Source organism: Paracoccus haematequi (assembly GCF_900631945.1).
GTDB lineage: Bacteria > Pseudomonadota > Alphaproteobacteria > Rhodobacterales > Rhodobacteraceae > Paracoccus > Paracoccus haematequi_A.
On sequence record NZ_UZWE01000026.1, the window covers coordinates 1 to 198246 of the forward strand.

General features: G+C 67.6%; 198 protein-coding genes, 1 tRNA gene, 2 pseudogenes and 4 riboswitches. Of the genes and pseudogenes, 114 read left to right on the forward strand and 87 right to left on the reverse strand.

Annotation, left to right across the window (positions count from 1 at the left end; all coding sequences use genetic code 11):
- Window positions 1-162: 162 nt before the first annotated feature.
- The 4 genes from PARHAE_RS07000 to PARHAE_RS07015 all read right to left on the reverse strand — a co-directional run bounded on the left by PARHAE_RS07000 (window position 163) and on the right by PARHAE_RS07015 (window position 4093).
- A complete protein-coding gene (locus PARHAE_RS07000) occupies window positions 163-786 on the reverse strand; it encodes a protein-methionine-sulfoxide reductase heme-binding subunit MsrQ (RefSeq protein WP_126153899.1) in 624 nt (207 codons plus the stop codon).
- Entirely contained in the window at window positions 786-1682 is an 897-nt protein-coding gene (msrP, locus tag PARHAE_RS07005; protein WP_126153900.1) for a protein-methionine-sulfoxide reductase catalytic subunit MsrP, read from the reverse strand. The genes PARHAE_RS07000 and msrP overlap by 1 nt, the downstream gene beginning before the upstream one ends.
- 87 nt (window positions 1683-1769) lie before the next feature.
- Window positions 1770-3800 carry a DNA helicase RecQ gene (recQ, locus tag PARHAE_RS07010; RefSeq protein WP_126153901.1) on the reverse strand — a complete coding sequence of 677 codons (2031 nt, stop codon included), beginning with the start codon at window positions 3798-3800 and terminating at the stop codon, window positions 1770-1772.
- A complete protein-coding gene (locus PARHAE_RS07015) occupies window positions 3800-4093 on the reverse strand; it encodes a YggT family protein (protein ID WP_126154079.1) in 294 nt (97 codons plus the stop codon). Before PARHAE_RS07015 ends, recQ begins: the two co-directional genes overlap by 1 nt.
- A gap of 135 nt (window positions 4094-4228) precedes the next feature.
- Between PARHAE_RS07015 and PARHAE_RS07020 the strand changes: the two genes are divergently transcribed.
- The 6 genes from PARHAE_RS07020 (at window position 4229) to PARHAE_RS07045 (ending at window position 9891) form a co-directional block, all read left to right on the forward strand.
- Entirely contained in the window at window positions 4229-4789 is a 561-nt protein-coding gene (locus PARHAE_RS07020) for an acyl-CoA thioesterase (protein ID WP_126153902.1), read from the forward strand.
- A gap of 42 nt (window positions 4790-4831) precedes the next feature.
- Window positions 4832-6202 carry an MFS transporter gene (locus tag PARHAE_RS07025; protein ID WP_126153903.1) on the forward strand — a complete coding sequence of 457 codons (1371 nt, stop codon included), beginning with the start codon at window positions 4832-4834 and terminating at the stop codon, window positions 6200-6202.
- Entirely contained in the window at window positions 6199-7062 is an 864-nt protein-coding gene (mepA, locus tag PARHAE_RS07030; RefSeq protein WP_126153904.1) for a penicillin-insensitive murein endopeptidase, read from the forward strand. Before PARHAE_RS07025 ends, mepA begins: the two co-directional genes overlap by 4 nt.
- Entirely contained in the window at window positions 7035-7928 is an 894-nt protein-coding gene (locus PARHAE_RS07035) for an esterase-like activity of phytase family protein (RefSeq protein WP_126153905.1), read from the forward strand. Before mepA ends, PARHAE_RS07035 begins: the two co-directional genes overlap by 28 nt.
- 145 nt (window positions 7929-8073) lie before the next feature.
- Entirely contained in the window at window positions 8074-8676 is a 603-nt protein-coding gene (locus PARHAE_RS07040) for a queuosine precursor transporter (RefSeq protein WP_126153906.1), read from the forward strand.
- 312 nt (window positions 8677-8988) lie between these two features.
- Window positions 8989-9891: a DMT family transporter gene (locus tag PARHAE_RS07045; protein ID WP_241232707.1), complete on the forward strand. Its 903-nt coding sequence runs from the start codon at window positions 8989-8991 to the stop codon at window positions 9889-9891.
- Between the two features lie 3 nt (window positions 9892-9894).
- On the opposite strand, the gene PARHAE_RS07050 is transcribed toward PARHAE_RS07045, so the two are convergent.
- Window positions 9895-11070 carry an acetyl-CoA C-acyltransferase family protein gene (locus PARHAE_RS07050; protein ID WP_126153907.1) on the reverse strand — a complete coding sequence of 392 codons (1176 nt, stop codon included), beginning with the start codon at window positions 11068-11070 and terminating at the stop codon, window positions 9895-9897.
- Window positions 11071-11202: 132 nt separating this feature from the next.
- On the opposite strand from PARHAE_RS07050, the gene PARHAE_RS07055 reads away from it, so the two are divergent.
- From PARHAE_RS07055 to PARHAE_RS07070, 4 genes are all read left to right on the forward strand, one after another.
- Complete coding sequence (locus PARHAE_RS07055; RefSeq protein WP_126153908.1) at window positions 11203-11562, forward strand: winged helix-turn-helix domain-containing protein; 360 nt, start codon at window positions 11203-11205, stop codon at window positions 11560-11562.
- On the forward strand, window positions 11559-13034 hold the full coding sequence (gene glpK, locus PARHAE_RS07060) for a glycerol kinase GlpK (RefSeq protein WP_126153909.1): 1476 nt from the start codon (window positions 11559-11561) through the stop codon (window positions 13032-13034). Before PARHAE_RS07055 ends, glpK begins: the two co-directional genes overlap by 4 nt.
- A gap of 70 nt (window positions 13035-13104) precedes the next feature.
- Window positions 13105-13686 (forward strand): transglycosylase SLT domain-containing protein, encoded by a 582-nt coding sequence (locus tag PARHAE_RS07065; RefSeq protein WP_126153910.1) that lies wholly within the window; start codon window positions 13105-13107, stop codon window positions 13684-13686.
- A gap of 57 nt (window positions 13687-13743) precedes the next feature.
- A complete protein-coding gene (locus PARHAE_RS07070) occupies window positions 13744-14157 on the forward strand; it encodes a PaaI family thioesterase (protein WP_241232708.1) in 414 nt (137 codons plus the stop codon).
- Window positions 14158-14162: 5 nt separating this feature from the next.
- Here PARHAE_RS07070 and PARHAE_RS07075 read toward each other — a convergent pair whose 3' ends face one another.
- The 6 genes from PARHAE_RS07075 to PARHAE_RS07100 form a co-directional block, all read right to left on the reverse strand.
- Complete coding sequence (locus PARHAE_RS07075; protein WP_126153912.1) at window positions 14163-14381, reverse strand: hypothetical protein; 219 nt, start codon at window positions 14379-14381, stop codon at window positions 14163-14165.
- A gap of 86 nt (window positions 14382-14467) precedes the next feature.
- Entirely contained in the window at window positions 14468-15679 is a 1212-nt protein-coding gene (locus PARHAE_RS07080) for a BaiN/RdsA family NAD(P)/FAD-dependent oxidoreductase (RefSeq protein WP_126154081.1), read from the reverse strand.
- The gene (gene holA / locus PARHAE_RS07085) at window positions 15679-16707 is read right to left on the reverse strand and encodes a DNA polymerase III subunit delta (protein ID WP_126153913.1); all 1029 of its coding nucleotides are present in this window, start codon (window positions 16705-16707) and stop codon (window positions 15679-15681) included. The genes PARHAE_RS07080 and holA overlap by 1 nt, the downstream gene beginning before the upstream one ends.
- A gap of 7 nt (window positions 16708-16714) precedes the next feature.
- Window positions 16715-17197, reverse strand: coding sequence for an LPS assembly lipoprotein LptE (gene lptE / locus PARHAE_RS07090; RefSeq protein ID WP_126153914.1), 483 nt, complete (start codon window positions 17195-17197; stop codon window positions 16715-16717).
- The gene (gene leuS / locus PARHAE_RS07095; RefSeq protein WP_126153915.1) at window positions 17184-19721 is read right to left on the reverse strand and encodes a leucine--tRNA ligase; all 2538 of its coding nucleotides are present in this window, start codon (window positions 19719-19721) and stop codon (window positions 17184-17186) included. The genes lptE and leuS overlap by 14 nt, the downstream gene beginning before the upstream one ends.
- An 83-nt stretch (window positions 19722-19804) precedes the next feature.
- Complete coding sequence (locus PARHAE_RS07100; protein WP_126153916.1) at window positions 19805-20281, reverse strand: DUF3576 domain-containing protein; 477 nt, start codon at window positions 20279-20281, stop codon at window positions 19805-19807.
- Between the two features lie 255 nt (window positions 20282-20536).
- Here PARHAE_RS07100 and PARHAE_RS07105 point away from each other — a divergent pair, with 255 nt between their 5' ends.
- From PARHAE_RS07105 to hspQ, 7 genes are all read left to right on the forward strand, one after another.
- The gene (locus PARHAE_RS07105; RefSeq protein ID WP_126153917.1) at window positions 20537-21556 is read left to right on the forward strand and encodes a porin; all 1020 of its coding nucleotides are present in this window, start codon (window positions 20537-20539) and stop codon (window positions 21554-21556) included.
- Window positions 21557-21626: 70 nt separating this feature from the next.
- Complete coding sequence (locus PARHAE_RS07110) at window positions 21627-22280, forward strand: YggS family pyridoxal phosphate-dependent enzyme (protein WP_126153918.1); 654 nt, start codon at window positions 21627-21629, stop codon at window positions 22278-22280.
- Between the two features lie 87 nt (window positions 22281-22367).
- The gene (locus tag PARHAE_RS07115; RefSeq protein WP_126153919.1) at window positions 22368-23516 is read left to right on the forward strand and encodes a phosphoserine transaminase; all 1149 of its coding nucleotides are present in this window, start codon (window positions 22368-22370) and stop codon (window positions 23514-23516) included.
- Between the two features lie 95 nt (window positions 23517-23611).
- A complete protein-coding gene (gene serA, locus PARHAE_RS07120) occupies window positions 23612-25201 on the forward strand; it encodes a phosphoglycerate dehydrogenase (RefSeq protein ID WP_164555171.1) in 1590 nt (529 codons plus the stop codon).
- Window positions 25202-25258: 57 nt separating this feature from the next.
- A complete protein-coding gene (locus tag PARHAE_RS07125; RefSeq protein ID WP_126153920.1) occupies window positions 25259-25996 on the forward strand; it encodes a metallophosphoesterase in 738 nt (245 codons plus the stop codon).
- Window positions 25987-26451: a CreA family protein gene (locus tag PARHAE_RS07130; protein ID WP_126153921.1), complete on the forward strand. Its 465-nt coding sequence runs from the start codon at window positions 25987-25989 to the stop codon at window positions 26449-26451. The genes PARHAE_RS07125 and PARHAE_RS07130 overlap by 10 nt, the downstream gene beginning before the upstream one ends.
- A 121-nt stretch (window positions 26452-26572) precedes the next feature.
- On the forward strand, window positions 26573-26905 hold the full coding sequence (hspQ, locus tag PARHAE_RS07135) for a heat shock protein HspQ (protein WP_126153922.1): 333 nt from the start codon (window positions 26573-26575) through the stop codon (window positions 26903-26905).
- On the opposite strand, the gene PARHAE_RS07140 is transcribed toward hspQ, so the two are convergent.
- Both PARHAE_RS07140 and PARHAE_RS07145 read right to left on the reverse strand, forming a co-directional pair.
- Window positions 26878-27390 carry an ATP-binding protein gene (locus tag PARHAE_RS07140; RefSeq protein WP_126153923.1) on the reverse strand — a complete coding sequence of 171 codons (513 nt, stop codon included), beginning with the start codon at window positions 27388-27390 and terminating at the stop codon, window positions 26878-26880. The two genes, hspQ and PARHAE_RS07140, sit on opposite strands and share 28 nt — an antisense overlap.
- Window positions 27391-27420: 30 nt before the next feature.
- The gene (locus PARHAE_RS07145) at window positions 27421-27744 is read right to left on the reverse strand and encodes an STAS domain-containing protein (protein ID WP_126153924.1); all 324 of its coding nucleotides are present in this window, start codon (window positions 27742-27744) and stop codon (window positions 27421-27423) included.
- A gap of 273 nt (window positions 27745-28017) precedes the next feature.
- On the opposite strand from PARHAE_RS07145, the gene PARHAE_RS07150 reads away from it, so the two are divergent.
- The 5 genes from PARHAE_RS07150 to PARHAE_RS07170 all read left to right on the forward strand — a co-directional run bounded on the left by PARHAE_RS07150 (window position 28018) and on the right by PARHAE_RS07170 (window position 34489).
- On the forward strand, window positions 28018-29427 hold the full coding sequence (locus PARHAE_RS07150; protein ID WP_126153925.1) for a circularly permuted type 2 ATP-grasp protein: 1410 nt from the start codon (window positions 28018-28020) through the stop codon (window positions 29425-29427).
- Window positions 29428-29440: 13 nt separating this feature from the next.
- Entirely contained in the window at window positions 29441-30397 is a 957-nt protein-coding gene (locus PARHAE_RS07155; RefSeq protein ID WP_126153926.1) for an alpha-E domain-containing protein, read from the forward strand.
- Complete coding sequence (locus PARHAE_RS07160; protein WP_126153927.1) at window positions 30397-31239, forward strand: transglutaminase family protein; 843 nt, start codon at window positions 30397-30399, stop codon at window positions 31237-31239. The genes PARHAE_RS07155 and PARHAE_RS07160 overlap by 1 nt, the downstream gene beginning before the upstream one ends.
- 136 nt (window positions 31240-31375) lie before the next feature.
- Window positions 31376-32101, forward strand: coding sequence for an Ntn hydrolase family protein (locus PARHAE_RS07165; protein WP_126153928.1), 726 nt, complete (start codon window positions 31376-31378; stop codon window positions 32099-32101).
- A 108-nt stretch (window positions 32102-32209) separates the two neighbouring features.
- The gene (locus tag PARHAE_RS07170) at window positions 32210-34489 is read left to right on the forward strand and encodes an NADP-dependent malic enzyme (RefSeq protein WP_126153929.1); all 2280 of its coding nucleotides are present in this window, start codon (window positions 32210-32212) and stop codon (window positions 34487-34489) included.
- A gap of 98 nt (window positions 34490-34587) precedes the next feature.
- On the opposite strand, the gene trhO is transcribed toward PARHAE_RS07170, so the two are convergent.
- Entirely contained in the window at window positions 34588-35478 is an 891-nt protein-coding gene (gene trhO, locus PARHAE_RS07175; RefSeq protein ID WP_126154083.1) for an oxygen-dependent tRNA uridine(34) hydroxylase TrhO, read from the reverse strand.
- 97 nt (window positions 35479-35575) lie between these two features.
- On the opposite strand from trhO, the gene pncA reads away from it, so the two are divergent.
- Together pncA and pncB are read left to right on the forward strand one after the other, a co-directional pair.
- Window positions 35576-36172, forward strand: coding sequence for a bifunctional nicotinamidase/pyrazinamidase (gene pncA / locus PARHAE_RS07180; RefSeq protein ID WP_126153930.1), 597 nt, complete (start codon window positions 35576-35578; stop codon window positions 36170-36172).
- Window positions 36173-36175: 3 nt separating this feature from the next.
- Window positions 36176-37468, forward strand: a complete 1293-nt coding sequence (pncB, locus tag PARHAE_RS07185) for a nicotinate phosphoribosyltransferase (RefSeq protein ID WP_126153931.1) — start codon at window positions 36176-36178, stop codon at window positions 37466-37468.
- A gap of 9 nt (window positions 37469-37477) precedes the next feature.
- Here pncB and PARHAE_RS07190 read toward each other — a convergent pair whose 3' ends face one another.
- The 6 genes from PARHAE_RS07190 to PARHAE_RS07215 all read right to left on the reverse strand — a co-directional run bounded on the left by PARHAE_RS07190 (window position 37478) and on the right by PARHAE_RS07215 (window position 41710).
- Window positions 37478-38914: an inorganic phosphate transporter gene (locus PARHAE_RS07190; RefSeq protein ID WP_126153932.1), complete on the reverse strand. Its 1437-nt coding sequence runs from the start codon at window positions 38912-38914 to the stop codon at window positions 37478-37480.
- A 9-nt stretch (window positions 38915-38923) separates the two neighbouring features.
- On the reverse strand, window positions 38924-39376 hold the full coding sequence (locus PARHAE_RS07195; protein ID WP_126153933.1) for an NUDIX hydrolase: 453 nt from the start codon (window positions 39374-39376) through the stop codon (window positions 38924-38926).
- On the reverse strand, window positions 39373-39795 hold the full coding sequence (gene arfB / locus PARHAE_RS07200; RefSeq protein WP_126153934.1) for an alternative ribosome rescue aminoacyl-tRNA hydrolase ArfB: 423 nt from the start codon (window positions 39793-39795) through the stop codon (window positions 39373-39375). The genes PARHAE_RS07195 and arfB overlap by 4 nt, the downstream gene beginning before the upstream one ends.
- 63 nt (window positions 39796-39858) lie before the next feature.
- Complete coding sequence (locus tag PARHAE_RS07205) at window positions 39859-40731, reverse strand: carbon-nitrogen hydrolase family protein (protein ID WP_126153935.1); 873 nt, start codon at window positions 40729-40731, stop codon at window positions 39859-39861.
- Complete coding sequence (locus PARHAE_RS07210) at window positions 40728-41312, reverse strand: GNAT family N-acetyltransferase (RefSeq protein WP_126153936.1); 585 nt, start codon at window positions 41310-41312, stop codon at window positions 40728-40730. Before PARHAE_RS07210 ends, PARHAE_RS07205 begins: the two co-directional genes overlap by 4 nt.
- Complete coding sequence (locus tag PARHAE_RS07215) at window positions 41309-41710, reverse strand: ketosteroid isomerase-related protein (protein WP_126153937.1); 402 nt, start codon at window positions 41708-41710, stop codon at window positions 41309-41311. The genes PARHAE_RS07210 and PARHAE_RS07215 overlap by 4 nt, the downstream gene beginning before the upstream one ends.
- 141 nt (window positions 41711-41851) lie before the next feature.
- On the opposite strand from PARHAE_RS07215, the gene PARHAE_RS07220 reads away from it, so the two are divergent.
- On the forward strand, window positions 41852-43240 hold the full coding sequence (locus PARHAE_RS07220; protein WP_126153938.1) for a phosphohexomutase domain-containing protein: 1389 nt from the start codon (window positions 41852-41854) through the stop codon (window positions 43238-43240).
- A 123-nt stretch (window positions 43241-43363) separates the two neighbouring features.
- Here PARHAE_RS07220 and PARHAE_RS21970 read toward each other — a convergent pair whose 3' ends face one another.
- The 9 genes from PARHAE_RS21970 to cysQ all read right to left on the reverse strand — a co-directional run bounded on the left by PARHAE_RS21970 (window position 43364) and on the right by cysQ (window position 52286).
- Window positions 43364-43840 (reverse strand): hypothetical protein, encoded by a 477-nt coding sequence (locus tag PARHAE_RS21970; protein ID WP_338142919.1) that lies wholly within the window; start codon window positions 43838-43840, stop codon window positions 43364-43366.
- A 51-nt stretch (window positions 43841-43891) separates the two neighbouring features.
- A complete protein-coding gene (locus tag PARHAE_RS21975) occupies window positions 43892-44761 on the reverse strand; it encodes a hypothetical protein (protein WP_338142920.1) in 870 nt (289 codons plus the stop codon).
- The gene (locus PARHAE_RS07230) at window positions 44758-46449 is read right to left on the reverse strand and encodes a DUF5927 domain-containing protein (protein ID WP_126153939.1); all 1692 of its coding nucleotides are present in this window, start codon (window positions 46447-46449) and stop codon (window positions 44758-44760) included. The genes PARHAE_RS21975 and PARHAE_RS07230 overlap by 4 nt, the downstream gene beginning before the upstream one ends.
- A complete protein-coding gene (locus PARHAE_RS07235) occupies window positions 46446-47474 on the reverse strand; it encodes a glycosyltransferase family 2 protein (protein ID WP_126153940.1) in 1029 nt (342 codons plus the stop codon). The genes PARHAE_RS07230 and PARHAE_RS07235 overlap by 4 nt, the downstream gene beginning before the upstream one ends.
- Before the next feature lie 96 nt (window positions 47475-47570).
- Window positions 47571-48617: a glycosyltransferase family 2 protein gene (locus PARHAE_RS07240; protein WP_126153941.1), complete on the reverse strand. Its 1047-nt coding sequence runs from the start codon at window positions 48615-48617 to the stop codon at window positions 47571-47573.
- Window positions 48614-49600: a UDP-glucose 4-epimerase GalE gene (gene galE / locus PARHAE_RS07245; protein WP_126153942.1), complete on the reverse strand. Its 987-nt coding sequence runs from the start codon at window positions 49598-49600 to the stop codon at window positions 48614-48616. Before galE ends, PARHAE_RS07240 begins: the two co-directional genes overlap by 4 nt.
- 4 nt (window positions 49601-49604) lie before the next feature.
- Window positions 49605-50501, reverse strand: coding sequence for a UTP--glucose-1-phosphate uridylyltransferase (locus tag PARHAE_RS07250; RefSeq protein ID WP_126153943.1), 897 nt, complete (start codon window positions 50499-50501; stop codon window positions 49605-49607).
- A 187-nt stretch (window positions 50502-50688) separates the two neighbouring features.
- Window positions 50689-51489 carry a 3-deoxy-manno-octulosonate cytidylyltransferase gene (locus tag PARHAE_RS07255; protein ID WP_126153944.1) on the reverse strand — a complete coding sequence of 267 codons (801 nt, stop codon included), beginning with the start codon at window positions 51487-51489 and terminating at the stop codon, window positions 50689-50691.
- On the reverse strand, window positions 51489-52286 hold the full coding sequence (gene cysQ, locus PARHAE_RS07260) for a 3'(2'),5'-bisphosphate nucleotidase CysQ (protein WP_126153945.1): 798 nt from the start codon (window positions 52284-52286) through the stop codon (window positions 51489-51491). Before cysQ ends, PARHAE_RS07255 begins: the two co-directional genes overlap by 1 nt.
- Before the next feature lie 128 nt (window positions 52287-52414).
- On the opposite strand from cysQ, the gene PARHAE_RS07265 reads away from it, so the two are divergent.
- The 8 genes from PARHAE_RS07265 (at window position 52415) to PARHAE_RS07300 (ending at window position 61950) form a co-directional block, all read left to right on the forward strand.
- On the forward strand, window positions 52415-53236 hold the full coding sequence (locus PARHAE_RS07265; protein ID WP_126153946.1) for an ABC transporter permease: 822 nt from the start codon (window positions 52415-52417) through the stop codon (window positions 53234-53236).
- A 165-nt stretch (window positions 53237-53401) separates the two neighbouring features.
- On the forward strand, window positions 53402-55318 hold the full coding sequence (gene dnaK / locus PARHAE_RS07270; RefSeq protein ID WP_126153947.1) for a molecular chaperone DnaK: 1917 nt from the start codon (window positions 53402-53404) through the stop codon (window positions 55316-55318).
- A 79-nt stretch (window positions 55319-55397) separates the two neighbouring features.
- The gene (gene dnaJ, locus PARHAE_RS07275; RefSeq protein ID WP_126153948.1) at window positions 55398-56552 is read left to right on the forward strand and encodes a molecular chaperone DnaJ; all 1155 of its coding nucleotides are present in this window, start codon (window positions 55398-55400) and stop codon (window positions 56550-56552) included.
- A 46-nt stretch (window positions 56553-56598) separates the two neighbouring features.
- The gene (gene radC, locus PARHAE_RS07280) at window positions 56599-57366 is read left to right on the forward strand and encodes a RadC family protein (RefSeq protein ID WP_126153949.1); all 768 of its coding nucleotides are present in this window, start codon (window positions 56599-56601) and stop codon (window positions 57364-57366) included.
- Window positions 57367-57629: 263 nt separating this feature from the next.
- Window positions 57630-58190 carry a ubiquinol-cytochrome c reductase iron-sulfur subunit gene (gene petA, locus PARHAE_RS07285; RefSeq protein ID WP_126153950.1) on the forward strand — a complete coding sequence of 187 codons (561 nt, stop codon included), beginning with the start codon at window positions 57630-57632 and terminating at the stop codon, window positions 58188-58190.
- A 12-nt stretch (window positions 58191-58202) separates the two neighbouring features.
- Entirely contained in the window at window positions 58203-59525 is a 1323-nt protein-coding gene (petB, locus tag PARHAE_RS07290) for a cytochrome b (protein ID WP_126153951.1), read from the forward strand.
- 13 nt (window positions 59526-59538) lie between these two features.
- On the forward strand, window positions 59539-60939 hold the full coding sequence (locus PARHAE_RS21980; protein WP_126153952.1) for a cytochrome c1: 1401 nt from the start codon (window positions 59539-59541) through the stop codon (window positions 60937-60939).
- Between the two features lie 117 nt (window positions 60940-61056).
- The gene (locus tag PARHAE_RS07300) at window positions 61057-61950 is read left to right on the forward strand and encodes a ribokinase (RefSeq protein WP_126153953.1); all 894 of its coding nucleotides are present in this window, start codon (window positions 61057-61059) and stop codon (window positions 61948-61950) included.
- Here the strand turns inward: PARHAE_RS07300 and phoB are convergent.
- From phoB to mutS, 8 genes are all read right to left on the reverse strand, one after another.
- Window positions 61935-62624, reverse strand: a complete 690-nt coding sequence (phoB, locus tag PARHAE_RS07305; protein ID WP_126153954.1) for a phosphate regulon transcriptional regulator PhoB — start codon at window positions 62622-62624, stop codon at window positions 61935-61937. The genes PARHAE_RS07300 and phoB overlap by 16 nt on opposite strands.
- A gap of 3 nt (window positions 62625-62627) precedes the next feature.
- Window positions 62628-63353, reverse strand: a complete 726-nt coding sequence (gene phoU, locus PARHAE_RS07310) for a phosphate signaling complex protein PhoU (RefSeq protein WP_126153955.1) — start codon at window positions 63351-63353, stop codon at window positions 62628-62630.
- Between the two features lie 21 nt (window positions 63354-63374).
- Window positions 63375-64172 carry a phosphate ABC transporter ATP-binding protein PstB gene (pstB, locus tag PARHAE_RS07315; RefSeq protein WP_126154084.1) on the reverse strand — a complete coding sequence of 266 codons (798 nt, stop codon included), beginning with the start codon at window positions 64170-64172 and terminating at the stop codon, window positions 63375-63377.
- 23 nt (window positions 64173-64195) lie between these two features.
- A complete protein-coding gene (pstA, locus tag PARHAE_RS07320) occupies window positions 64196-65554 on the reverse strand; it encodes a phosphate ABC transporter permease PstA (protein WP_126153956.1) in 1359 nt (452 codons plus the stop codon).
- On the reverse strand, window positions 65551-66756 hold the full coding sequence (pstC, locus tag PARHAE_RS07325; protein WP_126153957.1) for a phosphate ABC transporter permease subunit PstC: 1206 nt from the start codon (window positions 66754-66756) through the stop codon (window positions 65551-65553). The genes pstA and pstC overlap by 4 nt, the downstream gene beginning before the upstream one ends.
- 68 nt (window positions 66757-66824) lie before the next feature.
- Window positions 66825-67853 (reverse strand): substrate-binding domain-containing protein, encoded by a 1029-nt coding sequence (locus PARHAE_RS07330; protein WP_126153958.1) that lies wholly within the window; start codon window positions 67851-67853, stop codon window positions 66825-66827.
- Between the two features lie 138 nt (window positions 67854-67991).
- Window positions 67992-69092 carry a chorismate synthase gene (aroC, locus tag PARHAE_RS07335; RefSeq protein ID WP_126153959.1) on the reverse strand — a complete coding sequence of 367 codons (1101 nt, stop codon included), beginning with the start codon at window positions 69090-69092 and terminating at the stop codon, window positions 67992-67994.
- Window positions 69089-71725 carry a DNA mismatch repair protein MutS gene (gene mutS, locus PARHAE_RS07340; RefSeq protein ID WP_126153960.1) on the reverse strand — a complete coding sequence of 879 codons (2637 nt, stop codon included), beginning with the start codon at window positions 71723-71725 and terminating at the stop codon, window positions 69089-69091. Before mutS ends, aroC begins: the two co-directional genes overlap by 4 nt.
- A gap of 59 nt (window positions 71726-71784) precedes the next feature.
- A riboswitch (TPP riboswitch) is annotated at window positions 71785-71883 on the forward strand.
- Between the two features lie 30 nt (window positions 71884-71913).
- Here mutS and PARHAE_RS07345 point away from each other — a divergent pair.
- The 3 genes from PARHAE_RS07345 to thiQ are packed head-to-tail and all read left to right on the forward strand — an operon-like array spanning window position 71914 to window position 75102.
- Entirely contained in the window at window positions 71914-72894 is a 981-nt protein-coding gene (locus tag PARHAE_RS07345; RefSeq protein ID WP_126153961.1) for a thiamine ABC transporter substrate-binding protein, read from the forward strand.
- The gene (locus PARHAE_RS07350) at window positions 72870-74417 is read left to right on the forward strand and encodes a thiamine/thiamine pyrophosphate ABC transporter permease ThiP (RefSeq protein ID WP_126153962.1); all 1548 of its coding nucleotides are present in this window, start codon (window positions 72870-72872) and stop codon (window positions 74415-74417) included. Before PARHAE_RS07345 ends, PARHAE_RS07350 begins: the two co-directional genes overlap by 25 nt.
- On the forward strand, window positions 74410-75102 hold the full coding sequence (thiQ, locus tag PARHAE_RS07355; RefSeq protein ID WP_126153963.1) for a thiamine ABC transporter ATP-binding protein: 693 nt from the start codon (window positions 74410-74412) through the stop codon (window positions 75100-75102). Before PARHAE_RS07350 ends, thiQ begins: the two co-directional genes overlap by 8 nt.
- A 34-nt stretch (window positions 75103-75136) precedes the next feature.
- Here the strand turns inward: thiQ and truB are convergent, their stop codons facing one another.
- From truB to rbfA, 3 genes are all read right to left on the reverse strand, one after another.
- Window positions 75137-76030 carry a tRNA pseudouridine(55) synthase TruB gene (gene truB, locus PARHAE_RS07360; protein ID WP_126153964.1) on the reverse strand — a complete coding sequence of 298 codons (894 nt, stop codon included), beginning with the start codon at window positions 76028-76030 and terminating at the stop codon, window positions 75137-75139.
- Between the two features lie 66 nt (window positions 76031-76096).
- Window positions 76097-76852 carry a phosphodiester glycosidase family protein gene (locus PARHAE_RS07365; protein WP_126153965.1) on the reverse strand — a complete coding sequence of 252 codons (756 nt, stop codon included), beginning with the start codon at window positions 76850-76852 and terminating at the stop codon, window positions 76097-76099.
- Window positions 76842-77258: a 30S ribosome-binding factor RbfA gene (gene rbfA / locus PARHAE_RS07370; RefSeq protein ID WP_126153966.1), complete on the reverse strand. Its 417-nt coding sequence runs from the start codon at window positions 77256-77258 to the stop codon at window positions 76842-76844. Before rbfA ends, PARHAE_RS07365 begins: the two co-directional genes overlap by 11 nt.
- 77 nt (window positions 77259-77335) lie before the next feature.
- On the opposite strand from rbfA, the gene dapB reads away from it, so the two are divergent.
- From dapB to cobJ, 9 genes are all read left to right on the forward strand, one after another.
- Window positions 77336-78172, forward strand: a complete 837-nt coding sequence (dapB, locus tag PARHAE_RS07375) for a 4-hydroxy-tetrahydrodipicolinate reductase (protein WP_126153967.1) — start codon at window positions 77336-77338, stop codon at window positions 78170-78172.
- Complete coding sequence (locus tag PARHAE_RS07380; RefSeq protein WP_126153968.1) at window positions 78172-78609, forward strand: HIT family protein; 438 nt, start codon at window positions 78172-78174, stop codon at window positions 78607-78609. Before dapB ends, PARHAE_RS07380 begins: the two co-directional genes overlap by 1 nt.
- Window positions 78610-78856: 247 nt before the next feature.
- A riboswitch (cobalamin riboswitch) is annotated at window positions 78857-79061 on the forward strand.
- Between the two features lie 117 nt (window positions 79062-79178).
- Window positions 79179-79529, forward strand: coding sequence for a DUF1636 domain-containing protein (locus PARHAE_RS07385; RefSeq protein ID WP_126153969.1), 351 nt, complete (start codon window positions 79179-79181; stop codon window positions 79527-79529).
- Window positions 79530-80561 (forward strand): cobalamin biosynthesis protein CobW, encoded by a 1032-nt coding sequence (gene cobW / locus PARHAE_RS07390; RefSeq protein ID WP_126153970.1) that lies wholly within the window; start codon window positions 79530-79532, stop codon window positions 80559-80561.
- Between the two features lies 1 nt (window position 80562).
- The gene (cobN, locus tag PARHAE_RS07395) at window positions 80563-83799 is read left to right on the forward strand and encodes a cobaltochelatase subunit CobN (protein ID WP_126153971.1); all 3237 of its coding nucleotides are present in this window, start codon (window positions 80563-80565) and stop codon (window positions 83797-83799) included.
- Window positions 83757-84923, forward strand: coding sequence for a cobalamin biosynthesis protein CobG (locus tag PARHAE_RS07400; RefSeq protein WP_241232709.1), 1167 nt, complete (start codon window positions 83757-83759; stop codon window positions 84921-84923). The genes cobN and PARHAE_RS07400 overlap by 43 nt, the downstream gene beginning before the upstream one ends.
- Window positions 84907-85536 carry a precorrin-8X methylmutase gene (locus PARHAE_RS07405; RefSeq protein ID WP_126153973.1) on the forward strand — a complete coding sequence of 210 codons (630 nt, stop codon included), beginning with the start codon at window positions 84907-84909 and terminating at the stop codon, window positions 85534-85536. The genes PARHAE_RS07400 and PARHAE_RS07405 overlap by 17 nt, the downstream gene beginning before the upstream one ends.
- A complete protein-coding gene (cobI, locus tag PARHAE_RS07410; RefSeq protein ID WP_126154085.1) occupies window positions 85536-86249 on the forward strand; it encodes a precorrin-2 C(20)-methyltransferase in 714 nt (237 codons plus the stop codon). Before PARHAE_RS07405 ends, cobI begins: the two co-directional genes overlap by 1 nt.
- Window positions 86246-86980, forward strand: coding sequence for a precorrin-3B C(17)-methyltransferase (gene cobJ / locus PARHAE_RS07415; RefSeq protein WP_126153974.1), 735 nt, complete (start codon window positions 86246-86248; stop codon window positions 86978-86980). The genes cobI and cobJ overlap by 4 nt, the downstream gene beginning before the upstream one ends.
- Here cobJ and PARHAE_RS07420 read toward each other — a convergent pair.
- The gene (locus PARHAE_RS07420; protein WP_126153975.1) at window positions 86959-87699 is read right to left on the reverse strand and encodes a cobalt-precorrin-6A reductase; all 741 of its coding nucleotides are present in this window, start codon (window positions 87697-87699) and stop codon (window positions 86959-86961) included. The genes cobJ and PARHAE_RS07420 overlap by 22 nt on opposite strands.
- Between PARHAE_RS07420 and cbiE the strand changes: the two genes are divergently transcribed.
- The 7 genes from cbiE to PARHAE_RS07455 all read left to right on the forward strand — a co-directional run bounded on the left by cbiE (window position 87698) and on the right by PARHAE_RS07455 (window position 92750).
- The gene (gene cbiE / locus PARHAE_RS07425; RefSeq protein WP_126153976.1) at window positions 87698-88879 is read left to right on the forward strand and encodes a precorrin-6y C5,15-methyltransferase (decarboxylating) subunit CbiE; all 1182 of its coding nucleotides are present in this window, start codon (window positions 87698-87700) and stop codon (window positions 88877-88879) included. The two genes, PARHAE_RS07420 and cbiE, sit on opposite strands and share 2 nt — an antisense overlap.
- Window positions 88876-89238, forward strand: coding sequence for a cobalamin biosynthesis protein (locus tag PARHAE_RS07430; RefSeq protein WP_126153977.1), 363 nt, complete (start codon window positions 88876-88878; stop codon window positions 89236-89238). Before cbiE ends, PARHAE_RS07430 begins: the two co-directional genes overlap by 4 nt.
- Window positions 89235-90008 carry a precorrin-4 C(11)-methyltransferase gene (gene cobM / locus PARHAE_RS07435; RefSeq protein WP_126153978.1) on the forward strand — a complete coding sequence of 258 codons (774 nt, stop codon included), beginning with the start codon at window positions 89235-89237 and terminating at the stop codon, window positions 90006-90008. The genes PARHAE_RS07430 and cobM overlap by 4 nt, the downstream gene beginning before the upstream one ends.
- Complete coding sequence (locus tag PARHAE_RS07440; protein ID WP_126153979.1) at window positions 90005-91303, forward strand: cobyrinic acid a,c-diamide synthase CobB; 1299 nt, start codon at window positions 90005-90007, stop codon at window positions 91301-91303. Before cobM ends, PARHAE_RS07440 begins: the two co-directional genes overlap by 4 nt.
- Window positions 91300-91614, forward strand: a complete 315-nt coding sequence (locus PARHAE_RS07445) for a DUF1636 family protein (protein WP_126153980.1) — start codon at window positions 91300-91302, stop codon at window positions 91612-91614. Before PARHAE_RS07440 ends, PARHAE_RS07445 begins: the two co-directional genes overlap by 4 nt.
- Before the next feature lie 19 nt (window positions 91615-91633).
- Window positions 91634-91813: riboswitch (cobalamin riboswitch) on the forward strand.
- A 32-nt stretch (window positions 91814-91845) separates the two neighbouring features.
- A complete protein-coding gene (locus PARHAE_RS07450) occupies window positions 91846-92016 on the forward strand; it encodes a CbtB domain-containing protein (RefSeq protein WP_241232710.1) in 171 nt (56 codons plus the stop codon).
- Window positions 92016-92750, forward strand: coding sequence for a CbtA family protein (locus PARHAE_RS07455; protein WP_126153982.1), 735 nt, complete (start codon window positions 92016-92018; stop codon window positions 92748-92750). The genes PARHAE_RS07450 and PARHAE_RS07455 overlap by 1 nt, the downstream gene beginning before the upstream one ends.
- On the opposite strand, the gene cobF is transcribed toward PARHAE_RS07455, so the two are convergent.
- Genes cobF through PARHAE_RS07470 form a run of 3 tightly spaced genes read right to left on the reverse strand, consistent with a single transcriptional unit; the run spans window position 92727 to window position 94586 of the window.
- A complete protein-coding gene (gene cobF, locus PARHAE_RS07460) occupies window positions 92727-93518 on the reverse strand; it encodes a precorrin-6A synthase (deacetylating) (RefSeq protein ID WP_126153983.1) in 792 nt (263 codons plus the stop codon). The genes PARHAE_RS07455 and cobF overlap by 24 nt on opposite strands.
- Window positions 93470-93877 carry a hypothetical protein gene (locus PARHAE_RS07465; RefSeq protein ID WP_126153984.1) on the reverse strand — a complete coding sequence of 136 codons (408 nt, stop codon included), beginning with the start codon at window positions 93875-93877 and terminating at the stop codon, window positions 93470-93472. The genes cobF and PARHAE_RS07465 overlap by 49 nt, the downstream gene beginning before the upstream one ends.
- A 49-nt stretch (window positions 93878-93926) precedes the next feature.
- A complete protein-coding gene (locus PARHAE_RS07470) occupies window positions 93927-94586 on the reverse strand; it encodes a TniQ family protein (protein ID WP_126153985.1) in 660 nt (219 codons plus the stop codon).
- A 270-nt stretch (window positions 94587-94856) separates the two neighbouring features.
- Here PARHAE_RS07470 and PARHAE_RS22085 point away from each other — a divergent pair.
- The 4 genes and pseudogenes from PARHAE_RS22085 to PARHAE_RS21340 all read left to right on the forward strand — a co-directional run.
- A pseudogene (locus PARHAE_RS22085) lies at window positions 94857-94988 on the forward strand (transposase); the annotation flags it as partial.
- Window positions 94989-94991: 3 nt separating this feature from the next.
- A pseudogene (locus PARHAE_RS21335) lies at window positions 94992-95240 on the forward strand (IS66 family transposase); the annotation flags it as partial.
- Between the two features lie 65 nt (window positions 95241-95305).
- Window positions 95306-95464 carry a hypothetical protein gene (locus PARHAE_RS21020; protein ID WP_164555173.1) on the forward strand — a complete coding sequence of 53 codons (159 nt, stop codon included), beginning with the start codon at window positions 95306-95308 and terminating at the stop codon, window positions 95462-95464.
- A gap of 623 nt (window positions 95465-96087) precedes the next feature.
- The gene (locus PARHAE_RS21340) at window positions 96088-96750 is read left to right on the forward strand and encodes a phospholipase D-like domain-containing protein (protein WP_206436888.1); all 663 of its coding nucleotides are present in this window, start codon (window positions 96088-96090) and stop codon (window positions 96748-96750) included.
- Window positions 96751-97072: 322 nt separating this feature from the next.
- Here PARHAE_RS21340 and PARHAE_RS07485 read toward each other — a convergent pair.
- The 3 genes from PARHAE_RS07485 to leuB all read right to left on the reverse strand — a co-directional run bounded on the left by PARHAE_RS07485 (window position 97073) and on the right by leuB (window position 99280).
- Window positions 97073-97149: transfer RNA gene (locus tag PARHAE_RS07485), tRNA-Pro, on the reverse strand.
- A gap of 47 nt (window positions 97150-97196) precedes the next feature.
- Window positions 97197-98156, reverse strand: a complete 960-nt coding sequence (locus tag PARHAE_RS07490) for a DMT family transporter (RefSeq protein WP_126153987.1) — start codon at window positions 98154-98156, stop codon at window positions 97197-97199.
- Window positions 98156-99280: a 3-isopropylmalate dehydrogenase gene (gene leuB / locus PARHAE_RS07495; RefSeq protein WP_126153988.1), complete on the reverse strand. Its 1125-nt coding sequence runs from the start codon at window positions 99278-99280 to the stop codon at window positions 98156-98158. Before leuB ends, PARHAE_RS07490 begins: the two co-directional genes overlap by 1 nt.
- Window positions 99281-99482: 202 nt before the next feature.
- On the opposite strand from leuB, the gene PARHAE_RS07500 reads away from it, so the two are divergent.
- The 5 genes from PARHAE_RS07500 (at window position 99483) to PARHAE_RS07520 (ending at window position 104038) form a co-directional block, all read left to right on the forward strand.
- Window positions 99483-100673, forward strand: a complete 1191-nt coding sequence (locus PARHAE_RS07500) for an MFS transporter (protein WP_126153989.1) — start codon at window positions 99483-99485, stop codon at window positions 100671-100673.
- Window positions 100666-101715: a glycosyltransferase family 4 protein gene (locus PARHAE_RS07505; RefSeq protein ID WP_241232711.1), complete on the forward strand. Its 1050-nt coding sequence runs from the start codon at window positions 100666-100668 to the stop codon at window positions 101713-101715. Before PARHAE_RS07500 ends, PARHAE_RS07505 begins: the two co-directional genes overlap by 8 nt.
- The gene (locus PARHAE_RS07510; RefSeq protein WP_126153990.1) at window positions 101712-102326 is read left to right on the forward strand and encodes a glycosyltransferase family 29 protein; all 615 of its coding nucleotides are present in this window, start codon (window positions 101712-101714) and stop codon (window positions 102324-102326) included. The genes PARHAE_RS07505 and PARHAE_RS07510 overlap by 4 nt, the downstream gene beginning before the upstream one ends.
- 85 nt (window positions 102327-102411) lie before the next feature.
- A complete protein-coding gene (locus PARHAE_RS07515) occupies window positions 102412-103434 on the forward strand; it encodes an aspartate-semialdehyde dehydrogenase (RefSeq protein ID WP_126153991.1) in 1023 nt (340 codons plus the stop codon).
- Window positions 103435-103438: 4 nt separating this feature from the next.
- Window positions 103439-104038, forward strand: coding sequence for a DedA family protein (locus tag PARHAE_RS07520; protein ID WP_126153992.1), 600 nt, complete (start codon window positions 103439-103441; stop codon window positions 104036-104038).
- On the opposite strand, the gene PARHAE_RS07525 is transcribed toward PARHAE_RS07520, so the two are convergent.
- On the reverse strand, window positions 103989-104288 hold the full coding sequence (locus PARHAE_RS07525) for a hypothetical protein (protein WP_126153993.1): 300 nt from the start codon (window positions 104286-104288) through the stop codon (window positions 103989-103991). The genes PARHAE_RS07520 and PARHAE_RS07525 overlap by 50 nt on opposite strands.
- Window positions 104289-104672, reverse strand: coding sequence for a hypothetical protein (locus PARHAE_RS07530; RefSeq protein WP_126153994.1), 384 nt, complete (start codon window positions 104670-104672; stop codon window positions 104289-104291).
- A 192-nt stretch (window positions 104673-104864) separates the two neighbouring features.
- On the opposite strand from PARHAE_RS07530, the gene PARHAE_RS07535 reads away from it, so the two are divergent.
- The gene (locus tag PARHAE_RS07535; RefSeq protein WP_164555174.1) at window positions 104865-105164 is read left to right on the forward strand and encodes a calcium-binding protein; all 300 of its coding nucleotides are present in this window, start codon (window positions 104865-104867) and stop codon (window positions 105162-105164) included.
- A 51-nt stretch (window positions 105165-105215) separates the two neighbouring features.
- Here PARHAE_RS07535 and PARHAE_RS07540 read toward each other — a convergent pair whose 3' ends face one another.
- A complete protein-coding gene (locus PARHAE_RS07540; RefSeq protein ID WP_126153996.1) occupies window positions 105216-105863 on the reverse strand; it encodes a carbonic anhydrase in 648 nt (215 codons plus the stop codon).
- A 141-nt stretch (window positions 105864-106004) separates the two neighbouring features.
- On the opposite strand from PARHAE_RS07540, the gene PARHAE_RS07545 reads away from it, so the two are divergent.
- From PARHAE_RS07545 to serB, 4 genes are all read left to right on the forward strand, one after another.
- Complete coding sequence (locus PARHAE_RS07545) at window positions 106005-106382, forward strand: hypothetical protein (protein WP_126153997.1); 378 nt, start codon at window positions 106005-106007, stop codon at window positions 106380-106382.
- A 63-nt stretch (window positions 106383-106445) separates the two neighbouring features.
- Window positions 106446-107810: a leucyl aminopeptidase family protein gene (locus PARHAE_RS07550; RefSeq protein ID WP_126153998.1), complete on the forward strand. Its 1365-nt coding sequence runs from the start codon at window positions 106446-106448 to the stop codon at window positions 107808-107810.
- Window positions 107807-108649, forward strand: a complete 843-nt coding sequence (locus tag PARHAE_RS07555; RefSeq protein WP_126153999.1) for a C40 family peptidase — start codon at window positions 107807-107809, stop codon at window positions 108647-108649. The genes PARHAE_RS07550 and PARHAE_RS07555 overlap by 4 nt, the downstream gene beginning before the upstream one ends.
- Before the next feature lie 29 nt (window positions 108650-108678).
- Window positions 108679-109557, forward strand: coding sequence for a phosphoserine phosphatase SerB (gene serB / locus PARHAE_RS07560; protein ID WP_126154000.1), 879 nt, complete (start codon window positions 108679-108681; stop codon window positions 109555-109557).
- Here serB and PARHAE_RS07565 read toward each other — a convergent pair.
- Complete coding sequence (locus tag PARHAE_RS07565; protein WP_126154001.1) at window positions 109547-110548, reverse strand: NAD(P)H-dependent flavin oxidoreductase; 1002 nt, start codon at window positions 110546-110548, stop codon at window positions 109547-109549. The two genes, serB and PARHAE_RS07565, sit on opposite strands and share 11 nt — an antisense overlap.
- Window positions 110549-110727: 179 nt before the next feature.
- Here PARHAE_RS07565 and PARHAE_RS07570 point away from each other — a divergent pair, with 179 nt between their 5' ends.
- A complete protein-coding gene (locus PARHAE_RS07570) occupies window positions 110728-111486 on the forward strand; it encodes a TSUP family transporter (protein WP_126154087.1) in 759 nt (252 codons plus the stop codon).
- On the opposite strand, the gene PARHAE_RS07575 is transcribed toward PARHAE_RS07570, so the two are convergent.
- A complete protein-coding gene (locus tag PARHAE_RS07575) occupies window positions 111483-112469 on the reverse strand; it encodes an asparaginase (RefSeq protein ID WP_126154002.1) in 987 nt (328 codons plus the stop codon). The genes PARHAE_RS07570 and PARHAE_RS07575 overlap by 4 nt on opposite strands.
- 150 nt (window positions 112470-112619) lie before the next feature.
- On the opposite strand from PARHAE_RS07575, the gene PARHAE_RS07580 reads away from it, so the two are divergent.
- The 3 genes from PARHAE_RS07580 (at window position 112620) to PARHAE_RS21025 (ending at window position 114996) form a co-directional block, all read left to right on the forward strand.
- On the forward strand, window positions 112620-113144 hold the full coding sequence (locus PARHAE_RS07580; RefSeq protein WP_126154003.1) for an invasion associated locus B family protein: 525 nt from the start codon (window positions 112620-112622) through the stop codon (window positions 113142-113144).
- A 136-nt stretch (window positions 113145-113280) separates the two neighbouring features.
- Window positions 113281-114450 (forward strand): dual-specificity RNA methyltransferase RlmN, encoded by a 1170-nt coding sequence (gene rlmN / locus PARHAE_RS07585; RefSeq protein ID WP_126154004.1) that lies wholly within the window; start codon window positions 113281-113283, stop codon window positions 114448-114450.
- 57 nt (window positions 114451-114507) lie between these two features.
- A complete protein-coding gene (locus PARHAE_RS21025; RefSeq protein WP_164555175.1) occupies window positions 114508-114996 on the forward strand; it encodes an invasion associated locus B family protein in 489 nt (162 codons plus the stop codon).
- Between the two features lie 10 nt (window positions 114997-115006).
- Here PARHAE_RS21025 and PARHAE_RS07595 read toward each other — a convergent pair whose 3' ends face one another.
- The gene (locus PARHAE_RS07595; RefSeq protein WP_126154006.1) at window positions 115007-115843 is read right to left on the reverse strand and encodes an LOG family protein; all 837 of its coding nucleotides are present in this window, start codon (window positions 115841-115843) and stop codon (window positions 115007-115009) included.
- Window positions 115844-115935: 92 nt separating this feature from the next.
- Between PARHAE_RS07595 and dapD the strand changes: the two genes are divergently transcribed.
- The 4 genes from dapD (at window position 115936) to carB (ending at window position 121265) form a co-directional block, all read left to right on the forward strand.
- On the forward strand, window positions 115936-116757 hold the full coding sequence (gene dapD / locus PARHAE_RS07600) for a 2,3,4,5-tetrahydropyridine-2,6-dicarboxylate N-succinyltransferase (RefSeq protein WP_126154007.1): 822 nt from the start codon (window positions 115936-115938) through the stop codon (window positions 116755-116757).
- Window positions 116754-117206, forward strand: coding sequence for a YaiI/YqxD family protein (locus tag PARHAE_RS07605; RefSeq protein ID WP_126154008.1), 453 nt, complete (start codon window positions 116754-116756; stop codon window positions 117204-117206). The genes dapD and PARHAE_RS07605 overlap by 4 nt, the downstream gene beginning before the upstream one ends.
- 50 nt (window positions 117207-117256) lie before the next feature.
- The gene (locus PARHAE_RS07610; protein ID WP_126154009.1) at window positions 117257-117835 is read left to right on the forward strand and encodes an exopolysaccharide biosynthesis protein; all 579 of its coding nucleotides are present in this window, start codon (window positions 117257-117259) and stop codon (window positions 117833-117835) included.
- A gap of 91 nt (window positions 117836-117926) precedes the next feature.
- Window positions 117927-121265, forward strand: coding sequence for a carbamoyl-phosphate synthase large subunit (gene carB / locus PARHAE_RS07615; RefSeq protein ID WP_126154010.1), 3339 nt, complete (start codon window positions 117927-117929; stop codon window positions 121263-121265).
- Between the two features lie 117 nt (window positions 121266-121382).
- Here the strand turns inward: carB and PARHAE_RS07620 are convergent, their stop codons facing one another.
- The 6 genes from PARHAE_RS07620 to PARHAE_RS07645 form a co-directional block, all read right to left on the reverse strand.
- On the reverse strand, window positions 121383-122156 hold the full coding sequence (locus PARHAE_RS07620) for a DUF1217 domain-containing protein (protein ID WP_126154011.1): 774 nt from the start codon (window positions 122154-122156) through the stop codon (window positions 121383-121385).
- 7 nt (window positions 122157-122163) lie between these two features.
- Window positions 122164-122568: a flagellar biosynthesis repressor FlbT gene (gene flbT, locus PARHAE_RS07625; protein WP_126154012.1), complete on the reverse strand. Its 405-nt coding sequence runs from the start codon at window positions 122566-122568 to the stop codon at window positions 122164-122166.
- Window positions 122565-122930 (reverse strand): flagellar biosynthesis regulator FlaF, encoded by a 366-nt coding sequence (gene flaF, locus PARHAE_RS07630; protein WP_241232712.1) that lies wholly within the window; start codon window positions 122928-122930, stop codon window positions 122565-122567. Before flaF ends, flbT begins: the two co-directional genes overlap by 4 nt.
- Before the next feature lie 70 nt (window positions 122931-123000).
- Window positions 123001-123843 carry a flagellin N-terminal helical domain-containing protein gene (locus PARHAE_RS07635; RefSeq protein WP_126154014.1) on the reverse strand — a complete coding sequence of 281 codons (843 nt, stop codon included), beginning with the start codon at window positions 123841-123843 and terminating at the stop codon, window positions 123001-123003.
- A gap of 172 nt (window positions 123844-124015) precedes the next feature.
- On the reverse strand, window positions 124016-124333 hold the full coding sequence (locus tag PARHAE_RS07640; protein ID WP_126154015.1) for a hypothetical protein: 318 nt from the start codon (window positions 124331-124333) through the stop codon (window positions 124016-124018).
- The gene (locus PARHAE_RS07645) at window positions 124330-124569 is read right to left on the reverse strand and encodes a hypothetical protein (RefSeq protein WP_126154016.1); all 240 of its coding nucleotides are present in this window, start codon (window positions 124567-124569) and stop codon (window positions 124330-124332) included. Before PARHAE_RS07645 ends, PARHAE_RS07640 begins: the two co-directional genes overlap by 4 nt.
- A 133-nt stretch (window positions 124570-124702) precedes the next feature.
- On the opposite strand from PARHAE_RS07645, the gene fliK reads away from it, so the two are divergent.
- Both fliK and PARHAE_RS07655 read left to right on the forward strand, forming a co-directional pair.
- Window positions 124703-125569 (forward strand): flagellar hook-length control protein FliK, encoded by an 867-nt coding sequence (gene fliK, locus PARHAE_RS21555; RefSeq protein ID WP_164555176.1) that lies wholly within the window; start codon window positions 124703-124705, stop codon window positions 125567-125569.
- Between the two features lie 13 nt (window positions 125570-125582).
- Complete coding sequence (locus tag PARHAE_RS07655) at window positions 125583-126251, forward strand: flagellar hook capping FlgD N-terminal domain-containing protein (protein WP_241232713.1); 669 nt, start codon at window positions 125583-125585, stop codon at window positions 126249-126251.
- Here PARHAE_RS07655 and cbbR read toward each other — a convergent pair.
- Complete coding sequence (gene cbbR, locus PARHAE_RS07660) at window positions 126248-127168, reverse strand: LysR family regulator CbbR (RefSeq protein ID WP_126154019.1); 921 nt, start codon at window positions 127166-127168, stop codon at window positions 126248-126250. The genes PARHAE_RS07655 and cbbR overlap by 4 nt on opposite strands.
- Window positions 127169-127262: 94 nt before the next feature.
- On the opposite strand from cbbR, the gene PARHAE_RS07665 reads away from it, so the two are divergent.
- The 8 genes from PARHAE_RS07665 (at window position 127263) to rpe (ending at window position 136071) form a co-directional block, all read left to right on the forward strand.
- Window positions 127263-128258, forward strand: a complete 996-nt coding sequence (locus PARHAE_RS07665) for a class 1 fructose-bisphosphatase (RefSeq protein ID WP_126154020.1) — start codon at window positions 127263-127265, stop codon at window positions 128256-128258.
- Between the two features lie 8 nt (window positions 128259-128266).
- Window positions 128267-129139 carry a phosphoribulokinase gene (locus PARHAE_RS07670; protein WP_126154021.1) on the forward strand — a complete coding sequence of 291 codons (873 nt, stop codon included), beginning with the start codon at window positions 128267-128269 and terminating at the stop codon, window positions 129137-129139.
- Window positions 129140-129162: 23 nt separating this feature from the next.
- Window positions 129163-131151, forward strand: a complete 1989-nt coding sequence (gene tkt / locus PARHAE_RS07675) for a transketolase (RefSeq protein ID WP_126154088.1) — start codon at window positions 129163-129165, stop codon at window positions 131149-131151.
- On the forward strand, window positions 131151-132230 hold the full coding sequence (gene fba / locus PARHAE_RS07680) for a class II fructose-bisphosphate aldolase (protein ID WP_126154022.1): 1080 nt from the start codon (window positions 131151-131153) through the stop codon (window positions 132228-132230). The genes tkt and fba overlap by 1 nt, the downstream gene beginning before the upstream one ends.
- Before the next feature lie 14 nt (window positions 132231-132244).
- Window positions 132245-133708 carry a form I ribulose bisphosphate carboxylase large subunit gene (locus PARHAE_RS07685; RefSeq protein WP_206436889.1) on the forward strand — a complete coding sequence of 488 codons (1464 nt, stop codon included), beginning with the start codon at window positions 132245-132247 and terminating at the stop codon, window positions 133706-133708.
- Window positions 133709-133797: 89 nt separating this feature from the next.
- A complete protein-coding gene (locus tag PARHAE_RS07690) occupies window positions 133798-134217 on the forward strand; it encodes a ribulose bisphosphate carboxylase small subunit (protein WP_126154023.1) in 420 nt (139 codons plus the stop codon).
- Between the two features lie 199 nt (window positions 134218-134416).
- Window positions 134417-135355, forward strand: coding sequence for a CbbX protein (gene cbbX / locus PARHAE_RS07695; protein WP_126154024.1), 939 nt, complete (start codon window positions 134417-134419; stop codon window positions 135353-135355).
- Window positions 135356-135372: 17 nt separating this feature from the next.
- Window positions 135373-136071 carry a ribulose-phosphate 3-epimerase gene (gene rpe / locus PARHAE_RS07700; RefSeq protein ID WP_126154025.1) on the forward strand — a complete coding sequence of 233 codons (699 nt, stop codon included), beginning with the start codon at window positions 135373-135375 and terminating at the stop codon, window positions 136069-136071.
- Here the strand turns inward: rpe and PARHAE_RS07705 are convergent.
- The gene (locus PARHAE_RS07705) at window positions 136063-136608 is read right to left on the reverse strand and encodes a DsbA family protein (RefSeq protein WP_126154026.1); all 546 of its coding nucleotides are present in this window, start codon (window positions 136606-136608) and stop codon (window positions 136063-136065) included. The two genes, rpe and PARHAE_RS07705, sit on opposite strands and share 9 nt — an antisense overlap.
- A 68-nt stretch (window positions 136609-136676) precedes the next feature.
- Here PARHAE_RS07705 and PARHAE_RS07710 point away from each other — a divergent pair, with 68 nt between their 5' ends.
- From PARHAE_RS07710 to gcvP, 4 genes are all read left to right on the forward strand, one after another.
- A complete protein-coding gene (locus PARHAE_RS07710; protein WP_126154027.1) occupies window positions 136677-137456 on the forward strand; it encodes an SDR family oxidoreductase in 780 nt (259 codons plus the stop codon).
- A 65-nt stretch (window positions 137457-137521) separates the two neighbouring features.
- A riboswitch (glycine riboswitch) is annotated at window positions 137522-137611 on the forward strand.
- A gap of 161 nt (window positions 137612-137772) precedes the next feature.
- Window positions 137773-138897, forward strand: a complete 1125-nt coding sequence (gene gcvT / locus PARHAE_RS07715) for a glycine cleavage system aminomethyltransferase GcvT (protein WP_126154028.1) — start codon at window positions 137773-137775, stop codon at window positions 138895-138897.
- A 14-nt stretch (window positions 138898-138911) separates the two neighbouring features.
- Window positions 138912-139268 (forward strand): glycine cleavage system protein GcvH, encoded by a 357-nt coding sequence (gcvH, locus tag PARHAE_RS07720; protein ID WP_164555178.1) that lies wholly within the window; start codon window positions 138912-138914, stop codon window positions 139266-139268.
- Between the two features lie 69 nt (window positions 139269-139337).
- Window positions 139338-142172: an aminomethyl-transferring glycine dehydrogenase gene (gene gcvP / locus PARHAE_RS07725; protein WP_126154030.1), complete on the forward strand. Its 2835-nt coding sequence runs from the start codon at window positions 139338-139340 to the stop codon at window positions 142170-142172.
- A 39-nt stretch (window positions 142173-142211) separates the two neighbouring features.
- Here gcvP and argC read toward each other — a convergent pair whose 3' ends face one another.
- The 13 genes from argC to PARHAE_RS07790 all read right to left on the reverse strand — a co-directional run bounded on the left by argC (window position 142212) and on the right by PARHAE_RS07790 (window position 158261).
- Window positions 142212-143123, reverse strand: coding sequence for an N-acetyl-gamma-glutamyl-phosphate reductase (argC, locus tag PARHAE_RS07730; protein WP_126154031.1), 912 nt, complete (start codon window positions 143121-143123; stop codon window positions 142212-142214).
- Window positions 143124-143188: 65 nt separating this feature from the next.
- Window positions 143189-143518, reverse strand: coding sequence for a DUF779 domain-containing protein (locus tag PARHAE_RS07735; protein WP_126154032.1), 330 nt, complete (start codon window positions 143516-143518; stop codon window positions 143189-143191).
- Window positions 143515-144573, reverse strand: a complete 1059-nt coding sequence (locus PARHAE_RS07740; protein WP_126154033.1) for a DNA topoisomerase IB — start codon at window positions 144571-144573, stop codon at window positions 143515-143517. Before PARHAE_RS07740 ends, PARHAE_RS07735 begins: the two co-directional genes overlap by 4 nt.
- 99 nt (window positions 144574-144672) lie before the next feature.
- Window positions 144673-145698 (reverse strand): alcohol dehydrogenase AdhP, encoded by a 1026-nt coding sequence (gene adhP, locus PARHAE_RS07745; protein ID WP_126154034.1) that lies wholly within the window; start codon window positions 145696-145698, stop codon window positions 144673-144675.
- A 66-nt stretch (window positions 145699-145764) separates the two neighbouring features.
- Window positions 145765-147291 carry an aldehyde dehydrogenase gene (adh, locus tag PARHAE_RS07750; protein ID WP_126154035.1) on the reverse strand — a complete coding sequence of 509 codons (1527 nt, stop codon included), beginning with the start codon at window positions 147289-147291 and terminating at the stop codon, window positions 145765-145767.
- Between the two features lie 127 nt (window positions 147292-147418).
- Entirely contained in the window at window positions 147419-148363 is a 945-nt protein-coding gene (locus PARHAE_RS07755; protein WP_126154036.1) for a GAF domain-containing protein, read from the reverse strand.
- Between the two features lie 67 nt (window positions 148364-148430).
- Window positions 148431-150827: a membrane-bound PQQ-dependent dehydrogenase, glucose/quinate/shikimate family gene (locus tag PARHAE_RS07760; protein WP_126154037.1), complete on the reverse strand. Its 2397-nt coding sequence runs from the start codon at window positions 150825-150827 to the stop codon at window positions 148431-148433.
- 62 nt (window positions 150828-150889) lie between these two features.
- A complete protein-coding gene (locus tag PARHAE_RS07765; RefSeq protein ID WP_126154038.1) occupies window positions 150890-152029 on the reverse strand; it encodes an ABC transporter ATP-binding protein in 1140 nt (379 codons plus the stop codon).
- Between the two features lie 18 nt (window positions 152030-152047).
- Window positions 152048-153592 (reverse strand): alpha-amylase family glycosyl hydrolase, encoded by a 1545-nt coding sequence (locus PARHAE_RS07770; RefSeq protein ID WP_420899392.1) that lies wholly within the window; start codon window positions 153590-153592, stop codon window positions 152048-152050.
- On the reverse strand, window positions 153585-154718 hold the full coding sequence (locus PARHAE_RS07775) for a carbohydrate ABC transporter permease (protein ID WP_126154040.1): 1134 nt from the start codon (window positions 154716-154718) through the stop codon (window positions 153585-153587). The genes PARHAE_RS07770 and PARHAE_RS07775 overlap by 8 nt, the downstream gene beginning before the upstream one ends.
- Complete coding sequence (locus PARHAE_RS07780; RefSeq protein WP_126154041.1) at window positions 154718-155713, reverse strand: carbohydrate ABC transporter permease; 996 nt, start codon at window positions 155711-155713, stop codon at window positions 154718-154720. Before PARHAE_RS07780 ends, PARHAE_RS07775 begins: the two co-directional genes overlap by 1 nt.
- Before the next feature lie 57 nt (window positions 155714-155770).
- A complete protein-coding gene (locus PARHAE_RS07785) occupies window positions 155771-157126 on the reverse strand; it encodes an ABC transporter substrate-binding protein (RefSeq protein WP_126154042.1) in 1356 nt (451 codons plus the stop codon).
- Window positions 157127-157208: 82 nt separating this feature from the next.
- The gene (locus tag PARHAE_RS07790) at window positions 157209-158261 is read right to left on the reverse strand and encodes a quinoprotein relay system zinc metallohydrolase 2 (RefSeq protein WP_126154043.1); all 1053 of its coding nucleotides are present in this window, start codon (window positions 158259-158261) and stop codon (window positions 157209-157211) included.
- 139 nt (window positions 158262-158400) lie between these two features.
- Between PARHAE_RS07790 and pqqA the strand changes: the two genes are divergently transcribed.
- The 12 genes from pqqA (at window position 158401) to PARHAE_RS07850 (ending at window position 167349) form a co-directional block, all read left to right on the forward strand.
- Window positions 158401-158493, forward strand: a complete 93-nt coding sequence (pqqA, locus tag PARHAE_RS07795; RefSeq protein ID WP_043131127.1) for a pyrroloquinoline quinone precursor peptide PqqA — start codon at window positions 158401-158403, stop codon at window positions 158491-158493.
- A gap of 71 nt (window positions 158494-158564) precedes the next feature.
- The gene (pqqB, locus tag PARHAE_RS07800) at window positions 158565-159446 is read left to right on the forward strand and encodes a pyrroloquinoline quinone biosynthesis protein PqqB (RefSeq protein WP_126154044.1); all 882 of its coding nucleotides are present in this window, start codon (window positions 158565-158567) and stop codon (window positions 159444-159446) included.
- Complete coding sequence (pqqC, locus tag PARHAE_RS07805; protein WP_241232714.1) at window positions 159443-160195, forward strand: pyrroloquinoline-quinone synthase PqqC; 753 nt, start codon at window positions 159443-159445, stop codon at window positions 160193-160195. The genes pqqB and pqqC overlap by 4 nt, the downstream gene beginning before the upstream one ends.
- Window positions 160192-160512 carry a pyrroloquinoline quinone biosynthesis peptide chaperone PqqD gene (gene pqqD, locus PARHAE_RS07810; protein WP_126154045.1) on the forward strand — a complete coding sequence of 107 codons (321 nt, stop codon included), beginning with the start codon at window positions 160192-160194 and terminating at the stop codon, window positions 160510-160512. The genes pqqC and pqqD overlap by 4 nt, the downstream gene beginning before the upstream one ends.
- Window positions 160509-161645: a pyrroloquinoline quinone biosynthesis protein PqqE gene (pqqE, locus tag PARHAE_RS07815; protein WP_126154046.1), complete on the forward strand. Its 1137-nt coding sequence runs from the start codon at window positions 160509-160511 to the stop codon at window positions 161643-161645. Before pqqD ends, pqqE begins: the two co-directional genes overlap by 4 nt.
- A gap of 2 nt (window positions 161646-161647) precedes the next feature.
- Entirely contained in the window at window positions 161648-162424 is a 777-nt protein-coding gene (locus PARHAE_RS07820; RefSeq protein WP_126154047.1) for a quinoprotein dehydrogenase-associated SoxYZ-like carrier, read from the forward strand.
- Between the two features lie 10 nt (window positions 162425-162434).
- Complete coding sequence (locus PARHAE_RS07825; RefSeq protein ID WP_126154048.1) at window positions 162435-162992, forward strand: cysteine hydrolase family protein; 558 nt, start codon at window positions 162435-162437, stop codon at window positions 162990-162992.
- A gap of 127 nt (window positions 162993-163119) precedes the next feature.
- The gene (locus tag PARHAE_RS07830; protein ID WP_126154049.1) at window positions 163120-163827 is read left to right on the forward strand and encodes a response regulator transcription factor; all 708 of its coding nucleotides are present in this window, start codon (window positions 163120-163122) and stop codon (window positions 163825-163827) included.
- Window positions 163827-164996, forward strand: coding sequence for an FIST N-terminal domain-containing protein (locus PARHAE_RS07835; protein ID WP_126154050.1), 1170 nt, complete (start codon window positions 163827-163829; stop codon window positions 164994-164996). Before PARHAE_RS07830 ends, PARHAE_RS07835 begins: the two co-directional genes overlap by 1 nt.
- Window positions 164971-166308, forward strand: a complete 1338-nt coding sequence (locus tag PARHAE_RS07840) for an ATP-binding response regulator (protein WP_241232715.1) — start codon at window positions 164971-164973, stop codon at window positions 166306-166308. The genes PARHAE_RS07835 and PARHAE_RS07840 overlap by 26 nt, the downstream gene beginning before the upstream one ends.
- Window positions 166309-166396: 88 nt before the next feature.
- Window positions 166397-167014 (forward strand): hypothetical protein, encoded by a 618-nt coding sequence (locus PARHAE_RS07845; RefSeq protein WP_241232716.1) that lies wholly within the window; start codon window positions 166397-166399, stop codon window positions 167012-167014.
- Complete coding sequence (locus tag PARHAE_RS07850; RefSeq protein ID WP_126154052.1) at window positions 167011-167349, forward strand: hypothetical protein; 339 nt, start codon at window positions 167011-167013, stop codon at window positions 167347-167349. The genes PARHAE_RS07845 and PARHAE_RS07850 overlap by 4 nt, the downstream gene beginning before the upstream one ends.
- A 52-nt stretch (window positions 167350-167401) precedes the next feature.
- Here PARHAE_RS07850 and ubiB read toward each other — a convergent pair whose 3' ends face one another.
- Window positions 167402-168940 (reverse strand): 2-polyprenylphenol 6-hydroxylase, encoded by a 1539-nt coding sequence (ubiB, locus tag PARHAE_RS07855; protein ID WP_126154053.1) that lies wholly within the window; start codon window positions 168938-168940, stop codon window positions 167402-167404.
- Window positions 168937-169683, reverse strand: coding sequence for a bifunctional demethylmenaquinone methyltransferase/2-methoxy-6-polyprenyl-1,4-benzoquinol methylase UbiE (ubiE, locus tag PARHAE_RS07860; protein WP_126154092.1), 747 nt, complete (start codon window positions 169681-169683; stop codon window positions 168937-168939). The genes ubiB and ubiE overlap by 4 nt, the downstream gene beginning before the upstream one ends.
- A 75-nt stretch (window positions 169684-169758) precedes the next feature.
- Between ubiE and mutM the strand changes: the two genes are divergently transcribed.
- The 8 genes from mutM to PARHAE_RS07900 all read left to right on the forward strand — a co-directional run bounded on the left by mutM (window position 169759) and on the right by PARHAE_RS07900 (window position 179520).
- On the forward strand, window positions 169759-170604 hold the full coding sequence (mutM, locus tag PARHAE_RS07865; RefSeq protein WP_126154054.1) for a bifunctional DNA-formamidopyrimidine glycosylase/DNA-(apurinic or apyrimidinic site) lyase: 846 nt from the start codon (window positions 169759-169761) through the stop codon (window positions 170602-170604).
- 67 nt (window positions 170605-170671) lie between these two features.
- Window positions 170672-171448 carry an enoyl-CoA hydratase gene (locus PARHAE_RS07870; RefSeq protein WP_126154055.1) on the forward strand — a complete coding sequence of 259 codons (777 nt, stop codon included), beginning with the start codon at window positions 170672-170674 and terminating at the stop codon, window positions 171446-171448.
- Window positions 171449-171609: 161 nt separating this feature from the next.
- Complete coding sequence (rpsT, locus tag PARHAE_RS07875) at window positions 171610-171879, forward strand: 30S ribosomal protein S20 (protein ID WP_126154056.1); 270 nt, start codon at window positions 171610-171612, stop codon at window positions 171877-171879.
- Between the two features lie 560 nt (window positions 171880-172439).
- Window positions 172440-173825, forward strand: coding sequence for a chromosomal replication initiator protein DnaA (gene dnaA, locus PARHAE_RS07880; RefSeq protein ID WP_126154057.1), 1386 nt, complete (start codon window positions 172440-172442; stop codon window positions 173823-173825).
- Window positions 173826-173910: 85 nt separating this feature from the next.
- Window positions 173911-175029, forward strand: coding sequence for a DNA polymerase III subunit beta (dnaN, locus tag PARHAE_RS07885; RefSeq protein ID WP_126154058.1), 1119 nt, complete (start codon window positions 173911-173913; stop codon window positions 175027-175029).
- The gene (gene recF / locus PARHAE_RS07890; protein WP_126154059.1) at window positions 175026-176102 is read left to right on the forward strand and encodes a DNA replication/repair protein RecF; all 1077 of its coding nucleotides are present in this window, start codon (window positions 175026-175028) and stop codon (window positions 176100-176102) included. Before dnaN ends, recF begins: the two co-directional genes overlap by 4 nt.
- 93 nt (window positions 176103-176195) lie before the next feature.
- On the forward strand, window positions 176196-178634 hold the full coding sequence (gene gyrB, locus PARHAE_RS07895; protein ID WP_126154060.1) for a DNA topoisomerase (ATP-hydrolyzing) subunit B: 2439 nt from the start codon (window positions 176196-176198) through the stop codon (window positions 178632-178634).
- 148 nt (window positions 178635-178782) lie between these two features.
- Window positions 178783-179520, forward strand: a complete 738-nt coding sequence (locus PARHAE_RS07900) for an outer membrane protein (RefSeq protein WP_126154061.1) — start codon at window positions 178783-178785, stop codon at window positions 179518-179520.
- A 45-nt stretch (window positions 179521-179565) separates the two neighbouring features.
- Here PARHAE_RS07900 and pdeM read toward each other — a convergent pair whose 3' ends face one another.
- The 5 genes from pdeM to PARHAE_RS07925 are packed head-to-tail and all read right to left on the reverse strand — an operon-like array spanning window position 179566 to window position 185877.
- Window positions 179566-180234 carry a ligase-associated DNA damage response endonuclease PdeM gene (gene pdeM / locus PARHAE_RS07905; protein ID WP_126154062.1) on the reverse strand — a complete coding sequence of 223 codons (669 nt, stop codon included), beginning with the start codon at window positions 180232-180234 and terminating at the stop codon, window positions 179566-179568.
- Entirely contained in the window at window positions 180231-182606 is a 2376-nt protein-coding gene (locus PARHAE_RS07910; protein WP_126154063.1) for a ligase-associated DNA damage response DEXH box helicase, read from the reverse strand. The genes pdeM and PARHAE_RS07910 overlap by 4 nt, the downstream gene beginning before the upstream one ends.
- Window positions 182603-184153 (reverse strand): cisplatin damage response ATP-dependent DNA ligase, encoded by a 1551-nt coding sequence (locus PARHAE_RS07915; protein ID WP_126154064.1) that lies wholly within the window; start codon window positions 184151-184153, stop codon window positions 182603-182605. The genes PARHAE_RS07910 and PARHAE_RS07915 overlap by 4 nt, the downstream gene beginning before the upstream one ends.
- Window positions 184150-185142: a ligase-associated DNA damage response exonuclease gene (locus PARHAE_RS07920; protein ID WP_126154065.1), complete on the reverse strand. Its 993-nt coding sequence runs from the start codon at window positions 185140-185142 to the stop codon at window positions 184150-184152. The genes PARHAE_RS07915 and PARHAE_RS07920 overlap by 4 nt, the downstream gene beginning before the upstream one ends.
- A 30-nt stretch (window positions 185143-185172) precedes the next feature.
- Window positions 185173-185877, reverse strand: a complete 705-nt coding sequence (locus tag PARHAE_RS07925; RefSeq protein ID WP_126154066.1) for a helix-turn-helix transcriptional regulator — start codon at window positions 185875-185877, stop codon at window positions 185173-185175.
- Window positions 185878-185940: 63 nt separating this feature from the next.
- Here PARHAE_RS07925 and PARHAE_RS07930 point away from each other — a divergent pair, with 63 nt between their 5' ends.
- Window positions 185941-186513: a glutathione S-transferase family protein gene (locus PARHAE_RS07930; protein ID WP_126154067.1), complete on the forward strand. Its 573-nt coding sequence runs from the start codon at window positions 185941-185943 to the stop codon at window positions 186511-186513.
- On the opposite strand, the gene PARHAE_RS07935 is transcribed toward PARHAE_RS07930, so the two are convergent.
- From PARHAE_RS07935 to PARHAE_RS07945, 3 genes are all read right to left on the reverse strand, one after another.
- A complete protein-coding gene (locus PARHAE_RS07935; RefSeq protein WP_126154068.1) occupies window positions 186510-187415 on the reverse strand; it encodes a DMT family transporter in 906 nt (301 codons plus the stop codon). The genes PARHAE_RS07930 and PARHAE_RS07935 overlap by 4 nt on opposite strands.
- A gap of 202 nt (window positions 187416-187617) precedes the next feature.
- Entirely contained in the window at window positions 187618-187917 is a 300-nt protein-coding gene (locus PARHAE_RS07940) for an HU family DNA-binding protein (RefSeq protein WP_126154069.1), read from the reverse strand.
- A gap of 148 nt (window positions 187918-188065) precedes the next feature.
- Entirely contained in the window at window positions 188066-189544 is a 1479-nt protein-coding gene (locus PARHAE_RS07945) for an AMP nucleosidase (RefSeq protein WP_126154070.1), read from the reverse strand.
- A gap of 92 nt (window positions 189545-189636) precedes the next feature.
- On the opposite strand from PARHAE_RS07945, the gene PARHAE_RS07950 reads away from it, so the two are divergent.
- Both PARHAE_RS07950 and PARHAE_RS07955 read left to right on the forward strand, forming a co-directional pair.
- The gene (locus PARHAE_RS07950; protein WP_126154071.1) at window positions 189637-190533 is read left to right on the forward strand and encodes an SDR family oxidoreductase; all 897 of its coding nucleotides are present in this window, start codon (window positions 189637-189639) and stop codon (window positions 190531-190533) included.
- The gene (locus tag PARHAE_RS07955; protein ID WP_126154072.1) at window positions 190530-191753 is read left to right on the forward strand and encodes a UbiH/UbiF/VisC/COQ6 family ubiquinone biosynthesis hydroxylase; all 1224 of its coding nucleotides are present in this window, start codon (window positions 190530-190532) and stop codon (window positions 191751-191753) included. Before PARHAE_RS07950 ends, PARHAE_RS07955 begins: the two co-directional genes overlap by 4 nt.
- 58 nt (window positions 191754-191811) lie before the next feature.
- Here PARHAE_RS07955 and PARHAE_RS07960 read toward each other — a convergent pair whose 3' ends face one another.
- Genes PARHAE_RS07960 through PARHAE_RS07970 form a run of 3 tightly spaced genes read right to left on the reverse strand, consistent with a single transcriptional unit; the run spans window position 191812 to window position 195253 of the window.
- The gene (locus tag PARHAE_RS07960; protein ID WP_420899393.1) at window positions 191812-193218 is read right to left on the reverse strand and encodes a UdgX family uracil-DNA binding protein; all 1407 of its coding nucleotides are present in this window, start codon (window positions 193216-193218) and stop codon (window positions 191812-191814) included.
- Window positions 193218-194450 (reverse strand): putative DNA modification/repair radical SAM protein, encoded by a 1233-nt coding sequence (locus PARHAE_RS07965; RefSeq protein ID WP_126154074.1) that lies wholly within the window; start codon window positions 194448-194450, stop codon window positions 193218-193220. The genes PARHAE_RS07960 and PARHAE_RS07965 overlap by 1 nt, the downstream gene beginning before the upstream one ends.
- A gap of 53 nt (window positions 194451-194503) precedes the next feature.
- Window positions 194504-195253: an SDR family oxidoreductase gene (locus tag PARHAE_RS07970; RefSeq protein ID WP_126154075.1), complete on the reverse strand. Its 750-nt coding sequence runs from the start codon at window positions 195251-195253 to the stop codon at window positions 194504-194506.
- Between the two features lie 174 nt (window positions 195254-195427).
- Here PARHAE_RS07970 and PARHAE_RS07975 point away from each other — a divergent pair, with 174 nt between their 5' ends.
- From PARHAE_RS07975 to PARHAE_RS07985, 3 genes are all read left to right on the forward strand, one after another.
- Window positions 195428-196021, forward strand: a complete 594-nt coding sequence (locus PARHAE_RS07975) for a LolA family protein (protein ID WP_126154076.1) — start codon at window positions 195428-195430, stop codon at window positions 196019-196021.
- A gap of 116 nt (window positions 196022-196137) precedes the next feature.
- Window positions 196138-197388, forward strand: a complete 1251-nt coding sequence (locus PARHAE_RS07980) for an MFS transporter (RefSeq protein ID WP_126154077.1) — start codon at window positions 196138-196140, stop codon at window positions 197386-197388.
- Between the two features lie 53 nt (window positions 197389-197441).
- Window positions 197442-198134, forward strand: coding sequence for a 5'-nucleotidase, lipoprotein e(P4) family (locus PARHAE_RS07985; protein WP_126154078.1), 693 nt, complete (start codon window positions 197442-197444; stop codon window positions 198132-198134).
- Window positions 198135-198246 lie beyond the last annotated feature (112 nt).

Consider the following 198246-nt stretch of genomic DNA (forward strand, 5'->3'; position numbering starts at 1 on the left):
CCGGATACCCAGGCCATCCAGCCCGTCTCCCCGGCCCTTCCAGCGTTCCCGCCTTCGGTGAAGCGGTATTTACGGAGACAGGCCACAGAGAGCAAGAGGGTTTCCGCAAGTTTTTTCGCCGAACCGTCATATTTTTGGCAACACACTGTAAAACAAGGATCTTTATTTCTGCGCCTGTGCGATATTCCAGCGGATCGGCCTTGGAACAGCGACTCGCAGCGCCAGCAGCAGCAGAATCGCCGCCAGCCACAGGCCCGGTTCCAGCGGAAAGGTCTTCAACGCCCAGATCCAGTGCAGGGCGACCAGAGGGGCCGCGACATAGGCCAGCTTGTGAAGCCTGCGCCACGCCGCAGCCCCCATCCGCCGGATCGAGGCGTCGTTCGATGTCACCGCCAAGGCCAGCAGCATCAGAAAGGCGGTCATGCCGAAGACCAGATAGGGCCGCTTGACCACATCCCGCCCCATGGCCCCCCACATCAGCGCCATGTCCATCACCGCCCAGGCCAGCACATGAAGCCCGGCATAGGTGAAGCACAGCAGGCCAAGCGCCCGGCGGAACCGCACCAGGCCAAGTCCCGTGATGCGCAGCAACGGCGTCACCGCCAGGCTGGCGATCAGAAAGTACAGCGCGGTCCGCCCCAGCCGGTGTTCGATGTCGCGGATCGGATCGACGCCCAAGCCCCCCGCGACCGCATCCCAGACCAGCAGCTCCAAAGGAATCAGCCCGCCCAGCCAGACCGCCCCGACGGGAATCTGCCGCAGCCGCCCGTTCAATGCGGCGCGCATCAATAGTCCTTCGCCAGATCCATCCCGGCGTAAAGCGAGGCCACCTGATCGCCATAGCCGTTGAAGGGCTGCGTCTCTTCGCGCCCCGCGAACAGGCCCGCGCCGATGCGACGTTCGGTGGCCTGGGACCAGCGGGGGTGATCCACGGCGGGGTTCACATTGGCATAGAAACCGTATTCCGACGGCTGCATCGCCTGCCAGGTGGACACCGGCTGGCGGTCGGTCAGGGTGATCTTCACCACCGACTTGATCGACTTGAAGCCGTATTTCCATGGCACCACCAGCCGGATCGGCGCGCCGTTCTGGTTGGGCAGCACCTCGCCGTAAAGCCCGGTCGCCAGAATCGTCAGCGGGTGCATCGCCTCGTCCAGGCGCAGGCCTTCCTTGTAGGGCCAGTCGAGGATCGGGCGCACCTGCCCTGGCATCTGTTCGGGACGATAAAGCGTCTCGAAGGCCACGAACTTCGCCCCGGGCTGGATGCCCGCCTTGTCCAGCACGGACGCCAGCGGCACGCCGATCCAGGGAATCACCATCGACCAGGCCTCGACGCAACGCAGGCGATAGATGCGTTCCTCAAGCGCGTTCGCGAGGGCAAGATCGTCCACGCCGTATCGGCCCGGCCGGTCCACCATGCCGTCGATTGCGACTGCCCAGGGCTCCGTGACCATGGCGCCCGCGCGCCGCGCCGGGTCGGTCTTGTCCATGCCGAATTCGTAGAAGTTGTTATAGTTGGTGATCTCTTCCAACGTATTCGGCTTTTGGCTGGTCGAATACGGCGAGGGTTTGGCGGTCAGCGCCCAGGCGGGCGCGGCCATCGCGGCGATCCCGCCGCCGATGAGGGCGCGGCGGCCGAGGTAATCGGCTTTCGGGGTGACATCGGACCAGCGAAGTTTCATGGCTTCCTCCCACAGGGCGCTTGGGACAGATAGTCATGCAAAGCCGCCCGCGCAGGGCATCACGTTCACTTTACCCTGACGGGCGCGTCACGCCGCCGCGATTTCGCGCAGGAAGGCCGCGCCGAAGCGGTCCAGCCGCGCGGCGTCCAGATGGCGGGCCAGCCCCGCCTCATCGGCGGGCTTCGCCTCGGCGATGCGGCGGATCTGCGCGGTGGAGCAGGACAGCGGCTTTTCCGTGCCGTCCGGCCCGCGCAAGAGGTCGGCCTGCACCGCCACCAGCCGGTCGAACAAGGCGCCTTCGGGGCGGCCCGCCAGCTTGCGGCGGGCTGGGTGCATGTCGGGCACCTCTCCGGCGATCACCGCCAGGAAGTCGCGACCATAGCTCTCCAGCTTCTTGGCCCCCACCCCGCCGACCTGCGCCATCTGGTCCAGGGTCTGCGGGCGCTTCTCGGCCATCTCGATCAGCGTGCGGTCGGGAAAGATGACATAGGCGGGGACGCGCGCGGCCTCGGCCAATGCCCGGCGCTTGGCTTTCAGCGCGGACAGCAGCGGCTCGTCCTCCTCGGCCACCTGGGTGCGCAGGACGGTGGCGGGCTTGGGCGCGGTCGTGTCCTGGCGCAGGGTCACGCTTTCCTCGCCGCGCAGGACGGGATGGGCGGCCTCGGTCAGGTGCAGGGCGCCGTGGCGTTCGGGATCGGGGCGGCAGAGGTCGCGGCCCATCATCTGCCGGAAGATCGCCTGCCATTGCACGCGGCTGTGTTCCCGTCCCACACCGAAGGTCGGTAGCCGGTCATGGCCGCGCTCGCGCACCTTTTCGGTGGTGTTGCCGGTCAGGATGTCGATCAGATGCGTGGCGCCGAACCATTCGCCGGTCCGCACCATCGCCGACAGCGCCTTGCGCACCGCCTGGGTCGCGTCGAACAGCCGGGGCGGCGCGGCGCACAGATCGCAATTGCCGCAGTCCTGGGCCAGATCCTCGCCGAAATAGGCGAGCAGCTTGCGGCGGCGGCAGCCGGTCGCCTCGGCCAGACCCAGAAGCGCGTTGAGGCGCGCGTGATCGGCGGCCTTGCGGGCGGGGTCGGCCAGCCCCTCGTCGATCTGAGTGCGGCGCAGGCGGATGTCGTCGGGACCGTACAGCGTCAGCGTATCGGCCGGATCGCCGTCGCGGCCTGCCCGGCCGATCTCCTGGTAATAGCCCTCGATGGATTTCGGCAGGTCGGCGTGCAGCACCCAGCGGATGTCGGGCTTGTCGATGCCCATGCCGAAGGCGATGGTGGCGACCACGATCAGCCCGTCCTCGCGCTGGAACCGCGCCTCGACCTGCCGCCGCGTCTCGGCCTCAAGCCCGGCGTGATAGGCGACAGCCGCATGACCCGCCTGGATCAGGGCATCGGCCAGCGTCTCGGTCCGCGCACGGCTGGCGCAATAGACGATGCCCGACTGCCCGCGCCGCGCGGCGACATAGGACAGCACCTGCTTGCGCGGGCTGTCCTTGGGCTGGAAGGCCAGCCGCAGGTTGGGCCGGTCGAAGCCGCGCAGGAAGGTCACGGGGTCGCGCCCGTCGAACAGCCGCGCGACGATCTCGGCCCGCGTTTCCACGTCGGCCGTCGCGGTAAAGGCCGCCAGCGGCACGTCCAGCGACCGCTTCAGGTCGCCGATGCGCAGGTAATCGGGACGGAAATCGTGGCCCCACTGGCTGACGCAATGCGCCTCGTCCACGGCGATCGCGGTGACGCCCGCGCGCCGCAGCAAGGGCAGCGTCCCGCCCGAGGCCAGCCGTTCCGGCGCCATATAGAGCAGCTTCAGATCGCCCCGCGACAGGGCCTGGAACACGGCGTCGGTTTCCTCGTCCGTGTTGCCGCTGGTCAGCGCGCCCGCCGCGACTCCCGCCTCGCGCAGCGCCCGGACCTGGTCGCGCATCAGCGCGATCAGCGGCGAAATCACCACCGTCACCCCCTCGCGCATCAGCGCGGGCAGTTGGAAGCACAGCGACTTGCCGCCGCCGGTGGGCATGATCGCCAGCACGTCGCGGCCTGCCGCCACCGCCTGAACGATCTCCTCTTGCCCGGGGCGGAATCCGTCGAACCCCCAGACCTGTCGCAGTAAATCTGTGGGCATCACATCCCGTAGAAGAAGCCCGCATTGTTGGCGAGCGCGCGTTGCAGGATGATGATGATGATGAAGACGACCAGCGGCGCCAGATCCAGCCCCCCGGTGCTGGGCAGGATGTTGCGGATCGGGCGATACAGCGGCTCTAGCAGGCGGTTCAGCCCGTCCCAGATCTGCGCAACCAGCGGCTGGCGCAGGTTGAGAACTTGGAAGTTGATCAGCCAGGACATGATGATGTGGACGATCATCACGAACCACACCACTTGCAGGATCAGTTGCAAGGCCTCGTAAAGCGTTCCCATCATGTCCCCTTTTCCGCGTTCGGGCCTGTTATGGGGATGCGCGGCCCCCTTCGCAAGCAAGTTGCCGCAGCGTCCCGGTTGACGATCGCGCGGGGCGCGGCCACCCCCTTGGGCCAGGCAATCGAAGGATCCCCGATGTATCCCCTGTTCCGCTTCGCCAAGGAGATGGTCAAGTTCCGCAACGCCCCGCCGCTGGCGATCACCGATGCGCATGTCTCGACCCATATCTGCTGGCCCTGGGATCTGGATCCCTGGATCGAGCTGAACAACGGCCGCACCCTGACGCTGTACGACCTGGGCCGCATCCCGATGGCGCAGCGCAGCGGGCTGATCCCGATCCTGCGCGACCGCAAATGGGGCATCACCGTGGCGGGCAGTTCCGTGCGCTATCGCCGCCGCATCCGCGCCTTCGACCGCTTCACGATGATTTCGCGCGTGGCGGGCTGGGACCACCGCTTCATCTATATGGACCAGTCGATGTGGAGGGGGGCCGATTGCTGCAATCAGGTGCTGATCCGGTCGGCCGTCACCGGGGCGGGCGGCATCGTCCCGCCGCCCGAGGTGATGGCGGCGCTTGGCGCGCGGCCCGACAGCCCGCCCCTGCCGGACTGGATCGCCGCCTGGGTCGAGGCCGACGCGCTGCGTCCCTGGCCGCCGCAGGTTCCCCCTGATGCAAAAGCGCACTTGCCAGGCTGACGGCGCTTGGGCCTTATGGCCGCGAACGGGCTTGGGGGTCGGATGGACCGCAAACGGATCTGGGGCTGGTGGTTCTTCGACTGGGCCAGCCAGCCCTTTCATACGCTTCTGCTGACCTTCGTCTTCTCGGTCTATTTCGCCGAGGTCGCGCAGCGCCATTTCCTGAACGTCAGCGGCGATCTGCGGCTGGCGGGCGCACAGGCCCAGGCGCTGTGGGGATACGGGCTGTCGGTGACGGGCGTCGTCATCGCCCTCTGCGCGCCGATCCTGGGGGCCGTCGCCGACACGTCCGGGCGGCGGATGCCCTGGATCTGGTTCTTCTCGATCCTCTATGTCGCGGGATCGGCGGGGCTGTGGGGGCTGATGCCGACCCAGCCCGCCCTGGTGCAGGCGGTGGTGCTGTTCGGCATCGGCCTGATCGGGGTCGAGTTCGCGACCATCTTTACCAACGCCCTGTTGCCCGGCCTTGCCCCCCGCGACGAGATCGGGCGCCTGTCCGGGTCGGGCTATGCCTTCGGCTACCTGGGCGGCGTAGTGTCGCTGGCGGTGATGCTGGCGCTGTTCCAGGAAACCCCCTCGGGCAAGACGCTGATCGGTATCGACCCGCTGTTCGGCCTGGACCCGGCGTCGCGCGAGGGCACCCGCTTCGTCGGCCCCTTCGTGGCGGTCTGGTACATCGTTTTCATGATCCCCTTCTTCCTGTGGGTCCGCGAACCGCGCGGTCCGCGCCAGCCCATCCGCATCGGCGTGGCGATGCGCGACCTCTGGGCCCTGATCCGCAGCCTGCGCCACCGCCGCAGCCTGGCCGCCTGGCTGGCATCGTCCATGCTGTCGCGCGACGCGCTGAACGCGCTGTATGGATTCGGCGGCGTCTACGCCGGGACGGTGCTGGGCTGGCCAGTCTTTCTGGCAGGCGTCTTCGGGGTGGTCAGCGCCATCGCGGCGGCCATCGTCAGCTGGCTGGGCGGACGCGCCGACCGGGCCTGGGGGCCGAAGCCGGTCATCGTTGCCACCACGCTGATCCTGACCGGCGTCTGCCTGATCGTGGTCGGCATGGACCGCCAGACGCTGTTCGGGCTGGCCACGCCCTCGACCCCGGTCTTCGGGCGGTTCTACGTTCCGGATCTGGTGTTCTTCGCCTGCGGCGCGCTGATCGGCGGGGCGGGCGGGGCGCTGCAAGCGGCCAGCCGCACCCTGATGGTGCGCCACACGACCCCGGCCCGCGCGACCGAAGGATTCGGCCTCTACGCGCTGTCGGGCAAGGCCACCGCCTTCCTGGCGCCCCTGCTGATCGCCGTCGTCACCGATGCCACCGGCAATCAGCGCATCGGCATATCCCCGCTGATCCTGCTGTTTATCCTGTCGCTCGTTCTGCTAGTCTGGGTCAAACCCGAAGGAGAGGGAGAGCAGTGATCCGCAAAATCCTGACCGCCGCCGCCGTCGTGGCGGGCCTGGCGATGCCCGCAGCCGCCGATCCGCTGGCCAAGGACGTGTTCGGCAGCTTCCGCAGCGCCGCGCAGGGTCCGGCGGTCTCCATCGGCTTTTATTCCAAGGGCTGTGGCCAGGGCTTCGTGCAACTGCCCGAAAGCGGGCCAAGCTGGCAGGCCATGCGCCTGTCGCGCAACCGCAACTGGGGCCATCCCGAACTGGTCAGCTTCCTGATCGGCCTGTCGCAGGCCGCCCAGCAGGCGGGCTGGCGCGGCCTTTATATCGGCGACATGAGCCAGCCGCGCGGCGGGCCGATGACCTCGGGGCATGCCAGCCACCAGTTGGGACTGGACGCCGACATCTGGATGCTGCCGCCGTCCTCGCTGAACCTGTCGCCCCAGCAGCGCGAAAGCATCTCGTCGCAGTCGATCACCGACCGGCGCGGGGTCGGTCTGACCAATGTCTGGAACGGCGGCCACATGTCCATCATGCGCGCCGCCGCCCGCGATCCGCGGGTCGAGCGGATCCTGGTCGATCCCGTCGCCAAGGTGGCCATGTGCCAGATGGAGCGCGGCGACCGCGCCTGGCTGCGCAAGGTCCGCCCGATCAACGCCCACAACTATCATTTCCACGTCCGGCTGGCCTGTCCGCGCGGGTCGATCTGCGACCGCCAGCCCGCGCCGCCGCCGGGGGACGGCTGCGCCGAGGCCGCCGAATGGATCAGGAACCGGATCGACCCCAGCCGGGTCGAACCGACGCCGCCCGATCCCGATTACCGCCATCCCCGGACCTTCCGGCTCAGCGAACTGCCCAAGGAATGCCGATCCGTCGCCGGCGCGCCCTAGGCGCAGTCGCAGCCCTGTTCCTGATCGCGGCCGGCGCCCCTGCGCCGGCCGCGTCGCTGGAATATGTCGGCACCTTCGTCTGGCGCGACGGAGACGACAGCTTCGGCGGCTTTTCGGGGATCGAGATCAGCCCCGACGGCAGCGCCTTCCACGCCCTGACAGACCGGGCGCATCTGTACTGGGGCAGCATCGACCGCGATTCCCAGGGTCTGATCCGTGCCATGAACATCGCCGGGCGCGCGCATCTGAAGGACAGCAAGGGCGCCCCCCTGCCCCCCGGCTATACCGGCGACAGCGAGGGGCTGGCCATCGGCGAGGACGGCGCCATCTGGGTCAGTTTCGAGGGCCTGGACCGCGTGGCCCGATATGACCATCCCGACGCGCGAGCCACCGCCTTCGACCCGCCGCCCAAGATGCCGGGAATGCGGATCAATTCCGGGCTGGAGGCACTGGCGATCCGAGACGGCACCATCTATGCCGTGCCCGAACGGTCGGGGGCCGAGGATCGGCCTTTTCCGATCCTGACCTTCCGCGACAATGCCTGGGGCCAGGCCGGGGAAATCCGGCGCGATCCCCGCTGGCTGGCGGTGGGCGCCGATTTCGGCCCCGACGGCTGGTTCTATCTGCTGGAGCGCGACTTCCAGGGCATCCTGGGCTTCGCCTCGCGCGTGCGCCGGATGCAGCTGACCGAGGACGGACCCGTGAACGAGGAAATCCTGCTGACCACCCGCCCCCTGCAATACGACAATCTGGAAGGGCTGGCGGTCTGGCATGACGGCCAGGGGATCCGCCTGACGATGATTTCCGACGACAACTTCCTGTTCGTGCAGCGCACCGAACTGGTCGAATACCGGCTGCGCGACTGAGACCGTCCTGCGTCCCGCGATGGCCGGGCCAAGGTGAATAACGGGACGCCGCGATTGACAACAGTCTGCCGAACCGCCTAAGGCGCCCTGTCCCGCGCCGTGCGGGGCCGAGTTGTTCCGCGACCTTGTAAAACGGAAACCATCAATGACCCGCTATCTGCCCGGCATCCTTGCCATGGCCATCATCGTCGTGGCCTCGAACATCCTTGTGCAATTCACGGTGGGCCTGTGGCTGACCTGGGGCGCCTTCACCTATCCCTTCGCCTTCCTGGTGACCGAGGTGATGAACCGCGTCTATGGCCCCGCCGCCGCCCGGCGCGTGGTGCTGGCGGGCTTTGTCGTGGGCGTCGCCTGTTCGGTGATCGCGGCCGGACTGGACAAGACCACCGTGCGAATCGCCATCGGCTCGGGCATGGCCTTCCTGGTCGCGCAGCTGGTCGACATCCTGGTCTTCAACGCCCTGCGCAACCGCCGCTGGTGGGTGGCGCCCCTGACGTCGTCGTCGGTGGGATCGGTGCTGGACACGGCGATCTTCTTTGCCGTGGCCTTCAGCGCCGCTCTGCCCCACGACGCCAATACCGGCTGGGCGAACGAGGGGGTTCCGCTGCTTGGCCAAGGACCGATCACCGCCCTGTGGGTTTCGTTGGCAACTGCCGACTGGATGGTCAAGATGAGTCTGGCGATACTGACCCTTGTGCCTTTCCGGCTGATCGTGCGCAATTTGTTGCGGACCGAGCGCATAATCTGATTGACAGAACCCCGATCTGTGGCACCCTTTCCCTTGCAACGGCAACACATTGAAAGGAGGTGGTCCAGTGTCGAGAGTGATATTGGAGAGAGGTGTCGGAACAGTCAGGGGGGCCGTGGCCTGAGGGCAGCCCCAAGGGTCGTAAACCCTGGTTGGGACCGGATGCTTTCCCATCCCTAACCGGACCATCTCCGTGGATCTCGCGGGCCGCCCTCAACCAGGGCGGCCCGTTCCTTTTGCGCCTGCGCCTTGCCTTGGCCGTCCGGATGGGGGACTAGCTTGGCCCATTCCCTTCGCTTGCAAAGGCCGGTCATGTCCCACCAATCCGCCCGCCATGGTCCCGCCTTCAACATGCGGGGCGCCGCCTTCATGGTTTTGGCGATGGCAGGTTTCGCGGTCGAGGATGCGCTGCTGAAGATCGCCGCCGCCAGCCTGCCGCCCGGACAGGTGCTGATCACCTTCGGGATCCTCGGCACCGCGGCCTTCGCCCTGCTGTCCGCCCTGGCGGGCGAGGCGCCGCTGACCCGCGCCATGCTGGGCCGCCCGATGATCCTGCGGTCCTTGTCCGAGGTGACGGGGCGGCTGTTCTATATGCTGGCCATCGCGCTGACGCCGCTGTCCACCGCCTCGGCCATCCTGCAGGCGACGCCGCTGGTGGTGATGGTGGGCGCGGCGCTGCTGTTCGGCGAAAGCATCGGCCCGCGCCGCTGGCTGGCCGTGGCCTTCGGCTTCCTGGGCGTCCTGCTGATCCTGCGTCCGGGGACCGAGGGGTTCGGCCCCCTGTCCCTGCTGGCGGTGGCGGCGATGCTGGGATTCGCGGGCCGAGATCTGGCGACCCGCGCCGCGCCCGTGTCGATGTCGTTCCGGCAGTTGGGCGTCCTGGGATTCGCCATGCTGATCGTCGCGGGCCTGATCGCCCTGCCCTTCGGCGGTCCCCTGGCCGCGCCCGACGCCGCCACCTGGGCGGGCCTGCTGGCGGCATCGGCGGCGGGGGTCTGCGCCTATACCTTCCTGACGGTGGCGATGCGCACGGGCCAGATCGGGGCTGTCACCCCGTTCCGCTATACCCGGCTGGTCTTCGCGATGGCGGCAGGCGCGGCGGTGTTTTCCGAATCGCCCGACGCCCTGACCATCCTGGGCGGCGCGGTGATCATCCTGGCCGGGATCGCGGCGCTGCGCCTGTCGCGCCAGCCCGCGCCGCCCCGGCCCGCCTAGGCGTCACAGCCGCTCGATCGCCAGGGCGATGCCCTGCCCGCCGCCGATGCACATGGTGATCAGCCCGCGCCTGCCGCCGGTGCGCTCCAGTTCGGACAGCGCCTTGACGGTCAGGATCGCCCCGGTCGCACCGACCGGATGGCCCAGGGCGATGGCGCCGCCGTTCGGGTTGACCCTGGCCGGGTCCAGCCCCAGCCCCTTGTTCACCGCCAGGGCCTGCGCGGCAAAGGCCTCGTTCGATTCGATCACGTCGAAATCGCCGGCCGACAGCCCGGTCTTTTCCAGCAAGCGTTCCACCGCCGGGATCGGGCCGATGCCCATCACCTCGGGGCGCACGCCCGCCAGGGCATAGCCGAGGATCCGCGCCCGTGGCTCCAGCCCCGCCGCCTGCGCGGCGTCAGCTCGCGCCAGCACAAGCGCCGCGGCGCCGTCGTTGATGCCGCTGGCATTGCCCGCCGTCACACATCCGTCCTTGCGGAACACCGCCTTCAACGCCGCCAGTTTTTCAAGGCTGGTTTCCTTGGGATGCTCGTCCGTGTCGAAGGCCACCACGCCCTTGCGTGTCTTGATCTCGATGGGCACGATCTGGTCGCGGAAATGCCCCGCCGCGATGGCCGCCGCCGCCCGGCGCTGCGATTCCAGGGCGAATTCGTCCTGCGCCTGGCGGCTGATGTCATGTTCCGCCGCGACGTTTTCGGCCGTCACACCCATGTGGCCGGTGCCCATCGGGCAGGTCAGCGCGCCGGTCATCATGTCCATCATCGTCTGGTCGCCCATCTTGGCGCCGAATCGCGCCGCGCTGACGGCATAGGGCGCCCGGCTCATGCTTTCCGCGCCCCCCGCGACGGCGAAATCGGCGTCCCCCAGCATCAGCGCCTGGGCGGCTGACACGATGGCCTGCGCACCCGACCCGCACAGCCGGTTCACGTTCATCGCGGGCGTGGTGTCGGGAATGCCCGCATCCAGCATCGCCACGCGCGACAGGTACATGTCGCGGGGCTCGGTGTTGATGACATGGCCGAAGACCACCTGGCCGATCCGGTCGGGGGCGATGCCCGCCCGTTTCATCGCGGCGCGCGTCACGGTCGCGGCCAGATCGATGGGCGGAATGGCGGCCAGGCTGCCGCCGAAGGTGCCGATGGCGGTGCGCGCCCCGGACAGGATGACGATTTCGGACATGAAGACCCCCGCTCGCATGGTGACGCGGCCAGAATAGGCGACGACCGCCGCAGGGCAAGCGCGTCCTGCGCGTCGTTTGCGCACGGCACCGGGCAGCGGCTAACCTGCCGGAAAGGCAGGAAACGAATCGCGATGGATACCCCACCCCCACGGATCAAGCTGCGGCTTGAATACGACACGCCGCTGGTCCTGGGGCCGGGCAAGGCGCAACTGCTGCGGCTGATCGGGCAGCACGGGTCGATCTCGGCCGCGGGGCGCCAGATGGGGATGAGCTACAAGCGCGCCTGGTCCCTGGTCGAGGAAATGAACGCGGCCTTCGCCACGCCGCTGGTGGACAGCAGCCGGGGCGGCGCGGGCGGCGGCGGGGCCAGGGTCACGGCGACCGGCCAGGCGGTGCTGCGGCATTACGAGGCGCTGGAACGGCTTCTGACGGACAAGGGGGCGGCCGACCTGGCCGCCATCGGGGGATTGATGAGGGGGCAGGACAGATGACGATTCTGGCGATGGATCAGGGGACGACCTCGTCCCGCGCGATCCTCTTCAGCGACGACTTGCAGGTGCAGGCGACCGCGCAGCACGAATTCCAGCAGCATTTCCCGCGATCCGGCTGGGTCGAACACGACGCGGGCGACATCTGGACGACCAGTGCCGGAACCGCCCGCGCCGCCATCGAAAAGGCCGGCGCCCCGCGTATCGACGCCATCGGCATCACCAACCAGCGGGAAACGGTGGTGATCTGGGACCGCAAGACCGGCCGGCCGATTCACCGCGCCATCGTCTGGCAGGACCGCCGCACCGCCGATCTGTGCGACCGTCTGCGCGACGACGGGATCGAGGATCAGGTGACCGACACCACCGGCCTGCTGCTGGATCCCTATTTCAGCGCCACCAAGATCGCCTGGCTGCTGGACAATGTGGAGGGCGCGCGCGACCGCGCCAAGGCGGGCGATCTGGCTTTCGGAACGGTGGACAGCTTCCTGATCTGGAAGCTGACCGGCGGACAGTCCCATGTCACCGATGCGACCAATGCCAGCCGGACGCTGCTTTACGACATCCGCAAGGGCTGCTGGTCCGATGACATGTGCAAGCTGTTCGGCATCCCCCCTGAACTGCTGCCCGAAGTCCGCGACAGCGCCGACGATTTCGGCACCACGCGCGCCGACCTGTTCGGACGCGCGATCCCGATCACCGGCGTCGCGGGCGACCAGCAGGCGGCCACCGTGGGGCAGGCCTGTTTCCGGCCCGGCATGATGAAATCGACCTATGGCACCGGCTGTTTCGCGCTGCTGAACACCGGGGACCAGGCGGTGCGGTCGCAGAACCGGCTGCTGACGACCATCGCCTATCGCCTGGACGGCAAGACCACCTATGCGCTGGAAGGCTCGATCTTCATCGCGGGCGCGGTGGTGCAATGGCTGCGCGACGGGCTGAAGCTGATCCGCGAAGCCAGCGAAACTCAAGGACTGTCCGCCAGGGCCGACGACAGCCAGCAGGTGATTCTGGTCCCTGCCTTCACCGGCCTGGGGGCGCCGCATTGGGCGCCGAATGCGCGCGGTGCCGTGTTCGGCCTGACGCGCAACACCGGCCCCGCCGAATTCGCCCGCGCCGCGCTGGAAAGCGTGGGCTTCCAGACCCGCGACCTGTTGCAGGCGATGCGCGCCGACTGGCCCCAGGCGGACGACGCGGTGCTGCGCGTGGACGGCGGCATGACCGCCAGCGAACCGGCGATGCAGTTCCTGGCCGACATCCTTGGCGCCCCGGTGGATCGGCCCAGGAACACCGAGACCACCGCCCAGGGCGCAGCCTGGCTGGCGGGCTATCGCGCCGGGCTGTGCCCGGCGCCCGACGAATACGCCAAGGCCTGGCAGTTGGACCGCCGGTTCGAACCGCAGATGGACAAGGACGACCGCGACCGGCGTTATTCCGCTTGGCAGAGGGCGGTTCAGGCGGTGCTGTCGGTCTGATCTTCCGGCTTTGTGATTTCACCCAAGCGTGATTTTCCGTAATATCCCCGGAAAACGACAAGAGGGCAGGATGAGCAGGCTTCTGAAACTCGCGATCGTCGGGCTGGTCGCGTCATGCGGCGGCGGCAACTATTCGGCGCCCCGGCAATTGGACAACGCTTGCGCCATCGTGGCGGAACGGCCCGCCTATTACCGGGCGATGAAGGCCACCGAACGCAAATGGGGCATCCCGATCCATGTGCAGATGGCCACGATCCACCAGGAATCGAAGTTCATCGGCGACGCGCGGACGCCGCATCAATATGCGCTTGGGGTGATTCCCATCGGCCGCCAGTCCAGCGCCTTCGGCTATTCCCAGGCACTGGACGGCACGTGGGAGGAATACCAGAAGGAAACCGGCAACCGCCGCGCCAAGCGCGACAACATCCGCCATGCGACGGATTTCATGGGTTGGTACATGCACAATTCCACGCGCCGCCTGGGCATCTCGAAATGGGACGCGGCGGGGCAGTACCTGGCCTATCACGAGGGCCGGTCGGGATTCGCACGCCAATCCTATCTGTCGAAGCCCTGGCTGGTGCGGGTGGCGAACCAGGTCGGACAGCGCGCGCAGATGTATCGCGCGCAGCTTGTGGCCTGCCGCAAATCGTGACGCTTGCCCTTGGCGCCCTGCCCGGTTGATATGGCCGGGCAGCGGAAGGAAGCCCCCGTGAACGACGATCCCATCAAGCGCGAACCGCAGGACCAGCCGGAATTCGCCCTGCATATCGGCGCACGTCTGGTCAGCGCCACGCCGGAACGCGTGGAATTCGAAATGCCCGTCACGCGGGCGCTTGCCAACCGCAACGGCGTCCTGCACGGCGGCGCGATCATGGGCCTGGCCGACAATGCCGGGGGCACCGGCACCTTCCTGAACCTGCCCGAGGGCAAGACCACCACCACGCTGGAAAGCAAGACCAATTTCCTGCGTCCGATCCGGCTGGGCGACGTGGCCCGCGCCGTCAGCCTGCCGCTGCATATCGGCCGGACGACGCAGATCTGGCAGACCACCATCACGCGCGGCGACGGCAAGGCGGCGGCCATCGTCACACAGACTCAGATGGTGATCGACTGGAAGGACTGACCCAGTCAGATCCAGTAGGTGTCGCGGAACACATGGGCGACGATCCGGTCGCGGGTCAGGCCCATGCGCGCCAGTTCGGCGTCGGATTTCGCCTCCAGCGCCTCGATCTGCGCGGACCGCGCGCGCGCTTCCAGATAGGCATTCATGCCTTGGCCGAAGCGGTTGAAAAAGGCGTCAATGCGGCTGCGCGTCTCGGGCGAGAAATGGGTGATCGTGTAGGCCATCGGAAAACCCCTTGCCTGGCAAAAGTGCTCTCCTCCCATGCCCACAGCTTAGGTCATGATCGCTGTCCTATCAAGCCGCGCAGGATTCAGCCAACGTCCAGGGCGACAAGCCGCCGCGCCGCTGCCCGTCCTGCGTGCAGCCCGCTGCCCAGGCAGGCGGTCAGAAGATAACCGCCGGTCGGCGCTTCCCAGTCCAGCATCTCTCCGGCCACGAAGACACCTGGCAGGGCACGCAGTTCCCGGTTCCGAGTCAGCGAATCCCAGGTCACCCCCCCGGCAGTGGAGATCGCCGTCCCAATTCCCATCGCCCCCGCATGACGCAGCGGCAGGGCCTTGGCAAGGGCCGCCCAACCCGCGGCATCAGCGGGCAAGGGCTTGCCCCATTCCAGCAGCAGCGCGACCTTGACCGGATCGTCCAGCACCCGGCGCAGCCAGTTTCCCAACGACAGCCTCCCCTTGGGCCTGGCGAATCGCGCCGCCAGCGTCGGATGGTCCAGATCCGGCGCCAGATCGACCCGCCCTTCCGCGCCGTCCCGCATCGCGGCCGAGATCTCATAGATTCCGCCCCCCTCGATCCCGGCACGGCCGATGACCCACTCGCCCCGGCTGGCCAGATCGCCCGCCCGCAGCGCGGTCCCCTTGACCGCCACTCCGAAATGCCGCGCCATCTGCGGCGACCAATCCACGCGGAACCCCATATTCGCGGGCCGGAACGGCGCCACGCCGACCCCTGTCGCCTGCAACCACGGCACCCAGGCCGCATCCGATCCCAAACGGGGCCAGCTTGCCCCGCCCAGCGCCAGCACCGTGACGCGCGGCGCGATCTCTGCCACCCCCTCGGGTGTCTGGAACCGGAAGCCGCCCCCGATCCACCGCCACCGCGTGCGCAGTTCCACCCCCGCCGCATCCAACCGCGCCAGCCAGGCCCGCAGCAAAGGCGAGGCCTTCATGCCCACCGGAAACACCCGCCCCGTCGATCCCGTGAACAACTCGATTCCAAGGCCCCGCGCCCAGGCCATGACCTCCTCAGGCCCGAATGCCTCATCTTCTGTGGGAAAATATCCTCGGGGGTGCGGGGGCAGACAGCCCCCGCTGCCACAGCGAAACCGTTGCACGAACGCCTCGAACGGCTCGTCCTTGGTCAGGTTCAGCCCCGACTTCCCCGCCATCAGGAATTTCCGCGCCGGCGTCGGCATCGCCTCGGCCACCACGACGCGGCGCCCCGGCGCGGCCAGCGCCTCGGCCGCCATCAGCCCCGCCGGTCCCGCGCCGATCACCAGCGCATCGACCGCTTCGATCACCGGCGCCCCCGAGGGGTCATCGCCAGCCGGATCAGCGCGCGTTCGATCAGCGCCATCTGCGGCGCGCGGGTCGAACTGCGCAGCGTCAGGTCGCAGTCCAGCAGCGACCGCACCGCCTCTTCCAGCGGCGCCATGCCCCAGCCCTGGGCCTGCCGCTCCATCCGGTCGCGGCGGGGGCCGAAGACCGGCGGCCGCATCCGCCACAACGCGGCACCCGGCCCGGCGGGATCGGCGGCGGCGGCGTGCAGGGCGCGGAAATGGCGCAGCGCGGCGATGCACAGCGTGACCGGATTCACTCCCTGCGCCTCGATCCGTCGCATCATCGGGCCGAATTCCGCCTCGCGCCGTTCGGCGACGATATGGATCAACTCGTCCAGATCGGCCTCGATGGTAGCGGGGGCCATCAGGGCGATTTCCTGGGGCGTCAGGGGCGTGTCGTCGCCATGCTTGTAAAGCCCGATCTTCTCGATCGTCTGCCGCAGATCGCCCGGATCCAGCGCGCGGGCCAGCGCCATCATGTCCTTCATCGCGGGCGGCGGCACCTGGCGCAGCCCGGCATCGGCCAGCCAGCGCGAGACTTCTTCCTCGCCCGGAGGATCGTCATAGATCGGCGCGGTCACGGCGGCGGGATGCGGCTCGAACAGCTTTCGCAGGGCCGAGGATTTACCCAAGCCCCCCGCCGTCACCACGATCACCGCGTCACCCGCCCGCCAATCGGCCAGCGCCGCGCGAATCGCGTCGGCGGCGGTGTCGGGCGTATCCTCGACCAGCACGACGCGGGGGCCGGGAAAGAAGCCGACCTCCTTGACCGCATCCAGCAATTGCGCGGGATCCTTGCGCAATCCCGCGCCGGGCAGGCGGGTCAGGCGCATCTCCTCGTCGGCCTTCTCGCCAACCAACGCCTTGACCGCCTCGGCCCGCTTCATGGCGACGCGCATCGCGTCCTGCCCATGGATCAGCAGCGCCGGGCGCGAGGGATCGGGCCGCGCCAGATAGCGCGCGATTTCCGCCCCCTTGAGGATCATGCGCCGGTCATCCGGGCAGTTGCGCGGACGCCGCCAGCAGCCGCGTGACGACCTGATCGGCCAGCATCTCGGCCAGCCGCGACCGCGCATCGCCTTCTGCTGACAGCGTGGCGATGGTCGTGCCGGTGGTGGAGTAGGACGAGAAATTGCTGACCCGCCCCTGCGTCAGCACCCGTCCCGCGCGATCCTTCAGCACGAAATCGGCGGTGCCATTCAGCGAATAGCGATTCGTCACCTCGTCCGGGGTGATCGCCTGCGCCACCACGCCGACATTCAGCCGGTAATCCAGATCATAGTCCGACCCCTCGCCGCCCAGCCGTTCGCCCAGGCGACGGTTGAAGGCGAAATCCTGATAGGTTTGCGGATCGCGCGGCCGGACCTTGCCGAACAGCCGGCGACCTGCACCGCCGGGGCCATAGACCGGCGTCAGCCCGCAGCCCGCCAGTGCCAGCAGCCCCAGCAGCGCGGTCCGGCGGTCAGGCGACCACATTGACGATCCGCCCCGGCACCACGATCAGCTTCTTGGGCGGCGCGCCTTCCAGGAACTTCAGCACCGTTTCGTCGGCCAGCACCAGCGCCTCGATCTGGTCCTTGGGCATGTCCCTGGCGACGCTGATCTCGGCCCGGCGCTTGCCATTGATCTGGATCGGCAGGGTGACGGTATCGTCCTCCAGCATCGCCGGATCCGCCTTCGGCCATGGCGCATCGACCAGCAGCCCCTGCCCGCCCGCCATGGCCCAGACATCCTCGGCCAGATGCGGCACCATCGGCCCCATCAGTTGCGCCAGGATCCGCAGCACCGCGCGGCGGCTTTCACCGCCTGCCTTCGATTTGCCGATCGCGTTTGCCAGTTCATAGATTTTCGCCACGGCCTTGTTGAAGGCGAAGCCCTCGATGGCGCGGGTCACATCTGCGACGGCCCGATGCGCGGCGCGCGTCAGGTCGGGATCGTCGCCGCCCTCCCCAACCTCATCGGCCAGACGCCAGACGCGGGCCAGGAACTTGTTCGCGGCCTCGGCGCCTGCGGCGGTCCATTCCACGTCGCGTTCGGGCGGGCTGTCGGACAGCATGAACCAGCGCGCGGTGTCGGCGCCGAAATTGGCGACGATGTTGACCGGATCGACCACGTTCTTCTTCGATTTCGACATCTTGGCCGAGGGGATGATCTCGACCGGGGTGCCATCCGCAAGCCTGCCGTCGGTCACATCCTCGGGCAGGTGATACACTGGCCGCCCCCGGTCGTCGGTGGTCTTGTAGATCTCGTGCGTCACCATGCCTTGCGTGAACAGCGCGTCGAACGGCTCCTTGGCGCTTTCGGGCAGGTGGCCGGTCTTGACCATCGCGCGGGCGAAGAACCGGGAATAGAGCAGGTGCAGGATCGCGTGTTCGATCCCGCCGATATACTGGTCGACATTCATCCAGTAGTCGGCATCCGCGCGGTCGGTCGGCATCGCGGCATGGGGGCTGGTGAAGCGCGCGTAGTACCAGGACGAATCGACGAAGGTGTCCATCGTGTCCGTCTCGCGCCGGGCCGGGCCGCCGCATTGCGGGCAGGTGGCCTGGCGCCAGGTCGGGTGGCGGTCCAACGGGTTGCCCGGCACGTCGAACGTCACGTCCTGAGGCAGCAGGACCGGCAGGTTCTCCTTGGCCTCGGGCACCGTGCCGCAGGCGTCGCAATGCAGCACCGGGATCGGGCAGCCCCAATAGCGCTGGCGCGAGATGCCCCAATCGCGCAGGCGGAATTTCGTCACGCCCTGGCCATAGCCCGCCGCCTCGGCATGGGCGATGGCGGCGTCCACCGCAGCCTCTCCGGTCTGGTCGGCCGGACCCGCGAAGCCGCGCACATAGGTGACGGTCTCGGACTTCAGCGGCACGAAGGGGGCCTTGGCCACCAGCGCATCGGCCTGATCCCGTGTCATGCCGCGTTCACCGAAAGTGGCGCGGATCGGCAATCCGTATTTCGTGGCGAATTCATGGTCGCGTTCGTCATGGGCGGGGCTGCCGAAGATCGCGCCGGTGCCGTAATCCATCAGCACGAAATTCGCGATCCAGATCGGCAACTGCCAGTCGGAATCCAGCGGGTGGCGGACCGTCAGGCCGGTGTCGAAGCCCAGCTTGGGCGCGGTCTCGATGGCTTCCTCGGTCGTGCCGATCTTGCGGCAGTCCTCGACGAACGCCGCGACCTTCGGATCGGCGGCGGCCAGGTCGCGGACCAGCGGGTGATCCGGCGACAGCGCGACGAAAGATGCCCCCATCAGCGTGTCGGGCCGGGTCGTATAAACCTCGATCTGCGCGAAGTCCTCGGGCGCATCGACGGTTTCGAACCGGAATTGCAGCCCGCGCGACTTGCCGATCCAGTTCGACTGCATCAGCCGCACCTTTTCCGGCCAGCCGGTCAGCCCGTCCAGCGCCGACAGCAGTTCATCGGAATAATCCGAGATGCGGAAGAACCACTGCGTCAGCTCGCGCCGCTCCACCGTGGCACCGGATCGCCAGCCCTTGCCGTCGATCACCTGCTCGTTGGCCAGCACGGTCATGTCGACCGGATCCCAGTTCACCTGCGCCGACTTGCGGGTGATCAGCCCCGCCTGAAGCATGTCCAGGAACAGCGCCTGCTGCTGGGCCACATAAGCGTCGTCGCAGGTGGCGAATTCGCGGGACCAGTCGATGGACAGGCCCAGCGGCTTCAACTGGCCGCGCATGGTGGCGATATTGGCATAGGTCCAGTCGCGCGGATGGCCGCCCTGTTCCATCGCGGCATTCTCGGCCGGCATTCCGAAGGCATCCCAGCCCATCGGGTGCAGCACCGAATACCCCTGCGCCCGCTTGAAGCGGGCCACCACGTCGCCCATCGTGTAGTTGCGCACATGGCCCATGTGGATGCGCCCCGAGGGATAGGGGAACATCTCCAGCACATAATATTTCGGCCGCTGGTCGCGGGTGGCGGTGAAGCTGCCGGCCTGGTCCCAGGCCTGCTGCCACCGGGATTCGCTGCTGGAGGGATCATAGGGCATGGTGCGGACCTTTGGCGTCATTCGTCGCGGCCGGGTTTATACGGCGCGACGGGACGGGTCCAGTGGGCGGGGGTGCCGCGCGCCTACAGCCGTCCGTCCTGGATCCGCAACTGCCGGGCGCGGGTCAGGATCGCGTCCTCGACCGCGCGGACGGTGCCGGGTTCCACCGCCGCCCCGCCCGGACCTTGCAGCGACAGCTTCAGGCTGCGCGCGTCCAGGGCCGGATCGGCGATCTTGATCGTCGCGCGATAGGACCGCCCGCCGCCTGGGGGCGTGCCATATCCGGTCTGGATGACGCCGGTGAACGGATCGACCGACTGCACCGGCAGGAAGTTCAGCACCTCAAGGCTGGCGTTCCACAGATACTTGTTCACGCCGACGGTGGTGTTGGGGTTTTCGGAATTGCGGAACGTGTCCCAGATCGTCGTGCCCCGGACCTCGGGGCGCATGTCGGGGCTGTCCTGGGGGCCGAGATTCGGACCCCCGCGGCCGCCGCAGGCGGCCAGCCCGGCGCAAAGCGTCGCTGCGATGATCAGGCGCGCGGCTTGTGCGGTTTTCATGCGGTCCCCCGTTTTTCGCGTTGGCGCAGCTTTAGCGCGGATCGCCCCCGCCCCACAAGCGCCTTGGCCCGCGTCCGCCGAAGCGTCCGACGGCAGCATCACGCAAAGGTGTGGCCCTTGTGCATCACAGAATCCGCCAAGGCCGGCGCAGCGGCGCGATTCCGTTGCATCACGGGGACGGACGGGGGAAACAAACAGCATACCCAAGGCGGTAATGCCGGTTTGGGCATCAGAGAGACAAGAGGGAACTTGACCATGAAAAAGGCTCTTATCGCCTCCACCGCGCTGGTCCTGACCGCCGGCGTCGCCGCCGCCGACGTGACCATCTCGGGTTACGGCCGGACTGGCGTGATCTATTACGAAAACGACGACTCGAACGTTAACGAGACCCAGATCATCTCGCGCCTGCGGATGAACATCGACGCCGCGACCTCCACCGACCAAGGCGTCGACTTCGGTGCCCGCTTCCGTCTGCAGTGGGACCAGAACCGCGATGACGACCGTGGTCAGCGCGGCGCGACCAACGCCGGCAAGCTGTACGTGACCGCCAGCGGCCTGACCGTTGAAATCGGTAACGTCGACACTGCGTTCGACTCGAACGGCCTGATCTACGCGACCGAACTGGGTTCCTATGACCGCTCGGTCGGCTTCAGCGACGTGACCGGCAACTTCTTCTCGTATCACACCGGCGAATACGACCAGGACGAAGTCGGTCGCGTCGGCATCCGCGCGCTCTACTCGGTCGGCGATCTGGAAGTGCAAGCGTCGTATGTGGACCCGGATCAGCGCTATGACCGCGGTGTCGGCATCGACCTCGACGGCGACGGCGTCGTCGATGTTGTCTCCAATCCGAATGCCGATCTGGAAGAAGAGTTCAGCATCTCGGTCGACTATACCTGGAACGAGCGTCTGGAACTCTCGGCTGCCGCAGCTTGGAACGGCGGCGGGATCGACGGCAACGACATCTTCTTCGTGGGTGCCCGTTACGCCGTTATGGAAAACGCCCGCATCGGCCTGAACTATGTTGACGCCGGCGACGACGAAGATGGCTACGATGGCCAAACCTTCGCCCTGTATGGCGACTACACCCTGGCCGATGGCCTGACCAACATCGAAGCCTATATCGCCAACAACAACAACGATGCCAATGAAACCGACAATGCGTTCGGTATCGGCGTCAACTACGACCTGGGCGGTGCCCGTCTGGGTGCCTCGCTGCAGCGCGACTATGCTGAAAACGTGACCGCCGACTTTGGCGTGCGCTTCGACTTCTGATCCACAAGATCGGATGCCAAACTCAAGAGCGGGCCTTGCGCCCGCTCTTTTCTTTTTGTCTTGTCGCATCATGGGACTGGATGACATCAGGCGCCGCATCGCCGCGGCCGAGGAACGGGCCGGACGCGCGCCCGGCAGCGTCACGCTGATCGCTGTCAGCAAGGTGCAGCCTGCGGATCGCGTGACAACCGTGCTGGACGCAGGTCAGCGCGTCTTCGGCGAAAACTATGTGCAAGAGGCGCAGGGCAAATGGCCCGGCTGGCGCGCCGCCTATCCGGGGGTCGAATTGCACATGATCGGCCCGCTGCAATCCAACAAGGCCCGCGCGGCGGTCGAACTGTTCGACGCCATCCACACCCTGGACCGCATGACCCTCGCCCGCAAGCTGGCCCAGCAGATCGCCGACCAGGGCCGCAGCCCCCGGCTGTTCATCCAGGTCAATACCGGGGACGAGCCGCAGAAGGCCGGAATCCTCGCCGACGAACTGCCGGTCTTCCTGTCCTCCTGCCGCGACCTGGGCCTGTCGCCCCAAGGCCTCATGTGCATCCCGCCCGAGGACCAGGATCCCCTGCCCCATTTCCGCCTGCTGCGCCGCCTTGCTGCGGATCACGGGCTGCCGAACCTGTCCATGGGAATGAGCGCGGATTTCGAAACCGCCATCGCCGAGGGCGCGACCCATGTGCGCGTGGGATCGGCCCTCTTTGGCGCCCGCGACTACGGCTGATTTCCTCTTGCGAAACGCCGCCGCCCCGCGTATGTCCGGCGGCGGGACACCCTTCCCCAACGAAGGGCTTTTAGCTGGAAGGCTGACATGAAGGATCTGACGATCCCGGCTGCGCGCCCGGTCAATCCGCGCTTCTCCTCTGGCCCTTGCGCCAAAATCCCCCATTACACCCTGGACCTGCTTGCGGATGCGCCGCTGGGCCGCTCTCACCGTGCCGCTGTCGGCAAGGCGAAGCTGGCCGAGGCGATCGATCTGACGCGCGAAGTTCTGGGCGTTCCCGCCGATTACCGCATCGGCATCGTCCCCGGTTCCGACACCGGCGCGGTCGAGATGGCGATGTGGTCGCTGCTGGGCGCCCGCCCGGTCGAGATGCTGGCCTGGGAAAGCTTTGGCGAAGGCTGGGTCACCGATGCCGTCAAGCAGCTGAAGCTGGATGCGACCGTCCGCAAGGCCGATTACGGCAGGATCGTCGATTTCGCGCAGGTCGACTTCGACAAGGATGTGGTCTTCACCTGGAACGGCACCACCAGCGGCGTGCGTGTCCCGAACGGCGATGCGATCCCCGCCGACCGCGCGGGCCTGACCATTTGCGACGCGACCAGCGCGGCCTTCGCGATGGACCTGCCCTTCGACAAGCTGGATGTGGTCACCTTCAGCTGGCAGAAGGTGCTGGGCGGCGAGGGCGCGCATGGGATGCTGATCCTGTCGCCCCGCGCGGTGGAACGGCTGGAGACCTATACCCCCGCCTGGCCGCTGCCCAAGATCTTCCGCATGACCAAGGGCGGCAAGCTGATCGAGGGCATCTTCAAGGGCGAAACGATCAACACGCCCTCGATGCTGGCGGTCGAGGATTATCTGGTCGCTTTGAAATGGGCGCAGTCGCTGGGCGGTGTGAAGGCGCTGATCGCGCGCGCCGATGCTAATGCCGCCGCCGTGCGCGACTTCATCGCGGACAAGGACTGGATCGCCGATCTGGCCGAGGATCCGGCGACGGGTTCGAACACCAGCGTCTGCCTGCGCTTCACCGATCCGGCCATCAAGGACGGCGCCGCCTTCGCCAAGGCCGTCGACAAGCGGCTGGAAAAGGAAGGCGTGGCGCTGGATGCGGGCGCCTATCGCGAGGCGCCGGCGGGCCTGCGGATCTGGTGCGGATCGACCGTCGAGACCAGCGATGTCGCGGCGCTGATGCCCTGGATCGAATGGGCCTATCGGGCCGAACTGGCCGCGCAAGCGTAACCAAGCCGGGGGCTTTCCCCCCGGACCCCCAGGATATTTCCACGAAGATGAATAGCGCCCTTGGGTGAAGGGTGCGGCATATGAGGATGAACGACATGCCGAAGGTTCTCGTGTCCGACAAGCTGTCGGAAACCGCCGTCCAGATCTTTCGCGACCGCGGCGTCGAGGTGGATTACCTGCCCGATCTGGGCAAGGACAAGGAAAAGCTGGCCGAGGTGATCGGGCAGTATGACGGGCTGGCGATCCGGTCCGCGACGAAGGTGACCGAAAAGCTTCTGGAGAAGGCCACCAATCTCAAGGTCATCGGCCGGGCCGGGATCGGCGTGGACAACGTGGACATTCCGGCGGCGTCGAAAAAGGGCGTGATCGTGATGAACACGCCTTTCGGCAACAGCGTGACCACCGCCGAACACGCCATCGCCATGATGTTCGCCGTCGCCCGGCAACTGCCCGAGGCCAGCGCCAGCACCCATGCCGGGAAGTGGGAGAAGAACCGCTTCATGGGGGTCGAGCTGTTCAACAAGACCCTGGGCGTGATCGGGGCGGGGAATATCGGGTCGATCGTCATCGACCGCGCTTTGGGGCTGCACATGAAGGTGCTGGCCTATGACCCCTTCCTGTCGCCCGAACGCGCCAAGGAGATCGGCGTCACCAAGGTCGAACTGGACGATCTGCTGGCAAAGGCGGACTTCATCACCTTCCACGTCCCCTTGACCGAGAAGACGAAGAACATCCTGTCGCGCGAGGCCATCGCCAAGCTGAAGCCCGGCGTGCGCATCATCAACTGCGCGCGCGGCGGCCTGGTCGACGAAGAAGCCCTGGCCGAGGCGCTGAAGGACGGCCGCGTCGCGGGCGCCGCCTTCGACGTCTTCGCCGTGGAACCTGCCACCGCCAGCCCGCTGTTCAACCTGCCGAACGTGGTCGTGACCCCGCATCTGGGCGCGTCCACCACCGAGGCGCAAGAAAACGTAGCCCTGCAAGTGGCCGAGCAGATGTCGGATTATCTGCTGACGGGCGCGGTGCAGAACGCGCTGAACATGCCCTCGGTCACGGCCGAGGAAGCCGCCGTCATGGGCCCCTGGATCAAGCTGGCAGGGCATCTGGGCGCCTTCGTGGGCCAGATGACCGACGAGCCGATCAAGGCGATCAATGTCCTGTATGACGGCGTCGCCGCGACGATGAACCTGAACGCGCTGAACGCCGCCGTGATCGCGGGCGTGATGAAGGCCACGAACCCGGACGTGAACATGGTCTCGGCCCCGGTGATGGCCAAGGAACGCGGCGTGCAGGTGGCCACCACCACCCAGGACAAGGCGGGCGTGTTCGAAGGCTATATCAAGCTGACCGTCGTCACCGACACGCGCGAGCGGTCCATCGCCGGCACCGTCTTCAGCGACGGCAAGCCGCGCTTCATCCAGATCCGCGGCATCAATATCGACGCCGAGGTCGGGCAGCACATGCTGTATACCCGCAACAAGGACGTGCCGGGGGTCATCGGCGCCCTGGGAATGACGCTGGGCGATCTGGGCGTGAACATCGCCAACTTCACCCTGGGCCGGTCGGCCGAGGGGAACGACGCCATCGCCATCCTGTACCTGGACGAGGCGATCAGCGACGCGGCCCTGGCGGCGTTGCAGAACACCGGCAAGTTCCTGCAAGCCCGCCGCTTGCAGTTCGAGGTTTGACGATTCCGCCGCGTCCCCTTACGCAGGGGGCGCGGCTTTTCTTGCAGCGGGGCGGTGATGCGGCTTTATGTCATTGGCGATGTCCACGGGCATCTGGACCAGTTGAAGGCCGCGCATGACCGCATCTTCCGCGACGGCGGCCGGGACGCGGTGATCGCCCATGTGGGCGACCTGATCGACCGGGGGCCGGATTCGCGCGGCGTCGTCGATTACCTGATGACCGGCCAGGCGCAGGGGCGGCCCTGGATCGTCACGCGGGGCAATCACGACCGTTTCCTGCCGCAATACCTGTCGCAGCCCGACTGGGTGGATCCGGACCTCAGTTCGCGCCTGCACTGGACGCTGCATTCCGGCTTGGGCGCGCCGGAGACGCTGCGGTCCTATGGCGTCGATCCCGCCCTGCCGCCCGACCGGATGCTGGCCGAGGCCAAGCGCGCCGTGCCCGCCGCCCACGCCGCCTTCCTGGCCTCGCTGCCGCTCTATTTCCTGCATCCGCTGGCCCTGGTCGTTCATGCGGGCGTCCGTCCCGGCGTGGACCTGCAAGACCAGGCCGAGGAGGATCTGGTCTGGATCCGGCAGGGATTCCTGAACAGCCCCGTGGATCACGGCCCGCTGGTCGTCCACGGCCATACCGCGATCCAGACCGCCACCCATTACGGAAACCGCCTGAACGTCGACGGGGGCGCGGCCTATGGCCGTCCGCTTTGCGCGGCGATCGTCGAACGGGACGCGGTGTATCTGCTGACCGATGACGGCCGCGTGCCGCTGGAACCACAGGATTTGCCATGCGACTGATCGCCCTTGCCCTGCTGATGACCCCCGCCCTGGCCCAGGCCGAGGAGATCGCCAAGATCGGCGTCGACTGGGTCGGCAATGACATCGTGATCGAAGCCGTGGCCGACCCGGCGGTCGGCGGCGTCACCTGCCACCTGGCCTATTTCGAGCGGTCCGTGCTGGACAGGCTCAGCCAGGGGAACTGGTTCGAGGATCCGTCGAACAGCGCCATCCAGTGCAGCCGCACCGGCGCCGTGGATGTCAGCGGCCTGCGCCCCGGCCGCCCCGAGGAGGTGTTCAGCGAGGGCCGGTCGCTGCTGTTCAAGTCGCTGCGCGTCAAGCGCATCTATGACGCGGAAAACCGCGTTCTGGTCTATCTGGCCCATGCCAGCGAATTGACCGAAGGATCCGCCAAGATGTCGATGTCCACCGTGCCGCTGCTGCCCGAGGACGGGACCGACGCGCCAGCCCGATAGGCCCAGGGCCTGTGGCGGACTTGCCCCACGAAATCGTGCAAATGCTGGCGATCCGATGGACAGAATCGTCGTATCGGATTAAAACGCCCGACAGACCGGCCCGAAGCCTTACGGAATATCCATGCACGGACAGCATCGCATCGCCAAATACGGATTGGGCCAGGTGGTTCGCCATCGGAACAGGCCGTTCCGCGGGGTGATCTTCGATGTGGATCCCGAATTCGCCAATACTCAGGAATGGTACGATTCCATCCCGGAAGACGTGCGCCCGGCCAAGGACCAGCCGTTCTATCATCTGTATGCCGAAACCGAGGCGACCTATTACGTCGCCTATGTCTCGGAACAGAACCTGGTCCCGGACCATTCGGGCGAACCCCTCGACCACCCCGAGGTGTTCGAGATGTTCGGCGATTTCGAGGACGGGCGCTATCCGCTGATGGGTCCGCTGAACTGAGACTGCTGATAGGGGACCATGAAGGCCAGGCAGTTCCGCTGGTCCTCGCGGTAATAGCACAGCGATTGCGTCAGCCCCTGGATCAGGCACCAGCCGAAGCCGCCTTCGGGAAGGTCCAGCGGATCCATCACGGGCAGGTTGCGGGGCAGCAGGCAATCGGCCGGCAGCCGGCCGCCGTCGTCGGTGATCGCGCAGGACAGGCCGTTGTCGTGCATGACCACGCACAGGTGGATCGACCGCGACATGGCGTCCGGCAGCAGCGCAAGCTCGGCATGTTCGACCACGTTGTTCATCACCTCGGCCAGGACCAGTTCCAGCCGGCCCATGGTGTCGGCGCTGAGCTGGGGCGCGAAGCGGGCGCGCAGGTCCTTCAGGGCCTGGCGTACGTCATTGGGATCGGCTTGCAGCACGCGGTGGAACATCGGCTGCGAGCGGGTCAGCGTGCGGGGTTTCGGACCGGCGTTCTGCCGTTCGGTGGAACTCATTAAAACGACTCCTGTCTGGGAACGCGGATGCTATTCCTGTTGCGGGGCGGGCCGGATGTCGAACACGCTGTCCATCCGGGTCAGGCGGAACACGCGTTCGACGTTCGGGGTCAGCCCCTCCAGCACCAGGGGCAGCGATTCGGGCAGCGCCTTGCGCACCGCGATCATCGCCCCCAGGCCCGAGCTGTCCATGAAATCGACGCGCCGCATGTCCAGGCGCACCGGCTTGCGGCCCCGCAGCACGATTTCGCGCAGCCGGTCCTTGAACCGGGTGGCGATGGCCGCGTCGATGCGCGCATCCTGGATGGTGACGATCAGTTCGGCGTCGGCTTCGTTGACGATCAATATGGGCATGTCGGTCCTCTGCGCTGTCCGGTCAGGCCTAAAGGAAAAAGGTTACCATCCGGTAAGCGCCGCCCCGCCCCGTAACACCCCGTCGGTCCGCATTCATCCTGCCCAAAACAGCGGCAGATGCCGGTGCACGCGCCCGTTCCTGCCCAAGGCGTGATCCCGATCTGCGGAACTTTCGCGCAGGGCAGGCTATTCCTCTGTGGACTTGGGAAAATCCGTCTCTGATCATTGTCAGGAAGAGGCCCGCGAAGGGTCCGGTTTTAGCGGGTGGGATCTATGACGTATTACAACGAGATGTATGAGGGATCGCAGGTTCGCGACCCTTATGCACGGCTCAGCCAATGGGTCGAGACGATGCCGGCGGATTTCCGGCAGATGAAGCAGGCCGAGGCCGAAGCCCTGTTCCGCCGCATCGGCATCACCTTCGCGGTCTATGGCGAAGGCGGCGACCCCGACCGGCTGATCCCCTTCGACATGATGCCCCGCGTCTTCGAACAGGCCGAATGGCGCAAGCTGGAACGCGGCATCAAGCAGCGCGCCCGCGCCCTGAACGCCTTCCTGCGCGATGTCTATGGCCGGGCCGAGATCGTGCGCGCCGGCCGCATCCCCGCCCGGCTGGTCTATCAGAACGAGGCCTACGAGAAGGCCGTGGTCGGCGTCGTCCCGCCGCGCGGCGTCTATTCCCACATCATCGGCATCGACCTGGTGCGCACCGCCAAGGACCAGTTCTACGTGCTGGAGGACAACTGCCGCACGCCGTCGGGCGTCAGCTACATGCTGGAGAACCGGGAAATCATGATGCGGATGTTCCCCGGCCTGTTCCGGGGCAACCGGATCGAGCCGGTGGACCAGTATCCCGACCTGCTGCGCCGCACGCTGGAATCGGTGGCCCCCGCGAAATGCCACGACCGGCCCACCTGCGTGGTCCTGACGCCCGGCCATTTCAACAGCGCCTATTACGAACACAGCTTCCTGGCCAACCTGATGGGCGTCGAGCTGGTCGAGGGACAGGATCTGTTCGTGGACGGCGAATTCGTCTATATGCGCACCACCCAGGGGCCGAAGCGCGTGGACGTGATCTATCGCCGCATCGACGACCCCTTCCTGGACCCGCTGTGCTTCCGCCCCGATTCGATGCTGGGCGTGCCGGGGCTGATGGATGTCTATCGGTCCGGGGGCGTGTCGATCTGTTCGGCGCCGGGCGCGGGCGTGGCCGACGACAAGGCGATCTATACCTTCGTGCCGGAAATGGTCCGGTTCTATCTGGGCGAGGAGCCGCTGTTGCAGAATGTCCAGACCTGGACGCTGTGGAAGGACGACGACTACAAATACGTCATGGAAAACCTGGCCGATCTGGTGGTGAAGGAGGTCCACGGATCGGGTGGCTACGGGATGCTGGTCGGGCCGAAATCCACGAAAGACGAGATCGAGGCCTTCCGCGCCAAGATCCAGGCTGATCCCGGCAACTATATCGCCCAGCCGACGCTGGCGCTGTCCACCTGCCCGACCTTCGTGGCCGAGGGACTGGCGCCGCGCCATGTCGACCTGCGCCCCTATTGCCTGTGCGGCGACCGGATCGAACTGGTGCCGGGCGGGCTGACCCGCGTGGCGTTGCGCGAAGGCAGCCTTGTCGTCAATTCGTCGCAGGGCGGGGGCGTCAAGGACACCTGGGTTCTGTCGGAATAGGAAGGGGACGCACATGCTCAGCCGCACCGCCGCCAACCTATTCTGGATGGGCCGCCACCTGGAACGCGCCGACACCGCCGCCCGCCTGCTGGATGTGGGCCAGCGGATCACGCTGCTGCCCAACACCGCCTCGGGCTATCAGAACGAATGGAATTCGCTGTTGCAGGCGTCCGGGTCAGCCGACCTGTTCGCCCAGAAATACGGCGAGATCAGCCAGGAAAACATCGAGGAGTTCATTTTCTTCGACCGAGAGAACCCGTCATCGGTGATGTCCTGCATCGAAAAGGCGCGCGAAGCCGGGCGCATCGTGCGCACCGCCCTGACCAGCCAGGTCTGGGACGCGCTGAACATGGCCTATCAGGATCTGCGGCAGCTCGAACGGACGCCGCGCGACAAGCTGGACACGGCCTCGCTGACCGATGTGACGACCAGCCACACCTCGACCGTGCGGGGCGCGATCAACGCCACGCAACTGCGCAACGACGGCTGGCATTTCATGAACCTGGGCTATGGCCTGGAACGCGCGGACGCCACGGCGCGGCTGCTGGACGTGAAATACTATGTCCTGCTGCCCCGGATCGAGTTCGTGGGATCGGGGCTGGACACCTATCAATGGCAGGTGATCCTGCGGGCGCTGTCGGCGCATCGGTCCTATCATTGGGCCTATGGCGGCGACATCACGGCAGGCAGGGTCGCGGATTTCCTGATCCTGAACGGCGAAAGCCCCCGGTCGCTGATCACTGCGCTGTACGAGGCGGTCTGGAACCTGGAAGGCATCGCCAAGCGCTATGGCGACACCGTGCCGACCAACGCCCGCGACAAGGCGCGCGAGGTGCTGGGCCGGTTGCAGGCGCATGACATCGACATGATCTTCGACGAAGGGTTGCACGAATTCCTGACCTGGTTCATCGGGGAAATCGGCACGATTTCGACCCTGGTCCACGAAGATTACCTGCTGGGAGGGTCGTGATGAAGCTGCGCATCGTTCATCAGACGGTTTACCGCTATGACCTGCCGGTCAGGAACCTGGTCCAAAGCCTGCGGCTGACGCCCTCGGTCTTCGAAGGGCAGCGGACCCATGATTGGGTGATCGACGTGTCGGGCGGCATTCGCGGCCCCGGTTTTCGCGATGGCGCGGGCGACTGGATCGAGGGCTGGACCGTGCGCGGCCCGACCGAGGAGGTCGTCGTCGCCACATCCGGGCGTGTCGAGACGCGCGATACCGCGGGCGTGCTGCGCGGGCATCGCGAACTGATCCATCCGCTGGCCTATCTGCGCGACACGGTGGCGACCAGGGCAGACGCGGCGCTGCGGGATCTGGCGGCCGGCGTGACGGATGCCTCGGATCCGCTGGGCCTGGCGCATCGCCTGTCGGCGGCGGTGTCCGAGGCCATCGCCTATCGGCCGGGGCGGACGGAATTCCACACCACCGCCGCCGAGGCCTTGGCCCAGGGCGAAGGCGTCTGTCAGGACCACGCCCATGCGCTGATCGCGGTGGCCCGACTGCGCGACCTGCCCGCGCGCTATGTCTCGGGCTATCTGCACAGCACCGCCGGGGGCGAGGCGCATGAGGCCGCCCATGCCTGGGCTGAAATCCATGTCCAGGGTCTGGGCTGGGTCGGTTTCGACCCCGCGAACCGCTGCTGCCCCGACGAACGCTATGTCCGGCTGGGATCGGGGCTGGACGCCCTGGACGCCGCGCCGATCCGGGGAATCGCGGCAGGCCAGGGGATCGAGACGCTGGATGTGGCCGTCAATGTCGAGGAAGTGGAACGCTTCCAGACCCAGAGCCAGAGCCAGACGCAAAGCTGACAAGAACGGGGGGCTGCCGCCCCCGTCCGCCAGGGCGGACTCCCCCGCGGATATTTGGACCAAGGCAAAAGGACCGATTGCGGCAGCGTGGCGACGCCTCTAGATTGCCCGCGATCATGACGGGGAAGACGCAGCCATGACCTATTGCGTCGGCTTGAAGCTGAATGCCGGACTGGTGCTGCTGTCGGACACGCGCACCAATGCGGGCCTGGACAACATCGCCTGCTATCGCAAGATGTTCTTCTTCGAGGAGCCGGGCGAACGCGCCGTCGTGGTGATGACCGCCGGGTCGCTGTCGGTCACCCAGACCACGCTGGCGCGCCTGAACGAGGCCATCCATGACGAGATGGCGGACGAGACGACCTCGATCATGAAGGCGCAGACGATGTTGCAGGTCGCGACCATCATCGGCGACACGCTGGCGCGCACCCGCCGCGAGATCGCCGAGCAGTGCCGCGACCTGCGCCAGCAGGCTTCGGCCAGCATGATCGTCGCCGGCCAGCGCCAGGGCGGGGACATGCGCATGTACCTGATCTATCCCGAGGGCAACTTCATCGAAGCGACCGAGGACACGCCCTTCCTGCAAATCGGCGAACACAAATACGGCAAGCCGATCCTGGACCGGGTGGTAACCCCCGCGACCAGCCTAACGGACGCGCAGAAGGCCGTTCTGCTGTCGATGGATTCGACGCTGCGGTCGAACCTGTCGGTCGGAATGCCGCTGGATCTGGCGATCATCGAACAGGGCGCCTGCGCGATCACCACCCGCCGCCGTATTCTGGACGGCGATGCCGATTTCGCGCGGATGAGCGCGGCCTGGTCCGCCGCCCTGCGCGACAGCTTCGTCAATATCCAGCTCTGACCGGCGGCGGCATTCCCGCCCGCCCCGGCAACACAGATTTGCCCGCGAAGGCGGTTGAGCCGGAGATGACGCGACGTTAAACGGGTCCACCATCCCCGGAGGAACAGAATGTCCGACAAGACCCCCCGCAGCGCCCGCGTCACGCCCGAGGAGGCCCTAGCCTATCACATGGAGCCGCGTCCGGGGAAATTCGAGGTGGTGGCCTCGACCCCCATGACCACGCAGCGCGACCTGTCGCTGGCCTATTCGCCAGGAGTCGCCGTGCCGGTCCAGGCCATCGCCGACCGGCCCGAGACCGCCTATGACTATACCGTCAAGGGCAACATGGTCGCGGTGATTTCGAACGGCACCGCCATCCTGGGGATGGGAAACCTGGGGGCGCTGGCCTCGAAGCCGGTGATGGAGGGCAAGGCGGTGCTGTTCAAGCGCTTTGCCGACGTGAACGCCATCGACATCGAACTGGACACCGAGGACGCGGACGAATTCATCAACGCCGTGCGCCTGATGGGTCCGACCTTCGGCGGCGTGAACCTGGAAGACATCAAGGCGCCCGAATGCTTCATCATCGAGCAGCGCCTGAAGGAGCTGATGGACATTCCGGTCTTTCACGACGACCAGCACGGCACGGCGGTGATCTGCGCGGCGGGCCTGCTGAACGCGCTGGAACTGTCGGGCAAGAAGATCGAGGATGTGAAGATCGTCCTGAACGGCGCGGGCGCCGCCGGGATCGCCTGCCTGGAACTGCTGAAATCCATGGGCGCGCGGCACGAGAACTGCATCATGGCCGACACCAAGGGCGTCATCTGGCAGGGCCGGACCGAGGGCATGAACCAGTGGAAATCGGCCCATGCGGTCGTGACCGAGGCCCGCACGCTGGAGGACGCCATGAAGGGCGCCGACGTGTTCCTGGGCGTCTCGGCCAAGGGCGCGGTGACGCAGGACATGGTGGCCTCGATGGCCGACAACCCGGTGATCTTCGCCATGGCCAATCCCGATCCCGAGATCACCCCCGAGGAAGCCCATGCCGTCCGCCCCGACGCCATCGTCGCCACAGGCCGCAGCGACTATCCCAACCAGGTGAACAACGTCCTGGGCTTTCCCTATCTGTTCCGCGGCGCGCTGGACATCCATGCCCGCGCCATCAACGACGAGATGAAGATCGCCTGCGCCGAGGCGCTTGCGAAGCTGGCGCGCGAGGATGTCCCGGACGAAGTCGCCGTGGCTTACGGGCGCAAGCTGCAATTCGGCCGCGACTACATCATCCCGACGCCTTTCGATCCGCGCCTGATCCATGTGGTGCCGCCCGCCGTCGCGCAGGCGGGGATGGAGACCGGCGTGGCCCGCCGCCCGATCATCGACATGGAGGGTTACGTCCAGTCGCTGAAGAACCGCATGGACCCAACCGCCGCCATCCTGCAAGGCATCCACGCCCGCGCCCGCCAGAGCCAGGCCCGCATGATCTTCGCCGAGGGCGACGACCCGCGCGTGCTGCGCGCCGCCGTCGCCTGGCAGCGCGGCGGCATGGGCCAGGCCCTGGTCGTCGGTCGCGAGGCCGATGTGAAGGAAAAGCTGGAGACGGCGGGTCTTGCCGACGCGGTGCGCGAACTGACCGTGGTCAACGCCGCCAATTCGCGGCACCTGGATGCCTATCACGAATTCCTCTATGCGCGCCTGCAACGCAAGGGCGTGGACCGCGAGGACGCGCACAAGCTGGCCAACCGCGACCGCCACGTCTTCGCCGCGCTGATGCTGGCGCATGGGCATGGCGACGGGCTTGTCACCGGCGCGACCCGCAAGAACGCCCCGGTGCTGGCGCAACTGGGAACGGTCTTCGACCTGCGCCCGCAGGACGGCGCGGTGGGCATCACCGCCGTGCTGCACAAGGGCCGCATCGTGATGATCGGCGACACGCTGGTCCATGAATGGCCCGAGGCCGAGGATCTGGCCGACATCGCCACCCGCGGCGCCGCCGTCGCGCGCGGGCTGGGGCTTGAGCCGCGCGTGGCCTTCCTGTCGTTCTCGAACTTCGGCTATCCGGTCAGCGAACGGGCCGTGAAGATGGCCAAGGCGACCGAGGTTCTGGACCGCCGGGGCGCTGATTTCGAATATGAAGGGGAAATGACCGTCGATGTGGCGCTGAACCCGGAATCCATGGCCCGCTATCCTTTCAGCCGCCTGACCGGACCGGCGAATGTCCTGGTGGTGCCCGCGCGCCATTCGGCGTCGATCAGCGTGAAGCTGTTGCAGGAAATGGCGGGGGCGACGGTGATCGGCCCGATCCTGACCGGGGTGCCGCAGGCGATCCAGATCTGTTCCACGACCTCGACCGTGAACGACATCCTGAACATGGCGGCGATCGCGGCGGGGGGCCTGGGCCGGGGCAAGTAAGGGGGCGCTGCCCCCAATCGCCTGCGGCGATTTCCCCCGGGATATTTGAACCAAGGCAAAGAGGAGATGCGTCCTTTGCCTTGGCGGAACCGTCGCGGTCAGTCGGGCTTGCGCGCTGCCGCCAGGCCGAACTGCCGGTGGCGTTCGCGGAAGCGGGCGCGGTCGTCCGGGGAATATTCCTTGATGCAGCGGTGGCAGCAGACGCCATCCTCGTATTCGGGACGCTGGCGATCCTCGGGCGCCAGCGGGCGGCGGCACGCGTGGCAAAGCCCGTGGCGGCCCGGCCGCAGGCCGTGGGTCAGGCTGACGCGCCGGTCGAAGACGAAGCATTCGCCCCGCCACAGGCTGTCATCCTCGGGCACCTGTTCCAGATATTTCAGGATTCCGCCCTTCAGATGGAACACCTGATCGACCCCTTGAGACAGCAGATAGTTCGTCGATTTCTCGCAGCGGATGCCGCCGGTGCAGAACATCGCCACGCGCTTTCCCGCGAACCGGGCCGCGTTGGCTTGCCACCAGGCGGGAAAGTCGCGGAACGACCGGGTGCCGGGATCGACAGCGCCCGCGAAGGTGCCGATCTCGACCTCGTAATCGTTGCGGGTGTCGATCACGGCCACGTCCGGGGCGCTGATCAGCGCGTTCCAGTCGGCCGGTTCGACGTAATGGGCGACCGAGGCGCGGGGATCGACATCGGGCTGGCCCATCGTCACGATTTCCCGCTTCAGCCGCACCTTCATCTTGCCGAAGGGCATCCGGTCGGTCGGGCTTTCCTTCCACTCCATATCCGCGCAGCCCGGCAGGGCGCGGATATGGGCCAGCACCGCATCGACGCCCGCCCGCGTTCCGGCGATGGTGCCGTTGATCCCCTCGGGCGCCAGCAGCAGGGTGCCCTTGACGCCATGGCCGCAGGCCAGCTTGGCCAGCGGCGCCCGAAAGGCGGCGGGGTCGGGCATCCTGGTGAAATGATACAGCGCAGCGACGATCAGCATGGGGGCGGCCATAGCCAGCATCCTGCGGCCTTGCAAGCCATTGACCCCGGCCGCGGCAGTTCCTAGGCATGGTCCACCGTGCAGCAAGGGGGATGGGATGGCACGCGCCCTGATCGTCATCGACATGCAGGCCGATTTCTGCCCCGGCGGCGCCCTTGCGGTGACGGGCGGCGATACCATCGTGGGCCCCATCAATGCGCTGATGGCCGGTTTCGACGCGGTGGTGCTGACCCAGGACTGGCATCCCGCCGATCACGCCAGCTTCGCCGCCAACCATCCGGGCGCGGCGCCGTTCAGCGTGACGGACATGCCCTATGGGCCGCAGGTGCTGTGGCCCCGCCATTGCGTGATCGGCACGCCGGGCGCCGATTTCCACCCTGGTCTGGATCTGTCCCGCGCCGACCTGGTGATCCGCAAGGGCTTCCGGCCCGCCATCGACAGCTATTCCGCCTTCTTCGAAAACGACCGTCAGACCCCCACTGGCCTGGCCGGATACCTGCGCGACCGGGGGCTTTCCGACCTGTCCTTCGTCGGCCTTGCCCATGATTTCTGCGTCGCCTGGAGCGCGGTCGACGCCGCGAAACTGGGCTTTGCCGCCACCGTGATCGAATCCGCCACCCGCGCCATCGACCTGGACGGCAGCCGCGACCGAGCCCGCGCCGACATGCGCGCCGCCGGCGTCAACCTGGAGTGACCGATGGCCGATATCGCCACCCGCGTCTATAACCACAAATGGAAGATCGACCCGATCGTCCGGTCGCTGATCGACACCGACTTCTACAAGTTGCTGATGTGCCAGTCGATCTTTCGCAACCGGCCCGACACTACGGTCCGTTTCAGCCTGATCAACCGGACCACCCGCATCCGCCTGGCCGACCTGATCGACGAGGGAGAGCTGCGCGAACAGCTGGACCATGTTCGCGGCCTGTCGCTGACGCGGGGCGAATCCACCTGGCTGCGGGGCAACACCTTCTATGGCAAGCGCCAGATGTTCCGCCCCGATTTCATGGAGTTCCTGGAAAACCTGCGCCTGCCCCCCTATCAGCTGGAAAAGCGCGACGGCCAGTACGAACTGACCTTCGAGGGCCGCTGGCCCGAGGTGATGCTGTGGGAAATTCCCGCGCTTGCCATCCTGATGGAATTGCGCTCGCGCGCCGTCCTGACGACGCTGGGCCGATTCGAATTGCAGGTTCTCTATGCCCGCGCCATGACCCGGCTGTGGGAAAAGATCGAGATCCTGCGTACCCTGCCCGACCTGCGCATCGCCGATTTCGGCACAAGGCGGCGCCACAGCTTCCTGTGGCAGGACTGGGCCGTCCAGGCCATGATCGAGGGCCTGGGGGAACGCTTCACCGGCACCTCGAACTGCCTGATCGCCATGCGCCGCGATATCGAGGCGATCGGCACCAATGCCCATGAACTGCCGATGGTCTATGCCGCGCTTGCCGAAACGGACGAGGATCTGCGGCGCGCCCCCTATGAGGTTCTGGCCGACTGGCACGAGGAGCATGACGGCAACCTGCGCATGATCCTGCCCGACACCTACGGAACCGAAGGTTTCCTGAAAGGCGCGCCCGACTGGCTGGCGGGCTGGACGGGGATCCGCATCGACAGCGGCGATCCGGCGGCGGGCGCGGAAACCGCGATCCGCTGGTGGCAGGACCGGGGCGAGGATCCGCGCCAGAAGCTGGTGATCTTTTCAGACGGGCTGGACGTGAAGAAGATCGTCGAGCTGCACCACCAATTCCATGGCCGGGTCAAGGTTAGCTTCGGCTGGGGCACGCTGCTGACCAACGATTTCCGGGGCCTGGTCGCGGGCGACGGGCTGGCGCCCTTCAGCCTGGTCTGCAAGGCGGTCTCGGCCAACGGCCGCCCGACGGTCAAGCTGTCGGACAATCCCGCCAAGGCGACCGGCCCGGCGGACGAGATCGCCCGCTATCGCCGGGTCTTCGGCGTGGACAACCAGGCGCGGATGGACGTGGTGGTGTAACGCGCCTCCTCAGGCCCCCATCAACCACAGCATCGCCAGGCAGCACAGCCCGCCCAGCAGCGCGGTGATCGGCACCGTCACGACCCAGGCCACGGTGATCGTCGCCACATGGCTGCGGCGGATCAGCTGGCGCCTTTGCCGTTCCTCGGCCGGCAGGGCCGCGCGACGGCGGTCGGCGCGGCGGTCCAGCATCTCTCGCACGAAGCCCACGCCGAAGACCCCGCCCACCGCGACATGGGTCGAGGACACCGGCAGCCCCCAGCCCGAGGCGAACAGCACGATCATCGCCGTCGCCAGCGTGATGCAGAAGGCGCGGGCCGGGTTGAGCCGGGTGATCCCCTCGCCGATGACGCCGACCAGCCGACGCCCGAACAGAAGGGCGCCCAGGGCGATGGCGGTGCCCGCCAGGGCCAGCAGCAGCAGCGGGACGGGCAAGGGATCGCGGTGCGGCGGCGACAGGATGACCAGCAGCGGCCCCGCCACGTTGCCCGCATCGCCCGCGCCATGGGCAAAGGCCATCATCACGGCCGCGAACAACAGCGGCTGGCGCAGAATCCGCTTCATGCCGGGCCGGTCGCCCCCCGCCTCGGCCAGGACCTGCCCGACGCGGCGGCGCATCAGCAGCATCGCCGCCAGGCCCGCCGCCGCGCCGGGCAGCAGCGCCTGGGGAAGCCGCAGCGACAGGACGGGAACCAGGGTGGCGACATAGGCCGTGAACAGCCCGACCATGGCGCCGATCAGCGGCGGCAGCCAGGCACGGGCAGCGCGGCTGCGATCCGGCGCCTCGGCCACCTTGATGCGCAGCAGCGCCAGCAGAACCCCGGCCAGGATCGCGGCGGCCATGGGTGTCAGGATCCAGGCCAGCGCCATCATCGCGATGCCGCCCCAGGACACCGCCGCCGACCCGGCCGCCGCCAGCCCGGATCCGGCAATCGCGCCCACGATGGAATGCGAGGTCGAGACCGGCAGGTTCGCCCCCGTCGCGACCGTGATCCAGCCCGCCGCCGCGATCAGCGCGGCCAGCATCACGATCTGCCCGCCCGCGCCGGTCAGCACACGGACGTCCACGATCCCCTCGGCCAGGCGATGCGTGACGACATGGCCTGCCAGCGTCGCGCCCGCGATCTCGGCCGCCGCCACCAGCGCAAGGCCCGGCCCGATGGCGATGGCGCCCGCCCCCACCGCCGGACCAAGCGAGTTGGCGATGTCGTTCGCACCGATCGACAGACCCAGCCAGCCCGCCACGATCAGGCCCGCGCCGACCAGGACCAGGCCGGGTTGCTGGCCCGTGATCCCGAGCGCCAGGAAGATCAGCGATACCGCCAGCAGGATACCCGCGCCCAGCCGCAGGACCGGACGGACGGCATGGAACTGGGCGGATTCCGCGACGGTGATCCGACGCAGATCCCGGTCAAGAACATCGAATTGGCGGTCGGGCGGCCTCATGCCCCGTTGTCAGCCGGGTATCGGCGGCAATGCAAGCAGGATTTCCCGCAGGCCTCGTTCCGCAACCAGGCGTGCGGCGTCGGCCGGGGCGAACCAGCGGCGCTTGCGCTGCTTCGCCTCGGGGAAATCGGCGCGCTGGCGGTCGGCCTCCAGCAGGAAGACGCGAACCTCGATGGGGACGGAAAAGCCCCGATCCTGTTCCTTGTCATAGCGATAGCGGCCCAGTTCGGCGTCCTGCACCCGCCCCTCGACCCCCGCTTCCTCCCAGGCCTCGGTGGCGGCGGCGGCAGGCAGGCTCTTGCCCTCCATCGGCCAGCCCTTCGGAATCACCCAGCGCCCGGTTCCGCGGCTGGTGATCAGGACGACATCGCCGGTCCTGGTGCAGCGGCAGACCGCGCCGACCTGCAAGGCAGGCGGCCGCCGCCCGATCAGCAGGCCCAGCGACTGGCGGATCGCGTTCATTCCCCCTCCTCTACCCTGCCGCGCAGGGCCTTGACTTCCCCCCTGGTGGCCTTGGCCTTCAGGCGGCGCTGCTGGCTGCCCCAGGTCGGCTTGGTCGCGACCCTGGGCCGGGCAGCCTCGGTCGCGCGCCGGATCAAGTCGGCCATCCGGTCGCGCGCGATTTCCCGGTTCCGCGCCTGACTGCGGGTTTCCTGCGACAGGATCACCACCGCGCCGTCGCGTGTCCAACGCCGCCCCGCCAGCCGTTCCAGTCGGCGCTTGACCGCATCGGACAGGTTGGGCGAGCGCGCGGCTTCGAACCGCAGTTCGACCGCGGTTTCGACCTTGTTGACGTTCTGCCCGCCCGGTCCCTGGGATCTGGTGAACTGTTCGGTCAGCTCCCACTCCTCGATGGTGATGGTGTCTGTGATATGCAGCATAGCTGCGGAATATGGCACGGAAAGGCGCCGTGACCAGCGCCGTCGATGAATAAAACGAATTGTTTAAGAAATGGTTTCCGTACCCGTCAGGCGTGCGCCTTCGCTTTCGGGCCAATGGGCGAAGGGCAGGACCGCGCCGTTGCGGCGGCTGTCGCCTACGCGGGCCAGATCGACATCGGCCATCACCCAGCCCGGCTGATCCATCGGGCCTTCGGCGATGATGCCGGTTTCCGGCCAGAACCCGTCCGGCGGGCCATAGATCGCCGCCCGGCCCCGGTTTTCGTCCAGCGCGGGCATCCAGTCGCAGGCTCCGACCGTGGGCGCCTGGACCACCACGCATTGGCTTTCCAGCGCCCGCGCCATCGCGCCGATCCGCACGCGGGAAAAGCCCGCGACCGTATCCGTGCAGCTTGGCACCAGCAACAGTTCCGCCCCCGCCTGAGCCAGCACCCGGCCCAGCAACGGAAATTCGCTGTCATAGCAGATCAGGACGCCGATCCGGCCCAGGGCCGTGTCGAAGACCCGCAGGCCCGGGGCGCCCACCACATCCCAGTCCTCGCGCTCGAACCGGGTCATGATCTGCTTGTCCTGATGGCCGATGACGCCCTGCGGTCCATACAGCACCGCGCGATTGACCGGGCGCGGGCCGTCGAAGACCGGACCCGAGGCGCCGAGGATATGGCAGCCATGCCGTGCCGCAAGGTCGACATGCAGCGCCTGGACCTGCGGCCAATGCCGGGCGACCTCGTGCAAGGATGCTTCCAGATCGCCTGCCACCTCCGGCCCGCCCAGGGACGCAAGCTCCATCGCGGCATATTCGGGAAAGACCAGCAGGTCGGCGTCCGCCGCATCCGCGACCCAGCGGGTCAGCTTGGCCCGGTAATCGGCGAAGCTGCCGAACCAGTCGACCGGATAGGCGGCGGCGGCGATTCTCATAGCGGGCGCATCCAGAATTGCAGGGGCTTCTCGGTCTCCGCCGCCTCGCCCAGATCCTTCCACGAAAACCGGGCGATGACGCCAGGCAGCGGCGCATAGCCGCGCTTGCGCCAGAAATCGTCCAGGGGGCGGTAATCGGCGGGCCGGGCCGGGTGGTCGGCGGGGCGGATCACGCTGCAAAAGGCGCTGAAGGTCAGGCCCAAGGCGCGGGCATGGGCCTCGCGCGCGTCGAAGAAAGCATGGCCGATGCCCTGGCCGCGATACTCTCGCAACAGCACCGATTCCGCGCAATAGAAGATCTGGTCCAGCGGTTCCGGCCGGTCCTCGAAGGCGGCGGCGAAATCGGCGGCGTGATCGACCATCGGCGCCCCGGTCGCGGCCCCCACCACGCGGGCGCCGTCCATCGCCGCCACGACAACCGCGCCGGGCGACTGATAGGCGCGCAGGTAATCCTGTTCGTAATCCTGATCCCCGTCATAAAGATAGGGGAAATCGTGGAACACCCGGATCCGCAGACGCGCGACGTCTTCCAGCGCCGCGCCAAGCGCCTCGCCGGTCAGGACGCGCGTCGTGACCGTCATTGGCTGACCTGCCGCGTCCAGTCGGCCAGGTTGTAATAGGTCGTGACCCGCGCGATCCTGCCGTCGCGGATGGTGAAGAACGTCCCGGCGGGCAGGCGATAGGTCTGGCCCTTCGCCTCGGGCAGGCCCTCGTCGGTCTTCAGATAGGTGCCGTTCACCACGAATTCCGCCGCCGCGCGGTCGCCCGCCTCATTGGCGAAGATCACCATGTCGGTCAGGCTCTCCTTGTAGCTGTCGGTCATGTGGCGGTTGAAATCCGCAAACAGCGCCTTGCCCTTGCGGATGCCGCCTTCGTTGACATGGTGCTCTACGTCGTCATGCAGCAGGGCCAGCATCTCATCCGTGCGGCCCGCGTTGAAGGCGTCGTAATAGGCGGCGATCAGCGTCTTGGTGTCCATCGGCATCCCTCCTTGGTCGGGAACGGTTCTAGCGTCCTTCGCGTTTCGCGTCACCTAGATCAGAAGGACCAGATGCGCCTTGAAATTCCATGGCGTCCTGCTAGCGCTTGGTCTGTTCGAAGTTCAGCAAGGATTTACCCCATGAGCGACAAAGGCAACCTTGGCCATCGCGAGATCACCTGCTTCAAGGCCTATGACGTTCGGGGCGAACTGGGCAAGAATCTTGACGCGGACGTGGCCTATCGGATCGGCCGGGCTTTTGCGCAGGCGCGGGGGGCCAAGCGCGTCGTGGTGGGCCGCGACAGCCGCGAGACCTCGCCCGAACTGGCGGCCGCGCTGATCGAGGGGCTGACCGATGGCGGCGCCGACGTGCTGGATCTGGGCCTGGCGGGGACCGAGGAGGTCTATTTCCACACCGGCTTCCACGACACCGATGGCGGGATCGAGGTTACGGCGTCCCACAACCCGATCAACTACAACGGCATGAAGATCGTCGGGCGCGGATCGGCCCCGCTGGATCCGGCCACCGAACTGCCCCCGATCGTGGAACTGGCGGCCAGCGGCGTCTTTGCGCCCGCCGAAAAGGGCAGCGTCACCGATTTCAGCCATGCCCGCGCGGAATACGCCAAGGCAATGGCGGATTTCGTCGATGTCTCGGTCCTGAAGCCGATGAAGATCGTGGTGAACGCCGGAAACGGTACGGCGGGACCAACCTTCGACGCCATCGCGGCCGAGCTGGAAAAGCGGGGCGCGCCGCTGACCTTCGTGCGGATGCATCATAACGTCGACAGCAGCTTCCCGAACGGCATCCCGAACCCGCTGCTGCCCGAGAACCAGCCCGTCACGGTCGAGAAGGTCAAGGCCGAGGACGCTGATCTGGGCGTCGCCTGGGACGGCGATTTCGACCGCTGCTTCTTCTTCGACGAGAACGGCCGCTTCATCCCCGGCGAATATATCGTCGGCCTGCTGGGCGCAGCCTTCCTTGAGAAAAGCCCCGGCGAAAAGATCGTCCACGACCCCCGCGTGATCATGAACACCCGCGCCATGATCGAGGAAGCGGGCGGCGAGGCCGTGGTCAGCAAGACCGGCCACGCCTTCATCAAGCGCAAGATGCGCGACGTGGGTGCGATCTATGGCGGAGAGATGTCGGCCCACCATTATTTCCGCGACTTCTATTACTGCGACAGCGGCATGATCCCCTGGTTGCTGATGATCGAACTGCTGTCGCGCAAGGGCCAGACGCTGGCCGAGCTGCTGGAAGAACGGATGCGGCTGTACCCGTCCTCGGGCGAAACGAATTATCACATCGACGATCCCGACGCGGCGATCGCCCGACTGATCGCGAAATACGAACCGCAGGCCGAAAGCCGCGACGACCTGGACGGCGTGTCGCTGGATTTCGGCACCTGGCGCTTCAACCTGCGCAAGTCGAACACCGAACCCGTGGTGCGGCTGAACCTGGAATCCGACGGCGACGCGGCTTTGGTCCGCGAAAAGCAGGCGGAACTGGCGGCGTTGTTGCAGGCGTAGCCGCTGGTGGCGTCGCGTGCCCCCCGCTTTAGACCTGCCCCTCCTTCGCTGTAAGGTCCACCGGACCTTTTTCCGGTCTTTCGGAAGCCCGCGGGATGTTTGGGCGAAGATGAAAACGGGCGGCTAGGGCATCAGACCGAAGCCGAAGGCGATATAATCGCGCAGGTATGCCGCCTGCGCGGCCTCGGCCAGCCGGGGATCGCGCAGCGCATCCGGGATGGGGGCGGGCGTCACGGCGTCCGGGTCGGCGTCCGACAGTCCGGTCGCGCGCGCCAGATGGCGCAAATCCTCGGCCAGCCGATCTTCGCGGACCAGCATGTCGGGGACGGCGAAGCGGGCGAAGCCTGACAGAACCTCGCTTTGGCTGGCCCAGATCGGCTGGGTCGGCAACGAGGTCTGGCCATTCAGATTGCGGCGCAGGAAACCCAGGAAATCGGCGAAAATGGCGACACGATCGTCTCGGGCCAGCCGCGACAGCGCATCGTCAGGCGGCAGGGACACGCGATGCAAGCCACGCAGCACCTCGCGCTCTTCGGGCTTGCCGCGCGTCAGCAGGTGATCGAAGGCGTCCCAGGCCCGCAGCAGGGGGTGGCGCAGCACGGTGAAGCTACGATGGCCGGGACGGGCGCGTTTCCATTGTCGCAGGCCGGATTAGGTAAAGGCGCCCTCGACCGGGCCAAGCGCCGCCAGCCAGTCGCGGATCGCCCGGCCCGGTCCCCCCCTGACCGGCATGAACAGCAGCCCCCGGCCCGCATCGGCAGCCAGGAAGCTGGGCACGGCGGGGCCGCGCCGGGGTTCGAAATGGGGGATGCGATGCAGCCCGAACGGGTCGATACCGCGCAGGTCGTCCTGCATGGAGTCGAAATTGGTGACCTTCTGCGCCAGTTCCTGCGGGTTTTGCGGCACCTGATCGCGCGCCGGCTCTACCCGCTCCAGATCGGTCCGGCCCAGCCAGTGCAGCAGCCCGGTCATCACCCCGGCATCGCGCAGATCCTCGTAATCCAGATGGAAGGCCGCCTGCCCGGTCGCCTGCAACCGGCCGGCTACATGGCGCCTGAAATCCTCGGCCGCGGACAGCATCCTGCGGAATTCCTCGCCGTCATAGGTGATGCGCGCCGGGATCGGCACCTCGGATTCGTTCAGCTTCCACTGGTTGGTCTCCCAGGCCAGACGGGTCGAGACATAACTGTCCAGCGGATTGCGCGTCAGGATGATCTTGGCGCAGGCCCGGTCCGCGATGACCGGCTCCAGCACGCGGGGATCGTGGTCGTGGAAATAGCGGAAGCCCGGCAGGTGGCCCGGCTTGTCGGTCAGCCGCGCCAGCAGGGGCAGCGGATCGGCCTCGCGCGCGGCGCGGGTGACGCCCAGCATCTCGTCCTTGTCGGGCCAACCCATCATATAGGGGTTGAACGCCTCGCCAAAGCAGGTGACGCCCCGCACGGCGTTCAGCGTCGCCTCCAGCAGATTGGACCCGGTGCGCATCCCGGCGAAGATGACGAAGCTGCGAAAGCCCTGGGTCATTCGGCGGCTGTCCTTTCGGTGATCGGCAGATCGGCGGCGGGCAGATCCTCGCCGGTCAGGCGGGGCCGCAGGCCAGAATTGCGCAACCGGCGCAGCATCCCGTCCAGGCCGGTCGGGTCGCGCATCGCGGGCAGCGCCGCCACGGGCACGGAATGCGGGTCGATCTGCAACAGGACATCCTGGAGGATCGGCAGGGGATGGCGCAGGAATTCGCCCAGGTCGTGATGATGCAGCCGGGCGCGAACCCACAGCGAATTCAGCACATCTAGCTGTTCCAGCTCGATCCGCTGCAACTGCGCGAAGACCCGGCGCACGTCGTCGAAGGGCATCCCCGAATGCAGCAGCGGCAGCTTCCAGGCGCCGGTCACGACCAGCATATGCGCATTGGGGTCGGTGGCGATGAACCAGTTCAGCGCCTGGTTGTCGCGCGGGCTGAACTGGAACACCTGCATCCGGTCGGTGATGCGGATCAGCGAGGTCAGGAAGCCCTGCGGATCGCGGTCGCGGATCCGCGGATCGGCCGAGATCGCCCCCGGCCCGATGCGCGGGCGGCCCGCGAATTCGACGCCTTCGGGTCCGAACAGGTGGCCGTGGACATCGCAGGACAGATGCCCGCGCAGCCAGCCCTCGAAATCCGGGAAGATGTCGGTCAGCCCCTGGATGACCGCATAGGGGGCCGAGGTCTTGCCGTTTTCGGCGTCCTTGCGGGGAAAGCGGCTTTGCATGTACAGCCCCGGCCGCCCCAGGACGCGGCGGCGCACCGTCTGGTCGATGATCCGCGACATCCGCGCCGGTTGCGGCGGATCGACCCGCGGCCGGCCGTCGACCGGCAGCGGAAAACGCGACAGCAGCCGCGACGCCCCCGGCCAGATCTTGCGGGCGACGAAACAGCGCGAATCGGCCAGCATGTCGAGATGGTCGTCATACAGAAGATAGGGCCGCCCGGTATGGTCGAACTTGGCCATGGTCAGCGACCCGCTTTCCACTTGGGCCGAATGGCGGCGCACCAGCGTCTGGAAATAGCTTTCGTCCGGGATCCAGGTGAAGCGGAAGAAGCGGTCGAATTCTGCGCGCCGCGGATCCTCCAGGATGGCGCGCAGGGTCCGCGCGGTCAGGCACCACCACTGCGACCCCAGATGCGGCGACAGTCCAGAGGGCATCCGGCGGCAGATCCCGCGCCGGCGCTGCCAGGCGACGAAGCGGTCGAACAGCCAGCGGCGGCGCTTCCAGTCGAAGGGGAAGAACAGGGTGAAGCGTTCATGGCTCAGGCCGCCGACGGTCCAGCCGACATCCCGGCTGCTGACGCTTTCGATATGGTCGCGGTCGGGATCGGCGGCCAGATAGGCGGTCAGTTCGGCAATGGGCCGCAGCGGCAGACAGGCGCCCGAGGCCAGATAGACATGGGTCGTGTCGGGAAAGCGCGCCAGCAGGTCCGTCGCCGCGTCCTGGGTGGCCCGCACCAGGCTGAAGCGGCCCCAGGAACAGCGGTGGCGGCGGGCGACGAAGATGATGTCGCCGCACTCGGCCAAAGCCCTGCGCAGTCCCCCCAGCCGCGCGGCCGAGACCTTGGCATCGACATGGACCGCCACCCGCGCGCCGCCATCCGCCCAGATGCGCGCCAGCCGCGCGACCAGGTCCAGATCGCCATGGCACAGCACCACCACCCCCAGGCGCACCGCCGCCGTCATGCCCAGTTCCCGCGAGAGATCAGGCCCAGATCCTCCAACTGCCGCCAGTCGCGGTATTCGCGCGATTCGCTGCACCACAGGTCTGCGCCCCGATGCAGGCCGTCGTGATAGGCGCGGTATTCCCGGCTGTCGCCGTAATGCTGCCGCCGATCAAGTTCCTCGGCCGACTTGGCGGCGAAGCTGGACAGGAACTTGGCGTGCAGCAGACAGCCCGAGATCAGCTCGCCCCCGTCCTCGTCATAGACCAGGTTCAGGCCGCGCGGCAGCAGCATGTGGGTCGAACTGACATAGGCATAGCGCGCGTCCCATTTCACCAGCGGGATCTTGTTCAGCGCCGGGCTGGCCAGCGGGTCATGGGAAAAGAACGCCCGCCTGCGGGGTCCGCCCTGGATCCACAGGTTGCCGAAATAGGCGTTCTTCTGGATCGAATAATTGGCCGGATCGAACCAGCGGGCGACCGCGAAGGGGTCCTGGCCTTGGGCGCAGAGGGCCTCCTCGATCGGGCCCTTGGGATACATGTCCAGCAGCATCGCCGGAAAGGACCGCCGCCCGGCCGACTCCAGCCAGCTTGTCAGCGCCGTCAGCGGACGCTGATCCATATGCGGATAGACCAGGAATTCGTCGGGATCGACCGTCAGACACCAGTGCCCCCGGCCATGGCGCCGCAGCAGCGCGTTCATCCAGTCCATGCCGAATCGCGCGGCCTTGTAGCTGGCATCGGTCCACCACAGCGACACGTCGGGCTGGGCGCGCAGGTAATCGGCGCCGCCGTCGCTGCTGTCGTTGTCCACCATCAGGAAGTGGCGCACCCCCAGCCCACGATAATAATCCAGGAACCAGGGCAGACGCGCGCGTTCGTCGCGCAGGGTGACAAGGCACAGAATGTCGCCCGGCCCGATCCGGCGGGTGCGGTCCGACAGCGCGCGCAGGGCACCGCCGCCCAGGATGCCGCGCGCGATCAGGCGCTGGCGTTCCGCACGGCGGCGCAGGCGGCCGACCAGGGGATGCCCGCCTAGGCCCCGCATCGCCGCCACCCCTGCCGATCCCCACCCTGACGCCTGCCTGTCATGATGCCCGAATGCGTCGAATACACGCATTTGGCAAGAGCGTTGATCGCCCCTTCAACCGTCGGACGACAGCCATGCTCCTCGGCCCATCAGCCGCAGGTCAAGCAACTGCCGCCAGCCGGAATATCGGACGGATCCGCCATGCCACAGGACCGGCGCCGCCGCGACGGCGCGATGATAGGGGCGATAGCCGTCCGGATCGACGAAATGCTGCCGCCGGACCAGTTCCTCGGCGGCGCGGGCGGCGCTGTCGGGCAGGAACTTGCCATGCAGCAGCACCCCGGACAGGCGCGGATCGCCGGGGCCGTCATATTGGTCGTTCAGCCGGGGCGGCAGCAGCGAGTGAGTCGAGTTGACATAGACATAGCGCCGGTTCCACCGCACCAGAGGCAGCTTGTTCAGCGTCGGTCCCCGGTCCGGCTCGCCGGGAAAGAACACCCGTTCGCGGACCCCGCCATGCAGGATGCGGTTGCGCCTGGGCGACATCACGCGGCAGCGATAGGGGGCGGGATCGAACCAGGGCAGCCGGTCGGCCAGGGGCGCCTGCGGTCCGGCCTCGGCCCGGTCCAGCGGGCCGCGCGGATACAGATCCAGCATCATCGCCCCCATCGCCGGGCGGCGGGCGGCGTCCAGGTGCGCGGCCAGGTGCGGCAGCGGGCGGCGGTCCCAATCGGGATAGATCAGCAACTCGTCTGCATCGACGGTCAGGCACCAATGGCCGTGGCCGTGCCCGAACAGCAGCGCGCCCAGCCAGTCCATCCCGAACCGCGCCGCGCGATAGCTGCCGGGCGCCTGCCACAGCGACACGTCGGGCTGGTCGCGCAGCAGGCGGTCGCTGCCATCGGTGCTGGCATTGTCGACGATCAGGAAATGCGCGACGCCCAGCCTGCGGTAATGATGCAGGAATTCGGGCAGGCGCAGGATTTCGTTGCGGATAGCCGCGAAACACAGGATGTCGCCGGGGCGGATCGCCGCAGTGCGATCCGCCAGGGGGATCAGGTCACGGCCCGCGCGCAGGCAGCGCCACAGCAGCGCGCGTCGTTTCCAGCGCAGGCGCCAGGCCGACCAGGCGCGCCGCAGGGCTGGCGGGCCGCCGGTCACGCCTGGTAAGAGCCGTTCTGATGCCAGCGCCAGGCATCCGCGATCATCTGCTTCATGGTGGACCGATGCGGCTGCCAGCCCAGCTCCGCCTTGGCCCGGGTGCTGCCGCAGACCAGCTTGACGGCATCGCCGCCCCGGCGCGGGCCGTCCACCATCGGCACCGGGCGGTTGGTGACATGGCGGGTCGCGTCCACGACCTCGCGGACCGAGAAACCGTCGCCGGTGCCCAGGCAGAAGACCCGGCTGGCCTTGCCCGCGCGCAGCCATTCCAGGCCCCGGACATGCGCATCGACCAGATCCATCACATGCACATAATCGCGGATGCAGGTGCCGTCAGGCGTCGGATAGTCGGTGCCATGCACCGTCAGCGCCGCGCGCTTGCCGTCGACCGCATCCAGGATCAGCGGGATCAGATGGGTTTCGGGGCGGTGATGTTCGCCGACCTCTCCGTCGGGATCGGCGCCCGCCACGTTGAAATACCGAAAGATCACCGAGCGCAGCCCGTGGGACGCGCCGAAATCGGCCAGCATGTCCTCGATCGCGCGCTTGCTGGCGCCATAGGCGTTCAGCGGCGCCTGGGGCGTGTCCTCGTCCAGAACCTCTCCGTCGCGGTCGCCATAGGTCGCGCAGGTGGAACTGAAGACGACATCCAGGCAGCCCGCGTCGATGGCGGCCTCGATCAGGTTCAGCGATCCGCTGACATTGTTGCGCCAGTACTTGCCGGGTTCGGCCATCGCCTCGCCCACCTGGCTGAGGGCGGCGAAATGCAGGACGGCGGCGGGGCGATGTTCGGCGAAGGCCGCGTCAAGCGCCGCCCGGTCCAGCAGGTCGGCCTGCACGAAGGGTCCGAACTTCACCGCATCGCGCCAGCCGGTCGAAAGATTGTCCAGCGTGACGGGCCGATAGCCCGCCGCAGCCAGCGCCTTGCAGGCGTGCGAGCCGATATAGCCCGCACCGCCTGTCACCAATACCGTTCGCGACATGCGTTTATTCGGCGGCCCGGCGCATCGACATGATGTCGTGCAGGTATTCGGCGAATTCTTCCTTCAGCTCGTCACGCTCGAGCCCGAAGGCCACGGTCGCTTGCAGGAAGCCCGCCTTCGATCCGCAGTCGAAACGCTGGCCCCGGAAGCGCAGGCCGAACACGTCGCGGCCTGCCGCGATGTCGTCGGCGATGGCGTCGGTCAGCTGGATTTCCCCGCCCGACCCGGCCTTCAGCTTGTTGAGGTTCTGCATCACCGTCGGCGCCAGGATATAGCGGCCGATCACCGCCAGGTTCGACGGCGCGGTGCCCAGCGGGGGCTTTTCCACCATGCCGCGCGCCCTGACGATGGCGCCCATATCCTCGGCCACGTCCAGGACGCCGTAGGCCTGGGCCTTTTCGGGCGCGACCTCCATCGTGGCGACCATGCTGCCGCCAGTCTCGCCATAGGCCTCGATCATCTGTTGCAGGCAGGGGGGTTCGCCCATGATCACGTCGTCGGTCAGAACCACCGCGAAGGGTTCGTCATCGGCCAGCAGGCGGCGCGCGCACCAGACCGCGTGGCCCAGGCCCAAGGCCTTGTGCTGGCGGATATAGGCGATGGCGCCCGATTCCATGTTGGTGCCGCGCAGGGTTTCCAGAAGCTCGGTCTTGCCGGATTTCTTCAGGCTGCTTTCCAGTTCGTGCGCGTGGTCGAAGTAATCCTCCAGCGCGCCCTTGCCGCGAGAGGTGACGAAGATGAATTCGGTGATGCCGGCGGCCCGCGCCTCGTCGATCGCGTATTGGATCAGGGGCCGGTCGACCAGGGTCATGATCTCTTTCGGGATGCTTTTCGTGGCGGGAAGGAAGCGTGTCCCCAGACCAGCCACGGGGAAGATGGCCTTGGTAACTTTACGAGTCATCGTGCTGACACCTTTTTCGATCTTTCGCGGCGGACAATGGCCCGACACAGCTTAACGCTAAGTCATCCACAAACGCTGCATCTGCAAGCCGCATCATAACGGCGTCGGCAACTTGGCGCCAATGCAATCGCAGAAAAGCGGAACGGATTTACAGCGAATGCTGCCGATTGTGGAAAACCGCGGGATCTCAATCCAGGTTCATCGCCTGCATCATCGCCTCCAGCCGCGGCACGTCCTGGGGATTGTTCAGTTCCCAGAACTGCCGGCCGCGTGATTCGACCTGAACGCACAGGATCCGGCGGCCGCGTTCCAGGAACCGCAACTGCTCCAGCCCCTCCAGCCGTTCCAGGGGGCCTTCGTCCCAGGTCGCGTATTCGGCAAGGGCTGGGGGGCGATAGGCATAGACGCCCACATGGTGAAAGACCGGGCTGGGATCGTCGTCGCCGAACGGACCCGCCGCGAAGGGGATCACTTCCTTCGAGAAATACAGCGCCTGCCGGTCATGGCCGAAGACCGCCGTGGTCCCGCCCACCCGGCCCGCATGGCGGTCGGCGATCAGGTCCGCGCGCATCCGCCCGGTGCAGCGCAGGACCGGGGTCGCCACGTCCGATTGCGGATCGGCGCGCAGACCCGCCACCAGTTCCTCGACGAACCAGGCGGGGGTCAGGGGCGCGTCGCCTTGCAGGTTGACCACGATCTCGGGCGTCAGGCCCAGGTTGGCCACGGCTTCGGCGCAGCGTTCGGTGCCGTTGCGGCAGGTCGTGGCGGTCATCACCACCTGCGCGCCGAAGCCCTGCGCATGGTCGCGGATTCGGTCGTCGTCGGTGGCGACCACCACCCGGTCGACGCCCGTCACCGCCATGGCCGCGTCCCAGCTGCGCCGGATCAGGCTGCGCGCCTGGCCGGACGCGCCGCGCAGGTCGACCAGCGGCTTGCCCGGATAGCGGGTCGAGGCGTGGCGCGCGGGAATGACGATCAGGACCGACATCAGGCTTTCACCAGCAGCACGCCTGGGGCGAAGGCGATGAAGAACGGGTTCTCGAACCCCGGCTTGCCATAGGCCAGCGGCGTGTGGTCGTCGAAGCGCACCACCTCTCCGCCCGCGCCGCGCAGCACTGCGTCACCCGCCGCCGTGTCCCATTCCATCGTGCGGCCCAGGCGCGGATACAGATCCGCCTCGCCGGTCGCCACCAGGCAGAATTTCAGCGAGGATCCCGCGCTGGCCATGTCGCGCACCGCATATCGGGCGATGTAATCGTCGGTCGCCGCATCGCGATGCGACTTCGAGGCCACCACCATCAGCCCGCGATTGTCCGGGATCGGGTTCACGCCGATGGGCACGACCTGGCCCGGCTCGTCCCCGAACGGCCCCGTCTCCTCGACCGAGCGGCCGTCGGCGGTGGTATAGAACAGCCGCCCCTTGGCGGGGGCATAGACGACGCCCAGCCGCGGCACGCCGTTTTCGACATAGGCGATGTTGACGGTGAAATCGCCGCGCCGCTGCACGAATTCCTTGGTCCCGTCCAGCGGATCGACGATCAGGAAGGTCTGCGCCGTGCGGGCATGGCTGGCGGCCTGTTCTTCGGTGATCAGGGGGATGTCGGGAAAGGCCTGGGACAGCCCGGCCGAGATCAGCGCATCGGCGGCCTCGTCCGCGGCGGTGACGGGCGAATCGTCGGATTTGGCGCGAACGTCGAAATCCTCGGCCTGATAGATCTCCATGATCCGGGCCCCGGCCTGCAACGCCAGGCGCCGCATCTGTGCGATCAGTCGTTCCAATTCCATCTTCTTTCCTTCCCGCACGGCCCGCCTGGCGCGGTCCCGCCGATTGTGACGGGCACCAATCCCCCTTATGATCGCGGCCGACGGCTTGGGCAAGCGCCCCAAGGTCGCAGGCAGGGGCGGCGCGGGCTTTGTTCAACCAGCGAAAGACCAGAACGATCGTCCAGGCCGCCGGCGCCACGCTGGGCCTGATCTATCACCAGACAGTCTACAACCTGCGCAACGACCATCGCAACGCGGTGGTGGGGCTGCTGCTGACGATCCTGCAATCGGCGATCTTCATGATGGCCTTCCTGCTGATCTATCTGGTCATGGGGGTGCGCAACTCGCCCATCCGGGGCGATTTCATGCTGTACCTGATGTCGGGCATCTTCATGTTCATGGTCCATGTCCAGACATCGGGCGCGGTGGCGGGCAGCCATTCGGTCTCGGGCGGGCTGACCAAGCACGAACCGCTGAATCCGGCGGTCCTGATCGCCTCGGCCGCGCTGGCGGTGCTGTATCGCCAGACGATCAGCTGCATCGCGATCCTGTGGCTGTATCACGTCCTGGTCGCGCCCATCCATGTCGACTTCTGGCCCGGAAGCCTGGGGATGTATCTGCTGGCCTGGTTCTCGGGCGGGTGCATCGGCCTGATCTTCCTGGGCGTCCGGCCCTGGTCGCCGCGCGGATCGCGGCTGGTCACCACGGCCTATCAGCGCATCAACATGTTCGCCTCGGGCAAGATGTTCGTGGGCAACGTGGTTCCCAACGCGCTGCTGCCCTGGTTCATCTGGAACCCGCTGTTCCACATCATCGACCAGCAACGGGGGTTTCTGTTCATCAACTACACCCCCCTGAAAACCGATCCGCTTTATGCGCTGTGGTTTTCGCTGGCGGCGATGATTGTGGGGCTGCTGATCAACTTCACCACCCGCAAATACGAATCCCTCAGCTGGACGGCGGCCGATTGATCGCGCGCAAAATGCCCGCATCGGGCGCTTGCGGGGCTTGAAACCATCCCTATATACACCCCCGAAGCGTCCGGGTTCCCGGACCTGGAACCGCATTTGGGATCGGGCCTCGGGGGCCATAACGGACCTGAAGCCCTCTGGAATCGCCGCAAGAAGGAAACAAGCATGTCAAAAGTCATCGGCATCGACCTCGGCACCACCAACAGCTGCGTCGCGATCATGGACGGCAGCCAGCCCAAGGTCATCGAGAACAGCGAAGGCGCCCGCACCACGCCCTCCATCGTGGGCTTCACGGATGGCGAGCGCCTGGTCGGCCAGCCCGCCAAGCGCCAGGCCGTCACGAACCCCACCAACACCGTCTTTGCCGTGAAACGCCTGATCGGCCGCCGCATCGGCGACGAGGCCGTGGAAAAGGACCGCAAGCTGGTTCCCTATGCCATCGTCGACGGCGGCAACGGCGACGCCTGGGTCGAGGTGAAGGGCGAGAAATATTCCCCCGCGCAGGTCAGCGCGATGATCCTTCAGAAGATGAAGGAAACCGCGGAAAGCTATCTGGGAGAGCCGGTGACGCAGGCCGTCATCACGGTCCCCGCCTATTTCAACGACGCCCAGCGTCAGGCCACCAAGGACGCGGGCAAGATCGCGGGCCTGGAAGTCCTGCGCATCATCAACGAGCCGACCGCGGCCGCGCTGGCCTACGGGTTGGACAAGAAGGACAGCAAGACCATCGCCGTCTATGACCTTGGCGGCGGCACCTTCGACATCACCATCCTGGAAATCGACGACGGCTTGTTCGAGGTGAAGTCCACGAACGGCGACACGTTCCTGGGCGGCGAAGACTTCGACATGCGGATCGTCAATTACCTGGCGGACGAGTTCAAGAAGGAACACGGCGTCGATCTGACCAAGGACAAGATGGCCCTTCAGCGCCTGAAGGAAGCCGCCGAAAAGGCCAAGATCGAACTGTCCTCGTCCTCGCAGACCGAGATCAACCAGCCGTTCATCAGCATGGACAAGAACAGCGGCACGCCGCTGCACCTGGTCATCAAGCTGACCCGCGCCAAGCTGGAAAGCCTGGTGGGCGACCTGATCAAGCGCACCATGAAGCCGGTCGCCGACGCCATCAAGGACGCGGGCGTGTCGAAATCCGACATCGACGAGATCGTCCTGGTCGGCGGCATGACCCGGATGCCCAAGGTGATCGAGGCCGTGACCGAGTTCTTCGGCAAGGAACCCCACAAGGGCGTCAACCCCGATGAGGTCGTGGCCCTGGGGGCCGCCATTCAGGCGGGCGTTCTGCAAGGCGACGTGAAGGACGTGGTCCTGCTGGACGTGACGCCGCTGTCGCTGGGGATCGAGACCCTGGGCGGCGTGTTCACCCGGCTGATCGACCGCAACACCACGATCCCGACCAAGAAGTCGCAGATCTTCTCGACCGCGGAAGACAACCAGAACGCGGTGACGATCCGGGTGTTCCAGGGCGAACGCGAGATGGCAGCCGACAACAAGCTGCTGGGCCAGTTCAACCTGGAAGACATCCCGCCCGCGCCGCGCGGGTTGCCGCAGATCGAGGTGACCTTCGACATCGACGCCAACGGCATCGTCTCGGTTTCTGCCAAGGACAAGGGCACCGGCAAGACCCAGAACATCACCATCCAGGCCTCGGGCGGTCTGACCGACGAGGATATCGAGCGGATGGTGAAGGACGCCGAAGCCAATGCCGAGGCCGACAAGTCCCGCCGCGAGCTGGTCGAAGCGCGCAACCAGGCCGAAAGCCTGATCCATTCGACCAAGAAGTCGCTGGAAGATCACGGCGACAAGGTGGACAGCTCGACCGTCGAGGCGATCGAACTGGCGGTCGGCGCGTTGGAGGAATCGCTGAAATCGGACGACGCGGGCAAGATCCGCGGCGGCATCCAGAACGTGATGGACGCGTCGATGAAGCTGGGCGAGGCGATCTACAAGTCGCAGCAGTCCGCCGCTGACGGCGGCGACGATGAGGGCGACCAGCCCCGCAACGTCGACGACGACATCGTGGACGCCGATTTCGAGGATCTCGGCGAAGACAAGAAGCGCGGCTGATCCGGGCCGCACCCTCTCGGGCCGGTCCGCCGAATGACGCGGGCCGGCCCTTTCGTTGGGGAACCAGACAGGACGAAACATGGCCAAGCGCTGCTACTACGAGGTTCTGGGCGTAACGCGCGGGGCCTCGGCCGAGGAAATCAAGAAAGCCTATCGCCAGAAGGCGAAGGAACTGCATCCCGACCGCAACAAGGACAATCCCCAGGCCGAAGCCCGCTTCAAGGAAGCGAACGAGGCCTATGATTGCCTGAAGGACGACCAGAAGAAGGCGGCCTATGATCGGTTCGGCCATGCAGCCTTCGAAGGCGGCGGCGGCGGTTTCGGCGGGCGCGGCGCACATCCGGGCGATTTCGGCACGGCCTTCGCCGATGTGTTCGAGGATCTGTTCGGCGACATGATGGGCCGCCGGGGCGGCGGCGGCCGGACCCGCGCGCAACGCGGCCAGGATCTGCGCTATAACCTGCGGGTCAGCCTGGAAGAGGCCTATACCGGCCTCAAGAAATCGATCACCGTTCCCGGCTCGATCGCCTGCGACGAATGCGCGGGCACCGGGGCCGAGGGCGCGACCCAGCCCGCCACCTGCCCGACCTGCGCGGGCATGGGCAAGGTCCGGGCGCAACAGGGCTTTTTCACCGTCGAACGCACCTGCCCGACCTGCGGCGGTCAGGGCCAGATCGTCAAGAATCCCTGCCAGGCCTGCCACGGTGCGGGCCGCATCGAACGCGAACGCACCCTGTCCGTGAACATCCCTGCGGGCGTCGAGACCGGCACCCGCATCCGCCTTGCCGGTGAGGGCGAGGCCGGGCTGCGCGGCGGTCCTGCGGGCGATCTCTATATCTTCATCGAGGTTCAGGACCACCCGATCTTCCTGCGCGACGGCAAGATCCTGGCCTGTCAGGTGCCCGTCAGCATGGCCACCGCCGCCCTGGGCGGCGAGGTCGAGGTGCCCACCATCGACGGCGGCCGCGCCCGCGTGAAGGTTCCGGCGGGCAGCCAGTCGGGCCGCCAGATGCGCCTGCGCGGCAAGGGGATGCCGCCGCTGCGCCACGGCCCCGGCGCCTCGGGCGAACCGGGCGACATGCTGATCGAACTGACCGTGGAAACGCCCGTGAACCTGACCGCCCGGCAGCGCGAACTGCTGCGCGAATTCGAGGCCGAGCAGGCCGACAACAGCCCCCAGTCTGACAGTTTCTTCAACAAGGTCAAAAGCTTCTGGGACGGCATGACGCGCTGATGCAGCGTTAACCTTTTCTTCACCGGCACGGGTCCATGCTGGCGCCATGGACCCGAATCGCACCTTTGGCGAAATGCCCCTGCCGCTGTTCGCGCCGGCCCCGGACGAGGCGCCGCCGCTGCCGCTGCCCCAGGGCAAGGCGCCGTCCTATCTGGCCGATCACCGCGCCCGGCTGCGCGACCGCTTCATGACCGGCGGCGCGGCGGCCATGCCCGATTACGAATTGCTGGAACTGGTGCTGTTCCGCGCCATTCCCCGCCAGGACGTGAAGCCCCTGGCCCGCCGGCTGATCGAAACCTTCGGCGACTTCAACCGCGTGCTGACCGCCCCCACCGCCCGTCTGGACCAGGTCGAGGGCGTCGGCCCCGCCGTGGTCACCGAACTCAAGATCGTCGAGGCCGCGGCGCAGCGCATGGCCCGCGCCCGCGTCATGCACCGCCCCGTCCTGTCCGGCTGGGACGCGCTGCTGGATTACTGCCACACCGCCATGGCGCATCGCGAGATCGAGCAGTTTCGTGTCCTATATCTCGACCGCAAGAACGTGCTGATCGCGGACGAGGAACAGGCGCGCGGCACCGTCGATCATGTCCCGGTCTACCCGCGCGAGGTCATCCGCCGCGCCCTGGAACTGAACGCCTCGGCGCTGATCCTGGTCCACAACCACCCCTCGGGCGATCCCACCCCGTCGGACGCCGACATCACCATGACCGCCCGTATCGCCCAGGCCGCCGACAGCATGGGAATCACCGTCCACGACCACCTGATCATCGGCAAGTCGCGCGAACTGTCCTTCCGCAGCCAGGGCCTGCTTTAGGTTTCTTCTTTGCGAAAATACCCTGGGGGGTGAAGGCCGCGCTAGCGGCCGAGGGGGCTGAAAGCCCCCTGCGCGCCCCGGCCCTGCGACGAAATGCCCGCGACAATTTTCCAACAGCGGCAGGGGAATGGACCGGCGGGGCGGGGCTTACCCGCTGGACTGACGCAGAATTGAAGGCTAGAACCGCGGGCGCGAAGGCTGCGACGATGCGCGGCCCGGATTGTCGTATCGGCCGGTCCCCGGCCCGAATTGGAGAATGACCCGTGTCCCACGCAGACGAACACGTAGGCACCCGGAGGGATTTCCTCTATTATGCCACGGCGGGCGCAGGCACGGTGGCTGCCGGAGCCGCCGCCTGGACGCTTGTGAACCAGATGAACCCCTCGGCCGATGTCCAGGCGCTCGCCTCGATCCAGGTCGATGTCAGCGGCGTCGCCGAAGGCACGCAGCTGACCGTCAAATGGCTGGGCAAGCCCGTGTTCATCCGCCGCCGCACCCCCGCCGAGATCGAGGCGGGCCGCGCCGTGGACCTGAACGACCTGATCGACCAGAACGCGGAAAACGCCAACAAGCCGGGCGAACCCGCGACCGACCAGAACCGCACCCTGGACGAGGCCGGGGAATGGCTGGTCCAGATCGGCGTCTGCACGCATCTGGGCTGCGTTCCCATTGGCGACGGCGCCGGCGATTTCGGCGGCTGGTTCTGCCCCTGCCACGGCTCGCATTACGACACCGCCGGGCGCATCCGACGCGGGCCCGCGCCGCAGAACCTGCATATCCCCGTCGCTGAATTCATCAGCGACACCACCATCCAACTGGGCTGAGGAGGGCTTCGCATGGCCGGAATTCCGCACGACCATTACGAGCCGAAGACAGGCTTCGAGAAATGGCTCCACCGCCGCCTGCCGATCGTCAGCCTGGTCTATGACACGCTGATGATCCCCACCCCCAAGAACCTGAACTGGTGGTGGATCTGGGGCATCGTCCTGGCCTTCTGCCTGGTCCTTCAGATCGTCACCGGCATCGTGCTGGTGATGCATTACACGCCGCATGTCGACCTGGCCTTCGCCTCGGTCGAACATATCATGCGCAACGTGAACGGCGGCTACATGCTGCGCTATCTGCATGCGAACGGCGCCTCGCTGTTCTTCGCGGCCGTCTATATCCACATCTTCCGCGGCCTCTACTACGGCAGCTACAAGGCCCCGCGCGAGGTGACCTGGATCGTGGGGATGCTGATCTATCTGTGCATGATGGGCACCGCCTTCATGGGCTATGTGCTGCCCTGGGGCCAGATGTCCTTCTGGGGCGCTACCGTCATCACCGGCCTGTTCGGCGCCATTCCCGGCATCGGCAGCGCCATCCAGCAATGGCTGCTGGGCGGACCGGCCGTGGACAACGCCACGCTGAACCGCTTCTTCTCGCTGCACTATCTGCTGCCCTTCGTGATCGCGGCCCTGGTCGCCGTGCATATCTGGGCCTTCCACACCACCGGCAACAACAACCCCACCGGGGTCGAGGTGCGCCGGACCAGCAAGGAAGAGGCGCAGAAGGACACCCTGCCCTTCTGGCCCTATTTCGTGATGAAGGATCTGTTCGCCCTGGGCGTGGTGCTGATCGTGTTCTTCGCGGTCGTGGGCTTCATGCCGAACTATCTGGGCCACCCCGACAACTATATCGAGGCGAACCCGCTGGCGACGCCCGCCCATATCGTGCCGGAATGGTACTTCCTGCCCTTCTACGCCATTCTGCGCGCCTTCACGGCGGATGTCTGGATCGTGCAGATCGTCCAGTTCCTGTCCTTCGGCATCATCGACGCCAAGTTCTTCGGCGTGCTGGCGATGTTCGGCGCGATCCTGGTCATGGCGCTGGTGCCCTGGCTGGACACCTCGCGCGTGCGCTCGGGCCGCTATCGCCCGCAGTTCAAGTGGTGGTTCTGGCTGCTGGCCTTCGACTTCATGCTGCTGATGTGGTGCGGCGCGATGCCGGCCGAGGAACCCTATGCCTCGATCTCGCTGGTCGCCTCGGCCTATTGGTTCGCCTATTTCCTGATCATCCTGCCCCTGCTGGGCGTGATCGAGAAGCCCGAGCCGATGCCCGCCACGATCGAGGAAGACTACCTTGCGCATTACGATTCGCCCACGCGCATGGCCGAGTAAGGAGAGCCAGACAATGACCCTGAGAACCAAGACGCTCTCGGCTGTTGCGGTGCTGGCGATCTCTGCGGGGGGCTATGCCCTTGCGCAGGACGCGGCCACGCCCGCCCCGGTCCAGCAACCGACCGGGACGCAGCAGTCGTCCGAACCCTCTGCGATCCCTGCCCCCGCCGGGCAGGATGCGGCCCAAGCGCCCGCCGCGCCGGCGGAAGCCGGATCCGGGCAGTCCCCGACCGGGGAAACCGCGACCGCCCCCACGCAGTCGTCCGAGCCGACATCGACTCCGGCCCCGGCCGAGCAGACCCCGATGGAGGCGCCCGCCGCGCCGTCGGCCACCGCCGACACCGCAGCCGAGCCTGCCGAAGCGGCCCCCGCCGCCGAGGAACCCGCGGCCGAAGCTGCGCCCGCAGCCGAAGACCCCGCGGCTGACGAACCTGCCGTCGAAGAGGCCCCCGCCGCGGAAGAACCCGCAGCCGAAGCCCCCGCCGCCGACGCAGCTCCGGCCGAAGAACCTGCCGCCGAAACCGCCGCGCCGGAGGCCGCCGGTGAACCCGCAGCAGATGCCGTTCAGGTGACCGAGGGCGAGGAGGCCGCCGTTCCCGCCGAAACCACCGGCACCGTGGTGGCCGGGGAAGGCCATGACGACATCGAAGGCGCTGCCGGGGAAGAGCACGCCGCCGCCAGCCACGGCGCCCCGCATATCGAGGACATCTCGTTCAGCTTCGAAGGGCCGTTCGGGAAATACGACCAGTTCCAGCTTCAGCGCGGCTTGCAGGTCTATACCGAGGTCTGCGCGGCCTGCCACGGCATGAAGTTCGTGCCGATCCGCACGCTGCATGACGACGGCGGTCCCGGCCTGCCGGAAGATCAGGTCCGTGCCTATGCGGCGAACCTGACGCCGATCCTGGATCCCGAAACCGGAGAGGAGCGTCCGCGCCTGCCGACCGACCATTTCCCGACCGTGTCGGGCGATGGCATGGGCCCGGATCTGTCGCTGATGGCCAAGGCCCGCGCGGGCTTCCATGGTCCGCAGGGCACCGGCATCAACCAGTTCCTGCGCGGCATCGGCGGACCGGAATACATCCACGCCATCCTCACCAGCTATACCGGCGAGGAAGTGGAACAGGCCGGCAGCGTCTTCTATCAGAACACCGCCTTCGCCAGCGGCAACATCGCCATGCCGCCGCCGCTGTCGGACGACCTGGTGACCTACGAGGACGGCACTCCCGCGACGGTCGACCAGATGGCCCGCGACGTGTCGGCCTTCCTGATGTGGACCGCCGAACCCAAGCTGACCGACCGCAAGCAGGTCGGCCTGGTGTCGGTGCTGTTCCTGATCGTGCTGACCTCGCTGCTGTATCTGACCAACAAGCGGCTGTGGGCGCCCCACAAGGGCAAGCTGCACCGCAAGCAGTAACCCGCAGTTCAACGAACCGGACGCGCCCCCAGCGGGGCGCGTTTTTCATTGCGTGGGCGGGCTGGACAAGCCGCGCGCTTCCGGCAACATCGCACGAGGCAGCGGAGGGGCGGTCTTATGGCAATCTGGAACCTGGGGTCGATCAATATCGACCATGTCTATCGGCTGGACCACCTGCCGCGACCCGGAGAGACGCTGGCCGCGTCCCGCTATGTCCAGGGACTGGGCGGCAAGGGCGCGAACCAGTCGGTCGCCGCGGCCTGCGCGGGCGCCGACACCCATCACCTGGGCGCCATGGGTCAGGCTGACGACTGGGTCATCGACCGGCTGTCGCGGCGGGGCGTCGTCACCACCGACATCCTGCGGATGGCGGACCAGGCCACCGGCCATGCCATCATCCTGCTGGACGGGCAGGCCGAAAACGCCATCGTCATCCATCCCGGCGCCAACCGGGCGCTGACGCCCGCGATGCTGGCCGATCCGCTGTCCGAAATCGCGGCGGGCGATACGCTGCTGATCCAGAACGAGACCAGCTGCCAGGTCGAGGCCGCGCGCGCCGCCCGGCAGGCAGGCGCCCGCGTGATCTATTCCGCCGCGCCCTTCGACATCGCCGCCGTGCGGGCGATCCTGCCCCATGTCTCGATCCTGGCGATGAACGCGGGCGAGGCCGAGGCGCTGTTCGCCGCCATCCCCGGCGACCTGCCGGTCGAGGGCCTGCTGATCACCCGAGGCGGAGAGGGGGCGGAATATCGCGACCTGACCACCGGCACGGTTCATCGCCAAGCGGCCTTTCCCGTCGATCCGGTCGACACGACTGGGGCGGGCGATACCTTCGCGGGTTATTTTGCGGCCTCTCTGGATCGCGGCGAGGCGATTCCCCAGGCCCTGCGGCTGGCCTCGGCCGCAGCCGCGCTGAAGGTCACGCGGCACGGCGCGGGCGAGGCGATCCCGACCCGCGCCGAAGTGCTGGACTTCCTGGCCGCGCGGCCGGCAGATCAGCCCAGCGAATAGCCGGTGCCGCGCACGGTGCGGACCGGGTTGTTGCCGCCGTTCTGCATCAGCGCCTTGCGCAGGCGGCCCACATGCACGTCGATGGTGCGCGTATCCACATAGATGTCGCGGCCCCAGACCCTGTCCAGCAGTTGTTCGCGCGTCCAGACCCGGCCCGGCTTTTCCATCAACGTGGACAGCAGCCGGAACTCGGTCGGTCCCAGATGCAGCGCCTGGCCCGCGCGAAAGACGCGGTGTTCGGCGGCGTCCAGGATGATGTCGGCGAAGGACAGGCGTTCGCCCATGCTTGCCGGCCGGGTGCGGCGCAGTTGCGTGCGCAGCCGCGCCATCAGTTCGACCACGGAATAGGGTTTGACGACATAATCGTCGGCCCCGGTTTCCAGGCCCCTCACGCGGTCCGTTTCCTCGCTGCGCGCCGACAGCATGATGATCGGGATACTGCGGGTCGAGGGATCGGCCTTGACCTGGCGGCAGACCTCGATCCCCGAGACCTTGGGCAGCATCCAGTCCAGCACCATCAGGTCGGGCTGTTCTTCCTGGACCAGCAGCAGCGCGTCCTCGCCATTGTCGGCGACGACGACCTCGAACCCCTCGGCCTCGAGGTTGTATTGCAGAACCTCGCGCTGTGCGCATTCATCCTCGACCACCAGGACGCAGGGGGCTTGCCGTGCCATCGATCAGCCCCCGCTGGCCGCGTCCGTCTCGACGAACGGCACGCTGTTGTCCTTGGGGCGCGAATCGTCGGGCAATTCGCCGCTGACCAGATAGATCACCTGTTCGGCGATGGCGGTGGCCAGATCGCCCATGCGTTCGACGTTCTTGGCGATGAAATGCAGGTGCATGCAGGGGGTGATGTTGCGCGGATCCTCCATCATGTGGGTCAGGAATTCGCGGAACAGCGCGTTGTACATCTGGTCCACCTCAAGATCGCGCTGGCGCACGTCCTCGGCCAGTTGGGCGTCGCGGCGGATATAGCTGTCCAGCGCGTCCTGGACCATCTTGCCGACCGCCGTGCTCATCCGGCGCAGCGCCAGGCCCGCCCCTTCGATGGGCGGCATCTGCGACAGGACATGGGTGCGCTTGGCCATGTTCTTGGCATAGTCGCCGATCCGTTCCAGCGAATGCGAGATCTTCATCACCGCCAGGACCATGCGCAGGTCGGTGGCGGTCGGCGCGCGCAGGGCGATCAGCCGGGCGGCGTCCTCGTTCAGTTGCAGTTCAAGCGCGTCGATGGCCTTGTCGCGGCGGCGGACCTGTTCGGCCAGCTCCTCGTCGCGGGTCTCCAGGGCGGTTGCGGCGTCCTGGATCGCGGCCTCGACCATGCCGCCCATCTTGACGGCAAGGGCCTGGATGGTTTCCAGGTCGCGGTCGAAGGCCGACGAGATATGTTTTTCGCGGTTCATGGGTGCTGCCCTTCTGTTGCCTCAGCCGATCCGGCCCGAGATATAGGCCTCGGTCCGGCTGTCCTGCGGCTTGGTGAAGATGTCGTCGGTATCGCCGTATTCGACCAGGCTGCCCAGGTGGAAGAAGGCGGTCTTCTGGCTGACGCGGGCGGCCTGCTGCATCGAGTGGGTGACGATCACCACGGAAAACTGGCTGCGCAGTTCCTCGATCAGCTCCTCGACCTGGGCGGTGGCGATGGGGTCAAGGGCCGAACACGGCTCGTCCATCAGCAGAACCTCGGGGGACGTGGCGACGGCGCGGGCGATGCACAGGCGCTGCTGCTGGCCGCCGGACAGGCCGGTGCCGGGTTCGTGCAGGCGGTCCTTGACCTCGTTCCACAGGGCGGCGCCGCGCAGGGCCTTTTCGACGATGGCGTCCAGTTCCGCGCGGTTGCGCGACAGCCCGTGGATGCGCGGGCCGTAGGCCACGTTGTCATAGATCGACTTGGGGAACGGGTTCGGCTTCTGGAACACCATGCCGACCTTGGCGCGCAGCTGCACCGGATCGACGCGGCGGTCATAGACATCCTCGCCGTCCAGCAGGATCTGCCCCTCGACCCGCGCGATGGGGATCGTGTCGTTCATGCGGTTGATGCAGCGCAGGAAGGTCGATTTGCCGCAGCCCGACGGGCCGATGAAGGCGGTCACGGTCTTGTCCTGGATGTCCACGTCGACATCCTTCAGCGCGTGCTTTTCACCGTAATAGACCTGGACCTTACGGGCCGAGATCTTGATGTCTGTCTGGGTCACGGCGTTCTCCGCGCGGTTTATGTCGTACATCATAATGTCCTCTCTCGGTCCGATTACCAGCGGCGTTCGAACTTGCGGCGCAGCCAGATGGCCAGCAGGTTCATGCACAGCAGGAAGATCAGCAGCACGATGATCGCCCCCGATGCCCGTTCGATGAAGGCCGGATCCGACCGCTGCGTCCAGTTGTAGACCTGCACCGGCAGGGCGGATGCGGGATCCATCAGCCCGCCCGGCAGCCCGTCGGGGAAGTTGCGCACGAAGGCGACCATGCCGATCAGCAGCAGGGGCGCGGTCTCGCCCAGGGCCTGGGCCAGGCCGATGATCGTGCCGGTCAGGATGCCGGGCATCGCTAGCGGCAGGACGTGGTGGAACACCGACTGCATCTTCGACGCGCCGACGCCAAGGGCCGCGTCGCGGATCGACGGCGGCACCGCCTTCAGCGCCGCACGGGTCGAGATGATGATCGTGGGCAGGGTCATCAGCGTCAGCACCAGGCCGCCGACGATGGGCGCCGATTGCGGCAGGCCGACGAAGTTGATGAAGGCGGCCAGACCCAGGATCCCGAAGACGATGGAGGGCACCGCCGCCAGGTTCGAGATATTGACCTCGATGATGTCGGTCAGGCGGTTCTTGGGGGCGAATTCCTCAAGATAGATGCTGGCAGAGACGCCGATCGGCACCGCCAGCACCAGCACCACCAGCATCATGTAGAACGATCCCAGGATGGCGACGCCCACGCCGGCGGCTTCGGGACGCTGGTCCGAGGCGTCGGCATTGGTCAGGAAGTTCCAGTTGAAACGGGTGACCATCTCGCCCCGGTCGGCCAGTTCCTGCGCCAGCTGCAACTGCTGGGGCGAGGTGTTGCTGTCGCGCGCGGCGCTGTCCATGGTGACGCGGCCCTTGAAGAAGCCGTCGATGCGGCCCCCCACCAGCACGTCAAATTCGACGGTCTGGCCGACCAAGTCGGGATCGGCCAGCACCCGGTTGCGGACCTGGGCCGAGGCCTCCTTGGAAATCAGGCTGTCGATGTCCTTTTCGGTCAGCCCCTCGATCTGGATGCCGTGGCGGGCGACCGTCGCCTCGACCGCCGCGTCCAGCACCCGGCCATAGGACAGGGTCAGCACCTTGGCCATCTCGGCCGGATCGCGGTTGCCCTTGGGGTCCAGGACGGCGGCGTCCAGGGTGACGGGAATGTTCAGGTAGGTCTGGCGGAAGGCGCCCGCACCGCCCGACAGGATCGTCGCCAGCAGCACCACAAGCGCCAGCATGGAGATGGCGATGGCGGCGACCCCGTATCCGCGGAAGCGGCTTTCGGCGGCATTGCGGCGGCGGGTGCGGGCATCCTGGGCCAGCAGCGATCCGGTGCGGCGCTCGGGCGCGGCGGCGGGCTGGGAAAGCGGCATGTCGGTCATTCGTACTGCTCGCGATATTTGCGCACGATGTAGAGCGCGACCACGTTGAGGCCGAGGGTGATGACGAACAGCGTCAGACCCAGGGCAAAGGCCACCAGCGTCTCGGGCGAGTTGAAGTCGCTGTCGCCGGTCAGCTGGCTGACGATCTTGACGGTGATCGTCGTCATCGCCTCAAGCGGATTGAGGCTCATCTGGGCGCTCGCGCCGGCGCCCAGGACCACGATCATCGTCTCGCCGATGGCGCGGGACGCGGCCAGCAGGACCGCGCCGACGATGCCCGGAAGGGCCGCGGGCAGCACCACCTGGCGCACGGTTTCCGACGGCGTGGACCCCAGGCCCAGGGCGCCGTCGCGCAGGCTTTGCGGCACGGCGTTGATGATGTCGTCGGACAGCGAACTGACGAAGGGGATCAGCATGACGCCCATCACCAGCCCCGCCGTCAGCACCGACGATCCCGAATTGCCCAGGCCCAGCGGTTGTGCGAAATAATCGCGCAGCAGCGGCCCCACGGTGATCAGGGCGAACAGGCCATAAACGATGGTCGGGATCCCGGCCAGCACCTCGATCGCGGGCTTGGCGATGCTGCGGACCCGGCGGGTGGCGTATTCCGACATGTAGATCGCCGCGAACAGCCCGATGGGGACCGAAACCAGCAGCGCGATGAAGCTGATATACAGCGTGCCCCACAGCAGCGGCACGATGCCCAGTTGCGAATTGCCCTGGAAGCGCGGCGTCCATTCGGTGCCGAAGAAGAAGGTTTTCCAGTCGTAAAGCTGGAAGAAGCGCCCGGTCTCGAAGACCAGCGACAGCACGATCCCCGCCGTGGTGACGATGGCGATCAGCGAACACAGCATCAGCAGGCCCAGCACCATCCGTTCGACCGCGTTGCGGGCCTGGAACTGCTGGCCGACGCGCATCACGCCCCAGGCCAGCCCGGCCACGGCGGCGGCCAGCGCCACCAGCCCGGCCACCGGACCGGCGCTATCGGACAGCACCCCCGCCATGCGCAGGATCGAGGCGACGGCCAGCACCGCCAGCGGCGGCAGCAGCGCGGTCAGCGCGACGCTGTAGCCGTGATAGGTCGGACGGCTGTGCAGCTTGCGGACATCCGGGCCGGCCGTCGCGAAGGCGCGGCTGCGGCCAATGACATAGCCGGCGGCGGCCAGCAGGAAACTTGCGAAAACGGCCCATGACAGCGGCATTCGGGCGATCCTTCATGAGGAACGGGAAGGACGGGCGGCGCGGATCGCCCGCGCCGCCCGCCTGGGCGTCATTGCATGGTGGTTTCGTTGGCGACGGCTTCCTGGGTCGCGGCCAGTTCCGGGTCCGACACCAGGCCGTATTCGGCCAGCGGGCCGTCGGGACCGGCCACCTCGTCCGAGACGAAGAATTCCACGAAGTCCTTCAGGCCGTCGATCTGGCCGATATGGGCCTTCTTCACATAGAAGAACAGCGGGCGCGACACCGGGTATTCGCCCGAGGCGATGCTTTCGGTCGACGGCGTGACGCCGCTGATCGTGCCGACCTTCAGCTTGTCGGTGTTGTTTTCATAGAAGGACAGGCCGAACACGCCGATGCCATTGGGCGAGCTTTCGATGCGGGCCAGCGTTTCCGTGTAATCGCCGTCGATGTCCACAGCCTTGCCGTCGGTGCGCAGCGTGGTGCAGGCTTCCTCGGCCGCGTCCTCGTCCATGCCCGAGGCCTTGAAGGCTTCCAGCGCGCCCGATTCCTCGCAGCCCGCCGCGATCACCTTTTCCTCGAAGACTTCACGGGTGCCGTGCTTGGTGCCGGGGATGAAGGCCAGGATTTCCTGCTGGGGCAGATCCGGGTTCACCTGGTCCCAGGTGGTGTTCGGGTTGTCGACGACCTGGCCGTCCTTGACCACCTTGGCGGACAGGGCGTTGAACCAGTCGGCGGGGGTATAGGCGAAATCCGGGCCGCTGGCGGAATTGGCGAAGACGATCCCGTCATAGCCGATGCGGACTTCCATGATGTCGGTCACGCCGTTGGCGGTGCAGGTCTCGCGTTCCTTGTCGCGGATCGGGCGGCTGGCATTGGCGATGTCGACGGTGTTTTCGCCGACGCCCTCGCAGAATTTCTGCAAGCCGCCGCCGGTGCCGCCGGATTCCACGACCGGGACCGGGAAGCCGGCGTTCTCGCCGAACAGTTCGGCAACGATGGTGGAATAGGGCAGGACGGTGGACGACCCCGACACCTGGATCTGATCGCGGGCGGCAGCGGCAGTGGCCGAGGCGGCGATCACGGCCAGGGCCGAGACGGTGAATTTCACGGTGGACATGGATCTCTCCTGTTACTTCACGCCCAGAGTGGGGCTGTGCGTGACCTAAGCGCCACAGGTGACGCTTGTGCGAAAGAAACATGACAGTCGTGTGACAAGACGCGGATTCATGGCGATTCCGCGCCGAAATTGTGACAATCAGCCGATCCGGCCGCGCGCGCCGCCGGTCTGGGCGCGGTCCATCAGCAGGTGGTCCAGAATCACGCAGGCCGCCATGGCCTCGGCCACGGGCACCGCGCGGATGCCCACGCAGGGGTCGTGGCGGCCCTTGGTGATCAGGTCGATGTCGCGCCCCTGACGGTCGATGGTGCGGCGCGGCGTGGTGATCGAGCTGGTCGGCTTGACCGAGAACCGCACCACGATCGGCTGTCCGGTGCTGATGCCGCCCAGGATGCCGCCCGCGTGGTTCGACAGATAGATCGGCCCGTCGTTGCCCATGCGGATCTCGTCGGCGTTGTCGGTGCCGGTCAGGGCGGCGGCGGCCATTCCCTCGCCGATCTCGACGCCCTTCACGGCGTTGATCGACATCATCGCGGCGGCCAGGTCGGTGTCGAGTTTCGCATAGACCGGCGCGCCCAGGCCGGGCGGGCAGCCCTCGACCAGCACCTCGATGGCGGCGCCGACGCTGTTCTGGTCCTTGCGGATGGCGTCCAGATAATCGGACCATTGGCCGACCGCCGTCGCGTCGGGCAGGAAGAACGGGTTGTCGCCGATGGCGCGCGCATCGAAGCGCGCCCGGTCCAGATGCAGCGCGCCCATCTGCACCATATATCCGGTGATCCGCAGGTCGGGCAGCAGATCGCGCAGCACCGCCTGGGCCACGCCCCCTGCCGCGACCCGCGCCGCCGTTTCGCGGGCCGATGACCGCCCGCCGCCGCGATAGTCGCGATGGCCGTATTTCAGGTGATAGGTGATGTCGGCATGGCCGGGGCGGAAGGCCTGGGCGATCTCTCCATAATCCTTGGACCGCTGGTCGGTATTTTCGATCATCAGTTGCACGGGCGTGCCGGTGGTGCGGCCTTCGAAGACGCCCGACAGAATGCGCACCTGATCGGCCTCGCGCCGTTGCGTCGTGTGCTTGCTGGTGCCAGGGCGGCGGCGGTCCAGGAAGGCTTGGATGAACGCTTCGTCCAGGGTCACGCCGGGGGGGACGCCATCGACGGTCGCGCCCAGGGCAGGGCCGTGGCTTTCGCCCCAGGTGGTGAACCGGAATTCGCGGCCGAAGGTGTTGTAGCTCATGCGGTCTCTCCGGTCATGGCCTTGAGTTCATAGATCAGATCCAGCGCCTCGCGCGGGGTCAGGGCGTCGGGATGAATGTCCTTCATCCGCGCGTCCAGCGGGCTGTCCTTGGTCCTGGCGGGCGCAGGGGCGGGCGGCACGGCGCGGAACAAGGGCAGGTCGTCGATCAGCGCCGCGGGGCGGGCCGCGCCCTCTCGTTCCCCGGATTCAAGCGCGTCCAGAACCTGCCGTGCCCGATCCACCACGGATGCGGGCAACCCCGCCAGTCGCGCGACCTGCACACCATAGCTGCGGTCGGCGGCGCCCTTCCTGACCTCGTGCAGGAAGATCACCTCGCCCTCCCATTCGCGCACGGCGACGGTGGCGTTGTCCACCCCGTCCAGCTTGGCCGACAGGGCCGTCATCTCGTGGTAATGGGTGGCGAACAGCGCGCGGCAGCGGTTCGCCTCGTGCAGATGCTCCATCACCGCCCAGGCGATGGACAACCCGTCCCAGGTGGCGGTGCCGCGCCCGATCTCGTCCAGGATCACCAAAGCGCGATCGTCGGCCTGGTTCAGGATGGCGGCAGTCTCGACCATTTCCACCATGAAGGTGGACCGGCCCCGCGCCAGATCGTCGGCGGCGCCCACACGGCTGAACAACTGGCTGACCAGCCCGATATGGGCGCGGCGGGCGGGCACGAAGGCCCCCGCCTGCGCCAGCACCGCGATCAGCGCGTTCTGGCGCAGGAAGGTGGATTTCCCGGCCATGTTCGGCCCGGTCAGCAGCCAGATCGCCGGGGTATCCCCTTCGGTCAGGGCGCAGTCGTTGGCGACGAAGCTTTCAGCCTTGCGCTTCAAGGCGCGTTCCACGACCGGGTGACGGCCCCCCTCGATCACGAAGGCGCGGCTGTCATCCACGACGGGCCGCGTCCAGCCCTCGCCCGTGGCGATGTCGGCGAAGGCGGCGGCCAGGTCGATTTCCGCCAGCACCCGCGCCGCCTGGCCGATCTGCGGCGCACGGTCCAGCACCGCCACGCGCAGGCGGTCGAAGATGCCCCGCTCGATCTCCAAGGCGCGGTCGCGGGCATTGAGGATCCGGGTTTCCAGTTCCGACAGATCCACCGTCGTGAAGCGGATCTGGTTGGCGGTGGTCTGGCGGTGGATGAAGGTCGCGTTCAGCGGCGGGGCCATCATCCGTTCCGCATGGGTGGTCGTCGTCTCGATGAAATAACCCAGCACGTTGTTATGCTTGATCTTCAGGCTGGGCACCCCGGCCAGCGCGGCATAATCGGCCTGCATCCCGGCGATGACCCCGCGCCCCTCGTCGCGCAGCCGCCGGGTCTGGTCCAGGTCGTCTTCGTAACCCGCCGCCACAAAGCCGCCATCGCGCGCCAACAAGGGCGGTTCCGCCACAAGCGCATCGTCCAGCAGCCGGATCAGATCATCGTGCCCGATCAGGTCGCGCGCGGCATCCGCCAGAACCGACGCCGCATCGCCGGGCAGGCGCGCGGCAATCGCCGCGCCCTGCGACAGCCCCGCCCGGATCGCCGCCAGATCGCGCGGCCCGCCCCGGTCCAGCGCCAGACGCGACAAGGCCCGGTCCATGTCGGGAACACGCGCCAACGCGTCCCGCAGATCCGCCATCAGGCGCGGATCGTCGGTCAGCATCGCCACCGCATCCTGCCGCGCATGGATCAGCGGCAGGTCGCGGCTGGGCGCGCTGATGCGCCGCTCCAGCAGCCGCGCGCCCGGCGCCGTCACCGTCCGGTCGATGGCCGACAGCAGCGACCCCTCTCGCCCCCCGGACAGCGCCTGCGTCAGTTCCAGATTGCGCCGGGTCGCCGCGTCGATCTGCATCGCGCCGCCCGCGCGTTCCCGCACCGGCGGGCGCAGCAGCGGCAGTTTGCCCTTCTGCGTCAGGTCCAGATAATCGACGATGGCCCCCATCGCCGACAGTTCCGCGCGGGTAAAGCTGCCGAACCCGTCCAGCGTGTCCACGCCATAAAGCGCGCAAAGCCGCCGCGCCCCCGCCGCGCTGTCGAAGGCGGAGGCGTGCAGGTCGGTCAGCGCCGCCCCGGCATCCGCCGCCAGGTCGTCCAGGCCGGACCCGTCGCAGGCCAGCAACTCTCGCGGGGCCAACCGGGCCAGTTCCGGGGCCAGGCGCGGCAGCGGGCAATCCATCACCTGAAAGACACCCGTGGAAATATCCACCCAGGCCAGCGCGCATTCGTCGCGAACCTGCGCGAAGGCCGCCAGATAGTTGTGCCGCCGCGCCTCCAGCAGGGATTCCTCGGTCAGGGTGCCGGGGGTGACAAGGCGCACCACGTCGCGGGCCACGACCGACTTGGACCCGCGCTTCTTCGCCTCGGCCGGATCCTCCATCTGCTCGGCGATGGCCACGCGGAATCCCTTGCGGATCAGCGTCAGAAGATAGCTTTCGGCCGCATGGACCGGCACACCGCACATCGGGATCGGTTCGCCCAGATGCGTGCCGCGTTTCGTCAGCGCGATGTCCAGCGCGGCCGAGGCCGCGATGGCGTCGTCGAAGAACATCTCGTAGAAATCGCCCATCCGATAGAACAGCAGCGCGCCGGGATTGGCATCCCGGATCGCCAGGTATTGCGCCATCATCGGGGTGGGCTGGTCGGTCATGTCCTTGGTCATGCCGGTGTTTCTAGCCGCTTGCGCGGGCGCGCGAAATCCCTACATTCAATGCCACCTCGGGGGGCCTGTCCTGGCTGAGACGCGCAAGCGGACCCGTTGAACCTGATCCGGCTAACACCGGCGGAGGGAAGGTGCGCTGTCCTTTCTTTCGAAACCCTTCGTGAAAGGAGGCAGCGATGAAACTTCCCCTGCTTTTGGCCGCCCTGGCCGCGACCCCCGCCATGGCCCAGGACAAGCCCGTCCTGACCGTCTATGCGGGCGAATCCATCACCAGCGAATGGGGCCCCGGCCCCAAGATCGAGGAAGGGTTCGAGGCCTTCTGCGACTGCGACCTGCGCTTCGTGACCGGGGATGAACTGTCCCGCGTCCTGATGGAGGGCGAGCGGACCGAGGCCGATATCCTCTTCGGCCTGAACACCGACGTGACCGCCCGCGCCCGCGCATCGGGCCTGTTCGCGCCGCATGGGCAGGACACGTCCGACCTGTCGCTGCCCGTTGCGTGGACCGATCCGATCTTCCTGCCCTACAACTGGGGCGAGACCGCCTTCATCTATGACGAAACCCGGCTGGAAAACCCGCCCGCCAGTTTCGCCGACCTGCTGGACGCGCCTGACGATCTGAAGATCGTCATTCAGGATCCGCGCTCCTCGGTCTCGGGGCTGGCGCTGCTGCTGTGGGTCAAGGCGGTTTATGGCGATGACGCGCCCGAGGCCTGGGCGAAGCTGGCCCCCAAGGCGCTGACCGTGACCAAGGGCTGGTCGGAATCCTATGGCATGTTCACGGAAGGAGAGGCCGACATGGTCCTGTCCTATACCACCTCGCCCGCCTATCACATCGCCTCGGAAAACGACACGACCAAGAAGGCCGCGATCTTCCCCGAGGGTCATTACTTCATGGCCGAACTGGCCGCGCAGATCCGCACCACCGACCAGCCGGAACTGGCGCAGCGATTCATGGACTGGATCCTGACGCCGGAATTCCAGGCGATGATCCCGCTGGCCAACTGGTCGCTGCCCGCCAAGCTGCCGCAGGACCAGTGGCCGCAGGTGATGCGCGACCTGCCGCGCCCGGACAAGACCCTGTTCTATACCGAGGACGAGGCCGAGGCCGCGCGCGGTCCCGCGCTGGACGAATGGCTGCGGGCCTTCGCGGGCTGACCGCGCCCGAGGCCGGGGGCGCCGTCGCCGCCACCGGCCTTGCCCTGCTGGTCGGCGGCACCCTGGCCGCTGTGGCCTGGGCCGCGCAGGGGCTGGGCGGGCTTGGCCCCTGGGACTGGCGCGCGGTCTGGTTCACGATCTGGCAGGCCGCGTTGTCGGCCACGCTGTCGGCGGTCTGCGCAATTCCGGTTGCCCGCGCCCTGGCGCGGCGGCGCTTTCCGGGGCGGGGGATCCTGGTCACGCTGCTGGGCGCGCCCTTCATCCTGCCGGTGATCGTGGCGATCATGGGACTGATCGCGGTCTTCGGGCGCAGCGGCGCGGTAAACGACGCCCTGCGCCTGCTGGGCCTGCCCGAGGTCAGCATCTATGGCTGGCAGGGCGTGATCCTGGCGCATGTCTTCTTCAACCTGCCCTTGTCGGTGCGGCTGATCCTGCAAGGCTGGCAGGCGATCCCGGCCGAACGGTTCCGCCTGGCCGAAGGCCTGGGTTTCGGCCCCCGCGACGTGGCCCGGCACCTGGAGCGCCCGATGCTGCGGGCCGTGCTGCCCGGCGTGTGGCTGGCGGTGTTCCTGGTCTGCCTGACCAGCTTCACCGTGGCCCTGGCGCTTGGCGGCGGGCCGCGCGCCACCACGGTGGAACTGGCGATCTATCAGGCCTTCCGCTTCGACTTCGATCTGGGCCGGGCGGCCAGCCTGGGGCTGATCCAGGTCGTCCTCTGCGTGGCGGCGATGGGCCTGGCCCGCTGGATCGCGATCCCGGCAGCGTTCGGGGCAGGGCTGGACGCGGCCCACCGCCCCGCCGCGCCCGGCGGCTGGCGGCGAGGGAGCGATGCGCTTGTGATCACAGCGGCGGCGGGCTTTCTGATCTGGCCGATGGCGGCGGTCACGGCGCGCGGGCTGCCCCGCATCCCCGCCCTGCCGCCCGAGGTGTGGGAGGCTACGCTGCGATCGGTCGTGATGGCGTTGATCTCGGCCCTGCTGGCCCTGATCCTGTCGCTGCTGCTGGCCTTGTCGCTGGCGCGCGGGCGGCTGCGCTGGATCGAGACGGCGGGAATGCTGCCGCTGATCGCCTCGCCCCTGGTGCTGGGGACCGGGCTGTTCATCCTGCTGCGCCCCTGGGTCGCGCCGCAGGCGATGGCGCTGCCGGTGACGGTCGGGGTCAATGCGATCATGGCCCTGCCCTTCGGCCTGCGCGCGCTGATCCCGGCGGCGCGGACACTGCATGGCGATTACGGGCGGCTGGCCGATTCGTTGGATCTGCGCGGGCTGGCACGGCTGCGGCTGCTGACGGTGCCGCGTCTTGCCCGTCCGCTGGGCTTCGCGGGCGGGCTGGCGGCGGCGCTGGCGATGGGCGACCTGGGTGTGATCACACTGTTCGCCGCCGACCGGCCGACGCTGCCCTTGCAGCTGTTCCAGTTGATGAATTCCTATCGCATGGACGACGCGGCGGCTTGCGCGGTGCTGCTGATGGCGATCAGCTTCGGCCTGTTCTGGATCTTCGACAAGGGGGGCCGCCTTGCTTGAATTCGACGCCATCCGCGTGACGCGCGGCGCCTTTGCCCTGTCCGCCGATCTGTCGGTGGACCAGGGCGCGCGGGTTGCAGTGATCGGCCCGTCAGGGTCCGGCAAATCCACGCTGCTGTCGCTGGTCGGCGGGTTCCTGGCGCCGGATCGCGGGCGGATCCGGCTGGACGGGCAGGACATCACCGCCCTGCCGCCGGGGCGGCGCCCGGTGTCGATGCTGTTCCAGGACCAGAACCTGTTCCCGCATCTGACGGTGGCGCAGAACGTCGGCCTGGGCCTGCGCCCCGACCTGCGCCTGTCCGAACCGCAGCGCTGCCGCGTGGCGCAGGTTCTGGCCGAGGTCGGGCTGGAGGGGACCGAGGGTCGCCGCCCCGCCGACCTGTCGGGCGGCCAGCAAAGCCGCGTGGCCCTGGCCCGCGTGCTGCTGCGGGCGCGCCCGGTCCTGCTGCTGGACGAGGCCTTCGCGGCCCTTGGCCCGGCATTGAAGGCCGAGATGCTGGCCCTGCTGGGGCGCATCGCCGACCAGACCAGGGCCACGGTGCTGATGGTGACGCATGATCCAGGCGACGCGCGCCGCTTCGCCCCGCAGACGATCCTGGTCGAGGGCGGCGTGGCCCATCCCCCGGTCGCGACCGGCCCGCTGCTGGACGACCCGCCGCCGGGGCTGAGAGCTTATCTGGGGTGAACGACCGCAGGTGGCGAAGGCCCTGTAAATCGATCTACAGGTTGAACACCCGTTCCGGCTGGACCGTGCCGCCCTGATACCGCCCGATGCAGACCGGCCCCTTGGCATCCGCGACCCAGACCAGATCGCCCCAGTCCGCCGTGCCCGTCACCTGTCCCGGATTGCCGTTGCGGATCCGCACCGCGCCCTCGGGCGTGGCGCGCAGCATCGGCAGGTCGGTCAGCGCCGTTTCCAGCGGCAGAAGCTGCGTGTCCAGCCAGTCCTGCGCCTCGCGGTCGATGCGCTCGAAGGGCACCGCGCCGTCCAGGTCGAACGGGCCGGACCAGGTGCGGCGCAGATGGGCCACATGGCCCAGGCAGCCAAGCGCGCGCCCCAGGTCGCGCGCGATGGAGCGGACATAGCCGCCCTTGCCGCAGACCATCTGGAACCGCGCGCTGTCCTGGTCGCACTCCAGCAGGTCCAGGCTGTCCACCCACAGCGGCCGGGCGGCCAGGTCCAGTTCCTCGCCCTCTCGCGCCAGGTCATAGGCGCGCTCGCCATCGACCTTGACGGCGGAAAAGGCGGGCGGCACCTGCATGATGTCGCCGATGAACGCGGGCAGCGCGGCCAGAATCGCGGCGCGATCGGGGCGGGCGTCCGACCGGCGCACCACCTGACCCGAGGCGTCGTCGGTCGTCGTCTCGGCCCCCCAATTGACCGTGAAGTCATAGCATTTCAGCGCGTCGGTGATGGTGGCGACGGTCTTGGTCGCCTCGCCCAGGGCCACGGCCAGGACGCCGGTCGCATCGGGGTCCAGCGTGCCCGCATGGCCCGCCTTCTTCGCGTCCAGCGCCCAGCGGACCTTGGCGACCACCGCGGTCGATCCGACCCCCGCGGGCTTGTCCACGATCAGCCAGCCATTGATGTCGCGGCCCTTCTTGCGTGCCATGGGATCCCCTTGCAAACGGAAGGCGGCGGCATAGCCAGCCGACCGCGCAAGGTCAACCGGCCCGGTTCACTCGGCGCCGTCCACCAGCCCGATGATCGGCCCCAGCGAGCGCCCGAAATCCGCCCGGTTCACCCCCGGCGCATAGAGCCTGCTGATCGACCCGTCGAAATACAGCGCGTCGCGCACCCCAAGCCCGTCGCGGAACAGCCGCCCGAATTCATGGAAGGTCACCGCCCGGTCGGAAATGGCGAACCACGCGGTCTGACCGTCCGGCGACACGCCGACGCCGTTGCGGATATAGCGGCTGTCGGAATCGACCAGAAAGCGCGGGTGCAGGTCGCCGTCGATGACCAGCATCGGCCCGGATTGCGTGGCAAGGCGGCAGTCGGGGCGCGCGGCGGCAAAGGCGCGGCTTTCGATCACCTGGAAGGGGCGCGCGCCGCCGGTGCAGAAGACGCCGTTCGGCAGCATCCCGAAATTGTCGCGGCTTTCCCCGGTGACGATCGGTTGCAGTTCCACCCCGTCGATGACCAGCAGGCCCACGGGGCGATAATCGGCATGATACATGCCCGCGTTCATGGCAAAGGACAGGCTTTCGCCCTGGCCCAGCGTGGCGCGGACATTGGCGAAGTTGCGCAGGGGCTGGCCGTCGGGGCCGTCCTGCCACAGCCGCAGGGCGGGCTCCTGCGCGGCGGAAACCTCGCAGACGACATAGCCCTGGCCGTCATGGGTCATCCGCCCGCAGCCGTCCGCCGCCGCCGGGATCGCCCAGGCCAGCAGCATTCCCACCGCCACGCCCAGGGGGCGCAGGTCAACCGGCATCGTCGTCCGCGCCGCCTTCCACATCGCGGCGGACGCGTTCGTCGGCGAACAGGCGGCGGGTGTCGTCCATGCGGTCGAAGGTCTCGTCAAGCTGGAAGCGCAACTGCGGCGCGTATTTCAGCGTCATCGCCTTGGCGACCAGGTGGCGCAGTTCGGGCGCGTTGCGGCGCAGGGCGGCCAGCGCGTCCTCGGCATCGTGGCCGCCGAGCGGCAGCACATAGGCGGTCGCCACCTTCAGGTCGGGCGAGGTGCGGACCTCGCCCACGGTGATCGAATGGCGGTTCAGATCCGGGTCATGCACGTCGGCGCGCAACAGCACGTCCGACAGGGTGCGGCGGATCAGTTCGCCCACGCGAAGCTGGCGCTGCGAGGGGCCGGGGCCATGGGAAAAACGGTTCTGTGCCATATGTCCCGATGTAGGGGGTCGCGGGCCGCGCCGCAACGGGATATGACGCGGCAAACCCCGCGAAAGGAGGCCCCGCCATGAGCGATCTGCAAAACACCGACGCGCCCGCCCTGCCGGGGATCGTCGTCACCGGCGCATCCGGGCGGATGGGGCAGATGCTGATCCGGCTGATCGCGGACAACCCCGAAGTGCGGCTGGCGGGCGCCCTGGAACGGCCCGGCCATGCCTGGATCGGCCAAGATGTGGGCGAATGCATGGGCGGCGCGCCCCTGGGCGTCGCGGTCAGCGACGACGCGGTGACGGTGATCGCGCAGGCGCAGGCGGTGATCGACTTCACCGCGCCCGCAGCGACCGTGGCCTTCGCCGAACTGACCGCGCAGGCCCGCGCGGTGCATGTGATCGGCACAACCGGGCTGGAACAGGCGCATCTGGATTACCTGAAGGCCTGCGCCCGCCACGCGCCGATCATCCGCGCAGGCAACATGAGCCTGGGCGTCAACCTGCTGGTCGGCCTGACCCGCAAGGTCGCCGCCGCCCTGGGCGAGGACTGGGACATCGAGGTGGTCGAGGCCCATCACCGCATGAAGGTCGACGCGCCCTCGGGCACCGCGCTGATGCTGGGCGAGGCCGCCGCCGAAGGGCGCGGCAAGACGCTGGCCGACCTGCGCACGCCCGCGCGCGAAGGGATCACCGGCGCGCGGGCGCCGGGTTCCATCGGCTTCGCGGCCATCCGCGGCGGCGACGTGGTGGGCGAACATGACGTGATCTTCGCGGGCGAAGGCGAACGGATCGTGCTGCGCCACCTGGCGACCGACCGGGCGATCTTCGCGCGCGGCGCCATCCGCGCGGCGATCTGGGGCCAGGACAAGGGGCCGGGCGAATACGACATGCAGGACGTGCTGGGGCTGAACTGATGGCCAGCGAAGATTGCCTGTTCTGCCGGATCGCGGCGGGCGGCCTGCCCGCCCATGTCCTGCACGAGGACGACCATATCCTGGCCTTCCTGGACCTGTATCCGGTGCGGCCGGGCCACACCCTGGTGATTCCCAAGGCGCATCATGTCTGGTTCGAGGATCTGCCCCCCGACCTCGCGACCCGCATCACCACCTGCGCGCAGGGCCTGGCCCGCGCGATGAAGCGGCTCTATGGCGTCCCGCGCGTGTCGATGCTCTATACCGGCATCCATGTCGCCCATGCCCACGCCCATGTCGTGCCGATGCACCATGTCCATGACGTGACCTCGCTGGCCTATCTGGGCGAGGGGCCCGAGGGCTTCACCGCCCCGCCGCAACTGCCGCCCGAGGAGATGGCGCGGATCGCCGGCGACCTGAAGGCGGCGTTGCGGGCCTAAGCCCCGAACCCGATCAGGATATGATCGACGCCCATCCCTCTGATTCGCTCCATGCTTGTCATGGGAGGGACGGAGAATGGCGTCAGGATTTGGGCTTGGGCGGCCATCGAGCCGTTGTTGCCGCGCAACCAGCCGGGGACGCGCGGGGGCCGCCGGTTTCGGTCCTGGTTCGGCGCTCTACCAGCCGGGCCGCGCAACGCCGAACGGGGATCGGGGCGACCTCGCTTGACTTGGGGGACGGTTCGTGGCTTGGCTGGCGGTGCTGGTTCCTGCCTGTGGCAGGCGAAGAGGGAATGCGCCAGGCCACCCGGCCCAAGCGCAGCCGCCCCCGCGACCGTGACCGGAGAGGATGTCCACCGCCACTGGCCCCCAGGCCGGGAAGGCAGGACAGCCGCCAGGGCCAGTCCCTGACATCCGCAAGCCGGGAGACCTGCCAGCACCCGCCCCGGAAGGGGCCGTGAAACGCGCGCGACCGGGGTGATGTCGCTGTGCCGGATGGTCCTGGCCCATGGCCGACGACCCTTTGGCCCGTCCATCCCGCCGCCACAAGGCATCTGGCCGGAGGGGCCGTGGCTGAGACATATGAACTGGTGGTCTGCACCACCTGCCGCCTTCCGGGGGCCGACCCCCAGGCCGAACGCGACGGCCGTCGCCTGTCCGACGCCCTGGCCGCCGCCGGGATCGGCCATCGGCGGCAGGAATGCCTGTCCGCCTGCGCGCGCGGCTGCGCCGTGGTGCTGCGCGGGGCGGGACGCTGGACCTATGTCCAGGGCGCGCTGGATCCCGACCGCGATCTGGACGACCTGATCGCCATGATCCGCGCCTATGCCGCGTCCGACGACGGCGTGGTGCCCTGGCGCGACCGCCCCCCCGTCATCCGCAAGAACACCATCGCCCGCATCCCGCCGCAGGAGGCCTGAATGTCGCTTGAGAAAACCCCCGTTACCATCGTCACCGGATTCCTGGGGGCCGGAAAGACCACGCTGATCCGGCACCTGCTGCAACATCCCGGCGGGCGGCGGCTGGCGGTCCTGGTCAACGAATTCGGCGACGTGGGCGTGGACGGCGAGCTGATCCGCGACTGCGCCGACGCCAATTGCCCCGAGGCGAATATCGTCGAACTGACCAACGGCTGCATCTGCTGCACGGTTGCCGACGAATTCATCCCCTCGATCCAGCGGCTGATGGCGATGGACCCGCGCCCCGATCACATCGTCATCGAGACATCCGGCCTGGCGCTGCCCAAGCCGCTGTTGAAGGCCTTCGACTGGCCAGACCTGCGTTCGCGCATCACCATCGACGGGGTGATCGCGGTGGCCGACGCCGAGGCCGTGGCGGCGGGCCGCTTCGCCCCCGATCCCGCCCGGCCCGGCAATGCCGATGCGGGCGACGGCGCGGATGCCGATCACGAGACGCCGCTGTCCGAGGTCTTCGAGGACCAGATCGCCTGCGCCGACCTGGTGCTGCTGTCCAAGCCCGACCTGGCGGGCCCGGACGGCCTGGCCCGCGCCCGCGCGGCGATCGAGACCGAGGCCCCCCGGCCCCTGCCCATGCTGCCTTTGGCCGAAGGCGTCATCGACGCCCGCGTGGTCCTGGGCCTGGGTGCCGCGGCAGAGGACGGGTTGGACGCCCGCCCCTCGCACCATGACGGGGCCGAGGATCACGACCATGACGATTTCGACACCATCGTCGTTGACCTGCCGGAACAGGCCGATCCCGACGCGCTGGCGGACAGGATTCAGGCGTTGGCCAGCCGCCGGAACATCCTGCGCGTCAAAGGCCATGTCGCGGTCTCGGGCAAGCCTCTGCGGCTGTTGGTGCAGGCGGTGGGGCCGCGCGTCCGCCATCAGTTCGACCGCCCCTGGGGCGACCGGCCCCGGCGCGGACGGCTGGTGGTGATCGCCGAAAAGGGCGACATCGACCGCGCCGCCATCGAAGCCGCGCTTTCCTGACATGCACGTCCTGTTCCGCGAAACCCACGGGCTGGAGGAAGGGGCCGCGCCGCGCGATCTGGGGCAGACGCCTGCGGATCTGGTGGTGCTGTCCTTTTCCGACAGCGACCTGGGCGCCTTCGCGGCGGGATGGCACCGGGGGCGGGCCTCGCTGCCCTCGCTGCGGCTGGCGAACCTTGCGGGGCTGACGCATCCGCTGTCGGTCGATACCTATATCGAGCGCACCCTGTCGCAGGCCAGGGGCATCCTGGTCCGGCTGATCGGCGGGGCATCCTGGTGGTCCTATGGGGTGGAACAGCTGTCCCGGCTGGCCCGGCGGAACGGCATCGCCCTGGCCGTTCTGCCTGCGGACGGCCGCCCGGACGAGGCGCTGGACCGGGCCTCGAACCTGCCGCCGTCGACGCTGCGGCGGCTGACCGCGCTGTGCGATGCGGGCGGAGAGGTCGCGGCGCAGGCGGCGCTGGCCCAGCTTGCGCTGGCCGCAGGGCTGTATGCGGGGCCGGTGGCGGGGTCGAAGGCGCTGCCGCCCTTCGGGTTCTGGCATCCCGGCACGGGTCCGTCGGACGGTCCGCCCAGCGGCGCTGGCCCCCTGGTGGCGATCCCCTTCTATCGCGCCTGGCTGGCGGCGGCGGATACCGATGGAATCGGCGCGCTGATCGCGGCGTTCGACGCAAGGGGCTTCCGCGCCGCGGGCCTGTTCCTGCCCAGCCTCAAGGACAGGGCCGCGGCGGACTGGCTGCGCGCCACGCTGCCCGGCCTTGCCCCGGCCGCCATCGTCAACGCCACCGCCTTTTCGGCGCGCTCGGACAAGGGATCGCCGCTGGATGCCCCCGGCGCGCCGGTCTTCCAGGTGATCCATGCGACCAACGACCGCCGCGCTTGGGCCGGATCGGATCGCGGCGTATCGCCCTCGGACCTGGCGATGCACATCGCCCTGCCCGAGGTCGACGGTCGCATCGGCGCCGGGGCGATCTCTTTCAAGGATGCCGCCGCGTGGGATCCCGACCTGCAATTCGCCCGCGCCCGGCACCGCGCCGATCCGGCCCAGGTCGCCGCCGCCGTGGACCGGGTGGCGGGTTGGCACCGGCTGTCCACGACCCTGCCCGCCCGGCGGCGCGTCGCCCTGATCCTGTCCACCTATCCCGGCAAGGCGCATCGGATGGCCCATGCGGTGGGCCTGGACGCCATCGCCTCGGCCCAGGCGATGCTGGCCGACCTGGGACAGGACGCGGGCGCGGCGCCGCTGGAACAGGCGCTTGCGACCGGCCGCATCCACTGGCCTCTGGCGGAATACCGGCGGGCGCTGTCCCGCCTGCCGGACCCCCTGCGCCAGGCCCTGCATACGGCCCATGGCGCGCCCGAGGATGACGCGGCCATCGAAGGCGGCGCCTTCGCCTTTGCCGCGATCCGGCGCGGCAACGCGCTGATCGCGCTGCAACCCGAACGCGGCCAGCCCGCCGACCGCGAGGGCGAATACCACGACACCACCCGCACTCCGCGCCACGCCTATGTCGCCTTTTACCTGTGGCTTCAGGACCAGGCCGACGCGCTGGTCCATATCGGCGCGCATGGCACGCTGGAATGGCTGCCCGGCAAGGCCGCCGCGCTGTCGCCCGCCTGCTGGCCCCAGGCGCTGACCGGGGCGCTGCCGGTGATCTATCCCTTCATCGTCAACGATCCGGGCGAGGCGGCGCAGGCCCGTCGCAGGCTGGGCGCGGTGACGCTGGGCCACCTGCCGCCGCCGCTTGCGCCCTCGGGCACGCCCGCGCCGTTCCTGCGCCTGGAACGGCTGCTGGACGAATATTCGCTGGCCGATGGGATGGACGCCCCCCGACAGGCTCGGCTGGTCGCCGCCATCCGGGCCGAGGCGCAGTCGGCCGGGGTCGAGGACGACCTGGGCATCCCCGGCCATGCCAGCCCGGCCGAGGCGATTCCGCTGATCGACCGCTTCGTCTGCGACGTGAAGGATTCGCAATTCGCCGAAGGTCTGCATGTCTGGGGGCGCGGCACGCCCGATGGCCGGGGCTTCACGGGCGACGCGGCTTCGGCCGCCGCCGAAAAGGCCGCGCTGCTGGACGCCCTGGCGGGCCGCCGGATCGAACCGGGGCCGTCGGGATCGCCCTGGCGCGGGCGCAGGGACGTGCTGCCGACCGGGCGCAATCTTTTCGGCACCGATCCCCGCGCCGTGCCCTCGGCCGCCGCCCATGCACAGGGCGTCAGGCTGGCCGAGGAACTGCTGCGCCGCCATTTGCAGGACCAGGGCGACTGGCCGCGCGGGCTGGTGGTGAACCTGTGGGGGTCGGCCACCATGCGCACGGCGGGCGAGGAATTCGCCATGGCGCTGCACCTGGCCGGGGCGGCGCCGGTCTGGGACGACCAGTCGGGCCGCGTCACCGGATTTCAGATCGTGCCGCTGGCGCTGCTGGACCGGCCGCGCATCGACGTGACGCTGCGCGTCTCGGGCCTGTTCCGCGACGTGTTCCCCGACCTGGCCCGGCTGTTCGAACAGACGACGGCGGCGCTGGCCCGGCGCGACGAGGCCGCCGACATGAACCCCTATGTCGCGGCGCCGTCCGGGCCGCGCGTCTTCGCCCCCGCCCCCGCCCGCTATGGCCTGGGGCTTGCGACGGGACCGTTCACCCCCGAGGCCCGGCAGGCGGCCGGAGAGGCATGGCTTGCCGCCTCGGGCCACGATGCCGAAGGCGCCCCCGCGCGCGCGATGCTTGAGGCCCGGCTGCGCGGCGCCGACGCTTTCGTCCACCTTCAGGATCTTCCCGAAACCGACCTGCTGCTGGCCGAGGATTACGCCAGCCACGAGGCCGGTTTCGCCGCCGCCCTGGCCGCCCTGGGCGGTCGGGCCGCCCTCTACCACCTGGACGCGACCCGCCCCGACGCCCCCCGCGCCCGCACCCTGCCCGAGGAGATCGCGCGCGTGGTCCGCGCGCGGGCCGTCAATCCCCGCTGGCTGGAATCGATGATGCGGCACGGCTTTCGCGGCGCGGCGGAAATCGCCGCCACCCTGGACCACATGGCGGCCTTCGCGCATCTGGCCGGAGTGGTGCCGCCGCATCTGTTCGATCTCTATCACGCCGCGACCCTGGGCGATCCTCGGGTGGCGGCTTTCCTGGAGGCCAGCAATCCCCAGGCCCAGGAGGCGATGCGGGCGACATTCGCGGCCCTGGCAGACGCCGGGCTATGGCAAAGCCGGTCCAACAGCATCGCGGCGGGGATCAGATGAGCGGGCGGGTCAAGGGCTGGTGCCCCGGCGCGCTGACGCCGATGCCGTCCGGCGACGGGCTGGTGCTGCGCGTCCGCCCCCGTTCCGGGCGGCTGACGCCCGCGCAGATGCTGGGCCTGGCCGATCTGGCAGAGCGGTTCGGCGACGGCGCGGTCACGCTGACCAGCCGGGCGAACCTGCAACTGCGCGCGGTCGCGCCTGCCGATCTGGAGGCCGTCCAGGCGGATCTGCGGCGGCTGGATCTGATCGACACCGATCCCGCGCAGGAGACGCGCCGCAATATCCTGGTGTCGCCGATCTGGACCCAAGGCGATCCCACGATGGCCCTGGCGGCCGAACTCGCGGCGCGCCTGGCCGAATTGCCGCCCCTGCCTGCCAAGTTCGGCTTTGCGATCGACACCGGCCCGGCGGCGATCCTGACCGGCGCATCGGCCGACCTGCGGATCGAGCGGTCGTCGTCGGGCCTGATCCTGCGCGCCGAGGGCATGGCGCGCGGCGAAGCGGTCCCCGACGCGCGGGCTGTGACCCGCCTTATCGCGCTGGCGCACTGGTTCGCGGCACAGCCCGGCGCGCGGCGGATGGGGCTGCTGGTGGGCGGCGGCGCACGCCCGCCGCTGGCCGCCGATGCCGCGCCCCTGACGACCCCGCCGCTGCGGCCCGGCCCGGCCGCGCCGGGCACCTGCGTCGCCGCGCCTTTCGGGCGGATGGCCACGGATGCGCTGCGCGCCATCGCCGTCGCGCCCGCGCGGCCGACCCCCTGGCGGTCGCTGGTCATCGAGGCCGCGTCGCCACCCCGGCATCCCCAGGCCATCACCGACCCGGACGATCCGCGCCTGCGGGTGGCGGTCTGCGTGGGCAAGCCCCGCTGCTCCTCGGCCAGTGTCGAGACGATGCGCCTTGCCCGCGACCTTGCGCCCCTGGTGCCGCCGGGCGCGGTCCTGCATGTCGCCGGATGCGCCAAGGGCTGCGCCCATCCCCGGCCCGCCGACCTGGTGCTGACCGGACGAGACGGCCACTTCGATCTGCTGCGCGGCGGCCGTCCCGGCGATCCGCCGCAGCGCCGCAGCCTGGATCCCGCCGACATTGCCGCCCTGCTGAAAGACCCCCATGCCCCATCTTTATGAAACCGACGGCGCCGCGATCTATCGCGCCTCTTTCGCGACCATCCGCGCCGAGGCCGACCTGTCGCGCTTCGCCCCCGATGAGGAGATCGTCGCCGTCCGCATGATCCATGCCTGCGGGATGGTGGATCTTGCGGCGCATATCCGCTTTGCCCCCGGCTTCGCCATCGCCGCGCGCCGGGCGCTGGAAGGGGGCGCGCCGATCCTCTGCGACGCGCGCATGGTCAGCGAGGGGATCACCCGCGCCCGCCTGCCCGCCGGGAACCCCGTCCTCTGCACCCTGCACGCGCCCGAGGTTCCCGGCCTGGCCGCCAGCCTGGGCACGACCCGTTCGGCCGCCGCGCTGGAACTGTGGCGGCCGCATCTGGCGGGCGCGGTCGTGGCCATCGGCAATGCACCCACCGCGCTGTTCCACCTGCTGAACATGCTGGAGGATCCGGCCTGCCCGCGTCCCGCCGCCATCATCGGCTGCCCGGTCGGCTTCATCGGCGCGGCGGAATCCAAGGCTGCCCTGGCGGCTGACGACCCGGCGCCCTGGTGCATCGTGGACGGACGGCTTGGCGGGTCGGCGATCACCGTCGCTGCGGTCAACGCCCTGGCCAGCCGGGTCGAATGATGGGCAAAATCCTGTGCATCGGCCTTGGCCCCGGCGACCCCGACCTGATGAGCCTGCGTGCCCACCGGCACCTGACACGGGCGCGCGTCGTCGCCTATTTCCGCAAGGGTGGCCGCCCCGGACAGGCGCGCCGCATCGCCGAGGGGCTGATCCCGGCGGGCGCCGTCGAACTGGCGATGGAATATCCCGTCACCACCGAAATCGCCGTCCAGGATCCCGCCTATGGCGCCGCGCTGCGGGCCTTTTACGACGACTGGGCCGCGCGGCTGCAAGAAGCCGCCCTGACGGACGATGTGGTGGTGCTGTGCGAAGGCGATCCGTTCTTTTTCGGATCCTTCATGCATCTGCACGCCCGCCTGCCGCGCGATCTGGTCGAGGTGGTTCCGGGCATCCCCGGCATGGCCGGATGCTGGACCGCGACGGGCCAGCCGATCACCTGGGGCGACGACATCCTGACCGTGCTGCCCGCGACCCTGCCCGAAGCCGAACTTGCGCGCCGGATCGCCGATACCGACGCGCTTGTGGTGATGAAGATCGGCCGCAACCTGGGGCGGCTGCGCGCGGCGCTGACCGCCGCCCGACGGCTGGACCAGGCCTGGCTGGTCGAATACGGCACCATGCCGGGCCAGCGGGTGCGCCGCCTGGCGGATGTCGAGGGGCCGGTGCCCTATTTCTCGATCGTGCTGATCCACGGCCAGGGGCGCAGGCCGTGACCGGCCGGCTGGTCATCGCGGGGCTTGGCCCCGGCGCCGCCGGGATGATGACGGCCGAGGTGCGGGACGCCCTGGACCAGGCCACCGACGTGATCGGCTATGGTCCCTATGTCGCCCGCATCGCGCCGCGCGCGGGGCTGGTGCTGCACCCCTCTGACAACCGGGTGGAACTGGACCGCGCCACGCGGGCGTTGACCCTGGCCGCCCAGGGGCGGCGGGTGGTGGTCGTCTCGTCCGGGGATCCGGGGGTCTTCGCCATGGCCTCGGCCGTGTTCGAGGCGCTGGAGCGCGGCCCGGCCGACTGGCAGGGCCTGGATCTGCGGGTGCTGCCGGGGATCACCGCGATGCTGGCGGCGGCGGCGGCGGCGGGCGCGCCCCTGGGGCATGATTTCTGCGCCATCAACCTGTCGGACAATCTCAAGCCGCTTGATCTGGTGCTGGAACGCGTGCGGCTGGCGGTCCAGGCCGATTTCGCGATGGCCTTCTATAATCCCCGCTCGGCCAGCCGCCCGCATCAGTTCGGCGCGGTTCTGGATCTGCTGCGCGGGATCTGCGGCCCCGACCGGCTGATCACCTTCGCCCGCGCCGTCTCGACCCCCGGCCAGCAGATCCGCACCGTCGCCCTGTCGCAGGCCACGCCCGAGATGGCCGACATGCGCACGGTGGTTCTGGTCGGCTCGTCCCGGACGCGGCGCATCGGCCGCTTCGTCTATACGCCGAGGTCGGCATGACACCAGGCCAGCACATCCTCGACCGTCGCGGCGGTGGGGCGATCCGGCACGGGCGGCCGGGCGATCATCACCACCGGAATGCCCATGGCGCGGGCAGCCGCCAGCTTGGCGCTGGCCCCGCCGCCGCCCGCGTTCTTGGCAACGATCAGGTCGATGCGGTGGCCTTCCAGCAGCGCCCGGTCGCCCGCCACATCGAAGGGTCCGCGCGCGATCACCACGGTCGCATCCGGCAGCGGCAGCGGATCGTCGGGACGGTCCACCAGGCGCAGCAGATAATGGTGCTGCGCCTGGCCCCTGAAATCCGCAAGCTGCTGGCGGCCGATGGACAGGAACACCCGGCGCGGCGGGCCGTCCAGGGCGCGCGCCGCCGCGGCCATGTCGGCCACCTCGGTCCAGTCGTCGCCTGGACCGGGCTGCCATGCGGGCCGTTCCAGCGCCAGCAGCGGCAGGCCGGTCAGCGCGCTTGCCGCCACCGCGTTGCGGCTGATCCGCGCGGCAAAGGGATGGGTCGCATCGACGATCCGGGCGATCCGGTTCGCCCGCAGCCAGCCGGCCAGCCCTGCGGCCCCGCCGAAGCCGCCCACCCGCACCGGCACCGGCTGCGGACGGGGCGACTGGACCCGGCCCGCATAGGACAGGATCGCCGCCATCCCCCTCTGGGCCATCGCCGCGGCAAGGCGGCTGGCCTCGGTCGTGCCGCCAAGGATCAGGGTCGTCATGGCTGAATGGCTTTCCATCATCGGTATCGGCGAGGATGGCCCGGACGGTCTGTCCGCCGCAAGCCGCCATGCGCTGCGATCGGCGGCGGCGGTGTTCGGCGGGCCGCGTCATCTGGCGATGATCGACCATCCCGACCGCCGCCCCTGGCCGGTGCCCTTTTCCATCGCCCCGGTGCTGGCGCTGCGCGGGCAGCCGGTGGCGGTCCTGGCTTCCGGGGATCCGTTCTGGCACGGCGCGGGCGGCACGCTTGCGGCCGCCCTGGCGCCCGGCGAATGGCGGGCCTTCCCCGCGCCCTCGGTCTTTTCCCTGGCCGCCGCGCGCATCGGCTGGCGGATCGAGGATACGCTGTGCCTGGGCCTGCACGCCGCGCCGCTGGCGGGACTGCGCCCACATCTCGCGCCGGGCCGCCGCGCGATCCTGACGCTGCGCGACGGCGCGGCAGTGGCCGAGCTGGCCCGCTGGCTGGCGGCCGAGGGGTTCGGGGACAGCGCCCTGGCGGTCATGGAGCATCTGGGCGGCGCGCGCGAACGGATCCGCCATGCCCGCGCCGAGGCGCTGGACCTGGCCGATATAGGCGCCCTGGTCGCGGTTGCCGTGACGGTCCAGGGCGCGGGCCGGATCATGCCCCACGCCTCGGGCCTGGCGGATGACTGGTTCGACCATGACGGCCAGATCACCAAACGGCCGGTCCGCGCCCTGGCGCTGTCGGCCCTGGCGCCGCGCCCCGGCGAGATGCTGTGGGATATCGGCGCCGGGTCGGGATCGGTGGGGATCGAATGGCTGCTGGCCGACCCGTCCTGCCGCGCCGTCGCGATCGAGCGGGACGTAGCACGCGCCGAACGGGCGCGCGGGAACGCCGACCGGCTGGGCGCGGGGCGGCTGGCGATCCGGGCGGGAGAGGCCCTGGACCTGCTGGACGGACTGCCGCCCCCCGATGCCGTCTTTGTCGGCGGCGGCGGCGACGACGCCCTGCTGGCCGCGCTGTGGGGCCGCCTGCCCGCGGGGTGCCGCCTTGTCGCCCATGCCGTGACCCTGGAAACCGAGGCGCTGCTGGCCGCCTGGCACCATGCCCAGGGCGGCAGCCTGCTGCGGATAGAACTGTCCGAGGCCGCGCCGCTGGGGCGCAGGCGAGGCTGGAAGGCAAGCTATCCGGTCGTGCAATGGAGCGTGACGCGATGAGACATGCAGGCGTCGGATTTCGCAGCGGGGCCACGCTGGATTCGGTCCGCGATGCGCTGCGCCGCGCCGGAGGCGGCGGGCTGACGCGGATCGCCATTCCGGCGGTCAAGGCGGCCGATCCCCTGGCCGCCGAACTGGCCGCATCCGGTCTGGCCCTGACCCTGATCCCGCCCGATGCGCTGGCCCGCACACCCACCCCCACGCAAGGCCCGCCGTCGCTACGCACCCACCGCACCGGCACCGTCGCCGAAGCCTGCGCGCTGATCGCCGCCGGGCCTGGCGCGCGCCTGCTGGCGCCCCGCACCATCAGCCAGGACCGCATGGCGACCGCCGCCGTCGCGGAAGGAGTCGATCCATGACCGTCCATTTCATCGGCGCCGGTCCCGGCGCCCCCGACCTGCTGACGCTGCGCGGGCGCGACCTGATCGCGGCATCGCCCGTCTGCCTGTATGCCGGATCGCTGATCCCCCCGGCGGTGCTGGCCCATTGCCCGCCCGGCTGCCAGATCGTCGACACCGCGCCGCTGGACCTGGACGCCATCATGGCCCAGATCGCAGCGGCGCATGAGGGCGGCCTTGACGTGGCGCGGCTGCATTCGGGCGATCTGTCCGTCTGGTCGGCCATGGGCGAACAGTTGCGCCGCCTGCGCGCGGCGGGAATCCCCTATACGGTGACGCCGGGCGTGCCGTCCTTTGCCGCCGCCGCCGCCGCCCTGGGGGCTGAACTGACCCTGCCGGGCCTTGCGCAAAGCGTGGTGCTGACCCGCACGGCGGGCCGCGCCTCGGCCATGCCGCAGGGCGAAAGCCTTGCCGCCTTCGCCGCGACCGGCGCGACCCTGGCGCTGCATCTGTCGATCCACCGGCTGGCCCAGGTCGCCGCCGAACTGATCCCCCATTACGGCGCCGACTGCCCGGCGGCCGTCGTCTGGCGGGCAAGCTGGCCCGACCAGCGGCTGGTGCGCGGCACCCTGGCCGACATCGCCGCGCAGGTCGGCGACGGGATCGAGCGCACCGCCCTGATCCTGGTCGGCCGCGCCCTTGCGCAAGAGGGATTCGACGACAGCCGCCTGTACGCCGCCGATTACGACCGGCGCTTTCGCGGCGGGCGCGGCGACGCGGTGGCGCCGTGACGGCGGGGCTGATCGTCTCGGCCGCGCGGTCGGGCAGCGGCAAGACCACGGTGATGCTGGGCCTGCTGCGCTGCCTGGCCGAGGACGGCGTGGCCGTGCAGCCGTTCAAATGCGGCCCCGACTATATCGACCCGGCGTTTCACCGCGCGGCCTGCGGGCGGGCGTCCTTCAATCTGGACAGCTGGTCGATGCCCATGGGCCTGCTGGCGACTCAGCTGGCGCGGGCGGACGGCTTCGCCCTGGCCGAGGGGTCGATGGGCCTGTTCGACGGCGTGGCGGCGAATGGCGAGACCGGCAACGGCGCCAGCGCCGACATCGCCGCGCTGACCGGCTGGCCGGTGCTGCTGGTGCTGGATGTCTCGGGCCAGGCGCAGACGGCGGCGGCCCTGGCCCTGGGCATGGCCGGGTTCCGCGATGATGTGCGGGTGGCGGGGGTGATCCTGAACCGCGTCGCCTCGGCCCGGCACGAACGGCTGTGCCGCCTGGCCTTCCAGGCGCGGGGCATCCCCGTCCTGGGGGCGCTGCCCCGGCGCGGCGACCTGACCATCCCGGAACGGCATCTGGGCCTGGTGCAGGCGGCGGAACACCCGGATCTGGAAACCGCGATCCGCGCCTATGCGGCCTTCCTGCGCGCCCATGTCGATCTGGACGCCGTCCGGGCCGCGGCGCGGGGGCGTGCCGTGCCGTGGACCGGCGGGCGCCCGGTGCCGCCGCCCGGCCAGCGGATCGCGTTGGCGCAGGATCAGGCGTTTTCCTTTGTCTATCCGCATCTTCTGGACGGCTGGCTGCGGCAGGGGGCCGAGGTGCTGACGTTCTCTCCTCTGGCCGATCAGCCGCCGCCGGACGCGGATGTCTGCTGGCTGCCGGGGGGCTATCCCGAACTGCATGCCGGGCGGATCGCGGGCGCGGCTCGGTTCCTGGAGGGGCTGCGCCGCTTTGCGGCCATCCGTCCGGTGCATGGCGAATGCGGGGGCTACATGGTGCTGGGCCGGGCGCTGATCGACGCGGCCGGGACCAGCCATCCGATGGCCGGGCTGCTGGGGCTGGTCACCAGCTATCAACAACGGCGGATGCATCTGGGCTATCGGCTGGCGCGGCTGTCGGACCCGATGCCGGGCCTGCCCGCCGGGACGCGGCTGCGGGGGCACGAGTTCCATTATTCCACCATCCTCGACCAGCCGGATGCCGCCCTGGCCCAGGTGCAGGATGCCGACGGCGCGGCGGTGGCGGAAACTGGATCGCGGCGCGGCCGCGTCACCGGCACCTTCTTCCACCTGATCGCGCAGGCCGCATGACCTGCGTCTTCGTCTGCGCCGAATGCCCCGGCGGGGCAGACAGGCTGGCGGCGATCCGGGCCGCGCTTGGCGGGACCGCCTGCACGGTGCGCGCGGCGGGCTGCATGTCCGGCTGCCGCAGCGGCGGCTCCGTGGCGGTCAGGGCGCCGGGGCGGATGGCCTATCTGTTCGGGCCGGTGGACGGCGGCGACGGCCAGCGGCTGCGCCGGTTCCTGGATCTCTACCACGCCGCGCCGGGCGGAGAGATCCGCGATGCGCGCCCGCTGGGTCCGCTGCGCTTCAAGGTTCTGGCGCGCATTCCCGGCGCTTGACCACCGGCCCCGGCGGTGCCAGTCTGGCGGCGTGCAAGGTGCGGCCGCAAGGCCGCATGGGAACAGGGATCACCAACCCGACCGCCCCCGCGACTGTGAGCAGAGAGCCGATCCGGCACGCCACTGTGGCCGCGCCATGGGAAGGCAGGAAAGGCAGCGACCTGCGAGTCAGGAGACCGACCTTGCGCGAAACGCAATCCGCCGTCGGGGATGACGGCAAGGAGGGACGACATGACGACGCTTTCCCGCGCATCGGCCGCGGTTTCCACATCGCTGCGCGACATCTTCATCGTGGCCGCCATCGGCGCGGTTCTGGTCTTCACGGCCGGCCTCGCGCAGTCCGAGACGCTGCACGACGCCGCCCATGACGTGCGCCACGCCACCGGCTTTCCCTGCCACTGATGCTGTCGCGTCTTTTGTCCAGCGCCCTGATCGCTGGTGCTGCCGCAGGGCTGATTGCCGCCCTGTTGCAGTTGGGCTTTGTCCAGCCCGTCCTGCTGCACGCCGAACTTTACGAAGGCGGCGAACTGACCCATTTCGCGGCGCCCGGTGACCACCATCACGACGCGGCGGACATTGCCCATGACCATGATCATGCCGAAGGCGCCGCCGCTGCGGCCCATCCCGACATGGGCGGCCTCGACCTGAGCCGCGACGGATTGTCGGTGCTGTTCTCGATCCTGGTCTATGCCGGCTATGCGCTGCTGCTGGTGGCCGCCATCGCGCTGGCCGAAAACCGCGGCCATGCCGTCACCGCGCGCCAGGGGCTGCTGTGGGGCGTCGCGGGTTTTGTCGCGGTGCAGCTTGCGCCCGCCTTCGGCCTTGCCCCGGAACTGCCCGGCATGGCCGCCGCCGACATCACGCAGCGCGAGATCTGGTGGCTGGCCACCGTCGCCCTGTCCGCTGTCGCGCTGTGGCTGATCGCCTTCGGCAAGTCCTGGGCCGCATGGGCGCCCGCCATCGTCCTGGCCGCCCTGCCCCACTTGGTCGGCGCGCCTCACCCGGCCGAACTGACCGGCCCGACCCCGCCCGAGCTTGCCGCCCAGTTTGCGGGCCGCGCCTTGGGCGTGGGCCTGGTGGCCTGGGTCGCCCTGGGCCTGCTGACGACCACCCTATGGTCGCGCGGCCGCGCCTGATCCCCGTCCCGGCGCCCCGGCGCCGGGATCGCGCCGCAGCAGATAGATATCCATGATCCATCCGTTCCTGTCGCGGGCGGCCTGCCGGGCAGCGACGATGCGCGGTCCAGCCTCGGACAGCGGACCTGCCTCGACGATCTGGTCCGGCATTCCGACATAGGCGCCCCACCAGATGCGGACCCCGGCGGGATCCAGCGTCTGGAAGCTGTTCATGCCGTCCAGCATCACCACCAGCGTATCGACGCCGGCCGGCCAGCCCTCGTCGCGCAGCCGCCGCCCGGTGGTGACAAGGAAGGGCGCGCCGATCTCGTTCAGGGGGATCGCATGGGCCGCCGTCAGCCCTTGCAGCGACATGATGCCCGGCACCACATGGACGGTCATGGCCCGCCGGTCCGCCAGCCGCGCCGCAATGCGCAGCGAACTGTCATAGAGAGCCGGATCCCCCCAGATCAGCAGCGCCACCCGCAACGCACCGGGATGGACCGCGATTACCCTCTCCCAGCAACCGGCGATCGCCTCATGCCAGTCCAGCACGCCGCCTTCATACCCGTCCGAGGCATCCCGAACCGGCAGGTCGAATTCCGCCAGCACCGTTTGCGGATTGGTCAGCACCTCGTCGCAGATCCGGCGCCGCGCCTGGGCCAGTTCCGCCTTCTCCTCGCCCTTGCGGGGAATCAGGATCAGATCGGCACGGTTGATCGCCGCGACGGCCTCAAGCGTCAGATGCTCGACCCGTCCCATGCCGATGCCGATAAGCCAAACTTCCATCCCGGATGCCCCGCCGTGGACCATGCAAGGCGCTTCTGAACCCGGGTCAGGCGGCGGTCAAGCGGCCTTCCTACCATTACAGTTTCGTTTTTAATTTGATATGAGAGCGTTTCGCTACGGCCTGATGCGCTCGTCGCCACAATGACCATGCGATGATCTGTGCGGGCTGGGATCATGGATATAAACTCCCGAACAACATCGCGCACCACGTCAAAATCTGGGTCATCATCACGAGAGCGCAGCCAGTCGAAGAATACGCCGTAGTGCGACCGGTAGAGTTTTTCTCCCACCGGATGAGAAGCCTGGATTTCTTTGAGCGTTTGGCGCAATGCCTCCGAACCGTCGCGAAGGATGCTCAAGCCAGCGGGCCGGCCGCTGTCCATTGCGCATCCGCAAGTTCCGCTCGCTTTACCTTGGTCCCAAGGTCAGAAGCGCGCCAAGCATCTCGCAGGTCTGCGCTGCCATATGAAACGGCAAGCGGTCCAGCCAGCTTTGTCCGGGTCCGTCCTGGATTCGAACGGTCAAATACCTCTCCAGTTCCAGATCCTGAGACACAGCCAGATCACCGGCCGTTGGTTTAAAGCCGTTGAGCACGGGGATGTGATCAAAGCAATCATTGCCGTTTTTTGGCTTGGGAACGGCGACGAGGTGACACCCATGTTTCTGGCAGGTGCGGATCGCTGCGACTTGCCACACCCCATGATGGATGATTCCCGTCCTGTCGGGCGCGTCTTGAACGCACCTCGGGCAAATCCGAAGCGTTGTCCGTATTAACCCCGTGAATTTGATATGTTCGTCCCCAAGCTGAAACCAACCCGCCTCAATCAGAGAAGGTGTCGATGCTTGCAGCGGGACAGGATCGATACCGCCCAGAACTGCCATCCGCTGGATTTCGAGCGGGTCGCCATTCACAAGCGCGAAGTAATCGATCCCAACGTCCGAGCAGAAGGTGATCCTCCGGGGCGCGCCATTCCGCCGAGCCAAGCGAGAGGCGAAGGACGTCGCGGATTCCCCCACGATCGTGGGGACTGTCAACGGTAGCGGTTTTGTTGCCGGGAACATCAACATTTCTCCCGTGAGAAGACCTGCCGCGCATCAATCCGGTAAAAATCGGGGATGATGAACGGGTTGAATGAATCGTCGCAAGCGGTCCGCAGATGATAGGCGCGGGAAAAATCCTAGGGTGCCAGCTTGCGGGATCCGTTGAGGAAAGCCTGTTCGATGGCCGCCAGCGTCAATTCGATGACCCCACCTTCCTGCTGAATCCGTAAGCTGCGATGCGCCTCTGTGTGGAGATTTGCACGGGAGGTGTCGGTGGGATTCCATCGGGAGCGCAGTATGGAGGCCGTTGGGTTTGTGGAGCTTCTGGCGGCTCCGGCGGCCAAGCGGCGATGGTCTGACGAGGCGAAGGGCCAGATGGTGGCAGAGACGCTGGTGCCACGCGTCACAGTGAACGAGGTGGCGCGTCGGCATGGGCTGAAGGCCACCTATGCCCCCGGTCGGGGAGGCCAGCATGCCGAGCGCATCTTGCAGGGATTTGGCGGCATTCTGCAGGTCGACGGCTATGCCGGATACAACCGACTGATTGCAGCGGACCGGATCGGTCCGGGCATCCAGCTCGCCTATTGCTGGGCCCATGCCCGCCGCAAACTGATCGAGATCACCCGCACCGGACCAGCACCGATTGCCGAGGAAGGCGTGGCCCTCATGGATGATATGTGGGGCGAGGACTGAGGGTCGGGAGAGGCTTGGATCTTACAAGCCATGGGCCATGTTGAGGGGCGAGCATGAACGAAACCGACGAACTGATACGCGCCGAGATTGCCGCGCTTATTAGAGGCACCGCACGTATCCGCGAACGACCTGTCTGGCAGACTACGTTGGCTGGCGCCGCAGTTGTTGTTCTGGGCGTCACCTTCGGCGCTGCTCTGGCTTTGCTTAGCTGAGGTATGAACGTTGCAGCCACGATATCCTGTGGGGTGCGGGTGGCACTACTGCGATCTATTCCAATGATTTATGAGGTATTCAGCCTGATCGCGAGGCAACTTCCGTGATCAAAAAGGCAGAACTATCCGCCCCTTATCAGTCAATATGAAATTTCTCAAAGTCTTGCTTTGTTCGCCAAGCGAATCTTGAACGGTATCAATATTTTATTGCCAGTCTATTCTTGGAGTTTACCATTCGTTCCACCGACAAACAGGCCACTGCCCTCAGCAAGAAGACCCCCGCAGCCTGAAGGATTTGTCATAACGTCTTTGCACAAACGAAGCCCGGTGCAACTTCTCGCGAGGGGTCTGCCAAAGCCTGCATTGAGGAAGCCAGCACCAATGGCTGCGCGCCTGTTGACGCCGCTGGGCATGGGGTGAGACAGGCCCTACTTTTCGCGGTGCCGTAGACTATCTATTATCGTGCTGATTCACTATTGTCAGCCCTTGGATCATCACATCAACCATGGAGCGTGCGGGAATACTCGACGGCTTCGCTCGGGCAGTTCAGCGAGGGGCCGAGATTGAAGTTTATGCCGATCCGCTGCTGAATGCGATGCCGACCAGAGAAAGGTTTCACCCATATGGAAATCGCGGAACGGGCATTGGTGGACATAGGCGTAAAAATGCACGCCTTGCCCCAGCTCCATAGCAAAATCGTTGCTATTGATGGCGAGCAGCTTTGTATCGGATCCTACAACTGGCTGAGCGCGGACCGACAGGGCAAATACGCCCGGCACGAAACGTCCTTTTTCGTGGGTGGACAGAGTGAGGAGTTGCGCGGTCACATAGCTTTCCGTGATTGCTCCTACGATCTGGATGAAGTATCCCTTAACGAAGCTTCAATTGAGCGCTTATTGGATTGGTGTGGGGGAGATCAGGAGAAGCTTACTAAGCTTGCAGGGTTGGTTTGCCCCTTCACGACTGTTGAAGGCGGTGGGGCACCTTTAGAAAACCCGAAGAAAGTCAAGCTGAGTGACCATATGACGTCTCTTCTTGACGCTGTTGACGATAGAGCAAGCGTTGTCGAGGCCATTTTTGCGCGCACTTGGCCATCTGGCTGGTCTGGATCGCTTGCAGATATCCTTGAAGTCAGAGCCCGTGCACTTGAGGAACTGTCGGAGTATCCATCCGCCATAGTTCAAGAAATGGTAGTTGAGAAATTGAAAGAGATTAGCCGGGCTGTTTTGAGAAATCGCGCAAGTGAGGCTGAGGAGAACAATCGGCAAGAGCAGCGCTTCGAATAGCCGTTCCAACTAGCTTGCTGCGGTGGCGATGCTGCTCGGCGACGGTCAGCTTTCCGCCCTTATTACCGATGTGAGAGCAGAGGCGCCGAGCAGCAGACGAAGCAGCGCCCATTATGAGCGTTTGATTGCACTGCTGCATCGCGATGCGCCCTACCGCCGTCAGCGCCGATAGTAGTACTCAATCGAGTTCTCTGAGTACTCGCAGGGTTAGCGCAGCACTATGCTGATAGATTTCAATGCATTGACTAAAGACGGGCCTCTTCAAGAGGCAAGTCCCGTGGTCAAAAAGGCAGAACTATCTGCCTCTTATCAAAAATAAACTTGGTCGGAGCGAGAGGATTCGAACCTCCGACCCCCTGCTCCCGAAGCAGGTGCGCTACCAGGCTGCGCTACGCTCCGACCGTGGTGGGGCAGGTAGCGCGGGCTGCGGGCGAATGCAAGCCCCGTCAGGGGCGCGGCGGCCATATTCTTTGCAGCAGCGAGGTGCGGGGCGCCGTTACCGTCTCCGCGCGGATGCGCGAGGCGATCACGGGGCGGTTGGCGGAATTGCCGCCTCTGCCTTCGCGCCAGACGATATAGATACCCGACCCGATGATCACCGTGGCGCCCAGGACGGTGGGCAGATCCAGAACCTCGTCGAAGAAGATCCAGCCATAGGCCGTGGCCCAGAGGATCTGCGAATACTGCATGGGCGCGACGATCGCGGCCTCTCCGGCGCGATAGGCGAGGATCAGCAGGAATCCAGCGATCAGTCCCAGACAGGCGATCACCCCGGCCAGCGCCAGATGCGGCAGCGCCATCGGCCGGTATTCGATGGCCAGGGACGCGCCGGTAGCGAGGAAGTTGCCCAGCATCGGCCACATCAGCAGGACCAGCGGGCGTTCCGACCGGCCCAGCTTGCGCAGGATCACCGCGGTCATCGCCGATCCCATGGCCGCCGCCAGCGCGGCCGCATGACCCAGCCCCAAGGGCTGCGCGCCGGGGCGCAGCACGATCAGAACGCCCGCCAGGCCCGCCACGACCGCCAGCCAGCGGTGCATCCCGACCCGTTCGCCCAGGATCGGGATCGACAGGATCGTCACCAGCAGCGGCGCGGCGAACAGGATCGCATAGACCTGCGCCAGCGGCAGCTGCGAGAACGCGAAGAAGCTGCCCATCCCGGCAATCACCCCCACCACGGTGCGGGCCGCGACCCATCCGGGATTGGCCGGGCGCAGCGTGCCGGGGGTGGGATCGCGCATGATGATGACCATCACCAGCGGAAAGGACAGCAGCGACGAAAAGAACAGCACCTGCAAGGCGGGATACTGCGTGCCCAGCGTCTTGATCACCACGTCATGCGTCGCATAGAGGCCCATGGCCAGCAGGGCCAGGGCCGCACCGCGGACGTTTGACGCGCCCTCCATCAGCCCTGGGACAGGGCCGCGACGATGCGGTCGCCCATCTGCGAGGTCGAAACCGGGGTGCCGCCCTCGGGCCCCATCAGGTCGGCGGTGCGCACGCCGTCGGCCAGAACCCGCTCCACCGCGCGTTCCAGGTCGGACGCCGCCTGGCCCTCGTCGAAGGAATAGCGCAGCGCCATCGCGAAGGACAGGATGCAGGCGATCGGGTTAGCCTTGCCCTGCCCCGCGATGTCGGGGGCGCTGCCGTGGACGGGTTCGTACATCGCCTTGGGCCGGCCGTTCGCCATCGGCGCCCCCAGGCTGGCCGAAGGCAGCATCCCCAACGATCCGGTCAGCATCGCCGCCGCGTCCGACAGCAGGTCGCCGAACAGGTTGTCGGTGACGATCACGTCGAACTGGCGCGGGTTGCGGACCAGCTGCATGGCGCCGTTGTCGGCATACATGTGCGACAGCTCCACGTCCGGGTATTCGTTGTCACGGACCCACTGCACCTCTTCGCGCCAGAGGATGCCGGATTCCATCACATTGGCCTTTTCCATCGAGCAGACCCGGTTCGACCGCTTGCGCGCCAGTTCGAAGGCCGACCGGGCCACGCGGCGGATTTCGCCGCTGGTGTAACGCTGGGTATTGATGCCGACGCGGCCGCCTTCGTTGTCGGGGTTGTTGTCGTCGGCATGGATGCCGCGCGGCTCGCCGAAATAGACCCCGCTGGTCAGTTCGCGCACGATCAGGATATCCAGGCCGGCCACCACGTCCCGCTTCAGCGACGAAAAATCGGCCAGAGCGTCGAAGCATTGCGCCGGGCGCAGGTTGGCATACAGATCCATTTCCTTGCGCAGGCGCAGCAGCCCGCGTTCGGGCTTGAGGCTGAAATCCAGCGTGTCGTATTTCGGCCCGCCGACCGCGCCCAGCAGCACCGCGTCGACCGATTGCGCCAGCGCCATGGTGTCGTCCGTCAGCGGCACCCCATGCGCGTCATAGGACGACCCGCCGACCAGCCCATGGCGGACATCGAAGGACATGCCGCGATTGGCGGAAAACCAGTCGATGACCTTGACCACCTCGGCCATGACCTCGGGACCGATCCCGTCGCCGGGCAGGATAAGCAGGGAATAGCTGTCGGACATGGTTCCTCCTTACGGGCGCGATGCCCCTGCGGCACTAGCCAAGGGCCGCCGCGGGGTCAAGTTCGGGCAGGGCGCGATCCGCGCCGAGCCGGCCCCCGGCTGGGCCCTGGCACGCGCAGGTTCCCGGTTGCGGGCGAATTGCACGTCTTGCACCTTTCCGCGCCCTGTCGCAGCTTGCGCGGCAAGGGAAGGAAAGCCGCTCATGCCCAAAATATCCGTGGGGATCGTCAGCCTGGTTCTGGCCTATGTCCTCAGCCAGTTCTATCGCGCCTTCCTTGCGGTGCTGACGCCCGTCCTGGGATCCGAGCTTGGCGCCACGCCCGGCGATCTGGCGCTGTCCTCGGGGTTGTGGTTCGCGACCTTCGCGGCGATGCAGATCCCGGTGGGGCGGATGCTGGACCGGATCGGGCCGCGCCTGACGGTGGCCCTGCTGCTGGGGGCCGCCGGAGGGGCGGGGGCTGCGATCTTTGCGTCGGCTCAGGCGCCCTGGCACCTGCACCTGGCGATGGCGCTGCTGGGGGTGGGCTGCGCGCCCGCGCTGATGGGATCCTATTACATCGTCGCCCGCGAATATCCGGCGGCCGCCTTCGGCGCCATGGCGGGGATGATCGTGGGCTTCGGGTCGCTGGGCAACATCCTGGGCGCGACGCCGCTGGTCTGGGCCATCCAGGCCCTGGGCTGGCGCGCGACCATGGCGGGCCTGGGCGCCTCGACGGTGGCGGTGGCCCTGCTGATCGCGCTGACGGTGCGCGACCCGGCCCGGCTGGGCGCGGACCATCCCCAGGGATCGCTGGCCGAGGTGCTGCGGATCCGCGCGCTGTGGTTCATCCTGCCCCTGTTCTTCGTGAACTATGCCGCGTCGGGTGCGATCCGGGGCCTGTGGGCCGCCCCCTATCTGGAACGGGTGTTCGGCGCGGACGCCACACTGATCGGGCGGGCGACGCTGGCGATGGGGCTGGCGATGATCCTGGGGAATTTCCTGGTCGCCCCCGCCGTGCGGCTGGTGGGCAGCCTGCGCCGGACGGTGCTGATCTTCACCGGCGCGACGCTGGCGGTGATGGGCTTCCTGTGCCTGAACCCCCAGCCCGGCCTGGGGCTGGCGGTGGTGCTGCTGGCGCTGATCGGGCTGTCCGGGGCGGGCTATGTGCTGCTGATGGCGCATGGCCGGTCGTTCCTGCCCGATCACCTGGTCGGGCGGGGGGTGACGTTCATGAACATGATCTCGATCGGCGGGGTGGGGGTGATGCAGTTCGCCTCGCGCCCGGTGTTCCAGGCGGCGTCCGGGGCCTTTGCGCCGCCGCAGGCCTTCGCCCTGCTGTTCCTGTTCTTCCTGGTCCCGCTTGCCATCGGCTTCGCCCTGTATTTCCTGACGCCCGAGGCCCGGCATGGCTGAACCCATGGTTGATCCGCTGGTCGTCGCCCCGAACCTGAAGCGCCGCCTGTCGGGCGTCACCGCGACCGTCGTGCGCCTGATCCCGGTGCAGGCCCGGATGATCGCGATCCGCGCCACTGGCCCCGGCCTGCCGCCCGAGGTGCCGCATATCCCGCTGATCCGCGCCGCGACCCTGCCGCGCGACCGCTGGCGGGTCTGGCACGCCCGGCGCAACACCGAAATGGCGTTGGGCCTGATCCTGCGGCGGATCCTGCGGCGCAAATACCGGCTGCTGTTCACCTCGGCCGCGCAGCGCCGCCATACCGGCTTCACCAAATGGCTGATCCGCCGGCAGGATGCGCTTGTCGCCACCTCGGACAAGGCCGCCAGCTATCTGGACCGGCCCGCGACGGTGGTGATGCACGGGGTCGATACCGACATCTTCCGACCCGCGTCCGACCGGGCGGCGCTGCGCCGTGACCTGGGCCTTGATCCCGATGCGGTGCTGATCGGCTGCTTCGGCCGGGTGCGCGCCCAGAAGGGCGTCGACCTGCTGGTCGAGGCCGGGCTGCGGCTGTTGCCCGACCGCCCGCAGGCGCGGATCCTGTTCACCGGGCGCATCACCCCCGACAACCGCGCCTTCGCAGACGACCTGCTGGCGCGGATCGCGGCGGCGGGCCTGTCGGACCGGATCCGCTTCCTGGGCGAACTGCCCTGGGATCAGGTGGTGCGCCATTACCAGGCGTTGGATCTGTTCGCCGCCCCCGCCCGCTGGGAGGGCTTCGGCCTGACCCCGCTGGAGGCGATGGCCTGCGCTGTGCCGACCGTGGCCGCCCGCGTCGGCGCCTATGAGACGCTGATCCGGGACGGCGTGACAGGCAGCCTGGTGCCGCCCGACGATGCCGACGCCCTGACCGACGCCCTGCGCCGCTGGCTGGACGACGATGCCGGCCGCGCCGATGCGGGCCGTGCCGCGCTTGCCCATGTCACCGCGAACCACGCCATCGAGACCGAGGCCCGCGCCCTGGTCGCCCTCTATCACGACCTGCTGGCCCGGCCATGAACAAGCTGCGCTTCTATGCCGCCCGAACCCTGCGCGACGACGCGGCGCTGCAAGCCCTTTCGGTCCCGCAGTCCGACCTGCTGGCCGAACTGGCGGGCAAGACCGTCGCGCTGATCGGCAATGCCCGGTCGCTGGCCGAAACCCGCCACGGCGCGGCCATCGACGCCACCGACCTGGTGATCCGCATCAACCGCGCGCCCATGCCGTCCCCGGAAAGCCACGGCACGCGGACCGATTGGCTGGCCCTGGCGGTGCGGCTGGCGGATGCCGACCTGGCCCGCATCGCCCCCAGGCGCGTGTTGTGGATGTCGCCCAAGCGCAAGCGGCTGGGCTGGCGCATCGCGCATGGCGACGGCTTCTATCTGCATCCCCTGGCCGATTACCTTGCGCTGAAGGATCGCCTGGCCGCCCCGCCCACGACCGGGGCGATGATGATCGACCTGGCGCTGCGATCCGGCCTGGCCCGCCTGACGCTGCACGGCTTCGACTTCTTCGCCAGCCAAAGCCTGTCGGGCAGCCGCACCGCCGACCAGGTGCCCCACGACTTCGGGGCCGAGGCCGCCTGGGTCGCGGACATGCAGCGCCGGGACGGGCGGCTGATCCTGGCCTGACCCGGCCCGCCCGGCCCTTTCCCCTTCCCTTGCTGGCTTGCGTGCGCTAAAGCCACGCGACCGCCAGAAAAGGAGTCCCAAGGAGATGGGTTACAAAGTCGTCGTCGCAGGCGCCACGGGGAATGTGGGCCGCGAAATGCTGAACATCCTGTCGGAACGCATGTTCCCCGTGGACGAGATTGCCGCGCTGGCCTCGCGCCGGTCGCAGGGCACCGAAGTCAGCTTTGGCGACAAGACCATCAAGGTGAAGGACATCGAGCAGTTCGACTGGACCGGCTGGGACATCGCGCTGTTCGCCATCGGCTCGGACGCCACGAAAATCCACGCGCCCAAGGCGGCCGCGGCGGGCTGCGTGGTGATCGACAATTCGTCGCTGTATCGCTATGACCCCGACATCCCGCTGATCGTGCCCGAGGTGAACCCGGACGCGATCCAGGATTACCGCAACAAGATGATCATCGCGAACCCCAACTGCTCGACCGCGCAGATGGTGGTGGCGCTGAAGCCGCTGCACGACCGCGCGCGGATCAAGCGGGTGGTGGTCAGCACCTATCAGTCCGTCTCGGGCGCCGGGAAAGAGGGCATGGACGAGCTGTGGGACCAGACCAAGGGCATGTATGTGCCCGGCCAAGAGGTCGCGGCCAAGAAGTTCCAGAAGCAGATCGCCTTCAACGTGATCCCGCAGATCGACGTGTTCCTGGACAGCGGCGATACCAAGGAAGAATGGAAGATGGTCGCCGAGACCAAGAAGATCCTGGATCCGGCGATCAAGGTCACGGCGACCTGCGTGCGCGTCCCGGTCTTCGTCGGCCATTCGGAATCCATCAACATCGAGTTCGAGGATTTCCTGGACGAGGACGAGGCCCGCGACATCCTGCGCGAGGCGCCGGGCATCCTGGTCGTGGATAAGCGCGAGCCGGGCGGATATACGACTCCGGTCGAATGCGTGGGCGATTTCGCCACCTTCGTCAGCCGCATCCGCCAGGACGTGACGGTCGAAAACGGCCTGAACCTGTGGTGCGTCAGCGACAACCTGCGCAAGGGCGCCGCGCTGAACGCCGTGCAGATCGCCGAGTTGCTGGGCAATCGCGTGCTGAAAAAAGGCTGATCGGGTGTTCGACTGGATCACCGGATTCCTGGACGGCGGCGGGGCTGTGGCCATCGCCGCCCTCATGTTTCTGGAAAACGTCTTTCCGCCCATCCCGTCGGAACTGATCATGCCGCTGGCGGGCTTCAACGCCGCCCGTGGCGGCACGCCCTTGTGGCTGGCGATCCTGGCTGGGGGCTTGGGATCCTTGGCGGGGGCCTGGTTCTGGTATCTGGCCGGACGGGCCTTCGGCGCCCACCGGCTGCGCCGCCTGATCGCGCGCCATGGCCGCTGGCTGACCCTGACCCTGTCCGAATTCGCCGCGGCCGAGGGCTGGTTCCGCCGCCATGGCCGGGCCGTGGTGTTCTTCGGCCGCTTCATCCCGACCGTGCGGACCCTGATCTCGATCCCCGCCGGGATCGAGCGGATGCCGCAGGGGCAGTTCCTGCTGTTCACCGCGCTTGGCAGCTTCATCTGGTCGGGTGGGCTGGCCTTGGCGGGATACCTGCTGGAAGACCGCTATGAGGCGGTCGAACACTGGATCGACCCGCTGTCCACGGCGGTCGTTCTGGGCATCATCGCCCTGTATGTGTGGCGTGTAATCCGCTGGAAGCCCGACGCGTAAGGCGCGCCGTCACATCGTGCGGTCCACCACGCCGGACCGTGCCGTGCCCGTTGCCGCCGAACAACGCGTCCACATAGGCGGCGGCATCCATCGCATTGCCGGCCTGGTCGAACAAGTTGACATTGCCGTCGCCATCGACCGACAGAAGACGGCCATAGGTCTTGTGGGTCAGATCGAAGGCGCCCAGCTTGACCGCCCCGCCCTCGCCGCGTTCCAACGTCGCCGCCGAGACGTTCAGGCGTCCGTTCACTTAGCCCAGATAGGCATTCTCCCTGGCCACCACATGATTGATGTCGGCAAGATTGATGTCGGCAAGCCGGGATGCATTGGCGGTCGCGCGGACGGAATTGGCTGCGGCGATGTTGTTCAGCGAGGCCTGGGCGACGGTCGTGGCGCGGAACATCAGGTCGACGGACGAAAAGGCGTTTTCCAGGGCAGCGGCGGGGCTGTCGAAGTCCTTGACCGCCATCTTCGCCACGGCCTCCCTGGCGGCTGTGAGGGGATCGGCGTTGCCTTCCATCATGAAGCCGTGCATCGCCATACGAAGATCAATGGTCTCTTTATCGATGGCATCCATTTCGGCAGTGGTCAGTTCCTTGCGGCCGGATGTTGCTGAACCCAGATCCTTGGCCATGGGTGTATCCGACGACGGGTTCTGACCGGCGGGCCAAGGCCGTGACGCTGGAAGGAGAGACAGAGAAAATCACGATCCCAGGTCCATTGCATGGGAGGTTTCGGCACGTTAGAACCCGTCGCTCTCCCAAATGTTAACAAAATCCAAAAACTAGGGAAATGTTAATTAAAATTTAACTTTTGCTCATCAGCAGTGAACCAACTGGCATTGGATGATTACCTGTCGGCCGGAAAAGGCAACGACACCATACGCGGCGGCGCAGGCGCAGATACATTCGCCTTCTATGCAAACGAAGGACAGGGCTTCATCAACGATTTTACCGACGGCACCGACAAGATCAGGATCTTCGCCCCCGGCCAGGTGTCCAGCCTTGCCGATGTCACAGTGACGGCATCGGGCACAAGCACCATTCTGGAGTTCGCCGGAACCAAGGTCACGCTGAATCTGATCGACCTCTCCGCCCTGGACGCCTCGGACTTCATCTTCACATGACGCTGGGGCGGCGCGCCATCCTGTCCCGGACCGCGCCGCTTCCTTCCTCGATCAGACCGCCGTCCAGCTTTTCCCGCCGTCGACCGCCTGGAACAGCGTGCCCTCGCTGATGTCGTGGACTAGGCCGTGCAGCGACATCTGCCCCCCCTCGACCGCCGCGCGGACAAAGGGGAAGGTCATCAGGTTCTCGATCGACACCAGCACCGCCTCGCGCTCCAGGGCGGCGACCTGCTCGCCCTCGGGCAGATCCCTCACGCGGTCATAGCCGGGGCGCAGGATGTCCATCCAGCGGCCCACGAAGCTGGTCTTTTCTTCAAGCTCGGGCGCGTGGCCGGAACACATCGCATGGCAACCCGCGACGCCGCCGCAATTGGTATGGCCGACGACGATCAGATGCGCGACCTTCAGCGCCTGCACCGCGTATTCCACCGCGGCCGAGGTGCCGTGCTGCAACCCGTCGGGCGCATAGGGCGGCACCAGGTTGGCGATGTTGCGATGGATGAAGAATTCTCCCGAATCCGCCCCGAAAATGCTGGTGACGTGGACGCGCGAGTCGCAGCAGGAAATCACCATCGCGCGCGGGCGCTGACCGTCGGTCGCAAGGCGGCGATACCAGGCGCTGTTCTCGGCATAGGACGTGGCTTTCCAGCCGTGAAAGCGACCTGCCAGGTATTGCGGCAGAGGACGGATATTATGCATGGCTCACCTTGTCTTGTCCCGCCGCTTGATAGGACGTGATTGAAACAAATTCGAGAGATTTCTTCTGTCGGCGGCAAGCCTTTCTTCACGGCGTGCAGGCATGGTCAGCCGGACTGAAATGCAGGATAGAAGGCAAGGCAGATGGCACAAATCATGGCGTTGGCCGTATCGGAACCGGTCCGGGTCGATTCCCGCCGCTTGGGCGACATCGTGACCGAACTGGGCGAAACGGCGGCGCAGAACGTCATCGGCCTGGCCCTGGAACAACTGGCGGGCGCCCTGACCGGCGCCGACAAGGCCGTGCGCGCGGGCGACCTGGCCGAGACTGCGCGCCAATGCGACCTGCTGGCCCGGCTGGCCTGGCAGATCGGGCTGCTGTCGCTGGCGGGGGTGGCGATGGATCTGGGCTTTTGCGCCGACCGGCGCGAGGCGGTGGCCATCGGCGCGGTCCATGCCAGGCTGATGCGGGTGGGCAACCGATCGCTGACGGCGATCTGGGATCGCGGCCCCCTGGACTGAGACGGGGTTGCGGGGGCGCATCCAGCCTGTAATCTCGCCCGCGACCGACCAAGGACAGGCCCCATGATCCCCGATTTCGCCCCCGATTCCGCTGACGCCCTGCCGCTTTGGGCGGTCTGGAAGGGCGATCCCCTGGCCGACCAGGCCGGTCCCTGGCCCGCAGCCAGCGGATTTTCCGGGAAGATGGCCGAGATTTGCCTGCTGCCCAACGCCTCGGGCGGGCTGGCCGGGGCCTTCCTGGGTCTGGGCGACCGCGCACAGGCCAGCCGCCACCGCTTTGCCCTGGCCCATGCCACGGCCCTGCCGCCGGGCACCTGGCGCGTCGCCCTGCCCCAGGGGGCCGACCCGAATGAGGCGGCCCTGGCGCTGCTGCTGGGCCAGTACCGCTTTTGCCGCTACAAGGGCGCGCCCTATGCCGGGCCGCAGTTCATCTGCCCCGAAGGCGCCGATCCCGCCCGGATCCGCGCCCAGGCGGCCGGAGAGTTCCTGACCCGCGACCTGATCAACACCCCCGCCAACGACATGGGGCCTGATGACCTGGAGGCCGCCGCCCGCGCCCTGGCGGATAAGATCGGGGCCAGCATCGCGGTGATCGCCGGCACCGGCCTTCTGGACGCCGACCTGCCGATGATCCACGCGGTCGGCCGCGCCGCCGAACAGGCCCCGCGCCTGATCGACATCCGGCTGGGCGACAGCGGCCCGCGCCTGACGGTGGTCGGCAAGGGGGTCTGCTTCGATACCGGGGGCCTCGACATCAAGCCCTCGGCATCCATGCTGCTGATGAAAAAGGACATGGGCGGGGCGGCCACCGCACTGGGCCTGCTGAAGATGCTGGCGCTGACCGGCGCGGCGGACCGGATGCGGATCCGGGTGCTGCTGCCGGTGGTGGAAAACAGCGTTTCGGCGGGTTCATTCCGGCCGGGCGACGTGCTGACCAGCCGCAAGGGCCTAACGGTCGAGGTGAACAACACCGATGCCGAAGGCCGGCTGATCCTGGCCGATGCGCTGACGCTGGGGGCCGAGGAAGCGCCCGACCTGATGATCTCGCTGGCAACGCTGACGGGGGCGGCGCGGGTGGCGCTTGGACCCGACCTGCCGCCGTTTTACTGCGACGACGACGCCACGGCCGACGCGCTGTCCCGCGCCGCCATGGCCGTGCGCGATCCGCTGTGGCGGATGCCCTTCTGGGACGGCTACGAATCGCAGATCGAGCCGCCCATCGCCGATCTGGACAACGCGCCATCGGGCGGGATGGCCGGGTCGATCACCGCCGCCCTGTTCCTGCGCCGCTTCGCCCAAGGCGCCGGGCGCTATGTCCACATGGATATCTATGGCTGGCAGCCCGTCCTGGCGCCGGGCCGTCCCAAGGGCGGCGTGGGCCAGGGGGCGCGCGCGATCCTGGCGGCCCTGCCGCAGATCCTGCCATGACGCTGGACCGCCGCCTGACCCCCGCCACGGATCGAGTCGCCCTGGACAGCCTGTGCGGGGTGATCGAACGGCCCGCCTATACCCCCGGCCAGGCCGCGCGGCTGATCGTGCCGCTGGCCGACCTGATGACCGCGCCCGATGGTCGCCGCGACCGGCAGGTGAATTTCGGCGCCGATGTCACGGTGATCGAGACGCGTGGGGACTGGTGTTTCGTCCAGGCCGCGCTGGACGGCTATTGCGGCTGGATGCCCGCCGCCGCGCTGACCCGCGACCTGGCCCCCGTCACGCATCGGGTGACGGCCCCCGCGACCCATGTCTATCCCGCCCCGGACATGAAGCGGCCGGAACGGGCCAGCCTGTCCCTTGGCGCGCGCCTGTCGGTCACAGGGACCGAGGGGCGCTTTGCCCGGCTGGCCGACGGCGGCTTCGTTCCCGTCCAGCATATCGGCGACCAACCCGCGTCCGACCCGGTGCCGGTGGCCGAAAGCCTGGTGGGCACGCCCTATCTGTGGGGCGGCAACAGCCGCTGGGGCATCGACTGTTCGGGGCTGGTGCAGGCGGCGCTGACGGCCTGCGACATCCCCTGCCCCGGCGACAGCGACCTGCAACGCGACGCCTTTCCGGCGGCAGACGGCATCCGGCGCGGCGACCTGTTGTTCTGGCCCGGCCATGTGGCCCTGGCCATGTCGCCCGACCTGATGATCCATGCGACCGCCTGGACCATGGCGGTGATCGTCGAGCCCATCGGCCAGGCCATCGCCCGCATCGACGCGCAGGGCGACGGGCCGTTCCTGGGTGTCCGCCGCCCGCCTCTGGCGCAGCCCGCCGCCATCGCCTAGACCGCGCCGAAAAGTAAGGAGACGCGGCCATGTTCACCGTTTCGCTGATCGCATCGCCCCTGCGCGCCAACCTGACGCGGCAGACGGCGCAGGGCCTGGCCGACCGCTGGGGCGGCGGGCCGGTCCGCTGGCTGAACCCCGCCATCGCGGCGGAATTCGACCTGTCCCACAGGCCCGCCGATTTCCAGGACGCCTGGGCCGATCTGCACGCCCAGACGCTGGATCTGGCGATCCAGCCCACCTGGGGGCGGCGCAAGAAAATCCTGCTGGCCGACATGGATTCCACCATGATCGGCCAGGAATGCATCGACGAACTGGCCCATGTCGCGGGCGTCGGTCCGCGCGTGGCCGAAATCACCGCCCGCGCCATGAACGGCGAACTGGACTTCAACGGCGCCCTGACCGAACGGGTGTCGCTGCTGGCGGGCCTGAAGGACAGCGTGATCGCGGATGTGCTGGCCTCTCGCATCACGCTGGCCGCGGGCGGGGCGGAACTGGTGGCGACGATGCGCGCGAACGGCGGCTATGCGGCGCTGGTCTCGGGCGGCTTCACGGCCTTCACGCAGGCGATTGCCGACCGGCTGGGCTTTGACGAACACCGCGCCAACACCCTGCTGGCCCAGGGCGGGCTGCTGACCGGCCAGGTCGGAATGCCGATCCTGGGGCGCGAGGCCAAGGTCGAGGCGCTGCAATCGATCGCGGCGGCGCGCGGCCTGACACCGGCGGATGCGATCGCGGTGGGCGACGGCGCCAACGACCTGGGGATGATCCAGCTTGCCGGGACCGGGGTGGCGCTGCACGCCAAGCCCTCGGTCGCGGCCCAGGCGCAGATCCGCATCGACCACGGCGACCTGACGGCGCTGCTGTACCTGCAAGGCTACTCCGCCAGCGATTTCGTCACGGGCTGATCGCCAGCACCGTTTCCGCCGCTGGACGCGCGACGCTGGCGGCGGCGCCCGTCCCCGCCCAGAAGGCGCCATAGCCGTCGTTCCCCCGCGCCTTGGCGGCGGCATTCAACGCCTTTCCGATGTCATAGGCCATCGGATAGCCCGCCACGTCCCGGTCGTCGATGGCGGTGAAATCATTGACCAGGCAACGCGCCGGACGCCCCGAGATCGCCCGCGTCATTGCCGTCCGCCCGCCCGACAGGGCGGCACGATGGGCGGGCGGGGTCGCCGACTCGGGCGCGCGCAGGAAGGCGGTGCCGCATTGCACGGCGACCGCCCCTGCCGCCATCGCGGCGCGCGCCGCCGCCCGGTCCATGATCGCCCCGGCGGCAACCACCGGCAGGCCCAACGGGACCAAGGCCCGCACAAGGGCCGCATGATCCAGCCGGGCGTCCGGCCCGTCCGGGTCGAAGATGCCACGATGGCCGCCCGCCTCCCATCCCTGGGCCACGATCACGTCGAAGCCCGCATCGTGGATCGCCTGCCCCTCGGCGACCGAGGTCGCGGTGGCCCACAGCCTGCACCCAGCCGCTTTCAGTGCGGCGATCTGGCCCGGCTCGGGCAGCCCGAAATGGCAGCCGACGATGGCGGGCCGTTCGGCCAGCAGCATCGCCAGCATCGCGTCATTGCCGCGGAAACTGGGATAGATCTCGGACAGCGCGGCGGGCGGCTCGGCCCCGAAGCGCGTGAAGACCGGGCGAAGCACATCGATCCAGCCCGCCTCTCGGGACGGATCGCGGACGGCCGGGGCGTGGCAGAACAGGTTCACGCCGAACATCCGGTCGGTCCCCTGCCGCACCGCCCGGATCGCTCGGCCCGCCGACGCCGCGTCCAGGGCGCCGAAGGCCAGGAACCCCAGGCCCCCCGCATTGCAGACCGCCACCGCCAGTTCCGGCGTCGAGGTTCCCGCCATCGGCGCCTGCACCACGGGGTGTATCACGTCATCGAACATCGGCCGCTCCTGTGTTTTGCCTTGGCACAAGTATCCCACGGGGTGAGCCGCGCCCGGAAGAAAGTCCAGTGGACTTTCTTCAGCGGCGAACGCCTGCCGCCCTGCGGCGGGCCGGGGGGTGTGAAACCCCCGGCCTTCGCCGCTTTACAAAACCCGGCCAAAGGCGCATGGCGCGCCCCATGCTGGATTTGTCGCTGGACCTTCTGCTGATCCTTGCCGCCGCCGGTTTCGCGGCAGGCTTCATCGACTCGATCGCCGGGGGCGGCGGGCTGATCACCCTGCCGGTGCTGATGCTGGCGGGGATCCCGCCCGCTCAGGCGCTGGCCACCAACAAGGTGCAAGGGGTCTTCGGCGCGGCGACGGCGGCGGTCAGCTATGCCGCGCGGGGGCTGGTCGATCTGCGCAGCCAGTGGAAATCGGCGCTGATCGCCGGGCTGGCCGGGGCGATCGGCGCGGCGCTGGTCAGCTATCTGCCCACCGACAAGCTGAGGCTGGTGCTGCCGGTGATCCTGATCGCCATCGCCCTGTTCTTCGCGCTGAAGCCGGGCCTGAACGACCTTGACCGGGTACAGCGGATCGCGCCCGCCGCCTTTGCCCTGACGGCGGTGCCGCTGGTCGGGTTTTATGACGGGGTTCTGGGACCGGGGGCGGGGTCGTTCTATATGATCGCCTTCGTCACCCTGGCGGGTTACGGCGTTCTGAAGGCCACCGCCCATACCAAGCTGTTGAATTTCGCGTCGAACCTGGGCGGGCTTGCGGCCTTCGCCCTTGTGGGCCAACCCTTGTGGCTGGTGGGCATCGTGATGGGCGTGGCGCAGATCGCGGGCGCGATGCTGGGGTCGCGGCTGGCCAGCCGGATCGGCGCGCGGCTGATCAAGCCGCTGCTGGTCGCCACCTCGACCGCGCTGGCCTTGCGGCTGATCTGGCAGATGCTCTAGGACGGAAAGCCCGGCGCCGTCCGCATCTCTCCGGTGGGGATGCCGCGCCAGTTGCGGATCGGGTCGGTCAGGAACCGGCCGACCGCCGGGTCGGCCTTGTCCAGAACGCCCAGATGGACCAGCAGGGCGGTGATCGCGGCCTCGGCCGCGCGGGTGCCGCCATCGGTGATCTTCAAGGCCACGCCCAGGCCCTGATCGGGCAGGATCGCCACGAACACCGCCTCGGCCCCGGTCTTGGCGGCGACGCGGCCGCCCATGGCGCGCATCAGGACCGTGCAGGCCCGCCCCTCGCCCGCGACCAGGTCGGGATGGGCGCGCATCGCATCCACAAGCCGCCGCATCGCCCGGCCCCGCCGATCGTCGGCCGGATCGGCAAAACCCGCCATCGCGCGACCCAGCCCCGCCAGCGAACAGGACCAGTTCGGGGCCGAGCAGCCGTCGATGCCGTATCCGGGGCTGACCTCTCCGGTGACCTCTTCGAACGCGGTCTTCACGGCCTGCTGGACGGGATGGCCGGGATCGACATAGTCGGCGCCGCCGCCCAGGTGCCGGTTCAGCGTCAGGAAACCCGCGTGCTTGCCCGAACAGTTGTTATGCAGCTGGCAGGGGGATTCGCCGCCGCAGGTCAGGCGGCGGTTTTCATCGGGGTCGCGCGGCATGTGGCAGCCGCAGCGCAGATCGGATTCGCCCAGCCCCAACGCATTCAGCCATCGGCCCACGGCGTCCACATGCAGCCGCGCGCCGCTGTGGCTGGCGCAGGCAAGCGCAAGGTGCCGGTCGGTCAGGCCCGCCGCATCGGCCGCGCCGCTTTCGATCAGGGGCAGCGCCTGGATCATCTTGCAGGAGGACCGGGGAAAGATGATCTCGCTGGGACAACCCCAGGCCTCGACCACGCCCTTGGTGTCGCAGATGACGGCATGGCCGCAATGCAGGCTTTCGCGCTGGCCGCCGCGCCGCAACTCGATCAGTTCCGCTGGTCGCATGGCTTTTCCCCTGACAATTGCGCGATTTCCGGCCTTGCGCTCTTTCTCGCGCGGTGATTTTGGCTATCGTGACCGCAGATGGTTGAAAAGACCACGGCAATCGGGAAAAACCCCCCTGATGCGGCGAAAACTATGGCAGGAGGCCAGAGCATGACCAAGACCACGCTGCGCGGCATGACCGCAGCCCTTGCCCTGATCGCGGGCCTGGGGACCGCAGGGGCGCAGGAATCCACCAATGTCGTCGCGACCGAAGGCGACTGGACCGTCTTCGCGGCGGAAAATCCCAAGGAATGCTGGGCGGTTTCGCCGCCCAAGGCGACCCAGAACACCGACGCGAACGGCGCCCCGCGCGAGGTGACTCGCGGCGATATCCGCCTGTACGTGGCCTATCGCCCCGGCCAGAACGGCGAGGTCAGCTTCAGCGGCGGCTATCCCTTCGCCCCCGACAGCACGGTCGAGGTCGATGTCGGCGGCGCCAAGTTCAACCTGTTCACCGAGGGCGAAAGCGCCTGGACCGGCAGCGCATCCGAGGATGAAAAGCTGATCGGCGCCCTGCGCGGCGGCACGAACGCGGTCATCACCGGACGGTCGTCGCGCGGCACGGTGACCAAGGACACGTTCAGCCTGGCCGGGATCACGGCGGCGACCAACACGGCGCGGGCGCGCTGTCAGTGACGCAGGCCGGGGGACTTCACGTCCCCCGAGTCCTCTGGGGGATATTTGGACCAAGGCAAAGGGGCGAGGCCGGTTGATTTTCGGCCTCGTTTCGCTTATCTGCGGGTCTTTCGCCCCTTATGCCGCCGGTTGACCCATGAACGCGCCCATCACGCAGGATGTCCTCACCCTTCCCCGCAAGCTGCCGGACAGCGGGCGGGTGAACATCGTCGGCCTGACGCGCGGCCAGTTGCGCGAGGCGCTGATCGCCGCGGGCACGCCAGAAAAGCAGGCCAAGATGCGCGTGGGCCAGGTCTGGCAGTGGATCTATCACTGGGGCGTCCGCGATTTCGCGCAGATGCCGAACCTGGCCAAGGATTACCGCGCCCTGCTGGCCGAGAAATTCGAGATCGCGCTGCCCGAGATCGTCACCCGCCAGATCAGCGAGGACGGCACCCGCAAGTATCTGGTCCGCATCGCCGGCGGCCATGAGGTCGAGACCGTCTATATCCCCGAGGAAGGTCGCGGCACCTTGTGCGTGTCGAGCCAGGTCGGCTGCACGCTGACCTGTTCCTTCTGCCATACCGGCACCCAGAAATTGGTGCGCAACCTGACGGCAGGGGAAATCGTCGGCCAGTTGATGCTGGCGCGCGACGACCTGGGCGAATGGCCCCTTCCCGGCGCCCCCAAGGATGAAACCCGGCTGGTCAGCAATATCGTGCTGATGGGGATGGGCGAGCCGCTGTACAACTTCGACGCCGTGCGCGACGCGATGAAGGTCTGCATGGACAACGAGGGGCTGTCGCTGTCCCGCCGCCGCATCACCCTGTCGACCAGCGGCGTCGTCCCCGAGATCGCCCGCACCGCCGAGGAGATCGGCTGCCAGTTGGCCGTCAGCTTCCACGCCACCACCGACGAGGTGCGCAACGTGCTGGTGCCGATCAACAAGCGGTGGAACATCGCCACGCTGCTGGACGCGCTGCGCGATTATCCGCGGCTGTCGAACAGCGAACGGATCACCTTTGAATACGTGATGCTGGCTGGGGTGAACGACAGCGACGAGGACGCGCACCGGCTGGTCGATCTGATCCGGGGCATTCCCGCCAAGATCAACCTGATCCCCTTCAACGAATGGCCGGGCGCGCCGTATAAACGGTCCAGCAACAACCGCATCCACGCCTTCGCGGACATCATCTACAAGGCGGGCTACGCCAGCCCGATCCGCACCCCGAGGGGCGAGGACATCATGGCCGCCTGCGGGCAATTGAAGTCGGCGACGGAACGGGGGCGCAAGTCGCGGGCGGAGATTGCGGCTGAGGTGGGGTGAGGCCCGTCGATTTCATCCGCTCTTTCTGATAACCTTGCCCAAGCGCGTCTGTGCGAGGTGGTCATGTTGAGGCTCTTACTTTTCGCCGTCGGGGCGCTTGGGGCGGCCCCTGCCCTTGCCGATTGGGTCTATCGGGCCCCCGAAGCATCGGACGACACGGGCAGCGTCTATGTTCAGAACAGGCAGGGGCACCGGCTGGATCTTGGATGCGGGAACGGCGGTTTTGTCGGGCTTTCCCTAAGGCCCGATTTGCGGCCCGCCAATGTCAGCCGCATCGAACATGCGATTCTGCAACTGCGTATCGATGAACGCCCGCCTCTGTTTCTGCCCGTGACCTGCCAGGATCATGGCTGCGATCAGGCGGCGCTGCATCTTGGCAAGCCCTTCACCGTCGCCGAGATAGAGGCCGTTGTCGCCGCGTTGCGGTCCGGTTCCTCGCTGGAAATCGCCTTGGGCGCGCAAACGATGACACGGTTCAGTCTGACTGGCTCCTCTGCGGCACTTGGCCGCCTGAAAGAACAGAACCCAAGTTGCGAGGGGCTTTGATCCGCAGGCGTCAGGCTGGCTTCGGCCACCCATCGATGATCTCCACCGCCTCCTCGGCCGTCTCCACATAGCGGAACAGCCCTAGATCCTCCTCTGAAATCGTCCCGGCCTCGGCCAGGCCCTTCCAGTTGATGATCCCTTCCCAGAACTCGCGCCCGAACATCAGGAAGGGAACGCGGGCCATGCGGCCGGTCTGGATCAGGGTCAGGGCCTCGAAGGTTTCGTCCAGGGTGCCGAAGCCGCCGGGGAAGATGGTGATCGCCCGCGCGCGCATCAGGAAATGCATCTTGCGGATCGCGAAATAGTGGAAGTTGAAGCACAGTTCGGGCGTGACATAGACGTTGGGCGCCTGTTCGTGGGGCAGCACGATGCCCAGGCCGATGGACTTGCCGCCCGCCTCGTGCGCGCCGAGGTTGCCCGCCTCCATCACGCCGGGGCCGCCCCCGGTGGTGATGACGAATTCCCGCCCGCCGGTTTCCAGGCTGCGGCGGGTCATTTCCTGGGCGAACAGCCGCGCCTCCTCGTAATAGGCCGAGAGCCTCGCCAGCGTTGGCGTGCGCGCCACGGCCGCGTTCTCGGGCGACGGGATCCGCGCACCGCCGAACATCACCACCGTCGATTCCACCCCGGCCTCGTCCAGCAGCATCTGCGGCTTCAGCAGTTCCAGTTGCAGGCGGACCGGGCGCAACTCCTCGCGCAGCAGGAAGTCGCGGTCGGTGAAGGCCAGTTGATAGGCGGGCGCGCGGGTCTGCGGCGTGTCAGGGATATGCCGGGCACGGTCCGCATCCTCGTCGCTATGCGGAAAGGGGTGGGCGCGGTCCTCGGGGGTCTTGGTCGCGTCGTTCATTCGGATCCTCGTGGCGCCCGGCGGATTGCGCGGGCCTTGTCCCAGCCTTATAGCCCAGGGGTGACAGTTTCCACCCGCAGCAGGAGAGGCCGATGACCCAAGCACTTGAGACCGCCATCGAGGCCGCGTGGGAAGCCCGCGCCGAGATCGACAGCGCCACCACCGGCATCGTGCGCGAGGCGGTCGAGGAGACGCTGGCCCAACTGGACAGCGGCGCCCTGCGCGTGTCCGAAAAACGCGGCGCCGACTGGCATGTGAACCAGTGGGCGAAAAAGGCCGTGCTGCTGTCCTTCCGCCTGAACGACATGGAACAGATGTCGGGCGGCCCGCAGGGGTCCAGCTGGTGGGACAAGGTGCCGACCAAGTTCGAAGGCTGGGGCGACAACCAGTGGCGCGCGGCCGGGTTCCGCGCCGTGCCGGGGGCCATCGTGCGGCGCAGCGCCTATATTGCGCCGGGCGCGGTGCTGATGCCGTCCTTCGTGAACCTGGGCGCCCGCGTGGGCGAGGGCACGATGGTCGACACCTGGGCCACGGTCGGTTCCTGCGCGCAGATCGGCAAGAACGTCCACCTGTCGGGCGGCGTCGGCATCGGCGGCGTCCTTGAGCCGTTGCAGGCCGGTCCGACCATCATCGAGGACGACTGCTTCATCGGCGCCCGGTCCGAGGTGGTCGAGGGCTGCATCGTCCGCGAAGGATCCGTCCTGGGCATGGGGGTCTTCATCGGCCAGTCCACCAAGATCGTCGACCGCGAAACGGGTCAGGTGATGTATGGCGAGGTTCCGGCCGGATCGGTCGTCGTCGCCGGGTCGCTGCCGTCGAAGAACGGCGTGAACCTGTATTGCGCGGTGATCGTCAAGCGGGTGGACGCGCAAACGCGCTCCAAGACCTCGATCAACGAACTGCTGCGGGATTGACCACGCTTTACATCGACGCCGACGCCTGCCCGGTCAAGCCAGAGGCGGAACGGGTGGCGACGCGGCTGCGGGTGCCGATGGTGCTGGTCTGCAATGGCGGGCTGCGGCCCCCGGCCAATCCGCTTGTCACGCTGAAGATCGTGGCCGAAGGCCCGGACGAGGCCGACAAGTGGATCGCCGATCAATGCGGGCCGGGCGACGTGGTGGTGACGGGCGACCTGCCGCTGGCCGACCGCTGTTTGAAGGCCGGGGCGCGCGTCGTCACCCATGACGGCGAGGTGCTGAGCCTTGCCAATATCGGCCCGCGCCTGGCGACCCGCGACCTGATGGCGGATCTGCGGGCCTCGAACCCGTTCATGCAGGGCGGCGGCGCCAGCTTCGGCAAGGCGGATCGGGCGCGATTCCTGCAAGTGCTGGACCGCGAAGTGGGCGCCGCGCTGCGCGGCTGACGAACCGATCCGCGCCGCCCCGCGTTGCCCCCCGACCAAAGGGGGCAAGCGTGCAGGACGATCCGACGATACGGGAACTGCTGGAGGCAGCGGGCGATGCCTCGGACGGGGACACGACCACGGTCGGCCAGATCGTTGAATCGCTGGGCGAGAATTCCCTGACGCCGAACCTGATCTTCGTGGCGCTTGCGGTGGTGTCGCCCCTGTCGGGGATCCCGCTGTTTTCGTCGATCTGCGGAATCACCATCGCGCTGATCTCGACGCAGATGCTGGTCGGGCGGGACCATCTGTGGCTGCCCGGTTTCGTGATGTCCCGCCAGATCGACAGCGGCAGGCTGGACCGCGCCTTGCAGGCGCTGCGGCGTCCGGCGGGGTGGCTGGACCGCATCACCCGGCCCCGGCTGCGCCTGCTGGTGCGGGGGCCGGTGCGCAAGCTGACGCAGGCGCTGTGCATGATCTGCGGGATGACCATGCCCTTCCTGGAAGTGGTGCCCTTCACATCGACCCTGCTGGGCGCGGTGGTCAGCCTGCTGGCCTTCGGGATGCTGGCGCGCGACGGGCTGTTCACGGTGCTGGGCCTTGCCGCGCTGCTGTCGCTGGGCGGCGGCGCGTTCTGGATCCTCGGATAAGCGGCGAAACCCTGTCGTCCTGCCTTGCGCCCTGACCGCGCATGGCTATAACCCCGGACGATTTATCAGCCGCCAGCCCCAGGGGACCGCCATGCCGAAAAGAACCGATATCAAGTCGATCCTGATTATCGGCGCAGGTCCCATCGTCATCGGCCAGGCCTGCGAATTCGACTATTCCGGCGCCCAGGCCTGCAAGGCGCTGCGCGAGGAAGGCTATCGGGTGATCCTGGTCAACTCGAACCCCGCGACGATCATGACCGACCCGGAAATGGCGGACGCCACCTATATCGAGCCGATCACCCCCGAGATCGTCGAAAAGATCATCGCCAAGGAACGCCCCGACGCGCTGCTGCCGACCATGGGCGGGCAGACCGGGCTGAACACCGCCCTGGCCCTGGCGGATGCGGGCGTGCTGAACCGTTACGGCGTGGAGCTGATCGGCGCGCAGCGCGCCGCCATCGAGATGGCCGAGGACCGCAAGCTGTTCCGCGAGGCGATGGACCGGATCGGGCTGGAAAACCCCAAGGCCACCATCGTCGCCGCCCCCAAGGGCGCGAACGGCAAGTATGACATTTCGGCGGGCGTGGCCCAGGCCATGGACGCGCTGGAGGAGATCGGCCTGCCCGCCATCATCCGCCCCGCCTTCACCCTGGGCGGCACCGGCGGCGGCGTCGCCTATAACCGCGACGATTATGAACGCATCGTGCGGTCAGGCCTGGATGCCAGCCCCGTGGCGCAGGTTCTGGTCGACGAAAGCCTGCTGGGCTGGAAGGAATACGAGATGGAGGTCGTGCGGGACCGCAACGACAACGCCATCATCGTCTGCTCCATCGAGAACGTCGATCCGATGGGGGTCCACACGGGCGATTCGATCACCGTGGCCCCGGCCCTGACCCTGACCGACCGCGAATACCAGATCATGCGCAACGGCAGTATCGCCGTGCTGCGCGAGATCGGCGTGGAAACCGGCGGGTCCAACGTGCAATGGGCGATCAACCCCGCCGACGGCCGCATGGTCGTGATCGAGATGAACCCGCGCGTGTCGCGGTCCTCGGCGCTGGCCTCCAAGGCCACCGGCTTTCCCATCGCCAAGATCGCGGCCAAGCTGGCCGTGGGCTATACGCTGGACGAGCTGGACAACGACATCACCAAGGTCACACCCGCGTCGTTTGAACCCTCGATCGACTATGTGGTCACGAAGATCCCGCGCTTCGCCTTCGAGAAATTCCCCGGCAGCAAGCCCGAACTGACCACCGCCATGAAATCCGTGGGCGAGGTCATGGCGATCGGCCGCAGCTTCCACGAATCGCTGCAAAAGGCGCTGGCGTCCATGGAAAACGGCCTGACCGGCCTGGACGAGATCGCCATCGAAGGCGCCGCCGAACAAGGCAAGCCCGCCGTGATCGCCGCCCTGTCCCGCGCCACCCCGGACCGGCTGCGCATCATCGCCGAGGCGATGCGCTTCGGCATGACCGACGATGAAATCCAGCGCGTCACCAGCTTCGATCCCTGGTTCCTGGCCCGCCTGCGCGAGATCGTGGACGCCGAACACAAGGTCCGCCACGAGGGGCTGCCCCAGGACGCCGACGGCCTGCGGGCGCTGAAGATGATGGGCTTCACCGACGCCCGGCTGGCCTACCTGACCGGCCGCGACGAATCCGACATCCGCCGCGCCCGCCGCAACGCCGGCATCCTGCCCGTCTTCAAGCGCATCGACACCTGCGCGGCCGAATTCGAAGCCCAGACCCCCTATATGTATTCCACCTATGAAGCGCCCGCGATGGGCGACGTGGAATGCGAATCCCGTCCGACGGATGCGAAAAAGGTGGTGATCCTGGGCGGCGGGCCGAACCGGATCGGCCAGGGGATCGAGTTCGACTATTGCTGCTGCCACGCCTGCTTCGCGCTGACCGACGCGGGCTATGAGACGATCATGGTCAACTGCAACCCCGAAACGGTGTCCACCGACTATGACACCTCGGATCGCCTGTATTTCGAACCGCTGACGCTGGAGCACGTTCTGGAAATCCTGCGCGTCGAGCAGGAGAACGGCACCCTGCACGGCGTGATCGTCCAGTTCGGCGGCCAGACGCCGCTGAAACTGGCCAATGCGCTCGAGGCCGAGGGCATCCCGATCCTGGGCACCACGCCCGACGCCATCGACCTGGCCGAGGACCGCGAGCGGTTCCAGAAGCTGCTGAACGACCTGGGCCTGCGCCAGCCCGTCAACGGCATCGCCAGCAGCGCCGAACAGGCGCTGGACATCGCCGGGCAGGTCGGATTCCCGCTGGTCATCCGCCCCTCCTATGTCCTGGGCGGCCGGGGGATGGAGATCGTGCGCGACATGGACCACCTCAAGCGCTACATCACCGAGGCCGTGACCGTATCCGGCAAGAACCCGGTGCTGCTGGACAGCTATCTGTCCGGCGCGATCGAGGTCGACGTGGACGCCCTGTCCGACGGCGAGACCGTCCATGTCGCGGGCATCATGGAGCATATCGAGGAAGCCGGCGTCCATTCCGGCGACTCGGCCTGCTGCCTGCCGCCCCACACGCTGGACGCCGCCACCATCGACGAACTGAAGCGCCAGACCGTCGCCATGGCCCGCGCCCTGAAGGTCAAGGGCCTGATGAACGTGCAGTTCGCCATCAAGGACGGCGCGATCTATGTGCTGGAGGTGAACCCGCGCGCCAGCCGCACCGTGCCCTTCGTCGCCAAGGCCACCGACAGCGCCATCGCCTCGATCGCCGCAAGGCTTATGGCGGGCGAGCCGATGTCGAACTTCCCCCTGCGCGCGCCCTATCCGGCAGGCGTCGGCCCCGAGGACGACCTGCCCTTTGCCGATCCGATGACCCTGGCCGATCCGATCACGCCCTGGTTCTCGGTGAAAGAGGCGGTTCTGCCCTTCGCCCGCTTCCCCGGCGTCGACACGCTGCTTGGGCCGGAAATGCGTTCCACCGGCGAGGTGATGGGCTGGGACCGCAACTTCGCCCGCGCCTTCCTGAAGGCGCAGATGGGCGCGGGGTCGAACCTGCCTTTCGAGGGTCGGGTATTCCTGTCGGTCAAAGATGCCGACAAGTCCGAAGCCTTGGCCGATGCGGCCCGCGACCTGACGACGATGGGTTTCCAGTTGATCGCGACCAGCGGCACCGCCGATTTCCTGGCCGCAGCCGGGGTCGAAACCGCCCGTGTGAACAAGGTCTATGAAGGCCGCCCCAATATCGTCGACCGGCTGAAGAACGGAGAGATCGCCATGGTCCTGAACACGACCGAGGGCGCCCAGGCCATCGCCGATTCCCGTGAGATCCGGGCGGTCGCGCTGTACGACAAGATCCCCTATTTCACCACCGCCGCCGGCAGCATCGCCGCAGTGGCCGCCATCAAATCGCGCGAGGAAGGCGAAGTGGGCGTCAGAAGCCTGCAAGCGTGAAGAAACGGGACAGTCGGCGGTCCCGGATGCCGGCTGTCCTGCTTCGACACCGGGTTTCGAAACAGCCCCTGACCCTCGCGCCAATCCGGTCGCCCGGCGCCGAGGGATAGGCGCGGATCAGGCCCGTGACAACAGGGACAGCGCGGCCGTATAGCGATTGCTGGTCGTCGTGGTCTGGATCTGCGACAGCGCAAGATAGCGCGTGGTCAGCTTGTCGATGGTTTCATCGGTCGCGATCTTGGAAAAGCTGCTGCTGCCCAGGACGCGTTCGGACGCCGACATGAATTCCTCCAACTGCCGGTCGACCGGCAGGTTGGCAATCGACTTGCTCATCCCGAACGCGCCCTGAAAAACGGTCCGAAGCTGTTGGTTGCCCAGAACCTCGTACCACAGCGTCTTGTCGCTGGAGGCCCGCGAGGCGAAGGCCTTGACCTCGTTCCGGGCGTTCAGGGCCAGGCGATAGCTTTGATCCCCCTCGCCGACGCGCTTTTCGAATTGCCGCTGGACGTAGGCCTGGCTCAGCGCCTCGCCCGTGGTGGCGGCGTCGCTGCGCTTGCCGAAGGCCTGGGCCAGTTTCAGGTAACGCTTGTCGCCCAGCCGGTTGGCCAGCGACGCGCTGTCGCCCAGGTCGGATTCCAGAACCTTGCGGATGAAGGCCTTGTTGGTCACATCCTCGTCCAGGCCAAAGGCGCCCAGCGCCACCTGCAACATCTTGTAATCGCCCACCAGATCCTCGGCCGTGGTGGTGGCCGTCAGGTTTTCGCGAAGATAGGCGGTGGCGCGCTGGACCACGGGATCCTTGGCCGTAGCCTCGACCTGACGCGATTCCATGCGTTGCAGGACGCGCCATCCGGCCAATCCGCTTAATCCGACATTGATGGCGTTGGCCATGGCATCCTCATTGGCGGCGAGCTTGGATAAGCTGTTCTTCCTGCGGCAGAAGTTCGCGCAGCCGCCGCAGGGCGGGATAGGCCGCGCCTTCCTCGACGCTGGCGCGAGCCTCGCGCAGGGCCGTCTGGCTGGCCTCGTCCTCGAACACCAGGGCAAGCTGGGCGATGGCCAGAAGAAGCTGGCGTTTTCCTTCGGCTGCTTCGGCATCACCCGACAGGATCAACTGGGCGATATAGCAGGCCCGGGCCACAGGTGTGTTCGCGCGGTCGGGGTGGATCGCATCCTTGAGCCGCAGGACATTCGCATTGGGCGTACGGATGGCGATCTTGGACCGGCGGTCGCCGTTTTCGATGACCGCGCCGTTGATCAGCACCCGTTCGTTCGGGGCCAGTTTCAGGACAAGGCCGCTCATGCCGGGGTCTCTTGGCGCAGGCCGCGCATGATGGCCATGTTGATGTCGATCAGCGGGGCAAGCGCAACTTTGCCTGACAGGGCTTGGTGGCCGTGGCGCAACGCGAAGCCCGCCAGCGACAGCAGCCCGGCGCGGACATGATCCGGCAGCGCATTGCCGGGATCGGCCAGATCGCTGGCAAGGATCGTCCACAGTTGATTGTTCTTGTCCACGGCGGCGATGCGATCGGGGCCTTGCCCGCTGGCATCCGCCTGGCGCAACATTCCGGTCACGCGAGAGAAAATGTCGTATTCGGCATCGCGCGCGGTGCGGACGACGCTGCTGCCATATCCATTGGCGGAGAAAGACGGAACCGCGCTCAAGGTGATCATCCTGATCTTAAGGGTTCAGCAAGAATGGGGCGCCCCAGGGGCGCCCCAAGAGGTCTTGGGATCAGCGGAACAGCGACAGGATCGCCGAGGGTGCCTGGTTGGCGATCGACAGCGCTTGGATGCCAAGCTGCTGCTGCGTTTGCAGGGCTTGCAGGCGGGCCGAGGCTTCCTCCATGTCGGCATCGACCAGCGAACCAACACCGGCCTTCAAGGAGTCAGCCAGCTTGCCGATGAAGTTCGACTGTTCTTCGATTTGCTTTGCCTTGGCACCCAGAGCCGCAGAGCCATTCAGCGCGGTCTGCAAGTTCGCCTCAAGCGCAAGCACTGCCGCCTGTGCGGAAGCGCGATCAGTGATGGCCGTCAGGGCATTCGTTCCGGCCAGCAAGGTTGCTTCAAAGTCAACGGAAGCAACTGCAATGTTGCCAGCAGTCACACCCGTGTTGCTGCGGTCGAGCGACGACAAGACCGTATAGGTCGCGCCGCCGTTCACACCGTTTGTCTTCAGCAGGTTGACGCCGTTCATCTGCGTGCCCGCAATCGTCGCGGTAATCACCGCTGTCTTTGCCGTGATATCGGCTTGGACCTTGGCGAATTCGTAACCATCAGTTCCAGCCCGGGACGCCAGATCCTTCATCTCGGTCAGGGTTTTCGCGATCAGCTCGGCTCCGTCAACAGCAGCCTGAACCGTCGCGCCGGCAACGTTCAGCGAACTTTGGATCGCCTTCGCCGAAGACTGGTCAGCCTCCATCACCTTGGAAATCGCCCAGACGGCCGAGTTATCCTTGGCCGAGTTGATCGACTTGCCGGTCGAAATCTCCGACTGGGCCTTGTTCAGGCTGGAATTCACGTTCTTCAGGGTTTGCAGTGCAACGATGGCGCCGTTGTTGGTCAGAATACTGGACATCTTATCCTCAGATATAATGGACGCTTTGCATCCTTGGTTTCGACGATCGGCCTTCTGACCTTGGGCGTTTATCCCTGTGCCGCTTTTGGCATGACCGCATTCCTAGCAGCCGGTGATTGATGGATACTGAATTTCCCATCGCGCCTCAAATTCCAAACGCGAAGGATTTTATTCAAAATCGCTGGGCCAGCACCGCACTGGTCGGCGTATTGTGGCGCTGACCGGCCTGATCATAGGTTTGCAGGCTGCGCGCGTTCTTCACGATGTCCCGAATCTGGTCGATGGCGCGCTGAGTGCCGCGCGCGGAATCCTCGGCCAGGCGGCGCAAGTGTTGAAGGATCTGTTCGATCTGCGCCTTCGAATCGGCGTCCAGCCCGTCGCGTTCGAATCGATGGGCCAGCGTCTCGATCCGGGCGAGGGCCTGGGCCGCATCACCGGAAATGATGGCCTGTTCGATGCCGCGCAGGATCTCTCGGTGCTTCGGTTTCATTGCGCCACCCATGTGCCGAATCCCAGATCCATGCGGCCCGCGAGGGCGGCAGCCTGCTCCTGGATCAGGAAGCTGGAGAATTGCTCCTCGCCGATGCCGCCGCCGAACGCGCCGGTGTTCGATTTCGGACCGCAATATTTCAGCATCTCCTCAAGAAACATCTGTTCCAGCTGTTCGGATGGCGGTCGCGACGCGGTCGCAGGCGCGGCTGCCGTTGAGATTTGGTTAACCTGCATGAGAATTTTCCTGATTGCGGATATTTTTCATGATTAGCCGGTTGCGGTAAATAAATCGTAAGGACTTATCCTTATTTCTGGCGGCATCACGTTGGGAATCGGGCATATGGCAGACAGTTTCGTTTTACCGGTCATGACCCTGGTGCAAGCCACGGCCGCCGCCGAACCTATTATCGAGGGCGAGGATGAAGCCGAGTTCGACTTTACCATCGACGACGCGCCGATCGATGATCTGCTGGCCGAGGCGGCGCCTGCGGATGGGGCGGCCGTCTGCCAGGCGCCGCAGGATCTGTTGCAGATGCTGATCGAGGATTTGTCCGGGATCAGCGGTGCCCTGCGCCAGGCCGCGCCGGAAGGCGGCCAACCCGCAGAGGATCCGGTCCCTTCCGATACCAGAGCGGCCTTGCCCGAATCGGCGATGCGGATCGCCGTGCCTGCCGCTGCCGACGCCGCTGTCGACGCCGCACCCGACCTGGCGGTGCAGGTTGCGCCGGACATGCCGCAGATCGACCTTCTGTCCGCCGAACCACCCTCGCCGCACGCGGCGGCGGCGCGCGATGTCGCGGCGGCCGCCCCGGAACAGCCGCTGCCGCCGTCCCGCGTTCCCGTCGCGTCGGTGGTGCGCCAGATGGCCGAGGCCGTCGTCAGCGCCCGCGAGGACCGGATCGAGATTGCCCTGGCGCCCGAGGAACTGGGCCGGATCCGCATGGTGATGACCGGACCGGACCACAGCCCGCATGTGCTGGTCTGGGCCGAACGCCCCGAGGTTCTGGACCAGCTGCGCCGCAACGCCGCCTTTTTGCAGGAATGCTTCGGGGATGCCGGAATGGCCGATGCGTCCTTCGAATTCCAGGGCGACGGCGGCACCGGGTCCGGCCGCGGGCAGCCCTTGCCCGAGGCGTCAGGCCACGGCTTTGACGTCACCGAAACCGTTTCCGTTTCCCTCCCCGCCGCCTGGACGCCCCTGGCGATCCCGGCGCGACTGGACATCCGCATCTGAAAAGGAGAATCGCTTGGTTAACCCCGTCAACGGCTCGACGACCGGAACCACCGGCACGACATCCACGTCCAAGGCCACGGACGCCATGACCGCGCAGTCGGCAAATTTCGACACGTTCCTGCGGATGCTGACCACGCAGTTGCAGAACCAGGATCCGCTGAACCCGATGGAGGGCAGCGATTTCGCCGTCCAGCTTGCGACCTTTTCGGGGGTCGAACAGCAGGCGCAGACGAACAAGCTGCTGGAACAGATGCTGACGCAATCGGGCGGCAGCCTGGGGCAACTGGCCGAGTGGATCGGCAAAGAGGTGCGCACGACAGAACCCGTCTGGTTCGGGGACAAGCCGCTGACGCTGGATGTCAATCCCGACAGCCGGGCCGACAGCGTGACCCTGGTGACGCTGAACGAATCGGGCAAGGAAGTCCTGAGAGAGGAAATCGGGCCGGGCGAAGGCCAGATCGACTGGCTGGGCCGCGACGAATATGGCGAAAAGCTGGCCGACGGCCGCTATTCCTTCGTGATCGAGAGCAACCGCGCGGGCGAGGTGATTTCCGAGGATCCGGTCGGCGCCTATGTCCGCGTGGCCGAGGCCGAGGTTGGCAGCCGAGGGGTCGAGCTGATCTTCGAAGGCGGCGGGTCGGCCCTGGCCAGCCAGATCGAGGCGCTGCGCCAGGCGAATTAAAGCTGCGGCAGGAAGCCGCCGCGCATCGCCAGGATCTCGTCGCGGATGCGGACGGTCGCGGCGCTCATCTGCCGGTCGGCGCGGCGCAGCAGATACCAGCTTCGCTGGATCGGCAACCCGATGCCGCGCAGGGCGATCAGACGGCCCGACCGCAGTTCCTCGGTCACGGTATGCTGGGAAATCAGCGCCACGCCCAGGCCCGCGATCACCGCCTGCTTGATCGTCTCGTTGGTGCCCATCTCGACCGCGCGCCAGGTCGCGCCCTCGCCGATGCGGTCCAGGAAGCGGGTCATCAGGATGCGGGTGCCGGACCCTTCCTCTCGTGACAGGAAGGTCTGGGCCAGCAGGTCGCCCGGCATCACCGGGTCGGCATCGGCCAGCGGGTGGTCGGGCGCGGCGATGATGATGTGCGGATGCGGCCCGACCGGGTCGGCGACCACCGCGGGTTCGCGCGGCGGGCGGCCCATGATCGCCAGATCCAGGTCGTCGCCCGCCAGCGCCGCCAGCACCGCGTCGCGGTTGCCGATCCGCAGTGTCACCTCGATATCGGGCAAAAGTCGCAGCAGCCGCGCGACCAGGCCGGGGGCGAAATACTTGCCGGTCGAGACCACGCCCAGCACGACATTGCCGACATGGCCCTGCTGCAAGGCGCCGATCTCTCGGGCCGCGCGGGACAGGGCGGTGGCGATCTGCGATTCCGCCAGCAGCAGCGCCTCGCCCTCGGGGGTGGGGCGGAAGGCGCCATGATCCCCCCGCTGGACCAGGGGGCATCCGGCCAGATCCTCCAGCCCGCGCAACTGGCTGTGGACGGCGGGCGTGGTCAGGCCCAGCAGGCCCGCAGCCGCCGTCAGGCTGCCGCTGTCGGTGACGGCGCGCAGGCAGCGCAACTGGCGCAGGGTGATCCCTTCGGGCTTCATTTCACCAAAATCTAATCTTCCTTCCAGATTATTAAATTTCCTCTAACTCCGCCGAATGTCAATCTGCCCCTACCAGACGCCACGGGAGGGGCAGATGACGACGCCCAGCATTGACACCACGCATATTCCGCCAGACTTCCGCCCCTTGATGCTGGCCCTGGCGCGGGGCGGGGCGACTCTGGCAGGGGTGATCCGGCGCGGCGACGGCAGCCTGTCGGCCGAGGTCGGCACCAACAGCGACGGCGACGGCCAGAAACGGCTGGACGTGCAGGCCGATGCGCTGTTCCGCGACGCGCTGCGCGACGCGGGCATCCGCTGGTTCGCAAGCGAGGAACAGGCCGAACCCGTCGCCATGCAGCCGGGCGGCGCCTTCGCCCTGGCCATCGACCCGCTGGACGGGTCGTCCAACATCGACACCAATGTCTCGATCGGCACCATCTTCGCCGTCTATCCCGCCCAGGACCAGGCCGAGGCCAGCTTCCTGCGCCCGGCCCGCGACCTGATCGCGGGGGGATACATCATCTATGGCCCGCGCTGCTGCCTGGTGGTCAGCTTCGGCGACGGCACGCAGATCTATACGCTGAACCCGGATACCGACAGCTTCGACCTGACCAGCCCGCGCGCGACCCTGCCGGACTGTTTCTTCGAATACGCCATCAACGCGTCCAATTACCGCCACTGGCCGCGCCCGATCCGCGCCTATATCGACGACTGCATCGCCGGGATCGACGGCCCGCGCGCGCGCAATTTCAACATGCGCTGGATCGCATCCCTGGTGGCCGAGGCGCACCGGATCCTGATGCGCGGCGGCATCTTCCTGTACCCGGCCGACGCCCGCAAGGGCTATGAGAGGGGCCGGTTGCGGATGCTGTACGAATGCGCGCCCATCGCCTTTGTCATCGAACAGGCGGGGGGCCGCGCGACCGACGGCGCGCTGCCGATCCTGGACGCCGCCATCACCGACCTGCACGGCCGCACGCCGCTGGTCTTCGGATCGGCCGAAAAGGTCGACCGCGTCGCCGCCTATCACGACCTGCCCGATGCCGAGGTCTCGGCCCTGTTCGGCAATCGCGGCCTGTTCCGCGCCTGAGGAAATCCATGAGCAAGAAGCATCCCATCATCTCGGTCACAGGCAGTTCCGGCGCGGGGACGACCACGGTCAAGACCACCTTCGACCAGATCTTCCGCCGCGAGGGCATCCGGGCCGTCAGCATCGAGGGCGACGCCTTCCACCGCTTCGACCGCCAGGCGATGAAGGACGAACTGGCCCGCCGCCAGGCGGCGGGCGACCAGACCTTCAGCCATTTCAGCTTCGACGCCAACGAATTGGAGAAGCTGGAGGACATCTTCCGCGTCTATGGCGAAACCGGCCGGGGCGAGACGCGCCATTACGTCCATGACGACCGCGAGGCCGAGAAATGGGGCGCCGCGCCCGGCACATTCACCCCCTGGGCGCCCTTCGAGGAAGGATCGGACCTGCTGTTCTACGAAGGGCTGCACGGCGCGGTCGTCAACGCCACGGTGAACCTGGCGAAGCTGGCCGACCTGAAGATCGGCGTGGTGCCGGTCATCAACCTGGAATGGATCCAGAAAATCCACCGCGACAAGGCCAGCCGGGGCTATTCGACCGAGGCCGTGACCGACACGATCCTGCGCCGGATGCACGCCTATGTGCATTGCATCTGCCCGCAATTCACCCAGACCGACATCAATTTCCAGCGGGTGCCGGTGGTCGACACCTCGAACCCGTTCATCGCCCGCTGGATCCCCACGCCCGACGAAAGCCTGGTGGTGATCCGGTTCCGCAACCCGCGCGGCATCGATTTTCCCTATCTGACCCAGATGATCGACGGGTCGTGGATGAGCCGCGCGAACTCCATCGTCATTCCCGGCCCCAAGACCGACCTGGCGATGCAACTGATCCTGACGCCGATGATCCTGCGCCTGATCGACGACGCCAAGCGCGCCTGAGGGGGGAACCAGCCATGAACCAGATGACCCGCATCGACGCCGCGCTCGAGGCCCGCATGGCGAACGCCATCCGCGCCCTGGCCATGGACGCGGTCGAGGCCGCGAAATCCGGCCATCCCGGCGCGCCGATGGGCATGGCGGATGTGGCGACGGTGCTGTTCAACCGCTTCATGCGGGTGGATCCCGCCGACCCCGCCTGGCCGGACCGCGACCGCTTCGTGATGTCGGCGGGGCATGGGTCGATGCTGGTTTACGCGATCCATCACATGCTGGGCTATGACGACATGGGCATGGACCAGATCCGCGCCTTCCGGCAACTGGGATCGCGCACCGCGGGCCATCCCGAATACGGCCATGCCAAGGGGATCGAGGTGACGACCGGCCCCTTGGGCCAGGGCATCGCCACGGCGGTTGGCATGGCGCTTGCCGAACGGATGGCCCATGCCCGCTGGCCGGATCTGGCCGGCCACCACACCTATGTCATCGCCGGCGACGGCTGTTTGATGGAGGGGATCAGCCACGAGGCCATCGACCTTGCGGGCCACCTGCGCCTTGGGCGGCTGATCGTGCTGTGGGACGACAACGGCATCACCATCGACGGGGCCACGGATCTGTCCACCAGCACCGACCAGAAGGCGCGCTTTGCCGCCGCCGGATGGCATGTGCAGGCGGTGGACGGCCACGACCGCGATGCCGTCGCCGCAGCCATCCAGGCCGCGCAGGGGGACGACCGCCCGTCCATGATCGCCTGCAAGACCATCATCGGCTTCGGCGCGCCCAACAAGCAGGGCGGCCACGATGTCCATGGCGCGCCGCTGGGTGCCGATGAAATCGCGGCGGCCCGTGCCCATCTGGACTGGCCGCACGACCCCTTTACCCTGCCCGAGGACGTGACCGCCGCATGGGCCGCGATTGCCGCGCGCGGCGCGCAGGCTCGGGCCGACTGGGCGGCGCGGCTGGAAACCTCCGCCAACCGCGCCGCCTTTCTTGCCGCCCAGGCCGCGCCGGATGCGCAGACGCTGCGGACCGCCATCGCCGGTCATTGCCACCAGCTTGTCGCGGATCGTCCCAAGGTCGCAACCCGCAAGGCCAGCGAGATGGCGTTGGGGGTCATCAACGCCGCCCTGCCCCAGACCATCGGCGGAAGCGCCGACCTGACCGGATCGAACCTGACCCGGACAAAGGACATGCAGTCGATCCGCGCGGGCGATTACGCGGGCCGCTATGTGAACTATGGCATCCGCGAACATGCCATGGCGGCGGTGATGAACGGCATCGCGCTGCATGGCGGCTTCATCCCCTATGGCGGGACGTTCCTGGCCTTTGCCGACTATTCGCGGCCCGCGATCCGGCTGGGCGCGCTGATGGGGGTGCGGGTGATCCATGTGATGACCCATGACAGCATCGGGTTGGGCGAGGACGGCCCGACCCACCAGCCGGTCGAGCATCTGGCGTCCCTGCGCGCCATCCCCAACCTTCAGGTGTTCCGCCCCGCCGATGCGGTCGAGACCGCCGAAGCCTGGGAGATCGCGCTGACCAGCCCCACGACGCCCTCGGTCCTGGCCTTGTCGCGCCAGAACCTGCCCACCGTCAGGACCGAGGACGAGGATGCCAACCGCTCGCGGCGGGGCGCCTATGTGCTGCGCGCCACGCCCGCGCCGCGCGACGTGACGCTGATCGCCACCGGATCCGAGGTCGAAATCGCCCTGGCCGCCGCCGACCTGCTGCGGGCCGACCGGATCGACGCGGCGGTGGTGTCCGCCCCCTGTTTCGAACTGTTCGCCCGCCAGGACCGGGCCTATCGCCAGGGGGTGCTGTGCGATGCCCCCCGCATCGGGATCGAGGCGGCGATCCGCCAGGGATGGGATCTGTTCCTGCGCCCCGAGGACGGCTTCGTCGGCATGACGGGCTTTGGCGCCTCGGCCCCCGCCCCCGCCCTTTACCGCCATTTCGGCATCACGCCCGAGGCCGTCGCCGAACTGGCCCGCAACCTCATCAAGGGAGAGACCTGATGGCCCTCATCACCCTGCGGCAGCTTCTGGATCATGCCGCCGAACATGACTATGGCGTGCCCGCCTTCAACATCAACAACATGGAACAGGGCCTTGCCATCGTGAAGGCGGCGGCCCAGGCCGACGCGCCGGTGATCCTGCAAGCCTCGCGGGGCGCGCGATCCTATGCGGGCGACATCATGCTGCGCCGCATGGTCGAGGCCCTGGCCGAGATGAACCCGACCATTCCGATCTGCCTGCACCAGGACCACGGCAACAACCTGGCGACCTGCATGTCGGCGATCCGCCACGGCTTCACATCGGTGATGATGGACGGATCGCTGCACGAGGACATGAAGACACCCGCCGATTACGACTACAACGTCGCGGTGACGGCCAAGGTGGCCGAGGCCGCCCACGCGGTCGGCGCATCGGTCGAAGGGGAACTGGGCGTTCTCGGGTCGCTGGAAACCGGCGAGGCCGCGGCCGAGGACGGATCGGGGGCCGAAGGCAAGCTGGACCACAGCCAGCTTCTGACCGACCCCGACCAGGCCGTCGATTTCGTGCTGCGCACCCGCTGCGACGCCTTGGCGATCGCCTGCGGCACCTCGCACGGGGCCTACAAGTTCACCCGCAAGCCCGATGGCGAGATCCTGGCCATGCACGTCATCCAGGCGATCCACGACCGCCTGCCCGGCACGCATCTGGTGATGCACGGGTCGTCGTCGGTCCCGCAGCACCTCCAGGACCTGATCAACGAATCCGGCGGAGAGATGCCGCAGACCTATGGCGTCCCGGTCGAGGAAATCGAGCGCGGCATCCGCATGGGCGTGCGCAAGGTCAATATCGACACCGACTGCCGCATGGCGATGACCGGGCATTTCCGCAAGGTCGCCCGCGACAGGCCCGACGAATTCGACCCCCGCAAGTTCATGATCCCCGCCATGGCCGAGCTGACCGCGCTGTGCCGCGACCGCTTCGAACGCTTCGGCACGGCGGGCCATGCCAGCACGATCCGCGTCATCCCGATGGACGAGATGGCGAAACGCTATGCGTCGGGGGCGTTGGACCCGGCCATCACCGGCGCGAAAGCCGCCTGAGAGGAGGAAGACCCATGAACGAGATGTCGAACCCCAAGCTGGATGCCAAGAAACGGTATTCCGCCGGTGTCCTGAAATACGCGCAGATGGGCTATTGGGAACCCGACTACACCCCAAAGGACACCGACGTGATCGCGCTGTTCCGCATCACGCCGCAGGACGGGGTGGACGCCATCGAGGCGGCTGCGGCGGTGGCGGGCGAAAGCTCGACCGCGACCTGGACGGTGGTCTGGACGGACCGGCTGACCGCCTGCGACAAATACCGCGCCAAGGCTTACCGGGTCGATCCGGTGCCGAACAGCCAGGGCGAATACTTCGCCTATATCGCTTATGACCTGGACCTGTTCGAGCCGGGTTCCATCGCCAACCTGACCGCATCCATCATCGGCAACGTCTTCGGCTTCAAGCCCCTGAAGGCCCTGCGGCTGGAGGATATGCGCCTGCCGGTGGCCTATGTGAAGACCTTCCAGGGCCCGGCGACCGGCATCGTCGTGGAACGGGAACGGCTGAACGTCTATGGCCGCCCGCTGCTGGGCGCGACCGTGAAGCCCAAGCTGGGCCTGTCGGGCCGCAACTATGGCCGCGTCGTCTACGAGGCGCTGAAAGGGGGCCTCGACTTCACCAAGGATGACGAGAACATCAACAGCCAGCCCTTCATGCACTGGCGCGACCGATTCCTGTATTGCATGGAGGCCGTGAACCGCGCCTCGGCGGCGACCGGAGAGGTCAAGGGCACCTATCTGAACGTCACCGCCGGAACGATGGAGCAGATGTACGAACGCGCCAATTTCGCCAAGGATCTGGGCAGCGTGATCGTCATGATCGACCTGGTGATCGGCTATACCGCGATCCAGTCGATGGCCAAATGGGCGCGGGACAACGACATGATCCTGCACCTGCACCGGGCGGGGCACTCGACCTATACAAGGCAGCGCAGCCACGGCGTCAGCTTCCGCGTGATCGCCAAATGGATGCGGCTTGCGGGCGTCGATCACCTGCACGCGGGCACCGTGGTGGGCAAGCTGGAAGGCGATCCGGCCACGACCAAGGGCTATTACGACATCTTCCGCGAGGAACGGAACCCGATGGCCCTGGAAAACGGCATCTTCTTCGACCAGGACTGGGCGGCGCTGAACAAGATGATGCCTGTCGCCTCGGGCGGGATCCATGCGGGCCAGATGCACCAGCTTCTGACCTATCTGGGCGAGGATGTGGTGCTGCAATTCGGCGGCGGCACCATCGGCCACCCGCACGGCATCCAGGCGGGCGCGACCGCCAACCGCGTGGCGCTGGAGGCGATGGTTTTTGCCCGCAACGCAGGCCGCGACATCTGGAACGAGGGCGAGGACATCCTGCGCGACGCGGCCAAGACCTGCACGCCGCTGAAGCAGGCGCTGGATGTGTGGAAGGACGTGTCCTTCAACTATGCCTCGACCGACGCGCCCGATTTCGCGCCGACGCCCGAAGTGTCGATGTGACCCGCAGCGGTGGGGTGAAACCCCACCCTACAACACCCCGTAGGGTGGGGTTCCACCCCACCTTCCCCCGCCACAAAGGAACACACCCCATGAAACTGCGCCAAGGACAGTTCAGCTTCCTGCCCGACCTGACGGATGACGATATCCGCGTTCAGGCCCAATACGCCATCGACAACGGCTGGGCGGTGTCGGTCGAATACACCGATGATCCCCATCCCCGGAACACCTATTGGGAAATGTGGGGCCATCCGATGTTCGACAACCCGGACGCCGCCGCCGTGGTCTTCGAGGTGAACGAATGCCGCAAGGAACATGGCGGCAAGTATATCCGCGTCATCGCCTTCGACGCCTCGCCCGGCTGGGAATCGATCCGCATGAGCTTCATCGTGAACCGCCCCGCGACGGAACCGGGCTTCCGCCTGATCCGGCAAGAGGCCGAGGGCCGCAGCGTCCGCTATACCATCGAAAGCTATGCCGTGCGCGAGCCGGAAGGCGCGCGCTATGCCTGAGCGATCCGGGCGGCGCCCCCCCCGCCGCCCGGACCCTGTGCGAAAGACCGGGGGCGCTTCGCCCCCCGGCTCGGGCCTGCCGGCCCCTTCTCCGCTGAAAAAGGTCCACTGGACCTTTTCCCGGGCGCTTCGAAGCCCCCGAGGATATTTGAACCAAGGCAAAAGGCGCCGCGCAGTGCACCGCTCAGGAAGGTGAAAGATGGACGAACCCCGCCCCACCCATGTCGATCTGGCCGCATCCTTCGAGAACAGCGGCGTGCGCGACGTGCTGCGCGAACTGGACGAGACGCTGATCGGACTGGAGCCGGTCAAGTCCCGCATCCGCGAGACCGCCGCGCTGCTGCTGGTCGATCAGGCCCGCCGCCAGCTGGGCCTGGCGACCGAGACGCCGACCCTGCACATGTCCTTCACCGGCAACCCCGGCACCGGCAAGACCACCGTGGCGCTGAAGATGGCCGACCTGCTGCACCGGCTGGGCTATGTCCGCAAGGGACACCTGGTGACGGTCACGCGCGACGACCTGGTCGGCCAGTATATCGGCCATACCGCGCCCAAGACCAAGGAGGTGCTGAAGAAGGCGATGGGCGGCGTGTTGTTCATCGACGAGGCCTATTATCTGTATCGGCCCGAAAACGAACGCGATTACGGGCAGGAGGCGATCGAGATCCTGCTTCAGGTGATGGAAAACAACCGCGACGACCTGGTGGTGATCCTGGCCGGCTATGCCGACCGGATGGACCGCTTCTTCGCCTCGAATCCCGGCTTCCGGTCGCGGATCGCCCACCATATCGAGTTCCCGGATTATACCGACCCGGAACTGCTGCATATCTCGGAAAAGATGCTGGCGTCGCAGAACTATCGGCTCGACGACGGCGCGCGGGCCGCCATGCGGGACTACATCGCCGCGCGCCGCCACCAGCCGCATTTTGCCAATGCCCGCTCGGTCAGGAACGCATTGGACCGCGCCCGGCTGCGGCAGGCGAACCGGCTGTTCAACGAGGCGAAAGGCCCCATCGACGCCGACCGCCTGTCCCTGATCACCGAACCCGACATCCGCGCCAGCCGCGTCTTTCGCGGCGGGCTTGACGTGGACCGGCTTGACGCGGGTCGCGCGACCGGGCAGGCCGCTGCCGAATGATTGCGAAAGGAATCGCCATGACCTTCGACCGTTCGATCAAGATCGCGCCCTCGATCCTGTCCGCCGATTTCGCCGATTTCGGACGCGAGATCCAGGCCATCGAGGCCCAGGGCGCGGATTGTGTCCATGTCGATGTGATGGACGGGCATTTCGTGCCGAACCTGACCTTCGGCCCGCCCGCCGTGAAGGCGTTCCGCCCGCATGTGAAGACGGTCATGGACGTGCATCTGATGATTGCGCCGGTCGATGCCTATATCGACGCCTATGCCGAGGCGGGCGCCGACATGATCACCGCCCATGTCGAGGCCGGACCCCATCCGCACCGCACCTTGCAGGCGATCCGGGCCACCGGGAAAAAGGCGGGCATCGCGCTGAACCCCGGCACTCCGGTCGAGGCGGTGGAATACCTGCTGGATCTGGCCGACATGGTGCTGGTGATGACTGTGAACCCCGGCTTCGGCGGGCAGAAGTTCATCCATTCCCAGGTGGACAAGATCGCCCGGCTGCGCGGCATGATCGGCGACCGGCCCATCCATATCCAGGTGGACGGCGGCGTCGATCCCACCACCGCGCCGCTGGTGGCGAAGGCCGGGGCGGATGTGCTGGTGGCGGGATCGGCGGTCTTCAAGGGCGGCTCGGTCGGCCAGCCGCAGGTCTATGGCCAGAACATCCGCGCGATCCGCGACGCCATCGACGGATTGGCGCTGTCAGCCTAGCGCCGCGGCCCAGTCCTCGACCGGATCGCCGCTGCCGAGGCCCGTCACCAGCCCGTTCACCATGAAGGTGGGCGAGACATGGATGCCGTTCTGCCGCGCGTATTTCGCGTGCCGCTTGATCTGCGCCTCAAGCTCGGGAAAGGCGAAGGCTTCCGCCAGAGCCACGCCGCTGCATTCCTCCAGCCGGGCGATGATCTGATTGGGCGTGGCGTCCATGTTCGGTCCCTTGCGGTGTTGCTCGAACTCGAAGGCTTCGCGGTGATCGGCCACGGCCTGCAACACGCGCCGCGCGGTCTCGCGCCCGCCCTCCAGCATCGAGGCCGCCAGCACGCAGCGCGTCACCACCGGCGAAAACATGTGCCAGGGCTGCGACTGCATCCGCAGTTTCACCGTCACCCGGTCGCGCCCCGCCGCATCCAGGAAGGCGTCCATCTTGCGGAACGCCTTGACCGAAAACGGGCAGGTCGGTTCCAGGAACATCTCGAAGACCTGCGGTCCCCGGCCCCATTCCAACGGATCGGCGGTGCGTATGGTCATGGCATGGTCCCTTCCGTTTGACATTCGCCCCTGCACGGGCATCCTGCGGCCAGCAACAGGAGATGGCAATGGATCTGGGCATCAGAGGAAAGCGGGGGCTGGTCTGCGCGGCGTCGAAGGGCTTGGGGCGCGGCTGCGCCGAGGCGCTGGCCGAGGCGGGCGTGGATCTGGTCATCAACAGCCGGACCGAGGCCGACATCACCCGCACGGCCAAGGAAATCGCCGCAAAATACGGCGTCGGCGTCACCCCGGTCGCGGCCGATATCACCACGGACGAAGGCCGCGCCAGGGTCTTGGAGGCCGTGGGCCAGGCCGACATCCTGGTCACCAATGCGGGCGGCCCGCCGCCGGGCGACTGGCGGGACTGGAGCCGCGACGACTTCATCCGCGCCCTTGACGCCAACATGCTGTCGGCCGTCGCGCTGATGCAGGCCCTGGTGCCCGGCATGATGGATCGCGGCTGGGGCCGGGTGGTCAACATCACCTCTCAGTCTGTGAAATCGCCCATCGCGGCCCTGGGGCTGTCGAACACCGCGCGCACCGGGCTGACCGGCTTTGTCGCGGGCATGTCGCGGCAGGTGGCGGGGCACGGGGTCTGCGTGAACAACATCCTGCCCGGCATCCACGCGACCGACCGCGCCGTCAGCCTGGACAGGGGCGTGATGGAAAAGCAGGGCATCGACATGGAAACAGCGCGGCGCCAGCGGCAGGCGGGGATCCCGACCGGCACCTATGGCGATCCCGGCGACTTCGGCGCCGCCTGCGCCTTTCTGTGCAGCCAGCAGGCGAAGTTCATCGTCGGCCAGAACCTGCTGCTGGACGGCGGCGCGCTGAACGCGACGCTGTAACCGGGACGGACGCCGGGCTACGACAAAAGGCTTGCCTTGCGTCCGCGGCCCGGCTAGCTCTCATCCATCGGAATTCGGGAGAAGCTGGCCCCGCGCCAGTGCCGAAGGAGCAGCCGCCCCGGCGAACTCTCAGGCAGAAGGACCGCTTTCCGCCAAAAACTCTGGAGAGTGGCGCGCCGCGCCCGCCGAAGGGATAACGATCTCAGGCGTCCCGATCCGGTCTGACCGGACGGGGCAGGGACAGAGGGGGCATCGACCGGGCGAACCGCCCGCCACCCGATGCCGGCTGCCCGGCTGTTTGAGAGAAGGAGGTCGCATGACCGACGATCCGCGCCGGACCCCGCTGCACGACCTGCACCTGTCGCTGGGTGCCCGCATGGTGCCCTTTGCCGGATGGGAGATGCCTGTCCAGTATCCGAAAGGGGTGCTGGCCGAACATCTGCATACCCGCGCGCAAGCGGGGCTGTTCGATGTCAGCCATATGGGGCAGGTTGTGATCACACCGCAGGACGGCGATATGGCTGCGGCCGCCCTGGCCCTGGAAAGCCTGATCCCTGCGGATGTGCTGGGCCTTGCGCCAGGCCGCCAGCGTTACGGGCTGTTCACCAATGATGCCGGCGGCATCCTGGACGACCTGATGTTCGCCAACTGCGGCGATCATTTCCTGCTGGTGGTCAACGCCGCCCGCGCGGAACACGACATCGCCCATATGGGCAGCCTTGGCGGCGTCACGGTGACGCCCGTCACGGATCGCGGGCTGCTGGCGCTGCAAGGCCCGCAGGCCGCAGAGGTGCTGGCCCGGCTGGTGCCGGAAGCTGCGGACATGCGCTTCATGGACAGCCGGATCCTGCCTTGGAAAGGGGTCGATCTGTGGGTGTCGCGGTCCGGCTACACCGGCGAGGACGGGTTCGAGATCTCGGTTCCCGAGGCGCGGCTGCGCGAATTCGCCGAAGATCTGCTGGACCGGCCCGAGGTCGCGCCCATCGGCCTGGGCGCCCGCGACAGCCTGCGGCTGGAGGCGGGGATGCCGCTTTACGGCCATGACATGGATACCGGGGTCACGCCCGCGCAGGCAGGACTGGGCTGGTCGATTCCCAAGGTCCGCCGGACGGGCGGGGCGCGGGCGGGCGGCTTTCCGGGCGCCGAGGCGGTGCTGGCCGAACTGGCCGACGGTCCCGCGATGATCCGCCGGGGCCTGCGCCCGGAAGGCCGCGCCCCGATCCGCGAGGGTGTGGCGATCTTTGCCGAACCTTCGGGCGGCGCGCCGATCGGCCATGTTTCCTCGGGCGGGTTCGGGCCTTCAGTGGGCGCGCCCATCGCCATGGCGCGCCTGCCCGCCGCGCTGCCCGACGGTGCCACCCTCTATGCCGAATTGCGCGGCAAGCGGCTACCCGCCGCGATCACCCCCCTGCCCTTCATCACGCCATCCTACAAACGCTGAGGAGCGACCCGATGCTGAAATACACCGAGGACCACGAATGGCTGCGCGCCGAGGGCGATGAGATCGTCGTGGGCATCACCCCCCATGCCAGCGAGCAACTGGGCGACGTGGTGTTCATCGAACTGCCCGAGGAAGGCCGCGAGGTCGAGGCGGGCGACGAGGTGGTGGTGATCGAATCGGTCAAGGCCGCATCCGACATCTCGGCGCCGATCTCGGGTGTGATCACGGCGGTGAACACCGCCCTGGCCGATACGCCGGGCAGCGTGAACGACGACCCCCTTGCCGCCTGGTTCTTCCGCATCAGGCCCGCCCAGGGCACCAGCCTGGACGGCTTCATGGATGATGCCGCCTATCAGGCGCTGATCGGCTGAGGCCATCGCCGGGGGCGCTTCGCCCCCCGGACCCCCCGAGGATATTTTTACACAGAAGATGTGGCGCGCATGACCCGCTGGACCCCGACCGACTATAACCCCGACGATTTCGCGAACCGCCGCCATATCGGACCTTCTCCGGCCGAAATGGCCGAGATGCTGAAGGCGGTCGGCGCCGACAGCCTGGACGCGCTGATCGGCCAGACGGTGCCCGCCGCGATCCGGCAGGACAGCGCGCTGGACTGGCCCGCCTTGTCCGAGGCCGCGCTGCTGGAGCGGATGCGGCAGGTGGCGGCGAAGAACCGGGTCATGACCAGCCTGATCGGCCAGGGCTATTACGGGACGGTCACGCCCCCGGCGATCCAGCGCAACATCCTGGAAAACCCGGCCTGGTACACCGCCTATACCCCCTATCAGCCCGAAATCGCCCAGGGGCGGCTTGAAGCGCTGCTGAATTACCAGACCATGGTGGCCGATCTGACGGGACTGCCGGTGGCGAATGCATCCCTGCTGGACGAGGCGACGGCGGCGGCCGAGGCGATGGCCATGGCGCGGCGGCAGTCGAAGTCCAAGGCGGACGCCTTTTTCGTGGCCCATGACCTGCATCCGCAAACCATCGCCGTAATCGAGACGCGGGCCGCGCCGCTGGGGATCCGCATCGTCAAGGCCTCGATCGACGATCTTCAGGCGGATCAGGTCTTTGGCGCGATCTTCCAGTATCCCGGCACCTATGGCCATATCCGCGACCTGACCCCCGAGATTGCGGCCCTGCACGCGGCGGGCGCGCTGGCGGTGGTGGCGACGGATCTGCTGGCGCTGTGCCTGCTGAAGGAACCGGGGGCGATGGGGGCGGACATTGCGGTCGGATCGGCGCAACGGTTCGGGGTGCCGATGGGCTATGGCGGGCCGCACGCGGCCTTCATGTCCTGCCGCGACGAGCTGAAACGCGCCATGCCGGGACGGATCGTGGGCGTCAGCATCGACGCCAAGGGTAACAAGGCCTATCGCCTGTCGCTGCAAACCCGCGAACAGCATATCCGCCGCGAGAAGGCGACCAGCAATGTCTGCACGGCGCAGGCGCTGCTGGCGGTGATGGCGTCCTTCTATGCCGTCTTCCACGGCCCGGTGGGTCTGCGCGCCATCGCCCAGCGGGTGCACCTGCACGCGGTCACGATTGCCCAGACCCTGCGCGCGGCGGGGGCCGAGGTCGCGCCGGATGCGTTCTTCGATACGATCACCGTCAAGGTCGGTGTGGGCCAGGCGGGCATCCTGGCCGCCGCGCAGCATCGCGGCATCAACCTGCGCCGCGTCGGCCGCGACCGGGTGGGCATCAGCGTCGATGAAACGACCGATGCCGATGTGATCACACGCCTGCTGGACGCCTTCGGCATCACCGATGCCCCCGCGCCCGCGCAGGCCCCGGCGATCCCCGAGGCGCTGCTGCGCGGGACGGATTACCTGACCCATCCGGTCTTCCACATGAACCGCGCCGAATCCGAGATGATGCGTTACATGCGCCGCCTGTCGGACCGCGACCTGGCCCTGGACCGGGCGATGATCCCGCTGGGCAGTTGCACGATGAAGCTGAACGCGGCGGCCGAGATGATGCCGATCACCTGGCCGGAATTCGGCGCGCTGCATCCCTTTGCCCCGGCCGACCAGGCGGCGGGCTATGCCGAGGCCATCGCCGATCTGACCGACAAGCTGTGCCGGATCACCGGATACGACGCCTTTTCCATGCAGCCGAACAGCGGTGCGCAAGGGGAATATGCCGGGCTGCTGACGATTGCCGCTTATCACAAGTCGCGTGGCGAGGATCGCGATGTCTGCCTGATCCCGGTCAGCGCTCATGGCACCAATCCTGCCAGTGCGCAGATGGCCGGAATGAAGGTTGTGGTCGTGAAATCCGCCCCGAACGGCGACATCGACCTGGAGGATTTCGCCGACAAGGCGGCGAAGGCCGGGGACAGGCTGGCGGCCGTGATGATCACCTATCCCAGCACCCACGGCGTCTTCGAGGATACGGTGCGCGAGGTTTGCGACATCACCCACCGGCATGGCGGGCAGGTCTATATCGACGGGGCCAACATGAACGCCCTGGTCGGCCTGGTGAAACCGGGCGAGATCGGCGGCGATGTCAGCCACCTGAACCTGCACAAGACCTTCGCGATCCCGCATGGCGGCGGGGGCCCCGGCATGGGGCCGATCGGGGTCAAGGCGCATCTGGCGCCCTTCCTGCCGGGCGATCCGCAATCGGGCGACGGCGCGGTCAGCGCGGCGCCCTATGGCTCGGCGTCGATCCTGCTGATTTCCTGGGCCTATTGCCTGATGATGGGCGGGGCCGGGCTGACCCAGGCCACGCGGGTGGCGATCCTGAACGCGAACTATATCGCGTCCCGGCTGGCCGGGGCCTATCCGATCCTGTTCATGGGCAACCGGGGCCGGGTGGCGCATGAATGCATCATCGACACGCGGCCCTTCGCCGACCATGGCGTGACCGTGGACGATATCGCCAAGCGCCTGATCGACAACGGTTTCCATGCCCCGACGATGAGCTGGCCGGTGGCGGGGACGCTGATGGTGGAACCCACGGAATCGGAAACCAAGGCCGAGATCGACCGCTTCATCACCGCGATGCTGGCGATCCGGGCCGAGATCACCGAGGTGGCCGAGGGCCGCATCCCCGCCGATCAAAGCCCTCTGCGTCACGCGCCGCACACGGTCGAGGATCTGATCGCCGACTGGGACCGCGCCTATTCGCGCGAACAGGGCTGCTTCCCGCCGGGGGCGTTCCGGGTGGACAAGTACTGGCCGCCGGTGGGCCGGGTCGACAACGCCTATGGCGACCGCAACCTGGTCTGCACCTGCCCGCCGCTGGAAAGCTATGCCGAGGCGGCCGAGTGACTGGACCGGCACCGGCCCTGCCCGGTGCCGCCTTCGCGGCTAGAGGCTGATCGCCTCGTCCACGCCCAGCATGATGTTGAGATTCTGGACCGCCGCGCCCGACGCGCCCTTGCCCAGGTTGTCCAGCACCGCAACCACCGTCGCGCAGCCGTTTTCAGCATCGCCCTGGACGGTGATGCGCAGGCGGTTGGTATCGTTCAGATCCGTCGGCACGATGCGCGGACCCGTCCCCTTGGCGACCTCGATGAACCGCTGCCCGGCATAATGGTCGGCCAGGGCGCGGATCAGACCGTCCAGCGTCCGCCGGTCGTTCAGGAACAGCGGCACCTGCACCGCCATGCCTTGGGCGAAGTTCCCGACCGAAGGCGCGAAGACCGGCTGCCGGGTCAGGCCCGCATGGGCCATGATTTCCGGGATATGCTTGTGCCGCTGGGTCAGGCCATAGACGAAATGCGCTGGCGCCGCGCCGCTGTCATATTCCGCGATCAGCGCCTTGCCGCCGCCGCTATAGCCGCTGACGGCGTTGATCGACAGCGCCTCGTCCGGGGCGACCAGGCCCGCCGCGACCAGGGGGGCAAGAATGGCGATGGCGCCGGTGGAATAGCAGCCGGGATTGCTGACCAGCCGGGCACCCGCGATGCGGTCGCGCGCGGCGGCGTTCAGTTCCGGGAAGCCGAAGGCCCAGTCCGGGGCCACCCGATGCGCCGTCGAGGCATCAATGATCCGCGTGTCCAGACCGCCTGCCAGGGCCACGGCCTCGCGGGCGGCGTCGTCGGGCAGGCACAGGATCGCCACGTCGGCCTGGGCGAAGGCCTCGCGCCGGGCGTCGGCATCCTTGCGCCGGGCCGGGTCGATCTGGATCAGGCGGATGTCGTCGCGCGTTTCCAGCCGCTCGCGGATTTGCAGGCCCGTGGTGCCCGCCTCGCCATCGATGAAAACGCTGTGTGCCATGGTCCGATCCCCGTTTGCTGCGGGGGTTATAGGGGACCGCCGCCCCCCTGCCAATCGGCGCGCGATCAGATCGAGCAGATTTCCGAGCGGGTCAGGAACCGCTTTTCCCGCCCGTTGTCCAGGCTGAACATGCCGCCGCGTCCCGGCACCACGTCGATGATGAGATCCGTATGCGCCCAGGCCTCGGCCTGGGAGGCGCTGATGTAGAAGGGCGCGCCGCCGATCTCGCCCAGCTTCACGTCGCGCTCGCCCACGCGGAAATCGCCCTGGGCATAGCACATGGGCGACGACCCGTCGCAGCATCCGCCCGACTGGTGGAACAGGACCGGGCCGTGGTCAGCGACAATTTCCGCGATCAGGTCAAGGGCGGCGGGGGTCGCGGAAACCTTGCTCATGTCTTCAACCTTTTCTTCAGGAACTCCAGCACCTGACGTTCCTCGGGGCGCAGGCCGGTCTTTTGCAGATCCTCGGCGATTTCGTCCTGCAATTCCAGCTTCAATTCGTCCGCCAGATAGGAATCGATCACCTGTGGATGGACATAGCATTTGCGGCAGATCGTGGGCGTGTTGCCAAGGCGGGCCGCGACCTGTTCGATCGCCTCGCGGATATTGCGCTTGGCGGCCGCCTGGCTGTCGACGGCCTCGTATTCGGCTAGCGCCAGGGCGGCCAGAACGGTGCCGGTCCAGGTGCGGAAATCCTTGGCGGTGACGTTCCGCCCCGAGATGTCGCGCAGATAGGCGTTCACCTCGGTCGAGGTGATCTTCTGCCGCTGGCCGTCCTCGTCCAGATACTGGAACAGGTGCTGGCCGGGGATGTCCTGGGCGGCGCGCACGATCCGGGCCACGCGGCGGTCCTTCAGGCCCAGGTTCCACTCCTTGCCCGACTTGCCCTTGAAGCGGAACCGGATCTGGCTGCCGTCGATCTTCACATGCCGGTCGCGCAGGGTGGTCAGCCCGTGCGACTTGTTCTGCCGCGCGTAATCGGCGTTGCCCACGCGGATCATGGTGTTTTCCAGCAGATGCACCACGGTGGCCACGACCTTCTCGGCAGGCAGCCCGCGCCGCGACATGTCCTGGTCCACCCGGTCGCGGATCTGCGGCAGCACATGGGCGAAGTCCAGCATGTGGTCGTATTTGGCGCCGTCGCGGATGGCGCGGAAATCGGGGTGGTATCGGTATTGCTTGCGCCCCTTGGCATCGCGGCCGGTGGCCTGGACATGGCCGCGCGGATCGGGACAGATCCAGACATCGGTATAGGCGGGCGGGATCGCCAGCGAGGCCAGCCGCGCCCGTTCGGCCTTGTCGGTGATCGTCTTGCCATCGGGGCCGCGATAGGAAAACCCCTTGCCGGACCGCTGCCGGGTGATGCCGGGCATGTCATCGTTCACATAGATCAGCCCCGCCTCTTTCGCGGCGTCGCGCGGGTCGGGGATGACGGCATCGTCGGGCATGGGCGTTGATCCGAAAGCGGGAGGCTTTCGGATCAACACCGCCCCGCGCCTTTGGTTGCGCCGCAGGAGGGGACGGCGACAGACGCGGGACGGAAGCGGTCAGATCTCCATCACCATGCGGCCTTCGATCTGGCCCTTGTGCATCCGGGCGAAGATGTCGTTCACATCCTCCAGCCGGGCCTTGTGGATGGTGGCCTTGACCTTGCCGTCGGCGGCGAAATCCAGCGATTCCTGCAAGTCCAGCCGGGTGCCGACGATGGATCCGCGCACGGTGACGCCGTTCAGGACCATGCCGAAGATGTCCAGCGGGAAATCCCCCGGCGGCAACCCATTCAGCGACACGGTGCCGCCCCGCCCGACCATGCCGACGGCCTGCTGGAACGCCTTGGGGCTGACGGCGGTAACCAGCACGCCCTGCGCGCCGCCATCGGTCTCCTTGCGGATCTTCGCCACCGGATCCTCGGTCATGGCATTGGCGGTGACGGTGGCGCCCAGCCTGCGGGCAAAGGCCAGCTTTTCGTCGTCGATGTCGACGGCGGCGACGTTCAGGCCCATCGCCTTGGCATATTGCACCGCCATATGGCCCAGGCCGCCGATGCCGGAAATGACCACCCAGTCGCCGGGCTTGGTGTCCGTCACCTTCAGCCCCTTGTAGACGGTGACGCCCGCGCACAGAACCGGCGCGATTTCGGCGAAATCGACGTTCTTGGGCAGATGGCCCACATAGTTCGGATCGGCCACCACATATTCCGCGAAACCGCCATTGACCGAATAGCCGGTGTTCTGCTGGCTTTCGCACAGCGTCTCCCATCCGCCCAGACAATGCTTGCAGAAGCCGCAGGCGGAATAGAGCCAGGGCACGCCCACCCGGTCGCCTTCTTTCACATGCCGGACGCCCTGGCCCACGGCGGAGACGAAGCCCACACCCTCATGCCCCGGAATGAAGGGGGGCTTCGGCTTGACGGGCCAGTCGCCCTCGGCTGCGTGAAGGTCGGTATGGCAGACGCCGGATGCCTTGATCTGCACCTGGATCATGCCGGGGCCGGGTTCGGGGATCGGCACCTCGTCAATCGACAGGGGTTTGCCGAATTCGCGCACGACGGCGGCTTTCATGGTTTTCGCCATGACGGTTCCTTTCAGCGGGGGGACGGGCCTTGCGGCCCGCCCCGGTGGCATGACGGCCAGCCGTCGTCAGAAGAAGCCCAGCTTCTTGGGGCTGTAGCTGACCAGCATGTTCTTGGTCTGCTGATAGTGGTCCAGCATCATCTTGTGGTTCTCGCGCCCGATGCCCGACTGCTTGTAGCCGCCGAAGGCCGCATGGGCCGGATAGGCGTGATAGCAGTTGGTCCAGACCCGGCCCGCCTTGATCGCGCGGCCGAAGCGGTAGCAGGTATTGGCTTCGCGCGACCAGATGCCCGCGCCCAGACCGTACAGCGTGTCATTGGCGATCGACAGCGCCTCGTCCTGGTCCTTGAAGGTGGTCACGGACACCACCGGGCCGAAGATTTCTTCCTGGAAGACCCGCATCTTGTTGTTGCCGCGGAACACGGTCGGCTTGATGTAATAGCCGCCCGACAGTTCCCCGCCATGGTCGGCCGCCTCGCCGCCGATCAGAACCTCGGCGCCTTCCTTGCGACCGATGTCGAAGTAGGAAAGGATCTTTTCCTTCTGCTCGGACGAGGCCTGCGCGCCGATCATCGTGGCGCTGTCGCGCGGATCGCCCTGCTTGATCGCCTCGACGCGTTTCAGCGCGCGTTCGATGAAGCGGTCGTAGATCGATTCCTGGATCAGCACGCGCGACGGGCAGGTGCAGACCTCGCCCTGGTTCAGCGCGAACATCGCGAAGCCTTCCAGGGCCTTGTCGAAGAAATCGTCATCCTCGCGCAGCACATCCTCGAAGAAGATGTTGGGCGACTTGCCGCCCAGCTCCAGCGTCACCGGGATCAGGTTTTCGCTGGCATATTGCATGATCAGCCGGCCGGTGGTGGTTTCCCCGGTGAAGGCGATCTTGGCGATGCGCGGATTGCTGGCCAAGGGCTTGCCCGCCTCAAGGCCAAAGCCGTTGACGACGTTCAGCACGCCCGGCGGCAGCAGGTCGGCGATCAGGTTCACGAAGACCATGATGCTGGCGGGAGTCTGTTCGGCGGGCTTCAGCACCACGCAGTTCCCGGCGGCCAGCGCGGGCGCCAGCTTCCACACCGCCATCAGCAGCGGGAAGTTCCACGGGATGATCTGGCCCACGACGCCCAGCGGTTCGTGGAAGTGATAGGCCACGGTGTCGTGGTCGATTTCCGAAATCCCGCCTTCCTGGGCGCGCAGCACGCCCGCGAAATAGCGGAAATGGTCGATGCCCAGCGGCAGGTCGGCGGCCATCGTCTCGCGGATCGGCTTGCCGTTGTCCCAGGTTTCCGCCGTCGCCAGCAGTTCCAGGTTCTGTTCCATCCGGTCGGCGATGCGCAGCAGGATCAGCGACCGTTCCGCGGCCGAGGTCCGGCCCCATTTGTCCTTGGCGGCATGGGCGGCGTCCAGCGCGGCCTCGATGTCGTCGGCGTTGGATCGGGCGATCTCGCCGATCTCGGCGCCGGTGATGGGGGTGGTGTTGGTGAAATACTTGCCCGACTTCGGCGCGGTCCACTGCCCGCCGATGAAGTTGTCGTAGCGCTTGGCAAAGGGCATCACGCCCACGCCCTTGAATTCGTGCGTCTGGTCGTTCGGCATCGTTTCCTCCTCTGGAAATAGCCCGGAGTCTCCCTCTCCGGGTATGGGTCACAGCTTGGCGGGTGCGCGATTCGTTGCAACCGCCCTTGCCGTGCCGTGACACAGCCCTGTCTCAACCATGAGACAGTCAGCCGGATTTTTCCGCCAGTCCCAGCCGGGACATGCGGCGATACAGCGTCGCCCGCCCGATCCCCAGGGCGCGCGCGGCGGCCGAGACATTGCCGTCGGACCGGGCCAGCGCGCGGACCACGGCGGCGCGTTCGGCCTTGTCGAAGCCGGTCAGATCGTCGCTGCGGCCCAGCAGGTCGGCGGCCGGGCGCGGGCGGATCGCGCCTTCGCGTTCCAGCCCCAGGGCGCGGCGCGCGGCGCGGGTGGCGCCGATGGCCAGGTCGTCCTGGTCCACCGCCAGCAGGACAGCGGCATCCGCCGTGTCGTCGGCCACGACGATGCGCGCGTCGGGAAAGCTGGCGCGGAAGAACACGGCTTCGATGGCCCGCGCGGTCTGCGCCACCTGGGCCGAGATCAGCCGGTTATAGCGTTCGGTCTGCTCGGCGCGGGCAGAGCTGACATCCAGCGCCGCCAGCAACCGCCCGTCCGGCCCCCAGATCGGCGCGTCCATGCAGGACATGCCGGTGTTGCGGGTATGGAAATGTTCGTCGCGATGGATGGTGACCTGCCGCCCCTCGGCCAGGCAGGTGCCGATGCCGTTGGTTCCCTGCACGGCCTCGGACCACAGCGTGCCCTGCCACAGCCCCCAGTCGCGGAACTGTTCGGCATCCGCGCCATTCACCCGCTGGTCCAGCACCACCCCGTCGGCATCGGTCAGCATCACGTTGCAGCCCGACAGCCCCACCAGATTGAACAACTGATCCAGTTGCGGGGCGGCCACGCGCAGGAACGGATCCATGGCCTGCCGACGCTGGCTCAGTTCCTCAAGCGTCAGCCGTTCGGGGCGGCGGGCGTCGGCCGGATCCAGCCCGTGCTTGAACAGCGACCGCCGCCATGACGCTGTCAGGGCCGAGGTCGCTGAATTCGACTGCGACTGTCTTGCGACGTAATCCGCGTGACGCATACCGGGCCGGCTCCTCCTCGGTCGGTAGCGGACAGTATAACATGCAAGTCGGCAATAGGACCAAGGGCTAATTGCCCCCGGTCCCCGCAGGCAGCCGCCAGGCCAGCACATAATCGCCCAGATCGGTGCCGATGGACCCGTGCCCGCCCGCGACCAGCACCACCATCTGCCGCCCCTGGCTGTCCAGATAGGTCATCGGCGTGGCCTGCCCGCCCGCAGGCAGACGCCCGCGCCACAGTTCGGCCCCGGTGGTCAGGTCATAGGCACGAAGATAGTTGTCCACGGCGGCGGCCAGGAAGACCACGCCCGACCCGGTGACGACCGGCCCGCCGATGCCCGGCATCCCCAGGGGCAGCGGGATCGGCAGCGGCGTCATGTCCATGGTGGTGCCGTTGCGGTGCTTCCAGGCGATCTCGCCGGTGCGCAGGTCGGCGCCCGCGACGAAGCCCCAGGGCGGCTGCTGGCAGGGCACACCGATGGGCGACAGGAACGGCCCCATCTCGACCGCATAGGGCGCGCCGGTGTTGGAATTCAGCCCCTGTTCGCCGGAATTGGTCGCCCCTTCCGCTTCGGCGGCAGGCACCAGGCGCGAGGTGAAGGCCAGTTGCAGCGGCATCCCGAACATCACCTGGCGGCGCGGATCGACGGCGATGCCGCCCCAGTTGAAGACCCCGAAATTGCCGGGATAGACGATCGTGCCTTGCAGCGACGGCGGCGTATAGCGGCCCTCATACCGCAACTGGCGGAACTGGATGCGGCACAGCATCTGGTCGACCAGCGTGGCGCCCCACATCTTCGATTCGGTCAGCGGTTCGGGCTCGAAGGACAGCGCGGAAACCGGCTGGGTCGGGGCCGCGAAATCCTCGGGGATGGTGCCTTGCGGCGCGGGGCGTTCGGTGATGGGCAGGATCGGCTCGCCCGTCTCGCGGTTCAGCACGTAAACGTCGCCCTGCTTGGTCGGCACGACCAGTGCGGGCACCCGGCCTTGCGGCATGTCCAGATCCAGCAGCGTCGGCTGGGCGGGCGTGTCCATGTCCCACAGATCGTGATGCACGAATTGCTGCACCCAGCGGGCCTGTCCCGTCGCCACATCCAGCGCCACCACGGAACTGGCATAAGTCTCCTCGGCCTCGTTGCGGAACATGCCCAACTGGTCGGGGGTGCGGTTGCCCATCGGCACATAGACCAGCCCCAGCCCCGGATCCGCGGACAGGGGCGCCCAGCTGTTGGGCGAGGACGGCGTATAGACCTGCGTCGGGTCGTTCACGTCGAAGGGCGCGGTGGCGTCGGGATTGCCGGAATCCCAGTTCCACAGCAGCCGCCCGTCGCGCACGTCATAGGCACGGATCACGCCCGAGGGTGCGTTGACATCATAGTTGTCGTTGACCGCGCCGCCGATCACCAGCGTGGTGCCGACGATGACCGGGGGCGAGGTCGAATAATAGAACCCCGCCTGCCGGAACGGCATGTTGTGGATCAGGTTCAACGATCCGTTGTCGCCGAATTCCGGGCACAGCGCGCCGGTGGTCGGATCGATGGCCAGCAGATGCGCGTCCGAGGTCGGCATGAACAGCCTTGTGTCGCATTGCACGTCGGGGGTGGCATCTGCGGCGACGGCGGGGGTCGCCGGGTGGTCGGTATCGGCAGGCAGGACCGCCGCCGGTCCGGCGGGGGCCGCGCCGCCGTCGCCCGGCCAATAGCTGACGCCCCGGCAGGTCTGATGCTGGCGCTGGCTCAGCGGGCTGATATCGGCCTTGTAGACCCAGCGTTCCGCGCCGGTATCGGCATCCAGCGCCACCAGCCAGTTATGCGGCGTGCACAGATACAGCGTGTTGCCGACCTTGATCGGGGTCGCCTGATAGGTCGTCTCGTCGGTATCCTCGGGCTGTTTCAGGTCGCCCGTCTGATAGGTCCAGGCGGTTTCCAGGGACGCCACGTTCTGCGCCGTGATCTGATCCAGCGGCGAAAAGCGCTGCCCGAAATCGGTTCGGCCATAGGCCAGCCAATCCTGCGGCCCGCCGGGCGGTCCCATGTCGGGATCGGCATTGGCGATCTGGTCGGGCAGCGCGCCCTTGATGTCATGCGGGTCGGTGGCAAGGCTGCCCAGCAGGCCCACCCCGGTGATCACCGTCACCGCCGCCAGCGCCGTCCACCCCGGACGCCGCCGCGCGCCGAAGGGCAGCAGCAGCAGAAGGCCCAGGATCAGGAACATCCCCATGCGGGACGCCAGCGCCCACCAGTCGTAACCCGATTCCCACAGCGACCAGGCTGCCAGCAGGATCAGAAAACCGGCATAGATCCATCGCGCCAGGTCGCTGCGGCGCAGGACGAAAACCGCCGTGACCAGCAGCGCCGCGCCGGAAAACCCGATGAAGGGCGATCCGCCCAGGGCGATCAGATAGATGCCGCCCGCCAACAGGATGACGCCGATCAGGCCAAAGACGATGGTCAGAAATACGCGCATGGGCTGTCCCCTTTCGAAAGGTGACGCCCAACCGGCGGTTGCGGTTCCCTGTCGGATCGGTTTCAGGCGGGCACGGCCATCGCCGCGCGCGGTCGATAGGGCGGCAGATCGACCCCCGGCCGATACAGCAGCGACTGCCCGTCATGGAACAGATGCAGCGCGGCGGGATCGGCGGTCAGGCGCACCGTCCGTCCGTTCAGGCCCGGATGGATGCCCGGCAGCTTGGCGATGACCGGCACGCCGCCGCCGCGCGTGCCGAAATACAGCAGCGTCACTTCGCCCAGGGCCTCGGTCAGGTCCACGGTGCCTTCGAAGATCGCGGGACCGTCCGTTTCGCGCATGTCCTCGGGGCGGACCCCGATGTTGACGCGCATCCCCTCGTCCCCCGCGCGGGTCGGGATCGCCGCCTGCGCGGTGCCGCCGCCATCAAGCTGGACGGTGGTCACGGGACCGGCGGCGGTCACGCGGCCGGGCAGCAGGTTCATGGCCGGGCTGCCGATGAAGCCCGCCACGAATTCGTTGACCGGGCGTTCGTACAGCTCCAACGGCGCGCCGACCTGGGCGATGCCGCCGCCCGCCAGAACCACGATCCGGTCGGCCAGGGTCATCGCCTCGGTCTGGTCATGGGTGACATAGATCATCGTCCGGTCGGGCATGGACGCCTTCAACTGCGCGATCTCGATCCGAGTCGCGACGCGCAGCGCGGCGTCCAGGTTCGACAGCGGCTCGTCGAACAGATACACCTTGGGATCGCGCACGATGGCCCGGCCGATGGCGACCCGCTGGCGCTGCCCGCCCGACAGGGCCTTGGGCAAACGGTCCAGATAGGGCGTCAGTTGCAGCATCCTTCCGGCGCGGTCGGTGGCCTCCTGCACCTCGGCTCGCGACTTGCCCGCGATCTTCAGCGCGAAGGCCATGTTGTCGCGCACCGTCATGTGCGGATAGAGGGCATAGGACTGGAACACCATGGCGATGCCCCGCTGGCTGGGCGGGATGTCGTTCATCCGCTGGCCGTCGATCTCCAGCGTGCCGCCGCTGATCCGTTCCAGCCCGGCGATCATCCGCAGCAGGGTCGATTTCCCGCAGCCCGAGGGGCCGACGAAGACGATGAACTCGCCCGACCGGATGTCCAGGTCGATGTCGCGCAGGACGTTCACCTCGCCATAGGATTTGGCGACATCGGTCAGTTTCAGATCGGCCATGGCGTCCTCCGTTGCACCCTATCCCTCGATGATCCGCACCTGCCACGGACGCAGGCCTCCGGCCGCGTCGTCCGAAAGGTTGGCGCGGATTTCCAGCGTCTGCTTGTCGTCGGCACGCGTGAAGGTCAGGATCGGCCCATTGACCGTCATGTCGGACATCGTGCCGCCGCGCAGCGCCGAATGCTTGCGCCGCAGCCCGATGGCCCAGCGGTAATGGTGCAGCATGGATTGCGCATCGGCTTCCTGCGCGACCACGGTGCGCTGCAAATGGGTATGGGGAATGGGCAACCAGGGCTTGGCCGTGGAAAAGCCGCCGTTCACGCCCATGTCCCAGACCATCGGCGTCCGGCAGCCGTCCCGGCCCTTGAATTCCGGCCAGAACTCCTTGCCATAGGGATCCTGCAAATCCTCGAAGGCGATCTCGGCCTCGGGCAGGCCCAGTTCCTCGCCCTGGTACAGGCAGACAGAGCCTTTCAGGCACAGCAGCACCGTCGCATAGGCCTTGGCAGCCTGGTCCGACAGGTTCCAGCGGCTGATGTGGCGCACCACGTCGTGGTTCGACATCGCCCAGCACGGCCAGGAATTCGGCGCGACGGAATGCAGGGCTTCGAACACCTCGGAGATGCGGGCAGCGGCAAGATCCTGGCCGGACAGGAAGTCGAAGACATAGGACATCTGCATCCGGCCCGCGACGCCGGTATATTCCTCCAGCAGTTCCAGGGCGCGTTCGCTGTCGCCGATCTCGCCGATCACGGCGGCGCCATAGCTGCGCAGCAGCGTCGCCATCCGTTCCAGGAAGGCGATGTTTTCGGGCTGCGACTTGTCGAACTTGTGGCTTTGGTGGTTGTAGGGATTGACCGCCGGGGCCGTGTCGGACTTCCGCAATTCCTTGGCCAAGGGCGGGTTGTCGCGCAGTTGCGCGTCGTGGAAGTAGAAGTTGACGGTATCCAGCCGAAAGCCGTCCACGCCCTTGTCCAGCCAGAACTTCGCCATGTCCAGCAATTCGTCCTGCACTTCCGGGTTGTGGAAGTTCAGGTCGGGCTGCGAGGCCAGGAAGTTGTGCAGATAATACTGTTCGCGCCGCGCATCCCACTGCCACGAGGTGCCGCCGAACATCGACAGCCAGTTGTTGGGCACGGTTCCGTCCGGCTTGGGATCGGCCCAGACATACCAGTCGGCCTTGGGATTGTCGCGGCTGGCCCGGCTTTCGATGAACCACGGATGCTGGTCCGAGGTGTGCGACATCACCAGATCGATCATCACTTTCAGGCCCAGTTCGTGGGCGCGTTCGATCAGGACATCGAAATCCTCCATCCGCCCGAACAGCGGGTCGACGCCGCGGTAATCGCAGACATCATAGCCGAAATCCTTCATGGGCGAGGTGAAGAAGGGCGAGATCCAGACCGCATCCACCCCCAGCGAGGCGACATAGGGCAGGCGCTGCGTGATCCCCGCCAGATCGCCGATGCCGTCGCCGGTCGTGTCCTGAAAACTGCGCGGATAGATCTGATAGATCACGCCGCCCTTCCACCAATCCACGGTCTTTTCCGTCAAGTCATCCACCTTTCACTGATCCGGCCAGCAATCCGCGAACCAGATATTTCTGCATCGCAAAGAACACGATCAGCGGCACCGCGATTGAGATGAAGGCCGAGGTGGCAAGGATCTCCCATTCCCCGCCCTTCGATCCCATCAATTCGCGCAAGACGCCGGTCATGACCAGTTGCTCCCTGGTATTGCCAAGGAAAACGGTCGCGACAAGCAGGTCGTTCCAGACCCACAGGAACTGGAAGATCGCGAAGCTGGCCAATGCCGGAAAAGACAGCGGAAGGATGATCTTGCGGAAGATCTGGAATTCGGTCGCGCCGTCCACGCGGGCGGATTCGATCACCTCTCGCGGCAGGCCGACCATGTAGTTGCGCAGAAGATAGATCGCCAAGGGCAGGCCGAAGCCGGTATGGGCCAGCCAGATCCCCAGGTATCCCTTGCCGATGCCCAGTTCGTTGTGCAGCCGCAGCAGCGGGATCAGCGCCACCTGCAAGGGCACGACCAGCAGCCCCACCACGGCGGCGGTCAGGATGGCGCGGCCCGGAAACTCCATCCAGGCCAGCGCATAGGCGGCGAAGGCCGCGATCAGGATCGGGATGACGGTCGCGGGGATCGTCACCGTCAGCGTGTTCATGAAGGCGCGGCCCAGCCCTTCGGCGGTCAGCACGCGGGCATAGTTTTCGGTGGTCAGCCGGGCGGGCGCCCCGGTGGTGACGAAGATCCGTTCGCCCCGGCGCATCTCGAACGGGGTGGGCGAGGTCATGCGATAGCTGCCGTCCGGGGCCACCGTGACCTGCCAGCCGTCGCCGATCTCGGCCGTCTCGCCGGGCTGGAAGGCGCCTGGTTCGCGGGCGCGGGTGCCCCAGGCGATCAGGGACTGGCCCTCCTCCAGCACGTTGCCCTCGATCACATAGGCGCCGTCCTGCTGGACCGCATCGTCGCCCGTGCCGGTGCGCACGAAGCCCGTCGCCTGCTGGGCGGAAAACGACTGCCACCAGCCCGAGGTCAGGATCTGGTCGCGATCCCGGAAAGACGACACCAGCAGGCCCAGCGTCGGGATGGTCCACAGCAGCACCAGCAGGAAGGCCGCGATGTTGACCGCCCAGACAAGACCCGATTTCTGTCCGGCCATGCCCTCCATCAGCGCACCTCCCGCCGGGCGTTGACGATGTTCCAGATCATGATCGGCGTGACCAGGATCATCAGGATGATGGCGATGGCCGATCCGCGCCCGTAATCGGGCGTGCCGCGGAACATCCAGTCATACATCAGGTTCGCCAGCACCTGCGTGCCCCATTGCCCGTTGGTCATCACGAACACGATGTCGAAGACCTTGAGCACGACGATGGTGATGGTGGTCCACACGACCGCGATAGTGCCCATGATCTGCGGCACCTTGATCTTGAAGAACACCTGCCAGGGGGATGCGCCGTCCAGGATCGCGGCCTCGATGGTTTCCTCGGGGATGCCGCGCAGGGCGGCGGACAGGATCACCATCGCGAATCCCGTCTGGATCCAGACCAGCACGATCATCAGGAACAGGTTGTTCCAGGGGATCAGCGTCAGCCACAACTGCGGCTCACCCCCCAGGGCCTGGACGATGGCGTTCAGCAACCCGATCTGGTTTTCGCCCGGCGCGCGGTATTCATAGATGAATTTCCAGATCACCCCGGCGCCGACAAAGCTGATCGCCATCGGCATGAAGATCAGCGACTTGCCGATATTGCCCCATTTCAGACGGTCGGTCAGCTGCGCCGCGATCAGCCCGAACAGCGTGGACAAAGCCGGCACCACCAACAGCCAGACCAGGTTGTTGCGCATGGATTCGCGGAATTTTCCGTCGTTCAGCAGCCAGGCGTAATTGCCGCCGCCCACGAAGTCGGTGCCCCGCGCATTGTGCAGCGACCGCCACAGGCTGTCGAAGATCGGATAGACCAGATAGACGCCCAGGAACAGGATCGCCGGACCCAGGAACAGCCAAGGGCGGATCTGGTTGGCCTTGCGGATATTGTCCCCGGCATTCGGCCCGCGCGGGGGATAGATGCGGTCCAGGATCAGGTTCGATCCCCAGAACCACGCCACGCAGCCGAAGACGCCGATGGCGATGGTGCTGACGGCCAGCCAGAACAGTTCCATTCCGATACCTCGTGAACCGACGACAGGCGCGGCGGCCGGCCCGCCGCGCCACGACCGTTATTTCAGCGTGGCCCAGGTCTGCTGGATCCGGTCGGCCACGTCCTGCGCGGAAGCGCCGCCGACGAAATTCACCATCCCCGTCCAGAACGCGCCCGCGCCGACCGCGCCCGGCATCAGGTCCGATCCATCGAAGCGGAACACCGTCGCGTCCAGCAGAACCTGCCCCAGCCGCCGCTGGGTGTCATCGGCATAGGCGTCCATGTTGACGCCGGTATAGGGCGTCGTGAATCCCGACTGCGCCATCCACAACTCATGCGCGGCGGGGGTTTTCAGGAAGTCGATGAAGGCCAGCGCCACCGGGTTGTCGGTGAAAACCCCGAACAGCGTGCCGCCGCCCAGCACCGGCTGGCCCAGGCTGCCGTCGGCGGGGGCGGGGAAATAGAAGAAATCCGCATCCTCGCCCACCACGGTGCCTTCGGGGAAGAAGGACGGGATGAAGCTGGCCTGCCGGTGCATGTAGCAGGCGGGCGGGCTGGCAAACAAACCGGCAGGGCTTTCGCGGAAATCGTTCGACGCGACGGATGCCGGGCCGCCCGCCACGAAATCGGGGTTCTTGGCGAACCAGCCGAACTCCTCGATGGCCTTGACGACCTTGGGATCGTTGAAGGGCAGCGCGTTGGTGGTCCAGGCGTCGTAATCCTCGGGCGTGTTCAGGCGCAGCATCAGATCCTCGACCCAGTCGGTGGCGGGCCAGCCGGTCGCCCCGCCCGACGCCAGGCCGATGCACCAGGGGGTTTCGCCGTCCGCCGCGATCTGTTCGGTCAGCGCCTTCAGATCCTCGTAGGTGGTGGGGATCTCGTATCCCGCATCCTCGAAGTTTTCCGGGACATACCAGACCAGCGACTTCACGTCGGCCTTGTAGGGGAAGGCGAAGAAATGTTCGGTTCCGTCCTTGCCCGCATAGGTGCCAAGCGCGGCCCAACTGTCGCCAGCCGCATAGTTGTCGCGCACCCATTGCGCGGTGTCCTCGCCCAGGTCGCGCAGGTATCCCTTGGATGCCAGATCCGCCGCCAGCCCCGGCTGCGGCAGCACGGCGATGTCGGGGGGCGAACCTGCCTCGCTGTCGATGACGATCTGCTGTTCGAAGCTGGTTGACCCGGAATAGTTCACGGTCGCGCCCGTCGCATCCTCGAAATAGGCCGCGATCGAGGTGAAAAGCTCTTGGTCCGGTCCCAGCCAGGGCGCCAGGATCGTCACGCTCTGGCCTTGCAGGTCGGGATGGGCGGCGCCGAAATCCTCGAGGCTCTGCCAGTCGATGCGGTCGTCGCTGCCCTTTTCGATCACCAGCTGCGCCTGGGCGCCGCCGGCCATCAGCGCGGCAATCGCCACGGTCGCATGAAACGATGTCCTCATGTCCTTCCCCCTTCGATCTCCGCATCTTATGCGCGAGAATTTGTGCCGATGGTCTCTTGATAAGACCCATCCTGTCAAACGCTTATTCCCATTCCAGTTCCTTGAAGGCGGCCGTCGCGTCGCGCGCGGCAGAGTCCGGGAAGGATGCCCAGTCCGATGCGAAGGGCTGCAAGGCGGCGACGATGGCGGGGACCGCCTGCGACAGGGGCAACCCCTGCGCGACGGCCTCTCGGGTGCTGGCGGCCAGGACAGTCAGGAATTCCCGCTGCGCGCCCACCGCCTGCGGCCAGTCCGCCGCGACCGGCCCGTGGCCCGGCACGATGGGACCGCCGGTCTGGCCCGCCGCCATCCAGTCCAGCCAACCGGGCAGCGATCCATCGACGATGGGGGTCAGCCCGCGAAACACCAGATCGCCCGCGAACAGCGTGCCGGTGGCGCTGTCGCGCACGGTCAGGTCGTTGTCGCTGTGCGCCGGGCCGGTCGCGGTCAGCGTCAGGATGCGCCCGCCCAGGTCGATGTCCAGCCGGTCCGCCACTTCGATGTCGGGCAGCACGACCCGCGTGCCGATCATCGGCCCCGGCCCGTACAGATCGGTCAGGTTGTCCAGATAGACCGGGCCGCGCGCCGCCAGAGCATCGCCCAGCCGGGCATGGCCGACGACGGCGGCGCCCGCCTCGCGGAAGACCTCGGCCCCGAAGGCATGGTCGGGGTGCATATGGGTGACGATCAGGTGGCTGATCGGCTTGTCGCTGATGCGGCGGATCGCCGCGAACAGGGCCTGCCCCTGCTGGCGGGATGCGCCTGCGTCGATCACCGCGATGCTGTCGCGCCCGATGACGAAGCCCAGGTTGGCGATCCAGCCGTCCGGGCTGTCCTCGAACTGGGCGATCTGGCCGATATGGACGTGGATTCCCTGGGCCACCGCCTGGACCGGCAGGGCGGGCAGGTCGGCCAGGGGCGCGCAGGACAGGCCCCCCTGGACCAGCGAGGGGCGGTCCCCCAGCCACGTGTCGGCGATTCGCGGCGCCTGAGCCTTGCAATCCGCCAGGGTCGCAAACGGCTGCGCGACCAGTGTCATGGGGGCGCAGGTCGGGGGATTGGCGGCAAGGCAGGCGGACAAGATGGCATGAAACATTGCCGGATCTTCCCAATGTGACGGGTTGCGCTTTCCAACTTTTCGTGACCTCCGACCTTAGTCGTGTTGAATCGCGTTGTCTCTGGGCTAACATCACAGACAGTCGCCATCCTGGCGGCCGTGGATTTGGAGGAAATGCATGGCTTGGACGAAACCCATCCTGAAAGAAATCGCCTGCGGCATGGAAATCAACATGTACGCCCCGGCCGAGGACGAACCCGTCCTGTTCTGAAGCGTTCGCTTCAGGCATCATGACCGGCCCCGTCCGACGCGATCGGGCGGGGTCTTTTCGTCAGGGGGATCATGCGGATCATCGTGCTGGGCGCAGCGGCGGGCGGCGGCCTGCCGCAATGGAACTGCGGCTGCGGCAACTGCAACGCCGCGCGGGTCGGGCGTATTCCGGCGATGACGCAAAGCTCGGTCGCGGTCAGCGCGGATGGGCGGGACTGGGCGATCCTGAACGCCTCGCCCGACATCCGCGCGCAACTGGCGGCGACGCCCGCGCTGCATCCGACCGGGCTGCGCGACATGCCGCTGCGCTCGGTGCTGGTCACGAACGGCGATATCGACCATGTGGCGGGGCTGCTGACGCTGCGCGAAAGCCAGCCGTTTGCGCTGTATGCGACGCCCGCGATCCATGCGGCGCTGTCCGCGAACCCGATGCTGGCCGCCCTGCGCGAGGATCTGGTGCCGCGCCGGACCGTGGCCTTGGACCAGTCCATCGACCTGGCGCCGGGGCTCACCGCCACGCTGTTCGCGGTGCCGGGCAAGGTGCCGCTGTATCAGGAAGGCGCGGTGGTCGAGACCGGCCTGGTCGGCGAAACCACTGTGGGCGTGGAACTGGCGGCGAACGGGCGCCGCGCGCTGTATATCCCCGGCTGCGCCGACCTGCCGGGCTGGCTGCTGGACCGCATCGCTGGCGCCGACCTGCTGATGTTCGACGGCACCCTATGGGAGGATGACGAGATGATCCGCATGGGCCTGGGCCAGAAGACCGGCCTGCGCATGGGCCACATTCCGGTGGTGGACACGATTGCCGCCCTGCGCGGCTTGGCCGTCGGGCAGCGGGTCTTCGTCCACATGAACAATTCGAACCCGCTGACCGATCCCGGCAGCACGCAGACCGCCGAAGCGCAGGCCGCTGGCTGGCAGATCGGCCGCGACGGAATGGAGATCACGCTGTGAAGGATATTCGCGACACCGCCCAATCGCGCGAGGATTTCGAGGCCCGGCTGCGCGCCATCGGCGCCGAACGCTATCACGACCGCCATCCGTTCCACGAACGGCTGCATGGCGGCCATTGCACCCCGGACGAGGTTCGCGCCTGGGTCATCAATCGCTGGATGTATCAGTCTCGCATCCCGATGAAGGACGCGGCCTTCATGTCGCGGGTGGAAGACCCGGACCTGCGCCGCGCCTGGCGCAAGCGGATCGAGGATCACGACGGCGGCACCACCGAAGGCGGCGGCATCCGCCGCTGGCTGGCCCTGGCGCAGGCTGTGGGGCTGGACCCCGATTATGTCGCCAGCGGGGTGGGCATCATGCCCGCGACGCGTTTCGCGGTGGACGCCTATGTCCGCTTCGTCCGCGACATGCCCTTGCTGGACGCGGTGGCCGCCAGCCTGACGGAACTGTTCGCGCCGAAAATCCACGCCCAGCGGATCGAGGGGCTGCTGGCCCATTACGATTTCGCCGACGACGCCAGCCTGTCCTATTTCAAGAAGCGCCTGACCGAGGCGCCCGAGGACGTGGCCTTCGGGCTGGATTATGTCCTGACCCATGCCGACACGCTGGAAAAACAGGACGCGGCGGCGGCGGCGCTGATCTTCAAGACCGACGTGCTGTGGGCGCAGCTTGACGCGCTGTGGCACGGTTATGTCGAGGGCAACATCCCGCCGGGCGCCTGGCGGCCGGGAGAGGGGATGGCAAAATGAACGCCCAGCCAGCCCCCCCAAGGCCAGCCGCCCTGATCGAACCCGACGACATTCCCTATCTGCCGCGCGGCGTGCGGCTGGCGGATGACCGGGTGCGCGGCATCCGCGTCTTGCAGGCCCCCGAACGGGCCATGCAGCTGGACGCCATCGGCGATGCGATCCTGTCGGAACTGGACGGCCGTCGCAGCATGGCCGGGATCGTCCATGACCTTGCCGCGCGCTATAACGCGCCCGACGATCAGATCGCGGGCGACGTGCGCGATTTTCTGACCGGACTGATCGAACGGCGCATGGTCTTTGTGAAGGACAGGTCATGAAGGACCAGCAGCATCAGCCCCGCGACCTGGACGGCAACCCCGTCACCCCCGGCCTGCCCATGGCCATGCTGGCCGAGGTGACGCATCGCTGCCCGCTGGCCTGCCCCTATTGTTCGAACCCCGTGGAACTGACCCGCGCCGCCCAGGAACTGACCGCCGACGACTGGGGCCGGGTGTTTCGCCAGGCCGCCGACCTGGGGGTGTTGCAGGTCCATGTCTCGGGCGGGGAACCCGGCGCGCGGCGGGATCTGGCGCAGATTGTGGCTCACGCGCGCGATGCGGGCCTGTATGTGAACCTCATCACCTCGGGCATCGGCATCACCCGCGACCGGCTGGAAGAACTGGACCGTGCGGGCGTCGATCACGTGCAACTGTCCTTGCAGGGGATCCGCCCCGACATGGCCGACCGGATCAGCGGCCATCCCGGATCCTGGGACAAGAAGATGGGTTTCGCCGACTGGGTGCGCGACATCGGCTTCCCGCTGACCATCAACGCCGTGGTCCATCGCCAGAACCTGGAACGCCTGCCCGACATGATAGACTTGGCCGAACGGCTGGGCGCCCGCCGGATCGAGGTCGCGACGGTGCAGTTTCACGGCTGGGCGGATCTGAACCGCCGCGCGCTGATGCCCACCCGCGACCAGGCGGCCATGGCGCGGCAGGTGGTGAACGACGCGCGCATCCGGCTGCGCGGGCGGATGGTCATCGACTATGTTCCCGCCGACCACCACGCCGTCTATCCCAAGGCCTGCATGGGCGGCTGGGGATCCACCGGCCTGAACGTCGCGCCCGACGGAACCGTCCTGCCCTGCCACGCCGCGCAGTCGATCACCTGGATGCGCTTCGAGAATGTGCGCGACCGGGATCTGGACGACATCTGGCTGAATTCGGACAGCTTCAACGCCTTTCGTGGCACCGCCTGGATGCCCGAACCCTGCCAGGGCTGCGACCGCAAGACCGTGGATTTCGGCGGCTGCCGCTGCCAGGCCATGGCGCTTGCGGGCGATGCGCGGGCGACCGATCCTGTCTGTTCGCGGTCGCCCTTCCACGCCGACGTGGTGGCCCGCGCCGAGGCCGATGCCCAGGCCGACCCCGCCGACTTCATCTATCGCCGCATGAAAAAAGGGGATTAGACATGAAGACCCTTGCCCTTGTCGCGCTGCTGCTGGCCGGACCGGCGGCGGCGCAGGACAATCCGCTGAAGAATTCTCCGACCTGGGACGATCTGCGCGATTCCGTGCTGGGCCTGTCGGCCGATGTGCCGCAGGACGCGGGCGTGCTGGATCTGGACGCCCCGGTCCGCGCACACGAGGCCGCCATCGTCCCGATCCGCCTGACCCAGCCCGCCGACGCTCCGCCGGTCCAGGCCGTGACCCTGGTGATCGACGAAAATCCCGCCCCGGTCGCCGCCGAATACAGCTTCGGCCCGGCCATGGCGCCCTTGGATTTCGAATTCCGCGTCCGCGTGGACAGCTATTCCGACGTGCGCGCCATCGCCGATACCGGCAACGGCACCCGCGTGATGGCGGGCCGCTTCGTCAAGGCTTCGGGCGGCTGTTCGGCCCCGGCGGGCAAGGACATGGCCGAGGTCGAAGCGACGATGGGCCAGATGCGCTGGAAAAGCGCCGTCCAGGACGGCCGGACCGTCGGCACGCTGATGATCCGGCATCCGAATTTCTCGGGCCTGCAACGCGACCAGGTGACGCTGCTGAACATCCCCGCCCATTTCATCGACCGGCTCGAGGTCCGGCAGGGCGAGGATCTGCTGTTTTCCCTGCAAGCCGGGATCTCGATCAGCGAGGATCCGGTGTTCCGCTTCGCCTATGCCCCCAACGGCCAGCCGATCCATGTCCATGCCGAGGATACGGACGGCAATACCTGGGACCACAGCTTCGATGCCGTCAATGGATAAGGACACCATCATGACCAAGCGCGCGACCATCGCCGTCGATATTCAGAACGACTATTTCCCCGGCGGAAAATTCCCGCTGGAGGGCATGGAGGACGCCGCCGCCAAGGCCCGCGCCGTGCTGGATGCCGCCCGCAAACGGGGCGACCTGATCGTGCATGTTCGCCACGAATTCGCCGACGATTCGGCGCCGTTCTTCCATCCCGGCAGCGAGGGCGCGGGCATCAACCCGACTGCGGCGCCGCAGGGGGACGAGATCGTCGTGACCAAGAACAACGTCAACGCCTTCAAGGATACCGGCCTGCAACGCATCCTGGACGACAACGGCGTCACCGACGTGGTGATCGTCGGCGCCATGAGCCATATGTGCATCGACGCGGCCACCCGCGCGGCATCCGATCTGGGCTACAAGACCACGGTGATCGCCGATGCCTGCGCGACCCGCGACCTGGAATTCCAGGGCACGACCGTCCCGGCCGCCCAGGTCCATGCCGCGATGATGAGCGGGCTGGCCTTCGGCTATGCCACCGTCACGGACGCGCAGGACTGGATCGCCGGTCAACCCGCCTGACGCCGCCGGCCCGGCGGGACCGCGACCTTGGTCGCATCAGCGGGCTTGCGTTGGCGCACAGCAGGCCTACAATCGTGAAAGAATGTTGCGGAGGGGAGACCGCGATATCATCCGAGGAGGAATCACGATGACAGCCGCAGCCATGCAGGCCCGTGCGCCGCAGACGCCACGGCAAAGCGCCGATCAGGTCCGGGAAATCCTGATCGTGGACGATCACCCGCTGATGTGCGATGCCCTGGCCTTGACCCTGAAGATCAGCTTCGGCCTGAAGAATGTGCGGACCGCCCGCAGCCTGGGCGCGGCCCTGGACGGGATCAAGGCGCAGGGCGCGCCCGACGCGGTGATCCTGGACCTGAACCTGCCCGACGCGCGCGGGGCCGAGGGGATCGTCACCCTGCGCCGCCAGTTGCCCGACGTGCCGATCACCATGATCTCGGCCGACATGGACAGCGCCATGATATCGGCGGCGATGGCCGCAGGGGCGCAGGGCTATATCAGCAAGTCTCTGGGCCGCGAGGCCCTGGTCGACAGCCTGCGCCGCATGTGGGAGGGCGAGCATGTCACCCCCGAAGGCTATGCGCCCGACCAGGCCGATGCGGACGATGCGGCCAAGGCCGAACTGGCGCGCCGCTTCGCCACCCTGACGCCGCAGCAGATGAAGATCCTGCGGCTGATCTGCCAGGGCAAGGCGAACAAGGAGATCAGCTATGACCTGTCCATCGCCGAGGCGACGGTGAAAACCCACATCACCGCCATCATGTCCAAGATCAACGCCCGCCGCCGCACCCAGGCGGTGCTGCTTGCCAATACGGTCCGCCTGTTCGAGGCGGGCTGATGATGGATACCGGCCCGGCAGCGAAGGAGGGCGCCACCGGGCCGGTGGCCGTGCAGGCCGACCGCGGACAGGCCGATCACGGCCGGATCCTGCTGGACGGCCTGCGCGGAGCCAATCCGGGCCTGGTCCTGATCTTCGGCGCGCATGGTCCCGAACTGGCCGCGCTTGACGCGGCGCTGCGGGCGGGCCTGCCCGAGGGCTGCGTGATCGCGGGCTGTTCGTCCGCAGGCGAAATCGGGCCGTGCGGCTATGCCAGCGACAGCGTGGTCGCCATCGGCTTTCCGGCGGCGCATTTCCGTGCCTCGGCCCTGGTGCTGCCCGATCTGGACGCCTTGCCGGTGTCGGACTGGATGGCGGCGCTGCGCCGGTTGCAGGCGGGCTTCGGTCCCGATCCGCAGCGGTCGCTGTTCGGGCTGCTGCTGGTCGACGGGCTGGCGGGCCAGGAAGACGCCCTGGTGGCCACCATCGACGCGGCGCTGCCCTCGGTTCCGACGCTGGGCGGATCGGCGGGCGACGGGCTGCTGTTCCGCCAGACCTGGCTGCTGGCCCAGGGCAAGGTCGTGACCAATGCCGCCGTCTTCCTGCTGGTCGAAACCGACCTGGCCGTCAGCGAGGTGACCTTCGCCCATTTCAGCCCCACCGACCGGCGCGTGGTCGTCACCGCCGCGATCCCCGAAAAGCGCCGCATCCTGGAACTGAACGCCGAACCGGCGGCCGAGGAATATGCCCGCCTGACCGGACTCGCCCCCGACGCCCTGACACCCACCGAATTCGCGCGCCATCCGCTGTTGCTGCGGATGGGCCGCCACCATCACGTCCGGGCGATCAGCGCGCAGACCGGCGACGGCGGGCTGTCGCTGATGTCGGCCATCGACACCGGCACCGTCCTGACGCTGGGCCGGGCCGAGGACATGACCCAGGGTTTCGCCGAGGCGCTTGCCGCCCTGCCCCGCCCGCCGCTGATGGTTCTGGCCTTCGACTGCATCCTGCGCCGCCTGGCGGTCGAACGCGAGGGCCTGAGCGACCAGATGTCGGAACTGCTGGCGCGGTATCGCGTGGCGGGGTTCAACACCTATGGCGAACAGCACAGCGGGATGCATGTGAACCAGACCTTCGTGGGACTGGCCTTCATGCCCAACACGGATGCGGCACCGACCCATGCTGCGTGACGACGACGGTCCCGAACGCCGGGTCGAAAAGCTGGCCCGCATCAACCAGGTGCTGATCGACCGCATCGACCGGCTGGAGGAATCGCGCGGCTCGGCCTGGTCGATGTTCCAGGCCGCCGTCGCCCTGGAACAAGAGGTGATGGCCCGCACCCGCGACCTGGAACGCGCCCTGGCCGACCTGTCGCAACGCAACCGCGAACTGGCCGTCGCCCGCGCCTCGGCCGAAGAAGCCAATCGATCCAAGACCCGCTTCCTGCGCGCGGCCAGCCACGACCTGCTCCAACCCCTGTCGGCGGCGCGGCTGTTTTTGTCGATGCTGGCCGATACGCCGATGACCGAACATCAGGCGGAACTGACCGACCGGCTGTCGGGGGCCTTCGAATCGGTGGAACAGCTGATGCACGCGGTCTTGGACATCTCTCGGCTGGACAGCCAGCGGATCGAATTCCACCGCCAGCCGGTGCCCTTGGGCGATCTGTTCCGCAAGCTGGCCATAGAATACGCCCCCCTGGCCGAGGCGAAGGGGCTGCGGCTGTCCTTCGTGCCCACCGATGCGGTGGTCGAAAGCGACCCGGTCTTCCTGCGGCGGATCGCGCAGAACCTGGTGTCGAACGCGATCAAGTATACCAACCGGGGCGGCGTGGTGGTGGGCGCGCGCAAGCGCGGGCCGCTGGCTTGGCTGTGCGTCTATGACACGGGGGTGGGCATCCCGGCCGTGGACCGGAACCGGATCTTCGACGAATTCCAGCGGCTTGGCAACGACAACCGGACACCCGGAATGGGCTTGGGCCTGTCCATCGTGCGCCGCGCCTGCGCCAAGCTGGACCACCCGATCCGCCTGGATTCCGAAGCGATGCGCGGCACGGTCTTTCGCGTCGGCCTGCCCCTGGTCCAGCGTCAGGACCGCAGCGGCCCGGACCGGCCCGCCCGCGCCACCCTGCCCCTGCGCGGCCGGGTCGCCCTGGTGGTGGAAAACGACCAGGGGATGCGGCGCGGATACGAGATGATCCTGCGCGACCGGCTGGGCATGGTGGCCCGCATCGCCGGCGGCACGGCCGAGGCCCTGGCGACCATGGGCGACGACCCGCCCGACGTGATCCTGGCCGACTACAACCTGGAAAACGGCGATACCGGCGTCCAGGCCATCGCCGCCCTGCGCCGATCGGCGGGCCAGGCGATCCCCGCCGTGATGATCACCGCCCATCGCGACCCGCAGATCGCCCGCAACTGCGCCGCCATGCAGGTGCATCTGATGGAAAAGCCCGTGCGCCCCTCGGAACTGGCCGAGATGCTGGGCGGCATCCTGGCATGATCTGCGACCAAAGGCCGAGGGCGCGCGCGGTGGGGCTTGCCCTTCGCCGCGGGGGGCGCAAACTGCCCCGGCATTGGGGAGGGTTAGCATGAAACGAGCCATTGCCGCGGCCTTGTGGCTGGGGCTGTCGGTCCTGTCGCCGGGCATTGCCCCTGCGGGCGAAGCAGGCGACGCCGTCTTTGCCGAACGCGGCCCCTGGTCCATCGAGGGGCGCGACCTGCACTGGTCCCTGCATGTCGAGGGGCCGCAGGCTCCGGGCTTTGTGCCGGTCCGGGACGGCAGCCTGACGCTGACCCAGGTGATCGACCCCACCGACAGCCAGCCGGTGCTGCAACTGGTCCAGCAGACCGATTCGCGGACTCGGCGGATCGGGCCGTTCCCGATCTCGGCCGGGGATCCGGTGCTGACCTTCTTTCTGGAACAGGTTACCCGCGACATGGCGACCCTGACCGGGGGCAGCCCGTTCTATATCCGCAACCGCATCAAGGAGGCGCTGTTCCAAGGTGGCAGGATCGCCGCGCAAAAGGGCGGGTCGGTCGCCAGCTTCCAGCCTTTCGCGGACGATCCGAACGCGAACCGGATGAAGGGGTTCGAGACGCTGACCCTGACCTTCCTGTTGGGCGATCCGTCCCAGCCGATCCGCGAACTGCGCGCCGAAACGGCCGGGGCGCAGCCCGGCTATGTCCAGCGGATGGCGCTGCAATGATCGCCCGGCTGGCCTTGCTGGCCCTGGCGACGGGCGCGGCGCCCGCCTGGGCGCAGGCGGTGAACGATTATCCGACCAATGCGCGGACGGAATACGTCTTTGCCTGCATGGCGACGAACGGCCAGACCCGCGACATGCTGGACCGCTGTTCCTGCGCCATCGACCAGATCGCCGAGGTGTTGCCCTATGACGATTACGTCAGCGCCGAAACGGTGTTGCGGATGCAGCAGACGACCGGCGAACGATCCGGCATGTTCCGGGGAATGCCGCAGATGACCGAGATCATCGCCCATCTGAAACGCGCCGAGGCCGAGGCCGAGATTTTGTGTTTCTGAGCGGCGAAAGGTCCGTCAGTCCAATGCACGCCCATGACCCGGCTGGACCGCGCTAGACCAGCACCATCCCGATCGCTGCCCCCGCGCCAAGCGCCAGCGCCACCGCCAGCCAGACCGGCGCGCCGCGGCGAATCACGACCGGCTGGATACGGCGCGCATCCTCGGGATGGGCGCGTTCCCACAGCGCCTGTTCGACCATGCGCGGCAGCAGCGGGCCATAGCGCCCCACGGTCTGCGCCACGCGCGCCATGTCGCCCGCCAGCGCACTGGGTCCGATGTTCGACTTGATGTAATCCGACACCACCGGCTTGGCCGCGTCCCAGATGTTCAGCTGCGGATCGACCGACCGGGCCACGCCTTCGACCACGACCATGGTGCGTTGCAGCAGGATCAGCTGCGTCTGGGTCTGCATCCCGAAGCGTTCCGTCACCTCGAACAGATAGGCCAGCAGGTTCGCCATGGAAATCCGGCTGGCATTGGCGCCGAAGATCGGCTCGCCCACGGCGCGCAGGGCGCGGGCGAATTGCGCCTCGTCGCGGTCGCGGGGGACATAGCCCGCCTCGAAATGGACGCGGGCGACGCGGCGGTAATCGCGCTGGATGAAGCCGTAGAGGATCTCGGCATAGATGCGGCGGGTGTATTCGTCGATCTCGCCCATGATGCCGAAGTCATAGGCCAGCACGTCGCCATTCGCCGCGACCTTCAGGTTGCCGTGATGCATGTCGGCATGAAAGAACCCGTCGCGCAGGGCGTGCTGCAAAAACAGCTGGATCACCCGCGTGGCGATGCGGCTGACATCATGGCCCGCCGCCAGCAGCGCGGCGCGGTCGCCCATCGGCAGGCCCTCGGCCCAATCCGAGGTCAGGACGCGGCGCGAGGACAGATCCCAATGCGGACGGGGAACGGCAAAGCCCGGATCGTCCTTGGTGTTTTCGGCGAATTCCGACGCGTTCGCCGCCTCCAGCCGCATGTCCTGTTCGGCGGTGACCGTGGCTTCGAAATGGGCCACCACGTCGCGCGGGCGCAAGCGGCGGCTGCCGGGGGACAGGAACTCGATGATCCCGGCGGCGAAATGGAACGCGTCGATGTCGCGGCGGAAGGCCCCCGCGATTCCGGGGCGCAGCACCTTGACCGCGACCTCGCGCCCCGTCTCGCGCACGCGGGCGCGGTGGACCTGGGCGATCGAGGCCGCCGCCACGGGTTCCGAGAATTCGGAAAACAGCAGATCGACCGGCTGGCGCAGGTCGGTCTGGATGATCTCTTTCGCCTGTTCGGTCGGAAAGGGCGGCAGGCGGTCCTGCAACATCCGCAACTGGTCGGCCATCTGCACGCCGACCACATCCGCGCGGGTCGAGAGGATCTGGCCGAACTTGATATAGGCCGGGCCAAGCGCGGTGATCGCCCGCGTGATCGGCGGCAGGGCCGGGTCGCCCTTGTAGCCCAGCCAGCGGAACGGCCAGCCCAGGATCCGCGCGGCGACGCGCAGCCGGGGCGGCGCCTCCATCGCGTCCAGGACCGCGCCCATGGCGCCGGTGCGCTCGAAGGTGGCGCCGGTGCGGATCAGGCGCAGAAGGTTGTGCGGTCCCCTCAAAGCTTCCAGCCCGAATGCAGGGCGGCGATGCCCATCGACAGGTTGCGATAGTGCACACGGTCGAAACCGGCGGCGCGGATCAGATCGGCGAAGGCGTCCTGGTCGGGGAACTTGCGGATCGATTCGACCAGATACTGATAGCTGTCGCGATCGCCCGTCACCGCCTGCCCCATCGCCGGAATGACGTTGAAGGAATAGCGGTCATAGGCCCATTGCATCGCGGGCACCGGGATCCGGCTGAATTCCAGCACCATCAGCCGCCCGCCGGGGCGCAGGACGCGATAGGCCTCGGCCAGGGCGTCGGGGATGCGGGTGACGTTGCGGATGCCGAAGCTGATCGTATAGCGGTCGAAGCTGTTGTCGGCAAAGGGCAGCGCCATCGCATCGCCCGTGACCCAGGACAGCCGGTCGGATTTCTCGACCGCGTCGGCGCGCTTGCGCCCCTCGACCAGCATGGATTCGGTCATGTCGCAGACGGTGACGCGGGCGCCCGGCGCACGGTCCAGAAAGCGGAAGGCGATGTCGCCCGTGCCGCCCGCCACGTCCAGCAGATGCTGGCCGTCGCGCGGCGCCAGCCAGTCCATCATCGCGTTCTTCCAGACCCGGTGGATGCCCGCGCTCATCAGGTCGTTCATCAGGTCGTAACGGGACGCGACGCTGGAAAAGACCCCGTGGACCATCCCGGCCTTGGCATCCTCGTCCACGGTCTGGAAACCGAAATGGGTCTGCTTCTTGTCGCTCATCCGCTTGCCGATCCGCTGTTTCATCGCCAGATAGATCCGACGCGCCTGCGGCACAATGGATCGAAAGGACCGGGATTGCCAGAACTGCCCGAAGTCGAAACCGTCCGCCGCGGCCTGTTGCCGCATCTGGAAGGACAACGCATCGCGCGGGCCGAGGTTCGCCGCCCCGACCTGCGCTGGCCTCTGCCGGTCGATCTGGTGCAGGTGCTGACCGGGGCCATGGTGACGGCGCTGCGGCGGCGGTCGAAATACCTGCTGGCGGACCTAGACCGGGGCGGCACGCTGCTGATGCATCTGGGGATGTCGGGGCGGATGCTGGTCCAGGACGCATCCCTGGGCGATTTCCACCGCGACCCGGCGATCCTGCCGCGCCATGACCACGTGGTGCTGACGACCGAGGCAGGCAGCACGATCACCTTCAACGACGCCCGCCGCTTCGGCATGGTGGATCTGATCCGCGAGGGGTCGGCGCATCCGCTGCTGGACCATCTGGGGCCCGAGCCCTTCGACGGCGCCTTTACCCCGGCCTATCTGGCTGCGGCCTTCGCGGGCCGCCGGGTGCCGGTAAAGCAGGCGCTGCTGGATCAGCGGATCGTCGCGGGCCTGGGCAACATCTATGTGTCCGAGGCGCTGCACCGCGCGGGCATCGACCCGCGCCGGGCGGCGGGGCGGATCGGGGCCGCGCGCATCGCCGCATTGGTCGGCCATATCCGCGACGTGCTGACCGATGCCATCGCGGCGGGCGGATCCAGTCTGCGCGACCACCGTCAGGCCAGCGGGGAACTGGGCTATTTCCAGCACAGCTTCCGCGTCTATGACCGCGAGGGCGCGCCCTGCCCCATGCCCGGCTGTTCGGGCAGCATCCGCCGGATCGTGCAGGGCGGACGGTCCAGTTTCTTCTGCCCTGCCTGCCAGCGTTAGGCTGCTTGGCTTTCCGCCCGCGCTTTTGATAGGGTCCGCCACGAACCTTTTGCAACCGGGACGCACCATGGCCTATGACACCATCATCGTCGAGATCGAGGGCAGCGTCGCCCTGATCCGGCTGAACCGCCCCGAGGCGCTGAACGCGCTGAACACCGCGCTGATCACCGAACTGGGCCAGGCCCTGGCGGAAGCCGACCGCAATGACAAGATCCGCTGCGTCGTTCTGACCGGCAGCGAAAAGGCCTTCGCCGCCGGGGCCGACATCAAGGAGATGTCCACCAAGACCTTCGTGGACGCCTATGACGAGGATCTGTTCGGCGCCAGGATCGACGCGATCACCCGCATCCGCAAGCCGATCATCGCCGCCGTTTCGGGCTATGCCCTGGGCGGGGGATGCGAACTGGCGATGATCTGCGACTTCATCATCGCCGCCGACACCGCGAAGTTCGGCCAGCCGGAAATCAACCTGGGCGTCATCGCGGGCATCGGCGGCACCCAGCGGCTGACCCGATTCGTGGGCAAGTCCAAGGCCATGGACATGCACCTGACCGGCCGCTTCATGGACGCGGCCGAGGCGGAACGGTCGGGCCTGGTCAGCCGCGTGGTCCCCGCCGCCAAGCTGATCCCCGAGGCGATGGCCGCCGCCCGCAAGATCGCCGAGAAATCCCAGGTCTCGGTCAAGGCCGCGAAAGAGGCCGTCAACCGCGCCTACGAGACCACCATGGCCGAGGGCATCCTGTTCGAGCGGCGCAATTTCCAGGCGCTGTTCTCGACCGAGGATCAGAAGGAAGGCATGGCCGCCTTCCTGGAAAAGCGCGAGCCGCAATTCCGCGACCGCTGATTTTTCGGCTTTCCTTTGCGGGCCATTTGCCCTATAGGCCCCGGCTTACATGCGCGTGGGCCCGCTTAGGCAAGAATCATGACCGCTTTCCCCGGAAGGCGGCGTCTTGGGTCTTTTGCGCAACCGAAACGCTGAAGACCTGAACAGGAAGAACAAGACCCATGGCCAACTCGCCCCAGTCCAAGAAACGCGCCCGCCAGATCGAGCGTCGCACCGACGTGAACAAGGCCCGCCGTTCGCGCATCCGCACCTATCTGCGCAAGGTCGAAGAGGCCATCGCCTCGGGCAATGCCGACGAGGCCAAGGCGGCCCTTCAGGCGGCCCAGCCCGAACTGATGCGCGGCGTCACCAAGGGCGTCGTCCACAAGAATACTGCGTCGCGGAAAATCTCGCGCCTGGCATCGCGCGTGAAGGCCCTGTCGGCGGCCTGATTCTCGCGCCGTCCGCGGCGCTGATTGCCTTGAAATCGCGGTCCCGCGGGACCCGGAAACCCGGTCGGGTGCGGTTGCGAAACCGCGCCCGATTTCCATTTCTGCGCCTGCGAATGTTGCAAAAATGCCCACATATCAAGGCGTTCAGGATTCTTTCCTTTCGAGTCAAGGGGCTCGCAGATTCGATTTGGCAAAGCCCCTGTCAAGCACATAGTTCGGTTGCAGCAGGCCGCGCGCCATTGCTAACGTCATGGGGCGATTCACGTCGCTGTGTTGGGGGACGGGCCGGTTTCCCGACGATCCTGAAGGGTCGCGGGCATCGGTCGGGCCAGAAGGCTTCAGGCGCCTTCAAGCCCTCGGGTTGTTCTTGCAGACGGCTGCCACCGGCTGTGCGGAACCCCGTGTCTTGGATTGAACCTCGGGCGAAAGCCTCGTCATGCGACCCGTTCGGGGCCGCAGGGTGGGGTGTTGCCGCAGTTCGGTCCGTCCGGCCCGCGTCGGGGATCCTGTTTCGCCGGAAGGTCCGGCGAAGGCTGGGGACAGGAAAGATAGGGCAGACCATGGACGAGATCTGGGGCCAGGCATGCGCCGCGCTTGAAACAAGCGTGGGGCCGAACAACTTCAATCATTGGATCAAGCCCCTGCGCCTGACCGGCGTGGATTCGGGGATCGCCCATTTCGCCAGCCCGACGCGCTTCATTTCCGACTGGGTGAACCGCCACTTCGCCAAGGACATCCTGGGCGAGCTGAGCCGCCACGGCGCCACCGTGGAGCGCCTGCGGTTCGAGGTCGTGCCCCAGACCGCGCCCGGCCGCGCCCGTCCGGCCGCCGCCACCGCTGCCGCGAAGCCCGCGCGCCCCGTCGCAAGCGCCGCCGCGCCCGCCACGGCGCGGGTGGGCCGCACGGATCTGGGCGCGCCGCTGGATCCGCGCTATACCTTCGGCAATTTCGTTGTGGGCAAGCCCAACGAACTGGCCCATGCCGCCGCGCGCCGCGTGGCCGAGGGCGGGCCGGTCGGATTCAACCCGTTGTTTCTGTATGGCGGCGTGGGCCTGGGCAAGACCCACCTGATGCACGCCATCGCCCATGATTATCAGACGCGCCATCCGGCGGCGCAGGTGCTGTATCTGTCGGCGGAACAGTTCATGTACCGCTTCGTGCAGGCGCTGCGCGAAAGCACGATCATGGATTTCAAGGGCATGTTCCGCAACGTGAACATGCTGATGGTGGACGACGTGCAGTTCATCGCCGGCAAGGACAGCACCCAGGAGGAATTCTTCCACACCTTCAACGCCCTGGTCGATCAGGGCAAGCAGATCGTGATTTCCGCCGACCGCGCGCCCGCCGAGATCAAGGGCCTCGAGGAACGCATCAAGTCGCGCCTGTCCTGCGGACTGATCGTGGACCTGCATCCCACGACCTATGAATTGCGCCTGGGCATCCTGCAATCCAAGACCGAGGGCTTCCGCGCCCAGCAGCCCGATCTTGAGATCGGCGCGGGGGTTCTGGAATTCCTGGCGCACCGGATCACCACCAACGTCCGCGTTCTGGAAGGCGCGCTGCAACGGCTGTTCGCCCATGCCAGCCTGCTGCGCCGCGAGATCACGCTGGAGGTGGCCCAGGAATGCCTGGCCGACATCCTGCGCACCAATGACCGCAAGATCTCGATCGACGACATCCAGCGCAAGGTCGCGGAACATTACAACATCCGTCTGGCCGACATGGTGGGGCCCAAGCGCGCCCGCAACGTCGCGCGTCCCCGGCAGATCGCCATGTACCTGTCCAAGCAGTTGACCAGCCGGTCCCTGCCGGAAATCGGCCGCCGCTTCGGCGGGCGCGATCACACCACGATCATGCACGGCATCCGCAAGGTCGAGGAACTGGTGGTCGAGGATCACGCCCTGGCCGAGGATGTGGCCCTGTTGAAGCGCCTGCTGGAAGCCTGAACGAAACGCTTGTGACTGCCTGCGCGGGCCGTTACAAAACAGGTCCGTTTACGGGCCGGAATGGCCGCAGGCACAGGGAAAAGCGATGAAATTCTCGATCGAGCGCGCCGTTCTGGTCAAGGCCGTCTCTCAGGCCCAGTCGGTCGTGGAACGGCGCAACACCATTCCGATCCTGGCCAACGTCCTGATCGAGGCCACGCCCGAAGGGGTCAGCTTCCGCGCCACCGACTTGGATACCGAGGTCGTGGACCGCGCCCCCGCCCAGGTGGAACGTCCCGGCGCCACCACCGTCAGCGCGGTGATGCTGAACGAGATCGCGCGCAAGCTGCCCGACGGGGCCTTGGTCCAGATCAGCAGCGACGACGCGGCGGGGCGGCTGGCGGTGCAGGCTGGGCGGTCGTCCTTCAGCCTGGCCACGTTGCCGCGCGAGGATTTTCCGGTCATGGCGTCGTCGGAATACAGCGCCAATTTCAAGGCCAAGGCCGATGTGCTGCGGCGTCTGTTCGACAAGGCGAAGTTCGCCATCTCGACCGAGGAGACGCGCTATTACCTGAACGGCGTCTACATGCACGTGGCCCAGGTCGACGGCCAGCCGATGCTGCGCTGCGTGGCGACCGATGGGCACCGGCTTGCGCGGATCGACGCGCCGCTGCCGGTGGGCGCGGACGAGATGCCGGGCGTGATCGTGCCGCGCAAGACGGTCGCCGAACTGCGCAAGCTGCTGGACGACGACGATACCGACATTGCGGTGTCGGTCAGCGAAACCAAGGTGCGCTTCGCCACGCCGACGCTGACGCTGACATCCAAGGTGATCGACGGCACCTTCCCGGATTATTCCCGCGTCATCCCGATGAACAACGCCCGCAAGCTGGAGGTCGACGCGACCGACTTCGCCCGCGCGGTGGATCGGGTGGCGACCGTCAGCAGCGAACGGTCGCGCGCCGTCAAGCTGGCGCTGGATCAGGACCGGCTGATCCTGTCGGTGAACGCCCCCGACGCCGGCGCCGCCGAAGAGGAGCTGATCGTGGCTTACGCCGACGACCCGCTGGAAATCGGCTTCAACGCCAAGTACCTGCAGGAAATCGCCAGCCAGGTGGACCGCGACAACGCGGTGTTCCTGTTCAACGGCTCGGGCGATGCCGCGCTGATCCGCGAAGGGTCCGACCAAAGCGCGGTCTATGTCGTCATGCCGATGCGGGTGTGACGCTTACCCATCTGTCGCTGGCGCAGTTCCGGTCATGGTCCCGGCTGGATCTGGATCTGGACCATCGGCCGCTGGCGATCTTCGGCTCGAACGGGTCGGGCAAGACCAATATCCTTGAGGCCGTGTCGATGCTGGCGCCGGGTCGCGGCCTGCGGGCCGCGCCCGCCCCCGATCAGGCACGGCAGGGGCGCGACGCGGGCTGGCGGATCCGCGCCGCGGTGGACGACCACGCGGTCGAGACCGCCGCCCCACCGGGCCAGTCCCGCAGCGTCCTGATCGACGACAAGCCGGTGGCGCAGACGGCCCTGGGGCGGCTGCTGCGGATCCTGTGGCTGGTGCCCGCGATGGACCGGCTGTGGTCCGACCCGCCCGAGGCGCGACGCCGGTTCCTGGACCGCGTGACTCTCAGCCTGTTTCCCGACCATGCCGACGTGGCGCTGACCTATGACCGGGCGATGCGGGAACGCAACCGCCTGCTGAAGGACCAGATCGGCGATCCCGGCTGGTATCGCGCGCTTGAAGCGCAGATGGGGGATGCGGGCGCGGCCCTGACCCGCAACCGCCAGGCGGCGCTGACGGCGATCATGGCCGCGCAGGACGGCGGCGACTTTCCCGCAGCGACCCTGACCCTGTTGCCGGGCGAAGGCCAGGCCGACGACCCCGATCCCGACAGCATCGCCGCCCGCCTTGCCGCGATGCGTCCCCGCGACCTGGGCGCGGGCCGCAGCCTGACCGGCCCGCACCGCGCCGATCTGGGCGCGCATTGGGGGCCGCAGGACATGCCCGCCGCCCTGTCGTCCACCGGCGAACAGAAAGCGCTGCTGCTGTCCCTGATCCTCGCCAATGCCCGGGCGCTGTCGGACCAGCCGGTCGTGCTGCTGCTGGACGAGGTCGCGGCCCATCTGGACGCCGACCGCCGCGCGGCGCTGTACGACCGGATCTGCGCCCTGCCCGCGCAGAGCCTGCTGACCGGCACCGGGCCGGAGCTTTTCGACAGCTTCGGCCCCCGCGCCCGGCGGCTGGCGGTGACGCGCGACGACGGGGTTTCGGCGGCTGCGGAAATCGCCGCTTAACCGCGCCGAAAGGGCAGAAAAATCCCGTCTTTCCCGTGACTTTCCCTGCCGGAACGCTTATATCGGCAGCACAGGAACAGGACACTTTCACGCATGGCCGACACGATCCCGCAAAGCGCCGAATACGGCGCCGATTCCATCAAGGTTCTCAAAGGGTTGGAGGCTGTTCGCAAGCGGCCCGGCATGTATATCGGCGATACCGACGACGGATCCGGCCTGCACCACATGGTCTACGAGGTCGTGGACAACGGCATCGACGAGGCCCTGGCCGGCCACGCCGACTATGTGCGGGTCAAGATCCACGCCGACAACAGCGTCTCGGTGCGCGACAACGGCCGCGGCATCCCCACCGACATCCATGCCGGCGAAGGCGTCTCGGCGGCCGAGGTCATCATGACCCAGCTTCACGCGGGGGGCAAATTCGACCAGAACAGCTACAAGGTCTCGGGCGGGCTGCACGGCGTCGGCGTGTCGGTGGTGAACGCGCTGTCGGACTGGCTGGAACTGCGCATCTGGCGGAACGGCAAGGAACATTACGCCCGGTTCGAACATGGCGACACCGCCGAACACCTGCGCGTGGTGGGCGACGCCGCGCCGGGCGAAAAGGGGACCGAGGTGCGGTTCCTCGCCTCGTCCAAGACCAACGATCCGAACGGAACGTTTTCCAACCTGGACTACGTCTACAAGACCCTGGAAAACCGCCTGCGCGAACTGGCCTTCCTGAACAGCGGCGTCCGCATCATCCTGGAAGACGAACGCCATGCCGAGGTTCAGCGCACCGAGCTGTTCTATGAAGGCGGTGTGCGGGAATTCGTGAAATACCTGGACCGTTCCAAGACCGCCGTCATGTCCGAGCCGATCTTCATGACCGGCGAGAAGAACGGCATCGGGGTCGAGGTCGCGATGTGGTGGAACGACAGCTATCATGAAACCGTGCTGCCCTTCACCAACAACATCCCGCAGCGCGACGGCGGCACCCATCTGGCGGGCTTCCGCGGCGCGCTGACCCGCGTCATCACGAAATACGCCCAGGACAGCGGCATCGCGAAAAAGGAAAAGGTCGATTTCACCGGCGACGACGCCCGTGAAGGCCTGACCTGCGTGCTGTCGGTCAAGGTGCCCGATCCGAAATTCTCCAGCCAGACCAAGGATAAGCTGGTCTCGAGCGAGGTTCGTCCGGCGGTCGAGAACCTGGTCGGCGAGAAGCTGGCCGAGTGGTTCGAGGAAAACCCGGCCGAGGCGAAGCTGATCACCGGCAAGATCGTCGAGGCGGCACTGGCCCGCGAGGCCGCGCGCAAGGCGCGCGAGCTGACCCGGCGCAAGACGGCGATGGACGTGGCCTCGCTGCCCGGAAAGCTGGCCGATTGCCAGGAAAAGGATCCGGCCCTGTCCGAACTGTTCATCGTCGAGGGTGACAGCGCGGGCGGGTCCGCCAAGCAGGGCCGGTCGCGGCAGAACCAGGCGGTGCTGCCCTTGCGCGGCAAGATCCTGAACGTCGAACGGGCGCGCTTCGATCGGATGCTGTCGTCGGAAATGATCGGCACGCTGATCACCGCGCTTGGCACCGGCATCGGGCGCGACGAATTCAACCTGTCGAAGCTGCGTTACCACAAGATCGTCATCATGACCGATGCCGACGTGGACGGCGCGCATATCCGCACGCTGCTGCTGACCTTCTTCTTCCGGCAGATGCCCGACCTGATCGACGCGGGGCACCTGTATATCGCGCAGCCGCCGCTGTACAAGGTGTCGCGCGGGCGGTCCGAGGTCTATCTGAAGGACGAGGCCGCGCTTGAGGATTACCTGATCCAGCAGGGCATCGACGGGGCGGCGCTGCGGCTTGCCTCGGGCGAAGAGATCACCGGCGCGGACCTGGCCCGGGTGGTGGACGAGGCGCGGACCGCGCGCCGCATCCTGCGCGCCTATCCGACCCATTACCCGCCCCATATCACCGAACAGGCGGCCATCGCGGGCGCGCTGCTGCCGGGCCGGATCGATGCGGACGCGCAGGGTGCGGCCAGTGCCGTCGCCGCCCGTCTGGACATGATCGCCGAGGAGTACGAACGGGGCTGGACCGGCCGCCCGACCCAGGACGCGGGGATCCGCCTGTCCCGCACCCTGCGCGGGGTCGAGGAGAACCGGACCCTGGACGGCCAGATGCTGCGCAGCGCCGAGAGCCGCCGCCTGGGCGAGATGACCCAGGCCTTGCAGGATGTCTATGGCCAGGGCGCGCGCCTGGTGCGCAAGGACCGCGACCAGCCGATCTTCGGCCCGCTGGGACTGTTGCAGGCGATCTTCCTGGAAGGCGAAAAGGGCCTGTCCCTGCAACGCTACAAGGGTCTGGGAGAGATGAATCCCGAACAGCTGTGGGAAACCACGCTGGATCCGGGCGCGCGCACCATGTTGCAGGTCCGGGTCGAGGACGTCGCCGAGGCCGAGGATCTGTTCACCAAGCTGATGGGCGATGTGGTCGAACCGCGCCGGGAATTCATCCAGCAGAACGCGCTGAGCGTGGAAAACCTGGATACCTGACCGGGCGCTGTGACGGATTTGCCGCCCCCGCGCTTTTTCTTGAAGGCCGGATCAACTCGTGGTTGCCGCAGCGGAAGGCTGGCGCTATGGCCTTCGCCATCAGTGCCGGCCCGCCCGGCGGGTGTTTTTATCAGTTGAGGATCTGGTCATGCGTTACACCGCCGTTCTTGCGACCTGCGCAGTGGGAAGCCTGTCGGCTGCGTCCGGCGCCCTGGCAGGCGGCTTCGCCGCCCCGGTCGTGGAACCCGCAGTCGCCGCGCCGGTGGTCGAAACCGCCCGCGACGATTGGACCGGCCCTTATGTCGGCGGCTCGCTGGGCTACAGCTTCGGCGCCGATGACGAGGTCGGGCTGGATTTCTATGACGGCGACAGCCTGATCGAACGCAATCCGGGCCTTGGGTCGGTAGACGTCAAGGGGGTGACGGCGGGCGTTCACGCAGGTTACCGCTGGCAGCGCAACAACTGGGTGTTCGGCCCGGAAGTGTGGCTGGAAGGCGGCAGCGTCGATGCTGCGGACGACGTTTCCCTGGACGGCATTACCGTGGAATCCTCGGTCAATTACATCATCGGCCTGCACCTCAAGACCGGCTATGCGGTCGATCCCCGGACCCTGGTCTATGGGACGGTCGGCGCGGTTCATGGCGATTTCGACTATGAAATGTCGGACGCCGGTGGGACGACGACCGAAGGGTACAGTGCAGGCGGCTATTCCGTGGGCCTTGGCGTCGAACGCAAGGTCCGGCCAAACCTGGCGGTCTTTGCCGAATGGCAATACCGCAACTTCGGCAAGACGGACCTGACCTTCGACAACACCACCGCCGAGGTGCTGACCCGCGCCACGCCCGAACATCACAACATCAAGGCCGGCGTGAACTTCAGCTTCTGACGCTGCGGCGCAAAGGGCCGGAGGCGCAGGGCCGCCCGGCCTTTTTCATGCCCGATGCCCCCTGCGCAGGGTCGTGCCGACCGGAACCGGCAGCGCCCGCGTCCCGCCGCAGGCGATGGCCAGACCCCGCGGCACCAAGGCCGACAGCGCCGGGCTGTCGATGGCCAGCCCGCCGGTATAGGCCCCGAAGGCGGGCAGGATCAGGTGGTCCGGGCCGATCAGGAAACAGCGCCGCCGCTCTCCGGCCAGCCGGATGCAGGGATGGAAATGGCCCGACACGTCCGGTCCCGGCCCGGCCTGGTGGCGCAGCACCAGACCGTCGGTCAGTTCCGCCACCGTTTCCCCCGGCAGACGCGGGCAGACGGGGGACGGGTCGTGGTTGCCGCTGACCCAGGTCCAGCGGCGGCCCCGCGCCATGCCGTGCAGCCGGTCGCACAGCATATCGGGCAGCGCCAGAGCGGCCGCGTCGTCGTCGAAGCCATCGCCCAGGCTGACCACGCAGGCGGGATCGGTGGCGGCGATCTCGGCCTCCAGCCGGTCAAGCGTCGCCAGCACCTCGTAAGGCGGCAGCAGCGACCCGCCCCGCCGGGCCATGCGTTCGGATTTTCCCAGATGCAGGTCGGCGACTACCAGCCAGCTGCGGTCGGGCCAGAACAGCGCGCCGGACGGCCGGGCCTGCAAGGACTGCCCCGCGAAGTCGAAGCCGTAACTCACGCCAAGCCCGCCTCGGCCATCAGGGCGGCGGCCTCGGCTTCGGCCAGGCGTTCGCGGCCCGCGCCGCTGATCGGCACCCGGCCGTATTCCAGCAGCAGGGGCGCCGCCAGCGGGGTGACGCGGCCCGTCATGCGGTGGTCGATCTGCGGGGAACGGTCCAGCATCTCCTCGATCCGGTCGAAATCGACAAGACCCCGCCGCGCCTCGTCGGCGGTGATCCGCAACAGCAGGTGGTCGGGGTCATAGCGGCGCAGGGTATCGTAAAGGATGTCGCTGGAAAAGGTCGCCTGCTTGCCCGACCGGCGCCCGCCCGGCATGTTCCGCTGGATCAGGCCCGAGATGATGGCGACGTTGCGGAAGGTCCGCTTCATCACCGCGTTGCCCGCCAGCCAGTCGCCCAGGCCCGCGCGCAAGCCGTCGCGGTCCAGCAGCGGCGCGGGATCGGCGACGGGATCCAGCGACCAGATCAGCAGCGCGTAATCGGTGGCGATGAAGCCCAAAGGGCCAAGACCCGCCTCCTCCATCATCCGGGTCATCAGCAGGCCCAGGGTTTGCAGCGCATTGCGCCCGGCAAAACCGTACAGCGCGAAATGCCACTTGCCCTGGAACGGAAAGCTTTCGCTGACCAGCACGCCGGGGCGCGGCAGGACGCTGATCCGATCCTGAAGAGCCAGCCAATCGGCGGTGTCGGGCGGCAGCACCCAATGGCGCGCGGGATCGCCGATCAGCGCCTGGACCCGATGCGACAACTGGGTCGAGGTCGCCAGCTTCAGCCCCGAATAGACCGCGATCCGAGGCTGGCGGGTCGGCTGCTTCGTCACCTCGATCACCATTTCGCGCATCGCGTCATAGCGGACGGTCTGCCCGCCGATCAGGAAGGTGTCGCCCGGCACCAGGGTCGCGGCGAAGCTTTCCTCGACCTCGCCCAGCGGCACGCCGCCGCGTCCGCGCAGCCGGACCTTCAGCATCTCGGCCTCGACGATGGTGCCGACATTCATGCGCAGGTCGCGGGCGGCGCGCGGATCGCGCAGCCGCCACAGCCCGTCGCGTTGCATCAACCGCTGCCAGCGGTCATAGGCGCGCAGGGCGTAACCCCCGGTCGCCGCGAAATCCAGGGTGTCGTCGAACTGCGCGCGGGTCAGGCCGCGATAGGGACCGGCGGTTCGGACTTCGCGGAACAGCGCGTCGGCGTCGAAGGGACCGGCGCAGGCCGTCAACAGGATATGCTGGCACAGCACGTCCAGCGGGCCAGGGCCGCGCGGGTCGCCGTCAAGGTCGTGTTCGTGGACGGCCTCAAGCGCGGCGACGCATTCGATCACCTCGAAGCGGTTTGCGGGCACGATCCGGGCGCGGCTGGGCGCGTTATAGCGGTGGTTCGCCCGCCCGATCCGCTGGACCAGCCGCTTGACGTTCTTGGGCGCGCCGACCTGGATCACCAGATCGACCGCGCCCCAGTCGATGCCCAGATCCAGGCTGCCGGTCGCCACCACGGCGCGCAATTCACCCGCCGCCATCGCAGCCTCGACCCGCTGCCGCGCCTCTCGGGCCAGGCTGCCGTGATGCAGGCCGATGGGCAGGTTGTCGTCATTCGCCGCCCACAGGGCCTGGAAGAACAGTTCCGCCTGGGCGCGCGTGTTGATGAAGATGATCGTGGTGCGGGCCTGCCGGATCTGGTCCAGAACCTCGGGCACCGCATAATGGCCGCCGCCGCCCGACCAGGGCGCGGGACGCGCGGTCGCCAGCATGGCGATGTCGGGTTCCGGGCCGGGATCGGCCTGGATCACCGTGGCGCCGCCCATGAAATCGGCCAGGGCGCTCGGATCCTCGACCGTCGCGGACAGGCCCGTGGCGATCAGGCCCGGCGACAGGCTGCGCAGGCGGGCCAGGCACAGCATCAACTGGTCGCCGCGCTTGTTTTCGGCCAGGGCGTGCAATTCGTCCAGCACCACCCGGCGGACGCTGCCGAAGATCTGCGGCGCCTGTTCATAGGACAGCATCAGCGCCAGCGATTCCGGCGTGGTCAGCAGGATCTGCGGCGGATCGACCCGCTGCCGCGCGCGCTGCGAGGACCGCGTGTCGCCGGTCCGATCCTCGACCCGCACAGGCAGGTTCAGTTCGGCCACCGGGCGCGCCAGGTTGCGGGCGATATCCGCCGTCAGCGCCTTCAAGGGCGAGACATAGAGCGTGTGCAGCCCCCTGTGCCCGTCCTTCAGATCGACCAGCGAGGGCAGGAAACCGGCCAGCGTCTTGCCGCCGCCGGTCGGCGCGATCAGCAGCGTGTCGCCCTTGGCCTCCAGCAGCGCGATCTGGTGCGGATGGGGTTGCCAGCCCTGCCGGGCGAACCAGTCCTGGAAATCGGGCGGCAGGCTCACGCGATCATCGCCTTCAGGGTGGACAGGTGGTCCGCCTCGGACACCGGCTTGTCCCAGCGGATCCGGCTGATGCGGGGAAAGCGCATCGCCACGCCCGATTTGTGGCGGCCGGAGGCGTTCAGCCCCTCGAACGCGACCTCCAGCACCAGCTTCGGCGCGACCGATCGGACGGGGCCGAAGCGTTCGACGGTGTTGTTCCTGACGAAGCGGTCCAGTTCGCGCAACTCCTCGTCCGTAAAGCCGAAATAGGCCTTGCCGACCGGCACCAGCTGGTTGCCGTCCCACAGGCCAAAGGTGAAATCGCTGTAAAATCCCGACCGCTTGCCATGGCCCCGCTGCGCATACAGAAGCACCGCATCGACGACATGCGGGTCGCGCTTCCACTTGAACCACGGCCCGCGCGGGCGGCCGCCGACATAGGCGCTGTCGCGGCGCTTGATCATCACGCCCTCGATCACCGGGGCGGGCGGATCGGCGCGCAGCGCGGCCAGGTCGTCCCAGGTGGCAAAGTCCAGCAGCGGCGACAGGTCGATGCGGTCGCTGCCGAAATCCGCGCCCTCCAGCACGGCGCGGCGTTCGGCCAGCGGCAGGTCGCGCAGATCGCGGCCCTGCCAGATCATCGCATCATAGACCCGCATCCCGGCCGGATGGCTGTCCAGCATCCCGCGCCCGACCTGCTTGCGGCCCAGGCGCTTTTGCAGGTCGCCGAACACCGCAACGTCATCCCCGCGCCGGACCAGCAGTTCACCGTCCAGGGCGCCGTCGAAATTCAGCGCCTCGATCAGGTCGGGAAAGCTGTCGCTGATATCCTCTCCGGTGCGGGAATACAGGCGGCGGGTGCCCGCATCGTTGATCGCCTGCACGCGGATGCCGTCCCATTTCCATTCCGCGACGTAATCGGCGGGGTCGAAAGCCCGAAGCTGGTCCAGATCGACCGGCGTGGACAACATCACCGGGCGGAACGGGGCCTTGGCCGCATGTTCGGGCCGCGTCCCGCCCGCGATCCAGTGGAACAGCGGTTCATAGGGGGGCGTCAAGCCATGCCAGATTTCCTCGATGGCGGCCACGTCGGGGGCGCCCATCTCGGCCAGGGCCATCCGGGCCATCCGGGCGGACAGGCCGACGCGCATATTGCCGGTCGCCAGCTTCAGAAAGGCCAGCCGCTGCGACGGCCCCAGACGATCCAGCATTGCGGCGATGGCGGCGGGAAGGCCCGCCTTGCCGGTTTCCGACAGCAGGGCGACCGCCTGATGCAGGGGCACGTCCTGGTCCCGGTCGCTGTTCCACAGCAGCGCGATGGTTTCCGCCAAGTCGCCCACGAAATCATAGGACAGCGCGAAAAGCTGTCCGTCCACGCGTTCGACCATCAGCCCGCGCAGCAGGCCGGGCGTCACGGTGCGCAGCTTCAGATCGCCGGTCAGCGCGGCCAGGGCAAAGCCGCGATCCGGGTCGGGCGTGGCTTCCAGGTAATGCCGCAACAGCCGCAGCTTGGCGTTGCGCGCGGGGGTGAAGGCCAGGCGTTCCAGCAGGGTGGCGAAAGCCCTCATTCCGGCTCGTCCTCGTATCCGACCAGACGCAACGGGCGGGCGGGGATGCCCTGGATTTCGCACCAGCGCAGCAATCCGTCCTCGGCCCCGTGGGTGATCCAGACTTCCTGTGGGGCAAGCTCGGTAATGGTCTGCGTGACCTGCGGCCAGTCCACATGGTCGCTGATGACCAGGGGCAGTTCGACGCCCCGCTGCCGCGCCCGCGCCCGCACCGCCATCCAGCCCGAGGCGAAGCCGATCACCGGGTCGCGGAACCGCTGCACCCAGGCGCTGGCAAAGGCGGATGGCGGGGCGATCACCAGCTGCGCATCGACCTTGTCGGCGGTGGCGGGAACCAGCGGGCCAAGGTCGATGCCTTGGGCCACGTGGTAATCGCACAGCCGTTGCAGCGCGCCGTGGATGGCGATGGGGCCGTCGAGGCCGGCCGCGCGGGCCAGCATGATCAGCCGCTGCGCCTTACCCAGGGCATAGGCGCCGATCAGGTGGGGCCGTTCGGGGAATTCGGCCATGCTGGCCAGCAGCCGCGCCATCTCTTGCGCCGGGTCGGGATGCTTGAAGACCGGCAGGCCGAAGGTCGCCTCGGTCACGAAGATGTCGCAGGGCACGGGTTCGTAAGGCGCGCTGACCGGGTTGGGATGGCGGCAGTAATCGCCGGACACCACGATCTTCGGCCCGGCGTCGGGCTGCACGGCGATCTGCGCCGATCCCAGGATATGCCCGGCGGGATGGAAGCTGACCGTGGTGTCGCCGATCCGCACCGGACCGTCCGCCGCCTGGATCTTGCCCGCGAAGTCCTCGCCATAGCGGATCGCCATGATGTCCAGCGTCTGCCGCGTCGCCATCACCGCGCCATGGCCCGACCGGGCGTGGTCGCCATGGCCATGCGTGATCAGCGCGCGCGACACCGGGCGGATCGGGTCGATGTGGAAATCACCGGGGGGGCAATAAAGCCCGGCCGGCGTGGGGTGCAGGATCTGATCGGCGCGCATGGGTCCAAGATGGTGAACATTCCATGAAAATCAACGCTGCGCCGATGCGCCCCGTTCCCCGCGCGTCCGGGCAAAGTCGCGCACCATCGCCACCCGATGCGGGCGGAAGCTGTCGCCCGTCGGGCTGGCCGCCGCGATGCGGTTGACGTGGAAGACGCGGTAATCCATCCGCAACCGGCAATGCGCCAGCAGCATCAGCGAGCGGTCGGAATAGGACAGGCCCAGCGGCCAGATCACCCGCTGCGTCCGCTGGCCCGCCAAATCGGCATAGTCGATCCGCAGCGCCTGCTCGTCCCAGCAGGCCGCCCGGATCAGGCCCAGATCGACCTGCGGCGCCGGACGGTCGGGGGTTTGCAGGAAACAGCGCATGACCGCGTGCAGCGCCTGGCGGGCCTGGCGTTCCGGCAGCGTCGCCACGATCCGCGCCAGGGCGTCGCGTCCCGCCTGGACCAGTTCCGCATCGCCCACCCCCGCCAGCGATTCGACGGCCAGCCGCAGGGCCTCGATCTCAAGCCGGGAAAAGCTCTGCGGCGGCAGGGCCGGATCCTCGGTCAGGGTGTATCCCAGCCCCGCCGCCCCGTCGATCAGCGCGCCGCCCGCGCGCAGCGTGGCGATGTCGCGGTAAAGCTGGCGCGGGGATACGCCCGTCTCGGCCGCCAGCCGCGTTGCGGTCACGGGCGCGGGCAGGCGGCGCAGCCTGTCCATCAGGCGCATCAGGCGGTCGGTGCGGGCCATGCTGCCACTTTCTGTCAGGGCTTTGCGCTATCCTGCCGCCACAGCAAACCTGGAGACAAGCCCATGCCCACGCTTTACCACGCCCCGCAAAGCCGTTCGGATACCATCGTCACGCTGATCGACCTGATGGGCATCCGCGCCCGCATCGACATCGTCGAGGTGACGATTCCCCGCCAGGACGGCAGCGGCGCCCGCGACCCCAGGAATCCCCACCCCGAGGGCAAGGTGCCCTATCTGGTCGACGGCGACGATCATGTCCGCGAACGCGGCGCGATCATCGCCTGGCTGACCGACCGTTTTCCCGAAAGCGGGCTGGGCCGCCCGGTCGGCGATCCGCAGCGCGGCGCCTTTCTGTCCTGGCTGTTCTATTACCAAGGCGTGATCGAGCCGGTAGGCCTGCTGCATCACCTGAAGATTGACCATCCCGCCATCCAGGCGACCTTCCGCGATTACGACACGATGGTCCGGCGGATCGAGGAGGCGGTGACGGACCAGCCGTTTCTGCTAGGGCAGGATTTCTCCGCCGCCGATCTGCTCTGCGCCTCGCCGTTCATCTTCTTTGGCGAGATGATGCCGGTGACGCCGACGGTGAGGGCCTGGGTCGAACGGTGTTCTTCACGGATGCAGCCCGCCTAGGCGGGCGGCGGGCGCCTGACCGGGACCACGGGCGCGGGCGCCTTGGACAGCTGCACGGCCAGGATGCCCGCCATGATCACGCCCACGCCGATCACGTCGCCCATGGCAAGCTGTTCGCCCAGCAGCAGCGCCCCGGTCGCGACGCCGAAGAACGGCGTCAGGAAATGGAAGGTCGCGGCCCGCACGGCGCCGATCCGGCCGACCAGCTTGAACCAGACCCAGGTCGCCACAAGGCCGGGCACGATCACCGTATAAAGAAACGCCCAGACCAGACGGGGGGTGTAATCGACATGCCAATCCTCGACGATCGGGGCGATCACCCACAGGGTCGCCGATCCGACCAGCATTTGCAGGCCGACGATCATCATCACATTGCCGCCGGAACTGGCGCCCCGCACGGTCAGCGTGGCGACGGCCAGGGCCAGGGCGGCGGCAAAGCACATCAGGATGCCCACCGGGTCGCTGCCGCCGCCTTGCAGCCGCGCGCCCATGATGATCGCCACCCCGGCCAGCCCCAGGGCCAGGCCCGCGACCCCCAGCGGGCGCAGCCGTTCGCCCATCAGCATCCAGCCCAGCAGGGCCACGATCAGCGGCATGGTGGCCGCGATGATCGAGGCCAGCCCCGCCTCGATCCACTGCATCGCCACCCAGTTGAGGCCCAGATACAGCGCGTTCTGGCACAGCCCCAGGATCACCACCGCCCGCCACTGCGCGCGGGTCAGGGCGCGCCAGGTCTCGCCCATCAACAGGGCGATGACGACGCCCGCAGCGCCGGACAGCAAAAAGCGCAGGGCCAGGGCGAACAGCGGCGGCACCTCGGTCACGATCATCCGGGTCGAGGTAAAGGCCGAGGCCCACATCACCGCGAAGAACACCCCCATCAGGATCGCGCGAATGTCCATTCTGGCCCCGTGTCTTGCAGATGATGCAGAAGGGCTAGCAGGTCGAGGCGGCGGCGGGAAGGGTCATCTGCGGATTCCGATGGCGTCGCTGACCCGCCGGATTGCTGCGGCCGCGCGCCATGCAATTCCTCAGGAATCCCTGCAAGACAACGAAAAAGGCCGCGCCCACCGGCACGGCCCTGTGATCGCGATGTCGCCGGAATCAGCTGTTCACGCTGTCCTTCAGCGCCTTGGCGACCGTCACCTTGACCTGCTTGTCGGCGGGCTTGGTCATCATTTCCTGGGTCTGCGGGTTGCGGACCTGGCGTTCCGGGCGGGCGCGGCAGGCGATCTTGCCGATGCCGGGGATCGTGACCGAGCCGCCGGCGGCGACTTCACGGCTGACGACGGCGGCGATCGCGTCCAGCGCGGCCGCGGCCGATTTCTTGTCCGAACCCATTTCCTCGGCCAGGGTCGCGACAAGCTGGGTCTTGGTCATCGGTTTCGCGGATGGCGTGGCCATGAATCTGTCTCCTCTTGCCCGGTTTTCGGGGGCTGCGAATAGCGCCTTTTTCGGCATATCGCCTGCTACACACGGTTTTGCCCAACAGATCAAGCGTTTTTCGCCCGTTTCCGCGAAAGCAGGCGCCGCCCGGCCAGTTGACGCCGGGTCACAGGAAGGCCGTCTCGTGGAAGGACCGCAATTTCCGCGAGTGGATCCGTTCCAGCGGCATCTCGCGCAGCTTTTCCATGGCGCGGATGCCGATCAGCAGGTGGCTGGCGACCTGGGTGCGGTAGAAATCGGTGGCCATGCCCGGCAGCTTCAATTCGCCGTGCAGCGGCTTGTCGCTGACGCACAGAAGCGTGCCGTAAGGCACCCGGAAGCGGAATCCGTTGGCGGCGATGGTGGCGCTTTCCATGTCCAGCGCCACGGCGCGCGACAGCGACAGGCGATGGATCGGGGTGTCGCGCAGTTCCCAGTTGCGGTTGTCGATGGTGGCGACGGTGCCGGTGCGCATGATCCGCTTCAGCTCGTATCCCTCAAGCTGCGTGACCTCGGCCACGGCCTCCTGCAAGGCGACCTGGACCTCGGACAGGGTGGGCAGCGGCACCCAGACGGGCAGGTCGGCGTCCAGGACGTGATCCTCGCGCAGATAGGCATGGGCCAGCACGAAATCGCCCAGCCGCTGCGAATTGCGCAGCCCCGCGCAATGGCCGACCATCAGCCAGGCATGGGGACGCAGCACCGCGATATGGTCGGTCGCCGTCTTGGCGTTCGACGGGCCGACGCCGATATTGACCAGGGTGATCCCCTGCCCGTTCGCCCGCTTCAGGTGATAGGCGGGCATCTGCGGCATCTTCGCCAAGGCCGCCAGCGGCGCGTCGGCCTCGAAGATCTGCTGGTTTCCCGGCGCCACGAAGCTGTCATATCCCAGCGAGGGATCGGCCAGGGCGCGACGGCCGAACGCCTCGAATTCGTCGACATAGAACTGATAGTTCGTGAACAGGACGAAATTCTGGAAATGCTCGGCCGCGGTGGCGGTGTAGTGGTGCAGCCGCGCCAGGGAATAGTCGATGCGCTGCGCCGTGAAGGCCGCCAGGTGCAGCGAACCGTCCGCCATCGGGCCTGCGACGCCGTTCACGATGTCGTCGTTCATGGTGTTCAGATCCGGCACGTCGAACACGTCGCGCAGGCTGAAATCAAGGACGCCTTCCTGCGGCACCGCCAGTTCGCTTTGGGCGGCGACGGCGAAGTGTACCGGCATGGGCGTGTCGCTGATCCCCACCGTCACCGGAACGCCGTGGTTGCGCATCAGCAGCGCGATCTGTTCGCGCAGGTAATTGCCGAACAGATCCGGCCGGGTCACCGTCGCCGAATAGCTGCCGGGCGACACGACATGCCCGAAGGACAGGCGCGAATCGACCGACGGATGGGTCGGCACGGTCAGGCGCAGTTCGGGATAATAGGCGCGGAACCGGGCGGCGGGCTTGTCGCCCTCCAGCGCCTTGGTGAAGCGATCCAGCAGGAAGCCCGTCGACTGGGCGTAAAGATCCTGCAACTGCGCGACGGCGGCATCGGCATCGGTGAATTGCCGGCGGCCCGGCGCATCAGGGCTTTCGACGGGCAGGTATCGGGAATCCGTGTCCATTCTTGTTATCCTTCTTTCCCCCGACCCTGCCAGCCCGGCCCCGCGCAGGCAAGCGTCTGGCGCCGGGCGGCAGGGGCCGTTACGCTGGCGTCATGAAGATGCTTGTTTTCGGTCACGGCTATTCGGCCGGTTTTCTGACGCCGCTGCTGCGGGCGCGCGGCTGGCAGGTGCTTGGCACCACGCGCGGCGATCCCGGCCGGGTGGCGGCGGCGGGCGCGACCCCGATCCTGTGGCCCGGAGAAGAGGCGCGGCTGCGCGAGGAGATCGCCCAGGCCGACGCGGTGCTGGTGTCGACCGCGCCCGGCCCGCAGGGCGATCCGGTGCTGGCGGCGTTCCGCGACGATCTGGCCCGCGCCCGGCTGCGCTGGCTGGGCTATCTGTCCACGACCGGGGTTTATGGCGATCGCGACGGCGGCTGGGTGGACGAGGACAGCGTTCTGGACGGGTCCGGCCCGCGCGGCCAGGCCCGCATCCGGGCCGAGCACGCCTGGCGCGACCTGGCCGATGGCGCGGGCCTGCCGCTGCATATCTTCCGGCTGGCGGGGATCTATGGTCCCGGACGCGGGCCGTTCCAGAAGATCCGCAACGGCACCGCGCGCCGGATCGTCAAGCCGGGCCAGATCTTCTCTCGCATCCATGCCGAGGACATCGCCCAGGTTCTGCTGGCGTCCTTGGACCGTCCCGCTCCGGGCGCCGCCTATAATGTCTGCGACGACGATCCGGCCCCGCCGCAGGACGTGCTGGCCCATGCGGCGGATCTGCTGGGCCTGCCGCCGCCGCCCGAAATCGCCTTCGAGGATGCCGAGATGACGCCGATGGCCCGGTCTTTCTATCAGGACAGCAAGCGCGTCTCGAACCGGCGCATCAAAGGGGATCTGGGCGTCGCGCTGCGCTATCCCGATTATCGCAGCGGCCTGGCGGCGATCCTGGCGGGCGAAGATACGCCGCATGGACTTCGCCCCGCGCCCGTGCATGATCCGCGCGCATGAGTGACGATGTGGATGTGCTGATCGCCGGGGGCGGGCTGAACGGCCCGACGCTGGCCCTTGCCCTGGCGGGGGCCGGGCTGCGGGTGGCCGTGGTCGATCCGCGCCCCGCCGACGCGCGGTCGGGCGACAATTTCGACGGGCGCGCCTATGCGCTGGCGGTGGCGTCCCAGCGGCTGCTGAAGGCGCTTGGGCTGTGGGGCGGGCTGGCGGGGGACAGCCAGCCGATCCTTCAGGTCAAGGCATCCCAGGGCCAGCCGGGCGAGGGTGCGGCGCCCTTCTTCCTGCATTTCGACAGCGCCGAAATCGAGGAAGGCCCGGTCGGCTTCATGCTGGAGGATCGGTTCCTGTATCGCGCGCTGCTGGCGGCGATGCGCGACAGGGTGCGGCATCTTCCGGGCCTGTCGGTGACGGATCACCGGCCCGCGCCCGGCGGGGTCGCGGTCACGCTGTCCGATGGCCGGCAGATCGGCGCGCGGCTGCTGGTCGGCGCGGACGGGCGCGGGTCGGGTGTGGCGGCGCGGGCCGGGATCCGGCGGCGCGGCTGGGATTACGGGCAGACCGCGCTTGTCGCCGCCATCGCGCACGACCTTCCGCATCACGGCATCGCGCAGCAGTATTTCATGGCCCACGGCCCCCTGGCGATCCTGCCCCTGCCCGGCAACCGCAGCAGCGTCGTCTGGTCCGAGACCCATGCCGATGCCCGCGCCATCGCCGCCCTGCCCGACGACGCCTTTCTTGACGTGCTGCGCCCGCGCTTCGGCGATTACCTGGGCCGGATCGAACTGGCGGGCTCGCGCTTCACCTATCCGCTGAGTCTGTCGCTGGCCGACCGCTATGTCGCGGATCGCGTGGCGCTGATCGGCGACGCGGCGCATGGGGTGCATCCCATCGCGGGACAGGGGCTGAACCTGGGGCTGCGCGACGTGGCCGCCCTGGCCGAGGTTCTGGTCGATGCCGCCCGGCGGGGCGAGGATATCGGATCGGACCTGGTGCTGGAACGCTATCAGGGCTGGCGGCGCTTTGACGGCACATTCCTTGCCCTGGGCATGGACGGGGTGAACCGGCTGTTCGCCAGTTCCAATCCGATCCTGTCTGCGGCGCGGGGCCTTGGCATGGGGGCGGTCAGCGCGGTGCCTGCGCTGCGGCGCGGCTTCATGCGGCAGGCGGCGGGGCTGTCGGTCCATCTGATGCCGCGGCTGCTGACGGGACGGGCGTTGTAGGGGGGCCTTGCCCCCGTCCCTTCGGGACTCCCCCAGGGTATTTGGGCAAAGGTGAAGCTCAAGCGGTCATCATGCGCGCGGCTTGCGTGAGGTCGGCGGCGAATTGCTGGCGCGCCTGCGCCGCCGGCTTCGGATCCAGCCGCAGGATCAGGCTGGGATGCCAGGTGATCAGCACCGGGCCGCCGTCCAGCGCGGTCTCGACGCTGCCACGCCGGGGGGTCAGCGGGGCGCGGTCGCCGGTCAGCGCGAAGGCGGCGGTCGCGCCCAGGGCCACGGTCAAGCGGGGCCGGACGAAGCGGCGCTCAATGTCCAGCCACCATTTGCAGTGCCGGATCTCTCCGGTCGCGGGGTTCTGGTGGATGCGGCGCTTGCCACGCGGGGTGAACTTGAAATGCTTCACCGCATTGGTTAGCCAAGCCTGCGCGGGGTCGAGACCCACGCCCGCCATGGTCTGCCGCAGCAACTGACCCGCCGGGCCGACGAAAGGGCGGCCTTGCAGGTCCTCGTGATCGCCGGGCGCCTCGCCCACGATCATCAGCGGTGCCGACGGATCGCCCTCGCCCCAGACGGTCTGGGTCGCGGCGTGGCACAGATCGCAGCGTGTGCAGCGGCTGGCCTGCTGGCGGGCGGCGTTCAGCGTGTCGGGCGGGCGGTCGTCGGGCGCCTGCCGGATGCGCGCCGTGACACGGGCCGCGAAGGCGGGGGCGACGGTGGCGCCTGCGTCTCGCATTGCCTGCACCCGGCGCGGCGCGTCGGCCAGCATCTGCGCGATCAGCCCGGTTTCGGGCAGGTTCTTCCAGTATTTCACCGGCATTTCCGACCGCATCGCCTGGGTCTTGATCCGGGCCGGGTTGAAGATATTGGCGAAATAGGTCTGCCACAGGTCGTGGCTGGCATCCGGCGGCAGGGTCGGGCGCGGCGCGGGCGGCTGGAAGTTCAACGTGCCGTCGAAGCACGCGAGTCCCTGGGGTGTGGCGATCAGCCAGTCCATGTCGGCGAAGCGGCGGACGAAGAAGGGCGCCCCGGCTTCCAATATCGGATGTTCGGGTTCGAACCAGGCGGCGAAGCTGCGGCGCGGCCCCTGCGCGGGCAGTTCGTGGAAGCGCACGAAGGCGTGCATCTTGTGGATGTCGCGGCGCACGGATTTCGCCATCCGCGCCAGCCGGTCGGTCAAAGGATCGGCGGGATTGGCGATGAAGCGCCGGTCCTGCTGCAAGCGGATCAGCGCCGCATACAGCAGCGCCCAGCGTTCGGGATCGGAATGGCTGGCCACGGTCTGGGCCAGGGCCAGAAACTCGTTGCTGGCCGTCACGGGATGCGGGCCGGGCGGCGGAACCGGATCCGTTCCGAACAACCCGGCATCCCCCCAGGCCACCTGATCGGGCGCCACACGGTTGCCTGCAAGCTGGCGGGCCGCGTCGCGCCAGGCCTGGAACCGGCCAAAGCGGGGCAGATCGACCTGAATCACAGCAGTTGCAACTGTTCGGGCTGCGGCGCGAAGCGGGCGCGTAGGCCCGCGCTGTCGGTCAGCGCGCCGGGATGCCAGTCGGGCAGCGTCACGAAGGCCCGCGCCTTGGACATGATCGCCCCCATCCGCAACAGATCCGCGTATCGCACCGGCCCGTTGCGCCGCGCGGCCAGGATCCGCGTCACCGTTTTGGTGCCGAAGCCGGGCACCCGCAGCAGCATGTCCCTGGTTGCCCGCGCCACATCGACCGGAAACTGCGCGCGGTTCGCCAAGGCCCAGGCCAGTTTGGGGTCGATCGCCAGATCCAGGTTGCCCGAGGGATGGGCCGCGCCGATCTCCTCGGCCTCGAAACCATAGAAGCGCATCAGCCAGTCGGCCTGATACAGGCGATGTTCGCGCATCAAGGGCGGCTTGATCAGCGGCAGCGCGGCCGAGGCATCCGGGATCGGACTGAAAGCCGAATAATAGACACGCTTCAGGTCATAGCCGGAATAGAGATTGGCCGATGTCCTGAGGATGTCGCGGTCGGTCGCGCCGTCCGCGCCAACGATCATCTGCGTGGACTGGCCCGCAGGGGCGAAACGCGGCGGACGCTTGCCAGTATGGGTCCGGTCCTTCGCGGCCTCGCGCGACAGGCGGACATCGGCCATGGCGGCGCGGATCGTCTCGGGCCGCTTTTCGGGCGCCAGTTCGCGGATGCTGGCGTCCTGCGGCAGTTCGATGTTCACCGACAGCCGGTCGGCGAACAGCCCCGCCTGCGCCACCAGGTCGGCCGAGGCGTCGGGAATCGTCTTCAGATGGATATAGCCGCGAAATCCGTGATTCACCCGCAGCGTCCGGGCGATGCGCACCATCTGCGACATGGTGTCGTCCGGGCTGCGGATGATGCCGGAGGACAGGAACAACCCCTCGATCATGTTGCGGCGATAGAATTCCAGCGTCAGCGTCACGACCTCGTCCGGGGTGAAGCGGGCGCGGTCCACGGTGCTGCTGACCCGATTGATGCAATAGGCGCAGTCGTAGATGCAGAAGTTCGTCATCAGGATCTTCAGCAGACTGATGCAGCGCCCGTCCGGGGTATAGGCGTGGCAGATCCCCATCCCTTCGGTCGAACCGATGCCGCCCGCCGGCGAATCGCGCCGGGTCGTGCCGCTGCTGGCGCAGGAGGCGTCGTATTTCGCCGCGTCCGACAGGATCGCGAGCTTCTGCTGCAAGGTTCGCGGGGCCATGCGGACAATCTAGGTTCGCGGAATGTTCCGTTCAACATGATCTATGTTTGCCGTCACTTCACCGCCGCATTGCCACCATCGGCATAAAGCGCCGATCCGGTGACGAAACTGGACATCGGGCTGCACAGAAACAGCGCCGCCTGGGCGATCTCCGTAGGGTCGGCGATGCGCTTCATTGCGTGCAGGCCCGCCGCCCAGGCGCGCTGCTGGGCGTCGCCCGCCAGATCCGTGTCGGTGCCGCCGACGATCAGCGCATTGGCGCGGATGTTCCGGTCGCCGTAATCGGCGGCGATGCCCTTGGCCAGACCCATCAGCCCGGCCTTGGCCGCGCCATAGGCCGCCATGCCGGGCAACCCGACGCTGGTGCCCACGAAGCTGGAGGTGAAGACCATCGCCCCGCCCCCGCGCGCCAGCATCGCCGGAATCTGGGCTCGCGCGCCCAGGAAGGCGGCCGTCAGGTTGGTGGCCAGGACCGGCTGCCAGTCCTGCGGCGTCAGATCGGCCAGCGGCCTCACCGCGCCGACGATTCCGGCATTGTTCACCGCGATGTCCACCCCGCCGAAGCGGTCGGCGGCACAGGCAATCAGGCGGTCATGGGTGGCCGGGTCGCAGACATCCCCCGCCACGGCGGCGGCCCGGCCGCCCGATGCGGTGATCCGCCCGGCCAGATCCGCCAGCATCTCGGCGCGGCGGGCGCACAGCACCACGGCCGCGCCCTGTCCGGCGAACAGCAGCGCGATCGCCCGACCGATACCCGCCGATGCGCCGGTCACGATCGCCACCTTGTCTTTCAGCAAAGTCATGGGACTCTCCTTTTTCATTGCCCGTGCCTCGCCTAGCGCGGCTCGCGGCCGGGCGGGCGCGCGGATCGGGCGCGGCATCCGCCCGGAACCCTCACGCCGCCGAGAGCGTTCGCCGCCCGGCCCATCCGTCAGACGTGATGTGCATCCCGAAGCGAAAAGGATAAGATCGGCGCCATGAACATCAAATCGCTCGCCCTTGCGCCCGCCCTTGTTCTTGGCCTTGCCCTTCCGGCCTTGGCCGAGAAGATCCCGCTGAACGAATTGTCGCGCTATCTCAACCGGATGACGACGGCGACGGCGGAGTTCACGCAGGTCAATCCCGACGGCTCGATCTCGACCGGGACGGTCTATATCCAGCGGCCCGGACGGGTGCGGTTCGAATACAACAACGACAACACGCTGGTCATGGCGTCGGGCGGAAACGTCGCGGTGTTCGATCCGAAATCGGGCGGGCCGCAGCAATATCCGCTGTCGCAGACGCCGCTGTCGATCATCCTGGACGCCAATGTGAACCTGGGCCGCGCGAACATGGTCACGGCGCATACCGAACAGAAGAACGCCACGGTGGTGACCGCGCAGGATCCGCAGAACCCGCAATACGGCAACATCCAGATGGTCTTCACCGGCGGGCCGACACAGCTGCGCCAATGGGTCGTGACCGACGACAGTGGCCAGAAGACCACCGTGATCCTGGGCGAGATGCGCGAGGGCGGGTCGATCCCGGCGTCCAAGTTCTCGATCAACAACGAACTGGCGCGGCGCAACTGATCGGTCGGGGCGGATCCATCACGGCGGCTGATGGGTTGCATCACGCCGCAGGGGCTTGATCTTCGGGCGGGACAGGTCCAACGCTGGCTGCGACGTTTCGCCGCGCAGGTTCAGCCATGCCCACCCAGTCCCGCCTCTTCACCCCCATCCTGGTCGGCGGATCGCTGATCCTGCTGATCAACTTCGCGCTGCGGGCCAGTTTCGGCGTGTTCCAGATCCCCATCGCCGCCGATTTCGGCTGGCCGCGCGCGGAATTCTCGCTGGCCATCGCCATCCAGAACCTGGCCTGGGGGATCGGCCAGCCGATCTTCGGCGCGCTTGCCGAACGCTGGGGCGACCGCTGGGCGATCATCCTGGGCGCAATCCTGTATTCCGCCGGGCTGATCCTGACCTCGATGGCGACGACGCCCGCCACCATGCAGCTGCTGGAGGTGATGGTCGGCTTCGGTATCGCGGGCACCGGCTTCGGGGTGATCCTGGCGGTGGTCGGGCGCGCCGCCAGCGACGACAACCGCAGCCTGGCCCTGGGCATCGCCACCGCCGCCGGATCGGCGGGACAGGTTTTCGGCGCCCCCCTGGCCGAGATTCTGCTGGGTTTCTATTCCTGGCAGATGGTGTTCGTGATCTTCGGCGCGATCGTGCTGTCCTGCCTGCTGTTCCTGCCGATGCTGGGCGACGGCAAGCCCGCCAGCCGCCACGAGTTGGAGGAAAGCCTGGGCAGCGTCCTGGGCCGTGCCTTCCGCGACCCGTCCTATCTGATGATCTTCGTGGGGTTCTTTTCCTGCGGTTATCAGCTTGGCTTCATCACCGCGCATTTTCCCGCCATGGTGACGGAAATGTGCGGGCCGATCAGTCCGATGGGCACGCTGGCCAGCATCGGCATCACCACCACGTCCGCCCTGGGCGCGGCGGCGATCAGCCTGATCGGGCTGGCCAATATCGCCGGGTCGATCCTCGCGGGCTGGCTGGGCAAGCGCTATACCAAGAAATACCTGCTGGCGGGGATCTATACCCTGCGCACCATCGCGGCGGCGGCCTTCATCCTGCTGCCGATCACGCCGCTGAGCGTCATCGTCTTTTCGCCGGTGATGGGCGCGCTGTGGCTGGCGACGGTGCCGCTGACCTCGGGATTGATCGCCTATATCTATGGGCTGCGCTATATGGGGACGCTCTACGGCTTCGTGTTCCTGTCGCATCAGCTGGGGTCGTTCCTGGGCGTCTGGCTGGGCGGCGCGCTGTATGACGCGCATGGCGATTATACGCTGGTCTGGTGGGTCGGGGTGGGCGTCGGCGCGCTGAGCGCGCTGATCCACCTGCCGGTGCGGGAAGCGCCGTCCCGCCTGCCTGCGGCGGCTGCGGCGGTTTGACGCCACCGGACAGCGGTTCTAGGGTCCGGCCGCGCCACGAACAGGATTCGCCCATGACCACCCCGCCCCGCCGCCATCACCCGTCGGAACGCGCCATCGCGATCCGCTATCAGCAACGATCAGCCGAGGTGAAGGCCCTGCAACGCCAGTGCTATGCCCTGGCGACGCTGCGGCTGAAGGCGGCGGTCCAGGCGAACGGCACCGGCAAGGGCCTGGCCGTGGTCAGCGACATCGACGAGACGATCCTGGACAACACTGCCGTGATGGCCCATGCGATGACCCTGGGCGAGGCCATGGACGGGTTCGAGACCTGGAAGCTGTGGGAACGCGAGGGCGCGCCGCATCTGCTGCCGGGGGCGGCCGATTTCTTCCATCTGGCCGACCGGCTGGGGGTGACGATCTTCTACGTCTCGGACCGATTCGAGGAAAACAAGCTGGCGACCATCGCCACGCTGTCGCGCCTGGGCCTGCCGCAGGTCCATGCCGACCATGTGCTGCTGTTCGGCCCGCCCAAGGCCGAACGCCGCGCCGCCGTGGAACGCGACCACCGCGTCATCCTGCATCTGGGCGACACGCTGCACGATTTCGACGGCTGCTTCGCCGACGCGACGCTGGAAGACCAGCACCGCCTGGCCGAGGATCACGCCGACCGCTTCGGCGAGGACTGGATCGTCTTCCCGAACGCCGCCCATGGGACATGGATGGAGGCGGAACTGCGCCCCTGGGATGCGCCCAGACGGGGCTGATGCCAGGTTGGATCGTAACCGCCCGGTTGCCACCGCCTGCCTGAGCGTGGGGTGATCGGCTAAGACACGTGCATAGCGACGTCGTTAACGACGTATCTTATGCGGGGCTTTC

Coding starts and splice junctions, on each gene's coding strand:
- PARHAE_RS07000 (WP_126153899.1), bottom strand. CDS start 786: ATGCGCGCCGCATTGAACGGGCGGCTGCGGCAGATTCCCGTCGGGGCG.
- msrP (WP_126153900.1), bottom strand. CDS start 1,682: ATGAAACTTCGCTGGTCCGATGTCACCCCGAAAGCCGATTACCTCGGC.
- recQ (WP_126153901.1), bottom strand. CDS start 3,800: ATGCCCACAGATTTACTGCGACAGGTCTGGGGGTTCGACGGATTCCGC.
- PARHAE_RS07015 (WP_126154079.1), bottom strand. CDS start 4,093: ATGGGAACGCTTTACGAGGCCTTGCAACTGATCCTGCAAGTGGTGTGG.
- PARHAE_RS07020 (WP_126153902.1), top strand. CDS start 4,229: ATGTATCCCCTGTTCCGCTTCGCCAAGGAGATGGTCAAGTTCCGCAAC.
- PARHAE_RS07025 (WP_126153903.1), top strand. CDS start 4,832: ATGGACCGCAAACGGATCTGGGGCTGGTGGTTCTTCGACTGGGCCAGC.
- PARHAE_RS07035 (WP_126153905.1), top strand. CDS start 7,035: ATGCCGATCCGTCGCCGGCGCGCCCTAGGCGCAGTCGCAGCCCTGTTC.
- PARHAE_RS07040 (WP_126153906.1), top strand. CDS start 8,074: ATGACCCGCTATCTGCCCGGCATCCTTGCCATGGCCATCATCGTCGTG.
- PARHAE_RS07045 (WP_241232707.1), top strand. CDS start 8,989: ATGTCCCACCAATCCGCCCGCCATGGTCCCGCCTTCAACATGCGGGGC.
- PARHAE_RS07050 (WP_126153907.1), bottom strand. CDS start 11,070: ATGTCCGAAATCGTCATCCTGTCCGGGGCGCGCACCGCCATCGGCACC.
- PARHAE_RS07055 (WP_126153908.1), top strand. CDS start 11,203: ATGGATACCCCACCCCCACGGATCAAGCTGCGGCTTGAATACGACACG.
- glpK (WP_126153909.1), top strand. CDS start 11,559: ATGACGATTCTGGCGATGGATCAGGGGACGACCTCGTCCCGCGCGATC.
- PARHAE_RS07065 (WP_126153910.1), top strand. CDS start 13,105: ATGAGCAGGCTTCTGAAACTCGCGATCGTCGGGCTGGTCGCGTCATGC.
- PARHAE_RS07075 (WP_126153912.1), bottom strand. CDS start 14,381: ATGGCCTACACGATCACCCATTTCTCGCCCGAGACGCGCAGCCGCATT.
- holA (WP_126153913.1), bottom strand. CDS start 16,707: ATGATCCTCAAGGGGGCGGAAATCGCGCGCTATCTGGCGCGGCCCGAT.
- lptE (WP_126153914.1), bottom strand. CDS start 17,197: ATGTGGTCGCCTGACCGCCGGACCGCGCTGCTGGGGCTGCTGGCACTG.
- leuS (WP_126153915.1), bottom strand. CDS start 19,721: ATGCCCTATGATCCCTCCAGCAGCGAATCCCGGTGGCAGCAGGCCTGG.
- PARHAE_RS07100 (WP_126153916.1), bottom strand. CDS start 20,281: ATGAAAACCGCACAAGCCGCGCGCCTGATCATCGCAGCGACGCTTTGC.
- PARHAE_RS07105 (WP_126153917.1), top strand. CDS start 20,537: ATGAAAAAGGCTCTTATCGCCTCCACCGCGCTGGTCCTGACCGCCGGC.
- PARHAE_RS07110 (WP_126153918.1), top strand. CDS start 21,627: ATGGGACTGGATGACATCAGGCGCCGCATCGCCGCGGCCGAGGAACGG.
- PARHAE_RS07115 (WP_126153919.1), top strand. CDS start 22,368: ATGAAGGATCTGACGATCCCGGCTGCGCGCCCGGTCAATCCGCGCTTC.
- serA (WP_164555171.1), top strand. CDS start 23,612: ATGCCGAAGGTTCTCGTGTCCGACAAGCTGTCGGAAACCGCCGTCCAG.
- PARHAE_RS07125 (WP_126153920.1), top strand. CDS start 25,259: ATGCGGCTTTATGTCATTGGCGATGTCCACGGGCATCTGGACCAGTTG.
- PARHAE_RS07130 (WP_126153921.1), top strand. CDS start 25,987: ATGCGACTGATCGCCCTTGCCCTGCTGATGACCCCCGCCCTGGCCCAG.
- hspQ (WP_126153922.1), top strand. CDS start 26,573: ATGCACGGACAGCATCGCATCGCCAAATACGGATTGGGCCAGGTGGTT.
- PARHAE_RS07140 (WP_126153923.1), bottom strand. CDS start 27,390: ATGAGTTCCACCGAACGGCAGAACGCCGGTCCGAAACCCCGCACGCTG.
- PARHAE_RS07145 (WP_126153924.1), bottom strand. CDS start 27,744: ATGCCCATATTGATCGTCAACGAAGCCGACGCCGAACTGATCGTCACC.
- PARHAE_RS07150 (WP_126153925.1), top strand. CDS start 28,018: ATGACGTATTACAACGAGATGTATGAGGGATCGCAGGTTCGCGACCCT.
- PARHAE_RS07155 (WP_126153926.1), top strand. CDS start 29,441: ATGCTCAGCCGCACCGCCGCCAACCTATTCTGGATGGGCCGCCACCTG.
- PARHAE_RS07160 (WP_126153927.1), top strand. CDS start 30,397: ATGAAGCTGCGCATCGTTCATCAGACGGTTTACCGCTATGACCTGCCG.
- PARHAE_RS07165 (WP_126153928.1), top strand. CDS start 31,376: ATGACCTATTGCGTCGGCTTGAAGCTGAATGCCGGACTGGTGCTGCTG.
- PARHAE_RS07170 (WP_126153929.1), top strand. CDS start 32,210: ATGTCCGACAAGACCCCCCGCAGCGCCCGCGTCACGCCCGAGGAGGCC.
- trhO (WP_126154083.1), bottom strand. CDS start 35,478: ATGCTGATCGTCGCTGCGCTGTATCATTTCACCAGGATGCCCGACCCC.
- pncA (WP_126153930.1), top strand. CDS start 35,576: ATGGCACGCGCCCTGATCGTCATCGACATGCAGGCCGATTTCTGCCCC.
- pncB (WP_126153931.1), top strand. CDS start 36,176: ATGGCCGATATCGCCACCCGCGTCTATAACCACAAATGGAAGATCGAC.
- PARHAE_RS07190 (WP_126153932.1), bottom strand. CDS start 38,914: ATGAGGCCGCCCGACCGCCAATTCGATGTTCTTGACCGGGATCTGCGT.
- PARHAE_RS07195 (WP_126153933.1), bottom strand. CDS start 39,376: ATGAACGCGATCCGCCAGTCGCTGGGCCTGCTGATCGGGCGGCGGCCG.
- arfB (WP_126153934.1), bottom strand. CDS start 39,795: ATGCTGCATATCACAGACACCATCACCATCGAGGAGTGGGAGCTGACC.
- PARHAE_RS07205 (WP_126153935.1), bottom strand. CDS start 40,731: ATGAGAATCGCCGCCGCCGCCTATCCGGTCGACTGGTTCGGCAGCTTC.
- PARHAE_RS07210 (WP_126153936.1), bottom strand. CDS start 41,312: ATGACGGTCACGACGCGCGTCCTGACCGGCGAGGCGCTTGGCGCGGCG.
- PARHAE_RS07215 (WP_126153937.1), bottom strand. CDS start 41,710: ATGGACACCAAGACGCTGATCGCCGCCTATTACGACGCCTTCAACGCG.
- PARHAE_RS07220 (WP_126153938.1), top strand. CDS start 41,852: ATGAGCGACAAAGGCAACCTTGGCCATCGCGAGATCACCTGCTTCAAG.
- PARHAE_RS21975 (WP_338142920.1), bottom strand. CDS start 44,761: ATGACCCAGGGCTTTCGCAGCTTCGTCATCTTCGCCGGGATGCGCACC.
- PARHAE_RS07230 (WP_126153939.1), bottom strand. CDS start 46,449: ATGACGGCGGCGGTGCGCCTGGGGGTGGTGGTGCTGTGCCATGGCGAT.
- PARHAE_RS07235 (WP_126153940.1), bottom strand. CDS start 47,474: ATGCGGGGCCTAGGCGGGCATCCCCTGGTCGGCCGCCTGCGCCGCCGT.
- galE (WP_126153942.1), bottom strand. CDS start 49,600: ATGTCGCGAACGGTATTGGTGACAGGCGGTGCGGGCTATATCGGCTCG.
- PARHAE_RS07250 (WP_126153943.1), bottom strand. CDS start 50,501: ATGACTCGTAAAGTTACCAAGGCCATCTTCCCCGTGGCTGGTCTGGGG.
- PARHAE_RS07255 (WP_126153944.1), bottom strand. CDS start 51,489: ATGTCGGTCCTGATCGTCATTCCCGCGCGCCACGCCTCGACCCGCTAT.
- cysQ (WP_126153945.1), bottom strand. CDS start 52,286: ATGGAATTGGAACGACTGATCGCACAGATGCGGCGCCTGGCGTTGCAG.
- dnaK (WP_126153947.1), top strand. CDS start 53,402: ATGTCAAAAGTCATCGGCATCGACCTCGGCACCACCAACAGCTGCGTC.
- dnaJ (WP_126153948.1), top strand. CDS start 55,398: ATGGCCAAGCGCTGCTACTACGAGGTTCTGGGCGTAACGCGCGGGGCC.
- radC (WP_126153949.1), top strand. CDS start 56,599: ATGGACCCGAATCGCACCTTTGGCGAAATGCCCCTGCCGCTGTTCGCG.
- petB (WP_126153951.1), top strand. CDS start 58,203: ATGGCCGGAATTCCGCACGACCATTACGAGCCGAAGACAGGCTTCGAG.
- PARHAE_RS21980 (WP_126153952.1), top strand. CDS start 59,539: ATGACCCTGAGAACCAAGACGCTCTCGGCTGTTGCGGTGCTGGCGATC.
- PARHAE_RS07300 (WP_126153953.1), top strand. CDS start 61,057: ATGGCAATCTGGAACCTGGGGTCGATCAATATCGACCATGTCTATCGG.
- phoB (WP_126153954.1), bottom strand. CDS start 62,624: ATGGCACGGCAAGCCCCCTGCGTCCTGGTGGTCGAGGATGAATGCGCA.
- phoU (WP_126153955.1), bottom strand. CDS start 63,353: ATGAACCGCGAAAAACATATCTCGTCGGCCTTCGACCGCGACCTGGAA.
- pstB (WP_126154084.1), bottom strand. CDS start 64,172: ATGTACGACATAAACCGCGCGGAGAACGCCGTGACCCAGACAGACATC.
- pstA (WP_126153956.1), bottom strand. CDS start 65,554: ATGACCGACATGCCGCTTTCCCAGCCCGCCGCCGCGCCCGAGCGCCGC.
- pstC (WP_126153957.1), bottom strand. CDS start 66,756: ATGCCGCTGTCATGGGCCGTTTTCGCAAGTTTCCTGCTGGCCGCCGCC.
- PARHAE_RS07330 (WP_126153958.1), bottom strand. CDS start 67,853: ATGTCCACCGTGAAATTCACCGTCTCGGCCCTGGCCGTGATCGCCGCC.
- aroC (WP_126153959.1), bottom strand. CDS start 69,092: ATGAGCTACAACACCTTCGGCCGCGAATTCCGGTTCACCACCTGGGGC.
- mutS (WP_126153960.1), bottom strand. CDS start 71,725: ATGACCGACCAGCCCACCCCGATGATGGCGCAATACCTGGCGATCCGG.
- PARHAE_RS07345 (WP_126153961.1), top strand. CDS start 71,914: ATGAAACTTCCCCTGCTTTTGGCCGCCCTGGCCGCGACCCCCGCCATG.
- PARHAE_RS07350 (WP_126153962.1), top strand. CDS start 72,870: ATGGCTGCGGGCCTTCGCGGGCTGACCGCGCCCGAGGCCGGGGGCGCC.
- truB (WP_126153964.1), bottom strand. CDS start 76,030: ATGGCACGCAAGAAGGGCCGCGACATCAATGGCTGGCTGATCGTGGAC.
- PARHAE_RS07365 (WP_126153965.1), bottom strand. CDS start 76,852: ATGCCGGTTGACCTGCGCCCCCTGGGCGTGGCGGTGGGAATGCTGCTG.
- rbfA (WP_126153966.1), bottom strand. CDS start 77,258: ATGGCACAGAACCGTTTTTCCCATGGCCCCGGCCCCTCGCAGCGCCAG.
- dapB (WP_126153967.1), top strand. CDS start 77,336: ATGAGCGATCTGCAAAACACCGACGCGCCCGCCCTGCCGGGGATCGTC.
- PARHAE_RS07380 (WP_126153968.1), top strand. CDS start 78,172: ATGGCCAGCGAAGATTGCCTGTTCTGCCGGATCGCGGCGGGCGGCCTG.
- cobW (WP_126153970.1), top strand. CDS start 79,530: ATGTCGCTTGAGAAAACCCCCGTTACCATCGTCACCGGATTCCTGGGG.
- cobN (WP_126153971.1), top strand. CDS start 80,563: ATGCACGTCCTGTTCCGCGAAACCCACGGGCTGGAGGAAGGGGCCGCG.
- PARHAE_RS07400 (WP_241232709.1), top strand. CDS start 83,757: ATGGCAAAGCCGGTCCAACAGCATCGCGGCGGGGATCAGATGAGCGGG.
- PARHAE_RS07405 (WP_126153973.1), top strand. CDS start 84,907: ATGCCCCATCTTTATGAAACCGACGGCGCCGCGATCTATCGCGCCTCT.
- cobI (WP_126154085.1), top strand. CDS start 85,536: ATGGGCAAAATCCTGTGCATCGGCCTTGGCCCCGGCGACCCCGACCTG.
- cbiE (WP_126153976.1), top strand. CDS start 87,698: ATGGCTGAATGGCTTTCCATCATCGGTATCGGCGAGGATGGCCCGGAC.
- PARHAE_RS07420 (WP_126153975.1), bottom strand. CDS start 87,699: ATGACGACCCTGATCCTTGGCGGCACGACCGAGGCCAGCCGCCTTGCC.
- PARHAE_RS07430 (WP_126153977.1), top strand. CDS start 88,876: ATGAGACATGCAGGCGTCGGATTTCGCAGCGGGGCCACGCTGGATTCG.
- cobM (WP_126153978.1), top strand. CDS start 89,235: ATGACCGTCCATTTCATCGGCGCCGGTCCCGGCGCCCCCGACCTGCTG.
- PARHAE_RS07445 (WP_126153980.1), top strand. CDS start 91,300: ATGACCTGCGTCTTCGTCTGCGCCGAATGCCCCGGCGGGGCAGACAGG.
- PARHAE_RS07450 (WP_241232710.1), top strand. CDS start 91,846: ATGACGACGCTTTCCCGCGCATCGGCCGCGGTTTCCACATCGCTGCGC.
- PARHAE_RS07455 (WP_126153982.1), top strand. CDS start 92,016: ATGCTGTCGCGTCTTTTGTCCAGCGCCCTGATCGCTGGTGCTGCCGCA.
- cobF (WP_126153983.1), bottom strand. CDS start 93,518: ATGGAAGTTTGGCTTATCGGCATCGGCATGGGACGGGTCGAGCATCTG.
- PARHAE_RS07470 (WP_126153985.1), bottom strand. CDS start 94,586: ATGTTGATGTTCCCGGCAACAAAACCGCTACCGTTGACAGTCCCCACG.
- PARHAE_RS21020 (WP_164555173.1), top strand. CDS start 95,306: ATGAACGAAACCGACGAACTGATACGCGCCGAGATTGCCGCGCTTATT.
- PARHAE_RS21340 (WP_206436888.1), top strand. CDS start 96,088: ATGGAAATCGCGGAACGGGCATTGGTGGACATAGGCGTAAAAATGCAC.
- PARHAE_RS07490 (WP_126153987.1), bottom strand. CDS start 98,156: ATGGAGGGCGCGTCAAACGTCCGCGGTGCGGCCCTGGCCCTGCTGGCC.
- leuB (WP_126153988.1), bottom strand. CDS start 99,280: ATGTCCGACAGCTATTCCCTGCTTATCCTGCCCGGCGACGGGATCGGT.
- PARHAE_RS07500 (WP_126153989.1), top strand. CDS start 99,483: ATGCCCAAAATATCCGTGGGGATCGTCAGCCTGGTTCTGGCCTATGTC.
- PARHAE_RS07505 (WP_241232711.1), top strand. CDS start 100,666: ATGGCTGAACCCATGGTTGATCCGCTGGTCGTCGCCCCGAACCTGAAG.
- PARHAE_RS07510 (WP_126153990.1), top strand. CDS start 101,712: ATGAACAAGCTGCGCTTCTATGCCGCCCGAACCCTGCGCGACGACGCG.
- PARHAE_RS07515 (WP_126153991.1), top strand. CDS start 102,412: ATGGGTTACAAAGTCGTCGTCGCAGGCGCCACGGGGAATGTGGGCCGC.
- PARHAE_RS07530 (WP_126153994.1), bottom strand. CDS start 104,672: ATGGCCAAGGATCTGGGTTCAGCAACATCCGGCCGCAAGGAACTGACC.
- PARHAE_RS07540 (WP_126153996.1), bottom strand. CDS start 105,863: ATGCATAATATCCGTCCTCTGCCGCAATACCTGGCAGGTCGCTTTCAC.
- PARHAE_RS07545 (WP_126153997.1), top strand. CDS start 106,005: ATGGCACAAATCATGGCGTTGGCCGTATCGGAACCGGTCCGGGTCGAT.
- PARHAE_RS07550 (WP_126153998.1), top strand. CDS start 106,446: ATGATCCCCGATTTCGCCCCCGATTCCGCTGACGCCCTGCCGCTTTGG.
- PARHAE_RS07555 (WP_126153999.1), top strand. CDS start 107,807: ATGACGCTGGACCGCCGCCTGACCCCCGCCACGGATCGAGTCGCCCTG.
- serB (WP_126154000.1), top strand. CDS start 108,679: ATGTTCACCGTTTCGCTGATCGCATCGCCCCTGCGCGCCAACCTGACG.
- PARHAE_RS07565 (WP_126154001.1), bottom strand. CDS start 110,548: ATGTTCGATGACGTGATACACCCCGTGGTGCAGGCGCCGATGGCGGGA.
- PARHAE_RS07570 (WP_126154087.1), top strand. CDS start 110,728: ATGCTGGATTTGTCGCTGGACCTTCTGCTGATCCTTGCCGCCGCCGGT.
- PARHAE_RS07575 (WP_126154002.1), bottom strand. CDS start 112,469: ATGCGACCAGCGGAACTGATCGAGTTGCGGCGCGGCGGCCAGCGCGAA.
- PARHAE_RS07580 (WP_126154003.1), top strand. CDS start 112,620: ATGACCAAGACCACGCTGCGCGGCATGACCGCAGCCCTTGCCCTGATC.
- rlmN (WP_126154004.1), top strand. CDS start 113,281: ATGAACGCGCCCATCACGCAGGATGTCCTCACCCTTCCCCGCAAGCTG.
- PARHAE_RS07595 (WP_126154006.1), bottom strand. CDS start 115,843: ATGAACGACGCGACCAAGACCCCCGAGGACCGCGCCCACCCCTTTCCG.
- dapD (WP_126154007.1), top strand. CDS start 115,936: ATGACCCAAGCACTTGAGACCGCCATCGAGGCCGCGTGGGAAGCCCGC.
- carB (WP_126154010.1), top strand. CDS start 117,927: ATGCCGAAAAGAACCGATATCAAGTCGATCCTGATTATCGGCGCAGGT.
- PARHAE_RS07620 (WP_126154011.1), bottom strand. CDS start 122,156: ATGGCCAACGCCATCAATGTCGGATTAAGCGGATTGGCCGGATGGCGC.
- flbT (WP_126154012.1), bottom strand. CDS start 122,568: ATGAGCGGCCTTGTCCTGAAACTGGCCCCGAACGAACGGGTGCTGATC.
- PARHAE_RS07635 (WP_126154014.1), bottom strand. CDS start 123,843: ATGTCCAGTATTCTGACCAACAACGGCGCCATCGTTGCACTGCAAACC.
- PARHAE_RS07640 (WP_126154015.1), bottom strand. CDS start 124,333: ATGAAACCGAAGCACCGAGAGATCCTGCGCGGCATCGAACAGGCCATC.
- PARHAE_RS07645 (WP_126154016.1), bottom strand. CDS start 124,569: ATGCAGGTTAACCAAATCTCAACGGCAGCCGCGCCTGCGACCGCGTCG.
- fliK (WP_164555176.1), top strand. CDS start 124,703: ATGACCCTGGTGCAAGCCACGGCCGCCGCCGAACCTATTATCGAGGGC.
- cbbR (WP_126154019.1), bottom strand. CDS start 127,168: ATGAAGCCCGAAGGGATCACCCTGCGCCAGTTGCGCTGCCTGCGCGCC.
- PARHAE_RS07665 (WP_126154020.1), top strand. CDS start 127,263: ATGACGACGCCCAGCATTGACACCACGCATATTCCGCCAGACTTCCGC.
- PARHAE_RS07670 (WP_126154021.1), top strand. CDS start 128,267: ATGAGCAAGAAGCATCCCATCATCTCGGTCACAGGCAGTTCCGGCGCG.
- tkt (WP_126154088.1), top strand. CDS start 129,163: ATGACCCGCATCGACGCCGCGCTCGAGGCCCGCATGGCGAACGCCATC.
- fba (WP_126154022.1), top strand. CDS start 131,151: ATGGCCCTCATCACCCTGCGGCAGCTTCTGGATCATGCCGCCGAACAT.
- PARHAE_RS07685 (WP_206436889.1), top strand. CDS start 132,245: ATGAACGAGATGTCGAACCCCAAGCTGGATGCCAAGAAACGGTATTCC.
- PARHAE_RS07690 (WP_126154023.1), top strand. CDS start 133,798: ATGAAACTGCGCCAAGGACAGTTCAGCTTCCTGCCCGACCTGACGGAT.
- cbbX (WP_126154024.1), top strand. CDS start 134,417: ATGGACGAACCCCGCCCCACCCATGTCGATCTGGCCGCATCCTTCGAG.
- rpe (WP_126154025.1), top strand. CDS start 135,373: ATGACCTTCGACCGTTCGATCAAGATCGCGCCCTCGATCCTGTCCGCC.
- PARHAE_RS07705 (WP_126154026.1), bottom strand. CDS start 136,608: ATGACCATACGCACCGCCGATCCGTTGGAATGGGGCCGGGGACCGCAG.
- PARHAE_RS07710 (WP_126154027.1), top strand. CDS start 136,677: ATGGATCTGGGCATCAGAGGAAAGCGGGGGCTGGTCTGCGCGGCGTCG.
- gcvT (WP_126154028.1), top strand. CDS start 137,773: ATGACCGACGATCCGCGCCGGACCCCGCTGCACGACCTGCACCTGTCG.
- gcvP (WP_126154030.1), top strand. CDS start 139,338: ATGACCCGCTGGACCCCGACCGACTATAACCCCGACGATTTCGCGAAC.
- argC (WP_126154031.1), bottom strand. CDS start 143,123: ATGGCACACAGCGTTTTCATCGATGGCGAGGCGGGCACCACGGGCCTG.
- PARHAE_RS07735 (WP_126154032.1), bottom strand. CDS start 143,518: ATGAGCAAGGTTTCCGCGACCCCCGCCGCCCTTGACCTGATCGCGGAA.
- PARHAE_RS07740 (WP_126154033.1), bottom strand. CDS start 144,573: ATGCCCGACGATGCCGTCATCCCCGACCCGCGCGACGCCGCGAAAGAG.
- adhP (WP_126154034.1), bottom strand. CDS start 145,698: ATGGCGAAAACCATGAAAGCCGCCGTCGTGCGCGAATTCGGCAAACCC.
- adh (WP_126154035.1), bottom strand. CDS start 147,291: ATGCCGAACGACCAGACGCACGAATTCAAGGGCGTGGGCGTGATGCCC.
- PARHAE_RS07755 (WP_126154036.1), bottom strand. CDS start 148,363: ATGCGTCACGCGGATTACGTCGCAAGACAGTCGCAGTCGAATTCAGCG.
- PARHAE_RS07760 (WP_126154037.1), bottom strand. CDS start 150,827: ATGCGCGTATTTCTGACCATCGTCTTTGGCCTGATCGGCGTCATCCTG.
- PARHAE_RS07765 (WP_126154038.1), bottom strand. CDS start 152,029: ATGGCCGATCTGAAACTGACCGATGTCGCCAAATCCTATGGCGAGGTG.
- PARHAE_RS07775 (WP_126154040.1), bottom strand. CDS start 154,718: ATGGAGGGCATGGCCGGACAGAAATCGGGTCTTGTCTGGGCGGTCAAC.
- PARHAE_RS07780 (WP_126154041.1), bottom strand. CDS start 155,713: ATGGAACTGTTCTGGCTGGCCGTCAGCACCATCGCCATCGGCGTCTTC.
- PARHAE_RS07785 (WP_126154042.1), bottom strand. CDS start 157,126: ATGAGGACATCGTTTCATGCGACCGTGGCGATTGCCGCGCTGATGGCC.
- PARHAE_RS07790 (WP_126154043.1), bottom strand. CDS start 158,261: ATGTTTCATGCCATCTTGTCCGCCTGCCTTGCCGCCAATCCCCCGACC.
- pqqA (WP_043131127.1), top strand. CDS start 158,401: ATGGCTTGGACGAAACCCATCCTGAAAGAAATCGCCTGCGGCATGGAA.
- pqqB (WP_126154044.1), top strand. CDS start 158,565: ATGCGGATCATCGTGCTGGGCGCAGCGGCGGGCGGCGGCCTGCCGCAA.
- pqqD (WP_126154045.1), top strand. CDS start 160,192: ATGAACGCCCAGCCAGCCCCCCCAAGGCCAGCCGCCCTGATCGAACCC.
- pqqE (WP_126154046.1), top strand. CDS start 160,509: ATGAAGGACCAGCAGCATCAGCCCCGCGACCTGGACGGCAACCCCGTC.
- PARHAE_RS07820 (WP_126154047.1), top strand. CDS start 161,648: ATGAAGACCCTTGCCCTTGTCGCGCTGCTGCTGGCCGGACCGGCGGCG.
- PARHAE_RS07825 (WP_126154048.1), top strand. CDS start 162,435: ATGACCAAGCGCGCGACCATCGCCGTCGATATTCAGAACGACTATTTC.
- PARHAE_RS07830 (WP_126154049.1), top strand. CDS start 163,120: ATGACAGCCGCAGCCATGCAGGCCCGTGCGCCGCAGACGCCACGGCAA.
- PARHAE_RS07835 (WP_126154050.1), top strand. CDS start 163,827: ATGATGGATACCGGCCCGGCAGCGAAGGAGGGCGCCACCGGGCCGGTG.
- PARHAE_RS07840 (WP_241232715.1), top strand. CDS start 164,971: ATGCGGCACCGACCCATGCTGCGTGACGACGACGGTCCCGAACGCCGG.
- PARHAE_RS07845 (WP_241232716.1), top strand. CDS start 166,397: ATGAAACGAGCCATTGCCGCGGCCTTGTGGCTGGGGCTGTCGGTCCTG.
- PARHAE_RS07850 (WP_126154052.1), top strand. CDS start 167,011: ATGATCGCCCGGCTGGCCTTGCTGGCCCTGGCGACGGGCGCGGCGCCC.
- ubiE (WP_126154092.1), bottom strand. CDS start 169,683: ATGAGCGACAAGAAGCAGACCCATTTCGGTTTCCAGACCGTGGACGAG.
- PARHAE_RS07870 (WP_126154055.1), top strand. CDS start 170,672: ATGGCCTATGACACCATCATCGTCGAGATCGAGGGCAGCGTCGCCCTG.
- rpsT (WP_126154056.1), top strand. CDS start 171,610: ATGGCCAACTCGCCCCAGTCCAAGAAACGCGCCCGCCAGATCGAGCGT.
- dnaA (WP_126154057.1), top strand. CDS start 172,440: ATGGACGAGATCTGGGGCCAGGCATGCGCCGCGCTTGAAACAAGCGTG.
- dnaN (WP_126154058.1), top strand. CDS start 173,911: ATGAAATTCTCGATCGAGCGCGCCGTTCTGGTCAAGGCCGTCTCTCAG.
- gyrB (WP_126154060.1), top strand. CDS start 176,196: ATGGCCGACACGATCCCGCAAAGCGCCGAATACGGCGCCGATTCCATC.
- PARHAE_RS07900 (WP_126154061.1), top strand. CDS start 178,783: ATGCGTTACACCGCCGTTCTTGCGACCTGCGCAGTGGGAAGCCTGTCG.
- PARHAE_RS07915 (WP_126154064.1), bottom strand. CDS start 184,153: ATGAGGGCTTTCGCCACCCTGCTGGAACGCCTGGCCTTCACCCCCGCG.
- PARHAE_RS07920 (WP_126154065.1), bottom strand. CDS start 185,142: ATGCGCGCCGATCAGATCCTGCACCCCACGCCGGCCGGGCTTTATTGC.
- PARHAE_RS07925 (WP_126154066.1), bottom strand. CDS start 185,877: ATGGCCCGCACCGACCGCCTGATGCGCCTGATGGACAGGCTGCGCCGC.
- PARHAE_RS07930 (WP_126154067.1), top strand. CDS start 185,941: ATGCCCACGCTTTACCACGCCCCGCAAAGCCGTTCGGATACCATCGTC.
- PARHAE_RS07935 (WP_126154068.1), bottom strand. CDS start 187,415: ATGGACATTCGCGCGATCCTGATGGGGGTGTTCTTCGCGGTGATGTGG.
- PARHAE_RS07940 (WP_126154069.1), bottom strand. CDS start 187,917: ATGGCCACGCCATCCGCGAAACCGATGACCAAGACCCAGCTTGTCGCG.
- PARHAE_RS07945 (WP_126154070.1), bottom strand. CDS start 189,544: ATGGACACGGATTCCCGATACCTGCCCGTCGAAAGCCCTGATGCGCCG.
- PARHAE_RS07950 (WP_126154071.1), top strand. CDS start 189,637: ATGAAGATGCTTGTTTTCGGTCACGGCTATTCGGCCGGTTTTCTGACG.
- PARHAE_RS07955 (WP_126154072.1), top strand. CDS start 190,530: ATGAGTGACGATGTGGATGTGCTGATCGCCGGGGGCGGGCTGAACGGC.
- PARHAE_RS07965 (WP_126154074.1), bottom strand. CDS start 194,450: ATGGCCCCGCGAACCTTGCAGCAGAAGCTCGCGATCCTGTCGGACGCG.
- PARHAE_RS07970 (WP_126154075.1), bottom strand. CDS start 195,253: ATGACTTTGCTGAAAGACAAGGTGGCGATCGTGACCGGCGCATCGGCG.
- PARHAE_RS07975 (WP_126154076.1), top strand. CDS start 195,428: ATGAACATCAAATCGCTCGCCCTTGCGCCCGCCCTTGTTCTTGGCCTT.
- PARHAE_RS07980 (WP_126154077.1), top strand. CDS start 196,138: ATGCCCACCCAGTCCCGCCTCTTCACCCCCATCCTGGTCGGCGGATCG.
- PARHAE_RS07985 (WP_126154078.1), top strand. CDS start 197,442: ATGACCACCCCGCCCCGCCGCCATCACCCGTCGGAACGCGCCATCGCG.